The sequence below is a fragment of the Desertivirga xinjiangensis genome (assembly GCF_024436435.1).
GTDB lineage: Bacteria > Bacteroidota > Bacteroidia > Sphingobacteriales > Sphingobacteriaceae > Desertivirga > Desertivirga xinjiangensis.
The window spans coordinates 1-165,461 of record NZ_JAFMZP010000010.1 but is presented as its reverse complement, the minus strand read 5'-3'; the positions used below and the strand labels follow the sequence as shown (position 1 = coordinate 165,461).

General features: G+C 41.0%; 176 protein-coding genes, 4 tRNA genes and 1 riboswitch. Of the genes, 103 read left to right on the top strand and 77 right to left on the bottom strand.

The window, feature by feature from the left end:
• Positions 1-324: 324 nt before the first annotated feature.
• The 3 genes from J3P37_RS20170 to J3P37_RS20160 are packed head-to-tail and all read right to left on the bottom strand — an operon-like array spanning position 325 to position 1,698.
• A complete protein-coding gene (locus J3P37_RS20170; protein WP_256013208.1) occupies positions 325-702 on the bottom strand; it encodes a helix-turn-helix domain-containing protein in 378 nt (125 codons plus the stop codon).
• A 9-nt stretch (positions 703-711) separates the two neighbouring features.
• Positions 712-864 carry a hypothetical protein gene (locus J3P37_RS20165; protein ID WP_256013206.1) on the bottom strand — a complete coding sequence of 51 codons (153 nt, stop codon included), beginning with the start codon at positions 862-864 and terminating at the stop codon, positions 712-714.
• A 3-nt stretch (positions 865-867) separates the two neighbouring features.
• Complete coding sequence (locus tag J3P37_RS20160) at positions 868-1,698, bottom strand: XRE family transcriptional regulator (RefSeq protein ID WP_256013203.1); 831 nt, start codon at positions 1,696-1,698, stop codon at positions 868-870.
• Positions 1,699-1,811: 113 nt separating this feature from the next.
• Here J3P37_RS20160 and J3P37_RS20155 point away from each other — a divergent pair, with 113 nt between their 5' ends.
• From J3P37_RS20155 to J3P37_RS20025, 27 genes are all read left to right on the top strand, one after another.
• Positions 1,812-2,054 carry a hypothetical protein gene (locus J3P37_RS20155; protein ID WP_256013200.1) on the top strand — a complete coding sequence of 81 codons (243 nt, stop codon included), beginning with the start codon at positions 1,812-1,814 and terminating at the stop codon, positions 2,052-2,054.
• Complete coding sequence (locus tag J3P37_RS20150) at positions 2,044-2,196, top strand: hypothetical protein (protein ID WP_256013199.1); 153 nt, start codon at positions 2,044-2,046, stop codon at positions 2,194-2,196. The genes J3P37_RS20155 and J3P37_RS20150 overlap by 11 nt, the downstream gene beginning before the upstream one ends.
• A gap of 165 nt (positions 2,197-2,361) precedes the next feature.
• Positions 2,362-2,766, top strand: a complete 405-nt coding sequence (locus J3P37_RS20145) for a hypothetical protein (protein ID WP_256013198.1) — start codon at positions 2,362-2,364, stop codon at positions 2,764-2,766.
• A 201-nt stretch (positions 2,767-2,967) separates the two neighbouring features.
• Positions 2,968-4,974 carry a hypothetical protein gene (locus J3P37_RS20140; protein WP_256013197.1) on the top strand — a complete coding sequence of 669 codons (2,007 nt, stop codon included), beginning with the start codon at positions 2,968-2,970 and terminating at the stop codon, positions 4,972-4,974.
• The gene (locus J3P37_RS20135) at positions 4,974-5,306 is read left to right on the top strand and encodes a hypothetical protein (protein ID WP_256013196.1); all 333 of its coding nucleotides are present in this window, start codon (positions 4,974-4,976) and stop codon (positions 5,304-5,306) included. Before J3P37_RS20140 ends, J3P37_RS20135 begins: the two co-directional genes overlap by 1 nt.
• 8 nt (positions 5,307-5,314) lie before the next feature.
• On the top strand, positions 5,315-6,175 hold the full coding sequence (locus J3P37_RS20130) for a recombinase RecT (RefSeq protein ID WP_256013195.1): 861 nt from the start codon (positions 5,315-5,317) through the stop codon (positions 6,173-6,175).
• A 2-nt stretch (positions 6,176-6,177) separates the two neighbouring features.
• Positions 6,178-6,903 (top strand): MBL fold metallo-hydrolase, encoded by a 726-nt coding sequence (locus J3P37_RS20125; protein WP_256013194.1) that lies wholly within the window; start codon positions 6,178-6,180, stop codon positions 6,901-6,903.
• 45 nt (positions 6,904-6,948) lie between these two features.
• Positions 6,949-7,836 carry an SPFH domain-containing protein gene (locus J3P37_RS20120; RefSeq protein WP_256013192.1) on the top strand — a complete coding sequence of 296 codons (888 nt, stop codon included), beginning with the start codon at positions 6,949-6,951 and terminating at the stop codon, positions 7,834-7,836.
• A gap of 17 nt (positions 7,837-7,853) precedes the next feature.
• Positions 7,854-8,282 carry a hypothetical protein gene (locus J3P37_RS20115; RefSeq protein WP_256013190.1) on the top strand — a complete coding sequence of 143 codons (429 nt, stop codon included), beginning with the start codon at positions 7,854-7,856 and terminating at the stop codon, positions 8,280-8,282.
• A gap of 33 nt (positions 8,283-8,315) precedes the next feature.
• On the top strand, positions 8,316-9,095 hold the full coding sequence (locus J3P37_RS20110) for a hypothetical protein (protein WP_256013188.1): 780 nt from the start codon (positions 8,316-8,318) through the stop codon (positions 9,093-9,095).
• A gap of 153 nt (positions 9,096-9,248) precedes the next feature.
• Positions 9,249-9,377, top strand: a tRNA-OTHER gene (locus J3P37_RS20105).
• Positions 9,378-9,491: 114 nt separating this feature from the next.
• Positions 9,492-10,082, top strand: a complete 591-nt coding sequence (locus tag J3P37_RS20100) for a KTSC domain-containing protein (protein WP_256013186.1) — start codon at positions 9,492-9,494, stop codon at positions 10,080-10,082.
• A 3-nt stretch (positions 10,083-10,085) separates the two neighbouring features.
• Entirely contained in the window at positions 10,086-10,643 is a 558-nt protein-coding gene (locus J3P37_RS20095; RefSeq protein ID WP_256013184.1) for a hypothetical protein, read from the top strand.
• A 2-nt stretch (positions 10,644-10,645) separates the two neighbouring features.
• Positions 10,646-10,951, top strand: a complete 306-nt coding sequence (locus J3P37_RS20090; RefSeq protein WP_256013182.1) for a hypothetical protein — start codon at positions 10,646-10,648, stop codon at positions 10,949-10,951.
• Positions 10,952-10,955: 4 nt separating this feature from the next.
• Positions 10,956-11,426: a hypothetical protein gene (locus J3P37_RS20085; protein WP_256013180.1), complete on the top strand. Its 471-nt coding sequence runs from the start codon at positions 10,956-10,958 to the stop codon at positions 11,424-11,426.
• A gap of 13 nt (positions 11,427-11,439) precedes the next feature.
• On the top strand, positions 11,440-11,790 hold the full coding sequence (locus tag J3P37_RS20080; protein ID WP_256013178.1) for a DUF7768 domain-containing protein: 351 nt from the start codon (positions 11,440-11,442) through the stop codon (positions 11,788-11,790).
• 5 nt (positions 11,791-11,795) lie between these two features.
• The gene (locus J3P37_RS20075) at positions 11,796-12,041 is read left to right on the top strand and encodes a hypothetical protein (protein ID WP_256013176.1); all 246 of its coding nucleotides are present in this window, start codon (positions 11,796-11,798) and stop codon (positions 12,039-12,041) included.
• A 1-nt stretch (position 12,042) separates the two neighbouring features.
• Positions 12,043-12,699: a hypothetical protein gene (locus J3P37_RS20070; protein ID WP_256013175.1), complete on the top strand. Its 657-nt coding sequence runs from the start codon at positions 12,043-12,045 to the stop codon at positions 12,697-12,699.
• A 10-nt stretch (positions 12,700-12,709) separates the two neighbouring features.
• Positions 12,710-13,681 carry a phage Gp37/Gp68 family protein gene (locus J3P37_RS20065; RefSeq protein ID WP_256013174.1) on the top strand — a complete coding sequence of 324 codons (972 nt, stop codon included), beginning with the start codon at positions 12,710-12,712 and terminating at the stop codon, positions 13,679-13,681.
• Between the two features lie 58 nt (positions 13,682-13,739).
• Positions 13,740-16,376 carry a DNA methyltransferase gene (locus J3P37_RS20060; RefSeq protein WP_256013173.1) on the top strand — a complete coding sequence of 879 codons (2,637 nt, stop codon included), beginning with the start codon at positions 13,740-13,742 and terminating at the stop codon, positions 16,374-16,376.
• A 10-nt stretch (positions 16,377-16,386) separates the two neighbouring features.
• Positions 16,387-16,617 carry a hypothetical protein gene (locus J3P37_RS20055; RefSeq protein WP_256013172.1) on the top strand — a complete coding sequence of 77 codons (231 nt, stop codon included), beginning with the start codon at positions 16,387-16,389 and terminating at the stop codon, positions 16,615-16,617.
• The gene (locus J3P37_RS20050; RefSeq protein WP_256013171.1) at positions 16,607-18,583 is read left to right on the top strand and encodes a DNA cytosine methyltransferase; all 1,977 of its coding nucleotides are present in this window, start codon (positions 16,607-16,609) and stop codon (positions 18,581-18,583) included. The genes J3P37_RS20055 and J3P37_RS20050 overlap by 11 nt, the downstream gene beginning before the upstream one ends.
• 167 nt (positions 18,584-18,750) lie before the next feature.
• The gene (locus J3P37_RS20045) at positions 18,751-19,953 is read left to right on the top strand and encodes a phosphoadenosine phosphosulfate reductase domain-containing protein (protein WP_256013170.1); all 1,203 of its coding nucleotides are present in this window, start codon (positions 18,751-18,753) and stop codon (positions 19,951-19,953) included.
• Entirely contained in the window at positions 19,953-20,126 is a 174-nt protein-coding gene (locus tag J3P37_RS20040) for a hypothetical protein (protein ID WP_256013168.1), read from the top strand. The genes J3P37_RS20045 and J3P37_RS20040 overlap by 1 nt, the downstream gene beginning before the upstream one ends.
• Positions 20,119-20,463 (top strand): hypothetical protein, encoded by a 345-nt coding sequence (locus tag J3P37_RS20035; protein WP_256013166.1) that lies wholly within the window; start codon positions 20,119-20,121, stop codon positions 20,461-20,463. Before J3P37_RS20040 ends, J3P37_RS20035 begins: the two co-directional genes overlap by 8 nt.
• A 128-nt stretch (positions 20,464-20,591) precedes the next feature.
• Positions 20,592-21,572, top strand: a complete 981-nt coding sequence (locus tag J3P37_RS20030) for a DUF4373 domain-containing protein (protein ID WP_256013164.1) — start codon at positions 20,592-20,594, stop codon at positions 21,570-21,572.
• Entirely contained in the window at positions 21,559-22,434 is an 876-nt protein-coding gene (locus J3P37_RS20025) for a hypothetical protein (RefSeq protein ID WP_256013162.1), read from the top strand. The genes J3P37_RS20030 and J3P37_RS20025 overlap by 14 nt, the downstream gene beginning before the upstream one ends.
• On the opposite strand, the gene J3P37_RS20020 is transcribed toward J3P37_RS20025, so the two are convergent.
• Both J3P37_RS20020 and J3P37_RS20015 read right to left on the bottom strand, forming a co-directional pair.
• The gene (locus J3P37_RS20020; RefSeq protein WP_256013159.1) at positions 22,431-23,084 is read right to left on the bottom strand and encodes a hypothetical protein; all 654 of its coding nucleotides are present in this window, start codon (positions 23,082-23,084) and stop codon (positions 22,431-22,433) included. The genes J3P37_RS20025 and J3P37_RS20020 overlap by 4 nt on opposite strands.
• A gap of 181 nt (positions 23,085-23,265) precedes the next feature.
• On the bottom strand, positions 23,266-23,469 hold the full coding sequence (locus J3P37_RS20015; protein ID WP_256013157.1) for a hypothetical protein: 204 nt from the start codon (positions 23,467-23,469) through the stop codon (positions 23,266-23,268).
• A 27-nt stretch (positions 23,470-23,496) separates the two neighbouring features.
• On the opposite strand from J3P37_RS20015, the gene J3P37_RS20010 reads away from it, so the two are divergent.
• The 4 genes from J3P37_RS20010 (at position 23,497) to J3P37_RS19995 (ending at position 25,514) form a co-directional block, all read left to right on the top strand.
• Entirely contained in the window at positions 23,497-24,045 is a 549-nt protein-coding gene (locus tag J3P37_RS20010) for a hypothetical protein (RefSeq protein WP_256013155.1), read from the top strand.
• A gap of 73 nt (positions 24,046-24,118) precedes the next feature.
• A complete protein-coding gene (locus J3P37_RS20005) occupies positions 24,119-24,559 on the top strand; it encodes a hypothetical protein (RefSeq protein WP_256013153.1) in 441 nt (146 codons plus the stop codon).
• 7 nt (positions 24,560-24,566) lie between these two features.
• Positions 24,567-25,298, top strand: coding sequence for a hypothetical protein (locus J3P37_RS20000; protein ID WP_256013151.1), 732 nt, complete (start codon positions 24,567-24,569; stop codon positions 25,296-25,298).
• Positions 25,299-25,325: 27 nt separating this feature from the next.
• Positions 25,326-25,514, top strand: a complete 189-nt coding sequence (locus J3P37_RS19995; RefSeq protein ID WP_256013149.1) for a hypothetical protein — start codon at positions 25,326-25,328, stop codon at positions 25,512-25,514.
• 3 nt (positions 25,515-25,517) lie between these two features.
• Here the strand turns inward: J3P37_RS19995 and J3P37_RS19990 are convergent, their stop codons facing one another.
• Positions 25,518-25,778 carry a hypothetical protein gene (locus tag J3P37_RS19990; protein ID WP_256013147.1) on the bottom strand — a complete coding sequence of 87 codons (261 nt, stop codon included), beginning with the start codon at positions 25,776-25,778 and terminating at the stop codon, positions 25,518-25,520.
• Between the two features lie 6 nt (positions 25,779-25,784).
• Positions 25,785-26,042, bottom strand: coding sequence for a hypothetical protein (locus J3P37_RS19985; RefSeq protein ID WP_256013145.1), 258 nt, complete (start codon positions 26,040-26,042; stop codon positions 25,785-25,787).
• Positions 26,043-26,099: 57 nt separating this feature from the next.
• Between J3P37_RS19985 and J3P37_RS19980 the strand changes: the two genes are divergently transcribed.
• Genes J3P37_RS19980 through J3P37_RS19960 form a run of 5 tightly spaced genes read left to right on the top strand, consistent with a single transcriptional unit; the run spans position 26,100 to position 30,361 of the window.
• Positions 26,100-26,297, top strand: a complete 198-nt coding sequence (locus tag J3P37_RS19980; RefSeq protein WP_256013143.1) for a hypothetical protein — start codon at positions 26,100-26,102, stop codon at positions 26,295-26,297.
• A gap of 1 nt (position 26,298) precedes the next feature.
• On the top strand, positions 26,299-26,958 hold the full coding sequence (locus J3P37_RS19975) for a hypothetical protein (protein ID WP_256013140.1): 660 nt from the start codon (positions 26,299-26,301) through the stop codon (positions 26,956-26,958).
• Between the two features lies 1 nt (position 26,959).
• Complete coding sequence (locus tag J3P37_RS19970; RefSeq protein ID WP_256013138.1) at positions 26,960-27,460, top strand: transposase; 501 nt, start codon at positions 26,960-26,962, stop codon at positions 27,458-27,460.
• Positions 27,460-28,920: a phage terminase large subunit gene (gene terL, locus J3P37_RS19965; protein ID WP_256013136.1), complete on the top strand. Its 1,461-nt coding sequence runs from the start codon at positions 27,460-27,462 to the stop codon at positions 28,918-28,920. Before J3P37_RS19970 ends, terL begins: the two co-directional genes overlap by 1 nt.
• A gap of 34 nt (positions 28,921-28,954) precedes the next feature.
• A complete protein-coding gene (locus J3P37_RS19960; protein WP_256013134.1) occupies positions 28,955-30,361 on the top strand; it encodes a phage portal protein in 1,407 nt (468 codons plus the stop codon).
• Between the two features lie 176 nt (positions 30,362-30,537).
• Here J3P37_RS19960 and J3P37_RS19955 read toward each other — a convergent pair whose 3' ends face one another.
• Positions 30,538-30,879 (bottom strand): hypothetical protein, encoded by a 342-nt coding sequence (locus J3P37_RS19955; RefSeq protein WP_256013131.1) that lies wholly within the window; start codon positions 30,877-30,879, stop codon positions 30,538-30,540.
• Between the two features lie 49 nt (positions 30,880-30,928).
• Here J3P37_RS19955 and J3P37_RS19950 point away from each other — a divergent pair, with 49 nt between their 5' ends.
• Positions 30,929-32,686: a hypothetical protein gene (locus J3P37_RS19950; protein WP_256013129.1), complete on the top strand. Its 1,758-nt coding sequence runs from the start codon at positions 30,929-30,931 to the stop codon at positions 32,684-32,686.
• Here J3P37_RS19950 and J3P37_RS19945 read toward each other — a convergent pair.
• From J3P37_RS19945 to J3P37_RS19920, 6 genes are read right to left on the bottom strand one after another with little or no spacing between them, the layout of a single operon-like run.
• Entirely contained in the window at positions 32,673-32,879 is a 207-nt protein-coding gene (locus tag J3P37_RS19945) for a hypothetical protein (protein WP_256013126.1), read from the bottom strand. The two genes, J3P37_RS19950 and J3P37_RS19945, sit on opposite strands and share 14 nt — an antisense overlap.
• A complete protein-coding gene (locus tag J3P37_RS19940; RefSeq protein ID WP_256013123.1) occupies positions 32,876-33,343 on the bottom strand; it encodes a hypothetical protein in 468 nt (155 codons plus the stop codon). Before J3P37_RS19940 ends, J3P37_RS19945 begins: the two co-directional genes overlap by 4 nt.
• A gap of 5 nt (positions 33,344-33,348) precedes the next feature.
• Positions 33,349-33,543, bottom strand: coding sequence for a DUF551 domain-containing protein (locus tag J3P37_RS19935; protein WP_256013121.1), 195 nt, complete (start codon positions 33,541-33,543; stop codon positions 33,349-33,351).
• Position 33,544: 1 nt separating this feature from the next.
• Positions 33,545-33,808 carry a hypothetical protein gene (locus J3P37_RS19930; protein ID WP_256013120.1) on the bottom strand — a complete coding sequence of 88 codons (264 nt, stop codon included), beginning with the start codon at positions 33,806-33,808 and terminating at the stop codon, positions 33,545-33,547.
• Positions 33,809-33,810: 2 nt separating this feature from the next.
• On the bottom strand, positions 33,811-34,167 hold the full coding sequence (locus J3P37_RS19925) for a DUF6864 domain-containing function (protein ID WP_256013119.1): 357 nt from the start codon (positions 34,165-34,167) through the stop codon (positions 33,811-33,813).
• A 12-nt stretch (positions 34,168-34,179) separates the two neighbouring features.
• Positions 34,180-34,608, bottom strand: coding sequence for a hypothetical protein (locus J3P37_RS19920; protein WP_256013118.1), 429 nt, complete (start codon positions 34,606-34,608; stop codon positions 34,180-34,182).
• 189 nt (positions 34,609-34,797) lie between these two features.
• Here J3P37_RS19920 and J3P37_RS19915 point away from each other — a divergent pair, with 189 nt between their 5' ends.
• The 15 genes from J3P37_RS19915 (at position 34,798) to J3P37_RS19845 (ending at position 49,263) form a co-directional block, all read left to right on the top strand.
• On the top strand, positions 34,798-35,445 hold the full coding sequence (locus J3P37_RS19915; RefSeq protein WP_256013117.1) for a hypothetical protein: 648 nt from the start codon (positions 34,798-34,800) through the stop codon (positions 35,443-35,445).
• A gap of 17 nt (positions 35,446-35,462) precedes the next feature.
• The gene (locus tag J3P37_RS19910) at positions 35,463-36,053 is read left to right on the top strand and encodes a hypothetical protein (protein ID WP_256013116.1); all 591 of its coding nucleotides are present in this window, start codon (positions 35,463-35,465) and stop codon (positions 36,051-36,053) included.
• A gap of 3 nt (positions 36,054-36,056) precedes the next feature.
• Positions 36,057-37,151: a major capsid protein gene (locus tag J3P37_RS19905; RefSeq protein WP_256013115.1), complete on the top strand. Its 1,095-nt coding sequence runs from the start codon at positions 36,057-36,059 to the stop codon at positions 37,149-37,151.
• The gene (locus J3P37_RS19900; RefSeq protein WP_256013114.1) at positions 37,151-37,678 is read left to right on the top strand and encodes a hypothetical protein; all 528 of its coding nucleotides are present in this window, start codon (positions 37,151-37,153) and stop codon (positions 37,676-37,678) included. Before J3P37_RS19905 ends, J3P37_RS19900 begins: the two co-directional genes overlap by 1 nt.
• A 16-nt stretch (positions 37,679-37,694) precedes the next feature.
• A complete protein-coding gene (locus J3P37_RS19895; RefSeq protein ID WP_256013113.1) occupies positions 37,695-38,003 on the top strand; it encodes a DUF6706 family protein in 309 nt (102 codons plus the stop codon).
• Complete coding sequence (locus tag J3P37_RS19890) at positions 37,997-38,326, top strand: hypothetical protein (protein ID WP_256013112.1); 330 nt, start codon at positions 37,997-37,999, stop codon at positions 38,324-38,326. Before J3P37_RS19895 ends, J3P37_RS19890 begins: the two co-directional genes overlap by 7 nt.
• Complete coding sequence (locus J3P37_RS19885) at positions 38,323-38,775, top strand: hypothetical protein (protein ID WP_256013111.1); 453 nt, start codon at positions 38,323-38,325, stop codon at positions 38,773-38,775. Before J3P37_RS19890 ends, J3P37_RS19885 begins: the two co-directional genes overlap by 4 nt.
• A complete protein-coding gene (locus tag J3P37_RS19880) occupies positions 38,772-39,200 on the top strand; it encodes a hypothetical protein (RefSeq protein ID WP_256013110.1) in 429 nt (142 codons plus the stop codon). Before J3P37_RS19885 ends, J3P37_RS19880 begins: the two co-directional genes overlap by 4 nt.
• Before the next feature lie 11 nt (positions 39,201-39,211).
• Entirely contained in the window at positions 39,212-39,733 is a 522-nt protein-coding gene (locus tag J3P37_RS19875; protein WP_256013109.1) for a hypothetical protein, read from the top strand.
• Between the two features lie 134 nt (positions 39,734-39,867).
• Entirely contained in the window at positions 39,868-40,356 is a 489-nt protein-coding gene (locus J3P37_RS19870; RefSeq protein ID WP_256013108.1) for a hypothetical protein, read from the top strand.
• Between the two features lie 217 nt (positions 40,357-40,573).
• The gene (locus J3P37_RS19865; RefSeq protein ID WP_256013107.1) at positions 40,574-43,708 is read left to right on the top strand and encodes a tape measure protein; all 3,135 of its coding nucleotides are present in this window, start codon (positions 40,574-40,576) and stop codon (positions 43,706-43,708) included.
• A gap of 2 nt (positions 43,709-43,710) precedes the next feature.
• Complete coding sequence (locus J3P37_RS19860) at positions 43,711-44,181, top strand: hypothetical protein (RefSeq protein WP_256013106.1); 471 nt, start codon at positions 43,711-43,713, stop codon at positions 44,179-44,181.
• On the top strand, positions 44,178-44,924 hold the full coding sequence (locus J3P37_RS19855) for a hypothetical protein (RefSeq protein ID WP_256013105.1): 747 nt from the start codon (positions 44,178-44,180) through the stop codon (positions 44,922-44,924). Before J3P37_RS19860 ends, J3P37_RS19855 begins: the two co-directional genes overlap by 4 nt.
• Entirely contained in the window at positions 44,924-47,131 is a 2,208-nt protein-coding gene (locus tag J3P37_RS19850) for a right-handed parallel beta-helix repeat-containing protein (RefSeq protein ID WP_256013104.1), read from the top strand. Before J3P37_RS19855 ends, J3P37_RS19850 begins: the two co-directional genes overlap by 1 nt.
• Before the next feature lie 2 nt (positions 47,132-47,133).
• Positions 47,134-49,263, top strand: a complete 2,130-nt coding sequence (locus J3P37_RS19845; protein WP_256013103.1) for a phage tail family protein — start codon at positions 47,134-47,136, stop codon at positions 49,261-49,263.
• Between the two features lie 3 nt (positions 49,264-49,266).
• On the opposite strand, the gene J3P37_RS19840 is transcribed toward J3P37_RS19845, so the two are convergent.
• Positions 49,267-49,743, bottom strand: a complete 477-nt coding sequence (locus tag J3P37_RS19840) for a hypothetical protein (protein WP_256013102.1) — start codon at positions 49,741-49,743, stop codon at positions 49,267-49,269.
• A 208-nt stretch (positions 49,744-49,951) separates the two neighbouring features.
• Positions 49,952-50,512 (bottom strand): DUF4468 domain-containing protein, encoded by a 561-nt coding sequence (locus tag J3P37_RS19835; RefSeq protein WP_256013101.1) that lies wholly within the window; start codon positions 50,510-50,512, stop codon positions 49,952-49,954.
• Between the two features lie 136 nt (positions 50,513-50,648).
• On the opposite strand from J3P37_RS19835, the gene J3P37_RS19830 reads away from it, so the two are divergent.
• The 4 genes from J3P37_RS19830 to J3P37_RS19815 are packed head-to-tail and all read left to right on the top strand — an operon-like array spanning position 50,649 to position 52,469.
• On the top strand, positions 50,649-50,918 hold the full coding sequence (locus J3P37_RS19830; protein ID WP_256013100.1) for a hypothetical protein: 270 nt from the start codon (positions 50,649-50,651) through the stop codon (positions 50,916-50,918).
• Between the two features lie 2 nt (positions 50,919-50,920).
• Positions 50,921-51,577 (top strand): glycoside hydrolase family protein, encoded by a 657-nt coding sequence (locus J3P37_RS19825; protein WP_256013099.1) that lies wholly within the window; start codon positions 50,921-50,923, stop codon positions 51,575-51,577.
• Positions 51,577-51,930, top strand: a complete 354-nt coding sequence (locus tag J3P37_RS19820; protein ID WP_256013098.1) for a hypothetical protein — start codon at positions 51,577-51,579, stop codon at positions 51,928-51,930. Before J3P37_RS19825 ends, J3P37_RS19820 begins: the two co-directional genes overlap by 1 nt.
• Positions 51,927-52,469: a hypothetical protein gene (locus J3P37_RS19815; protein ID WP_256013097.1), complete on the top strand. Its 543-nt coding sequence runs from the start codon at positions 51,927-51,929 to the stop codon at positions 52,467-52,469. The genes J3P37_RS19820 and J3P37_RS19815 overlap by 4 nt, the downstream gene beginning before the upstream one ends.
• 3 nt (positions 52,470-52,472) lie before the next feature.
• Here the strand turns inward: J3P37_RS19815 and J3P37_RS19810 are convergent, their stop codons facing one another.
• The 3 genes from J3P37_RS19810 to J3P37_RS19800 all read right to left on the bottom strand — a co-directional run bounded on the left by J3P37_RS19810 (position 52,473) and on the right by J3P37_RS19800 (position 54,979).
• Positions 52,473-53,648 (bottom strand): tyrosine-type recombinase/integrase, encoded by a 1,176-nt coding sequence (locus J3P37_RS19810; protein ID WP_256013096.1) that lies wholly within the window; start codon positions 53,646-53,648, stop codon positions 52,473-52,475.
• Between the two features lie 64 nt (positions 53,649-53,712).
• Positions 53,713-53,797 (bottom strand) — tRNA-Ser (locus tag J3P37_RS19805).
• Positions 53,798-53,941: 144 nt separating this feature from the next.
• The gene (locus tag J3P37_RS19800) at positions 53,942-54,979 is read right to left on the bottom strand and encodes a glycerophosphodiester phosphodiesterase (protein WP_256013095.1); all 1,038 of its coding nucleotides are present in this window, start codon (positions 54,977-54,979) and stop codon (positions 53,942-53,944) included.
• Positions 54,980-55,116: 137 nt separating this feature from the next.
• Here J3P37_RS19800 and J3P37_RS19795 point away from each other — a divergent pair, with 137 nt between their 5' ends.
• Together J3P37_RS19795 and J3P37_RS19790 are read left to right on the top strand one after the other, a co-directional pair.
• Positions 55,117-56,310: a hypothetical protein gene (locus J3P37_RS19795; RefSeq protein ID WP_256013094.1), complete on the top strand. Its 1,194-nt coding sequence runs from the start codon at positions 55,117-55,119 to the stop codon at positions 56,308-56,310.
• Between the two features lie 33 nt (positions 56,311-56,343).
• Positions 56,344-56,997, top strand: coding sequence for a head GIN domain-containing protein (locus J3P37_RS19790; protein WP_256013093.1), 654 nt, complete (start codon positions 56,344-56,346; stop codon positions 56,995-56,997).
• A gap of 2 nt (positions 56,998-56,999) precedes the next feature.
• On the opposite strand, the gene J3P37_RS19785 is transcribed toward J3P37_RS19790, so the two are convergent.
• Together J3P37_RS19785 and J3P37_RS19780 are read right to left on the bottom strand one after the other, a co-directional pair.
• Positions 57,000-57,800, bottom strand: coding sequence for an N-acetylmuramoyl-L-alanine amidase family protein (locus tag J3P37_RS19785; RefSeq protein WP_256013092.1), 801 nt, complete (start codon positions 57,798-57,800; stop codon positions 57,000-57,002).
• 100 nt (positions 57,801-57,900) lie between these two features.
• Complete coding sequence (locus tag J3P37_RS19780) at positions 57,901-58,668, bottom strand: SGNH/GDSL hydrolase family protein (RefSeq protein ID WP_256013091.1); 768 nt, start codon at positions 58,666-58,668, stop codon at positions 57,901-57,903.
• A gap of 293 nt (positions 58,669-58,961) precedes the next feature.
• On the opposite strand from J3P37_RS19780, the gene mutS reads away from it, so the two are divergent.
• From mutS to J3P37_RS19745, 7 genes are all read left to right on the top strand, one after another.
• Positions 58,962-61,538 carry a DNA mismatch repair protein MutS gene (gene mutS, locus J3P37_RS19775; RefSeq protein ID WP_439648981.1) on the top strand — a complete coding sequence of 859 codons (2,577 nt, stop codon included), beginning with the start codon at positions 58,962-58,964 and terminating at the stop codon, positions 61,536-61,538.
• A 79-nt stretch (positions 61,539-61,617) separates the two neighbouring features.
• On the top strand, positions 61,618-62,190 hold the full coding sequence (locus tag J3P37_RS19770; RefSeq protein WP_256013089.1) for a C40 family peptidase: 573 nt from the start codon (positions 61,618-61,620) through the stop codon (positions 62,188-62,190).
• A gap of 32 nt (positions 62,191-62,222) precedes the next feature.
• Entirely contained in the window at positions 62,223-62,702 is a 480-nt protein-coding gene (locus J3P37_RS19765) for a TlpA disulfide reductase family protein (RefSeq protein ID WP_256013088.1), read from the top strand.
• Positions 62,703-62,722: 20 nt separating this feature from the next.
• Positions 62,723-63,334, top strand: coding sequence for a thioredoxin family protein (locus tag J3P37_RS19760; RefSeq protein WP_256013087.1), 612 nt, complete (start codon positions 62,723-62,725; stop codon positions 63,332-63,334).
• Positions 63,335-64,067: 733 nt separating this feature from the next.
• Positions 64,068-64,427: a DUF805 domain-containing protein gene (locus J3P37_RS19755; protein ID WP_256013086.1), complete on the top strand. Its 360-nt coding sequence runs from the start codon at positions 64,068-64,070 to the stop codon at positions 64,425-64,427.
• A 139-nt stretch (positions 64,428-64,566) separates the two neighbouring features.
• Positions 64,567-65,787 carry an exonuclease SbcCD subunit D C-terminal domain-containing protein gene (locus tag J3P37_RS19750; protein WP_256013085.1) on the top strand — a complete coding sequence of 407 codons (1,221 nt, stop codon included), beginning with the start codon at positions 64,567-64,569 and terminating at the stop codon, positions 65,785-65,787.
• Positions 65,788-65,811: 24 nt separating this feature from the next.
• On the top strand, positions 65,812-69,474 hold the full coding sequence (locus J3P37_RS19745; RefSeq protein WP_256013084.1) for an AAA family ATPase: 3,663 nt from the start codon (positions 65,812-65,814) through the stop codon (positions 69,472-69,474).
• Positions 69,475-69,502: 28 nt separating this feature from the next.
• On the opposite strand, the gene J3P37_RS19740 is transcribed toward J3P37_RS19745, so the two are convergent.
• The 8 genes from J3P37_RS19740 to J3P37_RS19705 all read right to left on the bottom strand — a co-directional run bounded on the left by J3P37_RS19740 (position 69,503) and on the right by J3P37_RS19705 (position 75,020).
• Complete coding sequence (locus J3P37_RS19740) at positions 69,503-70,429, bottom strand: M23 family metallopeptidase (protein WP_256013083.1); 927 nt, start codon at positions 70,427-70,429, stop codon at positions 69,503-69,505.
• A 158-nt stretch (positions 70,430-70,587) separates the two neighbouring features.
• The gene (locus tag J3P37_RS19735) at positions 70,588-71,070 is read right to left on the bottom strand and encodes a DinB family protein (RefSeq protein ID WP_256013082.1); all 483 of its coding nucleotides are present in this window, start codon (positions 71,068-71,070) and stop codon (positions 70,588-70,590) included.
• Between the two features lie 220 nt (positions 71,071-71,290).
• A tRNA-Ser gene (locus J3P37_RS19730) sits at positions 71,291-71,375 on the bottom strand.
• Positions 71,376-71,475: 100 nt separating this feature from the next.
• Entirely contained in the window at positions 71,476-72,465 is a 990-nt protein-coding gene (locus J3P37_RS19725; RefSeq protein WP_256013081.1) for a YihY/virulence factor BrkB family protein, read from the bottom strand.
• Positions 72,466-72,474: 9 nt separating this feature from the next.
• Positions 72,475-72,882 carry an acyl-CoA thioesterase gene (locus J3P37_RS19720; RefSeq protein WP_256013080.1) on the bottom strand — a complete coding sequence of 136 codons (408 nt, stop codon included), beginning with the start codon at positions 72,880-72,882 and terminating at the stop codon, positions 72,475-72,477.
• Positions 72,882-73,940: an endolytic transglycosylase MltG gene (gene mltG, locus J3P37_RS19715; protein WP_256013079.1), complete on the bottom strand. Its 1,059-nt coding sequence runs from the start codon at positions 73,938-73,940 to the stop codon at positions 72,882-72,884. Before mltG ends, J3P37_RS19720 begins: the two co-directional genes overlap by 1 nt.
• The gene (locus J3P37_RS19710) at positions 73,940-74,263 is read right to left on the bottom strand and encodes a rhodanese-like domain-containing protein (protein WP_256013078.1); all 324 of its coding nucleotides are present in this window, start codon (positions 74,261-74,263) and stop codon (positions 73,940-73,942) included. Before J3P37_RS19710 ends, mltG begins: the two co-directional genes overlap by 1 nt.
• A complete protein-coding gene (locus J3P37_RS19705; protein ID WP_256013077.1) occupies positions 74,244-75,020 on the bottom strand; it encodes a PASTA domain-containing protein in 777 nt (258 codons plus the stop codon). The genes J3P37_RS19710 and J3P37_RS19705 overlap by 20 nt, the downstream gene beginning before the upstream one ends.
• A 212-nt stretch (positions 75,021-75,232) precedes the next feature.
• On the opposite strand from J3P37_RS19705, the gene J3P37_RS19700 reads away from it, so the two are divergent.
• Positions 75,233-76,222 (top strand): D-alanine--D-alanine ligase, encoded by a 990-nt coding sequence (locus J3P37_RS19700; protein WP_256013076.1) that lies wholly within the window; start codon positions 75,233-75,235, stop codon positions 76,220-76,222.
• Between the two features lie 104 nt (positions 76,223-76,326).
• On the opposite strand, the gene J3P37_RS19695 is transcribed toward J3P37_RS19700, so the two are convergent.
• Complete coding sequence (locus J3P37_RS19695) at positions 76,327-76,842, bottom strand: DUF2911 domain-containing protein (protein ID WP_256013075.1); 516 nt, start codon at positions 76,840-76,842, stop codon at positions 76,327-76,329.
• An 8-nt stretch (positions 76,843-76,850) separates the two neighbouring features.
• Positions 76,851-77,675 carry an SMP-30/gluconolactonase/LRE family protein gene (locus J3P37_RS19690; protein WP_256013074.1) on the bottom strand — a complete coding sequence of 275 codons (825 nt, stop codon included), beginning with the start codon at positions 77,673-77,675 and terminating at the stop codon, positions 76,851-76,853.
• A 108-nt stretch (positions 77,676-77,783) separates the two neighbouring features.
• On the opposite strand from J3P37_RS19690, the gene J3P37_RS19685 reads away from it, so the two are divergent.
• Positions 77,784-78,146: a SpoIIAA family protein gene (locus J3P37_RS19685; protein ID WP_256013073.1), complete on the top strand. Its 363-nt coding sequence runs from the start codon at positions 77,784-77,786 to the stop codon at positions 78,144-78,146.
• A gap of 17 nt (positions 78,147-78,163) precedes the next feature.
• Here J3P37_RS19685 and J3P37_RS19680 read toward each other — a convergent pair whose 3' ends face one another.
• The 4 genes from J3P37_RS19680 to J3P37_RS19665 form a co-directional block, all read right to left on the bottom strand.
• Positions 78,164-78,367 carry a hypothetical protein gene (locus tag J3P37_RS19680; RefSeq protein WP_256013072.1) on the bottom strand — a complete coding sequence of 68 codons (204 nt, stop codon included), beginning with the start codon at positions 78,365-78,367 and terminating at the stop codon, positions 78,164-78,166.
• Positions 78,368-78,433: 66 nt separating this feature from the next.
• Positions 78,434-79,279: a CvfB family protein gene (locus J3P37_RS19675; RefSeq protein ID WP_256013071.1), complete on the bottom strand. Its 846-nt coding sequence runs from the start codon at positions 79,277-79,279 to the stop codon at positions 78,434-78,436.
• A gap of 106 nt (positions 79,280-79,385) precedes the next feature.
• On the bottom strand, positions 79,386-81,626 hold the full coding sequence (locus J3P37_RS19670; protein WP_256013070.1) for a cation:proton antiporter domain-containing protein: 2,241 nt from the start codon (positions 81,624-81,626) through the stop codon (positions 79,386-79,388).
• Between the two features lie 520 nt (positions 81,627-82,146).
• On the bottom strand, positions 82,147-82,896 hold the full coding sequence (locus J3P37_RS19665) for a YdcF family protein (protein ID WP_256013069.1): 750 nt from the start codon (positions 82,894-82,896) through the stop codon (positions 82,147-82,149).
• 96 nt (positions 82,897-82,992) lie between these two features.
• On the opposite strand from J3P37_RS19665, the gene J3P37_RS19660 reads away from it, so the two are divergent.
• The 8 genes from J3P37_RS19660 (at position 82,993) to J3P37_RS19625 (ending at position 91,496) form a co-directional block, all read left to right on the top strand.
• Positions 82,993-84,720: a glycoside hydrolase family 13 protein gene (locus J3P37_RS19660; RefSeq protein ID WP_256013068.1), complete on the top strand. Its 1,728-nt coding sequence runs from the start codon at positions 82,993-82,995 to the stop codon at positions 84,718-84,720.
• Between the two features lie 45 nt (positions 84,721-84,765).
• Complete coding sequence (locus J3P37_RS19655; RefSeq protein ID WP_256013067.1) at positions 84,766-85,623, top strand: N-acetylglucosamine kinase; 858 nt, start codon at positions 84,766-84,768, stop codon at positions 85,621-85,623.
• Positions 85,624-85,786: 163 nt separating this feature from the next.
• Positions 85,787-86,935, top strand: a complete 1,149-nt coding sequence (locus J3P37_RS19650) for an acyltransferase family protein (RefSeq protein WP_256013066.1) — start codon at positions 85,787-85,789, stop codon at positions 86,933-86,935.
• A gap of 90 nt (positions 86,936-87,025) precedes the next feature.
• On the top strand, positions 87,026-87,388 hold the full coding sequence (gene folB / locus J3P37_RS19645) for a dihydroneopterin aldolase (RefSeq protein WP_256013065.1): 363 nt from the start codon (positions 87,026-87,028) through the stop codon (positions 87,386-87,388).
• A complete protein-coding gene (locus tag J3P37_RS19640) occupies positions 87,389-88,786 on the top strand; it encodes an FAD-binding oxidoreductase (protein WP_256013064.1) in 1,398 nt (465 codons plus the stop codon).
• A gap of 29 nt (positions 88,787-88,815) precedes the next feature.
• A complete protein-coding gene (locus tag J3P37_RS19635; protein ID WP_256013063.1) occupies positions 88,816-89,460 on the top strand; it encodes an MgtC/SapB family protein in 645 nt (214 codons plus the stop codon).
• A 27-nt stretch (positions 89,461-89,487) separates the two neighbouring features.
• Positions 89,488-90,627 (top strand): cystathionine gamma-synthase, encoded by a 1,140-nt coding sequence (locus J3P37_RS19630; protein WP_256013062.1) that lies wholly within the window; start codon positions 89,488-89,490, stop codon positions 90,625-90,627.
• A complete protein-coding gene (locus tag J3P37_RS19625) occupies positions 90,624-91,496 on the top strand; it encodes a TIGR02757 family protein (protein ID WP_256013061.1) in 873 nt (290 codons plus the stop codon). Before J3P37_RS19630 ends, J3P37_RS19625 begins: the two co-directional genes overlap by 4 nt.
• Here the strand turns inward: J3P37_RS19625 and mscL are convergent.
• The gene (gene mscL / locus J3P37_RS19620) at positions 91,493-91,915 is read right to left on the bottom strand and encodes a large-conductance mechanosensitive channel protein MscL (RefSeq protein ID WP_256013060.1); all 423 of its coding nucleotides are present in this window, start codon (positions 91,913-91,915) and stop codon (positions 91,493-91,495) included. The genes J3P37_RS19625 and mscL overlap by 4 nt on opposite strands.
• A gap of 62 nt (positions 91,916-91,977) precedes the next feature.
• The gene (ruvB, locus tag J3P37_RS19615; protein ID WP_305121197.1) at positions 91,978-93,000 is read right to left on the bottom strand and encodes a Holliday junction branch migration DNA helicase RuvB; all 1,023 of its coding nucleotides are present in this window, start codon (positions 92,998-93,000) and stop codon (positions 91,978-91,980) included.
• Between the two features lie 143 nt (positions 93,001-93,143).
• Between ruvB and J3P37_RS19610 the strand changes: the two genes are divergently transcribed.
• The 4 genes from J3P37_RS19610 to J3P37_RS19595 all read left to right on the top strand — a co-directional run bounded on the left by J3P37_RS19610 (position 93,144) and on the right by J3P37_RS19595 (position 95,958).
• The gene (locus J3P37_RS19610) at positions 93,144-93,749 is read left to right on the top strand and encodes an LEA/WHy family protein (RefSeq protein ID WP_256013058.1); all 606 of its coding nucleotides are present in this window, start codon (positions 93,144-93,146) and stop codon (positions 93,747-93,749) included.
• A gap of 87 nt (positions 93,750-93,836) precedes the next feature.
• Positions 93,837-94,271, top strand: a complete 435-nt coding sequence (locus tag J3P37_RS19605) for an OsmC family protein (RefSeq protein WP_256013057.1) — start codon at positions 93,837-93,839, stop codon at positions 94,269-94,271.
• A gap of 168 nt (positions 94,272-94,439) precedes the next feature.
• Positions 94,440-94,820, top strand: a complete 381-nt coding sequence (locus J3P37_RS19600; RefSeq protein ID WP_256013056.1) for a response regulator — start codon at positions 94,440-94,442, stop codon at positions 94,818-94,820.
• Positions 94,821-94,833: 13 nt separating this feature from the next.
• Entirely contained in the window at positions 94,834-95,958 is a 1,125-nt protein-coding gene (locus J3P37_RS19595; protein ID WP_256013055.1) for a PQQ-dependent sugar dehydrogenase, read from the top strand.
• 60 nt (positions 95,959-96,018) lie between these two features.
• Here J3P37_RS19595 and J3P37_RS19590 read toward each other — a convergent pair whose 3' ends face one another.
• Both J3P37_RS19590 and J3P37_RS19585 read right to left on the bottom strand, forming a co-directional pair.
• On the bottom strand, positions 96,019-96,570 hold the full coding sequence (locus J3P37_RS19590) for a hypothetical protein (protein WP_256013054.1): 552 nt from the start codon (positions 96,568-96,570) through the stop codon (positions 96,019-96,021).
• Entirely contained in the window at positions 96,567-96,716 is a 150-nt protein-coding gene (locus tag J3P37_RS19585) for a hypothetical protein (RefSeq protein WP_256013053.1), read from the bottom strand. Before J3P37_RS19585 ends, J3P37_RS19590 begins: the two co-directional genes overlap by 4 nt.
• A gap of 121 nt (positions 96,717-96,837) precedes the next feature.
• Between J3P37_RS19585 and J3P37_RS19580 the strand changes: the two genes are divergently transcribed.
• A complete protein-coding gene (locus tag J3P37_RS19580; protein ID WP_256013052.1) occupies positions 96,838-97,422 on the top strand; it encodes a hypothetical protein in 585 nt (194 codons plus the stop codon).
• Between the two features lie 44 nt (positions 97,423-97,466).
• Entirely contained in the window at positions 97,467-98,369 is a 903-nt protein-coding gene (locus tag J3P37_RS19575; protein ID WP_256013051.1) for a histone deacetylase family protein, read from the top strand.
• A 26-nt stretch (positions 98,370-98,395) separates the two neighbouring features.
• On the opposite strand, the gene J3P37_RS19570 is transcribed toward J3P37_RS19575, so the two are convergent.
• Positions 98,396-98,896 carry a hypothetical protein gene (locus J3P37_RS19570; RefSeq protein ID WP_256013050.1) on the bottom strand — a complete coding sequence of 167 codons (501 nt, stop codon included), beginning with the start codon at positions 98,894-98,896 and terminating at the stop codon, positions 98,396-98,398.
• A 227-nt stretch (positions 98,897-99,123) separates the two neighbouring features.
• Here J3P37_RS19570 and J3P37_RS19565 point away from each other — a divergent pair, with 227 nt between their 5' ends.
• Complete coding sequence (locus J3P37_RS19565) at positions 99,124-100,959, top strand: UbiD family decarboxylase (RefSeq protein ID WP_256013049.1); 1,836 nt, start codon at positions 99,124-99,126, stop codon at positions 100,957-100,959.
• A 128-nt stretch (positions 100,960-101,087) separates the two neighbouring features.
• On the opposite strand, the gene J3P37_RS19560 is transcribed toward J3P37_RS19565, so the two are convergent.
• Positions 101,088-102,593 carry an OmpP1/FadL family transporter gene (locus J3P37_RS19560; RefSeq protein WP_256013048.1) on the bottom strand — a complete coding sequence of 502 codons (1,506 nt, stop codon included), beginning with the start codon at positions 102,591-102,593 and terminating at the stop codon, positions 101,088-101,090.
• A 32-nt stretch (positions 102,594-102,625) separates the two neighbouring features.
• Entirely contained in the window at positions 102,626-103,651 is a 1,026-nt protein-coding gene (locus J3P37_RS19555) for a hypothetical protein (RefSeq protein ID WP_256013047.1), read from the bottom strand.
• A 157-nt stretch (positions 103,652-103,808) separates the two neighbouring features.
• Here J3P37_RS19555 and proS point away from each other — a divergent pair, with 157 nt between their 5' ends.
• Positions 103,809-105,281 (top strand): proline--tRNA ligase, encoded by a 1,473-nt coding sequence (proS, locus tag J3P37_RS19550; RefSeq protein WP_256013046.1) that lies wholly within the window; start codon positions 103,809-103,811, stop codon positions 105,279-105,281.
• Positions 105,282-105,342: 61 nt separating this feature from the next.
• Here proS and ligD read toward each other — a convergent pair whose 3' ends face one another.
• From ligD to mqnE, 6 genes are all read right to left on the bottom strand, one after another.
• Positions 105,343-107,433: a non-homologous end-joining DNA ligase gene (gene ligD, locus J3P37_RS19545; RefSeq protein ID WP_256013045.1), complete on the bottom strand. Its 2,091-nt coding sequence runs from the start codon at positions 107,431-107,433 to the stop codon at positions 105,343-105,345.
• Positions 107,433-108,203, bottom strand: coding sequence for a non-homologous end joining protein Ku (gene ku / locus J3P37_RS19540; protein WP_256013044.1), 771 nt, complete (start codon positions 108,201-108,203; stop codon positions 107,433-107,435). Before ku ends, ligD begins: the two co-directional genes overlap by 1 nt.
• Positions 108,204-108,205: 2 nt before the next feature.
• A complete protein-coding gene (locus J3P37_RS19535; RefSeq protein ID WP_256013043.1) occupies positions 108,206-108,682 on the bottom strand; it encodes a ferritin-like domain-containing protein in 477 nt (158 codons plus the stop codon).
• 279 nt (positions 108,683-108,961) lie between these two features.
• Positions 108,962-109,681 carry a menaquinone biosynthetic enzyme MqnA/MqnD family protein gene (locus J3P37_RS19530; RefSeq protein ID WP_256013042.1) on the bottom strand — a complete coding sequence of 240 codons (720 nt, stop codon included), beginning with the start codon at positions 109,679-109,681 and terminating at the stop codon, positions 108,962-108,964.
• Positions 109,668-110,303, bottom strand: a complete 636-nt coding sequence (locus J3P37_RS19525; protein WP_305121195.1) for a histidine phosphatase family protein — start codon at positions 110,301-110,303, stop codon at positions 109,668-109,670. The genes J3P37_RS19530 and J3P37_RS19525 overlap by 14 nt, the downstream gene beginning before the upstream one ends.
• A gap of 17 nt (positions 110,304-110,320) precedes the next feature.
• Positions 110,321-111,514 (bottom strand): aminofutalosine synthase MqnE, encoded by a 1,194-nt coding sequence (gene mqnE, locus J3P37_RS19520; RefSeq protein WP_256013214.1) that lies wholly within the window; start codon positions 111,512-111,514, stop codon positions 110,321-110,323.
• Between the two features lie 118 nt (positions 111,515-111,632).
• Between mqnE and J3P37_RS19515 the strand changes: the two genes are divergently transcribed.
• Positions 111,633-112,757, top strand: a complete 1,125-nt coding sequence (locus J3P37_RS19515) for a trans-sulfuration enzyme family protein (RefSeq protein ID WP_256013041.1) — start codon at positions 111,633-111,635, stop codon at positions 112,755-112,757.
• Between the two features lie 108 nt (positions 112,758-112,865).
• Positions 112,866-112,982, top strand: a riboswitch (SAM riboswitch).
• A 245-nt stretch (positions 112,983-113,227) separates the two neighbouring features.
• Positions 113,228-114,499: a homoserine dehydrogenase gene (locus tag J3P37_RS19510; protein WP_256013040.1), complete on the top strand. Its 1,272-nt coding sequence runs from the start codon at positions 113,228-113,230 to the stop codon at positions 114,497-114,499.
• 82 nt (positions 114,500-114,581) lie between these two features.
• On the opposite strand, the gene J3P37_RS19505 is transcribed toward J3P37_RS19510, so the two are convergent.
• Complete coding sequence (locus J3P37_RS19505; protein WP_256013039.1) at positions 114,582-114,863, bottom strand: hypothetical protein; 282 nt, start codon at positions 114,861-114,863, stop codon at positions 114,582-114,584.
• A 272-nt stretch (positions 114,864-115,135) separates the two neighbouring features.
• On the opposite strand from J3P37_RS19505, the gene J3P37_RS19500 reads away from it, so the two are divergent.
• Genes J3P37_RS19500 through J3P37_RS19490 form a run of 3 tightly spaced genes read left to right on the top strand, consistent with a single transcriptional unit; the run spans position 115,136 to position 117,415 of the window.
• Positions 115,136-115,606, top strand: a complete 471-nt coding sequence (locus tag J3P37_RS19500) for an NUDIX hydrolase (RefSeq protein ID WP_256013038.1) — start codon at positions 115,136-115,138, stop codon at positions 115,604-115,606.
• A gap of 46 nt (positions 115,607-115,652) precedes the next feature.
• Positions 115,653-116,048 (top strand): outer membrane protein assembly factor BamE domain-containing protein, encoded by a 396-nt coding sequence (bamE, locus tag J3P37_RS19495; RefSeq protein ID WP_256013037.1) that lies wholly within the window; start codon positions 115,653-115,655, stop codon positions 116,046-116,048.
• A complete protein-coding gene (locus J3P37_RS19490; protein WP_256013036.1) occupies positions 116,048-117,415 on the top strand; it encodes an NAD-dependent succinate-semialdehyde dehydrogenase in 1,368 nt (455 codons plus the stop codon). The genes bamE and J3P37_RS19490 overlap by 1 nt, the downstream gene beginning before the upstream one ends.
• Positions 117,416-117,431: 16 nt before the next feature.
• Here J3P37_RS19490 and J3P37_RS19485 read toward each other — a convergent pair whose 3' ends face one another.
• Entirely contained in the window at positions 117,432-119,297 is a 1,866-nt protein-coding gene (locus J3P37_RS19485) for a serine hydrolase domain-containing protein (protein ID WP_256013035.1), read from the bottom strand.
• Between the two features lie 144 nt (positions 119,298-119,441).
• Here J3P37_RS19485 and J3P37_RS19480 point away from each other — a divergent pair, with 144 nt between their 5' ends.
• From J3P37_RS19480 to J3P37_RS19460, 5 genes are all read left to right on the top strand, one after another.
• Entirely contained in the window at positions 119,442-120,011 is a 570-nt protein-coding gene (locus J3P37_RS19480) for a hypothetical protein (RefSeq protein WP_256013034.1), read from the top strand.
• A gap of 164 nt (positions 120,012-120,175) precedes the next feature.
• Positions 120,176-120,249 (top strand) — tRNA-Arg (locus J3P37_RS19475).
• A gap of 424 nt (positions 120,250-120,673) precedes the next feature.
• The gene (locus J3P37_RS19470) at positions 120,674-121,579 is read left to right on the top strand and encodes an ABC transporter ATP-binding protein (protein WP_256013033.1); all 906 of its coding nucleotides are present in this window, start codon (positions 120,674-120,676) and stop codon (positions 121,577-121,579) included.
• Position 121,580: 1 nt separating this feature from the next.
• Positions 121,581-122,906 (top strand): ABC transporter permease, encoded by a 1,326-nt coding sequence (locus J3P37_RS19465; RefSeq protein ID WP_256013032.1) that lies wholly within the window; start codon positions 121,581-121,583, stop codon positions 122,904-122,906.
• A gap of 3 nt (positions 122,907-122,909) precedes the next feature.
• On the top strand, positions 122,910-123,848 hold the full coding sequence (locus J3P37_RS19460) for a Ppx/GppA phosphatase family protein (protein WP_256013031.1): 939 nt from the start codon (positions 122,910-122,912) through the stop codon (positions 123,846-123,848).
• Here J3P37_RS19460 and J3P37_RS19455 read toward each other — a convergent pair whose 3' ends face one another.
• The 10 genes from J3P37_RS19455 to J3P37_RS19405 form a co-directional block, all read right to left on the bottom strand.
• Complete coding sequence (locus J3P37_RS19455; protein ID WP_256013030.1) at positions 123,849-124,409, bottom strand: Maf family nucleotide pyrophosphatase; 561 nt, start codon at positions 124,407-124,409, stop codon at positions 123,849-123,851.
• Positions 124,410-124,454: 45 nt separating this feature from the next.
• Positions 124,455-124,991 carry a KdsC family phosphatase gene (locus J3P37_RS19450; RefSeq protein ID WP_256013029.1) on the bottom strand — a complete coding sequence of 179 codons (537 nt, stop codon included), beginning with the start codon at positions 124,989-124,991 and terminating at the stop codon, positions 124,455-124,457.
• An 81-nt stretch (positions 124,992-125,072) separates the two neighbouring features.
• On the bottom strand, positions 125,073-125,315 hold the full coding sequence (gene iscX / locus J3P37_RS19445; protein WP_256013028.1) for a Fe-S cluster assembly protein IscX: 243 nt from the start codon (positions 125,313-125,315) through the stop codon (positions 125,073-125,075).
• A 9-nt stretch (positions 125,316-125,324) separates the two neighbouring features.
• Positions 125,325-125,657, bottom strand: a complete 333-nt coding sequence (locus J3P37_RS19440; RefSeq protein ID WP_256013027.1) for a 2Fe-2S iron-sulfur cluster-binding protein — start codon at positions 125,655-125,657, stop codon at positions 125,325-125,327.
• A gap of 32 nt (positions 125,658-125,689) precedes the next feature.
• Positions 125,690-126,460 carry a Rossmann-like and DUF2520 domain-containing protein gene (locus tag J3P37_RS19435; protein ID WP_256013026.1) on the bottom strand — a complete coding sequence of 257 codons (771 nt, stop codon included), beginning with the start codon at positions 126,458-126,460 and terminating at the stop codon, positions 125,690-125,692.
• A 59-nt stretch (positions 126,461-126,519) separates the two neighbouring features.
• On the bottom strand, positions 126,520-128,964 hold the full coding sequence (locus tag J3P37_RS19430) for a heme lyase CcmF/NrfE family subunit (RefSeq protein ID WP_256013025.1): 2,445 nt from the start codon (positions 128,962-128,964) through the stop codon (positions 126,520-126,522).
• Positions 128,965-128,976: 12 nt separating this feature from the next.
• Positions 128,977-129,384 carry a cytochrome c maturation protein CcmE domain-containing protein gene (locus J3P37_RS19425; RefSeq protein ID WP_256013024.1) on the bottom strand — a complete coding sequence of 136 codons (408 nt, stop codon included), beginning with the start codon at positions 129,382-129,384 and terminating at the stop codon, positions 128,977-128,979.
• 110 nt (positions 129,385-129,494) lie between these two features.
• Positions 129,495-131,618, bottom strand: coding sequence for a PAS domain-containing protein (locus J3P37_RS23165; RefSeq protein ID WP_369414098.1), 2,124 nt, complete (start codon positions 131,616-131,618; stop codon positions 129,495-129,497).
• 96 nt (positions 131,619-131,714) lie between these two features.
• Positions 131,715-134,213, bottom strand: a complete 2,499-nt coding sequence (hrpB, locus tag J3P37_RS19410) for an ATP-dependent helicase HrpB (protein WP_256013023.1) — start codon at positions 134,211-134,213, stop codon at positions 131,715-131,717.
• Between the two features lie 395 nt (positions 134,214-134,608).
• Positions 134,609-135,025: an SRPBCC family protein gene (locus J3P37_RS19405; RefSeq protein WP_369414097.1), complete on the bottom strand. Its 417-nt coding sequence runs from the start codon at positions 135,023-135,025 to the stop codon at positions 134,609-134,611.
• Positions 135,026-135,219: 194 nt separating this feature from the next.
• On the opposite strand from J3P37_RS19405, the gene J3P37_RS19400 reads away from it, so the two are divergent.
• On the top strand, positions 135,220-135,897 hold the full coding sequence (locus tag J3P37_RS19400; RefSeq protein WP_256013021.1) for a response regulator transcription factor: 678 nt from the start codon (positions 135,220-135,222) through the stop codon (positions 135,895-135,897).
• A gap of 225 nt (positions 135,898-136,122) precedes the next feature.
• Here J3P37_RS19400 and J3P37_RS19395 read toward each other — a convergent pair whose 3' ends face one another.
• Complete coding sequence (locus J3P37_RS19395; protein ID WP_256013020.1) at positions 136,123-138,489, bottom strand: endonuclease MutS2; 2,367 nt, start codon at positions 138,487-138,489, stop codon at positions 136,123-136,125.
• Positions 138,461-139,024, bottom strand: coding sequence for a DUF4296 domain-containing protein (locus J3P37_RS19390; RefSeq protein WP_256013019.1), 564 nt, complete (start codon positions 139,022-139,024; stop codon positions 138,461-138,463). Before J3P37_RS19390 ends, J3P37_RS19395 begins: the two co-directional genes overlap by 29 nt.
• Before the next feature lie 40 nt (positions 139,025-139,064).
• Here J3P37_RS19390 and J3P37_RS19385 point away from each other — a divergent pair, with 40 nt between their 5' ends.
• Genes J3P37_RS19385 through J3P37_RS19375 form a run of 3 tightly spaced genes read left to right on the top strand, consistent with a single transcriptional unit; the run spans position 139,065 to position 142,217 of the window.
• Entirely contained in the window at positions 139,065-139,742 is a 678-nt protein-coding gene (locus J3P37_RS19385; protein WP_256013018.1) for a YggS family pyridoxal phosphate-dependent enzyme, read from the top strand.
• Between the two features lie 7 nt (positions 139,743-139,749).
• Positions 139,750-141,024, top strand: coding sequence for an aspartate kinase (locus tag J3P37_RS19380; protein ID WP_256013017.1), 1,275 nt, complete (start codon positions 139,750-139,752; stop codon positions 141,022-141,024).
• Between the two features lie 2 nt (positions 141,025-141,026).
• Complete coding sequence (locus tag J3P37_RS19375) at positions 141,027-142,217, top strand: class I SAM-dependent methyltransferase (RefSeq protein WP_256013016.1); 1,191 nt, start codon at positions 141,027-141,029, stop codon at positions 142,215-142,217.
• A gap of 61 nt (positions 142,218-142,278) precedes the next feature.
• Here J3P37_RS19375 and J3P37_RS19370 read toward each other — a convergent pair whose 3' ends face one another.
• From J3P37_RS19370 to J3P37_RS19340, 7 genes are all read right to left on the bottom strand, one after another.
• A complete protein-coding gene (locus J3P37_RS19370; protein ID WP_256013015.1) occupies positions 142,279-143,127 on the bottom strand; it encodes an OmpA/MotB family protein in 849 nt (282 codons plus the stop codon).
• A 163-nt stretch (positions 143,128-143,290) separates the two neighbouring features.
• Positions 143,291-143,842 (bottom strand): hypothetical protein, encoded by a 552-nt coding sequence (locus J3P37_RS19365; RefSeq protein WP_256013014.1) that lies wholly within the window; start codon positions 143,840-143,842, stop codon positions 143,291-143,293.
• A gap of 123 nt (positions 143,843-143,965) precedes the next feature.
• Entirely contained in the window at positions 143,966-145,027 is a 1,062-nt protein-coding gene (locus tag J3P37_RS19360) for a sensor histidine kinase (protein ID WP_256013013.1), read from the bottom strand.
• Between the two features lie 61 nt (positions 145,028-145,088).
• The gene (locus J3P37_RS19355) at positions 145,089-147,869 is read right to left on the bottom strand and encodes a PAS domain S-box protein (protein WP_256013012.1); all 2,781 of its coding nucleotides are present in this window, start codon (positions 147,867-147,869) and stop codon (positions 145,089-145,091) included.
• Between the two features lie 181 nt (positions 147,870-148,050).
• Positions 148,051-148,275: a hypothetical protein gene (locus tag J3P37_RS19350; protein WP_256013011.1), complete on the bottom strand. Its 225-nt coding sequence runs from the start codon at positions 148,273-148,275 to the stop codon at positions 148,051-148,053.
• A gap of 32 nt (positions 148,276-148,307) precedes the next feature.
• Entirely contained in the window at positions 148,308-149,579 is a 1,272-nt protein-coding gene (locus J3P37_RS19345; protein WP_256013010.1) for a DEAD/DEAH box helicase, read from the bottom strand.
• 326 nt (positions 149,580-149,905) lie between these two features.
• Entirely contained in the window at positions 149,906-150,253 is a 348-nt protein-coding gene (locus tag J3P37_RS19340; protein WP_256013009.1) for a hypothetical protein, read from the bottom strand.
• Positions 150,254-150,441: 188 nt separating this feature from the next.
• Here J3P37_RS19340 and J3P37_RS19335 point away from each other — a divergent pair, with 188 nt between their 5' ends.
• Positions 150,442-150,768, top strand: a complete 327-nt coding sequence (locus J3P37_RS19335) for a hypothetical protein (protein ID WP_256013008.1) — start codon at positions 150,442-150,444, stop codon at positions 150,766-150,768.
• Between the two features lie 91 nt (positions 150,769-150,859).
• A complete protein-coding gene (locus J3P37_RS19330; protein WP_256013007.1) occupies positions 150,860-151,306 on the top strand; it encodes a tail fiber domain-containing protein in 447 nt (148 codons plus the stop codon).
• Between the two features lie 65 nt (positions 151,307-151,371).
• Here J3P37_RS19330 and J3P37_RS19325 read toward each other — a convergent pair whose 3' ends face one another.
• The 8 genes from J3P37_RS19325 to J3P37_RS19290 all read right to left on the bottom strand — a co-directional run bounded on the left by J3P37_RS19325 (position 151,372) and on the right by J3P37_RS19290 (position 162,431).
• The gene (locus tag J3P37_RS19325; RefSeq protein ID WP_256013006.1) at positions 151,372-152,241 is read right to left on the bottom strand and encodes a lysophospholipid acyltransferase family protein; all 870 of its coding nucleotides are present in this window, start codon (positions 152,239-152,241) and stop codon (positions 151,372-151,374) included.
• 9 nt (positions 152,242-152,250) lie between these two features.
• The gene (locus tag J3P37_RS19320) at positions 152,251-153,171 is read right to left on the bottom strand and encodes a DUF6268 family outer membrane beta-barrel protein (protein ID WP_256013005.1); all 921 of its coding nucleotides are present in this window, start codon (positions 153,169-153,171) and stop codon (positions 152,251-152,253) included.
• Positions 153,172-153,342: 171 nt separating this feature from the next.
• Positions 153,343-154,098, bottom strand: coding sequence for a LytR/AlgR family response regulator transcription factor (locus J3P37_RS19315; RefSeq protein ID WP_256013004.1), 756 nt, complete (start codon positions 154,096-154,098; stop codon positions 153,343-153,345).
• Entirely contained in the window at positions 154,095-155,021 is a 927-nt protein-coding gene (locus tag J3P37_RS19310) for a sensor histidine kinase (RefSeq protein ID WP_256013003.1), read from the bottom strand. Before J3P37_RS19310 ends, J3P37_RS19315 begins: the two co-directional genes overlap by 4 nt.
• Positions 155,022-155,310: 289 nt before the next feature.
• Positions 155,311-157,083: a RagB/SusD family nutrient uptake outer membrane protein gene (locus J3P37_RS19305; protein WP_256013002.1), complete on the bottom strand. Its 1,773-nt coding sequence runs from the start codon at positions 157,081-157,083 to the stop codon at positions 155,311-155,313.
• A gap of 42 nt (positions 157,084-157,125) precedes the next feature.
• Positions 157,126-160,422: a TonB-dependent receptor gene (locus J3P37_RS19300; protein WP_256013001.1), complete on the bottom strand. Its 3,297-nt coding sequence runs from the start codon at positions 160,420-160,422 to the stop codon at positions 157,126-157,128.
• A gap of 226 nt (positions 160,423-160,648) precedes the next feature.
• Positions 160,649-161,698 (bottom strand): FecR family protein, encoded by a 1,050-nt coding sequence (locus tag J3P37_RS19295; RefSeq protein WP_256013000.1) that lies wholly within the window; start codon positions 161,696-161,698, stop codon positions 160,649-160,651.
• A gap of 118 nt (positions 161,699-161,816) precedes the next feature.
• A complete protein-coding gene (locus tag J3P37_RS19290; RefSeq protein WP_256012999.1) occupies positions 161,817-162,431 on the bottom strand; it encodes an RNA polymerase sigma-70 factor in 615 nt (204 codons plus the stop codon).
• A 196-nt stretch (positions 162,432-162,627) separates the two neighbouring features.
• On the opposite strand from J3P37_RS19290, the gene J3P37_RS19285 reads away from it, so the two are divergent.
• The 4 genes from J3P37_RS19285 (at position 162,628) to J3P37_RS19270 (ending at position 165,373) form a co-directional block, all read left to right on the top strand.
• On the top strand, positions 162,628-162,846 hold the full coding sequence (locus tag J3P37_RS19285) for a DUF6965 family protein (RefSeq protein WP_256012998.1): 219 nt from the start codon (positions 162,628-162,630) through the stop codon (positions 162,844-162,846).
• Positions 162,847-162,868: 22 nt separating this feature from the next.
• Complete coding sequence (xseA, locus tag J3P37_RS19280) at positions 162,869-164,362, top strand: exodeoxyribonuclease VII large subunit (RefSeq protein WP_256012997.1); 1,494 nt, start codon at positions 162,869-162,871, stop codon at positions 164,360-164,362.
• The gene (xseB, locus tag J3P37_RS19275) at positions 164,340-164,597 is read left to right on the top strand and encodes an exodeoxyribonuclease VII small subunit (RefSeq protein WP_256012996.1); all 258 of its coding nucleotides are present in this window, start codon (positions 164,340-164,342) and stop codon (positions 164,595-164,597) included. The genes xseA and xseB overlap by 23 nt, the downstream gene beginning before the upstream one ends.
• A gap of 230 nt (positions 164,598-164,827) precedes the next feature.
• The gene (locus tag J3P37_RS19270) at positions 164,828-165,373 is read left to right on the top strand and encodes a COG3415 family protein (protein ID WP_256012995.1); all 546 of its coding nucleotides are present in this window, start codon (positions 164,828-164,830) and stop codon (positions 165,371-165,373) included.
• Positions 165,374-165,461 lie beyond the last annotated feature (88 nt).

Here is a 165,461-nt window from a genome sequence, read left to right as displayed (position 1 = left end):
AAACGGCTGACCTTTGTTCTCTCGATTTACAAACGTTTCTTTCTGTTCCATACACTGTTTTTGTGTATAGCTTTTTTAGGAAGTGACACTTTGTCTGTAGCCTGGGTTAAGCGCGCGAAGGACTAAAGATTAGATTTTGGAAGTGATCCAAAATTATTCTGCAGGCTCAATATACAAAAAAAGCACTGAGAAATCAGTGCTTTTTGCATTCGGCGGAGAGTGAGGGATTCGAACCCCCGGCCACCAAAGAGTCTTTTTGTTAGTTCGTTGATTTCCTGGTCATTGAGTTTTTTAATAGCACCCATTTTTAGCGTTTTTTTATACTTATTTGACCGGATTTTGTCCGGTTTTTAGTTTTTCAAATTTGCCCAAAAGTACCTTTACGGTAGCCTCAAGCTTCTCAAACTTGGTTTGTAGAATCTTATAATCAGCTTTCAGGGAGCTTATATCTGTAGAAATGCTTGGTCTCTTCTGTTTGTCGTCCATTCCTACCTCAGCATCATCGTTAAGATACCATTCCAGGTTCATGCCCAATACCTTGTTATATGCCTTAATGACGTCCAGTGGAGGTTCAGCTGCACCTCTTTCATATTTGCTAATCGTTGTGTGTTTTTTACCGACTTTATCAGCAACTTCCTCTTGAGATAGCTTTTTGTGTTTTCGAAAGGCTTGGAGCTTTTCGCCGTAAGTTTTTGGTTTCATGACATAGGATTAATTTTCAGGTGGATTATCAACTTTTATATTATTGCCCTCGGTTTTTTCAACTAAATCTTTCAGAAGATCTACCTCGGTTATTTCAAATTCAATTTTAGTTTTTATCGTTGTTTTTCCGGATTTGCCGAAGTCTGATTCTTCAGGTTTCATTATTTATCTCAGGATCCGTTTTACAACATTGTATATTTTATAAATGTCCTTCAGATATATCTTTTCATCTGGGTACAAATTCTTATTCGGATTTAAAGAGGTGTGCAAAATCCATCCTTCTTCTAAATTCTGTTCTTTTATTTGCTTAACGAGAATTCCCTCGGTACGATGGATAAAAATCCAGTTCGGCCACTTATGATCATATAATCTAGGCTTCCATTTGTGTTGTTCAAGTTCTCTACCTATTATTATAGTCTTATCAGGAATCGCTTCATTTATATCCCCATTATCCATACTGTCCCCCTTGGATTCAAAAGCCAAGTATTTACCGGCATGATAAAAATCTACTAATACCTCCGTGAAGGGGAGTTCTTCATGAAACTCAGTATCCGCAAAACCGCGAAGAAATCCAGCCTTAGCTTTTTCCGTTACTAGCTCAACTTTCATGGAGAACCAGCCATTGCCAACGTTTTTGAACTTAGTATCTTCTCCAAACTCCTCCTCGTTAAGATCTCCTATCAGTGTTGCATTTGATCCGGACCTCCTGGGAGTAACTTTAAATTCATTTGTTACCTGGAGTTTATGTATATCAATATTGTGTTGCTTGAGAATAAATTCAGCTTTCTCTTCAGCTGAAACAGTTGGGAGATCATTATCGGTTAAGTTAAGATATTTCAGGATCTTTTTTCTTGTATCGGCTTTATCGTTGATTAGCTCGGGCTCTTTTAGTCTGGCGACGATGTGCCCCCGTGAAATGTTAATATCTTCAGCCAGCTTATCTTGAGTAATTTGCCGCTCCTTTAATAGTCTTTTGATGAATTCTCCTTGATGCATTGTAAATATGATTAGAAATGTTGATAACTTTTTTCACAAAGTCATTGACATTTTCAAATTGTTCATTACATTTGTTCTGTACAAACGCACAGCGCAAATATAACGTAACAGGAATGAATAATACAATAGTTACCGAAAGAGATTTAGAAGTTGATGACAAAGTTGTGAACTTTATCATCGAAAACTTACCACATGGCGGCTATGCAACGGTTGCTACTAAGCTAAGTATTCCCCGAAGAAACGTTCGTGATGAGATATTGTCCAGACGTCCTTTATATAATAAAGAGATCATTAACGCACTCCTTGAATTAATTGAATTTGTAACCGGGCAAAAACCTGACCTTAATGCCAACTAAAAGAGACTTCAGACTTCACTCTGAACTGGTGACAGAGTGGTGGTTAAAAGCAGAGGAAAGAGCTAATAAGCTTGAGGCTGAAAACGCCCTGCTAAAACTTCAATTGGAAACATTAAAAAAAGAAAGGAAAAAAAGTGCTTAGAATATCTCATAAGCATGGCGAAGAAAATCGCGCCGGTAAAGTAACAGAGCAGATGCTTATCGATGCCTTTAAAGCTGAGTTTATAGCAAAGCATAACAGGAAGTTCGAAAGTCAGAATCCGAAAATTCAAACATCAATAATAAAAACCTTAACAAGAAAAAGAGCATGAAACTGAAAACCATCTCAGAAGCTAAATCTATCTTAGAAAAACTTACAACCTTGGACGCGGAAATTATTCAAATTGAAAAGAAAGCTATAAAAATAGCTAATGGCGCCTTTACGTCTTCAATTACCTTAGAGTTTGATGTAGAACCTGAATCTAAGCCAAAAAATCACGCTAAGCAGTCCAGAAGTGGTGAACGCCAACATCTATTCTTCCCGGGCCTTTTATTTTCGCCTGAGGTTCCGCGTTGGGGAGAGGAAAACATCCAGAACAAAAATGCTTCTGATCTGAGTTTTGGTCTTGAGGAAACAGAGATGCTTATGGTTATGGGCACCTTGATTGCTATAAAGAAGCAACGGAGAATGGGTCTATTGTCAAAGCTTAAGGAAATGGGAGTTACCTTTTAATCGCCGATGATGATACCAGTAGATCCAACTTTAATTCTGGCAGGAGTAGGCTTATTAATACTCATTGTAGTGATTGTAAATATTTGGCCTTCCAAAATATATACTAAATCGAATATAGGTCCCATCAGAATTAAGTCCTCAACCTTTCCAGATGGGCGGGTAAATGAAATTTCGAATCATTAAATTTTAAACATATAAATCATGAAAATCACCCTAAAAAAACTGACACTTATCAACTTTATGGGAGTAGACAAACTAACTGTTGATTTCTCCCAACTCACAAAGGTATTCGCTGACAACGGTGTCGGCAAAACTCGCCTTTTTAATGCCTTTACCTGGCTATTATTCGGCAAAGATTCTTATGATCGAACTGACTTTGATATTAAGAATACTGTTGACAGGTCAAAAAACAAGCTAGACCATGAAGTTACAGCTACGCTAGAGGTCCCCGGCGATGTTATCAACCTAAAGCGTGTCCATAGAGAAAAATGGAGCAAGAAGCGAGGCGAAGAATATCCTCAAATGACCGGACATGAAGATGAGTTCTTTTGGAATGATGTGCCTCTTAAAAAAAGTGATTACACCAGTAAAGTAGGCGCCTTATTAAATGAAAAGCTCTTTCGGCTGCTGACAAATATCAATTATTTTAATTCGCAAAAGCCTGATGATCGGCGGAGAATTCTGCTGGATATAGCTGGAAAGGTAGATGATCGTTCTATCTGGGATTCTATCACCGATAATAACAACGCCCATGATATATCAGAGCTAATGGCCATCATAAATGCTGGAAAGTCAGCTGATGAATATAAGCTTCAAATTGCATCTCAGCGTAGGAAGCTAAATGAACAAAAGGAAAAGATTCCAACTCGTATAGATGAGGTTAGCCGTAATATGCCGGAAGCAATCGACTTGGAGGAAACAAACAAGCTTATTACTGCTGTGGAGGCCAGAATAGTCGAGGTTGATACCGAGATGTCAAACTTATCAACTGCTTATCAGAATAGCTTCAAATCAATTCAGGACCAGCAAAATAAGATTCACGGCCTAAAATCAAAGTTGTCAGAAATAGAGTTTCTCATCAAATCTGAAAATCAGAGCAATGAGAATGCAAACCGTTTGACTGGCTCCAACATTCTTAATACCATTGAGAATATTGAGCGCGACTTAAGGTCGAAATCTACGCTGCTATCCTCTACCAAAGAAAGGATCGCTTCTCTGCATGATCGTATTGAAAATGGTAGAGCGATTTGGAGGGAAATAAACGCCTCAACAGTTAAATTCGATGATCATGAATTTACATGTCCTACCTGTAAAAGACACATAGAGCCTGAAGATGTTGAAGCAAAAAAGCTGGAGATGACCAATAATTTCAACACTGAAAAGCAAAGAAAGCTTTCAGAAAACGTCGCTACCGGGAAGCAGCTTGTAGCTGAATTCGAAGAGGCTAAAACGCTTCAGGAAACTCTTACATCTGCGATTGGAGCTTTGAACAAGCAGATGGATAGTGCAAAAATCGATCTACAGGCATGGAATGAGGTGAACTCTGCTACAAAGAAAGATATTCAATCCGTAATCAATGAAAATCCTGAATGTATCCGTATTAAAAACGAGATCAAGGACATTGAATCTCAGTTGCCCGAAAACCCTGCAATTGACTTGAGTGATCTTAAGCAAAAAAGAGCAACTCTTGTTTCCGAACTTGACATATATAAAGGTAAGCTAAAAGTTAACGAGGTCATTGAAAGCAATAAGAAGCGTATAGAGGAGCTGGAAGCTGAAGAAAGAAAGCTATCTCATGAGATCGCAGCCTACGAGCGTACAGAATTCCTTCTTGAAAAGTTCAGCAATGTTAAGATGGACATTGTCGAAGGTCGCGTAAATAAGATGTTCAAGTTCGTAAGGTTCCGTTTGTTTGACCGTCAGGTAAATGGTGCAGAGGTTCAGGTTTGTGATGCTCTTTTACCTAATAGAGAGAAAACCGGATTTGTTCCATGGAACAGTGCTAATACCGCTGCAAGGGTTAACGGTGGTCTGGATATTATTAATACCCTTTCTGATCACTATGGGGTACATGTGCCGATTTTCATCGATGCCGCTGAAAGTACCACATCTTATCTTCCTTCTAAATCCCAATTGATTAAACTTCATGTTTCGGAGTCTGATAAGAAGTTAAGGATTGAACAGGAAGAATCTGAAATGGTAGCGTAATGGAAAAGAGGTGGAAAATAGGGAACGGCAACTGTATAGTTGTCGCCCCTACAAGAAATATGCAGGGAGCCTTCGTTGGCCGTTTCTCTGACTATGCATATTATGGCGGGCAATTGGTGTGCGAAACCGTTGATCTAAAGGCTCTCAATATTATCTCACTTGCACCGGAAATGCTTTCATTACTTAAGCTCTTTGTTGAAGCATATAAATCAAGCGACCTTATGTATGAGATATACCGGGATGCGCAGGAGATCATTAACAGAGCAGAGCCAGTTCAAAAACTCATTCCAGAGTACAGCCAAACAACTAAAGAATATTTCAAGAATTTATAATAGCAACTATGTCAACAACAACCACTCAACAACAGCCCGATCCGAAAGCATTAGCAAAAGCCAGGATCACTCAGTTAAAAGGTATCATGGCCGCTCCGTCAGTAATGGAGCAATTCAACAACGTTCTAAAGGAAAATGCAGGGGCCTTTGTGGCATCTATAATTGACCTGTATAACAGCGAGACAACATTGCAGGAGTGCAATCCTAATTCAGTTGTATTTGAGGCCTTGAAAGCAGCCTCCTTAAAACTTCCCGTTAATAAAAGCCTCGGCTTTGCTTATATCGTTGCCTACAAAGGCGTTCCTACAATGCAAATCGGATATAAGGGATATATCCAGCTTGCTTATAGGACCGGGCAGTATTCGATAATTAATGCAGATGTCGTTTATGAAGGAGAATACCGGGGCAAAAAGAAGCTTACGGGGGAGTTCGACCTCGAGGGTGAAGCAAAGTCGGATACTGTTATCGGTTTCTTTGCTCACTTCGAGTTAAAGTATGGCCTGAAAAAAACTCTGTACATGACGGTTGATCAGGTACATGCCTGGGCAAAGAAGTACAGTCCTTCATATAGAGGGAACAATAAGATCTGGCGGGATGAGTTCGACAAGATGGCCATCAAAACCGTCCTTAGAAATCTTTTGGTGCACTGGGGATATATGTCCGTTGAAATGGCTGAAGCTATCAGCGGTGACTCAGACTATGTGAACCCAAATGAAGCAGTGAAGGATGAAATTAGAGAAAACGCGAATAGCCAGCGTTTTGAGGATGCTGTGATTGTTGATGACAAACAGCAAGCTCCGGATCCTAATGCAGGTATGCAGCCAAACCAAGGTTTTAATAATCCACAAGACGACGGACCTGGATATTAATTATGGTTTTAAAGATCATCAATAGCAATTCAGCCGGCAACTGCTACATCCTTGAAAACAACAAGGAAGCTTTAATAATTGAGGGGGGCGTAAAGTTCCCCCTTGTTAAGCAGACACTAAACTTCAATATCAGCAAGGTTGTAGGCTGCATTGTATCTCATGAGCATGGCGATCATGCGAAGGCTGTAGAACACATCGCAGCTGCTGGGATAAATGTTTATGCTTCTGCAGGTACTATCAGCGGATTTGAATGCAAGTCACATAGGTTCAAACCAGTTCCGGCAAACAAGGTATTTAGGGTCGGCTCGTTTGAGGTTACGCCTTTCAATATCATGCATGACACTAACGAGCCGTTTGGCTTCCTGATCAATCATGAAGAAACCGGAAAGGTTCTTTTTTTGACTGACACGAAGTATTGCAAGTACACTTTCGATGGATTGAACAATATTATAATCGAAGCGAATTATTCAGAAGAGATCCTGAACAGCGGGGGATACGGCGAATGGTTAAAAACCAGGGTAATCAACTCCCACATGAGCCTTGAAACCTGTAAGGGCTTTCTTCGGGCAAATGATCTTAGCCAGGTTAATAATATAGTACTGATTCACCTTTCCGATAGCAATAGTGACGAACGGCTATTCAGTGATCAAATACAAGAGCTCAGCTGCTGCAACATAACAGTTGCCTACAAAAATCAAGTTATACCATTTTTAAAAACACCTTTTTAAAGCATATAAACAATCATTTAATCACTTTTTTAACATCAAAACTAAATGGACAAATTTTTAAAAATCACAGCCACGGCATTGATTGCCTTAGTTCTAATTTCAACATGTTTCGGCGTATTTAATATGGCAGTCGGTAACTGGTTCAGGCATGCTTCATTTACCACCATTGGATTATTATTTGTTGGGGTTTTCGCTCTTTTCTTTTTTGGATATTCCTCGATAAGATCAATTTGGAAGAGCTCTTTGATAATTATATCGGTGCTATTGTTGCAGGCCTGCAATTACGCCAAATCTAACCAACAAGTAGTTATATCTACTGATTGTGGAATGACATGGAGTAAAATTAATATTGGCGACGCCGTTCCTGTCGCTACTGGGAACAGGTGCTTTATGAAAGTAGTGATTCCTAATTTCCCAATGCAGGGAGATAGTCGCTTTGTTTCCAACTTTAAAGATAAAGTTAGAGCTAACATTCACATTGACTATGATTATTCTATCACTGATCCATTGGCATTCATTAGGCAGGCAAAATACTTAGGTAGGGCAAATGCAAATGTTGATGATAGTGAAGCTCTGGATCCTGCAGCTTTTGAAACGGCCGAAAATTCTGTGATTGATAAACGGATACGAGAGGTTGTAAAAGGTCTTTTAATCAAAGAAGACATTGTCGAAGCAGATCAGGCAGATCTGGAAAATGAAATACTTAACCAGTCAAATAAGATGCTGGAGCAACTGGGCGTCAAGTTAAATTTTATCACGCTGACATTCGATCTGGACAATCAAACGAGACAGGCCATTGACGTTGCAACAGCTATGAAGATCTATCAAACAAAAAAGCTTGATGATGTTGGCAAGTCGGTAATATCTGCCAGAGCTGGCGCCACTCAGATAACAGTTGAGAATAAGACAGTACCTGTCGAGAAACAAGAATAGTTTTCACTTAATAGAATATGAAGCTTGAAAATCAAATCGCTGACCATTTGCCGGAAGCGCAAAGGGCTCAGTATCTACATGACAATTGCGATAATGTAGAGGAACAATGGTACATGAAGAAATTCACGCCAGAAGAAATCAGAGCAATGAAAGACGCTTTATCTACCCTCAGTATCGACATTAATGATATAGAGGAGGAAAAAGCCAAAGAGACTAAAAAGTTTACCGACAAGCTGAAGCCTCTGAAAAAAGAAGTCGTGTCTCTACTTCGAAACATCAAGATGAAAGCAGTTCATGTTAAAGAGCCGCTTTACAAAATGATTGATCATGAAAATCGCAAGGTTGGGTTTTATAATCACAGGGGCGAGTTGGTGGAAAGCCGCCCAATACTGCCGGAGGAGATGCAGCAAAAGATGTTCCCCTTGCGGGAAGGCACCAACGATTAATTAAATATCTCATTCACTTTTAAATATTATAAAATGTCTGAAAACACAGATAACGTAAAAGGAAAAGCCGTAGAGGCAATTGTTGAAACTGTTCTTGCTGGGGAAGCCAGAGAGATTATATGGAGAACCGGCGATGCTTCCGAGGTTAAAGAGCCTAAAATTGTGGTGATTGCCGGAGTTCTTGACAGCCCTTACAACTGGCTATTAAAACGCTATGATAGCGTAAATGTCGCAATTAAGCACGAGCAAAAAGGTTTGGTTCCCGTTGAGCATTCCCACTTATTGGTTGACCGTGACAAGTTGCGTATCGATCTTGTTATCGGCGAGCAGAATCACTATGGCACTAAGATATCAGGATCACTTGAGCTGCATCCTACCTTCTTAAAATTCGGAGTTAATTCCGGAAAGTACCTAACTCCGTTTCAAATGGCCGACTTAATTAAGATGAATCGAACCTTCTTTGAAAGTCACCAGGTTGCCGGGGATCTGGTAACAGCTCTTAAAAACTTCACAGCCAAAGTTGATAAAGCTGTCGAGTTATCGGACAATAACCGCGGAAACAAAAGGGTCTTGGTTGATCAGGTTGCAAAAACGAATGTTCCTGAGAAATTCAATCTTAAACTTCCAATCTTCAAAGGTCAACCAGTGGAACTATTTGAAGTCGAAGTTTACTTCAACTCCGACGACTTGACTTGTACCTTGATATCACCATCTGCGAATGATATTACAGAATCTCTGAGAGATACTGCGATAGACGCCGAGCTGAGTAAGGTAAGGTCATTAGTTCCAGACCTGGTGATCATCGAAAAATAGAACAAAAGGCGGTTGGTTAACAGCCGCCTTTACACCACACACTTAAAGAGTTTTTATAAACGTGCAAATGCGTTCTTTTTGCTGATTATCAGGGGTGATTTATTCAGTATAGCATTCCGGGCCTAGCACTCCCGGAATATTTTTAACAAAAAAGGCAATGTGGCGGAATTGGTAGACGCGTGGGTAGTTCTTTACTGACAAGCCGAATCGATATGTCCTAAGATATGAGGGCTGTAACCACAAGGGCAATACTGCTTGCAGGTTCGATCCCTGCCATTGCCGCGGTTTAATAACAGTGTGTTCTTTTCACCAAGATAATTAATTGAATAGATGAGCACTGCTGCATGGGTCACTGTTCCCATGCTGGCTTTGTGAAAAAAACAAATCAGAGAAACCATGAGCAAATCATTTTTCCTTAACAACGTAAAGCTTTCCATCGATGATCGGATTGCAGATTTTAGAATCCTGAGCCGTAAATCATCAAACGTTGATTATTTCGGTATTCAACCTGAGCACAAAAAGCTATTTGTGCAGTTCAAGAACGGGAAGTCGTATATATATACTGAAGTCCCTGAAGATATATTAAACAAAGCAGTTGAAGCAGAGTCCATTGGCAAATTCTTAAATGCCAACATCACTGGCAAGTTCATCAGCCTGAAGATAGATTTCAAGATGGTCACTGAGGTAAAAGAAGAGGATGTGATGCAAAAGTTTGAGTACGGTGCTATGTCTTCAAAATACCAAGTAACAGCCAAAAATAAACTAACTGCATATTGCGCTATGATTCTGCAGTATGGTAGTTCTGCTCACTTAATAGCGCTATATAGTCCCAATGAAATTGAGGGCGACTCTTGGTTAAATCTTTTTGGTCAAATTTCAGACCGGCTTGATGAGATATTCGGAGGCGAAGGTTCGTTTGATAAGTATTTTGAAGAGAATATCGACGAAGTGAAGGCTGCTTATAACACCATAAAACAATTGGTATAAGGTATGGAATATTCAATTGCACAATCACTAATAGATTATACTGTTCAAAATAGTTCATTTGAAAACAGGCGAAATTATGTTTCTCTTTCAAATTCTCATCTTAATGCTGATGAAATTTACAGCAATTATATTAACGGTTTTGTGGCTGGCAAAAAGGAAAGGCTAAAATGCTACAAAGGTTACCAAATGGAAAAGGATCTGCTGAATCGAATTCAGGCAGTATATGGCCCCCGGGTAAAGGTTGATATTGAATTGAGCGCATTTGATGGTTTGGTTAAAGGGCATCCTGATTTCACTTTTGACGATTACCCTGGCGATTGCAAAAGTGTTCTGCTTGATGAGTGGCTTCCGAAAGATGGAAAGTTGCCTAAAAAGGTTTACTGGCAGATGCAGTCATATATGAAATATGCTAAAAAAGACAAAGCCCTGGTGATATATGAAAGTAGGGAAAGCGGCTTGATCATCGATATCTGGATTAAGCAGAATCCGAACATCCAGAATGCCATACACGAGAAAAACAAATCGGTAGTCAACAAGATAAATTTGTCAGGATCAATCTAAATATGGCGACGCTTCTACTCACTTTATCGAAAAAGCCATTCGAGGTAATGGTTACCGGAGAAAAGCCAGTTGAGATACGCAATTCATCCGACTGGATTCTTAGCCGTCTAGTTGGCAAAAAGTATGATGATGTCAAATTCATTAACGGATACGGGGCTGATAAGCCTTATTTTATTGCCAAATACTATGGGTATTCAGCGGCGAAAGAAAAGGAGAATCTTAAATTTTCGAATGGTTTGATTGTTCCTGTTGATGTTGGCGATGTCCGTATTTTTTTAGGTGAAATTATTGAAAGGGGGAATTTATAGATATATGGAAGGTGAATTTAATCCGACTAAAAAAGATCTGTTCACTATTGAAGAACTGATTTTAGAACTTAAATCAAAAAAGCAAAAGCTGATAGATAGAAAAATTAGCTTGCAAACGTCCTTAGGCGAATTAAGTGAATTGTATAAGTCCGTCGAGTTTAAAAGTGAAGGCTTCAACAAAGTGAAGAGCGACCGATCCAAATTGAAGAATGCCTTACATGATATCGAAATACAAATAAGGGAAATTAATGAGGAATTGACGTTTAAAAACAAGCTTAAACTGGAAGTAGAATTCCATCTGAAAAATCATAAATCACCAGAAGATCAGGACTATTCAGAAAGAGTCCACAAGAAAATACAGATCCTGAAAAGAAAGTATTCTGATTTCTCAAAAGATAGAACAAGAATATCAAGCTTAAGAGTTATGGCATCAGAGTTTATCAGTGACCTTGAAGGTTTATTAAATGGTGACTAATTAACCAAAAAACATGAAAGTAGCATATATCGCTCACCCTGTAGGGGGTAATATCTTTGCAAACATTGAGGCGATCCTTCAGATTGCTAAGCAAATCAATTTCTCAGAACCTGAGACCGTGCCACATTCACCGTACATCACCGATGTGTTGTATTTGGATGATTCGGATCCGGATCAAAGGAATAGAGGGATGAAAAACAACTTCGCCCTATTTCACAAAGGCTTTATTGATGAGGTAAGGCTATACGGCCCCCGTATTTCTGCTGGCATGAAAGCGGAAGTTGAGCTGGCTTTGCAGCTCGGTATACCGGTAGTACCAATGACGCCGGAAACGAAAGTAGAATTTAACAGAATTTATATTTAACAAGCATGAAGAGTATTTTTAATTTATTGAAGGGTATATCCAATAATGGCATATTGTCCATTGACCGTGTGCAAAAACATATTCAGGAGCTAGATGCTGAACGGGAAGAGTCTTTGCGGCTTCTCAAGCGTTGCAAGCAGGACGTTGGCATGTACCTGGGCGAAGAGATACAATCTCATATCGCAACAATGGAGGGGAAGCATTTCAGTGCTAAGGATTATCATTATGAAAGGCCAGTAGGAGAGCAATAGCATGAAAAAGTTTAACTCGTATATCACTACAAAGGGGTTATTCGGCATGGGGATGAATGATCCGTCCATAATTAAGAACGAGCCGATGTTCTTTAACTCAGATCTTGACTTCGCTTACAGCAAAGGCGGTATGATCACTAAAAGCTTCATAGACAATCTTCCTAATGATTGGAGGCATGGCGAAGTCGTGTTCGATAGTAGAGTTCATATGCTCATGCCTGGATGGTATCCTTGCATCCCCGGTTATCACCACGACGACATCCCCAGATCAACTGATTCGGGCCAGCCTAATTATAATAATCCGGAATATCATTCAGAGCATATTCTGGGATTGATCAATGGCCAGATTTGCCCAACTAAATTTGCAATTGGTGAATGTGAGGTGTCTTTTCCTGTAAATGATGATGTCATCTATAAGGTATGGCATGATGAAATCAAGGATCATATAAAGAACGGAAAGCTGACAGAAATAGATGCACCTTCTAATCTTCTCATTTACTTCGACTGTGATACTTTTCATTCAGGCGATAAAGCTGTCGGCAACGAATGGCGTTGGTTTGGCAGGGTAAGTAGAAATACAGACAGAGTAAAGAGCATTACAAACGAAATCAGGAATCAAGTTCAGGTATATCTTGAGTTTCCGACTCAAGGATGGTAATAACAAGAAAATGGAAAATAGTAAAATAGAGTGGACCGATCACACCTTCAATCCTTGGTGGGGATGCATGAAGGTTTCGCCTGGCTGTAAAAACTGCTACGCGGAAGTATTAGATAATCGCTGGAAAGGTGGGCACTGGGGGCCAGATAGCAGTCGTAAGCCAATGAGTGATGAGTACTGGCAAAAACCGATTAAATGGAACAAGGACGCTGAAAAGGCAGGAAAACCAGCAAAAGTATTTTGCGCGAGCATGGCCGATGTTTTTGAAAACCATCCGGACGTCGTTGATTTCCGAGTCAGACTTTTCAGGCTGATAGAGTCAACCCCATACCTTATCTGGCAATTGCTCACCAAGAGGCCCGAAAATATTAGATCCTCTGTTCCCGGTAAATGGTTAATTGAAAAATGGCCTGACAATGTGTGGATAGGGACGTCTGTAGAAAACCAAGAGGCTGCTGAACAAAGAATACCGCATTTGATCCGAGTTCCGGCCAAAGTCAGATTTCTTTCTTGCGAACCATTATTGGGCCCCCTTAGCTTGTTACACGAACTTTTGCAAGTTGGCGCTACAGGATGGCTTCTTTCCAGTCTGAAACTTAAACATATGAGAGTAGAATACCCAAGGCTTGGGATTAAAGAACTACCAGAACAGCCGTTTCAGTGGGTAATCGCAGGCGGTGAAAGCGGTCCGAAATCTCGGCCTGTTCATCCCGACTGGATTAGATCTATAAAGGATCAATGTGAAACTGCAGGAGTTCCTTTCTTTTTCAAGCAGTGGGGAGAATACTTGCCGTTGAGCCAATGGCAAGGCGAAAACATAAACACGTTTGCCGGATTTGAAGTATTCAAGCATCAGCGATTTTTCGCTGAAGGGAAAGGAAAGGATGTCAACTTTTACAGAACAGGCAAAAAGGTGTCAGGTTCTTTACTTGATGGTGTTGAGTACAAGCAATTCCCTGTTTATATATCAAATAATATATAAGTTTCAAAAAAATTTGCTCACTAACTTTCCAAAATGGTGATAAAGTAAAATTCAAAAGATGGTTACAAATTCAAAATACACAGACTTCTTGGAAAGCAAGATTGTGGTAGCGGAAAATTACGGAGTAGATATCTATCCTAATTCGCTTTCTGAGGTTCTATTGCCACATCAGGCGACCATTGTCCCTTGGTGTATATCAGGAGGTCGACGGGCGATATTTGCCAGCTTTGGGTTAGGTAAATCTATAATGCAGCTGGAAATTGCAAAACAGGTTATCCAAATAACGGGGAAACCGTTTCTTATTTGTATGCCGCTCGGAGTAGTGGGGGAGTTTAAGCGGGACAATCAGTTTCTAAATTCAGGGTATGAAATTGAATATATCCGGGATACGGATTCAATTCAAGTTCAGCATGCTGAGGATTTGACCATTGGGGCAGTAGAAAACGATCCTGATTATCTTGATTCAGAGGAGTACGATAGAGCTGTTGATAATTATCGTAATGCATTAGATCGACAGTCGGATGTTACTATCAACTACGAGCTTAAGATCTATGTTACCAATTATGAGCGGGTACGCAAGGGCGATATAGATCCTTCAAAATTTGGTGGTGTAAGTTTCGATGAGGCGTCTATTCTCCGTAACCTTAAGACTGAGACTACAAATTATGTCCTTCAATATTTCAAGAACATTAGTTTCAGATTTGTAGCTACGGCAACACCTACTCCGAACGACTTCATCGAGATCTTGAATTATGCTGATTTCCTTGGAGTAATTGACCGGGGGCATGCGCTGACTCGCTTCTTTCAACGAAATAGCGAGAAAGCAGGACAATTAACGCTGTACGAAAATAAGAAGGAAGAATTCTGGAAATGGGTAAGCACATGGGCGGTTTTTATTAATAAACCGTCCGATTTAGGGTTTGACGATACCGGCTATAATCTGCCAAAGCTCAACTTTTACGAGGTGGAGATTTCAAACTACACAGATGATGTTATCCAGAATAAGAAAGGTGATATCGTACTGTTTAAAGATACAACCAAAAGTCTTGTAGATGTTAGCCGTGAGAAATCCGAGAGTATTGATATCAGGGTTGAGAGGGCTTATAAAATAGTGCGAGCTAATCCAGGCAAAAGGTTTATTCTTTGGCATCATCTTGAATCAGAACGAACTGCGCTTGAAAAGAAGTTTAAGGGATATAACTATGTTTCGGTTTATGGCTCACAACCAAATGACGAAAAAGAAAAGCACTTAATTGACTTCAGCGAGGGCAAATATGATATTCTGATCACTAAGCCACGTATCGCAGGATCCGGATGCAACTTTCAGCATGCATGCCATAACATGATCTTCGTAGGAATTGATTATAAGTTCAATGATTTCATTCAGGCTATACACCGGATATTCCGATTCAAGCAACAATTTGAGTGCAATGTTTGGGCGCTGTTTACCAACAACGAAAGGGAAGTGCTTAAAACGCTCAAAAATAAGTGGGCTAACCATGTAGTGCTAAACACCGAGATGATTAATCTGGTGAGAGAATACGGCCTAAATACAGATAAAATTAAAGCAGATATGAAGCGACAAATATTTTCACAGCCTCGCAGTGCTGTTATTGGTGGAGCCACTGTTTACAATGATGATACGGTTCTCGTTCACCAGAACATGCCAGATAATCATTCAGGAATGATTCTTACCTCTATTCCATTCGGAGATCATTACGAATACAGCGATAACTATAATGATTTCGGTCACAACCATGGAAATCAGGAGTTTTTCAAACAGATGGATTTCCTAACTCCTGAATTACTCAGAACCTTAAAGCCTGGCCGAATAGCTGCAGTGCACATAAAAGACAGAATTCGGTACAGTTACCAGAACGGCACGTCATTTACTTCTATTGAAGATTTCAGTGCAGATGTATCGCATCATTTCCGTAAACATGGATTTCACCTGGTAGGCAAAATAACGATCACCACCGATGTGGTTCGTGAAAACAACCAAACATACCGGCTTACCTGGGGCGAACAGAGAAAAGATGCAACTAAAATGGGAGTAGGGTTGCCGGAGTATGTATATCTATTTCGCAAGGCGCCAACTGAATCAAACAATGCCTATGCAGATGATCCTGTGGTAAAGAAGATAGATGAGTATTTGCTCAGTCTCTGGCAGCTTGATGCTCATGCTTACTGGAAATCTTCCGGCAATCGATTTTTGACTTTTGAGGAACTGGCCACACTCGATATGAAAACGGTCTATAACATGTGGAAGGAGTATGATAAAAGCCACATTTACAACTTTCAAGAGCATTTAAGAGTGTGTAATGATTTAGATGCTTCTGGTCGTCTTTCAAAGTTGTTCATGACCGTTCCGCCTATCAGCTCAAATGATCTTGTTTGGACCGATATAAACCGGATGAACACCTTAAATGCGAACCAAGTGAACCGGAAAAAAGAAAAGCATATCTGCCCGCTCCAGTTGGATATCATTGAACGATTGATTTATCGATTCACCAACGAGGGAGATATAGTTGATGATTGTTTTGGCGGACTATTCTCAACGGCTTATAAGGCTCTTGAGATGAATCGCAAAGCTGAAGCTGCTGAGCTAAACCCTGACTACTATGACGATGGATTATTCTATTTAAAATCAATAGAATATAAAATCAATGTGCCAACATTATTTGACCTGATTTAAACCTATGGCTATGATATCACAAAAGAACGGAGAGGCCAATTTAAAGGCAATCAGGGAGCTTTTTGAAAGCGGTTCAATTCTTACTGTACTGGACGTGTTACGATCTGTCGGGACTATAGAATTAAGGCACTACGTAGCGATCTTAAGGAAGGATCTTGATATAAGTGATCGATGGGTAAAGCGTAACGGGAAAAGGTTTAAGGAGTATTGGCTAGAAAGGGGGTATCAGGATGATAAATAAACAAAACTTCCTGTATTCCGAAGGTGGGGGCTTTAATCCCAAGGTTGTAGCTAATCCCGAAGAGATAGAATTTGTGATCATCGACCTGTTCTGCGGATTCGGAGGAACTACTACCGGATTTGACCAGGCAATGCTAAAAGGCAAAAAATGCGCTTTGGTTATCGCATGTATCAACCATGATCCAAAAGCCATCAAATCGCATTGGCTTAATCATCCCGAGGTAGTACATTTTGAGGAGGATATCAGGACGGTAGAGCTCCATCCGATAGTCGAACTGCTGATTAAGTACCGCCTGCTTTATCCTAACGCAAAGATTATCCTTTGGGCTTCTCTGGAATGTACCAACTTCAGTAAAGCAAAAGGAGGCCAGCCGCGTGATGCAGACAGTCGAACTTTGGCAGATCATTTAGATCGGTACATTTTGGCACTCAATCCGGATTACATCATGATTGAAAATGTAGTCGAGTTTATGAGCTGGGGGCCATTGGACGAAAACGGAAAACCTGTCTCTAAACGTTCCGGTGCCGACTGGCTTCGGTGGTGTGCATATATTGATTCACTGGGATATCGCAATGAATGGCGGGAGATGAACAGCGCTGATTTTGGGGCTTACACTTCCCGTAACAGGCTATTCGGATGCTTTGCTAAACCTGGCTTACCTATCATATGGCCCGAACCGACTCATTCAAAGAAGCCTGAAAAAGCAGATTTGTTCGGAGGCGGATTGAAAAAGTGGAAAGCTGTTAAGGATGTTCTTGATTTTGACGATGAGGGTCAAAGCATATTTACTCGCAAAAAGCCACTTTCAGATAAGACTCTGGAGCGGATATATGCAGGATTAGTAAAATACGTAGCAGGTGGTAAAGATGCATTTTTGGTGAAATGGAATAGCATGAGCGCAAATGGGAGGTATTATGCACCATCATTAGAAGATCCTTGCCCAGTTGTTTCAACTCAAAACAGAATCGGCGCATGTTTTATTGCGAAATACTACAGCGGGGACCCTAATGGTCAAATAAAATCTATAGAGTCGCCTGCTGACGCAATTCTTTGCAAAGATCATCATTCCATTATTAACGCGTCTTTCATCACGAAGTATTTCAGCGGCCGACCTGAAGGGAAATGCATACCGGTTGATGGTCCAGCTGGAACAATAACGACAGTTGGTAACCAGACGTTAGTGCAACCTAAGTTTGTGGTTAATCCTGCATTCATAGCGAAGTACTATGGAAACGGAGATAATATATCTTCTATTAATGAACCTGCTGGAACTCTGACAACTAAAGACCGGCTAACGAAGGTTCAGCCAGTTTGGATTGATAAAACATATTCAGGAAAGCATAATCATCAATCCGTCGAGCAACCTGCAGGCGCTGTAATGACCAACAATCACTTTCAGCTTGTACAAACTAAGCCTTTTATCATGAACACCAGTTACGGAAACGAAGGACGTTCAGTAGATGAGCCTGCTCCGACACTATTAGCCAGCCGTAGACATCATTACATCGTTAACCCGTCGCATGGGGGGCATAGCACTTCAACTGAATCTCCGTGCCCGGTGATCGTTGCAAGACAAGACAAGGCGCCGCTTTATCTTGCTCAAGCTATCCCTGGACTTGTCGAGTTTGGCTTTGATAATTTCTTCACTAAGATCGATCTGGCTTTGCTTGATGAGTGGTTTGAGATTGAAACTGAATACGGCCCAACCATCGAAAAGTCGATCAGAGTAAAGATCATTGAGTTCATGCTGCTTTATGGCATCGCTGATATCAAAATGCGAATGCTGAAGGTGTCTGAGTTATTGCCGATTCAAGGTTTTCCAAAGGATTACAAGTATGAGGGAAATCAGGGCGACGCCAAGAAGTTCATTGGTAATTCAGTCGTGCCCCATGTTGTTAAAAGCTGGTGTGAGGCTCTTGGAGGTAAATTAAAAGATTCAAGGAGGGTGCATCATGACAGTCTTTAATTCAGGAGATCGAGTAAAGGTGGTCTCCGGATCCTATACCGGGCGGTCAGGAGAATTTCTAAAAAACTGCTCGTCAGTATTTCCTGATCACTGCAGGGTAAGGCTCAATCTTAAAAAGAGGGAAAAAATCCAAAAGGTAATAATGATTTTAAAATCAGAAATAGAACATGAAGAAAGCTGTTCAAACAAATCTGTTTGAAGGAACAAAACGCCTTCAAATGAATGAGAGCATTGATTTGACAATACAATCGATCGACGCTTACGGCCCCGGCTATAATTATTGGTGCATTGCCTGGAGTGGCGGTAAAGATAGTACTACCCTGGCAACATTAGTTGTATATCTGATTATTTCTAAAAAAATTAAGGCCCCCAAAAAGATATACATAATGTATGCAGATACCCGTCTCGAAATGCTGCCATTGTATGTAGCGGCCCAGACGATCATGGAGGAGCTTGCTGATCATGGTTTTGAGGTGCAAGTGGTAATGGCTTCGCTGGAAAACAGGTTTTTGACGTATATGCTCGGCAGAGGGGTGCCACCTCCAAATAATGCAACATTCAGGTGGTGTACGTCTCGGATCAAGATTGAGCCTATGGAAAAGGCTCTTGAAAAACTGGTAGGAGACCTTGGCGAAAAGGTATTGATGCTTACTGGTGTACGGCAAGGCGAATCAGCTATTCGTGACAAGCGAATTGTAATGAGTTGCGGAAAAAACGGTGCAGAGTGTGGTCAAGGATGGTTTCAAGAAACCTTACCTAAATCTCTTTGTGACACCTTAGCTCCAATCCTGCATTGGCGGGTCTGTCATGTCTGGGAATGGTTGAAACACTGGGCGCCGCTTACAGAATTTGGAGATTTCTCGACCGAGCTAATTGCAGAAGTTTACGGTGGTGATGAAGCAGAAGAGATAAATGCAAGAACCGGATGTTCTGGTTGTCCTCTTACCGATAAAGATACTGCAATTGATAATATCTTAAAGAAACCAAAATGGCAGTACCTAGCACCAATAAAGCGTTTAAGGCCGGTATTTAGGGAATTAAGGAAAGCACAAAACCGTCTCAGGAAAACTGGTCTTGAGAACTCTAACGAAAGAAACAAACAGAGAATGGGACCCCTAACTATGGGCGCCAGGGAATGGGCGTTCAACGAGATAATTAAAATACAAAATGAGATAAACGAGCGGGCGATTATTGAAGGTATGCCTATGATATCTCTTCTTAACGAAGAAGAACAGGCGTTCATCCGTAAATGCTGGGCTGAAAACTTATGGCCCAACAAGTGGACAGGAGATGAACCGACGGCGGACACTCCGATGGACACTGTATACCCAGATGGATCAATTCAGCCGCTTATTCAATTTGGTAACTGATGAATATAGATGAATTTATAGAAGCGGAAGCTAAGCGCGGTCATTCCGCCTGGTTTCATAAGGATGAGGTAAAAACTCTTGTCAGAACAATCATAAAAGAGTTAGCAACGATCAACACGAACAAAGATGGAAAACGCATCACCAGCACATCGGGCGGTAAAAAGGATGATTGAAGAGGCAGGAGATGCACAAACCCTGGCAGATATCGTGATGGTAGAGTCTCTTGATTTTTTCAATCACAATGATGTAGAGTCGGCAAGAATAAGGCTGCTTCACAAGGGGATATGTGTATTAGAAATTGATAAGGTGAAGTATGAGCAGGTTTTGAAACGATACTCGCTAAAATATGAGCGAGAATTCAATGAAGCAGAGATACTGTTCATCATCCAGAATCATTCAAGAATGAGTACTTATCAAATGGGGAAGATGCTACAATGTGCCCGGGTCACTGTTGAAAGCCTTTGTCGCAAGCTGGGGATTAACGATCATAAAATAACTCTTGAAATATGAAGTTAACTTTTTACTTTAGTGACTCTTAATTCAATCATAAATACACCCTGATAATCTCCGAATTGTGCCGTCTGCATGATAATGGAATCGTTTTAATTTGTTTTTAAGGTTATTTTATAAATAGAAATATGGGAAGGAAAGCAGAACCTGGCATTTCCTATTACTACACCAAGTGCGAACATATCCAGAATAGGAAAATAAAGCTCCTGTTTAACGAATTCAACTCGGATGGATATTGGATATGGAAATGTATTTTATCGACGGCATATGCGACGAAAGGGTACTATTTTGATCTAAATGATGAGGATGAGGTGGAGCTGTTTGCAACTGAGACATGTAAGAAGGATCTTGATCTGGTAAAGAAGGTGATTCAGGCCTGTATCAGGAGGGACCTTTTTGACAAAGAGATGTTTGACAAACATCATATCCTTACCAGTGATGGAATGCAGGAGACTTACCTCGATGCCACGAGGGAAAGACGGAGAAAAGGAACTTCTATTGAGATGGAAGAAGACTATCTTTTGATCAAAATTTTGCCTTCAGATGTGAACATTTTGATTCTTCCGGGTATATTCCCCGGAACAAACGATAATCTTCCGCGGAACAATTCAGAATATCCGCAGCAAAATCCGCAAAGTAAAGTAAAGGAAAGTAAAGTAAAGGAAAGTAAAGTAAATGACGCGTGTGAGGATTTTTCCGCGGAGGTTCAGGACCTGAATTTTGAAAAAGATATTTTGAAATATTTTGGCTTCAATGAGATAGCCAACATAGACAAACTCCGGATCATAATGGCTTTTGTTTATGTTCAAAAAAATTCCGGCCGGCTCGAGTATTTCGAAAATCAATTTAATTCTTACAAGGAATATAAGGATTTATCCGGGGAACAAAAACACAACTTCTTTTCGTATTTCGGAAAACAGGAAAACCAATTCTCTGACGGTCATTGGGATGATGCCAACTGGGGCGAAAAGCTCACTCAGGAAAAAATAAAGCAAGCAGCTCAGCAAGAAAAGAATAGTGGCGGCCCGGGCCGTTCGGAAAAGATCCTAAGCACATATGAGAAACTACAACTAGCACGTCAACAAGAAGAACTACATGGAAACCAATAAAAATTTACAAATCTATAAGCGACCGGAAATAGTCATTCCGGAAAGTATAACCGGAGAGGAGAAGAAGCTGATAGCAGCTTTCACAGATGTGAGGGTTTCTGAATCTTCGGCTAAGAATGCCAAAAACATCCTCGAAGATAGTTTCCTTGTCGCTTTTGACATTGGAGGGTATAAACTTCCGGAGGGAGAGACCAGAGATGGTCTGGACAGATCTGTTCTCCACATTCAGATTTTAAGTGCTCAATGCTACGCTGAGCTGATCGATAGGCATCGAAACCTGACATTAACGGAGCTGAAAATAATTATCACAAACGGGGCTCGTGGCGACTATGGCGAAAACCACGGCATTACAGCTGCTTCATTCTCCAGATGGATCAAAGGATACCTGGCATCAAAGGAAGTTGAAGATGCGAAGGAACATTACGGTTTGCTGCTTAAAAAAGCACATGAGCAACAATATGTGAAAAGAGAACCTACTGCGGAAGAATACTCAAAAAGATTTTTTGTCAGGTTAAATCAGCTTTTTTCTGCTCATAAGGCAAAAGGCCAGATAAATGAAAATGAGGGGGCGTTTTACTTCTTTGAACTATACAGGGAGCGGTATATAAGTCTAACCGATGAGATCAGGCTGCAGCTCAAGCAAAAGGCATTCGACATCTTGAGGGCAAAAAGCAGTCCGGTCACCGCTATTTCCAAGTGGGAGAATGAAATTTTTCGCATTAAAACCGAAGAACTGATGTCCCTTGGAGTTGATCATCCATCGGTAACAAATTATGCAAAGTACCTGGGATTGCTGCACTGGTTTGACAACTTGATCGAGATGGAAATGGAGATTGAGGATGCTTTGGCTCGAGATTTCTAATCAGCCATAGCTCTTGCAATTAATACAGGAAAATCAGCCTTAACGCCGTGGTCCGTTTCGTATGAAGTGTAAGTAATTTTTTGTTTGTATTTATTGCCAATAAAATCATAATATTCAATTATTATGTCAAAATATGTGTTAAATCTGAAAATTTCATTAGGCTTGATTTTGTCCCTATATTCAAGGGTGAAGGAAGGGTGGTCGGAAGGTTTTACTTCTGGGTATTTGAACTCAGGTCGACCTAAAAACTTCCATGATTCTTCTAATCTTTCGAATCGGAACTCAACATTATACGCAATGTTAGGATCCACAACATCAAAAATTAAATCGATATGAATCATCAGCATATCACCATCCTCTTCTATCGGGTTGTCGGCATCGCTAAAGTTTTTCAAATCAACTTCGAATCTTGGCAATATTTCAAGCCTGTGTCTATTTATCTCAATGTTTGTGATTGTTTGCTGCTGTCTTTGAACGTCTTCTTGAGACTTGAAAGTCCTGATTAGATATATAGCAGTAAGCACAGTTGCGCCGAGCATTAACCAGTCAGAAACGGAGCCCCAAACATCAGAATTAAAAGGGCCAAAATTATTAACGTCAAAAAGAAACATATAAATTGCGATATGGAAGCTCAAAAATACATTTATCATGGTGATAAGCTAACTGATCCAGAACTAAAAAAGAAAGTCTGCATTGCCGTGAGAAAATCAAACGGAAAATGCATTAGGGGAAGGAATGGTAATTTTTTGGTTCAGTTTATTGAGTCTGGTAGGGTGACGGTAGTGATAGGTAGGCTTTTGAGGAAAGTGAAGGGAACATAAGTTCCCATGATTATGATCTGTATGTATTGAAATCCTGTTCGGAGAATTCACAAACAGATATAACAACAGCACTTTCATAGTCAAAGTTTTTCTGACACTCTTCAATTATCCACTTCTTTTGAGGAAAAGCGGGGTTTTGGTGTAGGAATGAATTTAATTGCCACTGACCATCGGATGTGGCACTGCCGCCAACTGAAATTAAAAAATATCTCATAATTAAAAAATTTTCCGAAAATACTAAATGAAACCCAAAGAATCAGCCGCACTTATAAAATCAGTCGTTGAGAGAGGGTGGGTACTCATAAGCGATACTTATTATCCCCCTAATTCGCCAGAGGCTGAATTATTTTTGTCTCAGACGAGTAGTAAGGCCAGAAAAGATAAACAATCGCTTAAAACAGCCAAAATTAGGTCGGGTTGGATTGATGATCACCGAAACTTGAAAAACAAGGATAAATACCAGGATCCGTTCATGATGCTAATCAAACTTGAGTTCGGCATTGATGCATGGCCGGAGTTTTATTTCAGCACCGAAAGGCAATACCGTCTCGACTATGCGCTACCACTATCCAAAGATGGAAAGGTCCTGAAAATAGGCATTGAGCAGAACGGCGGAATCTGGGCGAAGGTAAAGTCTGGGCATTCCTCCGGTGCCGGGATTCAGAGGGACATGGACAAGGTCGCACTCGCTGCTTCAAATGGTTGGGTTATTATCTCACGGACTCCTGAACAAATGAGGACCAAGGAAACCCTGCTCTTGATCAAAGCAACGATCGAAGATAGAATTTAAATATATACTAAAATGAATATAAAATATTTTGTAATATTGTGTAAGGTTTTCCAAATCGGTGAGTAAGTAAAATATGGTAAATCAATATCCAGCAGAAATTATGATCACCATTCTGAATAAAGATTATCCAGATGTGGCTCAGTGCATAAATCTAAAACTTAAAGATGTTTTACCGTCTGACAGGCTTACTGATCCTGAGGAAATAAACAGAATCATTAAAAGTTATAGTCTGCACACGGGCAACGGGGGAGTATTTGCCGACACGGAAGATAGGGACGTGCTATGTGCCGTTCTATTGATGTTCTATCACCCGGAAAAGATTATGGGCCTTGATAAAAAACGAACCCTAAACGGGATAGTTCAGAAGGTGGCCAGCGAATTAAGTTGGAAGCCGGCAAGTATATCTCAGAGCATAAGCCGCGGGATTGTGGCGTTCAAAGTGTATTCTGAGTTCCGCGAAAAGGTAAATGAAATCTACGAGCATATCAAAAACGAAAATCAATTTTTTAAATAACAAAATCATGGAAAAACCACAAATGAAAGAGAAAGCCAACTACCAATGGCAGGGTGAACCGGTAAGTGTACGTTTCGGCTATGCTTATCAGGAAGAGAATCCAGAAAAACCTTTATTCTGGTATAATTTCGAGTGTCATAATGAGGAGAAACTGGACGGGTCTTATGAAGATCGTAAATCCCACGCTATAAACGGTAAATACTTCGCCTTAATTCCAGCCGTGGAGGTCACAACAAGTACGGGTTATAAATTCCTGTTATCTAACCATTGTGGTATCGGAGTGAACAAACTCCTTAAGGGCGGATGGCCGAATGCTACTCACTTCTCGTTGACAGGAGATTTTAAGGAAAGTGAAGAGCCATACTTTAAGTTCACAGCTTTTGATCTGGATGCTTATGAAAAGCATGAATCCGCTCGGCGAACTTGGCAAAAGAAACTCACATTCTACCGATCGGAGACTGCTAAGATCAGAGATTATGTATTTGACGATAAAAACAAAGTTGGAAAACCTTGCCAAAGCATTTTTGAAGCCATAACCGACAAGATTGATTCCTTAAAGGCTCAAATAGAAAGGCTCAAAGCTTCCCCCTCCAATACAGAGGAAGGAGAAAAGCAAAGCAGACAAGAGCTAGTTGAAAAATTCAAATCGTGGTGCGATGAACAGGGCCAGGATTTTAAAATGGCTGCTTCATTACTAATGTTCCTTGACTGGGAAGGTTACACTATCACTAAGAAATAACATATGCCTAAGTTTATAGTAATTCAAATGCAAATCGACAGTGAAGTAATTGACGAAGAAACTCGAAGCATTTCAATGTCGAATGTAGTCCGCCAAATCGATGCCTTCAGCAGGGAATTGGCAATTGGCAAATTCGTTATCGCCACTCAGGGGATCAAGGCGCTCAAAAAAATGGATATAGAATGTTATGATTTATCCGAGCTGCTATCGGTATGAGGGCTAATCACCCTCTACATACTTTTTCAGCACCTCATCATAAAAAGACTCATGCACCAGGTAAAATCCCTCAACAGTACTAACTCTAACTGGCTTAGTTTTATCTTCCCACTCAAAATGAGTAGTGCGCTTAGTCCGGTCACTACAAACCTGGTCAGCTGTGCTTTTAAATTGGTATGCGGAGGTCATATGGGTATCGGGGGATATTACTTTCTTATCCTCGCAAACAAAAAACATCTTTCGAAACCGGTACTTCTTAGGCATATGAGTTTAAGCTGCAATCGTATGAATCCCTTTAAAATAGTCCTTAGGCAAGGGAAGATCAGGCGACACCTCCAGAGTACGCATTGGGTAATCTTCGATCCTGCTTTTCCAGGTGTTCCGGTAAAAGTAAGAGGAGGCCGATTGTTTGATAAGCACCAAAACCAAACGATCTCCGACTTTATCAATTTTAAACATGTTAGCGCCTCTATTTTTCCAATACGCCAGTACTCTATCAAATCCTTCTTTATCTCTAATCACTTTCATATTCACAAAACGAAATTACTAAATAAATTAGTATTTTAACATAAAAATAGTTTCAACATGGCAAAGAAGAACAAAACCAAGTTCCCTGCAGATCGGGAACTGCAAAGCGAAATCGGTAAACAGAATGAGATCAGAACGTCTGTTTACAGCAGTACGGCGCTGACCACATTAAGTATTAATATTTCCGCTGATGATAATTTAGCTCATGATTTGAGGGCCGCGGTAGATGACGTATTAAAGTTTCACGGGCACTAAGATGGAAGTAGAATTAAAGCTTATTAAAACCGTTGATATCTGGCCCAATGAAGGTCAGATATCCGGTTTGCCAAAGAATCCGCGTTTCATCAAGGATGAGCGCTTTGAAAAGCTGGTTAAATCTATTATCGATGCTCCTGAGATGCTCGCCTTGAGAGAGCTTCTGGTGACACCGTATGCTAATGCCTATGTTGCCATAGCGGGTAATATGAGACTCCGGGCCTCGATTTATGTCATCGGCATGCCGGAAGAGGAATTAAACCAGTTCATTGAACAAAAGCAAAATGATGCTAACTTTAACGAGTGGTTTAAGGCTATCTCTGATTTGAGAGAATCAAAGGCGGTTCCATGTAAGGTATTGCCTAAAGATACACCGATAGAAAAGCTCCGGGAATACACCATAAAGGATAATATCGCTTTCGGATCAGATGATTTTGATGTCCTGGCTAATGAATGGGATGATGTTGAATTAAAGGACTGGGGATTCGAGTTGCCTGTTTTCGATGATGAGGCACCTGAAGAGGAACTGGGTAAGGTTAAAGAGCATGTTGTTAAGTTGGTAATTGAATTCAGCAGCCTAAGCGAGTATAATGAGGCTTTGGCTGAAATTAAAGAGCTGATGGATGCGAAGTATCCGTCAGCCACGGTAAAAGCAAAATAATATGGCAAAAACGAAGTACAGTAAGAAGTTGGTTGATGTTATCTGCGAGCTGTACGCTAAAGGAGAGCATTCGATTAAGGATATCTGCAAAATGGCGGGTATTAGCAAGGACACTTTTTTTGAGTGGAAAAAGAATAATGCAGACTTTTCCGACCGTTTAAAAGGCTTGGAAGATGATCGATTGGAGAATTATGCAATTATGGCCAGGTCAGGACTTGCAAAACTCCTTGATGTTCATGAATATGAGGAGGTAACGACTGAATACGTTACAGATCCCGACGGAAAGCCTATTGTCAAACACCAAAAGAGGGTAAAGAAAAAGGTAATGCCGAATGCTACCGCTGTTATCTTTGCTTTAACAAATCGGGATCCTGATAACTGGAAGCATAAACAGGAGATGGACGTAACCACCAAAGGAGAAAGTCTTAATAAGGGACTGCAAGCATTATCAGAAGAGGAACTATTGAAGCGAGCAAAAGAACTGTCGGAACGATTTAAATAATGCACAATAACCCATTGAGTAAACAGGAGTTAATTGAATTGCTATCTATTCAGCAGGAGCTTGATAGGCGCAAAGCAACTACTCATGTTTTTAATTTCACTAAGTACACGTATCCCGGAAGGTTCAATGCTACCTGGATGCATGAATCATACTACAGTAAACTCAATGACTTCATAACCGGCAAAATAAAGAAGCTGATGGTGTTCATGCCTCCGCAGCATGGAAAATCTGAAGGTTCAACACGTAGAACCCCTGCCTTTATCCTGGGGCAGAATCCGGATAAAAAGATAGCTGTTGTTTGCTACAACTCAACCAAGGCCCGTAAATTCAATAGAGAGATTCAGAGGATCATAGATGATCCGAAATATAAAGAACTCTTTCCTAATTCTCGGCTTTCAACCGGATCCGAAGGTTATGCTCGTACCAATGACGAATTCGAAATGGTTGGTCATCTCGGTGGCCTTCGCTCTGTGGGCGTTGGGGGGCCATTAACCGGGGAAACCGTCGATATATTGGTCATGGACGACCTGTACAAGGATGCTATGTCAGCCTGGTCTCCGACGATCAGGGAAAACGTTCAGGATTGGTATGATACCGTGGCTGAAACTCGACTGCATAATGATTCACAACAGCTGCTTGTTTTTACTCGCTGGCATCCAGATGATCTTGCTGGCCATTTGCTCGAAACAGACGGCGAAGATTGGGAAGTGGTTATTTACCCAGCTATTAAAATAGGCCCTCCGAATGAATATGACCCCCGGAAAGAAGGCGAAGCTCTATATCCGGAGAAACATAACCTTGAAAAGCTTAACAAAATCCGATCTCGTAATGAGCATGTTTTTGACTGTCTTTATCAGCAGGATCCTAAATCCAAGGTCGGGCTCCTTTATTCGCCATTCAAGGAATACAAGACGATTCCTGCATCTACCAAGCAGCTTAAAAAAGCATACATTGACACTGCGGATACGGGCGCCGACTATTTATGCTCAATTACATACCATGAGAATGAGTTTGCAATGTATGTTACCGATGTAATCTACACTCAAGATCCGATGGAGGACACAGAACCTGCAGTAGCCGTTCAGCTGACAAAAACTAAGACAGAATATTCTAAATTTGAGAGCAATAACGGAGGTCGAGGATTCGCAAGGAATGTCGATCGGGAAATGAGGCTTCTGGGCAATAAAAAGACTGTCGTGGATTGGTTTACACAGACTTTGAACAAAGAAGTTAGGATATATACCCACTCATCAGAGGTTACTAATTTGATAATTATGCCGGAAGGGTGGGATAAACGCTGGCCTCTATTCCATAAACATGTTACACAGCACATGGCCCAGGGAGGGAACGAGCATGATGATGCCGCCGACGTGTTAACCGGTATGGCTGAAAACTTCGGAAAGGTGCCGATGGTAGCGGTCAGTGCAGCGATAACAAAAGAAAGCCTCGGCTTCTATTAGATAACAGCAAGTATAAAGTATTATTCATATAGCAATGGCAAAGAAAAAAGCAACTACACAAGTTGAGGATGTAAAGCCACAGTCAACAGGTAATCCTCTCATTGATCTCATTTTGGCTGGCGATGTCGATAAGGTGAAAACTAAGTTCGTTGAACGAACAAAGGTTGTAGACAAAGCACTGGAACAATATAACATTGAGGGGCATGAGATAAATAAGCGACCTAAGAAGTACAACGACAAACAACAGGAGATCCCGCAGGCCAAGATACCAATCCCGTTTCAAAAGAAAATTGTGTTCGCGGCAAAGTTTTTCCTGTTCGGCAAACCAGTGAAGCTAATTCAGAAGTCAAAAGATACTGACGATGCATTCGCGCTGATTGAGAGCCTATGGGAGGATATGCGCAACGATTCCAAAAATAGGGAAGTAGCGGAATTGCTTTTCTCTGAAACTGAGTGCGCGAAGCTGTTTGTTGAGTATCGGGATCCTAATATCACTGATCCGGAGGAATTAAAAAAGCCAGGGACGGTTAGAGTTAAGTGCCTGATATTGGCCCGGTCCAAGGGAGATACCCTTTACACTCGTTTTAACGAATTTGGGGTGTTAGAAGCAATAGCAAGGGGCTACACCATTATTGTGGAAGGTAAAAGCATTGAACACTTCGATATTTATACCTCTGGGTACAATTACCTATGCACTAAGAATAACAATAAAGATTGGGATGTGGTTCCTGTAGAAAATAGGATTAAGAAAATACAACTTGTGTACTATTGCCAAAAGTTATCTGAGTGGCATGATGTGCAGCCGGCAATAGAAACCCGTGAAACGCTTACATCTCGCCGTTCTGACAATAATATTGCAACTGGTGACCCTATTCTGCTACTTGAGGGAACACCGATATCTTTGCCTGAAAGGGCAGACACTGCTAAGGTTGTTATACTCAGCGAAGGCGGAAAAGCTTCATACCTGGCGCCTCAAATGGCGATAGATATGGTTAAGGATGAACGTGAAGATCTTGATCATATCATCTACTACATGACAGATACACCTGATTTCGATAAGCTTAAGAACATAGATCAGCGCTCCGGGGAAGCCTTGAAAATGATGTTCTTCAATACCATTCTTAAGTCATTAAGCAAGCAGGAAGTATTTGCAGAGATGCTTGATCGAGAAATAAACATTCTCAAAGCATTTATCACAAATATCATTGACGTTTCCCCTAAGATGGCAGAACAGGTAAAGAAACTGAAGGTAGCGTTTGAGTTTGGTAATCCTCTTCCTGATAATGTTGAAGGTCTGATCGACATGTTGAGCACCGCAACAGGAGGGAAGGCTACTATGAGCCAAAAGACCGCTGTTAGTTTAAACCCGTTGGTTAAGGATGCAGTTGAAGAAACCGCTGAGTTAACCAAAGAGGCTCTGTCAGCAACAATTGAAGATTAAATTATATATGTTAATAGATACATCTAAAGATGTTAAAAAGAAAAACATTGTCTATTTTGGTGAGTAAGTAAAATATATTCTTACCTTAGTGCTCAGTTTTTATAGGTAGATGCTCTATTGGATGGTTTCCATGATCCCCGGCCAGCGTTAAGCAGCTGGGGGTTTTTATTAGATCTCTACAATTTGATAAATGTCTTCCGGGAGTTGGTTTTATAGACGATAAAATCATGCCCGAAATGGCTCTGAAATATTAGGTTACTGAAAACTGCACCTTGACCATGTGACCAGATCATGAAATCGTACTTTAAAGTTATATACACACCTTTAGCCGCTGAATCTGTACCTGGTTCCCTGAAAGCAACAAATCGAATTTTTGCGTCTGTCTCCTTTATTTCAAAGTCAGTGTCAATGCAGATAACTATGGGTTGGTTTGTGGTGGTTAACTGGTTAATGAATGAAATTGATTGCAATTCTTTGCTTTCCAATAATGAAGTGAAATACTGTTGTTGTTCTGTCATAGTTCGACAAAAGTAAGCTATTATGCTTTTGATATTTTAAGTCTAAAATATGGCAAAAAAGGACCTTAACAAGCAATACGAGAGAAAGCACCTTAAGGCGATTGCACAGTATCAGCAAAGAGTTAGAAAAGCCTATTTGGATGCTATTGATAAGGTCTTCGAATCCGCCGGATCATTGAAATTCAAAGAGGGAAAACCATTTAAACTATCTGACTACCCACAATTAAACAACCGTGTTCAAAAGGCTCTTTTAAAGTTCAATCAAGAGGTTGAAGTAACCTTAATAAACGGCTCTAAGGAACAGTGGGAGCTATCCGACCAGAAGAATGATGATATTATCAACCAGCACCTTAATAATCGCCAGGTTAACAGGAAGGTCAGAGCTGATCTATTCCAGCGGAATGATAAAGCCCTTGAGCAGTTCGTAAATCAGAAAACAAAAGGCTTAGGGTTATCTGACCGGGTTTGGAAGTACACCAACCAGTTCAGAGCCGAAATCGAACAGAATTTGTACGCCGGTATAAAGGATGGCAGATCCTCAGCTGCCATGGCCAGAGATCAAAAGCAATATTTGCAGCAACCTGATAAGCTGTTTAGGCGGGTAAGGGATGCAAAGGGTAATTTAAAGCTAAGTAAGGCAGCCAAGGAGTATAAGCCAGGTAGAGGCATTTATCGAAGTTCCTTCAAGAATGCTATGAGATTAACCAGAGATGTAACTAATGATGCCTACAGAACCGCGGACAACGTCCGGTGGGCAAATACAAAGTTCATTCTGGGGTTTGAGGTTAAGCTATCGAACAATCACCCCAGAAGAGATATCTGCGATGATCTGAAAGGCAAGTATCCCAAAACATTCGTTTGGCGTAAGTGGCACATACAGTGTCTCTGTTATTCAGTGCCGATTCTTCCGGATATGGAAGAATATGACAAATATGAAGACGCTTTGCTGGCAGGGAAGGGCGATGATTTCAAGTTTACCGGCCAGGTGGACGCCGTACCAAAAGCTTTTTCAGACTATGTGAATCGTAATAAAGATTCCCTGAACCGCTTGAGCACACCGCCATCATGGGTCAAAGATAACTTTGAAAAAGGCGATATAAACAACGGTTTGAAGGTTAAATCAATCGTTGCTGCTCAACCTACCGCAGATGCGATACCTTTCAGGCCTGCCAATATAGATACGTACAAGAAAGAGCTCGGAATAAACGTAAAGGATGATATATTCCAGCTCCTTAACAGGGAAACCCCTTTAACAAACAAAGGTGGAAGAGGAGCTTATTTCAATCCCTATGATAACTATGTAAATATTCCGTTTGATGCCCGACGCCGGGAAAGTAAATGGTATGCTGAAGCCGTGGTTTATCATGAATACGGACATGCTGCAGACTGGCAGCACCTTATCAAGGAAATGCCGCAAGTGAAAGGTGTTATGGATAAGTATCGGAAGATTTATTCAGAAAATGGCAATGCGCTTTACAAGAATTTACATACCAAGCTCGAAACCCACGGCTATAGCTCCTATGCTAACAATGATTTCGATAAAATGAATCAAGTTACCTCAGCTGCTGATACCCTAATGTCTTTAAATAAGAATTACGGCACGGGGCATGGGTATAAAGTGAAGTTGCCGAATGGCAGGGTAGTGGATTACTTCGATGTACCTGGTCATCAGGAGGCTGAGTTCATTGCTCATATGTTCGAAAACAAGTTCTCCGGTAATCCTTGGTTTAAAGAGCTCATGCCAGACCTGTATGATGATATGATCAAGCTGGCTGATGATATCATCGCTAAGGTCACACCAAAATAATATCGTCGATAGTTATCTCATCGGTTAAGAGATCGCCTTTTAGCGGCTTTATTTCGAGTTTCTTTCCTTCAGCTTCTGCTTTTTCCAGAAGCGGGAAAAGATCATCGCCAACATTGCGAACCATGAAGAATAGGGTTCTACCGTATTCGCCCTGTTCGCCGATGTGTTTTTCAAATATTTGTTTTCCTGTCATAAATAGCTATTTATTGAATCAATAATTTGTTTGGGCATCATGTCCAGCACTCGCCAGATTAAAAAGAAAATTACTCCACTGTAGAAACATATGTTTTGCCAGGATTGTAACCTTGAAACTGTGTCAGAGTTCTTCTCAAGAATCCCCGTAATAACATCTTCAGCTATTGCTTTCTTCTGTATATGATTTCCAGTATCTTTATGAATTCCCGCCCTAACGTCTAATAAATTTATATTCGCATATAGTGAACTACCTACCCATTGCATAAATCTTAGACCGCAAAAAATACTGATTCCCCAAAGTATGATCGATATTCCCAAAGGAATATGAACAAAAGAAAGTTTTTGTCCTATTGTCAAGTTCACCGAAAAACCTATACTAGCTACGCATAAACCTATGAGATAGTAAATATATGTTTGCTGATGTGTTCTAAACTCAGAGACTAATGTATCTCGTGTATCCATGTTATTTATCCTTCTTTAGGTCGCTCGGGTAATGGCATCCAGTGTGTTATTCCTCCCTGTTCAACTAAATGGCCTTTGTAATAAACAGACCATTTTCTATTTATATCAAATTCGCCGACTTGCCTTTGGCCGTGTAAATGATATATTAGAACTTCTTTGCCGGGGGTAGGTAACTCGTCTTTTACTGATCTCCAATTCATGTTATTTACTCTTAGTATTCGTGCCCGCAAAAAAGCCCGCCAGCATACCCAATATGCCAACTAACGCGGTCTGAAGGTTTTCCGGAACCTTATCTTTGACGCAAACTAAAACTATTAAACCAATAAACGTAATTACAAATAGTATAGCTACTAAAATGCTTGTTGTATGTTTGCCTGTAAAGAAGTCTACACGGCTGACGGGTTCTCCGCTGGTATGGTTAACATTGCCGCCCATCACAGGTGTTTGCTGATTTTTGATCTCCATACTTATTCCTCCATCCAGACTGTCAAGTGAAACCTTCTAAATGAATTAGCTTTAGTTCCGGATGTTCTATATTTTATCCAGATGGATTTTCCGTTCTTGAGTTTAAGTGAAACTGGCATGGTGTTTTCGACCCCATGATCATGGTACCAATTATGTAAAACTACCTTAAATTCATTGTTCGTAACTATACCTCCGGATGCTGTGTATTCTTTACCTTCGTCTGAAAACTCAAAAACAATATTTAAGTTAAGTTCACCTTCTAAGCTGAAGGTTAACTCATCATAGGGGTTTGCCAATAATACATCTTCATTAAATACCATCTTTCTAATGACTCCATCTTGGCTCTTTGCTTTAACCATAATAATCTAAATCTAATAACTTCTTAATAAATTCCTACCATAATTAGCCAGCATCTTTGCAAGGCTATTTATATTCAAATCGTTGATGTCGCCTTCCTGGTAATTATGCTGGACTTCTGGCCGACCGTCGAACAGATAATATTTTTCATCATCCAACTCAAGGGCTAGGTGGGTAGTGCCGTGTTTAAATTCATAAACACCGAGAATCATCTTAAACCCGAATTTCTCCAAAAGATTTGGTAGAGTTAAACCCGCTGCCTGCTCAAGCAGTACCCGGTCGATTAATTCAAGGTCTTTTTCAGTCAACCTCTGGCCCTGGGTGCCTGCAATTTTATTCTTCAGTTTGATGACGGCAGATACTTCCTTAATATCTGGCCATAATCTCTTTGATAACTCGGACAGATTGATAATTCTTGATCCTAAAATCTCTTGAACACTCATATAACAAATGTATATAAAAACATATATATAATAAAAGTAATTTATGAAATAAGTTTTCTAAAATGGTGATAAAACGGAAATTGAATAAACAAGTGGTTTTGTTTACTGAATCCTCTATGGCATTGGTTCGACTTAATATAGTGCCGATGTAATTTTAAGCTGAATTTAAAAGCTTTTAAAATCATTATCATGAAGGAAAAGATCATGGCAGCCCTCAGGAGCAAGTATGCTAATTACGGGCTTTCAGACAAAGCGCTTCTAGGGATTGCTACAATGCTGGCAATAACTGTAACAGATGAAGCAAACATCGAAACCGCCATCGAAGCAGAAGGGGTCGTTGAAGCATTGAAAGGTGTTCAGGGAGAAGTTGATTCAAGAGTTAAAACAGCAGTTGCTAAAGCAAAAGGGGGTAACTCTAATCCACAGAATCCAGAACCTCAAAATCCGGATCCAAAAGACGAAGTTCCAGCATGGTTCAAAGGTGTACAGGACGAAATTAAGTCTTTAAAGGAACAATTAGCTGGTCAGAAAACCAAAGACGCTGCATCTGAGCTTATTGCCGCTGCTAAAGCCAAAGGAATCATAATCTCCGAGAGGTATGCAAAGTCTTATGTATCTGAAGAAGATTACGACCAAGCGAATGCATTGGCTGAATTGGAGGCTGAATGGACCGGAGAAAAACAGTTTGCTGCAAATAGCCAGGCTGGAAACGGACAAGTTCCGAATGGACAGCAGCAACAGCATCAGCAACAACAAGGAAAAGTTGCACCCGAAATTTCAAACTTCACGAAAAGTATGAAAGCGCAAGCTGAGGGTGCGAAAGCAAAAAGTGTGTAATTAAAACAGTTAAATAAATGGGTTTAGGATTAAAACGTGCCTACTCTACCGGTGATATCCCGGTATTTCAGGGAACTGGAAAAGATATTCAATTAGCTCAGGGAGGCTTCCTTTTAGATATTACTGGTTTAACTGCTGGTTCTATCATAAAGGCTGGTCACCCGATGATTTTTGATGAATCTACCAGGAAAGCAAAGCCGCTCGCAACGGGCGTTATTTATGAGAATGCCGGTGCATCTGCTACAGATTACAAGGTAGTCAAAGGAACTCACACCTTAAAAGTAGGTGATAATTTTGCAGCCAAGCCTTCAGATAAGGCGTATCCAATCACAGCAATTAATACTTCTAATGCTGACTATGATTTAATATCAGTCGGTACAACAATTGGAGCTGTAACTGCTGGCGCGTTGGTGTTCGCATCAAGTGCAACTGGTGCATCAAACAGCTCATTTGGCGGCGTGAACGGATTAAACTACCGTGAAGTCAAAGTGGGTGACGGCGAAAGTGTGAGTATCGTAATTCGTGGTACAGTTTACGCAAGGCGCGTACCGTATTCTGCAGAATTAGCTGCCGCTTTACCGCGAATGATTTATTCTCAATCTTATTAATCGATGGCTATAGTAGCATCTTTATTTGGAGATTTGGCCCAGGGCCAGAACTTACAAGCTCTAATCGATGACATGCTGGAGCAACTCTATGCAGAGTCGTATTGGAGAACTTATTTAGAGTGGGGTTTGCCTCAAACCGAACTCACATTCTCAACTGCTATTGGCCGTGCACGTATTGAAGCTGCCGCTTCTTTAGTCGATCCTGACGCACCAGCTCCATTAAGAAGCCGAAATGCTCTTGAAAAGCTGGATGGAAAGATCCCGACCATGAAGGAAAAATTTGCGCTTAATCAGGATGATTATCGTAAGTTAAAGGCCTTAGAAGCATTGCCTATTAGCGATGAATCTAAGAAACAAGCGCTTATAAAAGCCCTTTGGGATGACATGAAGAATGCCGCGTTGTCAACAGACAGGCGTTTGGATATCATGTTCTTCCAAGGTGTATCGACATTTGCGATTGATGCCACTTTGTTAAACAATCCTGATGGTGTAGCATATGGATCTATTCCATTATTAGCAAAGCCATCACAGAAAAGAGGTGTTGCAAAAGTCTGGACTGATCCTACTGCTGATCCGTTCACAGACATTGAGGACTTAGTTGCGTATGCAGCAACATTCGGCCGTTCCTTTAAGGAAATTTGGATTGATCTGGAAATGTGGTTGTCAATGAAGAAATTGACGGCTGTGAAGTCTGCGATCTCAGGCTATCAAAACCCAGGATCGAATAAAAACTTTGTTGTTACTGAGTCCTCAGTTAATGAGTATTTGGTATCTAACAAGTTGCCCATGATCAAGATACTCAATATCAGAAAAGGTATTGAGAAGGATGGTATTATTGATGCTATCAACCCATTCAAAAAAGAAAACGTTGTGTTTATTCCTGACGGCAAATTGGGAATCGTTCACAATGCCATTGCTATTGAAGAATGGGAAAAGGTCGAAGGGATTAACTATGCTAAATACGATCGGGCGTTATTGAGTAAATGGAGGGATAACGATCCATGGAGAGAGTATACAAACGTTGAATTGAACGCTTTCCCTGCATTAGAATCAATCGATGGTATTTACATTCTTCAAACTGACGTAGTAGCTGCATAATGGGCGGGACTAAAGCAACAGAAGAGAAACAAGGGGCGCAAGGCGCTTCTGTTTCTTCAGAAGACACTCCTAAATGGGTGCAATTGGTTTTGGACTCAGCTCAGTTAGTGATCGAATCTAACAAACTTGTTATTGACGCGGCAAAGTCTTTAGGTGATTCCTTTAAAGCTCTTAGTGAGCTGTTGGATGAAGTATTAACCTCAAACAAAGGAGCGGTCGACGGCAATCAAGCCTTAGCAGAATCCAATGAAAGAGTTGTATTTGCTGTTGAAGCTTTCAGGGAAAAAGGCGGCGAGCTTGTTGATCGGATTATCGAAGCGAGTAAGCCCAAATCGGACGACGATGCTGGACAAGTCAATGATGCAATTGTCATCGATACTAAAGCTAAATATCGGGTTGTTGAAGGCCGAAAGATCGTTGATAAAAACAATCCTGAAAAAGAGTATTTGGCAGGCGAAAATGTAACCCATCTGGGCGAAGAAAGGCTTAAAAACCTACTTGCACAAGGGTTGATCGAAGAGGCATAACTGAAAGTTCTTTGAAATGAAAAACAGGGAAGCATTATTAGACACAATTCTTATTCCGGGAGTTCAAGGTAGAACTGCTGATTTAGAGCTTATGCGCAAAGGCTTGGATCCTGAGGCTGAGTTTTCTATGAATAATGATGCTGCCATAACTGATGCTTCCCTGGCTGTATTGTTCAAACTGAGAGGGGTAAAGCGGATCACAGAGGGCGAATTTTCTATCGAATTAGATCAAGACGCTATCGAGAAGAGAATCGCTTTCCTAACTAACGGAGGCTTCGATGTAAAGCCCGTTCCGACGATAAGGGATGGATCATATTTATGGTAAATCAATATCCCCATATCATTAAGTTAGACATCTCCGTACAGCAGGATGCTGTTCTGGATGTGCTTGGTAATTGGGTTGTTCCAGAGATAGATCCTCAAATTATTGAGATCCCATGTCGGTATGAAAAGAATCAAGCCGGCAAGGTGATTCCCAGTGCAGATGGCGGGCAGATTGTCTACACAGGCATTGCTTACATGCCTTTAGGATACCCCGACATCTCGGTAGGAAAAGCTTTTGAGATATACGACCCTGAAAAGGTTATTATCTCAAGCGAGGCTAAAGATTTTAGGCGTGGACAGTTAAATGCCAGGCTATGGGTATGAAGCCAAAATTTAGCAGGTCTGATGTTAATCGCATGTTTCAAGACCGGATACAACGGATTGAACAGGCTATCATCAGCAGGCTTATCCTTGTCGGTGAAACGTTCGTTAAAAATGCCCGCGAAAACGGGAACTATAATGACGTCACCGGGAATCTGCGAAGCTCCATCGGCTACATCGTCATGAAAAACGGGAAAATTGTCAGTGAGAATTTCGAGCAATCTGCTACAGGTACTGAAAAGACACCAGGTGTAACGTCTGCAAAGAAATTTGTAGCAGAGCTTAAAGGGCGGTTTGAAGGTGGCTATGCTCTAATTGTTGTCGCCGGGATGGAATATGCCGCAGCTGTTGAAAGCCGGGGTAAAGATGTCCTGACGTACTCTGGTATTCAAGCCGAGGAATCGTTAAAAAAAGCGATGGCGCAGATATCAAGAAAGGTGAAATCTTTATGAAAACATCATTAGACGCACTTCAAATCCTGTATATCACCACTAAGAATGCGCTGTTTTACAACACCAGTAAACCTAATGGCGATATCTATAAGCAACAGAGGCCTCTTAATTCACGAAAGGAAGATGTTGTGGTTAATGGGCTGCCATTGAACAGGGACGATATCCAGAGAGGAGTACTAAACGTAAATATTTATGTACCTAATCTCAGGTTAACGGTCAACAAGGTTACTGACAATTCACAACCGAACTTAATACGACTGAAGGAGCTAGCCGACATATTCAATGGATACTTTCTTAATGAGGTTTGGGATGAACATGGAGACTATTGCTTTAAAATACAGCAAGACAACATTTTCGAAGACGAGTACAATCAGCACTACGTGAATTTCAGAGTGGAATTTTATTCAGCAAACATTAATAACTAATTAATAAAGACATGGCAAAAAAAGTATACGGCTTAAAAGCGATCACTATAGGAGATATCGCTGTCGATGGTGGCATGGGAACTACATTGACTGAAATATTCGGCCAAACAGTTGCAGGAACAGCGGTTCTTGAATCAACTGAACCAGTAGTCGAAAATATCCCCATTGAGGAAAGTTCCCTACCATTTGATAGCATTACTACTGAAGAGGCTGTTTTTACCCTGAGGGCTAGCACTTACAATATTAGCGCGGACACGATGCTTCTATTGTTTGGAGGCACCGTAACAGGGACAGGAGAAAATAAAACCTGGTCGGCACCTGTTGATGGAGTTGTACCCAGCATAGAGAAGTCTGTTGTGGCGGAAACTAAGTCTGGTATCAAGTTCAACTTTGTTCGTATGAAGCTTTCAGGTGCGCTGGAAGCGACATTTGACAAGACCAGATTAGGCCAAATTAACTGGACCGGTACTGTATTAATTCCAACTAAGGCTGCAACAGCTCCATGGAATATTGTATTCGGTGTAGCGGCTTAGTATTATACTCTTTCCTTTCATGAATTAGCCTCCATCTGGGGGCTTTTTCTATTATTCTATAAACATCTTTGAATATTAATGTCTTGCGGTTAAGATGGCAGCCTTACTCGTTTTATCTGCGGTAATTTTAAGGCATGGAAGAGAAAAATGTACTGTCTAATGCTAGCGGCATCCTTACCGATAGCGCATCAGATAGGCTAGAATTCACTATAGAACCCAAGACATTTTTAGACAAGCTTTTGGTTAAACTCAGGTTAAAAAAGAAGCAAATCATGTCTTATGAGTTACGCCCGATTCTGGTCGGTAACAGGTATAAAATAGCCTGTAAAGCTCTGAATATCCCATCTTCAATTTTAGAATCTGGGATTATGACTGCTATCATGAAAGGGTCTCATGATCACACAGATGACTTCATTTATATTGCTGCAGTTGCTATTCAAAATGACCGAAACGAGCCCTCTAAGGAGCTTTTAGAGGAGTTGAGATGGGTCGATGACAAAACATTAGCGGTACTCCTGGACAAAGCCCTATCAACCATAGATGTCCAAGCTTTTATGAAATCTATCATATTGATTCTGGGAGCAGAAATTCTGAGTCAGAAAAAAGTGAGCCCGACAGATTAAAGGGAGATAATAGCCCTTTTGGATTAATAGGAAGCGTATGCAAATATTTTGGATGGACCGATGAGTATGTGCTATGGAAGCTAAGCTGGAATAAGCTCTTAATGTATATGGCAACAATCCCAACCTATAAACCTGACAAAAAAGAAAATGATATTATCGAGGTATCGCCAGAAGATGAAGAAAGAGAAATAAGAAGACTTATAAGCGGTAAATAAAAATGGGAGTAAATATATCAGGCGGCGAGTTAGAATGGGATGCCATAATAAATGGGTCTCAATTTAATGGTCAGATAAGAAAAATGGAGAATGATATAAACAACTTCTCCAGAAACATGAAAAACGGAGGTTCTGAAATGGACCGATACTTCCAAATCATCGGAGGTGCCGTTGCCGGATATTTATCTGTCCAGGCCTTAACTGATTTTTCGAGGAAGGTAATTGATATAACCGCCGAATTTCAAAAGTTCCAGGCTGTATTAACCAATACCTTAGGATCCGAAGCTCTCGCTGATTCTGCCATGAGTCAGATTCAGGATTTTGCTGCAAAAACCCCCTTTTCTGTCAGAACGCTCACTGATGCATTTGTGAAGCTTGCCAATCAGGGCTTTGTCCCTACAGGAAAGCAAATGCGGCAGCTGGGAGACCTAGCTTCATCTACCGGCAAAGACTTCAATCAGTTGGCAGAAGCTATCCTCGACGCTCAAACAGGCGAATTTGAGAGGCTGAAGGAGTTTGGTATTAAAGCCAAAGATGCAGGAGATAAAGTTGTTTTCACTTTTAAAGGTGTTGCAACTGAAGTTGATAAAACATCTTCTTCAATTCGGAACTATATCACATCCTTAGGCGATGCTGAAGGTGTTTCAGGATCCATGGCCGCTATTTCTGGTACATTGGGAGGGCAGATATCTAATCTTGAAGATAACTGGGATCAACTTCTAAAAACAATAGGAGAGGGAACGGATGGTGTTTTTAGTTCAGCTATCACTGCTCTATCTAAAATGCTTGATGCTGTTACAGAGTATGTTGATAAGGCAAATATAGCCAGCAAGTATAATTTGTCTAGTTCGAAGCCCAATGCATCAGGATTACTTGGAGGCCCTTTCTCTGGTCTAATGTCTCTTCTTAATAGCAATCCTGATCAAGCTGGATTTGTTCAAGAGTTAAACAAGGGATTATCCGAGCAAAATAACATCTTTTTAGAAAACGCTAAGTATTTCAGACAATATCAGGAGCAATATAAAAAGCTTGAAAAGGAAAGAGCTTTTGCGCTGAAAGGAGTTAATGATCCAAACTTAAGGAAGGCAATTGATGCTGAATATCAAAAAGCTAAAAAGATCATTAACGATAGTGCAGTTCAGTATGTAAAGAATAAGAACAAAAAGGCGGATTCAAATTTCGGAACTTCGAAAAATGGAAAGACAGATGAGGAAAGGAGGTTAGAAAGAATTTCTAATGCTTATAATAAACTTCAGAGTGATTTGAATTTTATTAATCTCGACAAAAAGCTTTCGCTCGAAGAGATTGATGAACAAAAGATCAATGCCTATGAGAGTCTTCTTAAATCTTTACTTGACAATGGGATTAAGCCCACAGATAGGGCTATAGTCGATGTTACAGATAAGATTTTTAAATTCAATCAGGAACTGAATTCCATTGAGGGGAACAAATTCCAGATAGGAGTTGATGCCAGAGAATTAGAGGATAAGGCAAAGCAGTCGGTTAAAGAGTTTCAAGATCTGGTGAAGGCTGGAGAAGATGTTGAGGCAACTGTAGGAAATATAAACAAGGAAATCACTAAGGGATTTCTGCCTAAAGTAAAGAGTGCGGAAACCAGATTCAGAGAGCTTGGAGACAAAGCTTATGGTGTGGCTGATGGCCTGTGGTACTGGTCAGAGGCGCTACATGACGTTGATCCTTTGTTTAGTAAAGTTCTGGGTAAGATCGGAGAAATCTCAAACGGAATCGGGAATGTTTCCAAAGGCCTCGAGGCGATGCAAGCAGCGAAGGCAACAGAGGGAAGCTTTGATAACATATTATCCGGATTTAATACTATAGGCTCAGCGATAGGTGTCGTGAAAGGCATTGTTTCCTTGTTCGATAAGTCAGAGGAGAAAAGACGAAAAGCCGAAGAACAACGCGCATATTCCCAGGATCTTCAGATCAAAGCCATTGAAGCCCAAACAAAGGCGATGGAGAGGCAACTTTCTGTGATAAAAGACCTTTATGGCGCTGAACGTCTGGAAAAATATGGACAATCGCTTGAAGAGATAACCCGCAAGAGGGAAGAACTTCAAAATTCATTAAACGGTAAATACATGCTTTCCGATGATAAATCCGACAGCGATGTACTGGCTCGGTTCAATTCGGGTCAATTCAACCTGGATGAAATGCGAAAAGAGCGCGACCAGCTCGCGAAGGAGGTTGAAAATGATAGGAAGTATTTAGACGACTTAAAGAAAAAGGGCCTGGAATATAGATACAGCTCTATGGATAAGTTCCAGGCTGATAACAGAAAAAGAAACCTGGATGTCACTCAATACTATATTGATATCGCCGAGAGCGCCGCAAGCCTCCAGGGTAAAACCGTAGAAGAACTTACTCAACTATTGGATTCTGGCAGGTTGGACGAGGTTACCAGAACCGCCGTACAGAATCTCATAACCTTTGAGCAGCAATATAAAGACACTCTTAATGCGATGCGTGAAGAGGCGACCGGAATAGGGTTCAATGAAGTAGTTGATAGCATCGTTGATATGTTTGCTCGGGGGAATGCAGCGGCTGAAGACTTCGGGAAGAACTTCGAGGAGATAATGAAAAAATCAATCCTGAACTCTTTCAAACGCAATTCACTTGAAAAAGAGCTGCAGAAGTTCTATCAGGATTTTGCAGCCAAAGCGGAATCAGGTGGAGGACTAGATCAGGGTGAATTAGGCAGCCTCAAAACCTTGTATGATGCCATAATTGCCAATTCCAAGAAACAGTTTGAAGAATTGGAGAAAGCAACAGGGATGGATTTTGCAAGTGAATCAGCCTCGTCGTCAAACTCCCTTTCTGGCGCTTACAAGTCAGCATCACAAGAAAGCATCGACTTATTAGCTGGTCAGACTGGAGGAATGAGACTGGCACAGTTGCAAACAAACCTCATACTGACCAGTCAAAAGGGAATCCTTCAGGATCAATTGAATATCGCCATGGCTGGAATACGACACTGGCAGGCCATCGAGGCCAACACTTTGCGAACTGCCAATAATACTGACCGAATGCAGTCGATTGAAAGTTCGCTTAAGTCTATTTCTGAGAAGATGGATAAAAACAGCAACGCCCTTGCAGCTAACGGGAAAATAGGAGGATAGACATGAAAGGACTTTATAAAATAGACACCCAGGATGTTTATGAAACCTATAGGTTTATCGTTTCCAAAGGCTCTGATACTTTCCTTCAGCCTCGAAAACGCAAGGCTCCTGATCAGTATGACTGGAAGGATGAAAATGGCGTTGAGTATGATTTGGCTGATCCAACATTTGAACCCAGGACCTTACAGCTTGAAGGAACTATTGAGGGTAGTGATGAACTTGATTTTCAACTTAAGTGGAACGCCTTTAAAACATTATGGCAATTAGGTGGCGCCAGGCAAATTGAAGCGATTGAGATCGGAGAAACTGTTTTAGTGTTCTGTGAGCAATTTCAGCAAACAGAGCGCCTTACCCGGATGAAGGGTGGCAATAAAGTATATGTAAAAGTTGCCCTCACACTAAAAGAAGTGATAGACCCATTCTTTGACACATTAATAATTGATACAACCACTGTAGATATAATATTCCCATGACTATATTAAGCGGAAGAATTAAAAATAAACTCTTTACCGAGAATGAATGGCTGGTTGCTGATCCTCAATTATTAAAGGGCGAACTGATCTTTGTCAAGGATGGTGAAGATGTAAAAATGAAAGTTTCCCTTATTGACGGGGCTAGATTTTCTGAAACAGAATACAGTTCCCTGTCAAAGGTTGAAATCAGGGAGCTGATACTAAATGGTGCTGTAGGCTTTAACCCGACCGTAGTTGGCAGCGGTGGTACTCTTCCTGCAACGACAACTAAAGAGTTTATGTTCGTTGGCCCGGGAACTTTCAACAAGCCCGGAGGCGGAACAATCGTGACCACCGAAAACCTGAATGTGCTAAGTTCCGATGGCGCTACCTGGGTATTAAGCAAATCAGTGCCAGTCACAGTTCCGCCGCCAAAAATACCTGCATGGCAAGCTCAGGTTTATACCGCAGGGCTTCAGGTTAACAGGAATGGCAACTTCTATGAGGCCGTTGTAAACACTACTGCAGGACAGGAACCAGGCATAGTTCCCGAAACAATCTGGAAACGGGTTAATCTTCCATCGGCTGCCGTAGCTGTTAAAAGCTATAAAACGGGTGATCAGGCAAAGAATGCCGCTGGTGAAATACTTGTGGCGATTAAAGATGCCGCTATAGCCGATACTGCTCAGACAACCGGCACATTTATGAAGCAGGGACTCAGTGTGTCAAATATTTATAACATCGAAAATTATTACGGTAGATAATGGAAAAATTTATTGATTTGAGTACAGTTCCCGGGGTAACTCTCGGCTTTTTTGGAGCTCCGCCATACACCCCACAGGAATATCTAAATGCTCATAATAACCGCATTGCTATTCAGGATGAAATAGATACAGCTTACAATCAAGGGTATACAAAGGTGTCTTTTAAAAAATGTGAGCTGACGTTGGGTTATGAACTAACGGTAGATTCTGCATTTGCTGGCAATGGTGCTGACTTAATCAATCTCCGTAGCAACACAGAGTATGATTTCGGTTTTTCCAAAATCGAAATGATGTTCGATAGCGCGAACAAATCCCCTTATCATACCACGGTTAACAATTTCACCAATCCCTATCAGCTAAACGGGCGGGTGATCACAAGTAAAGGGGCAAATAATGTTATCCTGCGAAACCTTGAGATTAAAGGAGACATCTTCTTTCGGTCGTTTGCCAACACTAATGAGAAAAATGAAGAGCAGACGTATGCCTTTGACTTTGGCACCCTGTCAAATAACGTCAGGGTATTTGACTGTGATTTCTACGGGTTCATGGGAGATGCGTTTTCAAGTCGGGGGCCGTCAGCTGAGGACAATGTCTTAGCGGACATAGGAACGTATTACCCTGGCTATTTTAACGGATCTTCTGTTATCGCTAAAGCGGGATGTTATGTTACCAATTTGATTGATATTGATTTGGTTAAAGAGGCTGCTAATAACAGGTATTCACCCGGAGTTGTTCAGGTTAGGAGAATGGGCGGTGTTGACCGTACGCCTATGCTGGCGAACCCTATGTTTGAGCTTGTCTTCTTTACCGCTGCGGGTGCAATGATTAGCAGGGACCTATATACTCCATTTGACTTGATCAAGCTACCAAGAAATGCTGCTAAAGTAAGGATGCAGATATTCAACGAGGTGGACGGCCAGGCATCAATTACGCATGGAATGTATTCCCTGCACCTCAATATTCCAAATCAAAGACATGTTGAGATCAGGGACTGTAAGATACACGATAATCACAGGGGCGGTATATCGAACATGCCTGATGACTGTATAATTCATTATAATGAGATCTATAATAATGGACTTGACAGTGGGATTGGAGCACCATTATTCCCAGGGACAACCCGTTACCAAATAAACATAGAGGATATTTATAGTGCTAACGTAACAATTGAGAACAACAAGCTGTATGCTGGATATCATGGAATTCTGATTGGTTCTGAAACTATTAAAATCCATAACAATCAGCTATCTAATACTGGCGGGATAGTAATTTTCCGGTGCAGCTCGGCTGTAATTGCCAATAATAAAGTTTCTGCTAATGGAGGTATTTTACCCCCGTTTAATCTGTTTGATGGGAATGGTACACGAGGTAATATAAGGTCGATAGCAGTTTACGGAAACAAGTTTGAGTCTGGGGATATTATGATTGATTTGTCAGCCTCTAAATTAATTAATACGGAGATAAGAATAGAAAACAATGAATTTTACGGGAGACGGATATATCTTATTGATGGAGGCGACAATATCAGCTTTGTTAATAACGTGTTGTACTTCTCAAACAATGGAACTGCTGGAGCCTCGTATTCAACCCTCTCCAATATCAGGAACATTCACGGGAACAGACTCATCACGAGATGGCCCGCATTTAATGCCCCTAATAACGTAAGGTTATACTTCAACGGATATGTAGAAGGTAGCAATAATAAGATAGATAACTGCAGGCTGTATTGGGGTGATGCCTTTGCTGGCGCTGCTGACCCGTTCTTGCCGGTTATCAAAGGCTTCAATTTCGTAAAATGTACCTTTACAGGACTGTTAGCCGATAATATTGTTTCGGCCGTTTTAAATGTCACTTATGAGGATTGCTCGTTTGAAGATACTGAGCTTTATCCGCCGATCACTACTGCTGCGACATTCACTAATGCGCTATCATTTAAAAATTGCCGGTTCAATATTTCGGAGAGCTATGCGCCTGCGGGTGGTGGAATGATTTTCTTTAGGGAACTGAATAACTATACAGCAGGAAAGGATTATATCCTTAACATGGATAACGTGGAGATCAATAATAAGAAATCTGCAATTCCAAAACTTCTATGGTGGCAATATAACTTCAGGACTTACCGGATCAAAGTGAACGCTAATAATGTGAAAGCAACTGGCATGGGCGATTTCCTTGCTAATATTAATTCAACAGGGGTAAGGAGTTAATTATGAGGTATCAGATAAAACGAGGCTCAAATACAGTTGCAACCATCAGGCCAGAGGGTAGACAGCAACGCAGAATAATGGCAGAGAATACACTCTCTGTCGCTTTCTCCCTATTTACGTATGTTAACGTACTTATTGGCGATTACATCACCTATGACGGTCAGAGGTACTATTTCAAGGAACTACCGACTGTAAAAAAGGTATCAAATAACAAATGGGAATACCAGGGAGAATTAAAGTCAAAGCAGTATGATCTTGCCGAGGTACAGTTCTTCATGTACGATTCAAATAATGAACTACAAGAGGGTGATTTTAGCCTAATGGCTAATGCAGAAACCTTTATTGATCTGCTTGTTACGAATGCTAACCGGGTTTCTTCTGGCTGGACGAAGGGCGTTGTCGATGCCACCATAGCTAAGAATCTAACCTTCAGTAATCAAAACTGCCTGTCAGCTTTATCAGACTTCGCAGAAGCATTTGAAACTGAATGGTGGATAGAAAATCAGGTTATCCACTTAAGCAAACGCGAAGGTGTTCAGAATTTCACTTTTGAGTATGGCCGGAATAAAGGACTTTACAATATCACCCGGCAATCTGTAGCAAACAGCAATGTAATTACAAGGTTGTACGCGTTTGGATCTGATAAAAATCTACCCTCAAACTATCGCGGGTTATTTGCTAAAAGATTGCGTATGCCTGTAGGTATTAACTACCTGGAAGATAACGTTGATAAGTTTGGAATCATTGAACATACGGAAATCTTTGACGATGTTTATCCTCATCGTACAGGAACGGTTACTGAGGTAGATCCGTTGAACCCGTTAAAGTTTACAGACGCTACAATGGAGTTCAATGTGAATGATTATCTGATTTCGGGGCTAGTAGCAAAAGTGATCTTTCAGACGGGGCAATTGGCAGGTTATGAAATTGAACTGCAGTCTTACAATCATTCTACTAAGACCTTTACAGTTAATGTGGTAAAGGATGAAAAGTCAGTTGAAATACCGTCTGAACTAATTCGACCAGCTGTAGAGGATAAATATATCCTGGTCGATATTACAATGCCTGTCGATTATATCACAGCTGCAGAATTAGAACTTCAGGATCGCGCTCAGGCTTTCCTTGATGGCCGAAAGGAGCCAATCATTAATTACATCGTTCAATGCGATAAAATGTATTTCAGGAGGGAAAACATAGCATTGATCCTGGGTAATTATGTGACTCTTAAAGATGTTGATTTTGATTTAAACAAGGCTATCCGGATCAATGGCTATTCACGCGATATTCAAGACTATTACAATTATAACCTGGAGCTGGCAGAAACTACGCAGATACAAAGGATCGTTCGTCAGGTAGCAGCCCAGGAACGCATACAAAAGGCTGTAGACACTTCAAAGATCAACGACATAAATAAGGTCAGGGCTCTTGATGGAACTATCAGAGACTTTGTAGCTGGTCGTATAAGGTTTGGTAACAATGGAACTTCTTCTATTGTAGATGGGAACTTAATAACCTCCGGGACAATGCTATTAGGTTCTGAAGGTGGCGATGTTGAAACAGGAATAACCGGCATAGGAGAAGATCCTGAAAGTGTTATGATCTGGTCAGGGGCTTCCTTTGCTAATAGAGATAGTGCGGTGTTTAGGGTGCAGAAGGATGGAAAGGTCTTTATGAGCAATGCGTCAATTCAAAGCTCAGAAACTGGGAAAAGGATTTCTATAGACGGGTCTGAAAATAATTTAAAATTATTCGATGGATCCGGAAATGAAGTATTAAGAATTGACGATGATAACGCGTTGTTAAGAACTTCGTATTACATAGTAGACTGGTCTCCGCTTCAAACTCCTGATGGGCCAGAATATCCTCCGAATTACATGTATACAAGACTAATTAATTCTCAATGGCGTAGCTATTTCTATAATACAGGGCCTGGAATAAGCATAGGAAAAGGAACAACCGATTCAAACGGATTCTCTACCTTGAGTCAAAGTGGACTTTTCTTGAGCGGAGTTGCTGACATAAAAGGAGGTATCAGGACTGGAGATGACTTAAGCCCTGGATTGACTCAGGATGTAGTAATAAATGGAACTACTTTAAAATTCGTGCATGGGATACTAGTATCTGTAAGTTAAGGGTTACTTCCATTCCTCAAAACTTTCGGCTTGTGCATTCAGGCTGAAAGTTTTGTCCATAAACAGCTTTGGTTGGTCATTCACCTCAAAGAATTTATGAGAGTAAGCTAGTCGGCCAGATTCAGTTGTAACATCATCAATAGCAAAAACAAGATATTTGCCTTTAGGCTGATTTGTTACTAAAATTCCATGCCTATTTTCCGCAGTATGTTTAACATAGGTGTTGGTAGATTTATTATATGCGAATCCTTCCAATGCTTGCCCCAAGTTGTTAATCTCTAAATTTCCTTGACTATTATCCCAAAGATAGATTGACCCATTAAGGAAAACTGTATCAATTTTTCCGGATTCGGCGTCAAGTACTTTATATGTTCTAATTGTGATTTGGGTTTGCTTAGGGTCTGAGTTCTCATCATCCTCATCTTTCTTACATGCCGCGAATACAAATAAAATCAGTGATAAGAGTATAAGTTTTTTCATACACAAATGTAAAGAATTTTCTCTGAGGATGAGATGACTCCGCAATAAGTATTCAGTTTAAGAGGGTGGAGTAATAAATAGAGTCAATTTTACTAATTATTATTTTTTGTTCGATTCCTTATATAATTGATAACCTGTTCTGTATAAGCTTAAGAGAGTGTATTTGGAGCTATGGATATAAACCGGAACAAACTCGCCACTATCATTTTTAAAAGTTATCGTTCGATACTTTTGTCATTGATATTTTCAGATCCTCTAGCAATGCTTTTATTTTATCATCTATCCCTTTGAAAAGCCGTCGATCGTCGTTTGGGGTCATGGAATTTCCCTCATTGAATTTCTTCCAAACTGGCTCAAGCGGTGAAAATTTATCAGTAGCATATTGATTATTTAAAAGTCTATAAGAAAATTGATACACCTGGGCCCGATATTTACTGTCTTTAATAGTTATGTCGATCATAAAAGAAATTCGACTTGCACTTCCAAAGAAAGTATTTGTGACGATGTCGAATATTCCAGATCCTACTATATTACCAGATTCCTTGTTATCAACTTTTATTACTTCTTTCGAATCGTTAAACGCCTCGGCGAGCCATTTCCGGGATTTATCATATAAGTCACTCTTTGAAGCGCTATCCACAGTCACTATTTGTTCGTAAAAAATTTTACCATCCTTAATAGGAATAACAATTGGCGTCCTATCTTTTTTTCCTTGACAAAAAGCTAATATTGGAAACACAATTAATGATAAGAGTATAAGTTTTTTCATAAATCAAAAGTAGCAAGAATTTCCCACCTGTGAAATTTAACGCTATATCATTAATAAACTGATTTGTAAACGGATCACTCTTATTGTTTTACAATTCAAGATCGAAATTTGATGACATCCCTGATAAACAGATATCATGGAAGCGACATCAAGAACGAGAATGAATACAGACCAACCTAACGACTGGATTGAATTTATAAAATGGGGCATAGCCTGGGTTAGTGGATCATTTGCTACAATGTTCAGCTTCAATAAGTTTATTGACCGCTATTTCGATTACAAGCTTAAGCAGCAGGCTAAGTTTATTGAAGATGTCGTCGAACGAAAGGTTAGCCCTGAAATTTCTGAATTGAAAAATGCAATAGACGAGCTCAGAGAAGCTATTTGGGCCTTAAAAAACAAATAACTATGGAGATAAGAGAGGTTTCTACGACAGGAATACAGTTTTTGATAAAAGAGGAGGGGCTTGTTAAGCGTCCTTACCTGGATAGTGTAGGTATTCCCACAATTGGAATAGGTTGTACTTACTATGAAGATGGCCGGAAAGTTAAAATGACGGATCCTGCAATTACTACTGAGCGGGCAATATCACTTTTTAAGAATATGTTGCGCACTTATGAAAGGGCCGTTTATTCTGTTACCCGGGATGATATCAATCATAACCAGTTTGATGCAATGGCCAGCCTGACGTATAATATTGGCGTGAACGGGTATAAAGGGTCGACAGTAGTTAAACTGGTTAATCAGGATCCTAACGATCTACGGATTAAAGCCGCCTTCGAGATGTGGAAGAATGCCGGTGGTAAGCCTATCCTTTTAGGCCGCAGAAAGCGTGAGGCAGCGCTGTATTTTACCCCTGACGCCAAACCGAAAATTGATAATGTTGAAGATATCTACAAGAACCAAGTAAAATACGTTCAGGCGAAACTAAAGATACCAGTCGACGGGATTTTCGGGCCACAGACAAGAGCTGCAGTGATTGCATCTCAGAAAGCCTATGGGCTTGTACCCGATGGGATTGTCGGCCCCAAAACCCTTCAAGTTCTTAATAAACTATCTGCGTAATGAGCAAACTTATAAAATGGCTCGCGCCATCCCTCCAGGGGCCGGATGGCAAATCATCGGCCAGGGCTTTAACAAACTTCTGGTATGTCTTATTGAATACAGGCATTTCGATTTCCATTGTAGTTTTAGCCTACAGGATATCAGATCAACGTAAACCAACTCAAGAGGCAATTGCGGCCCTTAAGATTTTGGTATGGCTTTGCGTGATCTACAACCTGACCATACTTGTCATTTTTGGGATTGTCACCGCGCAGCAGGTGAATGAGGGGATAAGGGCTTTAAGAGGTCGGAGCCAAGAGCCGGAAACAATTAAACAAGGCGATGAAATAACTGTAAAAGGGAAAATAGAATGAAAAGAACTCTAACCATCAAATTGTTAAGTACATTTCTGCTTTTAACGGCAGCAACCCTATTTATTTGTTCATGCAAGGCCAAAGAAAAGTCATTGACAAAAACAAAAGCAGATGGTAACAAATCTGAATCGATTTCAAACCAGACTAACACGAATGTTATTGACAAGACGATTACATCAACAGCTCAGGCGATCGTTGAGGAGAACTCACGAGTTGAGGAAACGTCAGTAAACGTAGATAGCATAAAATCGCATCCAGACGGAACATTGATTATCTACACTGGCGGCAAGCCCATGACCAGAAAGATCAATTTGACAGGCAAAAAGAACACATCCGGTTCAACCCAAGTAAATACCGATGTTGAAATCAACCAGTCCTCAAAAACTGATATCCGATCTCAACGGGATAGTACATCTGTCGTAAAGACTGAAGATAAGAATGTCGAAAATAAGAGCACCGGCAAAGCCTGGGTAATTTCGGCTATATCCGGTACTGTTATAATCATTATTTTGTATTGGTTAATTAAAAGCAGGAGCTGAGGATTATATCCTCCTGCTTTTAAGATTAACCTCTTCCCCAATAATTACTCCCATATCTTTAAGATAGTCCATTAGTTCAGCCAGCGTCCTGTGTCTGGTCAGCTTGATTATATTTGGCAATTTCTCACCATCCTGAACCATATGAATTACTCTGGTATGCTTAAAAGCATATAGAGTTATCTCAACGTCGATTTTTAAATCTTTTTTCACCTTCCTAAAAAGCTTATTGAAATATTTTTGATATACGGCCAACTCTCCGGGGCGGCCAGCTTTTCCGAAAAGAAAATAATGCCTTGGATACTGCTCGAGGTTCATTTCAGTTAAGATTTCAAACAAAGAATCATCAATTGGAATATACTGCCGGATCTTGCTTTTAGCATGATTGGCCGGAACAGCAATTTTTCTATCGATCAGATCAATATCAGATATTTTTAATAGTCTTAACTCTGCATCAGGCCTGAAGCATGTATAATAAATGAACCTTTGAAATTGATATAGGTATGGTTCATTCTCTTTGCAATGTTGCAAGACCTCAGAAAAAGATTGATTGTCAAGTGGCCGATTTCCCTTTCTGGTAATCTGGAGTCTTTTAAGCTTCTCGCATGGGTTGACGTTTACAAAATCATCATAGTTAGAGATAATATGCTCAAAGAATGTATGAATCGCCTGCAGGTAGTGATTATAAGTTTTGTTACTCCATCTCTCTGTCAACTGCTTACTCTTTAGGAATTCAAAAATATGCTGTTTGGTAATGTGGAAGATCATTAAGTTTTCCAGTGATTTAGATTCAAGCCACATCTTGAAAAATCCGAGACGCTCCTTATACTTTCGAAATGTGCCGATTCTAAGGTCTGGTTCAACCTCTGAAAGATATTTGTCTATGCAACGACAAATGTTATATCCCTGGTACTGGACATTGTCAGCGGCCCTGTACGCTTGATATGGATTGAATCCAGCTTCAAGAAGCTGTTTCATCGTTTTCAAAACTATCCTAAGTTGCTTTTTACGTTCCGGGATAGTATGTAAGCAGTTAATTGTTGAACCAACTTTAAAACGCTCGTATAATGGTTCATCCGGGCGTTGTAAAGCTTCTGGTTTTAAGTAATGGTATTGAACAAACCACTCTTTTGAAATATCACCCCCTGCATCGTAAGCTTTGAGCAACTTGTAATTTGGCATATTAATTTTTGTCCGGTTTTTGTCAGACGCAAAATCTCTATGCTGATTATCAGGGGTTTTTAAGCGGAGAGTGAGGGATTCGAACCCCCGGACCTGTTACAGTCAACAGTTTTCAAGACTGCCGCAATCGACCACTCTGCCAACTCTCCGCCGCAAAAGTACAAATCCTAAGTGCTTCTGCAAATCTGAACTGCTTTTTTTTGTCGTTTTTCTGTGAGATTCGCCTAAACAGACACATTATCAGACTATTATTTTGCAGCACAAAAGGCAGGTAATCTCTTAGGAAGCTTCTTTTATTTCTTGGCAACCTTCTTCAGTAATAATTCAGGCTCATTCGTAGTTATAAAATCCACGTTCTCTTTTAATAGCCAGTCCATGTCGTCTTCGCTGTTAACCGTCCACACGTTAACCGTCAATTTGTTCTGATGTGCCTCCCTAATCCAATTGGGATTTTTCCTAAGCACCGAATGATGATAATCGAGTCCATACAACTTGTCTTTGGCCAGTTCTTCAGGGGTCTTTTCGCCCTTCAGGTACGAAACTTTTGCATATGGAGCCAACTTGATAATTTCCTTACAAATGTCATAGTCGAAACTGATATAATCTACCCATCCCTGAGCTTTAAATTGCTCCACTATCTCTAAAGCTTTATGGCTTAAGGCAATTCCCCGTTCTTTGCTTACGGCGGAAGGTTTAAGCTCCAGGATAAGTTTGGTTTTATTTTGTTTCATACCCTCACGAAGGAAATCTTCCAAGGTAGGAAGACTTTCGCCGTTTGACAGCTTAATAGAACTGAGTACCTCCGACCCGGTTTTTTCAATAGCTATATTCTGAATTGTCGCATCATGATTAACGAAGATCCTGGAGTCTTCAGAAAGATGAACATCAAATTCGCTTCCTTCGCAGCCCATAGATATGGCGTGTTTTAACGCAGCCACTGAGTTTTCAGGGGAGGAGGTGTTTTTCCAGGCACCCCGATGCGCTATAACCTTGTTTTTTATAAACTGATCGTTTACTACTCTGAACGTGTTTGTTATTTCGCCGATATCCGTCTTTGCAACTACAGTTACATCATACCAGCTTTTTGGATCTTTAGTTTTACGTATAGACAGCTCGTTATTTTTGCCGATTTTGAACAGATCTCCTTCATAGCCTGTGACACTGGCGGAATGAATAGCAGCGCCTTCTTTATTAATCTTTATGAAGCCAACTTTAGACTTGCTTTCAGAAAACGTATAGTCAGATAAATAGATTGTCTTGTGTTCCTGGCCCATAATTTTGAAGATAACCATTAACAATAAGATAATGTTAGTTGTAAGTGTTTTGAACATATCTGTAGTGAAAAAAATATGAGTAAAGATACATTTCCCATGTTATGATAAAGATAATGTATTGTTATACGAAAAAATAAATTGATCTGGCATAGGGGTGAAAGCTTGTCGTCTTGTCATATTCTCAAAAGACAATAATGAGGATCTATAATTACACCACTAAGATTAAACAAATAATAGTAACATTACTGGCATTTACGGGATTGCAGGGAATAGCTCAAACACACAACAGCGACCGGGTACACCTGGGTATTCTTTATCCTATAAGCACACACGGCACTGATGCGCCCTTAGATACAAATGATTTTTCACTTCACCTTCTGGGAGGCGTTTCTGCCGAAGAGAGAGGTTTGGCTTTCGCAGGATTCGCAAACGTGGTTCGGAATAATATCAGGGGAGTTGCTTTTGCGGGATTTTCAAACCATATAGGGAAAAAAGCGGACGGAATGTTATTTGCTGGTTTTGCAAATACTTATGGCGAAGGCAGAGGCATGCAGTTTGCGGGTTTCAGTAATGTGGCTTCGGATAATGTTGAAGGGGCGCAGTTCGCAGGATTTTTAAACAAAGCAGATAACTTGATGGGAACTCAGATAGCAGGTTTTTCAAATCATGCCATGGAAGTTTCCGGATCTCAGTTTGCTGGTTTCGCCAATACTGCAAAAGCCGTCGGCGGCTCGCAGTTTGCGGGATTTAGCAACGTGACCGGGCAAAAAGTGAAGGGTTCGCAGTTAAGCGGCTTTATTAATGTGGCTAAAGAAGTTTCGGGGTCGCAGGTGGCCGGTTTTATTAATGTCGCGAAAAAAGTGAAGGGTGCACAAATAGCTGGATTTATTAATATTGCTGATAGCAGCGATCATCCTGTCGGGATCATCAATATTATAAAAAATGGCGAAAAAAGCATCGGCTTTAGCGTCGATGAGAATCAAACCAGCCTGCTTACTTTCCGCTCCGGAGGAAAGGTACTTTATGGAATACTTGGAGCGGGTTATAACTTTGAAAACGAAGATCATGTTTATGCCATGGAAGCCGGATTTGGTGCGCATTTTTTTCGAACCAGATTTTTTCGACTAAACACCGAAGCTACCTTCCAGATGCTGGAAAACTTTACAGCCGGCGATTACTTTAAATCATCACTGAAACTCATGCCTTCTGTGAGATTTACTAAAAAACTGGAACTCTTCGGCGGTCCTTCCTTTAATTATATTAATACTAATACTCTGGAGGGTAAGGCATTAATCAACGACTATATGTGGGAACATCAAAATCGCTGGGGTAAAGATTTTCATGCTACTTATATAGGCTATCAGGCGGGACTAAACTTTATTTTTTAATCATATCATTTTAGTAAAACACCATTTAAACATATGAAAGCTTTATTTTATCTATCAATTTTAGGATTTCTCTTTGTATCGTGTACAAAGGAAAGGTTGGAAGCAAATGGTAACCGGACTACGGAAGTTCGCAGACCCAACGATTTTCGGCAGGTGCTAAGCAGCGGAGCCAATAACATCCGTATTAGCTATGGACCAGACTACGAGGTGGAACTCCGTGGTTCATCTAATCTCCTGCCGCACTTTAAAACGGAAGTATTTAATGGCACCCTTAAACTTGGCTATGAACGTGTAAATGTGCAGGACGACGACATCGAAGTATATGTTACCATGCCGTTCATTAACGGGGCAACGCTTAGCGGAAGCGGAAAGCTGAATATCTCCGGAAATTTCGACTATCAGGAAAATTTCGATGTGAGGATAAGTGGTTCGGGTGATATAGTGGTAGAGGATGAGTTTGTTGCAAGGAAAGTGAACGTCACCGTTTCAGGCTCAGGTGACGCTGATCTGAGTAAAGTTTATAGCAGCTCAGCTGATGTTAAAATCTCAGGCAGCGGAGATGTATGGGTCAATCCGACAGAAAGTCTGAAGGTGAAAATCAGCGGTAGTGGAAACGTTTATTATTTCGGCAACCCGGTGATAGATTCAAATATCAGCGGTAGCGGTGGAGTTGTAAAGAAAAACTAATATTAGTCGACCAGTTTGCTATAGGCTTCAACAGCTTTAAGTTGGCTCGATACAATCTCATCCTGTCCAGCTGCTGAGAGCAGATATCTTTCTTCAGCACTATTACTTAAAAAGCCGATCTCGGTTAATATCGCAGGCATGGCCGCTCGTGCAAGGACGGCCAGGCTTTGCTCTTTATAGCCGCGATCCTGTCGGCCGATCTTCCTGTATTGCTGCTGCATGATACGGGCAAAATTTATGCTCTGATCCCGATTAGCATTTTTTATCAAAGAAAAAATGATGATACTCTCCGGGTCGCGGGGATCATATCCGTCATAGTTCTTTTTATAGTCTTTTTCAAGCAAAATGGATGCGTTTTCACGTAAGGCAACGTCCTGCTCTTTCAAGCGTCCAAATCCGGAAACAAAGGATTCGGTACCTTTTATACTAGCCCTGTTGGCTGCGTTAGCGGGTAATGAGTTACAATGGATAGAAATAAATAAACTTGCTTTTGCGTTGTTGGCTAATGCAATTCGCTTATATAAAGGTACCTGCACGTCACTCGTTCTTGTATAGAGCACCTTAAGGTCGCGATATCTGGCTTTCAACGCTTTACCTAGTTTAAGTGCAACTTTCAGAGTAATATCCTTTTCGCGTGAATTTTTGCCACGAGTGCCGCTGTCGACACCTCCATGCCCGGCATCGAGCACTATACTTTTCAATCCTGGAGGGGTTTTTTGCAGGCTGATAAAGGATGTGTTTATCAACAAAGGGAAACCGAGAAAAAGAAGTTGAAATTTATAATGGGGGATTGATTTTTTCATGCGTAATATTACCGGTTGATGCCTGATGTATTAGCCGGCAATATTACGCAAATTGAGAAACTTGTGAAAGCTACAATGATGTTACACGAAGGAGAGGACTTTAGCCACTTATCACTTCCCGCCAGGCATTTGCCATTAGCTGGGCACCTGCAATGCTCGGATGCACCCCATCTGGAGCCCAGTAGTCGCCAGGCGCAACCTTCAAAGCATTATCGAACACTTTTTGATAAGGAATAAACGCAGCTCCGAAAGTATCTGCAATATTCCTGGCAGCTTCCTGATAGGGCTTTAGTGCCGGAGCCCAGCTGGCATCAACGGATTTGCCAATGATAGAAAAAGGCTCGCCAATGATCAGCTTAACATCAGGCAAAGCCTTCAGGGTTCTTTCAATCAGAGCTTTATAGTCATTCTTGTATGTTTCGATTGTACCATCGTATTTTTTATTCCTGAAATGCCAGTAGTCGTTTACGCCGATAAGTATGCTAAGAACATTGGGTTTTAATTCCAGGGCGTCGGCATCCCATCGCTCTGCCAGTTGGTAAACTTTATTGCCGCTTATTCCTTTATTGTAGATTTTTAAACGTTTACCAGGGTGGTTATTTAAAAGACTTGCCGTTGCTAGAAATGAGTAACCGCCTCCAAGCGCTTTCTGGTTGTTGAACGCAGTTTCTGTGCGTACTCTGCCTGCATCGGTTATTGAATCGCCTTGAAACAGAATGACATCATCCGCTTTTAGAGAAATTTTCTTTGATTTTGCATTTTCTGAAGCAAAGGAAGAAACGATTACCTGTGGCATAGTCAGAGCCGCAAGGGTGCCTAGTGAAGCTTTTTGTAAAAAGTTTCTTCTGTTAGAGTTGTTTGTTTTCATGAATATGGAAGTATATCTGGTTTGATAGTAAATTGATCACTTTAAGGGCGAAATATAAATATTTTTTTGAAACACATAGGGCACAAAGTTAAACCAGAGAGTACACAGAGAAGAAATTTTCGTGTACCTTTGTGCCTGCTCCATGTTCTCTGTGGTTTCTCAAAACAAACCTATCCACATTTCCCTTCTTTTTCCACAACACGTCTTAAAGCAAATACAATGATTTAAATTCGCAGGTTAAAATTAGAAAAGGCTTGGCAAAAACTGCAACCGCGACTAAAGAGACCCCTTTAATGCAGCAATACAATACCATCAAGGCTAAATACCCTGGTGCTTTGTTGTTGTTCAGGGTTGGCGATTTTTATGAAACCTTCGGTGAAGATGCTGTAAAAGCTTCGGGAATTTTAGGTATTGTTTTGACCCGGCGAGCAAATGGATCCGCTGCATATATCGAACTGGCAGGTTTTCCTCACCATTCGCTGGAAACCTATCTTCCTAAACTAGTCAGGGCAGGCCAACGGGTGGCAATCTGTGATCAGCTTGAAGATCCTAAAACAACCAAAACTATTGTAAAACGGGGGGTGACGGAACTTGTTACTCCTGGTGTAGCCTATAGTGATAATATTGTTCAGCAAAAGACCAATAACTACCTTGCTTCTATATATTTTGAAAAGAATACCGTAGGAATCGCCTTCGTCGATATTTCTACCGGCGAATTCCTGGTGGCTCAGGGAAACTGCGAGTATATAGATAAGTTGCTGCAGGGCTTCAAGCCGAGTGAAGTGATCTTTCAGAAGAGCCGTAACCGTGACTTTGCAGAGACCTTTGGTGATAGATTTTATACCTATTGTCTCGACGAATGGCCCTATACCGGTGATTATGCTCATGAGTGTTTGCTGAAACACTTTGAGGTTAAATCCTTGAAAGGATTCGGGATTGAACGTTTGCCTCTGGCTATCACAGCGGCTGGAGTTGCCTTGCATTACCTCAACGAAACAGAACACCGGAACCTTCAGCATATTTCGAATATTTCCAGGATTGAGGAAGACCGCTATATGTGGCTCGACCGCTTTACTATCCGCAACCTCGAACTTGTAGGCTCGGCCAACGAAAATGCGATAACGCTGGTGGATGTTCTGGACCAAACCTGTTCTCCGATGGGAGCGAGGATGCTGAGACGCTGGATAGTGATGCCATTGAAGGAAAAAAAGCCTATTCAGGACCGATTGGATGTGGTGGAATATTTCATCCAGCATGACGAATTAAGGGAATCGCTGGCACAGGAAATTAAACAGATAGGGGATCTGGAACGAATGATCTCCAAAATTGGTTTGCTTAAAGCCAATCCACGCGAAGTATGTCAGTTAAAAAGGGCACTAATTGCCATTGAAGCTATAAAAAAACAGTGCGGAGAGGCGGATAATATTGCTCTTAAAACTTTAGCAGAGCAGCTAAATCCATGTTCGATCATTCGCGATAAGATCGAAAGGGAACTACATCCTGAACCTCCTGTAATGGTAATAAAGGGTGGCGTAATAGCAGAAGGAATCGATGAAGAACTTGACCGGCTGAGAAAAATTGCTTTTGGCGGAAAGGGCTATTTGCTGGAGATCCAGAAAAGAGAAGCGGAAACTACGGGAATCCCTTCATTGAAAGTGGCTTTTAACAACGTTTTTGGCTACTACCTCGAGGTTACTAATGCCCATAAAGATAAGGTTCCTTCTGAGTGGATCCGAAAGCAGACGCTGGTGAATGCCGAGCGGTATATTACTCCAGAGCTGAAAGAATATGAAGAGCAGATCCTGGGTGCAGAAGAGAAGATCCATGCACTCGAAACAAGACTCTATAATGAGCTGGTTTTTGCCTTATCTGAATACATCAAGCCTATCCAGCTTAATGCACAGTTGATCGCCCAGCTGGACGTGCTGCTTTGCTTTGCAAGCACTGCCATCAAGAACTATTATGTCAAGCCTGAGATCAATACCGAGTCGATCATTGACATCAAGGGAGGACGGCACCCGGTAATAGAAAGGAACCTTCCGGCAGGAGAGGAGTATATCACCAACGATGTGTTTCTTGACAGCGAAACCCAGCAGATCATTATCATCACCGGACCAAACATGGCTGGTAAGTCGGCCTTACTGAGACAAACCGGTTTGATCGTGCTAATGGCTCAGATCGGTTGCTTTGTGCCTGCCAAGACCGCCAGGATAGGTTTGGTAGATAAAATATTTACCCGGGTAGGTGCGTCAGATAATCTCTCTTCCGGGGAGTCAACCTTCATGGTGGAGATGAATGAAACCGCGAGTATCCTGAATAACCTTTCGGATAAGAGCTTGATCCTGCTGGATGAGATAGGCAGGGGTACTTCCACTTATGACGGGATCTCTATAGCCTGGGCTATAGCAGAGTTTCTTCATAACAACCCGGTAGCAAAAGCCAAAACCTTGTTTGCTACGCATTATCATGAACTAAATGAACTTTCCAATTCTTTTAACCGCATAAAGAATTTCAATGTATCTGTAAAGGAGGTTGGAAATAAAGTCATTTTCCTGCGAAAATTGGTTCCTGGCGGCAGTGAACACAGTTTTGGCATTCATGTGGCAAAAATGGCGGGAATGCCCCCAAAACTTATCGGCCGCGCAAATGAGATATTAAAACGACTGGAGCAGGAACGCACAGGTGGTGAACATATTAAAGACAGCATCAAAAAAGTCCAGCAACAAGCTTACCAGCTGCAGATGTTTTCCATCGATGATCCGGTGCTGGTAAAGATCCGGGATCTTCTTAACAACCTTGATGTAAATACTCTGACACCGGTAGAAGCTTTGATGAAGCTGGATGAGATACAGCGGGTGATAAAGAATTAATATGAAAGCATCGGGCTAAACTAACAGGTGTTAAAAACTTCTGTTAGTTTAAAAAAGTAAGTTTTGAGACCTTGGCACTATGGTTAGATTCGAGGGACTAAGTAAAATAGCTGCTTTAATGTTTATAGCTGCAACGCTCTTAACATCCTGCAACAGTAAAAAGATGCTTACAGATGCATCTAAAAGTAGAGGTAAAACCTTTAAAGGTTCTGTAAAAGAGCGATATGCAGAACTACTTGATGTGTCGGAAAGGGAAATAAAGAACGAAAAACTCTATAGGTTCATTGACGAGTGGATGGGGGTTCCTCACAAAAATGCCGGAATGGATAAGAGAGGGGTTGATTGTTCTGGCTTTACTACATTACTTCAAAGGGAAATTTATAACAAGAACCTGCCGCGAGTGGCCAGGCAAATGGCACAGACGGTTAAACGAAAGTACGAGGAACAGCTGGAAGAAGGTGACCTCGTGTTTTTCGATTTTAGCGGCCAGCCATTCAGTCATGTTGGCGTGTATCTTAAGAACAATCGCTTTGTTCATGTATCAACGAGCAAAGGTGTTATTATCAGCTATTTAAAAGATCCATGGTATTACAAATACTTCTCACGCGCGGGTAGTATAAAAAACGATCTTTTATTTTCAGATGCCCAATAAACATCTTAATTTTATAGGAACAAAAGCAGCCTGTGAAATTATTCATTACAATAGGATTGTTCATAGTTTCGATGTCGCCGGTAAAAGCGCAGACAGTAAATCTGCTTACGGTGGATCAGCTTGAAAAACGAATTAACCAAGGTAAAGATACTATTTATGTCGTAAACTTCTGGGCCACCTGGTGCGCGCCCTGTATCAAAGAATTACCTCACTTTGAAAAATTGCAGGCAAGCTATAAATCTCAGCCTCTAAAGGTCTTACTGATCAGTCTCGACTTTAAATCAAAGATGAATTCGAGCGTTGTTCCTTTTGTGAGGAAAAAGCAACTCAAAAACGAAGTGTTTCTGTTGAATGAAAGTAATGCTCAACAGTATATCGACCGGATAAGCAAAGAATGGTCAGGCGCGCTGCCTGCAACACTGATAGTAAATAAACAAAAAAATGTTCGGGAGTTTTATGAGAAAGAATTCACGTATAATGATCTGGAGAAAATCTATCAGTCTGTAAACTAAGACTATAAACAATAAATGCTATGAAAACACTAATAACCATTTTTTTGTCGTGCCTGGTACTCTTTGCCAGCGCTCAAACTGCCGGGTACAAAGTAGGAGATGCTGTTTCTGATTTCAGTCTTAAAAATGTTGATGGCAATAAAGTTTCCCTGGCCGATTATAAAGATGCTAAAGGGTACATTGTAGTTTTTACCTGTAATACATGCCCTTATGCCATCGCTTACCAGGACAGGCTTATTGCTCTGAACGCAAAATACGCTCCCCTTGGTTATCCTGTAATTGCCATCAATCCGAACGATGCCGGTGTGCAGCCTGCTGATTCGTATGAGAAAAATCAGCAACGGGCAAAGGAGAAAAACTTTAAATTCCCTTACCTAACTGATCCGGATCAAGTAGTTACCAGGCAATTTGGCCCCAGTCGTACGCCTCATGTGTTTGTTGTAGAGAAGTCGCCTACGGGGAATGTTGTTCAGTATATTGGTGCGATAGATAACGATACTGAAGGAAATAATCCAGAAAAACTTAAATATGTTGAAGCGGCTGTCGATGCCCTGTCTTCAGGTAGAAAGCCAGCGGTCACTACTACAAAGGCAATCGGATGTACCATAAAATGGAAAAAACAAGGTGCTTAATTTCTCGATCGGACTCTTATGCTTGAAGGGGAATTAGAAAATCTTATTTTTGTGCCGGAGCTAATCAAGCTCCGGTTTTTTATGCCCGATAAAAAAAGTGATTATTCGTTCTGGACGAAGTACAAACGTTTTGCAGGAACCGAAGTATTGTTGTATATCACCATGATTGCAGGAATTTTATTGGGTATTCTAATCTTTTCCTGATAGTCTAAAGCCGCCCCGCCTATCAATCGCGTCTCCCTGAGGTTGTTTGTGATCTAAATACAGATGTTATGTGTCTAATGATTTGATTTTCTGTGACGAAGCTCATTTCTTTTCAATACATCAGGTCGCATATTTATATCAAACAATTAACCCTCAATATCATGAAAAGTAAAATATTAGACTCCGTTTTAAAATTAACAGTCGGCACTGAAATTGCCTTATTGGCTGTTGCAATTTATGCTATCATCAGAGTATTGGTCAGATAAATTCAGATCAAAATATTTCAACAATTTGAATCCTTTGAATAGATGATGAGGCTGCAGGCCTGTATGATGGTTTCGCAGCCTCTTTTTTGTTAATAATATTTTCGTCTATAATAGCACGAGGTATTGTTTTATTTCTTTCCCTCTGTTAGATTTGAATACCTTGATCACAATTTCTTTAACTGCCATATTTCCTTCCCGGAACTTATGAAAGTGGGTGAAACTGTACAGAGGCTTTCCTTACGTTCAATTAAATCAATTAAGTTATGAATTATTATTTAAGTGCTTTTAAAAATTATGCTGTATTTTCAGGCAGGGCAAGGCGCAGCGAGTACTGGTACTTCACTCTGTTTCATGTTATCATCATTTACGGTTTGACACTTCTGAATGCAGCTCAGGAGACAACTTTCCTCACAATTCTGGTTACAGCCTACCAGCTTGTTGCCTTTATACCAAGTATAGCTGTTGGCGTTAGAAGAATGCATGATGTAGGAAAAAGTGGTTGGTATCTACTGATTCCCATCTATAATCTTGTGCTGGCATGTACCAATGGCACCGTAGGAGAAAACGAATATGGTCAGGACCCCAAAGGGGAGCTAGTTCTTGAAGAAGAAGAACAATATTAAGCCAGTAGGGATCAATGATGCTGACCATTGATCTTTCCTTCTTTATAAAGCGCTGTTGAAAAAAAGAAGCGCTATAAGTTGAGCCAGGCTCATATTGTTTGCTTTAAATTGCTATTTTTGTTAGCAAAAAAACCGGCTAATGAAGATCTTACATACTGCAGACTGGCATCTCGGAAAGAAATTAGAGCAATGTGAGCGAACTGACGAGCATCAGGATTTTTTAAACTGGCTGATTCATAAACTCAATGAGGAATGTATAGAGGTCTTAATTATTGCCGGCGATATCTTTGACACCGGAACACCGTCGAATGCAGCTCTCGAACAGTATTATCGCTTTCTGCGGCATGTGAAAAACACGTGTTGCAGGGAGGTGATCATTATAGGGGGGAACCACGACTCTATCAGCACACTTAATGCACCTAAAGACCTGCTGAAATATTTCAATGTTCATATCATCGGAGGTGTGCCGGATGAATTCACCGAACAGATCATTCCGGTTCATGATAAAAAGGGCGATCTGAAATTAGTAGTATGCGCTGTTCCATTTCTCCGGGATAAGGACATACGGCTCTCGATTACCGGAGAAACCAGTGAAGAACGCGAAATACGGATCAAACAAGGTATCCGCGATCATTATCACCAGTTCAGGGAATATATAGCGCCTTTCAAGTCGGAAGGCATTCCTGTGATCGCTACCGGTCACCTTTTTGCAGCGGGGTCTAGTACCTCAGACAGCGAAAAGGAAATCCATGTTGGTAACCTGGGACAGGTATATGGAGATCAGTTTCCGGAGGAATTCGACTACATTGCCTTAGGTCATATTCACCGGCCTCAAACAGTCAATAAGATGAATCATATCAGGTATTCGGGTTCGCCGGTTCCATTGAGCTTTTCGGAGACTGAGGATAAAAAGCAAGTGATCATTCTCGAGTTTGAAGACGGCAAGTTAAGCCGGCTTGAAGAACATGAGGTGCCCTGCTGCCGGAAACTGATACGCATTAAAGGTGATCTGGATACGGTAAAGCGTAAATTGCTGATCCTCGAAGATCACCAGCTGAAATATCCCGCCTGGGTAGAGGTTCAGGTAGAGACGGATAAATTTATTCATGATCTTGATGAACAGTTAAATAAGCTAAGGGAAAACAAAGCTTTTATTGATCGTTTCTTTTCCCGGCAGGTTAGAAGCCGGCCTTTGATGAATCTGGATCAGCAGCTTGCGGAAGTGGCAGCATTAACTGATCTGGAACCCAAAACGGTTTTTTTGAAAAGATGTGAAGCTGAATTTGGAGAAGCAGACTACATGGATCTGGTAAAGACATTTGAAGAGGCTCTGGAACAAATGGGCCAGAAAGAAAACTAAGAACTGGTAGAAAGCTGATTGGGTATGCGCATTGTAAGTATCAGATTCCTGAATTTAAATTCTTTAAAAGGGTTACATGAAATCCGCTTTGATCAGGCTCCATTTAATGAAAGCGGATTATTTGCTATTACTGGTCCGACAGGGGCTGGTAAAACAACCATATTAGATGCAATCACTGTCGCCTTGTACGGAAAAGTTCACCGGCATAATAAGGACGTGGAAGAGATCATGTCCAGGCATACTGCTGAATGCTTCGCAGAAATTGAATTTGAGGTAAAGAAGAAATTCTATCGGTCTAAGTGGTCACTTAGAAGGAGCAGGGGCCGTGTAGACGGTGCCATTCAGAACGAAAAGATGGAACTCGCCGAACTCAGCAGCGGAGAGTTTATAGGTGGGCATACCACCACATTAGTTAAGCAGGCAATTATAGAACTTTGCGGCCTGGACTACAACCAGTTCCTCCGTTCCGTTATGTTATCCCAGGGGGATTTCACAAGATTTCTCAAAGCTGACGACAATGAAAGAAGTGAGTTGCTTGAGAAAATAACAGATACGGGCATTTATTCTGAAATATCTCGTTTTACATTCGAGAGGCAAAAAGTTGAGCGGGAACGCTTAGAGAACCTTCAATCAAGGCTGGAAAGTGTACATCTCTTATCTGAAGAGGAGCGAGCTGGATATCAGTTGCGCCTAAGCGAGCTGCAGCGGGAAGCCAAACAGTTAAAAACTGATCAAAGCAGTATCACAGACAAGATCAGCTGGCTAAATAATATTGAGAAACTAAGTATCAAAATACAAGCGCTTAATGTTGAGCTTGAAGAACAGTCTGCGGTGTTTGAAAGCAAAAAAGATGATTTTGAGCGTTTAAGACTTCATGTGCAGGCCCTTGAATTTAAGCCAGCACTTGCTCAAATTAATAGTTACCAGGAGCAGCGTTCTAAGCAACGTCAGGAGCTGGATATTCTGCAAAAAAACTATCCTGAAATCAGCGTGGAGGTTGACAGGGCCAGTCAGCAGCTAGAGCAGGTCAAATTAAGCGTTGAAACAGCCACAAGAGAACTGACGATAGCCGAACCTCTTTTAGCGAGAGTGGTTCAGATGGACTCCGGATTGGCATCTTTAAAAAGTCAGATTGAACGCTACGGCGCAGCCTGTCAGTTAAGCCAGGAAGATGTAAATAGTGTAATAAAAGTCGAAGAGACTAAAGCGGCGCAGGTAAGTAAACTAGTGGCTCAACTTACAGATCTGGACCGTTGGATCCGCGAAAACAACCAGGATAAACATATTGAAAAACAGGTGCTTGTTTTCGCTCAATTAAATAAACAGTACGAGTTAAATACAGACGCTTTAGAGACTGGAAATTCTGAGCTGCTTATGTATAAAAAGCAGCAAAATGAGGCTGAAACTTTTATTGCAAGTAACACTGTTGACATAGAAGCGGCAGAAAAGGACCTGTGGAAGGATAGAGAGAAGCTCCAGCTAAGCCTGCTTAAGCAGCAACAGATCCTTGAAAGTAGAACATTGGAAGAGCTGGAGGAGGAGGCGAACGAAATTCCGGCGATCTTAGGCTATTGTGAACAACAATATAGGTTATCGAAGCAATTTCATAGCCTTTCGGATAGTTACAAAGAACTTGATTTAGCGACCAAAAAAGCTCAGGAAAACTTTGCTGCAGAGCAAAAGTTGTTCGGTATACTCAGCTCCGAAAAGGAAGCAGCCGAAGCAAATTTAAATGATCTGAGGCAAGTGGTAGAGCTACAACAGCGCATCCAGAAATATGAGGCCGACCGGTTATTGATTCAACCTGAAGAGCCCTGTCCTCTTTGCGGCTCTCTTCATCATCCTTATATTGAAACTAACTACCAATCAGCCCTTACCGATGCGGAAAGAAAGCGGAATGAACAAGATAAATATTTAAAGGATTTAACTTTAACATTCAACAGTCAATCTATTAGTTTAAATACATTACAGCTAAACCTAAAGTCTTCACAGGAGCAACTTGTTAAATTGAATTCTGAGATTACAAGTGTTAGGGATGAGTTTTTGAACACAAACACCTTGTTGCCAAGGCCGCTGGATATTGAAAAGACCGACATCATAGCTGCAATTATTCAGAAGAAAAAAGAACGCTTGAATTTATTGCATGGACAGATAAAAGAGATACGGCAATCCAAAGAATATGCTATTAAAATCCAGGAGCAGATTACGCTGAAAAATGAATCACTGATCCAGGCAAGAAGTAAAAATGAATCTGTATCGGTGCGCTTGCAATCTATCGAAGAACAAACCATCCGGATCAGCAAAACTATTGACGAACTGAAGGAGAAACAGCAAAGTGTCTTTTCGGATATATCCAGATTGCTATCTCCATTTCATATTGAATTCGATCCTCAGCACATTCATCTTATTGAACCTGCTTTGCTTGAGCGAGCCGAAAAGTACTCAAAAGCACTGAATACCTTCCAGCAAATGGAACTGGAGCTTATTCAGGTAAAGACGGACCTCGCTAAAACGGGCGAAATGCTGGCTGATAAATTAAGTAGTTTGTTGAAACAACAAAACGAGTTAAAACAAGAAGAGGAAAAGTACAAAAGGCTGTTAACTGAGCGGCGTACATTATTTGGCGATAAGGAGCCTGGGCAGGAACGTGAGCGACTGAACAAGACACTACAGACATACCGCGATCTTAAGGATAAGATTCAAAATATATTGCAGGAAAAGGAATCAGGATTGAAAGTCATTGAATCAAAAATCAATCGTTTGCTGGCAGACCTGGATGATAATAAAAACATGCTATCGCAGCTTAACAATGATCTGGTTATTGAATTGAAGTACTGTAATATCGAATCCATAGCAGCTCTGCAAATGCTTTTTTTACCTGAAGAGACTACACTGCAGCTTACGAAGCTAAAAAAGGAACTGGAATCAAAGTTAGATACTTTAAGGCAGATGAGACATGATACTCAGCTCGAACTAAACCAGGAACTAAGTAAGAATATGGGCGACGAAGATGTGGGTCACTTGCAGGTGCAACTTGAAACTCTCGATCAGCAGCTCAGTTCCTTAAACCAGGAGATCGGGAAGTTAAACCAGATTATCGTTGAGGATGATAAGTTAAAACTTAAGTTTGCAGAAGTAGCAGGGCAAATTGCTGTACAAGAAAAGGAATTTTCGAGATGGCAGAAATTGTCATCCCTGATAGGTTCAGCAGACGGCAAGAAATTCAGCCGTTTTGCCCAGGGCCTTACCCTGGCACGCTTAACAGAACTGGCCAACTATCACCTGAAAAAGCTAAGCGACCGCTACAGGATCTTAAAGACAGCTGAAAAAGACCTTGAACTGCAGATTCTGGATGCCTATCAGGCCGATGTGGTACGTCCAATGGCTACATTGTCAGGAGGGGAGAGCTTCCTCGTAAGTCTGGCCTTGGCTTTGGGCTTATCTGATCTGGCGAGTCGTAAGGTCGAAATAAATTCTTTATTTATAGACGAAGGCTTCGGTACCCTCGATGCCGAAACACTGGATATTGCTATTTCAGCCCTGGAAAACCTTCAGTCGAAGGGAAAAACTATTGGCATCATTTCGCATGTTGAGGCTCTGAAAGAACGTATTGGCACACAGATACAGGTGCAGAAACAGCCCGGTGGCTCAAGCCGGGTCAAAGTTGTGAGCTACCTAAGTGCATGAAGTACATAAGCTTTTCAGGCTTCGGCCACTATTTGCTTAAGCCGAAAAGCTTTAATTCCTTTTTAGACAGCTCTTTTTTATAAATACCTTCATTAGTATCGGCTGTATACTCTGTTCCGCTTGTCAGTTTAATATTTCCCAGTTTCGGGTCGTAAAATACCGGATCGATATAGCTGTAAACATTCAGTTCCTTACCATCTTCGCCGGTTTCACCGAAAGGTCTTTTGATATACATAAGCATTAATGAGAAACTGTATCTCCTGACATCAGTAATGTTACTGTTCATACCTAAAAAAGTGCCTGGATAAACCACCTGGCCAGGTTTAACCGCGATGCTGCCATGTTTGAAGCCAAGGTAACGGGCAATGCTTCCATCGGCATGTTCTATGTAAATTGCATTGCGTTGGCTGGTATAAGACACTAAACCAGCTTTACCTTCGGTTTTATACAGATCTTTAACTTCTGTAACCAGGCCTTTCCTGCACGCTACAATACTATCTTCTTTGTTGGTCACAAATGCGTATGCTTTCCAATCGGCCGGGGTTGCCTGTCCCAGATATTTTGATCCAACGAAACCCGATTCCAAAGCCCTGAATTTTGTATTTTTAGTATAAGGAAAAATGTACAAGAAATCAGTTTTTAATTTAGGTCTGTAAACACCCATTGCCGACCTGTAAGTGTAACTAAACCCTATTGGTCTTTGCGGATCTTGTGGCTTTAGAGTGAAAAGCTTGCCATGGATACCTTCTATTGTCTCATCGAAAACAGGTCCGTCGGATGCGTTACTTGGGTTTTTCAGCGTTACCTGGACGTAATAACTGCCAGGCGTCTGTTTATCGTATTTAAAGTCGACACTTTTGTCGTTATTCGGGGTAAGAGTTATCTTAATAGAATTCTCTTGCGCTTGCAATCTAACACTGACTAAAGCCAGGGCTAAAATTATTTTTATCTTCATTGTTATAAGACATTAGGATCGGACAATAATAACATTTTATGAAGATAAATCGAATAGCCTGGAAGATAAAAACGATAAATTTGCCGAAAACTCTATAGAGAGTCCATGGCACTGGTTACAAAGGCGTGTGAGCCCGGTTTTACTTTAGGAGTTCTATCTTATTTCCAGTTATTTAATAATCGACGAATAAGAATAATCTGACCGATGTGATAGGAGGCATGATCAGCTATTAGCGTTGCCTCCCTAAAAAGATGCTGACCGGTACCGTACTCAAATGGATGGAAAAGATTATTTCTTTCATCCTTCAGTAATTCGAAGAAGCGTTCTCTGTCGGATATGATCTGATCTATTGAATTTTCCCAGGCGGAGTCTGTTAAAGTTTCGAGGGGTGCAGGCCAGTATTCATCAGGCCACTTCGGGGAGACATGGTCAGCGGAACTACAGAACTCCACAATATCCCATTGCGTTATGCGAATATGCTCAACCAGGGACCAGATACTGTATGGGAGTTTATCAGGTGTCACTAATCTCAAATGCGGAGGAATATCCGCTATGGCTTCCTCAAAAGACATATGTGCATTGCCTTTAGTCATCAATTCGATTAACTCGACAGCAAGTGAAGCTCTTAGGTTTGATTCCATGCCCTTAAAACCCTTTGATTTACGAAATGGTTTGAGAAATTTTCAGGATCAAGAGTAATTTTAGGAGATAGGCTGGTTACAAATCAATGCAAAGTCCCGATAACAGCCAAAACTTTGGACCAGTGCCCAAAGTTTTCCGCCTGATCCTCCATTTTCATCGAAAGATAAAATCCAAAATAATTAAAAAGCCCTTTAACTGTCATTAAAGGGCTTTTTTCAGCGGAGAGTTAGGGATTCGAACCCCAGGACCTGTTACAGTCAACAGTTTTCAAGACTGCCGCAATCGACCACTCTGCCAACTCTCCGCCACAAAAGTACAAATCCTAAGTGCATCTGCAAACCAGGAAAAATGTTTTTTTTGATAATTTGTTTAGACTTCTGAAAACCAGATCAATAATTTTTAGTTTAACTGCGTTTATGCAATTTTTCTGTATGACTTTCGCTTTTGAAAGTATTAAAGCGCGGTTTTACAATCTTAATACTCCGCTTTGACAGATCTATACTCGCATTAAATTCGAATCCGATAAGTATGATGAGGGAATTAAAGTAGAGCCAGATCATAACAACTATAAGCGTTCCGATAGACCCGTAGATCTTATTAAAATTGCTGAAATTATTGATATAAAAGCCAAAACCATAGAAGGTGATCATGGCCAGAATACTTGCAAGCCAGGCACCTGGGCTGAATAACTTCCATTTTTTGGTGTGGGCCGGTCCATAACGGTATAGGATCGAAATGGTAATAAAATAAATAGCTATTAATATAAACCAGCGCACGGTTCCTATCAGGAACACCCAGAAAGTGTCCTTGAACTTGAATTCTTCCCGGATCAGGGAAATTATGTACTCGCCGATAGTAATGATACTGATACCAAACACCAATGCGAAAAAGAGAACAAAAGTCAGGGTAATAGCAACCAGGCGCTGTTTGATCCATCCCCGGGATTCGATGATGAGCGAGGATTTATTAAAAGCTGCCATCAGGTTACTTATACCATTAGTCGCAAAAAATAATGCAGCAAAGAATCCGAAAGATAAAACCCCGCCGCTCTGCTTTTTGATTATTTCTTCCAGCGTTGTTTTAACAGCCTTATAAGTGTACTCAGGAAAAATTAATTTCAGCTGCTCCATAAGCTGATCCTGGAAGCCTTCAACTGGAATGTACGGTATAAGGGTGAACATGAAGATAATTGTGGGAAATATTGCCAGCATAAAGTTATATGCCAGAGACGATGCTTTGTTCACCAATGAATCTTTACCTATCTCCTGGAAAAAAAATGAACAAACAGTGTACAGGGGTAAAGTGCTGAAGCCTGGAACTACGACCACTTTTGACCATTCTATCAGCAAACGATAGGGCCTAGTCTTTAAAAGAAATCTGTGCAGCCAGTTCATTAAAAAAAATTAGTTAAAGAAAGCTTTCATTTTATCCTGAAACTCCTGCGGGGGTAAACATGGCCGATTTCTCGTCATGTCAACAAAAGCAAGAGTTGTTTCTCCTTCATGGATCAATTCATTGTTTTCATTGAATAGATCATACCGAAAATGGATACGAACTCCGGGCATTTTAGCTATAGTAGTTCTGATCCTTATTTCTTCGTCGTATAAGGCTGGTTTAAGGTATTTGCATTTCATTTCCAAAACTGGCATTTTGATACCGGCAGCCTCCATAGAACGGTAATCCATTCCAAGACTTCGAAGCATTTCCACCCGCGCTACCTCGAAAAACTCTGCGTAGTTTCCATAATACATGTAACCCATTTGATCTGTTTCACCATAACGTACACGTATCTTAGTTTCGTGGCTAAACATTATTTTTTGATATTTCGTTCATTAAGGGCCTGCTGGAATCTGCGGGCATTTGCCTGGTGTTCAGCAACGGTAACCGCAAAATTATGATAGCCTGAAAAATCTTCTTTTGCGCACATATAAATAAAATTGTGCTTTTTGTAATTAAGCACTGCATCAATGGCATTAATGCTTGGCATCATAATGGGGCCCGGAGGCAATCCAGAATATATATACGTGTTGTACGGTGAGTTTTTTACAAGATGCCGGTTTAACACCCTGCGGATAGTAAAGTCGTTATTGGCATAAATAACCGTTGGATCAGCCTGCAGCTTGATACCTCTTTTATACCGGTTCATATACAAGCCTGCAATTGTTGGCATTTCACTGTCGTGAAGCGCCTCCGCGTCAACAATAGCAGCTAGATTGCTAACCTGAATGGGAGAGAGTCCTATTTTTTCTGCCTTTGCCTTGCGTTCGGCAGTCCAGAACTTTTCATACTCCTTATTCATCTTCTCGAAGAATTCTGTTGCTGAGGTGTTCCAGTATAGTTCGTATGAATTAGGTATAAACATGGCATACACGTTATCCTTGTTGAAGCCGTACTTGCTTATATAAGCAGCAGAATCCAACAAACGGATAAGAGATAGAGAGTCTGCTTCTATCTGCGTAGCCACGTAAGCAGCAAAGTTTTCTTTAAGTCTGAGCCCTCTGAACCTGAGTTGTACAGGTTCCTGATTTCCCGCTTTTAACATATTAATGAACGCTCGATTGCTCATTCCTTTTTTTAAGCGGTATCTACCAGGTTTTACGGACAAGGGATAATCCATATTCTCTGCAGCCCATTTGAACACTTCAGGCTTTTTCACTATGTTCTTCTCTTCAATAGCCCGGTAAACATCGTTTGCGTTTGAACCCGTTCGTATATATAAATATTCTTCTGTATTGGTAACACTTGGTCCAAAGTACTTTAAGTAGTAATTAAAGAAGGTTATTCCAAGAGCTATTACAAGTACCGCGGTAAGCGCGATTATAATTTTTGATTTCTGGCTTAATTTTTTACCTGATTTCTGATCAGTCATTAGTATTCTTTTTGTTCTGTTATTTTTCTATAGGCCAGTAGCCCGCCGGTAAGGTTCCTCACATTTGAAAATCCTGAAGCAGCCAGGATGCGCCGGGCTGTTTCACTGCGTATACCACGCTGGCATATAACAACAATTTCCTCGTCTTTGTTATAATCAATGCTTTTTATCCGCTCTGGCAGATCGCCGAGAGGAAGATTTTGTCCACCGATGTTATAGGTAAAGTACTCCAGCTGTTCTCTGACGTCCAGGATCTGCAACTTGTCCGTTGTTAATCTTTCTTTCAGTTCAGCAGCTGATATATCATTCAACGGGTGTTCCATTTGATAGAGTTAGGTCAACAGGTGTTCCGATGCTCACTTTATTTAACGAATCGCTTAATGCAGGGAATTGCCTGATTACCCTGGCGGTTGTACTGTCGGTTATTGTTCCTTCGTAATTGACTGTTCCAACATTAAGTGAAGAGCCTTTTAGTACGAATACAGATTCCGTTAATGTCCTTCCGATCAGGTCTGGCAGATCTACTTCGCTGGCACCTTTTCCGTCGCCGAGGACAAGGCTAATAACGGAACCTTTAGGAATTTGTTGTCCCCTTGAAATCTGACGTCCCTTGTAGCTCGCTTCCAGAATTCGATCACGCGCAATATCAGAGGTATACGTTGTATCACCAATCTTTATTCCATAATTGCTTAGAACAGCCCGTGCTTCGAGATAAGTCATTTCAAAGATATCAGGAAAACCAACGTCCGGTGCCTCTGTAGTAATGATAGTGAGGTAGATTGTACGGTTAGCTTTAACGTTAGTGTTTGCGTCCGGGTCCTGCTCAACAACCAATCCGGGTTTTTTATCCATTTGATATACTGAGTCGATCTGGTATTTGAATCCCTGGGCATCTAAAATTTCAATTGCTTCGGCAACTGACAGACCCTTAAGTTTAGGAACCGGCTGACCTTCACCATGGCGGGTATAGAACCGCAAGCTGAAGAATATAATTAGTAAAAGCAAAGCTATCGATAATATAGCGATGATGAGGTTTCTACGGAAGGTACTTGTGCGCAGGTATGCTAAAAACTTATTCATTAATTCGAACTTTCGGCAAATAAGCCCCAAACTTAATTCAAATATTCAGGATTTCGAAGTTAATTGTTTTTGTGAACCCGCAGAGCGGTTTATTGGTTTTTGAACTTTTGGCAAAAACATGCAACTTATCAAATATTAGATTTCGAAGTTAATTGTTTTTGTGAAACGTCAGCGTGAGGTTTATAGTTTTCGATTTTTATTAAGTTTGTCTTATGAAGAAAACCATAGCTCTTGTGACGGGCGGATTTACCGGCGAGTCTGTAATCTCTTTAAAAAGTGCTGAAGTAATTGACAGCAATCTGGATAGAGATAAATTCGATGTATATAAAATAATCATCACACGCGAAAGCTGGTATTATGTAGACGAAAATGCCGTAAAACACACTATTGATAAAAATGATTTTTCCATTCCTCTTAAGGATAAAACAGTTCGTTTTGACACAGTCTTTATCGGCCTGCATGGATCGCCGGGTGAAGATGGAAAACTGCAGGGATACTTTGATCTGGTTGGGATACCTTATACTACATGCGATGCCATTACATCCGCAATTACCATGAACAAGGGCTATACCAAGGCTGTAGTGGATGGAGTTTCCGGTTTGAATATCGCAAGGTCGGTACAATTGTTTTCCAATAGCGATAACGCAGCTGAAGAGGTGCTGGCGAAGCTTACTTTGCCTTTATTTGTAAAACCGAATAACGGTGGCAGCAGTATCGGCATGAGTAAGGTAAAAGAAGCATCCGAACTTACTGATGCCCTTGAAAAAGCTTTTAAAGAAGATAACCAGGTGCTCGTTGAAGAGTTTATTAAAGGCAGGGAATTTACAATCGGAGTTTATAAAGGTAAGGATGGTATTAAAGTGCTTCCTGCGACGGAAATAGTCAGTTCTAAAGAGTTTTTTGACTTTGAAGCGAAATACACTACGGGAATAACGGAAGAAATAACTCCCGGCAGAATGAGCGCTGAAGAAAAGGAACTTGTAGAACAAGTGGTAAAAGATGCTTATGTTAAACTCAATTGCAGGGGAGTGGTTCGGATAGACTACATTCTGGAGGAAGGTTCTGGTAAATTCTATTTTATCGAGGTAAATACGGTGCCAGGGCAAACTGAAAACAGTCTTATCCCGCAACAGGTAAGGTGTATTGGCAGGACTATTAAAGACTTCTATACAGAGTTAATAGAGGTTTCGCTGGGGATATAACAGAACACGCGGCACGGGTGCGCTAGCAAGTGCACGGTATGTAGCCTGTTCTTAGCGCACGCGTGCCGCGTGTGCCAAGAACAGGCTATACAAAGCGCTGTAAATTACTTTACCTCAAACTCTATTTCAGTATCTCCCCATTCCAAAGAAACTTCTCCATCTTTTGAAATTTCGAACATCATTTTTTCCTTGAAGGATTCGGTTTTTTCAGGTTTCACGGAGACACGCAACTGATCTTGCGATTCAGAATATTTGGTTCCCCATTGGTCCCAGCTTTTGTTGAAAATAATAGTCCATTCTTTTTCACCGGGAATGGTGTACAAACTGTATTTTCCGGCTGGAAGAGCTTTCCCTTCAACTTTTACATCCTTGCTAACCTCAAACACCGTTGCTTCATTGGCACCAGTACGCCACACTTTTCCATAAGTGGCGAGGTCAGTCCCAACCTTTCTGCCTTTCAGCGATGGCTGGCTATAGACAATAGTGACTGTTGCCCCTTTTCCAAGGGTTTGACTTACCTGTGCCGGAGGACTTACGCGCTTACTTTTATCCTGCTGAGCAGAAACCGTCAGGCCGCTGAACATAGCTACGGTTAAAACAATGGAAAATAATCTGTTCATGATATATGTTATTTTAACTGAAACGCGATAATGCTGTTTTTATTGAACGTTGGGATATAAATAATGTTTTTGGAAGGATCGATTCCTAAGTCGGCTGTATTAATACCTTGTCCCTGTGTATCTAAAAGAAGTTCCGTTCTGCCGTCTTTGTACACGTAATAGATCAAACCACTCCAGCAAGTAACAATATAATCACCATTTTGAAGGGGTTCAATTCCGTCGCCATTTTTGGCAAATCCGGAAGCAACGGTACTGATTTCTTTGTTCTTATTTGCCTTTATTAGTTTTGTTTCCGACAAGATATAAAGATCATCTCCAATAAACTTTAAGCCATTGACTCCAGCGATATTATCAAGCCATAACTCCGCTTTGTTGTTAACGATCCTATGAATTTTGGCTGTTCTGGTATCAGATACATAAGCAGTGCCTTTGGAATCGACAGCTACGTCATTCAGAAAAACAGAACCTTCAACGGAAATTTTACGCTCGATTTTTCCTGCACGAATATCTACAATAACAAGCTCGGTTAAATCAGCCACATACAGTTTATTTCCATGGCGAGCCAGACCTTTCGGAGCATTTAATCCAGTAATCCAGCCGGCATCAATAATTTTCCCATCAAGGCTAACTTTAGCTACTCCGCCCTTGCCATCAACACCAGTTCCACTGCCATCAATCAGGGAGGCATATAATATCTTCTCTTTCAGATCTGGCAGAACAGACTCCGGCACCGCCAGATCTCCCGCTTCCCAAAGTTTATTTAACTGGTGCTTCTGTGCACTTGCCGACAGTACAATACTGCTACTTAGCAAAAGGGTACTTAAAATCTTCATGTTAATTAATTTATCCAGGTGTCAAATTTTGTTTAGTGCTGCAATTTACAGGATGTCGGGCAAACATAATTCACATTTCTGACTTAAAGCATTTATAATTATAAATCTATGATTGAAGTACAAAATGATGTAGCCTCAAATGTCGCTGGTTTCAGGGCAAAAGGCAGAGTTACCAAAGATGATTATGAAACGGTAGTTAAGCCGGTAGTTGAAAGTAAGCTGCAAAGTGCTGGTAAAATCCATTTTCTGCTGTACCTTGAAACGGATGTAGCTAACTTCAGCCCGGGAGCCTGGCTGGAAGATGGCCTGTTGGGATTAAAACACTTTTCGAAATGGCATAAGATGGCTATAGTAAGTGATCAGGAAGGGGTGAGGACATTTACAGACGCATTCAGCTTTGTAGCTCCTGGCGAAGCCAAGGGCTTTGCGACCAGTGAATATGAGCGAGCAAAAGAATGGGTTGCGAGTTAATGCTGCAACCCATTCTTTTATAATTTAAAGATTAACCAGAAAATCAACAGGCATAACACTATTGGTGGTAAGATCCATTTAAGTGCCTGACCGGCGCCTTCATCGTCGTGCTCGAAAACAGCTTCTGGTGCGGGTCCCGGATTCTCCTGATGTTTATTGTAATCAGTTTCAATTGTTTGAGGTGCTATTTCTGCTTTGTGTTGCTCGTGTGTATTTTCCATATTTGAATTCTGTTTAACATTAACAACAAGAACACCGGCTTTTAGTTCCTCCTAGGTTAAAAATTATCATTTTGATTCAGAAGGATCCACTAGTCGTATCTCATAATCCGAAATCACGATCAGCCTTTCCTTATAAAGTCCGCCGATCGCTTTTTTAAATGCCTTCTTACTGATTTTCAAACGCCGGGTTATATCGTCCGGTGAGCTTTTGTCTCCCAATGTTAAAAAGCCACCGTTTTCTTTGAGATAGGCATACAGATCGTCTCGCAGACTTAAAATATGTTTAAAGCCGGTAGGCTGAAGGCTTAGGTCAATCTTATCTTCCGGACGGATCCTTTTTATATAGCCTGTTCTGATGTCACCTGGCTGCAATTCTTCAAATACCTCGTTTTGGTAGAGAAGGCCAATATATTTGTTCTCAATGATAGCGTTGTATCCAAGATCGCTTTGATCGGCAATTAATAACTCAACTTCGTCTCCTTCTTCAAGGTCAAACTCATCTTCTTCCACAAAGTTTACCAGTTTTGAAGAGCCAAGGAGACGATCATTCTTTTCGTCCAGATAAATATATACTACATGTTTTTCTCCCACATGCATAGGGCGTTTCATTTCCCGGTCGGATACATAAACATCCTTGTCTACTCCCAGATCCATATAAACACCACGTTCTGTTGCGTCTGTTACGGTGAGGCAGGCAAAATCACCTACACAAGCGTAAGGTATGCGGGTAGTAGCAATCATGTTGCCTTCAGCGTTTATAAAAACAAAAACATCCAGGACGTCTCCCTGCTTTATATTTTCAGGAGCGTATTTAGCAGGTAAAAAAACCTCCCTGTCTCCATCACCCAATATTAATCCTATATCTACTTTATTAAGGTACTCTAGTCTGTTTAATTTTCCGATTTCAATCATATTTCAAAGCAGGTAATATAAGACCTGCAGTAGCGCAAATATACTAATGTTAACTTGTACGTGATACGTAAGTAAATTATAAGTATAAGTTGTTTATGAAGTGATTTTATTCGCTCTTTTTCTCTGGCGCCAGCAATTGCTTTATCCGGCTTTTGTCACCAACAATATACACGATATCTGCGGGTTCAAACACAAACGTTGATTCCGGGTTAAGGATTCGCTCGTTATCACGTTCAACACCAATTACTAATCCATTGGTTTTTTCGCGAATACCCGAATTTTTAATCGTTTTGTAACAAACAGGCGATTCATGCAGCACCCTTACTTTTTGCAACTGTAGATCTTTTTTAGAGTATTGAGCATACTCATTTATCTGATTTGAAACTTCAAGCTGCTGTTTTACAATTGCCAGTTGCTCATCAGTTCCAATTACAGTAAGCCTGTCTCTTGGAAAAAGCCGTTCATCTCTTACAGGTGTAGGTATGGTCAATTTGCCACGCTCGATCAATGCGACATTTACACCATATTTTTCTCTGAAAGCAAGCTCCATAAGTGTTTTTCCTACCAGAGTAGATTCTGGTGAAACTTCTAGCTCTGCAAGGTGCGCATCCCAGGGTACGATGTCAGAATATTCATTACTAGCTTCCCGAGCGTTGAGGTTAAACAGAAAGCGTTTTTCCAAACGCTCATAGAACTGCTGTAACCTGCTTGAGAAGAGCAGGATCAGCACTGTTAGCAATATTATTGCGATCACAATAGCCAGCCAGGTTTTGAAGAATAAATAAAAGGTTGCAGCAACAAAGAATACCGCCAGTACAATCCTGAAAATTTCCAGAGCGATAAGCGGTCCGCGGTGTGTGGTCCGTTTAAGCCATAGGTGTGTATAAGCACTCTTCTCTATTCTTCTTCCAGCTAAAGCCCATAGAAAAGGGGCCATCAGACCATAAGAGATCACCACAGATACGATATCTGCGTTATTGTCTGAGCCTGTATAATTAATAATAAATGGATGTAAAAACCGTGTTGACAAGAAAATGATAGCTGTTAGAATGACTGAATGGATGATAAGGTTAGTGCTATACGCCTTCAGTATTATCTGCCAATCGGTTGTAGTAGTTATTTTTTCGGTACTGGAGCTATAGGAGTTAAGGCTGTGAAGCCATTTTCGGGGCATATGTGTTGCAATGGTATTGTAGAACCCTTCAGAATGCCGGATGAGATAAGGCGTCGAAAAGGTTGTAATTGCAGATACAGCTACTGCTATAGGATAAAGAAAATCGCTAGTAACTTTAAGATTAACCCCTAATGTTGCAATAATGAACGAAAATTCGCCGATCTGCGCAAGGCTCATACCTGTTTGTACGGAGGTTTTTAAGGTCTGGCCAGACAGCAAGGCACCTGTTCCGGAACTTATAAACTTACCAAAAATAGTTACTGCGGTAATGAGTAAAATAGCCCAAAAATGTTCCTTAAGCGTAAGTGGATCGATAAGCATGCCCACGGATACGAAGAAAATTGCCGCAAAGAGATCTTTTACCGATTTGCTCAGATGTTCTATACGTTCTGCCTGAGGGGTTTCAGCTAGCACCGACCCCATGATAAATGCACCCAATGCCGGTGAGAAACCAACTTTAGTGGCAAACATCACCATCAACAGGCACAGAGCAAGGGAAACGATCAGCAGGGTCTCATCATTCATTAATTTCCGGGTACGTTTTAAGAATGTGGGAATCAGGAAAATACCGGCAAGAAACCACAATATCAGGAAAAATACCAGCTTTAGTACCGAACTTACCATTTCGGCGCCCGCAAACTGCTGGCTTACAGCCAGCGTAGAAAGGAGTACCAGTAAGAGGATGGCGACCAGGTCTTCTACAATAAGTACTCCAAAAACGAGACCTGTAAACTTTTTGTGTTTTAAGCCAAGCTCTTCAAATGCCCGAATGATGATGGTTGTGGAAGAAACCGAAAGGATGCCGCCTAAAAAAATGCTGTCCATGGTCGACCATCCCATCAGCATTCCAGTAACATAACCGAATATCAGCATCACCACAACCTCTACTATTGCTGTGATAGAGGCAGATCCTCCAACCTTTACGAGCTTCTTAAAACTAAATTCAAGTCCGAGGCTAAATAACAGGAATATAACACCAATCTCTGCCCATATATTGATACTTTCTTTGTCTATTACGGTTGGCAGAAAAGAAAAATGCGGACCTACAAGGAAACCAGCCAGGATATAGCCGAGAACAAGCGGTTGATTAATCTTTTTGAATAATAATGTGGTAATTGCAGCCGCAGTTAATATCAGACCAAGGTCTGAGATAAGTGGTGGTATATGAATCATCTATAAAATTTTAAGAAAAGTCTTGTTAAATACTGATCCAGCCGATAATAGCCGGAACTCAATATTGACAAAGAACGTTGTTTTAATTAACAGGAAATATTGTCGGCAGATTTGCTTTCACCAAAAAAAATGAGAGGGATAAATAAGCCTGTAGATGAAGCAGGAGATGATAATCCCGGCACCTATCAAGATCACCATACATTGGCTAAAAGGACACCGGAACGTTTGCTCTTTACCTGATAAAAACAACTTATAGAAAGTTCCTTTTACGATATGATGTAATATGGGATGGGTAGCATTGTTATTGCTATGAAAATTATTCTCAGTCCTATGGTCTGACTTAAGAATTGATGCAATTTTCAGCTCAGATCTATCTTTTTTTAGTGAAGCAAGAGGTTGATCTGCAAAGAGTTTGCAAAACAGAAGGAATGATAAAGCAAAAATAAAAATGACTGAAAATCTCCACCCCATTCTTCCAAATATAATATTTTTATTTATAATGAAGATGCTTAGTCCAAACTCAGGATCTTAAGTCGTATGCAATGACTCCAATAATTTCTTTTATGTACATGCTCCAGAGCGATAGTACTTCCGCTTTGGGTAAAAAATCATCTGCCTGAACATTACCAGTGTTCAATTTAAAATCGCAGGGATAAGGTACCACATCTAATTTTGCCTTTTTAAATGTCTGGAGAGCTCTGCGCATATGAAATGCTGATGTGACTAATAGAAAAGGTCCCTTGCAATTCTTTTGTTTTAAAAGTTGTTTGCTGTACAAGGCATTTTCAAAGGTGTTCTTTGACTCCGATTCCATTAATATAACACTGTCAGGCACCTGCAGCTTTTTTAATTGTTCCACTGCAAACTGACCTTCAAGAAAAGTGCTTTTCGTCAGGTGCCCGTTTCCGCCGCTTACCAGGATCCTGTCTGCTTTTTTTTGCTTCCATAATACCAGGGCCTGAATAAAGCGATCGGCAGAAGCATTAAAATGTCCATACTGGCTCCCAGGTCCTTTGGATGAAAAGCCACCAAGGACGATGGCGCAACTATATCTAGTACCGGCAGGCGGCTGGCTGGTAATATCCCAGGCGGTAGCTAGCCTGTTTAATAGAAAACCATTCGAAAATATTAACAACACAAGTACCGATAAAATAAGAGATGCTTTCCGGGTTTTAGTTTTTTTAGCCAGTAGAGCGACAAGTATTAGAAGAAGCGCCCAGGTAAGTGGCTGAATAAAAATAAGCAGGAGCTTTGAAAGCAGGTGAAACATCTTGTCAAAAATAGAAAAATTCTTAATGAAACAGTTTTAAATGTACGTTAAGCAAAACTTACAAGGCTCTTTTGATATTGTAGCAAAAAAACCTCTATGAATGCAGCTCCAATAAATCAGAGAAAATGGTGGAAAGAAGCGGTGGTATATCAAATTTACCCCAGAAGTTTTAAAGATAGTAACGGGGATGGCATTGGAGATCTTAACGGAATAATTTCGAAGCTTGATTATATCAAAAACCTTGGTGTTGATGTGGTTTGGCTAAACCCTATTTTTAGCTCCCCCAACGATGACAATGGCTACGACATTAGTGACTATAAGGGTATCATGAGCGAATTTGGCACTATGGAGGATTTCGATGCACTTTTACAGGGGATGCACGACAGAGGGATACGCCTGATACTGGATCTGGTGGTGAATCATAGCAGTGATGAACACCGTTGGTTTAAAGAGGCCAGAAGCTCGAGAGACAACCCCTATCGGAACTACTACCATTGGTGGCCTGCCGAACAGGGTATACCTAAAAAGCGTTTCAGCTTTTTTGACGTGAATAATGACGCCTGGGAATATGATAATGCAACTAACTCGTATTATCTGCACTACTTTTCAGTCAAGCAGCCCGACCTGAATTGGGAAAATCCCTTACTTCGGAAAGAAATATACGACATGATGCACTTCTGGTTTCAAAAGGGTATCGATGGGTTTAGAATGGATGTAATTCCCTTTATCTCAAAAGATATTACATTTCCGGAATTGCCTGAAGAATATCACGGGAACTTTGTAAAATATTACGCCGAGGGTCCGTTCCTCCATAAATATTTACATGAAATGAACCGGGAGGTATTATCAAGGTATGATGTGATGAGTGTGGCCGAAGGCATCGGTGTTGGAACCGACAAAGCTCTGGAATATGTAGCGCCTGACAGGCAGGAGCTTGATATGCTGTATCATTTTGAAGGAATAGGCATTGGCCTGTTACCGTACGAATTTAAAGCAGCTGATCCGAATGGCTTCAGCTTGATTGAATTCAAAGACTTGTATAGTAAATGGGATGCTGTGTTTGCAGAGAACGGCTGGGGGACAATTTACCTCGGAAATCATGATAATCCGCGTATTTTAACCAGATGGGGTAACGATAGTCCGGAATACAGAAATGTGTCATCAAAGATGTTGTCGGCTTTTTTATTAACCATGCGTGCAACTCCGTATTACTATGCCGGGGATGAACTGGGGATGAGTAATATAAAATTTGACTCAATTGATGATTACCGCGACATTGAAACGATCAATATGTACCGGCAGATGGAAAGCAGGGGAGAAGATCTGAGTCGATTCCTTCAGAACCAAAAAATCACGGCGCGAGACAATTCCCGGACACCATTTCAGTGGGATGCCACTGAAAATGCAGGGTTCAGTACAGGTACTCCCTGGCTGAAGGTTAATCCAAACTATACAACTGTAAATGTGGCTGCCCAGGAGGAGGATCCCCAATCGCCTCTTAATTTCTTCAGGAACTTAATTCAGCTACGAAAAAAAGAGCTGGCGTTGGTCTATGGTAGATATGTTCTGCTTGACAGGGATAATCCACATGTTTACAGTTATATCCGTCATTGGGAAGATACTACCATAATAGTCATGCTTAACTTTTCTGCTTCGGAAGCCAATGCGCATCTCGAAGGACTTGAGCTGAGCGCTGCGAAAGTCTTGTTAAGTAATTATCCAGATGAACGAAAAGGAATGGATACTTTAACCGTGCTGAGAGCTTATGAAGCTTGTATCTGTAAATTAAACTCTGCAAATTTTCGCAATAATGGAGAAACATAGTGTCGGTTTAACACTATGTTTATATATTTAAGGCAAATTTTTGATATGATACTGATTGCAGATGGCGGATCTACTAAAACTCACTGGAGTTTAGTGAACAAAGATCTGAGTACTAAAGATTTTTATTCTGAAGGGTATAATCCATATTTCGTTGATGGAAAATACATTATTGAGTCTTTGAGTAAGGCTGTACCTGACGACCTGATAACAGACGCCGTAGAAAAAATATATTTCTATGGGGCCGGAGTTCATAATAAGGAGAAAGCTCTCGTATTAGAACTTGCTTTTAAACAGTTATTTTCTAACGCGGAAATTTCAATAGACCACGATCTTTTAGCTTCTTGTCGCGCATTGCTAGGTAATGAAGCTGGATTCGCTGCCATACTAGGTACCGGCACCAACTCTTGCCTGTATGACGGGAAAGAAATTTTTCATAAGGTTGAGTCTGCAGCATATATTCTTGGCGATGAAGGCAGTGGCTGCCATATTGGTAAAAAATTGCTTACGGATTATTTAAGGGGAACACTTCCTGAAACTGTGAGAATCAATTTTGAAGAAACTTATCCTTACAGAGCGAGCGACATCCTCGACAGGATCTATACGAAACCTTTAGCTAACCGTTTTTGCGCAAGCTTTAGCGAATTCGTTGGAAATAACCTGGATGATCCACATATCTATAATCTCGTTCAAACCTCTTTTGATCAGTTCTTCACTCAATTAGTTTGTTTATACCCTGATTATCAAAAATACACTTTCAACTCCGTTGGATCTGTTGGCTTTTACTTTAAGGATATTCTAGCAGCAACCGCTGAGAAATACGGAATGAAGACAGGAAAGATCATTAAGTCGCCAATCGAAGGGCTTGTTCAATATCATAAGCAAATGATCGAATTTGAAAAGTAATCCTACGTTAACTATTATACGATAGTATTGGAATTAACAAGGCTCTGTCTGATATTGACAGAGCCTTGTTTTTTTGTTTCATATTGTGAAACAGTATGTAAATGTTTAAACACCAGTAGTTCTTTATCTTTATACGAGAAAAACATTTGCCTGTTTAAACCCCATGAGTACACCTTCTAGCACTTTCGGCACTTCTGTGCGATTTTATGATTTGGACCGTTTGAGAGTTCTGGCCTTTTCAATTCTGTTGCTTGAACACAGTGCTGAAATATTTGTCGACTGGAAGTTCTGGATAAAGAATCCGGAGACATCTGTGAGCCTCAGTTATCTTACTGCGTTTTTCCTGCCCTGGAGGATGCCGCTTCTCTTTCTCATTTCAGGCGCTGCCGTTACATTGTCGTTTAAGAGAAAGACTGCAACTGCATTTATTCTCGAGCGAACTGTTCGCCTGCTGATTCCACTACTGTTTGCAGTAGCTTTTATTATCCCCCCCCAGATATATTTTATCAAACTATACCTGGGGTACCAGGAAAGTTTCTGGACATTCTACCGATCTTTTCTATTGCTCGACTGGCACTGGTCCCCAAAAGGCAACATCCACTTTCTTCATTTGTGGTATCTGGCATTTGTGTTTATTTATTGCATCATCATGCTGCCGGTTTTGCAAGTTCTAAGAACTGAAAAAGTATCCAAATTTGTTTCCCAGCTATGTTTTTTTATTAGTCGTCCTGCTTGTCTTCTTTCGTTGGGCCTGTTTCTAACTGCTCCGTATTATTTTTTGAAAGGCTTTCATGCTGATCCCTACCAGTCTAGCTTTGTTTATTATTTTCCATTTTTCGTTTGCGGTGCAGTGCTCTGGCCGGATAAGCATATCCGAGCTTCGATAGAAAAACTAACGGAAGTTTCTCTAGGAATTGCGCTGTCGGCGTCAATTAGTTTGTATCTGTTAGCTGTGTCTAACGGTCAGTTAAGGATGTATTTTCTTAACGTTGCCGAGGTAGGATCTTTAGTAATTTATATACTTAAGTCTCTAAACCTATGGTTCTGGGTTTTAACAATTTTCGGTATGGCTATGCGATTCTTTAATTACGGCTCACGACGTCTAAATTATGCCACCCAGGCCGTTTATCCCTTCTATATTCTACATCAAACAGTAATCGTCATTATTGGATATTATATAGTTCAATGGAATGGTTCCATTAGTATTAAGCTAAGTACTATTTGCATCATAGCTTTCCTTTTAATGTTTATGGCATATGAGTTTCTGCTTAAGCGAACAGCCGTAAGCCGCCTGTTTTTCGGAATAAAATGACCTGTAAGTGTAACTAGGAATGCAGACTTAAAACGTACGACTTATAACTTACCACTTAAAACTTAAAACTTACTTACTACCTTTACCTTCATGGCGATTATACAGAAGGTAGGGCTCGAGGGAGTTCGTTTTTTTGCCTTTCATGGTTTTTACGAGGAAGAGCACCTGACCGGAAACGAGTATATAATAGATGTGATAACAGAGTTTACAGTATCAGGCAGCGGAGACGATGAGCTGTCAAATACCGTAAATTATGAGCGTTTATACGAGATAGCAGCAGATGAGATGAGCCGGCCGAGGAAGCTTCTTGAAACAGTAGCTCACGGCATACTTAATAAAATACAACAAGAGTTTTCCTTTGTAAATACCATCGATATAAGTATCCGTAAGCTGCATTTACCAATGAAAGGTGAGGTAAAAAACTCATTAGTTCAATTAATTTTTAGGGGTTGAATGGCGTTTAAGAAAATTAGTCCTGAAATTTTGGCTCTATTTGTGGGATGTGTAGGAGAACAGTACATCAAATCTGAAAAAGAATATATAAGCAAATTTTCCCATGATGAAACTGAAGATCTGCGGTATTATCCGGAAGTTGTAGCTATCCCGGGCACCTCTGATCAGCTTTCCTGTCTACTTAAAATATGCAATGAACACACCATACCTGTAACTCCACGTGGTGGAGGGACTGGTTTATCGGGTGCGGCACTGCCTGTTTACGGAGGTCTGCTTATTTCAATGGAACGCTTTAACCGAATCGTTAATATTGATGAAAGCAATTTACAGGCTACTATTGAGTCAGGAGTGATCACCCAGGATTTTATAAATGCAGTTGCAGAAAGAGGCTTGTTATATCCTGTAGACCCATCTAGTAAGGGAACATCACTGATGGGGGGCAATCTTGCCCATGGAGCTGGCGGACCGAGAGTGGTAAAGTACGGCACGATAAAAGAATACATTTTAAACCTGGAAGTAGTACTGCCAACAGGAGAAATAATATGGACAGGTGCCAATACATTGAAATATGCTTCAGGATATAATTTAACTCAGCTGATGATCGGTGCAGAAGGTACATTAGGAATTATTACGAAGATAGTGGTAAAGCTGATTACCAAACCTTCACTGGATGCATTGATGCTGGCTTCCTTTACAAGTAACGAACAGGCATGTGCTGCAGTCTCAGCAATATTTAGAGCCGGCGTGGTTCCTTCGGCGCTTGAATTCATGGAAAGAACAGGAGTGGAGTGGGTAATTAAATATGGACAGATTCCTTTCCACTTAAAAGATGAGGTTGCAGCATTTCTTTTAATTGAGCTGGATGGCAATAGTGCAGATGTGCTGTCGTCCGATTGTGAGAAGATCAGGCAAGTTTTAGCATCATTCGACTGCCTTGAAGTTATTTTCGCTGAAAATGCAGAACAGAAAGATGATCTGTGGCGCATACGTCGCGTACTGCCGGTTTCTGTAAAATCAAACTCTGTTTATAAAGAGGAAGACACTGTTATTCCCAGGGCACATTTGCCACAGCTGATCACAGGAATTAAAAATATCGGGGCTGTATATGGCTTTTCTTCAGTATGTTATGGACATGCTGGCGATGGAAATCTCCATGTAAATATTATAAAGGGAGATATGAGTGATGATGACTGGAATTTTAAACTAAAAGAAGGTATACGTGAAATATTTGAGCTAACCGTTGCCCTTGGCGGAACAATCTCTGGAGAACACGGAATCGGTCTAGTGCAGAAGGAGTTTATGTCAGTGAAATATTCCGATCTTCATATGAACCTGATGAAAGGAATCAAACAAGTCTTTGATCCCAATGGTATATTAAATCCGGGTAAGATATTTTAAAGCAGATTACCGGTCTTAAAGATAAATGAATGGATTTCGATTTTGAACAACATGATCTGATTAGGGTAATACTATCTATTCTTTGCGGAAGTCTTATTGGCTTTGAACGTGAATATAAAAATAAATCAGCCGGCTTTAGAACCTTGATATTAATATGCATGGGCTCTACGATCTTTACCATTGTATCGCAGAGGGCATCAGGAGAAAGTGATGATCGTATCGCTGCGAATATTATCACAGGTATTGGCTTTATCGGTGCGGGAGTTATCTTCAAGGACGGCCTGAATGTTAAAGGTTTGACTACTGCTGCCGTGATCTGGGTTGTAGCAGCCTTAGGTATGGTGATTGCACTATTTCACTATTCACTCTCAATTATCCTTACCTTTATAGTCCTTCTCATATTATCAGTTTTTAACAAGGTTGAAAGTTTTATTGACTATATCAATCATCAAAAAACCTTTAATGTAACTTTCAAAAATGACGACCTGGGTAATCTTTTGCAACTGGAGCAAGAAGCCGAAAAGAGGGGATTAAAATCTCGGCGGATTCGACTCTCTAAAAGTCTGTGTAAATTAAATGCCGTTTTTGAAATTTCTGGAAGAAAAAAGGAGCTGGCTAGTTTTAACACCTATCTTGTTGAGCTGCCAAGTACTGAGGAAGTTCTTGCTAACTAAATTCACATCTTTTTCAATTGTTGATTTATGAAATTTGCCACAAAAGCCATCCATGCAGGTCAGGAACCTGATCCAAGTACGGGCGCGGTAATGACGCCAATTTATCAGACCTCTACTTATTGGCAAAAATCTCCGGGAGATCATCAGGGATATGAGTACTCACGCGGTACAAATCCTACAAGGAAAGCACTGGAAAATTGCCTGGCTTCTTTAGAAAATGCAAAATTTGCCCTGGCTTTTTCCAGCGGAATGAGCGCTACGGAAGCTGTAATAAAATTAATGAAGCCTGGTGATGAAGTGATCACAGGAAACGACCTATATGGCGGATCGTTCAGGATGTTCACCCGGATCTTCGCTCATTATGGCATTGTTTTTCATTTTGTTGACCTTTCGACGCCTCAAAACGTCAACAAATACATTAATAGCAATACAAAATTGATATGGTTGGAAACTCCTACAAATCCAACTATGCAAATAGTGGATATTATGGGGGTATCAGCTATCGCGAAAGCAAACAATATAATGCTGGCTGTAGATAATACTTTCGCATCTCCCTACTTACAAAATCCCATTAACCTGGGAGCCGATATAGTGATGCACTCAGTGACAAAATATCTAGGGGGACATTCAGACGTAGTGATGGGTGCACTGATGCTAAATGATGAAGTTTTGTATAAACAACTCTGGTTTATATACAATGCCTGCGGTGCAACGCCAGGCCCTATGGATAGCTTTTTGGTATTAAGAGGTATAAAAACACTTCACTTAAGGATGAAAGCGCATTGTGAGAACGGCCGTGAAGTTGCCAGATATTTAAAAACACACCCTGCCATTGACAAGGTATACTGGCCAGGCTTCAGCGATCATCCCAACCATAGTATAGCTAAAAAGCAGATGAGAGACTTTGGCGGCATGATATCTTTTACATTAAAAGATGCTGATCTGCAGAAAACTTTTAATGTAGCCTCAAAGTTCAAAGTATTTACGCTTGCCGAATCACTGGGCGGTGTTGAATCACTTGTAAATCATCCGGTTACCATGACCCACGCTTCTATTCCCAAGGAAAGCCGCGAAGCGGTAGGTGTGGTAGATAATTTGCTGCGTTTAAGTGTTGGTGTTGAAGATATTGAAGATCTGTTGAATGATTTAGACCAGGCTCTGAAATGATAAATGATCTTAAAACATTTCTTGACTCTAAGGCAGATCAGTACAATCAACCAGCTTTTATAGAAAACGATCCGGTAGTTATTCCTCATCAGTTCAGTCTTAAACAAGATATAGAGATCAGCGGTTTTTTTGCTTCGATGTTAGCCTGGGGTCAACGGAAAACAATAATCAATAAATGCCGTGAACTGATGGAAAGAATGGACACTGCACCTTTCGACTTTATCCTGAACCACCAGGAAGACGATTTGAAATCCTTACTTGGCTTCAAGCATCGCACTTTTAATGATACCGACCTCCTGTACTTTGTTCATTTTTTCAAGCAGCATTATGAAAAGTTTGGATCTTTAGAAGACGCTTTTCTTCCAAAAAAAACTGATGCGCCATTTCGTGCCGATTATTTTGACGAGTCGGTAACTGACCAGGGTGACATTGAAAGCGCATCACCCGTATGTTACTCAGGTGAACTAATAAGGACGCCGGTAGGTGTGGAAGCCATGCTTAATTCTTTCAAAACTTACTTTTTCAGTCTACCGGATTTTCCTTCCAGGACTATAAAACATGTGAGTTCTCCGAGGCAGAAGTCAACCTGTAAACGTTTGAATATGTTTTTACGCTGGATGGTGAGAAAAGATAATAATGGAGTTGATTTTGGACTCTGGTCGAGGATCTCTCCCTCTCAGCTTATCTGTCCATGTGATGTGCATGTAGAAAGGGTAGCACGAAAGCTTAATCTAATCACGCGAAAGCAGGTTGACTGGCAGGCCGCTCTTGAATTAACAGAGCGACTGAGGGAATTTGATCCCTCAGACCCTGTTAAATATGACTTCGCCTTGTTTGGTCTTGGTATAGAGGAAAAGTTTGGCTTTTAGGGCCTGTTCTTTAATGAATCCCTGATTTCAGTCAGCAAAATCTGGTCTTTAGTAAGCACGTCAGGTGCTGGTGTAACCGCTTGTTCCTGTTCTTTTTTCTTAAGGGTGTTCATCAGTTTTATCACCACAAACACGGAAATGGCAACGATCAAAAAGTCGATAATGATCTGAATGAAGTTACCATAGTTGAGAGTGACAGCAGCCACCTGTTTACTGTTTACTATAGTAGCCTCTTTTAAAGTTATTTTCAGGTTCGAAAAATCTGTTCCGCCGATAAGTAAGCCAATTGGCGGCATAATTATATCCTCGACAAAAGAAGTAACCACTTTCCCAAAAGCGGCACCAATAATTAAGCCTATTGCTATGTCTACCAGGTTGCCCTTAATAGCAAATTCCTTAAACTCTTTGATTATTCCCATGATGATTTTAATTAACCTTTGTATTAGAAGTATATTTAAACTTTAGCTTTCAGTTTTAGTGCTTAGAATAACGTTTGTGTACCGCCAGGTTTCAATTTCCCCAGGTGTTTGTAGGCTAACTCTGTTACTTCCCGTCCTCTGGAGGTCCGCATCATAAAGCCTTCCTGGATAAGGAAGGGTTCATATACTTCTTCGAGCGTACCTTCGTCTTCGCCAACAGCAGTTGCAATGGTTTTTAAGCCAACCGGACCACCTTTAAACTTGTCAATAATGGTTACGAGAATTTTATTATCCATCTCATCCAAGCCATGACTATCAACGTTTAAAGCATTTAATGCATACTGTGCTATCCCGGTGTCGATGCTTCCATTACCCTTGATCTGTGCAAAATCCCGCGTTCTGCGAAGGAGAGCGTTTGCAATACGGGGTGTTCCGCGACTGCGGCGTGCTATCTCGTAAGCCCCTTCATCGGAGATGGGGGTTCTTAAAATCGATGCTGATCGCAATACAATGGTTGTAAGAAGTTTGGCATCGTAATACTGTAACCTTGAGTTAATTCCAAAGCGCGCCCGCAAAGGGGCTGTTAGCAAACCAGAACGGGTGGTAGCGCCAACCAGGGTAAAAGGGTTCAGTGAAATTTGGACGGAACGCGCGTTAGGTCCTGATTCAAGCATGATGTCGATCTTGAAATCTTCCATTGCCGAATACAAATACTCCTCCACTAAAGGACTAAGACGGTGAATCTCATCTATGAATAATATATCTCCGGTTTCAAGATTCGTAAGAAGTCCGGCCAGGTCGCCGGGTTTATCTAATACGGGTCCGGAAGTAATTTTCAAATTAACCCCCATCTCGTTCGCTATGATGTGTGAAAGGGTAGTTTTCCCAAGTCCCGGAGGCCCATGAAGCAACACATGATCAAGGGCTTCGCCCCGTAACTTGGCTGCCTGCACAAAAATCCGGAGGTTTTCTAGTATTTTATGCTGCCCGGTAAAGTCCTCAAAAGCCTGCGGACGGAGAACTTTTTCTATATCACGCTCGCTTGAAGAGAGCCTTTCTGCACTAGGATCGAGATGTTCATTCAGCATCGGGCTAAAATAAAGAATTTTAATTGAAGATAGGAGCCGGATAATTTGTAGTTTTCGAAGGATAATTAATCCATATCGACTTTGCAGAGTCTTAATAAAGTAAATTCACACCAAAAACTACTACAATGCGTTATACACACATGAATAAATTAGCCTATATCTGTTTCTCGATGCTATTATTATCGGCATGCGGCCTGAACAAGCAAGTTGATCAACTCAAAGCTTTTGAAGACTGCAAGTATGAGCTTAAATCAGCTGATAGCATGTACATCGCTAATATTAGAGTTGCAGATGTTATCAATAAAAACGGTTTTGACCTGTCGGGTACTCCCCGTTTAGCACTGGCATTATTGCGTAAGGATGTTCCCTTTACTGCAAAGCTAAATCTGCTGATAAAGAACCCCTCCTCAGAACTCGCGGGGATAAATCAGTTTGAATATAAAGTTTTATTCAAAAATCATGAACTCGCAAATGGTATAGTTGACAGAACTATTTCAGTGTCACCTAATGGCGGTGAGACACTTGTTCCCATAAAAGTAAACTCCAATCTATATAGTCTGCTGTCGGATAAGGAGGCTCAGAATGCCATTACCGACTTTTTACTTGCGGGAAGAGAAGGCAAAGAAGAAAAGAAAGGCATTGTCACCATCAAGATCAAACCAACTATCGGTTTGGGCGGCAAAATGATTAAATATCCGGGATACATTACCATCGACAAAGAGATCAGTAGTAAGATCCTTTTGTAAACAGCAGTTAATTTATTGTTACTATTTGAAACCTCTTTTGGCAATGTGCTGTTGAGTTGTTAATTTCAACAATAAATTTCAATTGTTATGATAAGAAGATCAACTGCCGTATGGAACGGTACAGGCAAAGAAGGAAAGGGAGTTTTAACTTCCACCAGCGGAGTTCTTAGTAATACCCCTTATTCATTTGCAGCACGCTTTGAAAGCGAGGATGGTAAAGCCGGAACGAACCCCGAAGAGCTTATAGCGGCTGCACATGCTGGCTGTTTTTCAATGGCACTCAGCTTCCAATTAGCAGGTGCAGGTTTTACCCCCGACGAATTAAAAACTGAGGCCGCAGTTAAGGTTGAGCCCGGGGAAGGTGGATTTAGCATCACCTCTATAACATTGAAACTGGAGGCTAAAATCCCTGGTATTTCGGAAGAACAGTTTTCAGAACTAGCTAACGCAGCCAAAGCCGGATGTCCGGTAAGTAAGGCATTAAGTGCTGTTGATATTACTCTGGCCGCCAGATTAGTTTAGGCTATATACCATAAGAAGCATAAGGGATGGAGTCGTTCATCCTTTATGCTTTCCGCTCTATCCTTACCCTTTCCGCTTTTATTCTCTACTAATTACTTGTATAAATAACATATGTGTACAAACTACTTGTACATAAATATGTTACATATTTACCTGAACAACCAGCTAATGAAACGCGTTTTAGTATGTGATGATGATCTTGCTATTTCAGAAATAGTGGCTCTAGTATTAACAGATGCAGATTGGGAGGTTTATACTTTACCTGATTGCAATGACATTATCGAAAAAATTGAATCAATTAATCCTTCTGTGATTTTTATGGATAATAAGATCCCCGACGAAGGGGGTATTAAGGCTACCCAGATAATTAAAAGTCATCCCGAACACCAGGAAATACCTGTGATCTATTTTACAGCAAACAATGACATTGATGCATTAGCGGAAAAGGCAGGCGCTGATTTCATTTTGCAAAAACCGTTTAATATCAGTGAATTAGAAGAAACTGTAAGTAAGGCATTTAAAGCGTATAAAGAAAACCTATCAGAATAAATAAGCTCTAATTATGTTTCAACTAGGTATTGTGCTTACGTCGATACTTGCACTTTCGACTTGTAAGCAAAACTCTTCGGCCAGCAATGATAAAGAGATCGTAAATTCAGCCACGGCTGTAAGTACATTAACACTTTATGATAAACTCGATAATCCCTGGGGCATGGTCTGGCTACCGGATGGAAGATTGTTGGTCACGGAACGATCCGGAGAGATCCTGATTTTTAAGGATGACAAATATACAGGCGAGAAGATCACCGGCCTTCCCAAAATAGCTGCCAGAGGACAAGGAGGCTTAATGGACATTCAGCTACACCCACAGTATAGCAAAAATGGATGGATATATCTTGCTTACTCAAAGCCGCTGGGTGGTGCTTACTCCACTGCAATATTGCGGGCGAAACTTCAGGGCAATCAATTGGTTGAAAAACAAGATATTTTTGTAGCCGGGCCGGCGCTTTCTGCTTCTCATCATTTTGGAAGCCGTATAGCCTTCGACAAAGAGGGATATATGTTTGTAGTAGCAGGGGAGCGCGGAACGAACCAAAAGGTTCAGAACTTAAGTAACGACCACGGGAAGATCCACCGCCTTTTAGACGATGGAAGGGTGCCCAAGGACAATCCTTTTGTTGGTCAGGCAAATGCGAAAGCAAGTATCTGGTCGTATGGACATAGAAATCCTCAGGGATTGGCCTACGATGCTGCCAATAACAGGCTTTGGGCAGTTGAGCACGGGCCAAAAGGAGGGGACGAATTGAACCTTGTTGAAAAAGGAAAGAATTACGGATGGCCCATTGTAACTTACGGAATCGGATATGATGGTTCAATTATATCTGATAAGAAAGAAATGAAAGGAGTACAAAACCCGGTCAAATACTGGGTGCCTTCTCCAGCGCCTTGTGGAATGGCGCTGGTAACAAGTGACAAATATCCATCGTGGAAGGGAAGTCTACTTATTGCAAATCTCTCCTTTAAATATTTAGGGCGCATCACTTTAGATGGAACAAAGTTCAAAAGCGAGGAAAAACTGTTGGAGAACGTTGGCAGAGTACGCCATGTTGCGCAAAGTCCGGATGGGTTTATTTACGTAGTTACAGAAGGACCGGGGAAGCTATTAAAAATAATGCCTGGAAAATAAATCCTGAGGAAAAAATAAGGCGGAGTATTATTTAAATACCCCACCTTGTGATTTTTCTATTTATAAACCGATAGTAAACTCGTATTCAGCTTTTGCTCTCGCCCTAATAGGGCCTGTAAAAGTTTTACGTGTTTCCCCTTTAATGGAATATTTAATCTTTTTGCTCAGATAATCTTTAAGCTCAATACCACCGCCAGTTACCGGAATGGTTAAAGAATAGGTTGGATTTGCGGGGTTAAAATCAGAGATTCGAATTACTTCTCTAGTATCCAGCCCTTGTGCAGATACCGAGGCATATATCGATTTAAAGGCTTGGAAATTATTATCTGCATTCTCATCAATCAGTTCAATCTTGAAGCTTTTCAATTTAATACTTTTGACATTATCAGCGCTTAGGGAAGGTGCATTTGCCTTAACTGCCGAATCAAGATTGTATTTAACCTCGAACTCTCCAATGGTTTCGGCTGCTCCAACACCCAACTGATTTATAGTGAAATTAACGGTTGTAGGGATATTAACATCTTTTTCAAGCGCATCTTTCACTTTGTCGCATGCTGAAAAGGTAAACAACAGTAATCCGAAAACTGATGTAAGGAGTAAATTTTTTCTCATTTTATTTGACTTTGATTGTTGAATTTTAATCCAAAGTTAACATTTGTATCAAAGAAAACAAGATCGTGATAAGGGCGAACACTTTCTTTCCCGCTTTTATTTACACTGGGCATTTGACAGGCTTTAAAGTTAGCCTGTTCTTTCATTTATTGTAAAGCACTATGTATTAAGTATACGATCAGTGTAAATGACTGTTAATCAGCATTGATACATTCTTTCACTTCACTAATTTTGCAGTATCTACTTACATCTACCTAGAAAACTGCTATGAAAAAACTATTACTTATGCTAATGGTATTACCATTGCTGAGCCTTGGGCAATCGAAGATCACACGTGCCTTTTATGAAATTCCCTTTTCTTCTACCAGGGAAGACATTACTAATTCAATACTGAAACGTGGCGGTGAAATCGATAAACAGCGATCCACCGACCAAAAGCTTGTAGTGTCGAACTTAAATTTTAGGAACCGGGAAGCCTTATCTGTGGTGTTTCTGTTCGAAAAAGATACACTATACCAAGCTTCAGCCACACTAAAAAACGACAGCATAAGCGTGCTTGACCTTTTTCTACATACTAAAAACGATATAGACACCGTTTACGGCAGAGGTGAATTCAAGAAGGAATTTATACTACCTTATAAAGAAGGTGATGGCGTTGAACTTATTGCAATAAGAAGAGGCTTTGCAAATTATAGCTGCACCTGGCAATCCGTTCTGTCAAACAAACATAAGGCTCTTATATCACTTCGGATCAATAAAAACAATGTAGAACTGACATACGAGGACTCAACCGTTATCGAAAAGTTTCTGGCGGAAAGAAGAAACACTTTAAAGCACAATTTACCCAAGTAGGTTTTTTTGCTAATCGATATATTTGCTCCGGCAATCATATTGTAGTGTTTAAAATAGCTTATAATCCCATATATTCTCATCCGCTTCCGGAAGGCCACCGATTTCCGATGATCAAATATGAGCTAATCCCCGAGCAATTGCTTTACGAGGGACTCATAACTGAGGATAACTTGTTTTCGCCTGAATTAGTAGACGAGGAAATCATTACCTCTACTCACGATGAAGAGTATTGGGAAAGACTGCGAAATCTCCGTTTAACTGAGAAAGAGATACGGCGTAGTGGTTTTCCCTTGTCAGAAAAGCTGGTCGAAAGGGAAATGAGGATCGTAAGAGGCACGATTGACGGATGCTTATTCGCACTGAAGTATGGAGTAGCATTTAACGTTGCGGGAGGAACACATCATGCCGGTACGAACTGGGCGGAAGGGTTTTGCCTCCTAAATGATCAGGCGATTGCTGCAAATTATTTAATAGAAAGCAAGCTGAGCTCCAGGATATTGATCATCGACCTGGATGTTCACCAGGGCAATGGCACGGCACAGATATTTGAACATAATTCAGATGTCTTCACATTTTCAATGCACGCCGAAAACAATTTCCCTTTCCGAAAAGAACGTTCAGATTGGGACATAGGCCTGCCAAATAACACAGGGGATACAGAATATCTTGATGTTTTGAGAAAGTCGCTTTTAAGTCTTTTTGAGAAAGTTAAGCCTGACTTTGTGTTTTATTTATCAGGAGTGGATGTGCTCCATACAGACAAAATTGGACATCTCAGTTTAAGTAAAGAAGCATGCAAAGAACGCGACCGGCTCATTTTTGAACATTGCAAGAAATTTAAGGTACCGGTGCAGGTGAGTATGGGTGGTGGTTATAGCGCTCGAATCTCAGATATTGTTGAAGCGCACTGCAACACCTTTAGAGTAGCTTATAGCACATATTACTAGCGTACTATAAGCGTACTTGCTTTTTGCTAGTTACTTGCGTTTTGTTGTGTAAATATCGTTTTGTATAGGACAACTCCGGTATTGGACGAATAATTAAGGTACACTTGTTTATTATCCGTTGCCAAATCTATCCAGTACGTTCCTGCGTCAGTAGAACTCTTAACGCCGGTTGCAGAGCGTTTAACTATAAGCAGTGCAGATGAAAAATTATAATCTTTATATGACTTTGCAATCTCTGCTTTTGCGCTCTCAGGAATTTCGTCAAAAGCTACCGTTTGAGTAGAAGCAAGGTAATTCCCTTTAAGGTCAAAAAGAGCAGTAAGTTTTTTACCATCTATTGTAAACATAGCCTTCTGATAGTCAGAACCAAGCACCCAGGTTACATTTACAGCAGTTTTAAACTCGGCCTTAAACCAGCTTATAGCTGCAGGTGTAATCTTAAGAGAGTCGTCCTCTCCTTTATTCGTTGAAGCGAAACCAGAAACCAATAGGCCAAAAAATATTAATGAGAGTAGAGCCTTTTTCATAGCGACATTATTAATTACTCAACAAAAGTAAAGATTTTGTATTAAATTAATATTAATAGTTTAAATTTTATGATATTTATTCATTAAAGGGTTTGATTTATGATATTTTTAAAAGTAATGGTGGCAGATGCTTAAATTTTAAGACTTTAGAAATTCCGATACATGATTTTTCATGATCAGGACATTAGTTTATCCTTAAATCGATACTTTTGATCAAAAATTATTTTATGGGCTATTCCAGCTTAAGGGCATGCATCGAGGATCTCGAAAGGAACAATCAGTTGGTAAAAATAAAGGAGGAGGTTGATCCCATCCTTGAAATGGCAGCGATACATTTAAGAGTCTTTGAAAATAATGGACCGGCAATTTACTTCGAAAACGTTAAAGGTTCCAAATTCCCGGCTGTCTCCAATCTTTTCGGGACACTTGAGCGCTCAAAATTTATCTTTCGTGACACGCTTGAGAAGATTAAGGTTCTAGTCGACCTTAAGTCTGATCCTGTTAAGGCTTTAAAGAGCCCTTTTAGGTATATGAATGTGGGCTTAACGGCATTGTCCGCCTTGCCATTGAAAGTAAAGCGGAATGCTCCTATATCGTTTGGAAGAACCAGGATCTCGGAGCTTCCGCCGATAGTCAACTGGCCGATGGATGGCGGCGCTTTTGTTACTATGCCGCAGGTCTATACTGAAGATATCACCAGGCCGGGTATTATGAATGCAAATCTGGGAATGTACAGGATTCAGCTTGGAGGGAATGACTATATACCTGATAAAGAAATAGGATTACACTATCAGCTTCACAGGGGCATCGGTGTTCACCAGACCAAAGCTAATGCAAGGAACCAGCCGCTTAAAGTCAGTATTTTTATTGGCGGCCCTCCGTCGCATCCCCTGGCAGCAGTTATGCCTCTTCCGGAAGGATTGTCGGAGATAACTTTTGCAGGTGCATTGGGGAACCGGAGGTTTAGATACTTTTATGACGAAGAAGGTTTTTGTATATCGGCGGATGCCGATTTTGTAATCACAGGAACAGTCTATCCTCATGAAAATAAAGAAGAGGGGCCCTTCGGCGATCACCTGGGCTATTATAGCCTTAAACATCCCTTTCCCCTTATGAAGGTCCATCAGGTTTATCACCGAAAGGATCCTATCTGGTCGTTTACTGTTGTTGGCAGGCCACCACAGGAGGATACGAGTTTCGGCGCTCTTATCCACGAGATCTCCGGCTCTGCTTTGCCTCAGGAGATCCATGGCTTGCATGAGGTGAATGCCGTTGATGCAGCGGGAGTTCATCCATTGCTTTTCGCAATAGGAAGCGAACGATATACTCCTTACTTGAGGGACCGGAAACCACAGGAGATATTAACGATCTCCAACCACATTCTTGGAAAGAATCAGTTGAGCCTCGCTAAATACCTGTTCATTACAGCAAAAGAGGACGACCCTTCACTTCATACCCACGATGAATATAGGTTCCTTATGCACGTATTTGAGCGAATTGATTTCAAAAGAGACTTGCATTTCCATACTCAAACCACAATTGACACCCTCGATTATAGCGGCGATGGCTTAAATAGTGGTTCCAAAGTGGTATTCGCAGCTGCAGGCGACAAAATAAGAACTTTGTGGAAGGAAACACCGGCATTGAACATTCCACGTCCTTTTGGCGGCTTTAAGCTTGTGATGCCTGGAATTATTGCACTGGATGCCTCACCGTATAAAAGCGCGCTGGAGTCGGAGGCCGAAGTAGAGATACTGAATCAGCAATTACGAGCACAGGACCTCTCGGGTCTTGCTTTGATTATTTTGTGCGATGACGCTGGCTTTACAGCCGACTCAATAAATAATTTTCTTTGGGTAACATTTACGAGGAGCAATCCTTCCCATGATATCCATGGAATAGATAGTTTCACAGAGCATAAACACTGGGGATGTAGAGGACCTTTGATTATCGACGCAAGAAAAAAGCCGCACCATGCACCAGAACTGATAAAGGATGCCGGTGTTGAAAGACGAGTCGACAAACTAGGAGAGAAGGGTGGTTCTTTACATGGATTGATCTAACCGGCGACTACAATGCGATTTAGACAACGCGGCACGCGTACGCCGGCAACAACCTTTTAGATAGCTTGCTGGCGCACGCGTGTGTGTCTTTAGGATAACGGTTGAAATAGATCCCTGTTTCTTTTTTCTTAAAACCTAACTCCAAACGTCAGGAACATGTTACTCGTATTGCTTTTAGTGCTGGCAACCGGGCTATCTATTCCATCAACACTATATGGCGTGTATGAAGTTTTGTAAGATATATTCTGATAGGTTAGATCAATAAAATAATTGCTCACCCGGTATCCCAAACCTCCACTTATCGTGGTATTCTGATAATTTTCATTTTCCTTATCTTTGTAAGGGTTTCCCAATTGTCCAAAACCACCTCTTGCGTATATGTTATCCAGTTTTACTTCCGCACCAATCCGGTAATTAATGGCGTTAGCATAACGATCACGAACAATATTGTTATCATCCCTGACCTCATTCAGATCGTCTCCGGTTGCTGAAGTAAAATTGATACCACCATAATTTACAAATTCAACGTCAGTACTGATAAAACCAAATTTGCTTAGCAATACCAAACCTGTATTGATCCTGGAAGGTGTTCTTACTTTATAGGAAGATGAATAAACCTCCTGAGGACTGAAGAATTGGGAATCAATCCGGGAAGCTCCGAATTGAGTGCTCATTTCATGGCTGTAATCATCGTCGATAGTGTACCAGGTCGGAGTTTGATAGCTGGCACCAATCCTTAGAAAAGGGGCCGCCTTGTAAATGACGCCAAGCTTTCCGTTAACTCCTGAGCCTTTTGTGTCTTGAATTTGCGTGAAGTTTGTACGGTAATCATTCTCCTGGAAAGGATTGTAGCCAGATTCAGTGAATATGGACTCAGAACGATAATTCAGCGAAGTTAAGGCAAGACTCGCTCCTATATATAGTTTATTCGAATAATTAGCACCGACAGCAAAATTAAACTCATTCTGAGACCCTTTCCGATTATCCGTAAGACGCTGCATGCTATTCAGATCAGGTTCAGGATAGTACCCATCCTGCGAATCATATCCAATTAGATAATTCTCGTACGCTCCCGCAGCCACCGCATTGTCTCCAAAGTCATTGTAGTCATCAATGAGTGCACTCGGGTTTAAACCGGATAAATTCGCCTGATCAGCATAAAAATCTGTAATTGAACTACTTGGATTAACACCCCCAAAGGTAAAGCTGTTCCCAAGATCGTGTGAGCGGTTAAAACCGATACCAAAGTTCACACTTAACCAGCCATTCTCGGTGTCCTGGCCAGCCCGCCTGTAAGTAGGGGCACGGAAAACGACGCCGATCTGGCTTAAGTTCAGCCTGTCTTTTTTTCCTATGGATTCGTTATTAAAGTAGGTAGCTTTATCACTATAGCTATTTAATTCGGGTGTTAAAGAAAACTCGGACCTGGTGAAAAGGCCTATACCGGCCGGGTTTCCGCTTAATGAACTCATATCTCCTCCTACAGCAGTCTGAGCACCACCAATCCCTTTAAATCTGGCAGATGATGACTGGTCTATTTGTGAAAATCTCAAGGCGTCAGCTGTAAATTGAGCATATGTTTGCAAGCTGAGCGCCATCATGGCGCCCAGCAGGGTAATATATTTAATGGTCATTTTTATTCGTTTATAAATAGATAGATTGATAATTAATTACCTCCGGCTCTTGATGGTCTCGATGACCTGGAAGAACCTCCACTGCCGCCGCTGTTACCTGATCCTGAACTTCTTGATGAACCCGAAGAAGCTGGAGGTGAATAACTTTCGCGTGAAGGTCTGTAAGCGGGCTCAGCTCTTTCCGGACGTGCAGCCCTGGAAGTTCCTGTTCTTTCATTTGAGCTTGGTGTTCTTTCTGTTCTGGAAGGAGCAGTGCTTGATGTTCTGCCACTGTTCCTGCCGGAAGTTTCAGTCGAAGGTGCTGGCCTTGAATTTGCATTCCCCCAGCGCTCTCCACGGGAGTTTCCAGTCATTACCCGACCCTGGCCATCAACGCCCACTGTTCTTGGAGGATTACTGTATCCGCCAGAACCTGGTCTGCTCCTGTAATTAGGATCCGTATAGTTTGGACGACGCCTGTTAGGAAGCTGGTTCGCGCCACCGTAGTAGCCACCGCCATAATATCCGCCACCATAATATCCAGGATATACATTGTAATAAGAATATGGCCCCCAATAGCGACTATTGTATGGTGAACCATAAAGTCCCCAGTAATAGTTATCATACCAGCCATATCTCGGATAAGCACCTATACCAATCCATACCGAGGTACCGGGACTATAGTACCATGGATCGTAGAAGAACGGATCATATCTGTAGGTATACCATGGCATATAGCTATAAGAATACCAGGAATCATAGTATCCTGACCTCCAAGGCGAACGATCATAAAATCGATTCAATCTCGAGGCGTATCCATAGTCGTAGTTATAATCATTATAATACTCATCGGTATAATTACCGCCACCGTATAGCTGCTCATCAGTACGGTAAGTTCTTTCGTTTTGATTGTTCTGAGTATTTTCAGTATTGACAACAGGATTCTGCACTTCACGGGCCTTTGCTTTTGTAAAGTACACATCATCCTCCGCAGTGCTCTGCTGAGCAAGCTGAGTCGTCGAGCAGGCCCCCAGCAACAGTGCTGAAGCTGCGAGTACAGGTAAAATTAACTTTTTCATTGCGTGTGTGTTTATCTTCAATCTCTGCTTTCCCTTACTATGACGCAATCCAGGGAGAAATGGTTGCATCATTAATGTAAATACCTCACTTAGTTTTATAACTTTGTGGTATTAGTATTTGTGTTTAAAGTTACAAAAAATTCTTTTAAAAAGTAATATGAGTAAGGGTCTTACAAGTAGAAACGAAGATTATTCGCAGTGGTATAACGAACTTGTTACAAAGGCAGATCTCGCCGAACATTCGGCAGTCAGAGGCTGTATGGTAATTAAGCCTTACGGATACTCCATTTGGGAAAAGATGCAGGCTGCCCTAGATAAAATGTTCAAGGATACCGGACATAGTAATGCTTACTTTCCGCTTTTTATCCCTAAATCTTTCTTTTCGAAGGAGGCGTCACATGTTGAAGGCTTTGCCACTGAGTGCGCTGTTGTAACTCATTACCGTTTGAAAAACGATGGTAACGGTAATATCATCGTTGATGAAGATGCCAAACTTGAAGAAGAGCTGATTGTGCGTCCGACTTCAGAAACTATCATATGGAACACATATAGAGGTTGGATCCAGTCGTACCGTGACCTCCCTATTCTTGTAAACCAATGGGCTAATGTTGTGCGCTGGGAAATGCGCACCCGTTTGTTTTTAAGAACTGCTGAATTTTTATGGCAGGAAGGACATACAGCACATGCAACTTCGGAGGAAGCTATCTCTGAGGCTGAAAAAATGCTTGAGGTATATGCAGACTTTGCTGAAAACTGGCTCGCAGTACCAGTAGTGAAGGGTATTAAAACAGCTAACGAACGTTTTGCCGGCGCTGTTGAAACGTATTGCATTGAAGCATTAATGCAAGACGGCAAGGCCCTGCAGGCGGGAACTTCACACTTTCTCGGACAAAACTTTGCGAAAGCTTTCGATGTAAAGTTTACTAGTAAAGAAGGAAAACTTGATCATGTCTGGGCTACTTCGTGGGGTGTTTCTACCCGTTTGATGGGCGCATTGATCATGGCTCACTCCGATGATTCCGGATTGGTGCTTCCCCCTAAATTAGCGCCAATACAGGTGGTTATTGTACCTATCAATAAAGGAGAGGAAGAATTAGCCAGAATTACAGCTGTTGCTGATGATTTGATCGTTCAACTGAAACAAAAAGGCATTTCCGTTAAATATGATGACAGGGATACACAGCGTCCGGGATTCAAATTTGCAGAGTACGAAATGAAAGGCGTGCCGGTACGTGTAGCCGTCGGAGGCCGGGATCTCGAGAATGGAACTGCTGAAATAGCCAGAAGAGATACCAGGGAAAAACAAACAGTAAGCAGGGAAGACCTTGCCGAAAGGATCGAACAGCTGCTTGAAGATATCCAGAAGAATATCTATCAAAAGGCTTTAAGTTTCCGGAACGAAAATACTACTGAAGTAAACTCTTACGAAGAATTCAAACAAGTACTTGACGAAAAGGGTGGATTCGTTCTGGCGCATTGGGATGGCACTTCGGAGACCGAACAAAAGATCAAAGAGGAAACTAAAGCAACTATTCGATGTATTCCTCTACAAAATACTCAGGAAGATGGCGTTTGTATCTTTAGTGGTAAACCATCCACACAACGCGTACTATTCGCAAGAGCGTATTAACTTCGAGTTAGAAAGCACACGCATGTCCGCGTGTGCTTCCCAATAAATTTAAGCGCGGACTTCAAGCTTTATTCATCATCTCCAGAGCTCTTTTCAAATCTGTTTTTTCGCTGGTTATATCCTTCCACAGATCACCCTTTTCTTTAATCCTGTCCAGGATATTAAAGATCGTGAACTGCTTGATATCAAGTCCCTCAACAACTTCTTCCCAGGCAAGAGGTGTTGAAACAGTTGCCCCAGGCTTTGGCCGCGCAGAGTAAGGGGCTGCTATAGTCTGTCCCCGTCTGTTCTGCAGAAAATCGAGATATATCTTCTTCTTTCTTTTCGAGGGACTACGCTCCAGACTAGTCAGATCAGGATATTGTTCCAGTATCAGCTTCCCAAGAAAGTTTACAAAATTCTTTACCACCTCATAATCGTAGCGTGCACCTACATTAATGAAAATATGGAGCCCTCTGGAACCTGAAGTTTTAATAAAAGGGCGGATTCCCATTTTCTTCAGAATATCTCTCGCTGTAAGAGCTACGCGCACTACATCATCGAAGTCATCAACGTCGTTAGGATCCAGGTCGAGCACCGCATAAGTTGGGTTTTCCGGACGTTTATAAGTGCTAAGCCAGGGGTTTATTTCAATGCAGCCCAAATTCGCCATCCAAAGAAGAGTAGGCAGGTCATTACATATAAGATAGTCAATATCCTTGTTATTGCTTTCTGAGAACATAGGCTGGTACTTTATCCAGGAAGGAATCTGGTCAGTATCAAGGTCCTTTTGGAAAAAGTTTGGACCGTCGATTCCATTAGGATGTCTGTTTAACGATAGCGGCCGGTCCTTTAAATATGGTAATATATGATCAGAAATATTGCGATAATATTCGATGAGATCACCTTTTTTGATCTTTTCGTTCTTCCAGTAGAATTTATTGAGATTAGTAAGCTTCAGTTTCTTTTTACCAAAGTCTTCTTCTTTTTCATCGGGAAATTCAGTTTCCTGGGCCATGTTTTTCATTTTTTTAGAAGGAGAGGGGCTAGCTTTCTTTTCTACGCCCTGAAAGGAGTCGGCGATTGAAATTTCCAGCCACTGCTTTGATTTCGAGCCATTTTCATAAACGCTGCTACTTTCTTTCGCTATAAAACCCGACACGTCTTTTTTTGAAGGTTTCAGTTTGTCACCGTCAGTCGAATGCCCAAGGTACGAGATTGAATCTTTTTTGACATCTGCCAATAGTGCTTTCAACAATTCCTTCCTTTTTATCAGTTCCAGGCCGCGGGTATCATGGCCATTTAAAGAAAGCAGATCAAACGCAATATATTTCTTCCCATCTACTAAAACACCATCTATAACGGCTTCTTTGTCGAGCGAAGAAAGTGCTTTAGTTAAGGAAACGAATTCTTCGGACACATCTACACCGTCCTCCGAAAGGATCCTATGGTTATCGCCAGTATGTGAAATTAACCGTTGGCCCTTTAATTTTTCCTCAAAGATCCAGCCGTCGCCATCAGGCATTTTTTTCGAGAATTGCGGGACCATTGGTTTATACAGACCATCCGCCTCTTCCGAATACGCCTTGCTTTTTTCCACTTTAGCAAGTTTCTTCCGATCCAAACCACGTTTTTTCACTTTCTCAGGAATAAGATCTTCGCTGTCGAACTGCTTGTCTACAGCATATTCATCCCTGTGCTTGATCAGAAGCCAGGATTTTTCGTCTGATCCCTTAAGCTTCACCAGAGCAAATTCACCTCTGAGTATTTTCCCAAAAAGACGAAATTTAAGATTACCAGCATAAAGGCCTTTTTTTAACTCTTTCTCATGGTTTTTGCTACCCAACGATTCATAAGTACCCTCATCGAATATAGTAACAAGTCCTGCACCATAGTTTCCTTCAGGAATCACTCCTTCAAACGTCCGGTAATCATAGGGGTGATCTTCAACCATCATAGCCAGCCGCTTATCCTTGGGATTCAGGGACGGACCTTTTGGTACAGCCCAACTCTTTAATACACCCTCCATTTCCAGTCTGAAGTCGTAGTGCAGGTGAGAAGCGTGATGTCTTTGAACAACGAAGGATAGGTTGCCTTCCGACTTCTTTTCATCAGTATCCGGCTCGGAGGTTTCCTGAAAATTCCTTTTTTTCTTGTATTCCTTTAAGCCCATTATGCTCCTTTCTTAGAACCAAGGCTCTGCATCAGCATATCATAAAGATTATCGTCGGAAGCCTTTTGAGGTTTAAGTTTCTTGATAGTTGGACGTTTACCTTTAGCTTTTGCCTGGATAATTTTCAATAGTTCGCTGTGATATTCGTCTTTAAACTTTTCAATTTCAAACTTACCACTGTACTGGTTTATCAATGCGAGTCCCATATCCAGTTCTTTTTTACTCACTTCAACATTATCGGGAGTGAGAATTTCTTCAGAGGAACGGATCTCATCGGCAAACCGGATCTTTGATGCAACAATTACTTTGTCAACTGGGTGAATGATGCAAAGATTTTCACTGCTTCGCAAAACAAATCGTGCAAGGCCGGCCTTTTTGGATTTTTGCAGTGCCTTAAGCAGAAGAGCATAGGCCTTTTTACCCTGGGCTTCTGGCTCCGTATAATACGATGTCTCATAAAACATCGGGTTAACTTCGTTTAAGTCTACAAAGTTCTCAATCTCGATTATTTTACTTTTTTCAGGGCTGGCATCCTCAAAATCTTTATCTTCAAGAATGACGTACGAATCATTGATAGGGTAGCCCTTTACAATCTTTTCGTAAGGTACCTCTTTCCGGGTTTTTTCATTAATTCGCTGATAACGAATTCTGGAATGATCACGGCTATCAAGCATGTCCAAACCCAGCGAACTGCTTTGTACCGCCGAATATAACTTTATCGGGATATTTACCAGTCCAAAGCCAATAGAGCCTTTCCAGATTGATCTCATAATTAAAGAGAGTTATTTGTATTGAACAGATTAAAATAATGGCGGTCAAGCTCCGAGAACGATTCGTTCACAGCTAATCGTTGTCCCGAGACAAATGTTTTTAAATCACTGTGTTCCAGAAGGGTACCCTGAAGAACATCATCATATCCGTCAAGTAGAGCCTGATCTGTGTTTCTACAAGCCTCAAGAAGTTCCTGGTCGCCTTTACCCGCTGCCTTAGCTTTCATTTCCAGCCACCCACGATGTAATATGGATAGAAATCCATGCTCATCCTCGTCCGGGTCGCCACCCATACTCGCAATTTTTTCCTTGAGTTCAACTATGATATTTTCCCTTTCAACCACATATTGCTTCAGGAGATCTTTGAACTCCGAAGATTTTAAGTTTTCGGCCGCATGTTGATAGTGTTTTTTACTGTCAGACACAAGCGCCAATAGCCTTTGGAGCTGCTTAGTGTAATTTTCTGGATATTGTTCCATAATAGATGGATTGGTTGTATTATCAACATTTCTGTAAAAAAATAGTTTGTGTGAAGCTTTCCGTTAGTTCCTTTAGAGAACCAATTGATAAACAGTTAGAAATACATTAGTTTTTCTTTTAAGGAAAGTGTCGATGTTTATTGGTTCTAACTTAGGAGCAAGAAGGGAGCATATATTATAATTCCTATTTAACATAATATGAATTATAACAATAAAGGGAGAATTAAAAAGGGGGTGTGTTTAGCCTCCTTAATATTCTGCATTAAATCGTAAACTTACTTATTTAAGATTCTCTACGTACTTCAGAAATAACGCTAAAGCTTCGCGCTTATACCTTGTCAAAGGATAATCGATTTTATGATTGAGGTAATCATCGAGATCAAAATCGTCGCGCTTTTCCAATGTTTTAATAACCTCGCGGCGATGATTCAAACCGTACTTCAAAGCTTTATTAAATTCTGCAATAAAGTTTTCGTCAACGGGTTTATTTGCCGCCCATACAGCAAACGTAAATGGCAAACCAGTAAAATTCATCCATTCTTGTGCAAGATCGTAAACAAATGGATACGTATTCTTTTTCCCAAACGTACGGTCGCCAATCTCCACAAAAGCATCGGCCGTTCCTTCAATAAGTTTAGGACTGGTTTTCCAATAGTTTTTTAATAAAACTCTGGCCAAAGCATTTGAGGTTCTCGATTGCGTATCGAGACGCAAAGTGCGAACCTCGTGTATCGGACGTTCGCTAAAAATAAACACGGAATCAACAGCGCCAACCGCTCCGATACAATAATCAGAGACGATGTGATAGTTGGAAATCTTTAGCAATGCTGCTACCGGAACTAAACCTATATCAGTCTGATTGTTAATAAGTTTGTCAGCGCAATCTGAAGGAACATCGAGGGTTAAGTCGACCTCATTCAGTATGCCTGAATGCTGTAGTCCATATAAAAAAGGTTTGGTGTTGGTGTAGGAAACTGCTGAAATTTTAATTTTGCTCAATGTACTTATGTAGATGGTCCGTATTGTTAAAATCTATGATCTCAAATTGACTGCCGTCGTACTTCAGACGATAAAGGGTTGTGTTTTGATGAGGGAATTTATCCATTTCATGCAAAGGAAGATTCATCAAAAGACATAAAAACAGTCTCATGGCCCGGCCGTGCATACAAACAAGGATGTTCTTGGCATGATCACGTTCTATCAATTTTTCCAGAACTTCCAGTTGCCTGTTACTGACCTCTAGAGGGCTTTCGCCATTTTCGAATTTTAAGTGCAGATCTCCGGCGGTCCAGCTATTGATAAGCCTTTCGAACACTTGTTTTAATTCATCAGTTGCCTGTTTTCCTTCGTATATGCCCCAGGCCAATTCATCGAGCCCCGCAAACTGTGTCCATGGAATTCCAGCATCTATAAAGTGCTGAACTGTCTGATGAGTACGTTTTAAGGATGATGTGTAGATTTTATCAAAAGGAACATCTTTGTACACCTGGTAAAATGCCTCTGCCTGTTTTCTTCCATGGTCATTAAGGTCAGTATCCATCCCCCTTCCCTGCATCACACCTCTCCTGTTCAAATCTGTCTCTCCGTGACGTATGATGTATATATTCTTTTCTATACCCATAAAAAAAGTATTCCTTCCTAATTAACAACCGGCAACCTGTAGAATCCGGTCTTAGGCTGTTCTTCAAATTGATAGTCCTGATAGTCAGTAATGACGTTATAGAGTGTATCTCTTTCCACTGGCTGACGGCCAACCTGCCTGATCAGTTCTACCAGCTCCCTGGTACTCATCGCAGGGTTTTGTTCTTCTGCACCAGCCATAGAATATATTTTGGTAGTATCGTCCAAGGTTCCATCTATATCGTCTACGCCAAAGTTTAACGACAATTGAGCCGTGCTCCGGCTTATCATTGCCCAATAAGCTTTGATATGCTCGAAGTTATCCATATATATCCTTGCGATGGCATAATTCCTTAGATCTTCAATTACAGAAACCTCTGGTACATGTGACATCTGGTTGTTTTCATGGCGGAACTTCAATGGAATAAAGGTTTGGAAACCTCCGGTTCTATCTTGTAAAGCACGAAGTTGCTCCATGTGATCCACACGATGCCAGTATTGTTCTATATGTCCATAGAGCATCGTAGCATTCGAACGTTGACCAAGTTTATGCCATTCTTCATGGATAGCCAGCCATTGCTCACCGGTACATTTGTCTTTTGCAATCTGCTGACGAATCTCCGGATGAAAAATTTCTGCTCCTCCCCCTGGAATTGAATCCAATCCGGCATCTTTCATTAATTTCATACCAGTAGCATAATCAATTTTTGCCTTTTTGAAGATATAATGATATTCTACCGGGGTAAGGGCTTTGATATGCAATTGCGGACGATGCTTTCTGATAGTTGTGAATAGCTCCGAATAAAAATCCACATCATATTGAGGTAAAACCCCTCCTACTATGTGAACTTCTGTTACAGGCTGGTCATCGTATTTTTTTACGATATCAAACATTTCCTGCATCGAGTATTCCCAGCCCTCCTCTTTTTGCTTAATTAAGCGAGAATAAGAGCAAAATTTGCAATCGTAGACACAAAGATTAGTAGGCTCAATATGGAAGTTCCTGTTGAAGTAAGTTATATTACCATGTTTCCGTTCGCGTATATAATTTGCAAGAATACCAAGATAAGATAGTTCAGCTTTCTCATATAACAAAACCCCTTCGTCAAAATTGATCCTCTGTCCTTCTGCTACCTTGCCGGCAATGTTCTTTAAATCCTGATCAAGGTTGGTATCACTGAAAAGTGTATTCAGTTTGTGTACTGCATCCATGTATGGCAAAAATACAATAATGGCCGACTTTGCATTATCATTTTCGTGTAACAATGCATTTATTGCATCTTAAATCAAATAATATTGATAATTTTCAGCGGTACATCAAGCTTTTGAAATGAAACTAGACACTATAGCCATTCACGCAGGAAACAGCACCGACGCCTACTCAAAGGCAGTGATTCAGCCAATAACACTCTCTACTACTTTTGAGCGCTCAGATGACGGCAGTTATCCCGGTGGCTTTACATATACGCGGGCGTCAAATCCTAACCGGCAGGCACTTGAAAATGTATTGACCCAACTAGAGGGAGGAGAGGATGCTTGTGCGTTTTCTTCAGGTAATGCTGCCGGGGCAGCGTTATTTCAATCTCTTGAGCCGGGAAGTCATGTTATAGCGCCAGGCGATATGTACCATGGGCTTAAAGCTTTGATCGCCGAGGTATTCTCAAATACTCTGCAAATTAGTTTCGTTGATTTCACAAATATTGAAGCAATAAAGAAGGCAATTATACCTTATACCACAAAGCTTATCTGGATTGAAACTCCATCGAATCCTCTGCTTAAAGTCTCTGATATCCGGGCAATCTGTTCTGTGGCCAAAGAAACAGATATTATTGTTTGCTGCGATAATACGTTTGCTAGCCCTGTATTCCAACGGCCACTGGAACTCGGAGCTGACCTTGTTATGTACTCCACAACGAAATATTTTGGGGGGCATAGTGACGTACTTGGCGGCGGTTTGATTACCAAAGAAAGTAACGCGTTGTGGGAGAAGATAAGGAATATTCAAACCTTATCCGGATCCGTGCCTGCTCCTTTTGATTGCTATATGACGGTTAGAGGCATTAAAACACTTCCTCACAGGATGCGGGGACACGCTTTTAATGCCCAACGAATAGCAGAATATCTTCATTTACATTCCAAAGTGGAGCATGTATTTTATCCCGGTTTGCCTTCTCATGCCGGTTATGAAATTGCGAGATCGCAGATGAGCGCTTTCGGCGGAATGCTATCCTTCACACTTAAAGACGGGGAGACGGCTGCCAGAAAAGTGGCTAATTCCTTAAAGCTGTTTACGCAGGCTACCAGCCTTGGGGGTGTTGAGAGTTTGATTGAACATCGCGCATCTGTGGAAGGTCCGCAGACCACCACTCCTTTCAGCCTTCTAAGGGTGTCGGTAGGTTTAGAATTTATTGATGACCTGATTGAGGATCTTGAACAAGCTTTGAATTTTTTATAATGTAATTGCTATTCTATATTAATTTCTTTTGGACTGTATTCTAAAATCGTATTATATTTGAAGCGACCAATAGCAGTATTGGATTGTCAATCCCCTTTAAAAGGCTTTGATTTATAAAGAAGCGGTGAGAGAACAGGCTCAACGACCCGCTGGCAACCTAACCGGAACTACCGGAAAAGGTGCCAAATCCTGTTCCCGATGGTAACATCAGGAAACATATAAATTGTAAAACATGAAGCAAAGTCACGTAATCTTTTCTCCTCGTACGGGTTATTTGTATATCTCGTTGATGTATTCTTTTCTATGCCACCGTCGCTGGCACCGGCAACTTTCTGACCTGATGAAAAATTGGCGACTTATGCTGTCTACAAACAGTTCATTCACACTTGGCACGCGTATGCCCGCATACGTTGCCTGCTAGCGCACGCGTGTCGCGTGTGCTATAGATTTCTGCTAATTTAATATATAACATGAGTAAAAAATTAAGTCTTGGTTTATTTGGGTTCGGTGTCGTGGGACAGGGCCTGTATGATATTATACGTACAAAGGATCTCAACCTTGAAATCAGAAAAATTGCCATTAAACATCCTGAGAAAAAACGCTCGCTGCCTGCAGAGTTATTTACAACAGATGTTGATGCCGTTCTAAACGACCCGGAAATAAATACTATCGTTGAGCTTATCAATGATGCAGAGGCGGCGTGGTATATAGTATCCAGCGCCCTCAAGAAAGGAATAAATGTCGTTTCTGCAAACAAAAAGCTTATAGCATCTCACCTGGAAGAATTAGTGGATCTGCAGGAAGAGTACGGGGCATCATTACTTTACGAAGGGTCGGTATGTGGCAGTATTCCTATTATACGGAACTTAGAGGAATATTATGATAACGAATTGCTTTATTCTGTCAGGGGGATATTTAACGGTTCCTCCAATTACATCTTGTCAAAAGTATTCAATGAAGATCTGGACTATGATGTGGCCCTGAAGCAAGCGCAGGATCTTGGATTTGCCGAATCAGACCCGATCCTCGATGTTGGGGGTTATGATGCAAAGTATAAATTAGTCATAGCTTCTGCGCATGCTTATGGGGTCCTCGCAAATCCTGATGAAGTGTTGAACATTGGTATTCAAAATCTCACATCGCAGGATGTGCAATTTGCTAAAGAAAAAAACTATAAGATTAAACTCGTTCCAACAGCTCTTGAATTTGCTGAGAAACAGATAGTACTTTATGTTTTGCCTAAGCTAGTAAAGAGTGATGATTTTCTTTATAATGTAGAGAATGAGTATAATGGGGTAATTGTTCAGGCCGCTTTTGCCGATCAGCAGTTCTTTTTTGGTAAAGGCGCAGGAGGTCACCCAACGGGTTCCGCTGTTCTATCTGATATCGCAGCTCTTCGGTACGACTATAAATATGAGTATAAGAAATATCATCAAAAGTCAGGCTTTCGGCTCACGGGTGATTACTCTCTGAACGTCTACCTGAGATACACAGATGAGTCGCTGATCCAAAAACTTCATTTTGAAAGTATTACAGAAAGATATTATTCTCCCGACTTTAGTTACATTATTGGAAAAGTATCTCTCAACAGCCTAATCGAACACAAAGAGCTTCTCAGTATAAAAGGCAGTTTTGTAGCGGAAATAGGTAACGTTAGTCCCGTTACACACGAAAGTGGCTATTCGGAAGAGCATCTGAAAATAGAGGCGTCTGGAGTAGCCACCCATATCGCTACTATTTAGCATAATGTAAAAGAGGCTTCCCTTTCTGGAGAAGCCTCTTTTACTTTGAGAGCCTGCCTTCGCCGCTCTCTTAGCTTAAAGGTTAAGCTGCTGCTGAGGCTTGTTGTTGCTCAACAGAATCCAGCTCGAACACAGCAAGCTGATTTAAGAAATTGCAGTGCAAAGTTCCAAAGAAATTAAAAATACCATTAGTTGATTTACCTTGGATTAAAACACGTTCTTTTAACACTTCTTTGTTCGCCAGGTCTTTTCTCGACAGGATCATGTCTTCATCCTGAATTATGAAATCTGATTTTTCAATTGAAAATTGTCTCAAAATTTCGTTAAAACTGAAACCATTAAGTAATAAATCCTTTAATTGCATGTTGCCTCCTTTGTTTTTAGAGAAATAAAAAGACCTGATAAAATCTTTGGGATTGCGAATTCGCATCTTTTCAGCTAACAATTATCAAATACTAAGCCAAAAAGACTATCCCCTGAAAAATTTCTACTAAATTATATTGATTATTAAAAATTTGCAAATAATAAAGTCATATAATTGCAACTAAATAGTTTTTAAAAAATATTATTATCTTAATTGTAGAGTTTTCAATACTTAATTTTTATACAGTGTTTATTTTTTAGCGCATTACACACATGAAACATACAGCGGGAATATGGGCGTACCGGGTCAAGTCAGATCATTTCGAAATTTTACTTGTACATCCGGGAGGTCCTTTTTATGCAAAAAAAGACGCCGGGGTCTGGTCTGTTCCAAAAGGCGAATATAATCCTGACCAGGAAGACGCATTGGAAGTTGCAAAAAGGGAATTTTTTGAGGAAACAGGCAACACTATTGCTTCAAGCCTTTTTATCCCTCTCGAGCCTGTTCGTTCCAAGGGAGGAAAATTAATTACAACATGGGCCACTGAAGCAGATTTCGAACAGTGTTATATTTCATCAAATATGTTTGAAATCGAATGGCCGCCTAAGTCGGGGAAGATGCAAAGTTTTCCTGAAACGGATAAGGCCGACTGGTTCAGCATGGAAGAGGCCAGGCTAAAGATTAATGCATCACAGTTACCTATTTTAATGGAGCTGGAACAGAAGCTGAGGTCGTTGATGTAAACAATACTTTTCTGATACTGTTAACTGGCTGAACAAATGTAATTTTATGAAAAGATTTATTATGTTATCCTTATCAGCGTTAGCTGTATTAAGTGCCTGCAACCGCCCTAAGAAAGATCTTGCTTCAGTAACCATTGGTATGACAAAAACCGAAGTTGTGAATATGATTGGTGAGCCAAAGAAAAAAGATGTAGTCAATAAGACGGAGATATGGGATTATACAGACTCAAGCCGGACGGTAGTATTCCGGGCGGACACCGTATACTCGATTATGACCTCTCCGAAAGCACGTCTTGATTCAGTGGCTGGCTGGCTGGACAGTACTAATCAAAAAGTAAAAAAAGGATTTGGCAACCTCGGAGAAAAGGTTGATAATGCCGCTGACAAAATAAAAGACAAACTGGATAAAGACAGCCCGGACAGTTCGCAAACTAAACAATAATGGCACTGGAATCAATAAACCCGGCAACTAACGAATTGATAAAAACCTACCCTTCTCATTCTGATGAAGAGGTTGATCTAAAAATATATAAATCCCACCAATCCTGGCTTTTATGGAAAGAAACCAGTTTTGAAGAACGGGCAGGATTGATGTCGGCGGCAGCGCGGATACTAAGAAGTAAGAAGCGGTTTCTGGCTGAATTAATGGCTCTTGAGATGGGTAAACCGCTGAAAGCCGGTGAAGCTGAAATTGAAAAATGTGCCGTATGCTGTGACTATTATGCCAAACATGCTGCGTACTTTTTAAAGCCAGAGCCTATTGAGACGGAAGCCAGCAAAAGTTATGTAAGCTTCGAGTCACTGGGTGTTATTCTTGCGATAATGCCCTGGAACTTCCCCTTTTGGCAGGCGTTTCGTTTTATTGCGCCCAGCCTAATGGCGGGGAACTGCGCAGTGCTTAAACACGCCTCTAACGTCAGCGGTTGCGCTATCACCATTGAAGAGATCCTCAGAGAATCCGGCTTTCCTGAAGGAGTTTTTAGTACACTACTGATCGGCAGTAGTTCTGTAGATAGAGTGATTGAAAACAAACTAATTCAGGCTGTTACCTTGACAGGAAGTACCGGAGCGGGCATGAAGGTTGCGCAAAAAGCAGGTTCCGTACTTAAAAAGGTGGTCCTGGAGCTTGGCGGAAGTGATGCTTACCTCATCTTGAAAGATGCAGACCTCAGGCTCGCCGCGCATATGTGTACCGAAAGTCGTCTGATCAATAGTGGTCAAAGCTGTATTGCTGCCAAACGATTTATTGTTGCGAAAGAGATCGAAGAGGAATTTACAGCGCTCTTTAAAGAGAATATATCTGCCAGAATAATCGGAGATCCTTTCGACGAAAAAACTCAAATCGGACCACAGGCCCGGACAGACCTCCGGGACGATCTACACCGACAAGTAATAAAGAGTATACAGCTTGGTGCGAAGTGTATCTTAGGCGGCTTTATACCCGAAGGAGACCATGCTTATTATCCGGCAAGCATTCTTACAAATGTAAAAAAAGGAATGCCGGCTTACGATGAAGAACTATTTGGTCCCGTTGCAGCAATTATTACCGCAGAAACTGAGCAACATGCCATAGAGATTGCGAACGATACCGTTTTTGGCCTTGGGGCTGCGGTATTTAGCAAAGACACAGCCAGGGCGGGAAATATAGCCGCTACCAAACTTCAGGCTGGCTCTTGCTTTGTAAATGACTTTGTTAAGTCAGATCCCAGGCTTCCATTCGGCGGGGTAAAGCAATCTGGTTATGGGCGTGAGCTTGGAGTGTATGGCATCAAAGAATTCGTCAATATCAAAACCATATATATCGCCTGATTACTTATGCGGGCACTTAATCTGTGACAGAGGCTATATCCGGACGACTACCCTGAATTGCTTCATAAATAATATCATGTATCCTTGGACGAATGCGGAGACTGTTCAGTTTATTACTGGCTGAAGGGTATACCCGGTTCGACAGAAAGATATAGATCAGGTTATATTTAGGATCTACCCATACACAGGTACCTGTATAGCCGGTGTGACCATAAGTTTCAGAGGACGCAAGAGATGAAGGATATCCACGTCCCGTTCCCTTGTCGAACCCTAGCCCTCGCCGGCTAACCATGGACTGTTTTGAGGTAAAAAGCCTGACCGTTTCCGGGCGAAAATAAGTTTCGCCACCATAGGAACCACCATTCAAAAGCATTTGATTCAGAATAGCCAGGTCGTTTGCGCTTGCAAACAGTCCGGCATGCCCAGACACGCCACCTGCCATTGCAGCCCCTGAATCATGCACATGTCCATGTAAAAGCGTTTGCCGGAAATAGGTATCACGCTCTGTTGGCACCATCCTGTCTTTTGAAAATCTCCTGCTAGGAATAAATCCTGCAGTCTGCATTCCAAGTGGTTTGTAAAACTCTGAAGAAACAAATTTATCGAGTGAAAGACCTGACTGATGTTCTATCAGCTCTTTCATGACATACATACTTATATCGCTGTAGACATACTGGCCTCGCGTAGGTAAAGGCGTACGGAGCATTTTTGGCCACATTACGTCTTTGTAGTAATCTTTTCTCAGGTAGTAGTTGTCTGCAAGCTTAACCGGGAACAATGTGGAAGAGTCCCTGCTACGATCCGTGGATTTTAATCCTCCGAAAAAATCGAGATTTACAAAACCAGCCTGATGCAGCAACACATCCCGCACCGGGATGTTAGCCTTATTGGTATATTTTACCTCAGCAAGGTAGTTTCCTATAGCAGCGTTCAAATCCAATTTCCGTTGCTCATACAACTTCATGGCAGCCATAGTAGTTGCCGCTGTTTTGGTCACAGAAGCGATGTCAAAAATATCACTGGTATTAGTTGGCGTGCTCTCTTCATAAGTGTGGCTACCATAAGCCTTATTAAAAACTACATTACCGTCTTTCACTACCATCACTACAGCTCCGGGCGTGGCCCTTTGTGCTATAGCCTCCCCCACAACTGCATCAATTCTGCTTAACTTTGTGGTATTTATATCAGCATTTTTACTGGCAGAGTACCGAAGCCGGCTTGCAACTGTGTGAAACCCGGCTCCTGCCTGGTAATACTCGCTTATAGTATAATTTAAATTACCTGTTGCTGCCATACCGCCGAAGATCATCTGAGCGGAAAACTCTGCACCCTCCTCGTTGTCTAGCGGATTCCAAATAATTGGAGTACTTAGACCATCCAGATTCCTAAGTGCCGCTGACTGCCCGAATCCTGCAATCAGCACCTCCTTGGTCTTTATATTTTTTCTTATGAATGAGAGTACTCGGTTACTATAGAGAGAGTCAGCATTAAGCCGTATGATAACGCTTGTAAATTTGTCCAGATCATTGTGCTTTAAGGCTGACAGGTCAAATTTCGCTATCTCAGTATATCTGGCTAGCATATTGTTAAAGAACGATGCTGTTGCTGAACCTGAAGCACCTACGTTTACACTGGCAATTCTCCTGTTCTTCAAAGCTGTTAATGGAACAAGGCCTGATTGATTATTCAGTAACACAGTGGTGTTAAGTAAGTCCGGCTGAGACCTCGAATGTGAAACCTTGTTTGCCTTGTATAAAGTGTTTCTGCCGGTTAAATAATCGATCCGGCGTCCAAATCCTGCTGTTAATACAATAAGAAGAAATATGCCTGTCCTTAGTCCAACAGTGATCATTTCCTTTTTAACTCTAAACACCTTAGTCATTCCCCACTCCTTTGTTAAAGCTCACTTCTACTGAAAAAGGGGGAAATAGGTTTCAAAACCATCGAATTGGGAAATATTTCTTATTTGTTGAACCTTTTTATTTCTTTGCGACGTAGAAGGACCACCATACCACAAAAAACGTTTATGAAAAAGGACAAAAAAAAGAAAGCAAAAAAACACAATCACCAGCCGGTAGTAACTGCTAAAAAACATTGGATCGTTTATATAGTTCCTACTTTATTTGTTTGCGCGGGCATCGTTCTGGTTAACAACGACACGACATTCTTTAAGGCTGCAGGCCTTGCAGTTATGCTTTTTGGCTTTTATCAGATCCTTAAAAAAGCTAATGAAAAATGGCATCTTACCGATCATTACCTGGTAATTGAAAAAGGAATTCTTTCAAAAAAATATGAGGAAGTAAGTGTTCATGACATTTATAAAACTCATACAAATAACACTCGTTTGAGTAAATATTTCAGCAACCTTGGAAACATAAATACACGCCGTCGCGCAGACGATTGTTCTGGATTCAGCCACTCTAACATTGCGGATCCTGAATTATTTTCCAAAGCACTTGAGCTGAGAGTTCAAAGTTTACCTAGTCATAACCTGAACCAGGTTTATGAATTAAAAGAGAAGGGTGCTATTTCAGAAAAAGAATACAATCTGATCAGGCTTGGACATATCACCCAGCAGCATCTTTCGAAATTTTAAGATCTCTCCGATATAGCAAGGCTCCTTTTTCCAAAGGAGCCTTTTTTATTAAAAATAATTACCTGTAAAAGAGTTTAGTATGTTACAATTATCACAAATCACGAAGCCGATCAATAAAAGTTTGTGTAATATGTTAAGCTTTTCTATATTTGCAGCCACTAAGGGCACCCATAGCTCAGCTGGATAGAGCAACGGTTTTCTAAACCGTCGGTCTCAGGTTCGAATCCTGATGGGTGTACAAAAAAGGGCTACTGATCATTCTGGGCCCTTTTTTCGTTTTACACTCCACGTCCCGTACTATAATTACTGACATAAGCTGGATCAAGCGGAAAAGTTGGTAGATGTTCTTTCCTTCGTCATCCTGAACTTGTTTTAGGACCTCTTGCTTAAGCATGTCCTTTATAGTCCAAGAGTTGCCGAATCCTGAACTTGATTCAGGAACGGCTGACGACCGTTTTAAAAAGTTTGGCACTAATGCGCTTAGCCGCCCCCAACTTTTCCACTTGATCCCTTAAGCTGTAGTAAAAAGAAGCTCTTAACTATAAGTTATTCCGTGCGACGTGTCACATCCTTCACTTATCGCCGTAACATTTCGCAAAATTCGATGTTTACTCTTCCCGTAACATACATTGTTCGGCAGCATCTAATATATTTGTCCCATTATGCTCAGCGTTAAAAATATTGTCAAACAATACGCCAATCACAGGGCGTTAAACAATGTAAGTTTTGATATTCAAACAGGAAGCATATTTGGATTATTGGGTCCAAATGGTGCAGGAAAGACCTCGCTGATCCGTATCATTAATCAAATCACCGCACCTGATGAAGGTATTGTATTATTTGATGGCGAAAAATTGCAGCCTTCGCACATTTCATCTATCGGTTACTTGCCCGAAGAACGCGGATTGTACAAAAAAATGGAAATAGGCGAACAGGTGATCTATCTTTCCCGGCTAAAGGGTCTTAGTCAGCCTGAGGCGCTGAACCGCGCAAAGTACTGGTTTGAAAAGCTGGATATGCAAACCTGGTGGAAAAAAAAGGTAGAAGACTTGAGTAAGGGAATGCAGCAAAAGGTGCAGTTTATTGCTTCTGTGATCCATGAGCCCCGTCTCATTATTTTGGATGAGCCTTTCTCGGGTTTTGATCCCGTAAACGCTGATGTGATCAAAAACGAAATACTCGAGCTAAATAAGAGAGGTGCAACCATCATATTCTCCACTCACAGAATGGAATCGGTTGAACAGTTATGTGATAGCATAGTACTGCTTCACAGGTCAAAGAAAATACTGGAAGGTAAAGTAAAAGATATTCGTAATTCATTTAGAGACGATACTTATAAAATACAGTGCCGTCCAAACGATGAAATTCCCCAAGAGAATGGAATTTTCGAAATCCTAAAGCGATCTGTGCATGACGACTACACGGAACTTACCTTAAAACTCGAAGCGGGTAAAACAACTAACGAGGCTCTCGCATTTCTCTTACCAAAGGTTGAGATTCTCAGCCTGACCGAGGTCATTCCCACTATTCATGAAATATTCGTTCAAAAAGTAACAGGTACCGACTAACATGAATAAGATCCTACTCATTATACAACGGGAATACCTGAGTCGTGTCAAGAAAAAGTCTTTTATAGTGATGACTTTCCTGGTGCCTATGCTTTTCATTGGCATGTATGCCCTCATAGGGTATATGCTTATAAAAAAAGATGAGCTCGGGGACGTCAAACATGTGCTTGTAGTTGACGAAAGCGGCCGGAACAACGGTAAATTTAAAAATACGCCAGCTTTGGATTTTGCTTATTCGGATGCCCCTCTAGCTAAAGCCAGAAGAGATTTCGAGGAATCGGATAATGATTTTCTATTACATATACCAAAAGATGGAAAGAATGTCCTATTGTTGAGTCAACGAAAGCCAGGAATCAATGATATTTCAACTATTGAGAGCCAGCTGAATGATATAAACCGGAACGATCAGTTACTTGCCGCAGGTATTGATACTGCAATTCTAAACGCCAATACGAATCACTTACGCCTGGATACTAAACAGCTTACCGAAGAAGGAGAAGAAGATGCAGGCTCATGGATAGCCTATGGCGTGGGCTTTGCTTCGGCCTTTCTTATTTACCTGTCGCTGTTTATTTATGGTGTGCAGGTGATGAGAGGAGTCATTGAGGAAAAAACCAACCGTATTATTGAGGTGATCATTTCGTCGGTTAAGCCGTTTCAGCTTATGATAGGCAAGATCATTGGTGTCGGACTGGTTGGCCTGACTCAGTTCTTTCTGTGGATACTGTTATGTGTGGGTATTGCCGCTGCGGCAGGCTCATTTCTATTAGGAACTAAAAGTTCTGATAAAGTTATTACGGAACAAACAGCAAGCAAGCTTCAACAGACCGAACAGGCCAAACAGCAGGTTCAGCAACAGCTCAGTGACACGGAGGAAATTTTCCAAGCGCTGAATTCTATTCCAGTTACTTACACCTTAAGTACTTTCCTATTTTACTTTCTTTTTGGCTTTCTGCTATACAGTTCTATTTTTGCAGCGGTTGGGTCGGCTGTCGACAGTGAAACAGAAACGCAGCAGTTTATGCTCCCCATCACGATGCCGCTTATTTTCACTTTCATTATCTCCATAAATTTTGTAATTAATAACCCCGACAGTCAGCTTTCTTTCTGGTTGTCTGTAATACCATTTACCTCTCCCATTGCCATGATGATCAGAATTCCTTTTGGTGTTCCGCTTTGGGAGCTTCTCCTTTCGATGGCTTTGTTAGTCGCCGGATTTCTGCTGATCACCTGGATTGCTGCACGCATTTACCGGGTCGGGATCTTGATGTATGGTAAAAAACCAAGTTATAAGGAGTTGGCGAAATGGTTTATGTATAAAGAATAAGAAATGAATAAACGCATAGCTGCACTTGACTTGGGGACCAATACTTTTCACTTAGTAGTGGCGGAGGTAAACAACAACAAGTTCAACAAAATTATCGAGGAACAAAGACACGTAAAGCTTGGCGAAGGAGGTATTACAGAGGGAAAGATTACGGATGCGGCATTCAGGAGAGGCATTGAAGCGCTACGCGAGTTTAAGTCTGTAATTGCAGACTACAATGTAGATCTTATCCAGGCCTCGGGTACCTCCGCACTACGAAGCGCGGTTAATGGAATTGACTTCATTAATGAAGTGATGCAGGAAACAGGGATTTGTATAGAAATTATTGAGGGAGACGTTGAGGCTGAACTGATCTATAAGGGAGTCAGGGCGGTGAGCGACCTCAGGAGCTCTACCCTGATCATGGATATCGGCGGTGGAAGTGTTGAATTTATTTTTTGTAATGGGGCTCAGATCTTCTGGAAGAAAAGCTACCCAATCGGTGCAGCCCGCCTGATGGCTATGTTCCACCATTCCGACCCAATATCGATTCCGAACATGAATGCAATTGAGGCATATTTGCAGGAGCCTGTGGAGGAGCTTAAAGATAGGGCCAGAGAATACAAGCCACAGCAATTAATTGGTTCTGCCGGGGCATTTGAAACTTTCGCAGCGCTAGTGGCTGATAAACACAAGGGCGATCAGCAAATCCTGAATTTAGATAACTATAGCTTTGAGCCTTCAGAGCTGAAGAGTATATTAACTACTGTTTTAGTATCAACACACCGGGAAAGAGTGCAGAATAAACTTATTATTCCTGTGCGGACCGATATGATCGTGGTGGCTTCGGTTCTAACCAAATACCTGATAGAACAGATGAACTTCCCCGTAATACGGCTTTCACGATTTGCGTTAAAAGAAGGCCTGCTTGTTCAGGCTATCGAAAAAGCAAATGCTTTCTAGTCATTTTAACTTCTGCAGCTCCTGGTATACGCGATGAGTCGGGAGACCGACAACGTTGGTATACGAGCCATTTATTCTTTCTATCGCTACCAAACCTGGCCATTCTTGTATGCCATATGCACCTGCTTTATCAAACGGTTTGCAATCTTCAATGTATTTTCGGATGTCTGCTGCCTCCAGAGATTTAAAGTACACTTCAGATATTTCATAAAAGGAATGTATCTTTTGGTTTTGCAGCAAGGCTACGCCGGTTATCACCTCATGCTTTCTACCAGACAGTAGCGAAAGCATTTCGAAGGCATGCTCCTCTCCTTCTGGTTTGCCCAGGATTAGGCCGTCCACGCAAACTATTGTATCAGCTGTCAGCACGATCGCATTTTCCTCAATCTTTTCGTCAAAAGCACGTGCCTTTTTTTCTGCAATGAACACAGCTACTTCAGCCGGGCTAAGATTTTGCGGATATGATTCGTCAACATCTTTGAGAACCACTTTGAAATCGACTCCCATTAAAGTCAATAGTTCTTGTCTGCGCGGAGATTTGGAGGCGAGTATGAGTTGCATTTAGAATGATGAGTGATGAACTATGAATGTCTGGTTTCTGAACGATTAAAGGGATGGGATACTTTCTTCCTGGCCAGAGGGGTTGCTGTCAAACCATTGTCCCTGAACCCGCAATACTTTTTCAATCACTTCTCTAACGCAGCCAAATCCACCATTCTTCCCTGAAACATAGTCACAAACTGCTTTAACATCATCCACAGCATCAGCCGGACATGCGGGTGCACCAACAGCTTTCAGGACAGGGATATCCGGAATATCGTCTCCCATGTATAGCACTTGTTTTGGCAACAGCTGATGTCTTTCCAGGAAATTATGGTAAACGTCAATTTTCTTATCAATACCCAGATATACATCCGTAATTCCCAGTCCTTTCAGGCGATGAACAACCGTTTGCGACTTTCCGCCTGAAATAATGCAAATTAAATAGCCTTTTTTGATAGCGAGCTGCATAGCATAACCATCGCGAACATTGAAGCGGCGTAATTGTTCGCCAGATTCGGTTACAAGAATTGTGGCATCAGTTAAAACCCCGTCTATATCCAGTACGAACGCTTTGATGTCTTTTAATTTGGAAAGGAACATGAATCCAGGTCTGTCTAGGGAAAAGGTTATAGAGAAGAACAGGAAAAGCTGGATTTATAGCTTTTTCCTGTACCTAAGATCTTACTGATTGTCGCGCCATTCGTACACCCAGGCTGATTGGATCTGTTCCAGGTGCCCTTCGTTACATCCCTCACGGGTACCCGCAAAGTTTGGAAGGCTGAGCACCCACTCCATAAGATCGGTAAATCGGATCCGATAAATTTTGGATTCGCTAAAATCATCGCCAAATTTTTCGTATAAACCCATGGCGATATCTTCATAGTCGTTCCAGCGGAAGGGTAAAGCAAACTTATCCTGATTCATAAAAGAATATTAATGTCCTAAAAATTGAGTTTGGTCTGGTAAAGTAACCTCGATATCACCGTCAATAACTACACACTGACAGCCTAATCTGGAATTGATCCTTGGGTTAACAGCTCTGTCAATAAAATCTTCTTCTTTATCAGAGATTTCCTGCAGGTTATCCATTCCTTTGTTTACGTAGATATGGCAAGTGCTGCAACCGCATACCCCACCACAATTATGCTGAAGTTCTATGCCATTATCCAGACATACATCTAGAACCGATTCCCCTTCTGCAATTTGAAGGACAACACTTTCGTGACCGGCCTCTTCAAAGTTTATTTTAATGTTAAAAACGTCCATCGCTGCGCAAAATTAAAAAAAATGTTTCCCCATTAAGGCTTTTGGTGGAAATTGATAATGTTCTGACTTAAGCTTTCATAGAGTTCTTTGAGCTCTGGCTTACTATTTAAAAATGTAAGATGTTTATTTATAACGTTTTGATCTCTCCTAACAGCAGGACCAGTTTGCACTTCATGCGGAAAAAAATATTGAACTTTATCAGAAGTTTCAGCAATCAGAGGACGGATCAAATCAAAATCCAATCCGCTTTCTTTTAAGATCTCACTGGCGATAGTATATAGATGATTGCTGAAATTACAAGCAAACACGGCCGCCACATGTAATGACTTTCTCTTTTCAGAGTCGAAAACCACTGTCTTCTTCGTAAGTGAAGCTGCCAGAGTCAATAGTATTTCTTCCACTTGCTTTGAGCTTCCTTCTATCGCAACAGGCACCTTGCTGAAATCTACAGGTTTGACCTTTGAAAAGGTTTGCAGGGGGTAAAATACACCAGTTTGAGCTGAAGCAGCTTCCAGGACTTCCAGGCTAGCGGTACCCGAAGTATGAACCAGCATTTTCTCTGGAAAACGAAATTGATCTACCAGGGAAGCTATAGCATCGTCAGAAACAGACACGATATAGATATCGGCGTCATTATTTAACTGGCTGATCGAATCTGTTGCACTTGCATCTAGTAATTTTGCAAGCTGGAGCGCATTTTGAATTGTTCTGCTCCAAACTTGCAGTACTTTATGACCGGCTTGATGCATGGCCTTCCCAAGATGTGTTGCAACATTACCACTTCCGAGAAGAACTACTTTCATATCAAGATGCTTTGAAAGGTTTTATTTTATAAATAAAATGAGAACTAGCTACTTTCATGTTAAGCTGTTTTGATTTCTTTATTCCTTCTGAAAATGGAAAGCAGGAAGCCCACAACCATCAGGATAGTTCCACCCCATAACAAATTAATATAAGGGAACTTGATAGCTTTTAGAACAATCCATTTCTTCTCTGCCACGGGTTTTTGATAAACCATCAGCTCAAGTTTATTATTTGCAGGATCAATTTTCGAGAAACGCAATCTCAAACCTGCCTCTTCAATATTCTTCGCAAAATCGTACACGTTGCCGTTCTTGATAAGGTATAAAGGTTGCGCAGAAAAGGTCTTGCCTTGTGTTAAAACCTCAAGCTCCATACCTACAGCAAGGTCGCCTGGCTTTAAAGGAATCTTTTCAATATTAGCGTTTCTGTTGATTGATTTAACTACGATAAGACCACTTTTGTATTTAACGGTGTCGCCGGGAGATACTGCATGAGTGGTCGGTGCATCATAGTGCTCCTCCTCAGAATGCCCCTCATGCTCGTGATCATGCCCCTCCTTCTCTTCCTGTAAAGGTACACTGCTAACGTGCGTGTAAATATCGTGAAGCATGTAGTGCCGGGTATCCGGCGAAGCTACAATAGATTTCATCTTAACATTTTGCTGCGCATTAGGATACAGGTCGAACTCTTCCTTAACTTTATCACCGTCCAGTACTTTATAATTTACTCTATAAAAAGTATTAGGCCCCTCAATAGAATCCCCCATATAGGTTACCGTGTACTTGTCCATTTTCACAGGCTCGTCCTGGTAAAGCATAATATTTTCACGGGGATTGTTTTCTTTCGCAAACTCTTCGCCATAACCCACACCTGTATTATTAATAGAGATCACGTTGCTTGTTGCTGAAGCAACCAGTGCCCCCATTAAAAGGAAGGCAAAGCCAATATGAGCCACAGAAGAACCTGCCAGGCGCCACTTCCCCTTTAATGAATCGATTAGCAACTGTCCGTTACAAATAATAGAGAATACAGCAGCGAAAGTGAGCACGATGTACATCAGGTTGCTATACACTTTGGCAATATATACGAATCCTGCTGTTACAACAAGTGCAATCACAAAGGATTGAATTACCTTACGGAAGAACTTCTTTGTATCAGAATTGCGATATTTGAGGAATTGTCCGAATCCAGATAACAGGGCGATAACTACAGCGAACGGAACCTGCCATTTATTGTAGTGTTGTATAACATCCGCCGGAGGCGCTATTTTGGTGCCAAAAATAGCATTGAATACCGGTATGGAGGTGGTTGCTAAGACCTGCACACAGGAAACTGCCAATACCAGGGCACCTATGAAAAGCCAGAATTCGCGCGAATAGGTTTCCTCGTCTTTTTGCGTGATGGGCATTACTTTCCATCTGCTTATCATGAAGCCGATAGCAATCACCGCAAAAACGGCAATGTAAGCAATCAAATGCCCGAACATTCCAAGGTCAGTAAATGAGTGTACTGAAGTTTCACCCAGAATACCACTCCTGGTAAGGAAAGACGCGTATAGAACCAGAATAAAGCTCGAAACTGTCAACAAGGTAGCGGTAAAATATGAGTGGCCGGAATGACGGTAGGCTATGATTACGTGAACCGCTGCAATGAGGATAAGCCATGGAATGATCGAAGCATTCTCCACAGGGTCCCATGCCCAGAAACCACCGAAGTTTAGCGCTTCATACGCCCAGAAAGAGCCCATAATAATTCCTGCACCTAATATCATCACAGCAAATAAGGCCCATGGAAGCGCTGCCGATGTCCAGTCTTTAAATCTCCTTTCCCAAAGACCAGCAATTGCATAAGCAAAAGGAACGATCATGGAAGCGAAACCTAAAAACAAAGTAGGCGGATGAATTACCATCCAGTAATTCTGCAACAGCGGATTCAATCCGTTTCCATCAGGGATTAGCGTGAGGTAATCAGGACGCGAAAATATTGGTCCTTCGATAGCTTCACGCAAGAGTATAAAGGGGGAGCTGCCGACACGTGTGCCAAGGATCTCCACTCCTAAAAGCATAGATGAAAGAAAAACCTGTGACAACATCACAATACTCATTACCGAATTTTCCCAGCTTTTTGCTCTCCAGGTCAATATATTTGCTAAAAGAGCCTGCCAGAACATCCAAAGCCAGAAGCTACCTTCCTGCCCTTCCCAGAAACTCGAAATGATATAATGAGTAGGCAGCGCCTTTGATGAATGCGCCCAGGCATAATGATATTCGAAAAGATGATTATAGATGATATAAAAAAGACTGGCCCCAATACCAATTACAGAAAGAAAGTTCAGCCAGGTTGAAACACGGCCAATATTGCGCCAGGAGTCGTCCTGAACTTCTTTTGTTGTTGCAAAATAATAAGCAATGGTTGAAAGAAGTGCGGTACCGAAAGACAATATAATAAAGAACTGGCCTAAACTGCCAGGCAGAAGGTGTTCACCTTCAAATTGAATATCCATTAATGCTGATTATTAGTTAACTGAAGCAGTAGTAACTTCCTGAACTTCTACTTGATCTTTATTGTACTTGGACGGACACTTCATCAGAATTTTTGAAGCGTGGAATTCAGAGCCAACCATTTTTCCGGTTAGAACGATCTGCTCAGACCGCTCAAAATCTTGCGGCTTACTACCGTTGAAAACAACTTTACATTCTTTTCCGTTATTATCCTGCATATAAAAGGCAAAGTAATTGGCATCTTTTTGTGGATTGTAAATTAACTCTTTTTCCTTGTTTAATTTACCAACCACATGCAATTCATCCTGAGTTTCCCGGGCTTCGGAGAATGTGCCATAAGTGCTTGAATCAGCGTAGGTACTCATTATTGCACCTATAGCAATGGCAATAATGATAATTCCTATAATTGAACTTTTCTTCATGAATCAGTGTGTATTTAAAACCAACGTTTTAGATTCCGCAAAATTACAAATACATTACGATAAGAAGAATTTAAAGCCCGGATAATAATCAGATTAAGGTCAAGAGATTGTCAGGTGGTTTTATTAGCGATGTGTTTTATGACATTGTCGAGTTCCAGCCCGCTTGCCTTGATAAGGTGCAATACTTCGTCATATTCGCAGCTATCATCAGGACTAAGCAAATCAATCAGCCCTAGTATATTTGCCAGGGGTTTTCTAACCAAATGAGAGTTCGAAAAAGCAATTTCAGCCAGCTTAAATTCCTTTTCCTTAAGAGGCTGCATATCCGTGATGGAACCGGTCATTCGAATCAGAATGTTATTCTCATTCCTTGTAAAATAAACTTTTCCATGCACATGGTGATACACTCCTTCCGCATCAAGGAACCGATATTCCTGTTCCCAGACAGAATGCCCTTCTTCAATGCATTTATTTAAGCTCTTAGTCACCCGCTCTATGTCCTCGGGGTGGACCCTTTGCCTGAACCAGACCTTATCTGTAAGGGTGCCCGAAGGGTATCCGAAGTGCAGGAATAAGTTTTTATTAAAGTGTACATAATTGCTGTTGATGTCAGCTTCCCAGATCACATCGTGACTAGTCGCTTTGATCAGTTCTGCCTTTGCTTTCGCATCATTCAATTCCAGGTCACGCATTAATTCCCCGGTAATATCTTCAAAGTAAACTGCAATACCTTCATCGCTGGGATGAACACTTACCCTAAACCATTTTTCGAACGGTTCATAATATTCTTCAAAAGACGAAGGTCGTTTTGATCGAATACATTCAGAATACACTTCATAAAACCGGGACTCTCTTGCCTGAGGAAACAGCTCCCATAACCCTTGCCCTAAGGCGTTTTCCTTGCTTATACCTAATAGTTCCTTGGATCTGTTATTCCAGTAAGTTACATCCCAGCTTCTATTACAAGTAAAAAAACCTTCGTTAATTGTTTCAACCGTCTGAAGAAGCTTGAGCTCTGATAAGTGCAGCTGGTTTTCAATTTTCTTCAAGGGACTCAGATCTTTAGTTGCGGTGACCATGCGAATCAGCTGGCCTGAATGATCATAGAGGCAAAATGATTGCGCGAAAACATCCTTGTATTCACCGTTAAAACACTTTAAGCGGCATTCAACGCACCATTTTGCGGTGTGTTGAATAATGGCTTTTTCAAAAGATGCAGTAACATATTTTAAGTCGGATGGATGTACTATTTTCTTCCACCATTCTTCTGTTCGTCCATCTTCAATTTTCGGATATCCAAAGACGTGGGTTATATTATCGTTGAACTCCATCGTATTGTTGACGAGGTCCCAATCCCAGATAGTGTCATTTGTCGCCTTATTCACTAAGGTAAAACGCTCATATAATTTTAGGAATTCTAATTCTCTTTGTTTTTCATCTGTGATATCCTGTAGAGTTCCTGTCAGTTTGTAGGGTACACCATTTCGGCGTTCAAGTTTTGCATATTGTTTGAAATACCGGATCTTACCATCCTCACCCTTAAACGCATGTTCGTATTCAAGACGTCCTCCCCTGCTTCTATAGCTTTGGCAAATACCTTTAAACTTATCAAGGTCGGCTACGGATAGACTATCCAGGAAAAACTGCAGCGTGATGGGTTTAACATTATTAAGCCTTAGTAATACATAAACTTCCGCTGAACATTCTAAAGTCTCAGAATCAACATAGAAGTCCCAGCTAGCAAGCTTTGCAAGCTTCTGGGTAAGAAGCAATTTCTTTCTCTTTTGAGTGAGCTCAAGGTTTAAGTACTTCTCTTTAGAATATAGGCTTGTGATTTCCTGTTGCTGTTTTTGAATTTCCATACGGCTTTCATACAGCTGATAAAGTGTCTTTACCTTTAACAAAAGCACCCCCGGATCAACGGGTTTTGTAATATAGTCTATACCTCCCTGATTGTAACCCTTGAGGATAAAGCTTGAATCTGTATAATTTGCTGAAAGGAAGATGATTCCTGTATTTTTTACCTTACTATAGCCAGAGATGATCTCCGCTACTTCGAATCCATCCATACCTGGCATCTGAACATCAAGGATGATCAGGACGTAATTGGTCTTTAAAACCTTTTTTAGTGCTTCGGGCCCTGAAGAGGCTGTATCAACCAAAAAATCATTATGCTCTAATACGCTTTTTAGTGAATACAAATTATCCTTTATGTCATCAACAATCAAAATCATACAATCGTGGAAGAGGAATGGTTACAACGATTGAAAAATACTAAAAAATTCCAATTAAACTATCTGGAGCAACATTTTATTGAAAGAAGTAGTGCCTTAGCTATTAGCAATCTTCCTCCTGACACCACTTACGGCCTCAGCAAGTAACGGATTTTCCGGCCAGGAATGTTTCGGGTATCTTCGTTTCAGCTCCTTTCTTACTTCGAAATATGCCTTATCCCAAAAGCTCCTCAGATCCGTAGTTATTTGTACAGGCTTGAATCCGGGAGAAAGAAGGTGAAGCACCAACGGAGTCTTATTATTATTAATTCTCGGTGTATCCAGCATTCCAAACACTTCCTGAAGTCTTACAGCCAACACCGGACTTTCGCCATCAGGCGAATATTTAATTTTAATGATTGATCCGCTCGGCACGGAAATACTGCCGGGAGCAAACCGTTCCAGGGCTGTTTGCTTTTCGTAGTCGAGACTTTGCTGCAGCACCTGGGCAAGATTTATTTTCTTCAGCTCATCGACCCGTTTAACTTGGCCCAAATAAGGCCACAACCACTCCTTATTGTGTCGCAGCAGATGTCCCTTGCTAACATCCGGCCAGGCGTCATCAGGATTCCATTTAGCCAGCGATGATACACGGTTCCGCCATTGTTCCGTTTCTTCGTCAAAGTTCAGGAGACTTTCCCCTTCAGCTTTTATTGCATCAGAAACCGCCTCAATAATTCTTTCTTCAGAAAGGTTTTTTAAGGGTTTTGACTGTAAAGTGATGTTACCAATTCTGAGATCCCGTGATGCGATAAGACCACCTTTCCTGGAGTCCCAGTAAACGGCATCAACCTCTTTTGCCATTGATATAAGATCTTCTGGATTCAAGGGAGCTGCCATAAATATTTTACCGGTACCTTTCCGTGCATCCATCTGGGCGATAGCCAGCCATTGCTCAGAGCTCAGATCATCAGAATCAGACAGTACTGCCGCTTTGCCATTTGCCAGTTGATATTGACCTGGGTATCCTGCCCTGGCTACTGCAAGGCGTTCTGGGTAAGCATATGTTAGCAAAAGGCCTGTGGCGTAGTGGTCGGGAATATTGTTATTTTGAGGAATCTTGAAGTATTTCCGGTAGCTATCAGCAACCTTTTCAATCCTATCCCACTTTCTGTCTGAAACCTTATCACGGCGATACCTGCGCAGGGCCTCTATCCTGAAGTTAATGTCGACACCTGTAAGATTATAAAGCGGATCGCGTTCCTCCAGGATGGCGGCTATGTCTGTAGCCAGCGCAAGTTTACCACTATCTTGTGCCATAATAAGCATGTTCGCCAGGCGTGGATGGCACGGTAATTCGTGGAGGAGCTTACCATGTTGTGTGATAAACCCATTATTTAGCGCATTCAAGTTTTCGAGGATCTCTTTAGCACTCGATACTGCAGCAGTTGGAGGCATTGTGAGCCAGCATAACGAGGCGATATCAGAAACACCCAATTTTGCCAGATCAAGCAGCATGGGAGTCAGGTCAGCTTCCGAAATTTCAGGTATACGAAACGGCTGCATTCTTTGCTGGGTTGCCGCCGACCACATGCGATAACAGGAGCCTTCACTTAGCCGCCCGGCACGACCAGCACGCTGATCTGCAGAATCGAGTGAAATAGCCGAAGTTTTTAAACCTGAGAGGCCTGAACCGGGATCAAAGCTTGGAATTCGGGCATAACCGCTATCCACCACTATTCTCACCCCCTCAATGGTCAAGCTTGTTTCAGCTATCGAGGTTGCCAGTACTATTTTTCGGCGTTGATGCGGATCTGGAAGGATAGCAGCCTGTTGTTCGGACTGAGATAGCTGGCCGTACAATGTATGTATTACTTCAGTCTTGATTTTTCGTTTAAGTATTTCTTCGCACTTCCTTATTTCTGCCTGCCCCGGTAAAAAGACGAGTATATCGCCCTCTTTCTCGCTCAATGCCCGTATTACCGTTGCTGCACAATGTTCCGGTAAACGTTGTAGATCCTGTTCACCGGTATAGATCACTTCAACAGGGAACATCCTTCCCTCACTTTCAACCACCGTGGTTTCAAGCAAATCAGCTAATTGACCGGTATCCAGGGTTGCTGACATCACCACAATCCGAAGATCAGGCCGTAGCACCTGCTGTGCTTCAAGGCACAATGCCAGGGCCAGATCTGCATGTATACTTCTTTCATGAAATTCGTCGAAAATAACCATGCCTGCTTCTTCAAGCGCATTATCACCCTGAAGCATCCTCGTTAAGATTCCTTCTGTAACTACCTCAATGCGGGTTGTAGGACTAACCTTGCTCTCGAAACGTATGCGATATCCTATGGAAGCTCCAACAGGTTCGTTAAGAAGGTCCGACATCCTGGAAGCAATACTACGGGCCGCCAAACGGCGGGGCTCAAGTAAAATAATCTTTTTTCCATTAAGCCATAAATCGTTCATCAACGCTAAGGGTAGCAGTGTGCTTTTTCCAGCACCTGGCGGAGCGCTGATAATAAGTCTGTTATGATTTGTGAGATGAGCCCTTACAGAAGGTATTATTTCAGTAACGGGCAAATTGCTTTGAAGAGGGTCGAAATTTGATTTCATGCTTTCCAGGGCTACAAAGATAGTCAAGAATTCATGAGGAATAATGCAGAGATGAAAGAGCCCGGCAACCTGAAAGAGAAAAAGATACGCGAATTATTTTTTAGAATTAAACTGTTACAAAACTTATTGTTCTTACGTCTATATACTATATCAAAACTTTGGGGGAAATATGAATATACGTTTGAGATTATCAGTAGCATTAACATTGCTCTTTATTCTTTTTTCAGCTGTGGTGATTCTATCATGTAAACAAGCGCCAAATACATCAAGGCAAATAATTGGAAATTTGCGATAGGGTTACTGCGCGCGCATACATTATACCACACACTTAGAAAGTACCCGCAGGGATTCAATCCCTGCAGGTCAAAATTAATAACAGAACAAATTAATTAATATCAATTTGATTCAACGTGTTTTTTGAAGTTATCTAGTATCGCCTGCCATCCCGCCCTTTGCATCTCTTCTGAATGTGTATTTTCAGCATCAAAGCTTTCCACAAGTCCGGTTTCATTTCCCTGGTCAATAAACTCCACTTTAACCTTTCTACCATCAGACATGGTATATTCTATCAATTTGTTTTCTTCAACTTTGGTGTAGGTTCCACCAAAATCGAAACTGAAACTTCCGTCTTTAGCAGCCATAGTGGTTGTAAAGGTGCCACCTTCCCTTAAATCATTCTCGGCATGCGGTGCGTGCCAATCCTCTGAGGCATTACACCACTGTTTGATATGCTCAGGTTCATTCCATTGGTCCCAGACTTTTTGTGTAGTGGCGTTTATTACATTTTTGACAGTAATAACGGTTTTGTTCATTGTCTCCATCGATTGTTTAATTAGTTTGATAATACAAATGTACGAGCGATAGTAAAGATATGCACTGTGCAGCAACGACAATTGAGGGGCATTTTACGACCAATTGTGTTTACATACTTAAATTAGTATCTTAGAAGGCAATTAATCATAAATAAACCGCACACTGATCATGCACAATTCACATTGACACATTTATGCTAACAGAAAAACTACAGGAAAAAGCTAAACTTAAGATTCGTGAACTCAGTAATTATGCACATAATCTTCCGGGTGTGATAATTATTCATGACTTACGGGGGGCAGTAGTCTGGATGTCAGAAAACGGGCTGGCTAAGTTAGGTACCACTCTTGAGCAGCTTAGAGAGCTTAGCGCAGATGAGTATTATTCCCGTTTCTTCAATGCAGAAGATGCTAAAGATTATGTTCCTAAAATATTAAGCTTGCTTGAAAGTAATAACGACGAAAATATGTGCACCTACTTTCAACAGGTAAGACTCTCCCAGACGGCAGATTGGACCTGGCACATGTCGAGTACAAAAATATTTATGAGAGACGACGAAGGCCGCCCTCTCTATACTATAACCATGGCCTTTCCTATTGATTCTATGCATCATATGGTTTCCAAGGCCGAGAGGCTGCTCAGGGAAAATAACTTCCTGCGTAAGCACTACCATCAGTTTGACAGATTAAGTAAACGGGAAAAAGAAATTTTGAAGCTGTTTGTGCTGGGAAAAAGCTCTGCTGAAATTGCAGATCAGCTTTTTATTTCAGAGCATACGGTTGACACCCATAAGAGGAATATTAAAAGTAAGCTCAAAACGAACTCGATGTTTGAACTAAGTGAGTATGCGAGGGCGTTTGATCTGATATAGAGATTGTAAGGGAGAGCCTGGAGGCTCCCGTTCATTTGTTAATCCGTAGAGCCGCTGTCGCGAACTAGGACAGTGTTTTTTGTTGCGGAGGGTGGCCAAAAAACCGTAGTACGTCATGCCGAATTCATTTCGGCATCTCTTGAATAACTTACGAATCCCTTGCTTAGGCAAGAGATCCTGAAACAAGTTCAGGATGACGTAAACTTTAATTTTTGGACACCCTCATTACTTCAAATAAACATATGTAATACCATCACCTCCCCGGTCCTGGTGCTCATCTTCCATGTGGCTGACCTGATCGTATTTTTTGAGGTAGCCTCTTATCAGTTTGCGCAAAATGCCGTCACCTTTTCCGTGAATGATCTTCAGGCTTGGGAAACTCATCATAATCGCTTTATCAAGATATTTCTCGATTTCGTATAAAGCTTCTTCTCCGCGCATTCCCCTGACATCCAATTCGGCCTTAAAGCTGGCGATTGCATCGGTAACATTTGAGGAAGCAGAGCGGCGTATTTCCTTCGGAACTTCCTTGTTTGGAATTTTTACCACGCGTTTGCGTTTAACTACCGAACGCAGGTCTCCCATTGCCAGAATCACATTGTCCTTTGTTACGTCCATAACCTGCGCTACGGTTTCGGAGTCAGCAAATTTCACCCAATCGCCGGAAACAAGTTCAGAAGTATCTGTTTCAGCTTTTTTCGCAGGGTTTTCTTTCACCTGGTGCTTTTGTAACTCGCTTTGAAGATTCTGCCGGAGTTTTTGTGTTTTTTCTTTATCCGCCTTACTGTCTTTAATCCCTGCGATAGTATTTTCAACCAGCTTGTTGGCGTTCAGAATGATATTTTGAGCTTCTTTTTTCGCTTCTTTAAGTATGGCTTTCCGGTTCTCCTCCAGGTAAGTCTTTAGCTTTTCATTTTCTTCGAGCATCACAGCAACTTTGCGCTGCTGCTTCTCAACCGATACCCGGCTTTCAAGTAACTCTTTCTTGTCCCGTTCCAGGTCTACGAGCAGAGTATCTACTTTTTTCTGATGGCCACTGATCTTACTTTTAGCAGCGTTCAACACCGGTACCGGCAAACCAATCTTCTGTGCAATTTCAAAGGCATACGAACTACCCGGCTTTCCTGTTTCCAGAATGTAAAGAGGACGCATTTCATGATTATCAAACATCATGGAAGCATTCTCGATTCCTTCTGTGATATTAGCAAAACTCTTCAAATTGGAGTAGTGAGTAGTAACTACACCGCGTATCTTCTTCCGGTTAAGTGTCTCCAGTACTGCTTCAGCGATAGGTCCGCCAAATTGCGGATCGGTGCCAGTACCGAACTCATCAATAAGCACCAATGTTTTTCCACCGGCATTCTCAACAAAGTATTTCATTTTTGAAAGATGAGCACTGTAAGTACTCAGGTCGCTTTCGATAGACTGGTCATCGCCAATATCAGCAAAAACCTGTTTATATATACCCAGTTTGGAACTTTCGTCGACAGGGATAAGTAAACCGGCCTGGACCATGATCTGTAATAAACCTACCGTTTTCATGCACACAGACTTGCCGCCTGCGTTCGGACCAGAAACAACAATTACACGCTGTACTTCATCGATCTTAATATTAAGAGGTACAACCGATTGACCTTCTTTTTTTAAATTCAATAAGAGCAGCGGGTGTTGTGCATTTACCAAGTTCATTTCCGCTGTATTTAAAAGCACAGGCATCACTGCTTCTGTTTGTATAGCAAACAGCGCTTTTGCACGAACGAAATCCAGTTTGGTAAGTAAGCTGTGATAAGCTAACAATAAAGGCACATAGGGCCGAAGGTCATTACTTAGAACGGTTAGTATCCTTATGATCTCACGTCGTTTGTCAAATTCCAGGTCCCTCACCAAGTTGTTCAACTGAAACACGTCCTCAGGCTCAAGAAACACTGTTTGCCCCGATGCCGATTCGTCATGCACAAATCCCTTCACCTTCCTTTTGTTTTCAGCAAGCAAGGGGATACATAAACGACCATCACGGACCGTCAAATTGCCATCGGCTGTCCAGTTGTTATTCTGCGCATTCTTGAATATTTGGTCAATCTTTTTACGTGCTTCCTGTTCCGCTTTTGCTATACTATGAATGATATTATTGAGTTCAGGCGAAGCGTTAGGTCTTATCTTACCTTTATCATCAATAACCAGTTCAATACTTTTAATGATCTTCTTTTCAATGGGTAGGTGCTCAAACAGAGCTTCTAAATTGGGATAGCGCCCTTCCCTTTCATTGAAATAGCTTATCACAGCAAACACGGTTTGCAGTGATAAAAGCACCTGGTGAAGCTCCGCCTCTGATAAAAAGGCACCTTCCACCCTGATCTTCTCAGCAAGAGATTTGATATCAAACAGATTTCTTATGGGCAACTGGGCGTCATTTTCCAGTATGTCTTTAAACTCCCTGGTTTGTCTTAGAAATTTATTAATCTGTTCATAATTGGTCATCATCTGTATCCGGGCCACCATTTGTTTGCCCATATCGCTCAGGCAGTGGTGCTGGATAAGTGTTTTTATTTCTGTAAACCCTAGTTTATCTATTGCGTTTTGCGGGTAAATCATTTTTTTTTCGTTCCTTCTTCAACTTCAGCTCCATCTTTGCTTTCTTCACAGAATCTTTCTTCAGCGAATCTTTTCTGAGAGCTTCCTTTTTTATTGAAATCATTTTTATGGAGTCTCTTCTCAGAGAGTCCTTTCTTAGTTTTTCCTGTCTTTTTAACGAGTCAGCTATCTGCTTATCGCGTTTCTCCTGCTGCTTACGTTTTATTTCTTCTTTCTTTTGCTCATCCTTTTCCATCACAGAAAGTCTGCTTTCTACCTGCCCGTACATTTCCTTTAAACGAACAGGATCTTTAGAATAGAAAGAAAGGCTTTTCATAAACTTCAGGGAGTCAATACCGTGAGTTTTATATAGAGATTGATATACCGCCACAATTTGTGGTGTGTCGATAAGAGATGAGGTGTAACCATCTGCCAGGTGCATATCTGTTAACACATCGATCATTGCCTCCTGAGGTATTATGCCGTCGGGAGTTTTGCCCGAATTACATGCCTCAAAAAAAATGAAAATAAAAAACAATACCAGTAAACGCCTCATTTCTTAATTTAGCCGTGATTTTCGACAAAAATACATATAAATGAGTATAGCAGCCAACCTAACAGAATTAAAGAAAGAAACCGACCGTTTACACGTTAAGTTAATTGCTGTTTCAAAAACGAAACCCAAAGAGGAAATAATGGAAGCCTACCAGGCTGGTCAGAGGATTTTTGGTGAAAACCAGGTGCAGGAATTGGTTGATAAGTATGAAGAGCTGCCTAAAGATATAGAGTGGCACCTGATAGGCCACCTGCAAACCAACAAGGTTAAATACATTGCTCCTTTCATAAAACTGATACACTCGGTAGATAGATTAAAGCTGTTGCAGGAAATTGATAAACAAGCTAAGAAAAATAACCGGATCATAGATTGCCTGCTGCAGGTATATATCGCGGACGAAGAAACCAAGTTTGGTCTGGGTTTTGACGAGGCTATAGAGCTTTTACGTTCAGATGATTTTGCAAATCTAAAGAATGTGCGTTTAGTTGGCGTGATGGGGATTGCAACAAACACAGACAATCCAAAACAGATTAAAGAAGAGTTCTATGAATTAAAAACCTTTTTTGACGGAATAAAACAAAGTTTTTTCCGGAAAGACGAGGCTTTTAAAGAAGTTTCCATGGGGATGTCGGGAGATTATAAAGTTGCAATAGAACAAGGAAGTACTATGGTTCGTATCGGCAGTACAATTTTCGGACATCGTGAAACAAAAATATAGGGTCGACATGTCTGAAGTTTACAAATTCGGTGGTGCATCCATAAAGGATGCAGAGGGAGTGAAGAATCTTGCAGAGATCATCCGGCTGGCTACCAACAAACAACTGCTGATAGTAGTTTCTGCAATGGGTAAAACCACAAATGCCCTGGAGGCTCTTGCCATGGCTTACCATGCACGGCACCAGGATACACATGAAATGCTCGAAGAGATCAAGAACTACCACGAAAACATAATGCTGGAGCTGTTTGGTAATGAAAACCGGGCAGCGTTCGATGATGTAGCCAATGCATTCGTAGAAATTGAGTGGATATTGGAAGAAGATCCTCATGATGATTTTGATTACACTTATGATCAGATTGTGTCTCTGGGAGAAGTTGTATCCTCAAAAATCGTAAATGCCTACCTTAATTCTACAGGCATCAGCAGCAGGTGGCTGGATGCCCGCGGCTTTATACATACCGATAACACCTACCGCGAGGGCAAGGTGAACTGGGATAAAACGCAAAACGCCATTGTAAGCCAGCTGCCCGCAATCCTGGAAAAGCAGGTGGCAGTTACTCAGGGCTTTATTGGCGGCACATCCGAAAACTTCACCACTACATTAGGCCGCGAAGGATCTGACTATACAGCAGCTATTTTTGCATCTTCCATAAAGGCAGATGCAGTAACCATTTGGAAAGACGTTCCAGGTGTATTAAATGCTGATCCTAAATGGTTTGATAAAACCGAATTAATGCCACACATAAGTTACCACGATGCTATTGAACTAACGTATTATGGGGCTACCGTCATTCATCCTAAAACCATAAAGCCATTACAAAATAAGTCTATACCTCTGTATGTCCGGTCGTTTATTCATCATGGTTCACCGGGCACTGTGATAAGCGATCATGAGAAAGCACGGCATATACCCTCTTTCATCTTCAAAGTCGATCAGGTATTAATATCTATATTGCCGAAGGATTATTCCTTTATTATTGAGGAAAGCCTGAGCCATATATTTGATATCCTGCACTCAAACCGCGTTAAGGTTAACACCATGCTAAATTCTGCATTGAGCTTTTCCATTTGTGTTGATAATGATCCGGAGAAGATCAAAAAACTGATCTCTCGACTATCCTCTACCTACAAAGTAGTTTTTAATGAAGGACTTGAGCTGGTTACCATTCGCTATTACAATCAGCAAACCATAGACAGGGTGACTCTAAATAAATCCGTCCTGCTTGAAGTTAAGAGCCGTCACACGTGTCAGATGGTAATGAAAAACTTGCCGGCCGGTTAAATATGAATACTCAACTATTAAAACATGAAATACAGGAGTTTATCGCTTCTAATCTAAATGAAGACATTAATAAGATACTATTAAAAAAGAGCCCCTTCGAAGCGGTCAGTACAAGGGATTTGGCTACGCAGATCGATGGTAAAAAGCGAAGTCAAAAGAAACTCCCTCTATGGTTTAAAACATCGGGAATTTACTTTCCCCCAAAATTGAATCTGGAACAAACATCGTCTGAGAGCACCGCTGAATACAAAAGTCAGCTTGCAAAGGGCGATATTTTGGTGGATCTTACGGGTGGATTCGGTGTTGACAGCTATTACTTTTCCAAACGAGTAAAGCAGGTTTACCATGTTGAACAAAATGCTGAACTCTCGGATATTGCTGCGCACAACAGCCGCTTGCTGTCTGCCCAGAACCTTCACTTTGTAAAGGGCGACAGTCTCGAATATCTGCGGGATACACAGCTTAGTTTTGATACCATTTATGTCGATCCTGCACGACGGGTACAAACCAGAAAAGTGTTCCTTCTAAAAGATACCGAACCCGATGTTGTGAGCAACCTGCCCTTGTTACTAAGTAAAGCTTCAAGGATCATTATCAAAACATCTCCGCTTTTTGATATTCAGTCGGGTTTAAAAGAATTAAGTAATGTCAGGGAAGTTCATGTAATAAGCGTCAAAAATGATTGTAAGGAATTGTTGTGGGTGATCGATAAAAACTTCAATGGAGAAGCCCGGATTATAGCGTCTGCTTTACAGGAACACCAGCTGGTAAACACAAGCTCATTCTCATTTTTTTTTAGCGAAGAAAGAAATCTGGCTTTACCAGAGGCTTCTACCCCGGCTAACTTCCTTTATGAACCAGATGTGGCCCTTTTAAAAGCGGGCTGCTTTAAAATGATTGCCAACAGGTATACTATTAGAAAGCTTCATGTCAACACTCATCTGTATACATCCGATCAGGCAGGTCTATCTTTTATCGGTAAAGTGTACCGTGTAAATAGAAGTACCAATTACGGCGAGTTCTCAAAATTGAAACAGGCAAGGAAAGCCAACGTGATCTCAAGGAATTTTCCTTACTCTCCGGAGCAGATAAAAAAGAAGCATAAGATCAGCGATGGCGGGGAGCTTTTTCTGTTCTTTTGTATGGCTGCTGACAGCAGGCTATTAGTTATAGAAGCAGAACGTATAGAGTAATAAGTAATAAGAAAGCCCGTAACACTTTGGGGTACGGGCTTCCCTGCATTTATCCTGCGGATTATTTACGCTGAGGACTTTCGAGCAGTTTAAAGAACTGGTCAAGTTCCGGTAGAATTACGATACGTGTACGACGATTGGTCGCCCTTCCACTGTCGGTATCATTCGATGCAAGGGGAATATATTCACCGCGGCCGGCGGCTGTCATCCTGGCCGCCGGAACTCCGTATTCGCTTTGCAGGATTCTAACTACTGAAGTGGCTCTTTTAACACTTAAATCCCAGTTATCCAACAAAACACCGTCCCTATAAGGAACATTGTCTGTATGACCTTCAACCATAAACTCGATATCCGGTTGATTCTTTAACACTGTGGCTACTTTTCCAAGGACTACTTTTGCCTGCTGATTGACTTCATAACGACCACTTTTGAAAAGGAGTTTATCGGAGATGTCTATATAAACCACGCCTTTGTCGACTTTGATATTAATATCCTGATCGTCTAAATTACCTATCGCGCCTTTCAGGTTCATAACTAAAGCCATATTCAATGAATCCTTTCTTGAAATAGCAGATTGAAGGTCTTTAATATAAGCATCTTTAGCACCTATATTTTCGAGCGACTTTTTAATACTTTCCGCCTGAGAGCCAGAGATTACTGAAAGGTCTTTCAATTGCTGCAGCATTTGTGAATTACTTGTTTGCTGATTACTCAACTGATCATTCAGCGCTTTTATTCTATCGAGATATTTAGCAGAGGAATCACGACAAGCAGCCATTTGCCCTTGAAGGGCCATGTAGGAGGTGTTCAGGTTATTATACCGTAGCTCCGCCTCTTTTAACTTTTTCGAACATGATGAGAACAAAAAAAGCGGTGCAGTGGCAGTCAAAATTAAATATTTAAAATTCATAATGATTCATTTAGTTAAACAATAGGAACCTCACGTGAAGGTTCCGAACAATAGTTATAACTATTATTCAATATTGATGCCTGAAATGAATTGAATTTAAATTATTGAATGACAACAGTTTTCAAATTAAATAATCAAAATATTGTCCTAAACAAAATACAATTTATGTGAGAAATCTATAGTCAGTTGGAGAAAGAAGTTCACCCTGATAACTTAATTTGTACTCGTCGCCATTAATGTCCGTAAGCAAGATATGGTCTCCGTTTATATTAACTTCTTTTTTACCTTCCATATTTACGAAGATATCTTTCCCGGCAAAATCCCAAACTTTGTTACCTTCCTTATCCACCCTGTAAACACTGGTTTCTCCCCTTATTAGAAAATCGTCCTCAATTGAATAAAATTCAAAGAGATCGAACTGATCTGGCTGAAATATCCATACCGGGTCTAAGTCAGGTACAGAATAGCACATAAGTGAATCACCACAACTGATTAAAAGTTTGTCATCGAAGCCAGCGATGGTGCCGCCTTCCTGGTTATCTTTCAAATCATATAAGAAAGATGTTCCGTGAACCAGGAGTTCCTTTTCATGAATGATCCCGGAGTTTTTAAGTACTTCGATTTTGATTCTGGATTGATATTGTCCTTCAACTTCAGTTAGCTGAAGGTTTAGCAGGTGGCCATTAATTTCTAACTGTTCAGGATCATGTATCATGTGTGCTCGAGTAAAAAACCTTCTAAATTTAGAAATAAATGTGTGATCTGGAGAAAGTGCCAGCTGGTTTTTTATTACACATGTGTTAGGGAGCCGCAGAATCTCATCTACTATCTAGCACACCTAGTTTTTTGGTAGTTCAAAATAGATAGTTGTACCGTCTCCCTCTTTGGACTGGAACCATATCTTCCCATTATGCCATTCGACGATAGTTTTCATTATAGACATACCCAAACCTACCGAAGGTTCACCTTGTAAGCCTTTCCTGCTGGCATTGGTGAACTTATCAAACAACGTAGCGTGATATTTTTCAGGGATGCCTATACCATTATCTGATACTGAGAAAAGCACTGTATCAGACTTTTCCTCTATGCGCATGATAATCTCCCCTCCGGCTTTGGTGAACTTTAATGCGTTTGTCATCAAATTATTGATTACCTGGATGAACTTGGGTTCGTCTGCATTCAGGAAAATATCATCAGGTAAGCTGATAAATTCAAATCTCCGGTTTGTTAACTCTTCGGTATTCTTGTATTCCTCGACCACTTCCTTTAGCTTGGCGGATATATTTATTCTCTTCTTTACAAGGACTACTTCAGCCGTTTGCAGGAACTCTCTTTCTGTGAGATCAGAAATAAGATCGATGGCCTGCCTTGTCACTTTGGAAATGGTATTGGTAAAAATAGTAAGCTCCGGATCCTGGATCTTTTTAAGCAATACAGAATTGGCCATTTGAGCGACACCCAGGGATCCTCTTAAGTCATGGGCAATGATATTAAGTACTGAGTTTTTCTTGTTTGAAAATTTCTTGTAGTGATCCAAATTAGACGCTTGCGCAGTGATATCAGCAACGGTGACCAGGACAATTGGTCCTTCAGTTAACCTATAAAGAAGGAGTGTCAACCTTATCCATTTAAGCTCGGCTTCGTCCAACCCAAATCTTACATCCGCCTCAACACTGGAGCCAGGTTGGTTAAGTCCCTCAAATTTCTTCTTTAGATAATCAAGATCTTCTGCAGGTATCCTTTCTGTGAAATATTCACGATCCAAACTACTATGCTCATTAACATCTACCATTTTCCTGAATGCTAAATTAGTATAGAGGATTCGATCCTGCTTCAGATCTAATATACATTGAGCATGAGGAAAGTGATCAACAAAAAACTTAAAAATGTCAGAATTCATTCGATATTAATTGAGTAGTGAAAGACCTGTAATGGTAACAACTCGATCAACGAGTCTTCAACTAAGTTTGTTTTTGCAGGGCGGCAGTACTTCTTAATATATCCATAAGGATTTTTACGTCAATTGGTTTTGATAAATAGTCATTCATTCCGGATTTTAAACAAGTTTCTTTGTCTTCCTCCATCGCATTAGCTGTTAGAGCTACTATGAATGGCTGAACGTCATAATCGCTTCTTATGATCCTGGTTGCCTCCAAACCGTCCATTTCGGGCATTTGAATATCCATTAAAATGATATCGAATTCTGTATTGTCTAATGCGGCTAAAACCTCTTTACCATTAAAAGCGAGAGTACTCGTATAACCTAACTTCTCTAAAATGCGTTGTATCAGTTTCTGATTTATCAGATTGTCCTCGGCTACCAGAATCCTAAGAGGATGATCAAGAGCGAATTCTTTACTGAGTATTTTAGCAGGATTACTAGTATTAGTCATTACTTTTTGTTTTTGGCTGAGATTTTCGGCTATTACATCAAAAAGCACCTGCTGTCTAACCGGCTTACTCAATACAGAAGAAAACAAGTGAGCGTAATGCTTTTTATTCTCATCTCCTATAGAGCTTAAAAGTATAACCGGTATGCTATTGGTGATATCTTTTAGTTTACCTGCCAGCTCAACGCCGTCCATCTCTGGCATCTGCATATCAGTTATTACCAGATCAAATGCAGAATCCTGTTTTAAGAAGTTTAGAGCCTCAATCCCCGAAGATGTCAAAACTACACATATTTCCCATAGCTCGAGCTGGTCCTTTAAGATTCTGCGATTTGTCTCGTTGTCGTCAATTACAAGTATCCGTTTTCCTTTCAAGTCAACATTACTTTTTCCTGTACCTTGACTAAAGCCACTTGTCTGCCCTTCCCTAAGTTCAATATTGAAGGAAAAACAGGCACCATTACCTGGCTCACTCACAACCGATATATCCCCGCCCATTAATGTAATAAGCTTCTTACTGATAACCAGGCCTAAACCCGTCCCTCCATATTTGCGGGTTGTTGTTGAATCTACCTGAGAAAAAGCTTTGAATAAGGACGAAAGTTTATCATATGGTATCCCGATACCGGTATCTTTAACACTGAAGTTAACAGAAAGTGAACCATCAGCCCTTTTTTCGGCGAGAAGCACCTGGATATGAACCTCTCCTTGCGGGGTGAACTTAATGGCATTGCCTATAAGATTAATTAATACCTGCCTTAAACGCAGGCTATCTCCCATCACGTTAAATGGAATCTTATGATCTATTTCAAATAGCAGCTCCAGGCCAGCGCTACCAATTTTAGCGGAAAATAAATCGAGTACCTCTTCGATACATTTTCGCAAGTTAAAATTATGTATATCAATCTCCAGATTACCAGATTCAATTTTTGAAAAGTCGAGAATGTCATTAATTACACTTAAAAGAGCCTCACCGCTATTTAGAATGGTGTTGGTATAGTCTCGTTGCTCAGGACTTAGCGGGGTGCTGTCGAGTAATGAAGCCATTCCCAAAACTCCATTCATGGGGGTTCTGATTTCATGACTCATTGCTGCCAGAAAAGCACTTTTAGCCAGGCTCGCTTTTTCGGCGCGGTCGCGTTCTTGCTGTAGCTCGTTATTTAACATCAGCAAGTTTTCCGACTGCGCACTTAGTTCCTCCGATTGGACTTGCAATTCTTCATTTAAGGCCTGTAACTCCTCAGATTGCAATCTGATGGTTTCCATGGCTGTTTTTATCTTGGTTATATCTTTCGATACCGTGTGCATTCCGATCACTTCTCCGTCGACAATTACAGGTACTTTAGTAATATCGATGTGATGGGTTGTTCCGGTTTCCTGCAAAAATAAAGTCTGTTCGAACTTCACAGGATAACCCTCGAAGGCCCGTTTCAGCTGTCGTTCTGATAACTCTTTTTGTTCGGGACGTAAGAAATGTGAGTAGTGTTTGTTAATTATTGTCTCACGGGGCAGATTGTATAGTCGTGTGGCTGAATCATTAATATCTAGAATGTAACCTTCCCTATCCTGATAATACACCATGTCTGGATTATTATCAAACAATGATCTGTATTTAATTTCACTTTGTTTAACAGCCAGCTCCTGCTCCTTGCGATCGGTAATATCACGTGAATTTATTACAACAGCACCGATCAGGGGATTATTGATGTGATTACTGGCCGTAGTCTCTATCCAGCGCCATTCACCACCTGCTATTCTATAGCGATAGCTCGTCTGAATAGTTGTAGTGACGGCTAAAGATTCCCATAAACTTCTAACCCGGTCCATATCATCAGGATGAACAAGACTCAGGGCATCCGTTTTTAAGAGCTCGTTTCGTTGATAGCCGAGGATCTTAAGGACAGAAGGACTGATATATTGATAGTTTCCCTCATGATCCAACAGGATAAGCATGTCTGAACCTTGCTCAAGCAAGGTAAGGTAAAATTCTTCTTTTTCTTTTATCTTCTGGCGTTCGGCATGCAGCTCCCGTATGTCGTGAGCTATGCAAAACACCAGGTTGTCAGCCTCTGACCATGAAGCAGACCAGCTAAATGGAATACTTTCGCCGTCCTTGTGAATATAGATGGTTTCTAAACGGGAACCGCCTTGTCGACCTATCAAATCAGCCAACAAGGTATTGACTGGCTCTCTATCTTCGCTGACAATCAGATTAAAGAACTTAGTTCCGATAAGTTCATCAGGATGAAAACCGAGCAGACTTAGACACGCATGGCTAACATCTTCAATGCCCCCGTCTCGGTTAAGGCAAAATACTAAATCTAAAGAATGCTGAAAACCTCTTAAAGCCATGTTTAACTATATGGCAGTATTACGGGATTTTTGAGTATTAGTTGCGAGGAATGGTGGTATTCTTGCCTTAGGAGAGCAGCCGGTTGAGGCTTTATTAACAAGTTGCAATCTCCATAGGGCTTTAAAACAAAAACAGGTAGTTCCCTTATGGAAAACTACCTGTTTTTAATAGAAATAACGTTTACCAGCCTTCGCCTTTTTTGGCATGACCCGCTTTAATATGTTCTTCGGCTTTATCTTTACCCAATATCGCCGACATATTATTCCCTTCACTATCTTTACCAATGGCAATGTATCTGCCAGATTTGATATTGATAACAGGATCAATCATGGGTACATTCTTGGTTTTTGTTTTAACCGAATATGCAGTGATTCCGCTGCCTTCTTCTTTCTTCGCTTTAGCCATATAAATAAGTTTATAATAATGTATATACCTATTTAAGCATTATTTGTTTTGGCCGGACGCCGTGAGCGATAATCTTTTTTCTTGCCGTTTGAACTATTAGCCGAATGCCCGGACCTCTTTGAAACTGGTGCTTTACCTTGGGAGACTACAGGTTCAGGATGGAACCTTAAAGGCAAAGGATAGGGATGATCCTGGACAACGGGAATAGACTGACCGGTAAGTTTGTTAATATCTGCGAGGTATGGTTTTTCCTCCCAATCGCAGAAAGACCATGCAGTGCCACTCAATCCGGCTCTTCCTGTACGTCCAATGCGGTGTACATACGTCTCAGGCTGGTTGGGTAGCTCAAAGTTAATTACATACTTAAGTTCATCAACATCAATTCCGCGAGCAGCGATATCTGTAGCGACCAGTACACGTAGTTTGCCGGCTTTGAAGCCATTCAGTGCATTTTGCCTGGCATTCTGAGATTTATTTCCATGTATGGCTTCTGCAGTAATATTTGCTTTTTGCAACGACTTCACCAGTTTGTCGGCCCCGTGTTTGGTACGTGTAAATACCAAAACGGTATCCAGGGTTTTATCCTTCAATAAGTGAATTAAAAGAGCTGGCTTATCCTTTTTATCCACGGAATATACAGCCTGCGTTATTTTCTCTGCAGTAGAAGAAACCGGGGTTACTTCTACCTTTACCGGATTATTTAAGATAGAATTTGCCAGACCGGCAATTTCGTTCGGCATGGTGGCAGAAAAAAACAGTGTCTGTCTTTTTACCGGTATCTTTGTGATAATCTTTTTTACATCATTGATGAACCCCATATCCAGCATTCTGTCGGCCTCATCTAATACAAAAAGTTGTATCCTGTGTAAATTGACCACTTTCTGGTTTACGAGGTCTAACAATCTGCCTGGAGTAGCAACTAGTACGTCTGTTCCTTTTTTTAATTCATTGATCTGATTAAACGCCGATACACCGCCAAAAATAACCTGATGACGAATATCAGTGTGCTTTCCATATGCAGCGAAACTTTCTCCGATCTGTATCGCCAATTCACGTGTGGGACTCAATATCAGAGCACCAATAGACCTTTCATGGCGTGGACGTGCATTTTCAGAAAGCAATTGTAAAATTGGAAGGGCAAATGCTGCAGTTTTTCCGGTACCTGTTTGTGCACAGCCCAGTAAATCCTTCTTTTGTAATATAACAGGGATCGACTGCTCCTGTATGGGTGTAGGATTTTCGTATCCTTCCGTCTTAAGTGCCGCCAAAAGTGGCTCAATAAGATTTAAATTCTTAAAAGACAAATTATAAATATTTTAAATTAATTAATGCTAACAACCAAATGATATATACAAGGGGGTGTTATTTGTATATCCACCTCATTAAAATGAGCTTTTATCAAGGGTTAGAAGATGAAAACCAAAAACCGGGATTATGACGCAAATATAAGCATTTTAATAATACGATATAAAATAAAGATACTCAGCAGGTTAAAATACTATAAGAAAAACTGTCTGGTATTCAGAAATGGTTGAATATAGTGCGGAATCTTTGCGAGCCTAAAACCACAATTCACAAAAAAAAGCCGTAGCAGGGTATCCTGTTGCGGCTTTAACCAGCTGACACGTGTTTAGCGACCTATTTCAAGCCCGATTGCCTTGGCAATCATGGCCATCTTACTCAGCCAGGTTTTTAGCAATTGCTCCTTCCCTTTGGGATATTTTATCGTGAACAAAAATTCGCTTTTATCCATGGAAGAAGGAGTATTCAAAAAATCGAAAGGCAGGGCATTGTCCAAATACTTACCAAAATTATGTTCAAGAGCTACAGAGGCTGTTTTAATATCACTCGACTTCCAGTCTTCCTGTTCATATAACTCTAACATCTCCCGCTCCGTATTACCAAACAGGGCAGAAAACTCTGCTGCTGACAGATCCTGAGCATGCGCCACTTCTTTAACTATTTTACCAAAATGCATATTCCCCAATTTTAAATCATCATCAAACAAATCGTCAGGATGGATTCTTGTACGATCTATCTTGCGTTAGGTTTCAAACCATTTATTGAAAAATCCCGTTAATCTTTAAAAAGTAAAAAGCCGCAGATAATTCGCCATTGTTGTAAACAATAAATACTTTTGCAGTACCTAACAGTCAAATGTAAACAATGAAGTCGGAATTTGTGAAGCATATGCTCGTTTTCCTGTTTCTTTTCACAATAGTTGAGAGAACAGGAGTTTCCGTGATTTCGTTTATAGTTTCTCAAAGTGGCAGCAAGAACATTGTAATGTTATTAAACCAGCCAGAAAGTTCTACCCAGGAATCTGAAAACAAAGAAAAAACGCTTAAAGAATTTTGGGTATGCGATTTCCAGCTTATTGCTGATTCTCTAATCCTGGAAGCTGGCCAGCAAAAAAAGCGGGTAACAAGTAATCTTGATTACTCTTTACACAAGCCTTCAGTACCCTCACCTCCGCCCGATAAACGTTCTTAATCGATTTCGCGATTATTTATCCTATTGATATTATGCGCTTTTCTTTATAAAGAGAAGTGTTCACATATATTTTAAACCAAAATTTCTAGTTATGAACACAGTAAATTCGAAATTGACTGCGGCATTATCATTTGTTGCCGTGTTTTTATTGGCAAACAACGTAAACGCACAAAAACTCGACGACAAAGCGCTGATGGAAACAACCAGCCCTATTACTAACTCAGTTGAGCAATTATCAAAGCTAACACCCATATCATTTAATTACAATTCCGATTCCAAGAAGCTGAAACTTCCTACTTGTACGCAATACGGTTTTCAGCCAAGCGAAGTTCAGCAAGTGATTCCGGGGATTGTAAAATCGCAAAACAAGATGGTTCCTGCAGGAAAAAATGCCTTTAAGACAGTGACCATTGATACGGTAGATATGACCAGTCTGATTCCCTTTTTAGTTAGTTCTATTAAGGAGCAGCAAGCTGAAATTGAAAAACTTAAAGAAGAAGTTCGTACTTTAAAGAGTAGTGCTAGCGTAGCACAGTAATTTTTTAGTTTTTAGTAGTTTTTTGAAAAACAGGAGGCTGTCTCAAAAGGACAGTCTTTTGTTTTTTATCTCTTCCACCTTCTATGCGTCCATAGCCAACCATAGGGCTCTTCTTCAATGTTTTCTGTCAAGAGCTCTACATACTTTCGGGTAATTTCTCCATCATTCGCAGATTCTGCCTTAGAACTTACCGGCAGGCAGGTAATTTGGTAGCTCCCTTTTGACACTAGCGAAATATGCAGGTAAATGACAGCCGACCGGCTTTTATGGGCAATTTTTTCCATACCAGAAAAAACATATGTTTCCTGATTCAAAAGATTAAACCGGTATTTTTCCTCTTTTATCCCGGGACATTGATCGGCAAGGAACAGATAAACAGCAGGGGATAAATGGTTAGATAATATATGCCGTATCACCGATCTATCGGTAATCAACTTCATGCCAAAACGTGAACGAAGTTTGATCATCAACCTGTTCATCGTTGGCGACTTCAACGATTTGTAGACGGCATAGGTATCGTGGTGCATTTTATATGGCATGAAATTCAGCATCTCCCAATTACCACAATGGCCAAGGCAGGCAATTACATTTCGACCAGAGTTTATATACTGGTCTATCAGTCCTAGATTTTTAAATGTTATTTTCTTGTCAAGTACTTCTGCAGGAACGGATACCCCCTTTACAATCTCCGCAAAATAGGCAGAAAAGCACATGTAGAACTTTTTGATGATAGCATGAATTTCCCCATATCGCTTCTGCGGAAAAGAGCGTGTAATATTTTGAACGACTACCTCTTTCCGATATCCAACCATATAAAAGCTAAGAAAAAAAACAAAAGATCCAACTGCATAAAGAACCGTCATAGGCAGCAAACTTAGGGCATAGATGACTACATAGATACCTTTATATGTTACAGTTTGCAAGAATGGCTTCATTTTCATTGATTAAAATTTCATTTTCAAACCAAGCGACGCATATGCAGAAGCGGTGAAATAATAATCATTATCGGCAGCAAAAACGCCTTTCAACGTCCTGTCGCTGTAAGAAGCAGGTCGGTATAGATTAAATCCCGCCATACCAGTCAGGGACAATCCTATATCGCCAAACTTTATTTCCGGACGAAAGCCGGTGACAATATACTGATGAGAGAATATCACATCCTTGCCGTCTTTATTAAGCAAAGCGGCCTGGCCGTTCATTTCCATGGCATAGGATAGTTTGAACATGTCATTGAAATCATAACCTGCCGACACGTCCAGGCCGTCGACCAGTTCAATATTCACATCGAACTTTCCGTTGGTTTTCCATTTAAGGTAAACAGCGGGAAATACCATCGGATAACCTAGAGAGCTGTTTATGGCCAAACCTCCTCCTATATCCAGATTGGATTTCAGGTGGCGGACAAAAACGACGCTGCCGCTTGCGAGCATATTGTTAAAGCTGATTTTGGAGAGATCCGCAGAGCGTGTAAATACGCCCATTCCAACACTCGCCTTCATCGACCATCTGTCATTCAAGGGACGCAGGTGATATATTCCTAACTGCACATTCATAATTTCAGAGACCATGTAGTCTGAGAAGTTTTGGTTTTTCAACGAAACGTATGCCCCGCCAAGACCAATTCCCCAGGCTATCGGACGGTTGTTATCGTTCATTTTTATGGATAGCGGCATGGAGAACGCTCCCTGGTAGATCGTAGCAGAACCTTTGCCATCTCCAATTTTTTCCCTAGGTTTTTCGCCTGGAGGCAGATAGTAGTAGCCAGAATTTCCAATGTGCTCTGTCTTGAACGTAATTTCCTGTGCCTTTCCTTCCTGGTAAAATAGCGTTACCAATGTTGCTGAGAATAATAATATTAATTTCATGTGATTTGGACTTTTCATTGCGTCTATTCTTTTTTTTACGAGCAAAAGAATGACGAATAGAACACAATCGAAAGCAATAGGCGATCGACTTCAGAATCGATTGAATGAAATGCAGGTGGAGGAAAATGAACTGAATTTTTGACCCGGTTCAACAGAATACCAAACATTCAACTATTCCACGATCCCGTCCATCCATTTTAAAAAGTCTGGAACCCGTACCCGGCTTACTAAAACGTCGTGTGGACATACAGGTGAAAAAGAAAGTTTTAGTCGACTATTGAAGTATTTCGCAACATTTTCAATAGCTTTTAAATTCCCGATGCAATTACGCGAAACACGAAAAAACAAACGACTATCAAGTTGCTGCTCCAACTGGTCTAACGTATAGTTAATGATATAGCGCTTATCATGGAAGGTATGAAGAAAAACGACTCCCTCCTCGCTATAGAAATGAGCGACATCTGTAGTTTCTGTGTAATGATAATTTTCTCCTTTCGATATCAGGAATCGATTTTTGGTCTTAAGAGATAGAAATTGCCCAAAATTCTGTGGGTTATTCTTTCTATAAGGATAATGAAAGAGATTTTCGAATTTGAGCAATGCTTCCTCAAGTTCTTTCTCATCGAATGGTTTTAACAGGTAGTCGATGCTGTTCAGCTTAAACGCTTTAACAGCATGTTCATCATAGGCCGTAGTGAAAATAACGGGTGTAGTAATCTCTGCATAATGGAATATCTCAAAGCAATTACCATCGGCAAGGCGGATATCCAACAGAATTAAATCTACCGAAGATGATTTCAAAAAATCGATGGTGTCGACGACTGTCTTAGTATGCTTTTCCAACAGGTAGCCAGGACGTAACTTGCTCATCATCCGTTTCAGTTCTTCGTATGCGAAACGTTCATCTTCTACAATGAGGTACTTCATGGTTTGATATAAGGAATTTTCACGATAAACATCTGGTCAGTGTGCTCAATGATGACATCTTTTCCATATAACTTATACTGTTTGGTAATGTACTTCAACCCGATGCCGCTTTTATCCACATCGTTAGACGGTTGAATATTGTTTTCGACCGTAATATAATCGCTGTCAATCGTAATTTTAATATTCAATAATGCTTCTTCTATTGCGATATTGTGTTTAAAGGCATTCTCTATCAGCAGCTGTAGGGTAAGCGGAATAATCTTATTCTTTTCGAAGCCAGCAGTTTTACTTACTGTAAGAGAGAAGGAGTCTTCAAACCTCATTCTCATCAGGAATATATAGGAGTCCAGGGTGTCTAATTCTTCTGCGACAGACACAATCGGCTGCCTGGTAAGTGAAAGCACGTACCGATACGTTTTTGACAGCGCTTTTGTGAACTTATTCGCGTTGTCTGGATTTATATAGATTAAAGAAGATAATACATTGAGTGAATTAAAGAGGAAATGCGGGTTTATTTGTGCTCTTAATGTTTCGTGCTGGAATAATAGTACTTCCCGTTTCGCTTTTTCAGAATTGGCAATTGCTTTTTGTTCGGACTGGAAATAGTAGATCAGTTCGAATACCAACAGGATAGGAATATTCGCAGCCATCCCGAAAGCAAACTTTACCAGGAAAGGTGGCATCCCTTCTTTAGATATATTAAGCACATTATATATGATGTAATTGAAGAACCATAACAATATCAGGCAGATTACGATTATCCCTGCAATGCCTGCCATAATTCGGTAAAAAATATTCCTCGAATAGGGTAAGTACTTATTCAGGAATAGCAACAATTGATAATCAGCTATACACATCGTAAAGATGACTGCATAATGGGCAGATAGTTGAACATGGAAGTTACTCCATAAATCCTCTTTCATCAGGATAATGCTGAACAGCATCTGACACAAAGCATAAATAAGTGTTGAAGCGAAAAAGATTAGAAGATTTTTCGTGCCGATGTTCTTAATACGACCCATATTTCAAAAATAGAGTTTCCCTGAGAGGTAAACGATCAATCTCTTGAATTTCTGATGAAGTTCATTTTTAAGGTGATGAATTTCATCTTTTACACCCGTTCCTTACAAAGAGTGAGGCGTTTAAATAAAAAACCGCCTCATAGTTGATATGAGACGGTTTTGTTGACATAGGTAGTATTGAATTTTTGTATTAGTTATAACCGGGGTTATTCCCGAACTCTACTCCATTAAGCAAAGCATTAAGCTCTTCCTGACGGATAGGTCTCAGACGGTGGAAATTTTGAACGTCTACAATGTCAGGATTTCGCTCTTTAATAAAATTTACAAATTCTTGTCCATTGTTGCCATACAACATACGCTTTAGGTCAAACCAACGCATATATTCGCCGCAAAACTCTCTTGCACGTTCTTCCAATATAAAATTAGTTGTTATATCACCCGCCGAGACCTGCATGTCTGCAGTTTTTCCTGGCAATGCCGCACGGGTTCTTAGAACATTTATCGCCGTTGCTGCCCGATCTGAATTACCTAATTGAAATTCTGCTTCGGCAATGATCATATACATTTCAGCCAAACGCATCACGATTATATCCCTTGTACCAACTCTGGAATTAGCTGCTGCACGGCCAGGGTCCATAAACTTTTTCAACGTTACATAATCCCTCGTTCCTGCTCTGATTTTGCCTTCGGCATCATAGATGCTGTCACGGTCAATTACAATGTAAGGACGGAAAGCTTCATTGGTTATTCTTTTTTTGGTGATGTACAAGGCTGTATCAATACCTGGACGTATCACACTTCCTGTAAGAACCGGATTTTTCTGAAACTTAGATATGTTTGCGGGCGTCCACTGAAACGGGTCAGTTGAGTTGGCAATCCATATCTCCTGAAATGATGCCTGATACCTGGCGTCCTTAGTTTCATCAAAGTAATCCAATAACTGCAAGGTCGGCATTAGCCTGCGTTCGCTATCCAGCCCATATTCCAGGCTTGCTTGAAGGGCAGGTTTTAGGTCTCCTGTATAAGGCGTTTGGAAAGTCATAAACACCCGGTTTGCATTGTCTTCAATGTTTAAACCGGTATTAGTGGAGATACTGATCGTGTAAAGCGCTTCTATGTTGTGGCCATTTTCATTACTAGTATAATCCCATAATGCAGTAGGATTGGCGTGCAAATCGATTCCAAATTCAAGTTTTCTGTTAATTACATCTTGAGCCACATCCCGTGCCCGGCTGAAAAAACCGTTAGCCTCAGTTGTATTTCCAGCAGCTAAAGAGTAATAAGCCCTTGACAGTAGGGCTCTCGCTAAAAATCCCAATGCAGATTTTTTGCTGGCGCGGCTGTATTCAAGTCCCCATTGTTGTTGGGTTGGAAGATTAGCTGCAGCAAACTCAAGGTCAGATATAATTAAATTATAAAAATCGTTCACCGAACTCCTGGTAGCAGTCAACTCAGGCTCTTTAGTCTCCTGAGTACGCAGCATGACGCCTCCCCAGGTTTCTACAATGTGCCAATAATAGAAGGCTCTTAGGAAGCGTAATTCGCCTTCCCTTTTATTCCGTTCATTAATATCCGTGAAACCAGCATCTCCAATCCGATTAATTCCGGCATTACATAGGTTTATACCTTTCCATAGTTCCCTCCAAGTGGCCCTGACCGGGTTACCCTGTAAAGAATTAAGTCCGACATACTTCGTAAGCTGTTGTGCGTAACCATTCTTCTCGCGGTTAAACCAAAGGTCTGTTCCGCTTTCACCCATGAAAATGCCGTCTTCTTTACTGTACCAGTTTCTTTGGTCTGAATACGCCGCATTTACAAGAGTAATAAAGCCGTCCGGAGTACTCCAGGCAGCATCTGCAGTAGCACCTGATGGATTATATTCCTCTAATTTTCGGCAGCCATTTAGTCCGGAAATTAAAACGCCAACCATACATCCAGTATATATATATTTAATAAGTTTCATAAGATTCTCTATAATATAAGTTTAAGATCATAAAATCGCATACTATAAATCAAAGTTTACACCCAGTACAAACTGACGGCTTAAAGGTGATGATTCTGAACCTCCTCCTTCTGGATCATATCCCTTCAACAAGTCGTTTTTTGCAATAGTGAAAATATTAGAACCCGTGGCATAAATCCTCACTCTTCCTGCAGATATCTTATCAGTTATCCGTTTCGGCAAGGTATATCCTAGGGTCACATTCCTGAGTTTAAAGTACGATCCATCAACATAAGTAAGAGTCTGATAGCCCGTATAATTAGTCAAAGGTTGTCCATAAAGAGGACGAGGGTAATCATTACTTGGATTTTCAGGCGTCCAATAGTTTATCACAGCATAGGTATTGCCTATGCCCGATGGATTGTATCTTCCCAGAAACTCTGCATCAATAGTCTGTCCCACCCTTGCAATCAGGAATAGATTCAGATCAAAATTTTTGTAGCTAAATGTATTCTGGAAACCTCCGATCCAGTCAGGCACTGTCGAGCCAATATAGGTCAGATCTTTAGCATCAATAATAAAATCACCATTGAGGTCGGCTAGCTTTATATCCCCTGGCTGAAAAGCTGTCGAACCAAATTTATAACTGGAGGCCGTAGCCAATTCATCCGTCTGCCAAATTCCCAACTTGCGGTAAGTATAAAATGAGCTGATTGGTCGACCTAGCAAGAGCGAATTCTCTTCCTGTCCTGAGGCTGCGATAATATCTATTCCATTAATTAGCTCTGTGATCTTTTCTTTGTTTCTGGCAAATGTAAGGGTGGAGGACCAGCGGAAATCTGGTTTCTGGATGTTGGTAGAATTTATAGTGAGCTCGATACCTCTGTTTTTAGTTTCAGCTATGTTTTGAAATATACTACCAACTCCAGATGAGAAGGGAAGATTTCTCGGAAGCAGAATATCGCTTGTAACTGTATTGTAAAACTCCATTGAAGCACTTACCCGGTTATTCAATAACCCAAGATCTAATCCAATATTGGTGGAAGTTGATCTTTCCCAGGTTAGATTCGCATTTGCTACTGTGCCCTCAAACTGATAACTGGGTGCTGCAACGTCTCCAAATCCCATTCTGCTTAGCGGAGTTAAAAGGCTTTGGGTATCATAAGGATCTATATTGAAATTACCCGAAGCGCCATAACTTGCTCGAAGTTTAAGGTTTGAGAAGGTTGACTTCAGCGGGCTGAAAAAACTTTCATCACTGATATTCCAGCCTAGAGCTAAAGAAGGAAAGAAATCCCATTTCTTCCCGGCAGATAAACGGGATGCACCATCAAAACGACCGGAAGCTGTAAATAAGTACCGCCCTTTGTAACTGTAATTCAGCCTTCCTGCGTAAGCCATATTGGTCCATCCTACATATTCAGTAGAAATATCCCTCGCTCCAGCGTCCGCGCTTGTTGAACCAAGGTTATAAAACAATTGAGAAGAAAGCACTTGCCTTACACCCTGCGCGAAGGTTTCATCTGCGTCACTTTGTATATAGCTTGTAATACCTGTCAAGGTAACCGTATGATCCTGCATTTCCCTGGTGTATGTCAAGACATTATCCCAGTTTATAAAACGATTGAATTCATTGGTGACAGATGCTTCAGAAAACCCGGTGGTATATCTGTCTAATGACTCTCCTCCATTGAAAATACCACGTTTGTTAAAATTGAATACGGTGGCTAGATTGGACTTGAACGTCAGGCCTTTAATTGGTGTCAATTCAATATAACCGTTAGCCCTGATGTTCGTTCGCAAATTTTGATCTCTGGCAACAAAATCAGAAGCTTCATCCGCCAAGGGGCTTATTGAACCGGCCGCCTCACCAGCAGACAAAAGTGGATAAAGGTCTACTTGTCCGTTTTCGTCGTAAGCAGTACCCAAAGGTGCAACGGACATCACTTGTCCAAGAGGATCATTTCTAAGATGCTGTCTTGAATAAGTTATTTGAGTTTGCACACCGGCTTTCGCCCATTTATTTACAACTTGATCTATATTGAAGCGCCCGGTATATCTGTTAAAATCACTGCTACGCAACATCCCAGTCTCCTTAAAATAACCCAGGGAACCGATGATTCTTGTTCTTTCAGAACCGCCATTTACTGTTACGTTATGGCTTTGCTGATAGCCATTCTGGATGATCAGGTCATGCCAGTCGATCCACTGGCCATTCTGATAGGCATCGAACTCTCCAGTTTCAGCAAATACATTCCTGTCATCCTCCGGACTGGCCCAGATTCCTCTGGTAACCCCGGCTTCTCTCCTAAGGCGAACATAATCGTCACCAGTTTTTAATTTGGGAAAACGGTAATCGCTAACACCTGCATAAGCATTGTAACTAACCTTAGTTTTACCTGCCACACCTTTCTTTGTAGTCACAATGATCACACCATTGCCACCCTGCGAGCCGTAAATTGCAGTAGAAGATGCATCTTTTAACACATCAATCGACTCAATATCATTCGGGTCCAAAGTGCTTATATCCCCTCCCTGAAAACCGTCAATAATATACAATGGAGCATTCCTCTCATTCAAATCATCTCTATCTGCGATGGATCGAGTCCCCCTAATAACAATATTAGTACCAGCCCCTGGCTCGCCGGAAGACCTAACTATATCAGCTCCCGATATCCTTCCCTGTATAGCTTCTGCAGCGTTATGGGTCGGAACGCGAGTAATATCTTCAGCTTTAACAGAAGACACCGCTCCCGTAAGATCCCGCTTTTTAACAGCGCCATACCCGATTACCACTACTTCATCAAGTGCAGCAGCATCTTCGCTTAAAGTAATACCAATTCTCGCCTGTCCCGGACTTACAGAAACCTCCTTATCAGTAAAGCCTAGATACTTAACAACTAAAGTGACCGGCGCATCTCCCGGAATACTCAAAGAAAAATTACCGTCGATATCTGTTGAAGCTCCACGAGTAGTTCCTTTCACAATAACACTTGCACCAGGCAAAGGCTCACCCGTGGTTGACGTTACTGTACCTGTAACCGTATAATCCTTAGATTCGCTATTAGCCGCTTTGATAACAATCATTTGCTCTATCAGCTCAAAGGCAAGCGGCTGTCCTTTGAGAACCTGTTGCATAACCGACTCAATACCGGCATTCTCTGCAAACACAGAAATCTGCTGATTAAGATTGACCTGATCCTGACGGTAAAAAACCGTATAGTCACTGCTCTTTTCAATCTTTTTAAACATTTCTTTAACCGTTGTCCTGGTTTCATTGAGGTTAAAGTTCTTTTGAGAATAAACAGCGGCATGTATCTGCATGATGCCGGTGAATATCAAAATAGTAATAAGCTTCATAGCTTTTAATATTTTTCGCCATGCAGGAACAGCGAATAGAGAAATTCTACACGAAAAAATCATAGATTTGAGAATTATTAGTTAATACTGTGCTTCCCCAAGCTCTGGGTATTAGCTATTTAATTTTTAGAAGATTCCGGGGTGTTAGCGCATCCCGGTTTTTTTAGTTTTCCTTTTTTTAAGTCATACTTAATTGTTTAGTTTATGATTAATTAGTCAAATAAGATTATTGGTCTTTATCGATTGTGATCTGTGATCCCTCTGTGTGACAGGTTATTGGAGTTGTTTCTTCTATTACTTTTAGAACTGCCGAAATACTTCGTATGTTTTTAAAAGTTCCGACATATTTCAAATTTTTCAGCGACTCATCCGCAATCAAAATCTTTACATCATAACGCCTTTCAAGAACCCGCATAATATCTTCAAAAGTGTCCCCGTCAAATACAAGTACATCTTCTTTCCAACCATTATACTCGTTTACTTCCTGCGGATCTATCTGTAATACTTTCACAGGTTCAGCATGCAAATGCTTATTAAGTTCAGGACTTGAGTGCTGAGCGTTTACACGATGAGTATTTATACTCAGCACCTGGTTTGCATCAAGGAAAACCTTGCTTTCAGATCCTGATCTTTGATTTATCTTGCCTTCAACCGAAACCTTACCTTCGACTACAGCAGTTTCGAACACGTTTTCATCAGGATAGGCTTTAACATTAAACACTGTCCCTACGTCTCTTATAGTAAACCGATCTGTTTTAACCAGGAAGGGAATGTTCGTTTTGGCAGGTGCAATATCAAAATAGGCTTCCCCTTTCAAGTAAATAGTTCTGTTTTTTTCTCCAAAGTTTTTCGAGTAAGTAATCTGGCTACCCGCATTTACCCAAACCAGGCTGCCATCAGGTAACGTTAGTTTTCTTTTTGCACCCTTGGGAACACTCAGCGTCACCATCGAGTCAAATGCTCTATTTTTTTGATAACGATAGAGACCGGCAATACAAGCCAGCATAAGGCAAGCTGCAACGGCCATTTTTGACCAGAATGTTGTTTTTTTATAAAAAGGTATTGTTGTTTTTTTCAGGAAAGATAAATAGGCCTGGTCAACATCGATAAGATCCTGATTGGCATAAAAACTGTTATGCCAGGCTTCATAAAGCTCAATATAATACTTCTCATGCTCAGGCTTGCTCCTAATCCACTCCTTTACTTCAGCAGATTCAGTCTCGTCGGCCTGACCGGTGATGTATTTTACTAATAGGTTTTTAACGGTCTCGTTCATTAACGTCTATAAGACAATTAAAAAGACCAAAACCCCCAAAATTCTTTTAAAAAATTGATTTTTTATCTTTTCGATCTTCTTCAAACGCCTTACGTATGCGTCTGAGATGCATAGTAAGTTATACGCCCCCGAATACCATCAGCAAAAAAACAAATAAATGCTTCAAACAGGCTCGCATTCTTTCTAGTGCTATGGTCATGTGACGTTCAACTGTTTTAGGTGATATATTCAGTTGCTGAGCGATCTCCTTATTTTTTAGTTGTTCAAACCTGCTAAGTTTAAAAACTTCCCTGCATTTTTCCGGTAAGTCTTGGATAGCCTTCTGTATCTGTTCAGCCAGCTCTTTTTCCTGATAAGGATTTCTACTTACTTCCGGAATTTCTGAGAGCATGTTATGCCTCGCCAAATAGTTTACATATTCGCTTTCAATCTTTTTGTGTTTGAGGTAATTAAGACAACGATTCTGAACCATCCTATATAGATAGGCATTGGCAGAACTGTTAAATTTCAAAAAGTCTTTTTGAGCCCAAAGATAAGTGAAAGTATCAGACACAATTTCCTCTGATACCTGTAGATCGTTAACGAACTTATTGGCAAAGACAGAAAGCCTGGAGTAGTATTTTCTAAACAGCTCTTCAAATACCTTTTCCTCACTGAGCTGACTATTCCCTTCAACCGGTTTATCGGCAGTTAAAGTGACAGCACTCATTATAGAGGTAATTGTTTCGGCCATTATTGTATTGATCTTTAATTGATTCGAGAAAGAAGAATGACAAACATCGCATTTTGTTTTAACATAACGATAATATTGAAATCTGTTTTCTATTCCAATGACGTAAAGTGCAGCTGTTTATTATCTCTCATTTTGAAAAGGAACGCAATTTGAAACTCGGCAAGCGAACTGCGATAAAGATTTTTAAATTTGTGAGATGACTATTGAGGAACTAGAAGAATTTTTTAAAGGCCGCGAATTACCTAAAGAAGTACAGATAAACAGGGCTGTCAGGATTACGGATGTTCAGCTTTTTTTAACAACGGGTATTGCGCAGGTGAAAGCCAGGGGAACAACAAATCCATGCTACTGGCATCTTTTAGAACTAAGGGAACATCTGCTTAAAATGGATTCAGGAGAAATGCAGGAACAATAGTCTTATCGTTTATCTTTGAAAAATGCCGGTTCAATCTTACATAGGTTTAAAGCAGCTGCTCTTGCGCATTCAGAATCAGCTAAGAGGTGGTTTTCCCGCTTCTTACTGGATCAGAGCCGAGGTTGCTGGCATAAGAAGAACCGGTTCTCATATCTATTTTGAGCTGCTCGAATTGGAGCGCGGTGTTAAGGTTGCGCAGGTCAAAGGCTGTGCCTTCTACGGCGAGGGAACTACAGCTATTTCCGACTTCGAAAAAGTAACAGGACAGAAGTTTATCGAGGGAATAAAAATAGGCTTAAGGGTATCCGTTAACTATCATCCTGTATATGGCCTAAGCCTGGTACTTTGTGAGATTGACGCTCAACTCACTCTCGGAGGAATTGAACTTCAACGTAAACAGACGCTTGAAAAGCTGCTGGCCGATCATCCCGGCATTATTCGGCTACAGGATGGCAATTATATCACCCCGAACAAACTCTTGCCTTTGCCCAGGGTAATTCAACACATCGCCCTTCTGACTTCAGAGACCTCGGATGCGTATAACGATTTCATGCACTGCCTGCAAAGCAATTCGTACCAATATAACTTTCATGTTGACGTCTATAGTGTTTTAGTACATGGATATGGTGCGGCCACTTCCCTAGCCCAGGCGCTGCATAAACTTACTCAGTCCGGTATGAGATATGACGCTGTGGTGATCAGTCGTGGTGGTGGAGCTCCTGCAGATTTTCTTCCTTTTGACGATTATCATCTGGCATTGCAACTGGCTCGTATGCCCATACCTGTGATCACCGGCATAGGACATCATATGAACCAGGGAATATGTGATTTTTTTGCCCGTGTACATACCAAAACACCAAGTATCGCTGCCCAGTTTATCATTGATCGTAACCATTCCTTCGAAAAGCAATTGCTGTCCTTATCGGCCAGCATTAAAAGCAAGGGTATTCAGCTCCTTGGGAAAGAGGGAAATGATTTTCAAAGAATGAAGAGGGAACTTAACTTCGCATTAGAGGGTCTGGTAAGGAACAAGCAAGTAAAGCTCAGTAATTTTCAAAGAACTATATTTCACAAGGCCACCGAACTATTAGTATCTGGAAAACATCAGTTAAAGAACAAACAGTTGTACTTAAGCAGTAAATCGCAGCTGCTCCTTCACAGATATGAAAAAGAGCTCGCCGAAAAAGCGCTGACCTTTACCTTTATACCAAAGCAGATCATCCGTGCAGAAAAGCAAAGATCACTGGCATTTCAAAAGCAATTGCTTAGCAGGTTACCACAGGTGGTAGATCTTCAGAAACGGGAATTAAATAGCTTAAAGGATAATATCCAGAATTTAAGTCCCGAAAAAATACTAAAGCGCGGATTTGCGCTTATAAAAAAAAATGGAAAGATTATATCTGACTCTTCAGATGTTAACCCAGGAGATTCATTACAGATTGTACACCAACAGTTTCTCATAGATACTGAAGTAAAAAATAAAACTGATTATAATGGAAATGAATTTAACGTATGAGCTGGCTTACCAGGAGCTGGAAGAAATATACGACCTGATTAATAACGAGCAGGTCTCGATTGACGAGCTAGCCACTAAGGTGAAGAGAGCTGCCGTGCTTATTAATTTTTGCCAGGACAAGTTGCGATCTACCGAGGCGGAGATCAATGGGATAATAGTGGAAATGAATAATACGGAGAAGTCAGACGCTGGTAACAGCACAGCCAGAGAATCCGGAACTAGCGAGTTGTTTTAATTAAATCATTCTACTAGTATTTCTACCCTATATAATGAAGATATTTTTAACTTGCATAATCGTTATCCGATGATTCGCAGTGACCATGCAAATTTCTACATGGTCTGCACGTAAATCCATTTTTTACTATTATCCCGGTAATTACAGGCGTATACCCGTGGCCCTGTGTCACACTTTCTCGTACCTGTCACTTTGTCACTTCCTAAAAAAGCTATACACAAAAACAGTGTATGGAACAGAAAGAAACGTTTGTAAATCGAGAGAACAAAGGTCAGCCGTTTGATAAACGGTTAATCAAAGAGATTGTAAAGCTGGTTGAAGAAGGCTTGCCACGAAGAGAAGCAGTAGCGCGCTATGGAATGAGCAAAGGAACGTTGAGCGAGTGGATGAAGATCTATGGCTCGGATCAGTATCGGACGAATAAAAGGCGTACGTACAAGCCGGCAGAAAAGCGGAGTGTTTTACGGGCTATTGAGTCAGGAATGACAGCCAGAGAAGTACAAATTGCTTTTGGGATAACCAATGCCCATATGGTTCGGGCTTGGGTTAGAGAAGCTAAACAAGAAAATGCCGACCTTAGCCTAACTAAATCCACTACACCCCTTATGGCTGAACCATCAAAGAAAAGCGACAATGATCAGGTGCAGGCACTTCAACAAGCCCTGGCAGAGGCAGAACTAAAGATTAAAGCCCTTGACACTCTGATTGATATTGCCGAAGAGCAACTTAAAATCAATATCAGAAAAAAGTCTGGTGCCAGGCAGTCTCAAAAATGAAACAGGACTATCCCAGCAAAGGAATAGCTACACTGTGCAGACTGTTTGGCAAAACACGACATGCCTATTATGATCATGGATGGCGCCT

Excerpts from the sequence above, each read along its gene's own strand:
- J3P37_RS20170 (WP_256013208.1), bottom strand. The coding sequence starts at position 702 with ATGAAACCAAAAACTTACGGCGAAAAGCTCCAAGCCTTTCGAAAACAC.
- J3P37_RS20165 (WP_256013206.1), bottom strand. The coding sequence starts at position 864 with ATGAAACCTGAAGAATCAGACTTCGGCAAATCCGGAAAAACAACGATA.
- J3P37_RS20160 (WP_256013203.1), bottom strand. The coding sequence starts at position 1,698 with ATGCATCAAGGAGAATTCATCAAAAGACTATTAAAGGAGCGGCAAATT.
- J3P37_RS20155 (WP_256013200.1), top strand. The coding sequence starts at position 1,812 with ATGAATAATACAATAGTTACCGAAAGAGATTTAGAAGTTGATGACAAA.
- J3P37_RS20150 (WP_256013199.1), top strand. The coding sequence starts at position 2,044 with ATGCCAACTAAAAGAGACTTCAGACTTCACTCTGAACTGGTGACAGAG.
- J3P37_RS20145 (WP_256013198.1), top strand. The coding sequence starts at position 2,362 with ATGAAACTGAAAACCATCTCAGAAGCTAAATCTATCTTAGAAAAACTT.
- J3P37_RS20140 (WP_256013197.1), top strand. The coding sequence starts at position 2,968 with ATGAAAATCACCCTAAAAAAACTGACACTTATCAACTTTATGGGAGTA.
- J3P37_RS20135 (WP_256013196.1), top strand. The coding sequence starts at position 4,974 with ATGGAAAAGAGGTGGAAAATAGGGAACGGCAACTGTATAGTTGTCGCC.
- J3P37_RS20130 (WP_256013195.1), top strand. The coding sequence starts at position 5,315 with ATGTCAACAACAACCACTCAACAACAGCCCGATCCGAAAGCATTAGCA.
- J3P37_RS20125 (WP_256013194.1), top strand. The coding sequence starts at position 6,178 with ATGGTTTTAAAGATCATCAATAGCAATTCAGCCGGCAACTGCTACATC.
- J3P37_RS20120 (WP_256013192.1), top strand. The coding sequence starts at position 6,949 with ATGGACAAATTTTTAAAAATCACAGCCACGGCATTGATTGCCTTAGTT.
- J3P37_RS20115 (WP_256013190.1), top strand. The coding sequence starts at position 7,854 with ATGAAGCTTGAAAATCAAATCGCTGACCATTTGCCGGAAGCGCAAAGG.
- J3P37_RS20110 (WP_256013188.1), top strand. The coding sequence starts at position 8,316 with ATGTCTGAAAACACAGATAACGTAAAAGGAAAAGCCGTAGAGGCAATT.
- J3P37_RS20100 (WP_256013186.1), top strand. The coding sequence starts at position 9,492 with ATGAGCAAATCATTTTTCCTTAACAACGTAAAGCTTTCCATCGATGAT.
- J3P37_RS20095 (WP_256013184.1), top strand. The coding sequence starts at position 10,086 with ATGGAATATTCAATTGCACAATCACTAATAGATTATACTGTTCAAAAT.
- J3P37_RS20090 (WP_256013182.1), top strand. The coding sequence starts at position 10,646 with ATGGCGACGCTTCTACTCACTTTATCGAAAAAGCCATTCGAGGTAATG.
- J3P37_RS20085 (WP_256013180.1), top strand. The coding sequence starts at position 10,956 with ATGGAAGGTGAATTTAATCCGACTAAAAAAGATCTGTTCACTATTGAA.
- J3P37_RS20080 (WP_256013178.1), top strand. The coding sequence starts at position 11,440 with ATGAAAGTAGCATATATCGCTCACCCTGTAGGGGGTAATATCTTTGCA.
- J3P37_RS20075 (WP_256013176.1), top strand. The coding sequence starts at position 11,796 with ATGAAGAGTATTTTTAATTTATTGAAGGGTATATCCAATAATGGCATA.
- J3P37_RS20070 (WP_256013175.1), top strand. The coding sequence starts at position 12,043 with ATGAAAAAGTTTAACTCGTATATCACTACAAAGGGGTTATTCGGCATG.
- J3P37_RS20065 (WP_256013174.1), top strand. The coding sequence starts at position 12,710 with ATGGAAAATAGTAAAATAGAGTGGACCGATCACACCTTCAATCCTTGG.
- J3P37_RS20060 (WP_256013173.1), top strand. The coding sequence starts at position 13,740 with ATGGTTACAAATTCAAAATACACAGACTTCTTGGAAAGCAAGATTGTG.
- J3P37_RS20055 (WP_256013172.1), top strand. The coding sequence starts at position 16,387 with ATGATATCACAAAAGAACGGAGAGGCCAATTTAAAGGCAATCAGGGAG.
- J3P37_RS20050 (WP_256013171.1), top strand. The coding sequence starts at position 16,607 with ATGATAAATAAACAAAACTTCCTGTATTCCGAAGGTGGGGGCTTTAAT.
- J3P37_RS20045 (WP_256013170.1), top strand. The coding sequence starts at position 18,751 with ATGAAGAAAGCTGTTCAAACAAATCTGTTTGAAGGAACAAAACGCCTT.
- J3P37_RS20040 (WP_256013168.1), top strand. The coding sequence starts at position 19,953 with ATGAATATAGATGAATTTATAGAAGCGGAAGCTAAGCGCGGTCATTCC.
- J3P37_RS20035 (WP_256013166.1), top strand. The coding sequence starts at position 20,119 with ATGATTGAAGAGGCAGGAGATGCACAAACCCTGGCAGATATCGTGATG.
- J3P37_RS20030 (WP_256013164.1), top strand. The coding sequence starts at position 20,592 with ATGGGAAGGAAAGCAGAACCTGGCATTTCCTATTACTACACCAAGTGC.
- J3P37_RS20025 (WP_256013162.1), top strand. The coding sequence starts at position 21,559 with ATGGAAACCAATAAAAATTTACAAATCTATAAGCGACCGGAAATAGTC.
- J3P37_RS20020 (WP_256013159.1), bottom strand. The coding sequence starts at position 23,084 with ATGATAAATGTATTTTTGAGCTTCCATATCGCAATTTATATGTTTCTT.
- J3P37_RS20015 (WP_256013157.1), bottom strand. The coding sequence starts at position 23,469 with ATGAGATATTTTTTAATTTCAGTTGGCGGCAGTGCCACATCCGATGGT.
- J3P37_RS20010 (WP_256013155.1), top strand. The coding sequence starts at position 23,497 with ATGAAACCCAAAGAATCAGCCGCACTTATAAAATCAGTCGTTGAGAGA.
- J3P37_RS20005 (WP_256013153.1), top strand. The coding sequence starts at position 24,119 with ATGGTAAATCAATATCCAGCAGAAATTATGATCACCATTCTGAATAAA.
- J3P37_RS20000 (WP_256013151.1), top strand. The coding sequence starts at position 24,567 with ATGGAAAAACCACAAATGAAAGAGAAAGCCAACTACCAATGGCAGGGT.
- J3P37_RS19995 (WP_256013149.1), top strand. The coding sequence starts at position 25,326 with ATGCAAATCGACAGTGAAGTAATTGACGAAGAAACTCGAAGCATTTCA.
- J3P37_RS19990 (WP_256013147.1), bottom strand. The coding sequence starts at position 25,778 with ATGCCTAAGAAGTACCGGTTTCGAAAGATGTTTTTTGTTTGCGAGGAT.
- J3P37_RS19985 (WP_256013145.1), bottom strand. The coding sequence starts at position 26,042 with ATGAAAGTGATTAGAGATAAAGAAGGATTTGATAGAGTACTGGCGTAT.
- J3P37_RS19980 (WP_256013143.1), top strand. The coding sequence starts at position 26,100 with ATGGCAAAGAAGAACAAAACCAAGTTCCCTGCAGATCGGGAACTGCAA.
- J3P37_RS19975 (WP_256013140.1), top strand. The coding sequence starts at position 26,299 with ATGGAAGTAGAATTAAAGCTTATTAAAACCGTTGATATCTGGCCCAAT.
- J3P37_RS19970 (WP_256013138.1), top strand. The coding sequence starts at position 26,960 with ATGGCAAAAACGAAGTACAGTAAGAAGTTGGTTGATGTTATCTGCGAG.
- terL (WP_256013136.1), top strand. The coding sequence starts at position 27,460 with ATGCACAATAACCCATTGAGTAAACAGGAGTTAATTGAATTGCTATCT.
- J3P37_RS19960 (WP_256013134.1), top strand. The coding sequence starts at position 28,955 with ATGGCAAAGAAAAAAGCAACTACACAAGTTGAGGATGTAAAGCCACAG.
- J3P37_RS19955 (WP_256013131.1), bottom strand. The coding sequence starts at position 30,879 with ATGACAGAACAACAACAGTATTTCACTTCATTATTGGAAAGCAAAGAA.
- J3P37_RS19950 (WP_256013129.1), top strand. The coding sequence starts at position 30,929 with ATGGCAAAAAAGGACCTTAACAAGCAATACGAGAGAAAGCACCTTAAG.
- J3P37_RS19945 (WP_256013126.1), bottom strand. The coding sequence starts at position 32,879 with ATGACAGGAAAACAAATATTTGAAAAACACATCGGCGAACAGGGCGAA.
- J3P37_RS19940 (WP_256013123.1), bottom strand. The coding sequence starts at position 33,343 with ATGGATACACGAGATACATTAGTCTCTGAGTTTAGAACACATCAGCAA.
- J3P37_RS19935 (WP_256013121.1), bottom strand. The coding sequence starts at position 33,543 with ATGAATTGGAGATCAGTAAAAGACGAGTTACCTACCCCCGGCAAAGAA.
- J3P37_RS19930 (WP_256013120.1), bottom strand. The coding sequence starts at position 33,808 with ATGGAGATCAAAAATCAGCAAACACCTGTGATGGGCGGCAATGTTAAC.
- J3P37_RS19925 (WP_256013119.1), bottom strand. The coding sequence starts at position 34,167 with ATGGTTAAAGCAAAGAGCCAAGATGGAGTCATTAGAAAGATGGTATTT.
- J3P37_RS19920 (WP_256013118.1), bottom strand. The coding sequence starts at position 34,608 with ATGAGTGTTCAAGAGATTTTAGGATCAAGAATTATCAATCTGTCCGAG.
- J3P37_RS19915 (WP_256013117.1), top strand. The coding sequence starts at position 34,798 with ATGAAGGAAAAGATCATGGCAGCCCTCAGGAGCAAGTATGCTAATTAC.
- J3P37_RS19910 (WP_256013116.1), top strand. The coding sequence starts at position 35,463 with ATGGGTTTAGGATTAAAACGTGCCTACTCTACCGGTGATATCCCGGTA.
- J3P37_RS19905 (WP_256013115.1), top strand. The coding sequence starts at position 36,057 with ATGGCTATAGTAGCATCTTTATTTGGAGATTTGGCCCAGGGCCAGAAC.
- J3P37_RS19900 (WP_256013114.1), top strand. The coding sequence starts at position 37,151 with ATGGGCGGGACTAAAGCAACAGAAGAGAAACAAGGGGCGCAAGGCGCT.
- J3P37_RS19895 (WP_256013113.1), top strand. The coding sequence starts at position 37,695 with ATGAAAAACAGGGAAGCATTATTAGACACAATTCTTATTCCGGGAGTT.
- J3P37_RS19890 (WP_256013112.1), top strand. The coding sequence starts at position 37,997 with ATGGTAAATCAATATCCCCATATCATTAAGTTAGACATCTCCGTACAG.
- J3P37_RS19885 (WP_256013111.1), top strand. The coding sequence starts at position 38,323 with ATGAAGCCAAAATTTAGCAGGTCTGATGTTAATCGCATGTTTCAAGAC.
- J3P37_RS19880 (WP_256013110.1), top strand. The coding sequence starts at position 38,772 with ATGAAAACATCATTAGACGCACTTCAAATCCTGTATATCACCACTAAG.
- J3P37_RS19875 (WP_256013109.1), top strand. The coding sequence starts at position 39,212 with ATGGCAAAAAAAGTATACGGCTTAAAAGCGATCACTATAGGAGATATC.
- J3P37_RS19870 (WP_256013108.1), top strand. The coding sequence starts at position 39,868 with ATGGAAGAGAAAAATGTACTGTCTAATGCTAGCGGCATCCTTACCGAT.
- J3P37_RS19865 (WP_256013107.1), top strand. The coding sequence starts at position 40,574 with ATGGGAGTAAATATATCAGGCGGCGAGTTAGAATGGGATGCCATAATA.
- J3P37_RS19860 (WP_256013106.1), top strand. The coding sequence starts at position 43,711 with ATGAAAGGACTTTATAAAATAGACACCCAGGATGTTTATGAAACCTAT.
- J3P37_RS19855 (WP_256013105.1), top strand. The coding sequence starts at position 44,178 with ATGACTATATTAAGCGGAAGAATTAAAAATAAACTCTTTACCGAGAAT.
- J3P37_RS19850 (WP_256013104.1), top strand. The coding sequence starts at position 44,924 with ATGGAAAAATTTATTGATTTGAGTACAGTTCCCGGGGTAACTCTCGGC.
- J3P37_RS19845 (WP_256013103.1), top strand. The coding sequence starts at position 47,134 with ATGAGGTATCAGATAAAACGAGGCTCAAATACAGTTGCAACCATCAGG.
- J3P37_RS19840 (WP_256013102.1), bottom strand. The coding sequence starts at position 49,743 with ATGAAAAAACTTATACTCTTATCACTGATTTTATTTGTATTCGCGGCA.
- J3P37_RS19835 (WP_256013101.1), bottom strand. The coding sequence starts at position 50,512 with ATGAAAAAACTTATACTCTTATCATTAATTGTGTTTCCAATATTAGCT.
- J3P37_RS19830 (WP_256013100.1), top strand. The coding sequence starts at position 50,649 with ATGGAAGCGACATCAAGAACGAGAATGAATACAGACCAACCTAACGAC.
- J3P37_RS19825 (WP_256013099.1), top strand. The coding sequence starts at position 50,921 with ATGGAGATAAGAGAGGTTTCTACGACAGGAATACAGTTTTTGATAAAA.
- J3P37_RS19820 (WP_256013098.1), top strand. The coding sequence starts at position 51,577 with ATGAGCAAACTTATAAAATGGCTCGCGCCATCCCTCCAGGGGCCGGAT.
- J3P37_RS19815 (WP_256013097.1), top strand. The coding sequence starts at position 51,927 with ATGAAAAGAACTCTAACCATCAAATTGTTAAGTACATTTCTGCTTTTA.
- J3P37_RS19810 (WP_256013096.1), bottom strand. The coding sequence starts at position 53,648 with ATGCCAAATTACAAGTTGCTCAAAGCTTACGATGCAGGGGGTGATATT.
- J3P37_RS19800 (WP_256013095.1), bottom strand. The coding sequence starts at position 54,979 with ATGTTCAAAACACTTACAACTAACATTATCTTATTGTTAATGGTTATC.
- J3P37_RS19795 (WP_256013094.1), top strand. The coding sequence starts at position 55,117 with ATGAGGATCTATAATTACACCACTAAGATTAAACAAATAATAGTAACA.
- J3P37_RS19790 (WP_256013093.1), top strand. The coding sequence starts at position 56,344 with ATGAAAGCTTTATTTTATCTATCAATTTTAGGATTTCTCTTTGTATCG.
- J3P37_RS19785 (WP_256013092.1), bottom strand. The coding sequence starts at position 57,800 with ATGAAAAAATCAATCCCCCATTATAAATTTCAACTTCTTTTTCTCGGT.
- J3P37_RS19780 (WP_256013091.1), bottom strand. The coding sequence starts at position 58,668 with ATGAAAACAAACAACTCTAACAGAAGAAACTTTTTACAAAAAGCTTCA.
- mutS (WP_439648981.1), top strand. The coding sequence starts at position 58,962 with ATGCAGCAATACAATACCATCAAGGCTAAATACCCTGGTGCTTTGTTG.
- J3P37_RS19770 (WP_256013089.1), top strand. The coding sequence starts at position 61,618 with ATGGTTAGATTCGAGGGACTAAGTAAAATAGCTGCTTTAATGTTTATA.
- J3P37_RS19760 (WP_256013087.1), top strand. The coding sequence starts at position 62,723 with ATGAAAACACTAATAACCATTTTTTTGTCGTGCCTGGTACTCTTTGCC.
- J3P37_RS19755 (WP_256013086.1), top strand. The coding sequence starts at position 64,068 with ATGAATTATTATTTAAGTGCTTTTAAAAATTATGCTGTATTTTCAGGC.
- J3P37_RS19750 (WP_256013085.1), top strand. The coding sequence starts at position 64,567 with ATGAAGATCTTACATACTGCAGACTGGCATCTCGGAAAGAAATTAGAG.
- J3P37_RS19745 (WP_256013084.1), top strand. The coding sequence starts at position 65,812 with ATGCGCATTGTAAGTATCAGATTCCTGAATTTAAATTCTTTAAAAGGG.
- J3P37_RS19740 (WP_256013083.1), bottom strand. The coding sequence starts at position 70,429 with ATGAAGATAAAAATAATTTTAGCCCTGGCTTTAGTCAGTGTTAGATTG.
- J3P37_RS19735 (WP_256013082.1), bottom strand. The coding sequence starts at position 71,070 with ATGGAATCAAACCTAAGAGCTTCACTTGCTGTCGAGTTAATCGAATTG.
- J3P37_RS19725 (WP_256013081.1), bottom strand. The coding sequence starts at position 72,465 with ATGAACTGGCTGCACAGATTTCTTTTAAAGACTAGGCCCTATCGTTTG.
- J3P37_RS19720 (WP_256013080.1), bottom strand. The coding sequence starts at position 72,882 with ATGTTTAGCCACGAAACTAAGATACGTGTACGTTATGGTGAAACAGAT.
- mltG (WP_256013079.1), bottom strand. The coding sequence starts at position 73,940 with ATGACTGATCAGAAATCAGGTAAAAAATTAAGCCAGAAATCAAAAATT.
- J3P37_RS19710 (WP_256013078.1), bottom strand. The coding sequence starts at position 74,263 with ATGGAACACCCGTTGAATGATATATCAGCTGCTGAACTGAAAGAAAGA.
- J3P37_RS19705 (WP_256013077.1), bottom strand. The coding sequence starts at position 75,020 with ATGAATAAGTTTTTAGCATACCTGCGCACAAGTACCTTCCGTAGAAAC.
- J3P37_RS19700 (WP_256013076.1), top strand. The coding sequence starts at position 75,233 with ATGAAGAAAACCATAGCTCTTGTGACGGGCGGATTTACCGGCGAGTCT.
- J3P37_RS19695 (WP_256013075.1), bottom strand. The coding sequence starts at position 76,842 with ATGAACAGATTATTTTCCATTGTTTTAACCGTAGCTATGTTCAGCGGC.
- J3P37_RS19690 (WP_256013074.1), bottom strand. The coding sequence starts at position 77,675 with ATGAAGATTTTAAGTACCCTTTTGCTAAGTAGCAGTATTGTACTGTCG.
- J3P37_RS19685 (WP_256013073.1), top strand. The coding sequence starts at position 77,784 with ATGATTGAAGTACAAAATGATGTAGCCTCAAATGTCGCTGGTTTCAGG.
- J3P37_RS19680 (WP_256013072.1), bottom strand. The coding sequence starts at position 78,367 with ATGGAAAATACACACGAGCAACACAAAGCAGAAATAGCACCTCAAACA.
- J3P37_RS19675 (WP_256013071.1), bottom strand. The coding sequence starts at position 79,279 with ATGATTGAAATCGGAAAATTAAACAGACTAGAGTACCTTAATAAAGTA.
- J3P37_RS19670 (WP_256013070.1), bottom strand. The coding sequence starts at position 81,626 with ATGATTCATATACCACCACTTATCTCAGACCTTGGTCTGATATTAACT.
- J3P37_RS19665 (WP_256013069.1), bottom strand. The coding sequence starts at position 82,896 with ATGTTTCACCTGCTTTCAAAGCTCCTGCTTATTTTTATTCAGCCACTT.
- J3P37_RS19660 (WP_256013068.1), top strand. The coding sequence starts at position 82,993 with ATGAATGCAGCTCCAATAAATCAGAGAAAATGGTGGAAAGAAGCGGTG.
- J3P37_RS19655 (WP_256013067.1), top strand. The coding sequence starts at position 84,766 with ATGATACTGATTGCAGATGGCGGATCTACTAAAACTCACTGGAGTTTA.
- J3P37_RS19650 (WP_256013066.1), top strand. The coding sequence starts at position 85,787 with ATGAGTACACCTTCTAGCACTTTCGGCACTTCTGTGCGATTTTATGAT.
- folB (WP_256013065.1), top strand. The coding sequence starts at position 87,026 with ATGGCGATTATACAGAAGGTAGGGCTCGAGGGAGTTCGTTTTTTTGCC.
- J3P37_RS19640 (WP_256013064.1), top strand. The coding sequence starts at position 87,389 with ATGGCGTTTAAGAAAATTAGTCCTGAAATTTTGGCTCTATTTGTGGGA.
- J3P37_RS19635 (WP_256013063.1), top strand. The coding sequence starts at position 88,816 with ATGGATTTCGATTTTGAACAACATGATCTGATTAGGGTAATACTATCT.
- J3P37_RS19630 (WP_256013062.1), top strand. The coding sequence starts at position 89,488 with ATGAAATTTGCCACAAAAGCCATCCATGCAGGTCAGGAACCTGATCCA.
- J3P37_RS19625 (WP_256013061.1), top strand. The coding sequence starts at position 90,624 with ATGATAAATGATCTTAAAACATTTCTTGACTCTAAGGCAGATCAGTAC.
- mscL (WP_256013060.1), bottom strand. The coding sequence starts at position 91,915 with ATGGGAATAATCAAAGAGTTTAAGGAATTTGCTATTAAGGGCAACCTG.
- J3P37_RS19610 (WP_256013058.1), top strand. The coding sequence starts at position 93,144 with ATGAATAAATTAGCCTATATCTGTTTCTCGATGCTATTATTATCGGCA.
- J3P37_RS19605 (WP_256013057.1), top strand. The coding sequence starts at position 93,837 with ATGATAAGAAGATCAACTGCCGTATGGAACGGTACAGGCAAAGAAGGA.
- J3P37_RS19600 (WP_256013056.1), top strand. The coding sequence starts at position 94,440 with ATGAAACGCGTTTTAGTATGTGATGATGATCTTGCTATTTCAGAAATA.
- J3P37_RS19595 (WP_256013055.1), top strand. The coding sequence starts at position 94,834 with ATGTTTCAACTAGGTATTGTGCTTACGTCGATACTTGCACTTTCGACT.
- J3P37_RS19590 (WP_256013054.1), bottom strand. The coding sequence starts at position 96,570 with ATGAGAAAAAATTTACTCCTTACATCAGTTTTCGGATTACTGTTGTTT.
- J3P37_RS19585 (WP_256013053.1), bottom strand. The coding sequence starts at position 96,716 with ATGAAAGAACAGGCTAACTTTAAAGCCTGTCAAATGCCCAGTGTAAAT.
- J3P37_RS19580 (WP_256013052.1), top strand. The coding sequence starts at position 96,838 with ATGAAAAAACTATTACTTATGCTAATGGTATTACCATTGCTGAGCCTT.
- J3P37_RS19570 (WP_256013050.1), bottom strand. The coding sequence starts at position 98,896 with ATGAAAAAGGCTCTACTCTCATTAATATTTTTTGGCCTATTGGTTTCT.
- J3P37_RS19565 (WP_256013049.1), top strand. The coding sequence starts at position 99,124 with ATGGGCTATTCCAGCTTAAGGGCATGCATCGAGGATCTCGAAAGGAAC.
- J3P37_RS19560 (WP_256013048.1), bottom strand. The coding sequence starts at position 102,593 with ATGACCATTAAATATATTACCCTGCTGGGCGCCATGATGGCGCTCAGC.
- J3P37_RS19555 (WP_256013047.1), bottom strand. The coding sequence starts at position 103,651 with ATGAAAAAGTTAATTTTACCTGTACTCGCAGCTTCAGCACTGTTGCTG.
- proS (WP_256013046.1), top strand. The coding sequence starts at position 103,809 with ATGAGTAAGGGTCTTACAAGTAGAAACGAAGATTATTCGCAGTGGTAT.
- ligD (WP_256013045.1), bottom strand. The coding sequence starts at position 107,433 with ATGGGCTTAAAGGAATACAAGAAAAAAAGGAATTTTCAGGAAACCTCC.
- ku (WP_256013044.1), bottom strand. The coding sequence starts at position 108,203 with ATGAGATCAATCTGGAAAGGCTCTATTGGCTTTGGACTGGTAAATATC.
- J3P37_RS19535 (WP_256013043.1), bottom strand. The coding sequence starts at position 108,682 with ATGGAACAATATCCAGAAAATTACACTAAGCAGCTCCAAAGGCTATTG.
- J3P37_RS19525 (WP_305121195.1), bottom strand. The coding sequence starts at position 110,303 with ATGGGTATAGAAAAGAATATATACATCATACGTCACGGAGAGACAGAT.
- mqnE (WP_256013214.1), bottom strand. The coding sequence starts at position 111,514 with ATGGATGCAGTACACAAACTGAATACACTTTTCAGTGATACCAACCTT.
- J3P37_RS19515 (WP_256013041.1), top strand. The coding sequence starts at position 111,633 with ATGAAACTAGACACTATAGCCATTCACGCAGGAAACAGCACCGACGCC.
- J3P37_RS19510 (WP_256013040.1), top strand. The coding sequence starts at position 113,228 with ATGAGTAAAAAATTAAGTCTTGGTTTATTTGGGTTCGGTGTCGTGGGA.
- J3P37_RS19505 (WP_256013039.1), bottom strand. The coding sequence starts at position 114,863 with ATGCAATTAAAGGATTTATTACTTAATGGTTTCAGTTTTAACGAAATT.
- J3P37_RS19500 (WP_256013038.1), top strand. The coding sequence starts at position 115,136 with ATGAAACATACAGCGGGAATATGGGCGTACCGGGTCAAGTCAGATCAT.
- bamE (WP_256013037.1), top strand. The coding sequence starts at position 115,653 with ATGAAAAGATTTATTATGTTATCCTTATCAGCGTTAGCTGTATTAAGT.
- J3P37_RS19490 (WP_256013036.1), top strand. The coding sequence starts at position 116,048 with ATGGCACTGGAATCAATAAACCCGGCAACTAACGAATTGATAAAAACC.
- J3P37_RS19485 (WP_256013035.1), bottom strand. The coding sequence starts at position 119,297 with ATGACTAAGGTGTTTAGAGTTAAAAAGGAAATGATCACTGTTGGACTA.
- J3P37_RS19480 (WP_256013034.1), top strand. The coding sequence starts at position 119,442 with ATGAAAAAGGACAAAAAAAAGAAAGCAAAAAAACACAATCACCAGCCG.
- J3P37_RS19470 (WP_256013033.1), top strand. The coding sequence starts at position 120,674 with ATGCTCAGCGTTAAAAATATTGTCAAACAATACGCCAATCACAGGGCG.
- J3P37_RS19465 (WP_256013032.1), top strand. The coding sequence starts at position 121,581 with ATGAATAAGATCCTACTCATTATACAACGGGAATACCTGAGTCGTGTC.
- J3P37_RS19460 (WP_256013031.1), top strand. The coding sequence starts at position 122,910 with ATGAATAAACGCATAGCTGCACTTGACTTGGGGACCAATACTTTTCAC.
- J3P37_RS19455 (WP_256013030.1), bottom strand. The coding sequence starts at position 124,409 with ATGCAACTCATACTCGCCTCCAAATCTCCGCGCAGACAAGAACTATTG.
- J3P37_RS19450 (WP_256013029.1), bottom strand. The coding sequence starts at position 124,991 with ATGTTCCTTTCCAAATTAAAAGACATCAAAGCGTTCGTACTGGATATA.
- iscX (WP_256013028.1), bottom strand. The coding sequence starts at position 125,315 with ATGAATCAGGATAAGTTTGCTTTACCCTTCCGCTGGAACGACTATGAA.
- J3P37_RS19440 (WP_256013027.1), bottom strand. The coding sequence starts at position 125,657 with ATGGACGTTTTTAACATTAAAATAAACTTTGAAGAGGCCGGTCACGAA.
- J3P37_RS19435 (WP_256013026.1), bottom strand. The coding sequence starts at position 126,460 with ATGAAAGTAGTTCTTCTCGGAAGTGGTAATGTTGCAACACATCTTGGG.
- J3P37_RS19430 (WP_256013025.1), bottom strand. The coding sequence starts at position 128,964 with ATGGATATTCAATTTGAAGGTGAACACCTTCTGCCTGGCAGTTTAGGC.
- J3P37_RS19425 (WP_256013024.1), bottom strand. The coding sequence starts at position 129,384 with ATGAAGAAAAGTTCAATTATAGGAATTATCATTATTGCCATTGCTATA.
- J3P37_RS23165 (WP_369414098.1), bottom strand. The coding sequence starts at position 131,618 with ATGATTTTGATTGTTGATGACATAAAGGATAATTTGTATTCACTAAAA.
- hrpB (WP_256013023.1), bottom strand. The coding sequence starts at position 134,213 with ATGAAATCAAATTTCGACCCTCTTCAAAGCAATTTGCCCGTTACTGAA.
- J3P37_RS19405 (WP_369414097.1), bottom strand. The coding sequence starts at position 135,025 with ATGAACAAAACCGTTATTACTGTCAAAAATGTAATAAACGCCACTACA.
- J3P37_RS19400 (WP_256013021.1), top strand. The coding sequence starts at position 135,220 with ATGCTAACAGAAAAACTACAGGAAAAAGCTAAACTTAAGATTCGTGAA.
- J3P37_RS19395 (WP_256013020.1), bottom strand. The coding sequence starts at position 138,489 with ATGATTTACCCGCAAAACGCAATAGATAAACTAGGGTTTACAGAAATA.
- J3P37_RS19390 (WP_256013019.1), bottom strand. The coding sequence starts at position 139,024 with ATGAGGCGTTTACTGGTATTGTTTTTTATTTTCATTTTTTTTGAGGCA.
- J3P37_RS19385 (WP_256013018.1), top strand. The coding sequence starts at position 139,065 with ATGAGTATAGCAGCCAACCTAACAGAATTAAAGAAAGAAACCGACCGT.
- J3P37_RS19380 (WP_256013017.1), top strand. The coding sequence starts at position 139,750 with ATGTCTGAAGTTTACAAATTCGGTGGTGCATCCATAAAGGATGCAGAG.
- J3P37_RS19375 (WP_256013016.1), top strand. The coding sequence starts at position 141,027 with ATGAATACTCAACTATTAAAACATGAAATACAGGAGTTTATCGCTTCT.
- J3P37_RS19370 (WP_256013015.1), bottom strand. The coding sequence starts at position 143,127 with ATGAATTTTAAATATTTAATTTTGACTGCCACTGCACCGCTTTTTTTG.
- J3P37_RS19365 (WP_256013014.1), bottom strand. The coding sequence starts at position 143,842 with ATGATACATGATCCTGAACAGTTAGAAATTAATGGCCACCTGCTAAAC.
- J3P37_RS19360 (WP_256013013.1), bottom strand. The coding sequence starts at position 145,027 with ATGAATTCTGACATTTTTAAGTTTTTTGTTGATCACTTTCCTCATGCT.
- J3P37_RS19355 (WP_256013012.1), bottom strand. The coding sequence starts at position 147,869 with ATGGCTTTAAGAGGTTTTCAGCATTCTTTAGATTTAGTATTTTGCCTT.
- J3P37_RS19350 (WP_256013011.1), bottom strand. The coding sequence starts at position 148,275 with ATGGCTAAAGCGAAGAAAGAAGAAGGCAGCGGAATCACTGCATATTCG.
- J3P37_RS19340 (WP_256013009.1), bottom strand. The coding sequence starts at position 150,253 with ATGCATTTTGGTAAAATAGTTAAAGAAGTGGCGCATGCTCAGGATCTG.
- J3P37_RS19335 (WP_256013008.1), top strand. The coding sequence starts at position 150,442 with ATGAAGTCGGAATTTGTGAAGCATATGCTCGTTTTCCTGTTTCTTTTC.
- J3P37_RS19330 (WP_256013007.1), top strand. The coding sequence starts at position 150,860 with ATGAACACAGTAAATTCGAAATTGACTGCGGCATTATCATTTGTTGCC.
- J3P37_RS19325 (WP_256013006.1), bottom strand. The coding sequence starts at position 152,241 with ATGAAGCCATTCTTGCAAACTGTAACATATAAAGGTATCTATGTAGTC.
- J3P37_RS19320 (WP_256013005.1), bottom strand. The coding sequence starts at position 153,171 with ATGAAATTAATATTATTATTCTCAGCAACATTGGTAACGCTATTTTAC.
- J3P37_RS19315 (WP_256013004.1), bottom strand. The coding sequence starts at position 154,098 with ATGAAGTACCTCATTGTAGAAGATGAACGTTTCGCATACGAAGAACTG.
- J3P37_RS19310 (WP_256013003.1), bottom strand. The coding sequence starts at position 155,021 with ATGAAAGAGGATTTATGGAGTAACTTCCATGTTCAACTATCTGCCCAT.
- J3P37_RS19305 (WP_256013002.1), bottom strand. The coding sequence starts at position 157,083 with ATGAAACTTATTAAATATATATATACTGGATGTATGGTTGGCGTTTTA.
- J3P37_RS19300 (WP_256013001.1), bottom strand. The coding sequence starts at position 160,422 with ATGAAGCTTATTACTATTTTGATATTCACCGGCATCATGCAGATACAT.
- J3P37_RS19295 (WP_256013000.1), bottom strand. The coding sequence starts at position 161,698 with ATGAACGAGACCGTTAAAAACCTATTAGTAAAATACATCACCGGTCAG.
- J3P37_RS19290 (WP_256012999.1), bottom strand. The coding sequence starts at position 162,431 with ATGGCCGAAACAATTACCTCTATAATGAGTGCTGTCACTTTAACTGCC.
- J3P37_RS19285 (WP_256012998.1), top strand. The coding sequence starts at position 162,628 with ATGACTATTGAGGAACTAGAAGAATTTTTTAAAGGCCGCGAATTACCT.
- xseA (WP_256012997.1), top strand. The coding sequence starts at position 162,869 with ATGCCGGTTCAATCTTACATAGGTTTAAAGCAGCTGCTCTTGCGCATT.
- xseB (WP_256012996.1), top strand. The coding sequence starts at position 164,340 with ATGGAAATGAATTTAACGTATGAGCTGGCTTACCAGGAGCTGGAAGAA.
- J3P37_RS19270 (WP_256012995.1), top strand. The coding sequence starts at position 164,828 with ATGGAACAGAAAGAAACGTTTGTAAATCGAGAGAACAAAGGTCAGCCG.